This is a genomic window from Allomuricauda sp. MMSF_3307 (genome assembly GCF_030733585.1).
GTDB lineage: Bacteria > Bacteroidota > Bacteroidia > Flavobacteriales > Flavobacteriaceae > Flagellimonas.
This window is the reverse complement of sequence record NZ_JASHIQ010000004.1, coordinates 1-230,686: the sequence shown is the minus strand read 5'-3', so window position 1 is coordinate 230,686 and position 230,686 is coordinate 1. Positions and strand designations below refer to the sequence as shown.

At 44.1% G+C, this 230,686-nt stretch carries 208 protein-coding genes, 2 tRNA genes, 1 rRNA gene, 1 other RNA gene and 1 pseudogene; 83 read left to right on the top strand and 130 right to left on the bottom strand.

The genetic code is table 11. From position 1 onward, the window contains the following. Window positions 1-85 precede the first annotated feature (85 nt). From RBB12_RS11785 to RBB12_RS11745, 9 genes are all read right to left on the bottom strand, one after another. The gene (locus RBB12_RS11785; protein ID WP_293290772.1) at window positions 86-478 is read right to left on the bottom strand and encodes a hypothetical protein; all 393 of its coding nucleotides are present in this window, start codon (window positions 476-478) and stop codon (window positions 86-88) included. Beyond that, window positions 475-894, bottom strand: coding sequence for a GreA/GreB family elongation factor (locus RBB12_RS11780; RefSeq protein WP_306014175.1), 420 nt, complete (start codon window positions 892-894; stop codon window positions 475-477). The genes RBB12_RS11785 and RBB12_RS11780 overlap by 4 nt, the downstream gene beginning before the upstream one ends. Before the next feature lie 78 nt (window positions 895-972). Further along, the gene (locus RBB12_RS11775; RefSeq protein WP_306014174.1) at window positions 973-2,265 is read right to left on the bottom strand and encodes a Glu/Leu/Phe/Val dehydrogenase; all 1,293 of its coding nucleotides are present in this window, start codon (window positions 2,263-2,265) and stop codon (window positions 973-975) included. A gap of 223 nt (window positions 2,266-2,488) precedes the next feature. Then, window positions 2,489-3,097 carry a hypothetical protein gene (locus RBB12_RS11770; RefSeq protein WP_293290099.1) on the bottom strand — a complete coding sequence of 203 codons (609 nt, stop codon included), beginning with the start codon at window positions 3,095-3,097 and terminating at the stop codon, window positions 2,489-2,491. After that, window positions 3,094-3,657: a GreA/GreB family elongation factor gene (locus RBB12_RS11765; protein WP_293290097.1), complete on the bottom strand. Its 564-nt coding sequence runs from the start codon at window positions 3,655-3,657 to the stop codon at window positions 3,094-3,096. The genes RBB12_RS11770 and RBB12_RS11765 overlap by 4 nt, the downstream gene beginning before the upstream one ends. 211 nt (window positions 3,658-3,868) lie before the next feature. Beyond that, window positions 3,869-5,197: a sigma-54-dependent transcriptional regulator gene (locus tag RBB12_RS11760; RefSeq protein WP_306014172.1), complete on the bottom strand. Its 1,329-nt coding sequence runs from the start codon at window positions 5,195-5,197 to the stop codon at window positions 3,869-3,871. A 5-nt stretch (window positions 5,198-5,202) separates the two neighbouring features. Further along, complete coding sequence (locus tag RBB12_RS11755; RefSeq protein ID WP_306014171.1) at window positions 5,203-6,288, bottom strand: sensor histidine kinase; 1,086 nt, start codon at window positions 6,286-6,288, stop codon at window positions 5,203-5,205. Window positions 6,289-6,590: 302 nt separating this feature from the next. Continuing rightward, window positions 6,591-6,743 (bottom strand): 5-formyltetrahydrofolate cyclo-ligase, encoded by a 153-nt coding sequence (locus RBB12_RS11750; protein WP_306014170.1) that lies wholly within the window; start codon window positions 6,741-6,743, stop codon window positions 6,591-6,593. A gap of 140 nt (window positions 6,744-6,883) precedes the next feature. After that, window positions 6,884-7,066, bottom strand: coding sequence for a hypothetical protein (locus RBB12_RS11745; protein ID WP_306014169.1), 183 nt, complete (start codon window positions 7,064-7,066; stop codon window positions 6,884-6,886). A gap of 192 nt (window positions 7,067-7,258) precedes the next feature. On the opposite strand from RBB12_RS11745, the gene RBB12_RS11740 reads away from it, so the two are divergent. Further along, window positions 7,259-7,564 carry a hypothetical protein gene (locus RBB12_RS11740; RefSeq protein WP_293290087.1) on the top strand — a complete coding sequence of 102 codons (306 nt, stop codon included), beginning with the start codon at window positions 7,259-7,261 and terminating at the stop codon, window positions 7,562-7,564. Window positions 7,565-7,948: 384 nt separating this feature from the next. Here the strand turns inward: RBB12_RS11740 and RBB12_RS11735 are convergent, their stop codons facing one another. From RBB12_RS11735 to RBB12_RS11655, 17 genes are all read right to left on the bottom strand, one after another. Then, window positions 7,949-8,746 carry a DUF4138 domain-containing protein gene (locus RBB12_RS11735; RefSeq protein WP_293290086.1) on the bottom strand — a complete coding sequence of 266 codons (798 nt, stop codon included), beginning with the start codon at window positions 8,744-8,746 and terminating at the stop codon, window positions 7,949-7,951. 10 nt (window positions 8,747-8,756) lie between these two features. Beyond that, entirely contained in the window at window positions 8,757-9,689 is a 933-nt protein-coding gene (gene traM / locus RBB12_RS11730; RefSeq protein ID WP_293290085.1) for a conjugative transposon protein TraM, read from the bottom strand. Then, entirely contained in the window at window positions 9,670-10,296 is a 627-nt protein-coding gene (locus RBB12_RS11725) for a conjugal transfer protein TraK (RefSeq protein ID WP_293290084.1), read from the bottom strand. Before RBB12_RS11725 ends, traM begins: the two co-directional genes overlap by 20 nt. Before the next feature lie 12 nt (window positions 10,297-10,308). Beyond that, a complete protein-coding gene (locus RBB12_RS11720; RefSeq protein ID WP_293290083.1) occupies window positions 10,309-11,148 on the bottom strand; it encodes a hypothetical protein in 840 nt (279 codons plus the stop codon). Continuing rightward, window positions 11,148-11,753, bottom strand: coding sequence for a conjugal transfer protein (locus RBB12_RS11715; RefSeq protein WP_293290082.1), 606 nt, complete (start codon window positions 11,751-11,753; stop codon window positions 11,148-11,150). The genes RBB12_RS11720 and RBB12_RS11715 overlap by 1 nt, the downstream gene beginning before the upstream one ends. Then, window positions 11,750-14,161 (bottom strand): TraG family conjugative transposon ATPase, encoded by a 2,412-nt coding sequence (locus RBB12_RS11710; protein ID WP_306014168.1) that lies wholly within the window; start codon window positions 14,159-14,161, stop codon window positions 11,750-11,752. The genes RBB12_RS11715 and RBB12_RS11710 overlap by 4 nt, the downstream gene beginning before the upstream one ends. Then, a complete protein-coding gene (locus tag RBB12_RS11705) occupies window positions 14,154-14,432 on the bottom strand; it encodes a hypothetical protein (protein WP_306014166.1) in 279 nt (92 codons plus the stop codon). Before RBB12_RS11705 ends, RBB12_RS11710 begins: the two co-directional genes overlap by 8 nt. Then, on the bottom strand, window positions 14,432-14,719 hold the full coding sequence (locus RBB12_RS11700; protein WP_293290079.1) for a hypothetical protein: 288 nt from the start codon (window positions 14,717-14,719) through the stop codon (window positions 14,432-14,434). The genes RBB12_RS11705 and RBB12_RS11700 overlap by 1 nt, the downstream gene beginning before the upstream one ends. A 341-nt stretch (window positions 14,720-15,060) precedes the next feature. Further along, a complete protein-coding gene (locus RBB12_RS11695; protein WP_293290078.1) occupies window positions 15,061-15,723 on the bottom strand; it encodes an ATPase in 663 nt (220 codons plus the stop codon). Continuing rightward, entirely contained in the window at window positions 15,720-16,259 is a 540-nt protein-coding gene (locus RBB12_RS11690) for a hypothetical protein (protein WP_293290077.1), read from the bottom strand. Before RBB12_RS11690 ends, RBB12_RS11695 begins: the two co-directional genes overlap by 4 nt. Before the next feature lie 4 nt (window positions 16,260-16,263). Next, on the bottom strand, window positions 16,264-16,542 hold the full coding sequence (locus RBB12_RS11685; protein WP_293290076.1) for a helix-turn-helix domain-containing protein: 279 nt from the start codon (window positions 16,540-16,542) through the stop codon (window positions 16,264-16,266). 400 nt (window positions 16,543-16,942) lie between these two features. Beyond that, the gene (locus tag RBB12_RS11680) at window positions 16,943-17,323 is read right to left on the bottom strand and encodes a hypothetical protein (RefSeq protein WP_293290075.1); all 381 of its coding nucleotides are present in this window, start codon (window positions 17,321-17,323) and stop codon (window positions 16,943-16,945) included. A 206-nt stretch (window positions 17,324-17,529) separates the two neighbouring features. Further along, complete coding sequence (locus RBB12_RS11675) at window positions 17,530-19,206, bottom strand: WG repeat-containing protein (RefSeq protein ID WP_293290074.1); 1,677 nt, start codon at window positions 19,204-19,206, stop codon at window positions 17,530-17,532. Between the two features lie 380 nt (window positions 19,207-19,586). After that, complete coding sequence (locus tag RBB12_RS11670) at window positions 19,587-22,265, bottom strand: hypothetical protein (RefSeq protein WP_306014165.1); 2,679 nt, start codon at window positions 22,263-22,265, stop codon at window positions 19,587-19,589. Beyond that, a complete protein-coding gene (locus RBB12_RS11665) occupies window positions 22,255-23,016 on the bottom strand; it encodes a DUF805 domain-containing protein (RefSeq protein WP_306014164.1) in 762 nt (253 codons plus the stop codon). Before RBB12_RS11665 ends, RBB12_RS11670 begins: the two co-directional genes overlap by 11 nt. Before the next feature lie 325 nt (window positions 23,017-23,341). Beyond that, window positions 23,342-24,181 carry an RteC domain-containing protein gene (locus tag RBB12_RS11660; RefSeq protein ID WP_306014163.1) on the bottom strand — a complete coding sequence of 280 codons (840 nt, stop codon included), beginning with the start codon at window positions 24,179-24,181 and terminating at the stop codon, window positions 23,342-23,344. Between the two features lie 8 nt (window positions 24,182-24,189). Continuing rightward, entirely contained in the window at window positions 24,190-26,595 is a 2,406-nt protein-coding gene (locus tag RBB12_RS11655) for an aminotransferase class I/II-fold pyridoxal phosphate-dependent enzyme (RefSeq protein WP_306014161.1), read from the bottom strand. 196 nt (window positions 26,596-26,791) lie between these two features. Between RBB12_RS11655 and RBB12_RS11650 the strand changes: the two genes are divergently transcribed. The 4 genes from RBB12_RS11650 to RBB12_RS11635 all read left to right on the top strand — a co-directional run bounded on the left by RBB12_RS11650 (window position 26,792) and on the right by RBB12_RS11635 (window position 28,966). Beyond that, on the top strand, window positions 26,792-27,184 hold the full coding sequence (locus tag RBB12_RS11650) for a hypothetical protein (RefSeq protein WP_306014160.1): 393 nt from the start codon (window positions 26,792-26,794) through the stop codon (window positions 27,182-27,184). 11 nt (window positions 27,185-27,195) lie between these two features. After that, window positions 27,196-28,122 carry a helix-turn-helix domain-containing protein gene (locus tag RBB12_RS11645; protein WP_306014159.1) on the top strand — a complete coding sequence of 309 codons (927 nt, stop codon included), beginning with the start codon at window positions 27,196-27,198 and terminating at the stop codon, window positions 28,120-28,122. A gap of 96 nt (window positions 28,123-28,218) precedes the next feature. Further along, on the top strand, window positions 28,219-28,644 hold the full coding sequence (locus RBB12_RS11640) for a MauE/DoxX family redox-associated membrane protein (protein ID WP_306014157.1): 426 nt from the start codon (window positions 28,219-28,221) through the stop codon (window positions 28,642-28,644). Window positions 28,645-28,726: 82 nt separating this feature from the next. Further along, entirely contained in the window at window positions 28,727-28,966 is a 240-nt protein-coding gene (locus RBB12_RS11635; protein WP_306014156.1) for a DUF6520 family protein, read from the top strand. Window positions 28,967-29,095: 129 nt separating this feature from the next. Here RBB12_RS11635 and RBB12_RS11630 read toward each other — a convergent pair whose 3' ends face one another. Genes RBB12_RS11630 through RBB12_RS11620 form a run of 3 tightly spaced genes read right to left on the bottom strand, consistent with a single transcriptional unit; the run spans window position 29,096 to window position 35,867 of the window. Then, on the bottom strand, window positions 29,096-31,390 hold the full coding sequence (locus RBB12_RS11630) for a zinc-dependent metalloprotease (protein WP_306014155.1): 2,295 nt from the start codon (window positions 31,388-31,390) through the stop codon (window positions 29,096-29,098). 23 nt (window positions 31,391-31,413) lie between these two features. After that, entirely contained in the window at window positions 31,414-32,820 is a 1,407-nt protein-coding gene (locus RBB12_RS11625) for a RagB/SusD family nutrient uptake outer membrane protein (protein WP_306014153.1), read from the bottom strand. Window positions 32,821-32,837: 17 nt separating this feature from the next. Further along, a complete protein-coding gene (locus RBB12_RS11620; protein WP_306014151.1) occupies window positions 32,838-35,867 on the bottom strand; it encodes a SusC/RagA family TonB-linked outer membrane protein in 3,030 nt (1,009 codons plus the stop codon). 768 nt (window positions 35,868-36,635) lie between these two features. Between RBB12_RS11620 and RBB12_RS11615 the strand changes: the two genes are divergently transcribed. From RBB12_RS11615 to RBB12_RS16125, 7 genes and pseudogenes are all read left to right on the top strand, one after another. Beyond that, complete coding sequence (locus tag RBB12_RS11615; protein WP_306026687.1) at window positions 36,636-36,854, top strand: helix-turn-helix domain-containing protein; 219 nt, start codon at window positions 36,636-36,638, stop codon at window positions 36,852-36,854. A gap of 244 nt (window positions 36,855-37,098) precedes the next feature. Next, entirely contained in the window at window positions 37,099-38,673 is a 1,575-nt protein-coding gene (locus tag RBB12_RS11610) for a DNA cytosine methyltransferase (protein WP_306014323.1), read from the top strand. Continuing rightward, complete coding sequence (locus RBB12_RS11605; protein WP_306014324.1) at window positions 38,670-41,447, top strand: hypothetical protein; 2,778 nt, start codon at window positions 38,670-38,672, stop codon at window positions 41,445-41,447. The genes RBB12_RS11610 and RBB12_RS11605 overlap by 4 nt, the downstream gene beginning before the upstream one ends. After that, window positions 41,448-43,175 carry a nuclease-related domain-containing DEAD/DEAH box helicase gene (locus RBB12_RS11600; protein WP_306014325.1) on the top strand — a complete coding sequence of 576 codons (1,728 nt, stop codon included), beginning with the start codon at window positions 41,448-41,450 and terminating at the stop codon, window positions 43,173-43,175. Next, window positions 43,172-46,708: a helicase-related protein gene (locus RBB12_RS11595; protein WP_306014326.1), complete on the top strand. Its 3,537-nt coding sequence runs from the start codon at window positions 43,172-43,174 to the stop codon at window positions 46,706-46,708. Before RBB12_RS11600 ends, RBB12_RS11595 begins: the two co-directional genes overlap by 4 nt. Before the next feature lies 1 nt (window position 46,709). Further along, entirely contained in the window at window positions 46,710-48,545 is a 1,836-nt protein-coding gene (gene drmB / locus RBB12_RS11590; RefSeq protein WP_306014327.1) for a DUF1998 domain-containing protein, read from the top strand. Window positions 48,546-48,731: 186 nt separating this feature from the next. After that, a pseudogene (locus RBB12_RS16125) lies at window positions 48,732-48,854 on the top strand (type I restriction enzyme endonuclease domain-containing protein); the annotation flags it as partial. A gap of 19 nt (window positions 48,855-48,873) precedes the next feature. On the opposite strand, the gene RBB12_RS11585 reads toward RBB12_RS16125, so the two are convergent. Next, window positions 48,874-49,236: a hypothetical protein gene (locus RBB12_RS11585; protein ID WP_306014328.1), complete on the bottom strand. Its 363-nt coding sequence runs from the start codon at window positions 49,234-49,236 to the stop codon at window positions 48,874-48,876. 56 nt (window positions 49,237-49,292) lie between these two features. After that, window positions 49,293-50,057: a hypothetical protein gene (locus tag RBB12_RS11580; protein WP_306014329.1), complete on the bottom strand. Its 765-nt coding sequence runs from the start codon at window positions 50,055-50,057 to the stop codon at window positions 49,293-49,295. A 132-nt stretch (window positions 50,058-50,189) separates the two neighbouring features. On the opposite strand from RBB12_RS11580, the gene RBB12_RS11575 reads away from it, so the two are divergent. Next, window positions 50,190-51,014 (top strand): endonuclease/exonuclease/phosphatase family protein, encoded by an 825-nt coding sequence (locus RBB12_RS11575; protein ID WP_306014331.1) that lies wholly within the window; start codon window positions 50,190-50,192, stop codon window positions 51,012-51,014. A 213-nt stretch (window positions 51,015-51,227) separates the two neighbouring features. On the opposite strand, the gene RBB12_RS11570 is transcribed toward RBB12_RS11575, so the two are convergent. The 6 genes from RBB12_RS11570 to RBB12_RS11545 all read right to left on the bottom strand — a co-directional run bounded on the left by RBB12_RS11570 (window position 51,228) and on the right by RBB12_RS11545 (window position 56,643). Next, complete coding sequence (locus RBB12_RS11570) at window positions 51,228-52,280, bottom strand: type I restriction endonuclease (RefSeq protein ID WP_306014332.1); 1,053 nt, start codon at window positions 52,278-52,280, stop codon at window positions 51,228-51,230. A gap of 4 nt (window positions 52,281-52,284) precedes the next feature. Beyond that, window positions 52,285-52,554 (bottom strand): hypothetical protein, encoded by a 270-nt coding sequence (locus RBB12_RS11565; RefSeq protein WP_306014333.1) that lies wholly within the window; start codon window positions 52,552-52,554, stop codon window positions 52,285-52,287. A gap of 313 nt (window positions 52,555-52,867) precedes the next feature. Next, a complete protein-coding gene (locus RBB12_RS11560) occupies window positions 52,868-53,581 on the bottom strand; it encodes a hypothetical protein (RefSeq protein ID WP_306014334.1) in 714 nt (237 codons plus the stop codon). A gap of 190 nt (window positions 53,582-53,771) precedes the next feature. Beyond that, entirely contained in the window at window positions 53,772-54,437 is a 666-nt protein-coding gene (locus RBB12_RS11555; protein ID WP_166250162.1) for a response regulator transcription factor, read from the bottom strand. 14 nt (window positions 54,438-54,451) lie between these two features. Next, the gene (locus RBB12_RS11550; RefSeq protein ID WP_306014335.1) at window positions 54,452-56,395 is read right to left on the bottom strand and encodes a hypothetical protein; all 1,944 of its coding nucleotides are present in this window, start codon (window positions 56,393-56,395) and stop codon (window positions 54,452-54,454) included. A gap of 71 nt (window positions 56,396-56,466) precedes the next feature. Next, complete coding sequence (locus tag RBB12_RS11545; RefSeq protein ID WP_166250160.1) at window positions 56,467-56,643, bottom strand: hypothetical protein; 177 nt, start codon at window positions 56,641-56,643, stop codon at window positions 56,467-56,469. 382 nt (window positions 56,644-57,025) lie between these two features. On the opposite strand from RBB12_RS11545, the gene RBB12_RS11540 reads away from it, so the two are divergent. After that, entirely contained in the window at window positions 57,026-57,757 is a 732-nt protein-coding gene (locus RBB12_RS11540) for a hypothetical protein (protein WP_306014336.1), read from the top strand. 48 nt (window positions 57,758-57,805) lie between these two features. Here the strand turns inward: RBB12_RS11540 and RBB12_RS11535 are convergent, their stop codons facing one another. The 5 genes from RBB12_RS11535 to RBB12_RS11515 all read right to left on the bottom strand — a co-directional run bounded on the left by RBB12_RS11535 (window position 57,806) and on the right by RBB12_RS11515 (window position 62,416). Further along, window positions 57,806-59,392 carry a type IV secretory system conjugative DNA transfer family protein gene (locus RBB12_RS11535; RefSeq protein WP_306014337.1) on the bottom strand — a complete coding sequence of 529 codons (1,587 nt, stop codon included), beginning with the start codon at window positions 59,390-59,392 and terminating at the stop codon, window positions 57,806-57,808. 11 nt (window positions 59,393-59,403) lie between these two features. Then, entirely contained in the window at window positions 59,404-60,423 is a 1,020-nt protein-coding gene (gene mobB, locus RBB12_RS11530) for a MobB family relaxase (RefSeq protein ID WP_306014338.1), read from the bottom strand. 2 nt (window positions 60,424-60,425) lie between these two features. Then, window positions 60,426-61,010 (bottom strand): BfmA/BtgA family mobilization protein, encoded by a 585-nt coding sequence (locus tag RBB12_RS11525; RefSeq protein ID WP_306014339.1) that lies wholly within the window; start codon window positions 61,008-61,010, stop codon window positions 60,426-60,428. 542 nt (window positions 61,011-61,552) lie between these two features. Then, complete coding sequence (locus RBB12_RS11520; protein ID WP_293290503.1) at window positions 61,553-62,002, bottom strand: JAB domain-containing protein; 450 nt, start codon at window positions 62,000-62,002, stop codon at window positions 61,553-61,555. Window positions 62,003-62,068: 66 nt separating this feature from the next. Further along, on the bottom strand, window positions 62,069-62,416 hold the full coding sequence (locus tag RBB12_RS11515; protein ID WP_166250152.1) for a single-stranded DNA-binding protein: 348 nt from the start codon (window positions 62,414-62,416) through the stop codon (window positions 62,069-62,071). A gap of 126 nt (window positions 62,417-62,542) precedes the next feature. Here RBB12_RS11515 and RBB12_RS11510 point away from each other — a divergent pair, with 126 nt between their 5' ends. Then, window positions 62,543-62,791: a hypothetical protein gene (locus RBB12_RS11510; RefSeq protein ID WP_293290498.1), complete on the top strand. Its 249-nt coding sequence runs from the start codon at window positions 62,543-62,545 to the stop codon at window positions 62,789-62,791. Window positions 62,792-63,067: 276 nt separating this feature from the next. Here the strand turns inward: RBB12_RS11510 and RBB12_RS11505 are convergent, their stop codons facing one another. After that, window positions 63,068-63,331 carry a hypothetical protein gene (locus RBB12_RS11505; protein WP_293290499.1) on the bottom strand — a complete coding sequence of 88 codons (264 nt, stop codon included), beginning with the start codon at window positions 63,329-63,331 and terminating at the stop codon, window positions 63,068-63,070. A gap of 147 nt (window positions 63,332-63,478) precedes the next feature. On the opposite strand from RBB12_RS11505, the gene RBB12_RS11500 reads away from it, so the two are divergent. Further along, window positions 63,479-64,090 (top strand): plasmid pRiA4b ORF-3 family protein, encoded by a 612-nt coding sequence (locus RBB12_RS11500; protein ID WP_293290500.1) that lies wholly within the window; start codon window positions 63,479-63,481, stop codon window positions 64,088-64,090. Window positions 64,091-64,314: 224 nt separating this feature from the next. Here RBB12_RS11500 and RBB12_RS11495 read toward each other — a convergent pair whose 3' ends face one another. Together RBB12_RS11495 and RBB12_RS11490 are read right to left on the bottom strand one after the other, a co-directional pair. After that, window positions 64,315-64,953, bottom strand: coding sequence for a hypothetical protein (locus RBB12_RS11495; RefSeq protein WP_293290501.1), 639 nt, complete (start codon window positions 64,951-64,953; stop codon window positions 64,315-64,317). 472 nt (window positions 64,954-65,425) lie between these two features. Then, complete coding sequence (locus RBB12_RS11490; protein WP_306014340.1) at window positions 65,426-66,175, bottom strand: DeoR/GlpR family DNA-binding transcription regulator; 750 nt, start codon at window positions 66,173-66,175, stop codon at window positions 65,426-65,428. Window positions 66,176-66,383: 208 nt separating this feature from the next. On the opposite strand from RBB12_RS11490, the gene RBB12_RS11485 reads away from it, so the two are divergent. The 6 genes from RBB12_RS11485 to murQ all read left to right on the top strand — a co-directional run bounded on the left by RBB12_RS11485 (window position 66,384) and on the right by murQ (window position 74,899). Continuing rightward, window positions 66,384-69,362, top strand: a complete 2,979-nt coding sequence (locus RBB12_RS11485) for a SusC/RagA family TonB-linked outer membrane protein (RefSeq protein ID WP_293290892.1) — start codon at window positions 66,384-66,386, stop codon at window positions 69,360-69,362. 12 nt (window positions 69,363-69,374) lie between these two features. Next, window positions 69,375-70,709: a RagB/SusD family nutrient uptake outer membrane protein gene (locus RBB12_RS11480; protein WP_166250138.1), complete on the top strand. Its 1,335-nt coding sequence runs from the start codon at window positions 69,375-69,377 to the stop codon at window positions 70,707-70,709. Window positions 70,710-70,830: 121 nt separating this feature from the next. Then, window positions 70,831-71,493 (top strand): class I SAM-dependent methyltransferase, encoded by a 663-nt coding sequence (locus RBB12_RS11475; protein ID WP_293287543.1) that lies wholly within the window; start codon window positions 70,831-70,833, stop codon window positions 71,491-71,493. Between the two features lies 1 nt (window position 71,494). Then, complete coding sequence (locus RBB12_RS11470; protein ID WP_166250137.1) at window positions 71,495-72,571, top strand: anhydro-N-acetylmuramic acid kinase; 1,077 nt, start codon at window positions 71,495-71,497, stop codon at window positions 72,569-72,571. A gap of 37 nt (window positions 72,572-72,608) precedes the next feature. Next, window positions 72,609-74,063, top strand: coding sequence for a sodium:solute symporter (locus RBB12_RS11465; RefSeq protein WP_240905085.1), 1,455 nt, complete (start codon window positions 72,609-72,611; stop codon window positions 74,061-74,063). Further along, on the top strand, window positions 74,060-74,899 hold the full coding sequence (gene murQ, locus RBB12_RS11460) for an N-acetylmuramic acid 6-phosphate etherase (RefSeq protein ID WP_293287552.1): 840 nt from the start codon (window positions 74,060-74,062) through the stop codon (window positions 74,897-74,899). The genes RBB12_RS11465 and murQ overlap by 4 nt, the downstream gene beginning before the upstream one ends. A gap of 271 nt (window positions 74,900-75,170) precedes the next feature. Here murQ and RBB12_RS11455 read toward each other — a convergent pair whose 3' ends face one another. The 4 genes from RBB12_RS11455 to RBB12_RS11440 form a co-directional block, all read right to left on the bottom strand. Then, on the bottom strand, window positions 75,171-76,007 hold the full coding sequence (locus RBB12_RS11455) for a DUF932 domain-containing protein (protein WP_306014341.1): 837 nt from the start codon (window positions 76,005-76,007) through the stop codon (window positions 75,171-75,173). A 261-nt stretch (window positions 76,008-76,268) separates the two neighbouring features. Further along, window positions 76,269-76,508, bottom strand: coding sequence for a hypothetical protein (locus RBB12_RS11450; protein WP_306014342.1), 240 nt, complete (start codon window positions 76,506-76,508; stop codon window positions 76,269-76,271). Between the two features lie 22 nt (window positions 76,509-76,530). Continuing rightward, entirely contained in the window at window positions 76,531-76,782 is a 252-nt protein-coding gene (locus tag RBB12_RS11445; protein WP_179385375.1) for a hypothetical protein, read from the bottom strand. Next, entirely contained in the window at window positions 76,782-77,543 is a 762-nt protein-coding gene (locus tag RBB12_RS11440; RefSeq protein WP_293287558.1) for an SOS response-associated peptidase, read from the bottom strand. The genes RBB12_RS11445 and RBB12_RS11440 overlap by 1 nt, the downstream gene beginning before the upstream one ends. Window positions 77,544-78,089: 546 nt before the next feature. On the opposite strand from RBB12_RS11440, the gene RBB12_RS11435 reads away from it, so the two are divergent. Continuing rightward, on the top strand, window positions 78,090-79,025 hold the full coding sequence (locus RBB12_RS11435) for a nitrilase family protein (RefSeq protein ID WP_293287561.1): 936 nt from the start codon (window positions 78,090-78,092) through the stop codon (window positions 79,023-79,025). A gap of 83 nt (window positions 79,026-79,108) precedes the next feature. On the opposite strand, the gene RBB12_RS11430 is transcribed toward RBB12_RS11435, so the two are convergent. From RBB12_RS11430 to RBB12_RS11385, 10 genes are all read right to left on the bottom strand, one after another. Further along, entirely contained in the window at window positions 79,109-80,545 is a 1,437-nt protein-coding gene (locus RBB12_RS11430; protein ID WP_293287563.1) for an SLC13 family permease, read from the bottom strand. 78 nt (window positions 80,546-80,623) lie between these two features. Then, the gene (locus RBB12_RS11425; protein WP_306014343.1) at window positions 80,624-83,266 is read right to left on the bottom strand and encodes a hypothetical protein; all 2,643 of its coding nucleotides are present in this window, start codon (window positions 83,264-83,266) and stop codon (window positions 80,624-80,626) included. A gap of 18 nt (window positions 83,267-83,284) precedes the next feature. Next, window positions 83,285-84,130 carry an ROK family protein gene (locus tag RBB12_RS11420; RefSeq protein WP_293287568.1) on the bottom strand — a complete coding sequence of 282 codons (846 nt, stop codon included), beginning with the start codon at window positions 84,128-84,130 and terminating at the stop codon, window positions 83,285-83,287. Further along, entirely contained in the window at window positions 84,130-85,386 is a 1,257-nt protein-coding gene (locus RBB12_RS11415; RefSeq protein WP_293287570.1) for an MFS transporter, read from the bottom strand. Before RBB12_RS11415 ends, RBB12_RS11420 begins: the two co-directional genes overlap by 1 nt. A gap of 53 nt (window positions 85,387-85,439) precedes the next feature. Continuing rightward, complete coding sequence (locus RBB12_RS11410) at window positions 85,440-86,327, bottom strand: PIG-L deacetylase family protein (protein WP_293287573.1); 888 nt, start codon at window positions 86,325-86,327, stop codon at window positions 85,440-85,442. A gap of 202 nt (window positions 86,328-86,529) precedes the next feature. Then, window positions 86,530-87,909 carry a RagB/SusD family nutrient uptake outer membrane protein gene (locus RBB12_RS11405; protein WP_293287576.1) on the bottom strand — a complete coding sequence of 460 codons (1,380 nt, stop codon included), beginning with the start codon at window positions 87,907-87,909 and terminating at the stop codon, window positions 86,530-86,532. Between the two features lie 18 nt (window positions 87,910-87,927). Next, entirely contained in the window at window positions 87,928-91,449 is a 3,522-nt protein-coding gene (locus RBB12_RS11400; protein ID WP_293287578.1) for a TonB-dependent receptor, read from the bottom strand. Window positions 91,450-91,511: 62 nt separating this feature from the next. Further along, window positions 91,512-92,690: a FecR family protein gene (locus RBB12_RS11395; RefSeq protein ID WP_179385385.1), complete on the bottom strand. Its 1,179-nt coding sequence runs from the start codon at window positions 92,688-92,690 to the stop codon at window positions 91,512-91,514. A 154-nt stretch (window positions 92,691-92,844) separates the two neighbouring features. Continuing rightward, a complete protein-coding gene (locus RBB12_RS11390) occupies window positions 92,845-93,399 on the bottom strand; it encodes an RNA polymerase sigma factor (RefSeq protein ID WP_166250123.1) in 555 nt (184 codons plus the stop codon). Between the two features lie 316 nt (window positions 93,400-93,715). Continuing rightward, window positions 93,716-93,937, bottom strand: coding sequence for a hypothetical protein (locus tag RBB12_RS11385; RefSeq protein ID WP_293287580.1), 222 nt, complete (start codon window positions 93,935-93,937; stop codon window positions 93,716-93,718). A 316-nt stretch (window positions 93,938-94,253) separates the two neighbouring features. Here RBB12_RS11385 and RBB12_RS11380 point away from each other — a divergent pair, with 316 nt between their 5' ends. After that, entirely contained in the window at window positions 94,254-95,048 is a 795-nt protein-coding gene (locus RBB12_RS11380) for an alpha/beta hydrolase (RefSeq protein ID WP_293287582.1), read from the top strand. A gap of 312 nt (window positions 95,049-95,360) precedes the next feature. Here the strand turns inward: RBB12_RS11380 and RBB12_RS11375 are convergent, their stop codons facing one another. The 6 genes from RBB12_RS11375 to RBB12_RS11350 form a co-directional block, all read right to left on the bottom strand. Further along, window positions 95,361-96,623: a type II toxin-antitoxin system HipA family toxin gene (locus RBB12_RS11375; protein WP_293287584.1), complete on the bottom strand. Its 1,263-nt coding sequence runs from the start codon at window positions 96,621-96,623 to the stop codon at window positions 95,361-95,363. After that, entirely contained in the window at window positions 96,623-96,943 is a 321-nt protein-coding gene (locus RBB12_RS11370) for a helix-turn-helix domain-containing protein (protein WP_293287586.1), read from the bottom strand. The genes RBB12_RS11375 and RBB12_RS11370 overlap by 1 nt, the downstream gene beginning before the upstream one ends. A gap of 273 nt (window positions 96,944-97,216) precedes the next feature. Further along, a complete protein-coding gene (locus RBB12_RS11365; protein ID WP_293287589.1) occupies window positions 97,217-98,464 on the bottom strand; it encodes a site-specific integrase in 1,248 nt (415 codons plus the stop codon). Between the two features lie 227 nt (window positions 98,465-98,691). Beyond that, window positions 98,692-98,766 (bottom strand) — tRNA-Pro (locus RBB12_RS11360). Window positions 98,767-98,902: 136 nt separating this feature from the next. Further along, a tRNA-Ser gene (locus RBB12_RS11355) sits at window positions 98,903-98,986 on the bottom strand. A gap of 111 nt (window positions 98,987-99,097) precedes the next feature. After that, window positions 99,098-101,134: an HD family phosphohydrolase gene (locus RBB12_RS11350; RefSeq protein ID WP_306014344.1), complete on the bottom strand. Its 2,037-nt coding sequence runs from the start codon at window positions 101,132-101,134 to the stop codon at window positions 99,098-99,100. A gap of 111 nt (window positions 101,135-101,245) precedes the next feature. On the opposite strand from RBB12_RS11350, the gene RBB12_RS11345 reads away from it, so the two are divergent. Then, window positions 101,246-102,421 carry an acetyl-CoA C-acyltransferase gene (locus RBB12_RS11345; RefSeq protein ID WP_179385394.1) on the top strand — a complete coding sequence of 392 codons (1,176 nt, stop codon included), beginning with the start codon at window positions 101,246-101,248 and terminating at the stop codon, window positions 102,419-102,421. 20 nt (window positions 102,422-102,441) lie between these two features. Then, on the top strand, window positions 102,442-103,194 hold the full coding sequence (locus RBB12_RS11340; protein WP_306014345.1) for a C40 family peptidase: 753 nt from the start codon (window positions 102,442-102,444) through the stop codon (window positions 103,192-103,194). 50 nt (window positions 103,195-103,244) lie between these two features. On the opposite strand, the gene RBB12_RS11335 is transcribed toward RBB12_RS11340, so the two are convergent. Together RBB12_RS11335 and gyrA are read right to left on the bottom strand one after the other, a co-directional pair. After that, window positions 103,245-104,507 carry a tetratricopeptide repeat protein gene (locus tag RBB12_RS11335; protein WP_179385396.1) on the bottom strand — a complete coding sequence of 421 codons (1,263 nt, stop codon included), beginning with the start codon at window positions 104,505-104,507 and terminating at the stop codon, window positions 103,245-103,247. A gap of 57 nt (window positions 104,508-104,564) precedes the next feature. Continuing rightward, window positions 104,565-107,087, bottom strand: a complete 2,523-nt coding sequence (gyrA, locus tag RBB12_RS11330; RefSeq protein WP_179385397.1) for a DNA gyrase subunit A — start codon at window positions 107,085-107,087, stop codon at window positions 104,565-104,567. Between the two features lie 261 nt (window positions 107,088-107,348). Here gyrA and RBB12_RS11325 point away from each other — a divergent pair, with 261 nt between their 5' ends. Together RBB12_RS11325 and RBB12_RS11320 are read left to right on the top strand one after the other, a co-directional pair. Beyond that, window positions 107,349-109,907, top strand: coding sequence for an ATP-dependent Clp protease ATP-binding subunit (locus tag RBB12_RS11325; protein WP_306014346.1), 2,559 nt, complete (start codon window positions 107,349-107,351; stop codon window positions 109,905-109,907). 161 nt (window positions 109,908-110,068) lie between these two features. After that, entirely contained in the window at window positions 110,069-110,488 is a 420-nt protein-coding gene (locus RBB12_RS11320) for an STAS/SEC14 domain-containing protein (protein WP_179385399.1), read from the top strand. Window positions 110,489-110,491: 3 nt separating this feature from the next. Here the strand turns inward: RBB12_RS11320 and RBB12_RS11315 are convergent, their stop codons facing one another. Next, entirely contained in the window at window positions 110,492-112,027 is a 1,536-nt protein-coding gene (locus RBB12_RS11315; protein WP_306014347.1) for an NAD(P)H-hydrate dehydratase, read from the bottom strand. 257 nt (window positions 112,028-112,284) lie between these two features. Here RBB12_RS11315 and thrA point away from each other — a divergent pair, with 257 nt between their 5' ends. Genes thrA through thrC form a run of 3 tightly spaced genes read left to right on the top strand, consistent with a single transcriptional unit; the run spans window position 112,285 to window position 116,957 of the window. After that, entirely contained in the window at window positions 112,285-114,729 is a 2,445-nt protein-coding gene (gene thrA, locus RBB12_RS11310) for a bifunctional aspartate kinase/homoserine dehydrogenase I (protein ID WP_306014349.1), read from the top strand. A gap of 3 nt (window positions 114,730-114,732) precedes the next feature. Further along, a complete protein-coding gene (locus RBB12_RS11305; RefSeq protein WP_306014351.1) occupies window positions 114,733-115,656 on the top strand; it encodes a homoserine kinase in 924 nt (307 codons plus the stop codon). Between the two features lie 5 nt (window positions 115,657-115,661). Next, the gene (thrC, locus tag RBB12_RS11300) at window positions 115,662-116,957 is read left to right on the top strand and encodes a threonine synthase (protein ID WP_306014352.1); all 1,296 of its coding nucleotides are present in this window, start codon (window positions 115,662-115,664) and stop codon (window positions 116,955-116,957) included. Here the strand turns inward: thrC and RBB12_RS11295 are convergent. Beyond that, the gene (locus RBB12_RS11295; RefSeq protein WP_306014353.1) at window positions 116,954-118,570 is read right to left on the bottom strand and encodes an aminopeptidase P family protein; all 1,617 of its coding nucleotides are present in this window, start codon (window positions 118,568-118,570) and stop codon (window positions 116,954-116,956) included. The two genes, thrC and RBB12_RS11295, sit on opposite strands and share 4 nt — an antisense overlap. 141 nt (window positions 118,571-118,711) lie before the next feature. On the opposite strand from RBB12_RS11295, the gene gcvT reads away from it, so the two are divergent. The 4 genes from gcvT to RBB12_RS11275 all read left to right on the top strand — a co-directional run bounded on the left by gcvT (window position 118,712) and on the right by RBB12_RS11275 (window position 121,739). Beyond that, a complete protein-coding gene (gcvT, locus tag RBB12_RS11290; protein WP_306014354.1) occupies window positions 118,712-119,800 on the top strand; it encodes a glycine cleavage system aminomethyltransferase GcvT in 1,089 nt (362 codons plus the stop codon). A 7-nt stretch (window positions 119,801-119,807) separates the two neighbouring features. Next, window positions 119,808-120,626 carry a sugar nucleotide-binding protein gene (locus RBB12_RS11285; protein ID WP_293287613.1) on the top strand — a complete coding sequence of 273 codons (819 nt, stop codon included), beginning with the start codon at window positions 119,808-119,810 and terminating at the stop codon, window positions 120,624-120,626. 49 nt (window positions 120,627-120,675) lie between these two features. Continuing rightward, window positions 120,676-120,963, top strand: coding sequence for a 4a-hydroxytetrahydrobiopterin dehydratase (locus RBB12_RS11280; protein ID WP_293285212.1), 288 nt, complete (start codon window positions 120,676-120,678; stop codon window positions 120,961-120,963). 65 nt (window positions 120,964-121,028) lie between these two features. After that, window positions 121,029-121,739, top strand: coding sequence for a YebC/PmpR family DNA-binding transcriptional regulator (locus tag RBB12_RS11275; RefSeq protein WP_306014355.1), 711 nt, complete (start codon window positions 121,029-121,031; stop codon window positions 121,737-121,739). Between the two features lie 179 nt (window positions 121,740-121,918). Here RBB12_RS11275 and RBB12_RS11270 read toward each other — a convergent pair whose 3' ends face one another. The 7 genes from RBB12_RS11270 to RBB12_RS11240 all read right to left on the bottom strand — a co-directional run bounded on the left by RBB12_RS11270 (window position 121,919) and on the right by RBB12_RS11240 (window position 129,578). Next, complete coding sequence (locus RBB12_RS11270; protein WP_306014356.1) at window positions 121,919-124,042, bottom strand: M28 family peptidase; 2,124 nt, start codon at window positions 124,040-124,042, stop codon at window positions 121,919-121,921. Between the two features lie 348 nt (window positions 124,043-124,390). Beyond that, entirely contained in the window at window positions 124,391-124,933 is a 543-nt protein-coding gene (locus RBB12_RS11265) for a 1-acyl-sn-glycerol-3-phosphate acyltransferase (RefSeq protein WP_306014357.1), read from the bottom strand. A 33-nt stretch (window positions 124,934-124,966) separates the two neighbouring features. Then, a complete protein-coding gene (locus RBB12_RS11260; protein WP_293285201.1) occupies window positions 124,967-126,097 on the bottom strand; it encodes an iron-containing alcohol dehydrogenase family protein in 1,131 nt (376 codons plus the stop codon). Next, the gene (locus RBB12_RS11255) at window positions 126,098-126,802 is read right to left on the bottom strand and encodes an HAD family hydrolase (RefSeq protein ID WP_306014358.1); all 705 of its coding nucleotides are present in this window, start codon (window positions 126,800-126,802) and stop codon (window positions 126,098-126,100) included. Beyond that, a complete protein-coding gene (gene kdsB, locus RBB12_RS11250; protein WP_293287633.1) occupies window positions 126,793-127,506 on the bottom strand; it encodes a 3-deoxy-manno-octulosonate cytidylyltransferase in 714 nt (237 codons plus the stop codon). The genes RBB12_RS11255 and kdsB overlap by 10 nt, the downstream gene beginning before the upstream one ends. A 41-nt stretch (window positions 127,507-127,547) precedes the next feature. Further along, a complete protein-coding gene (locus RBB12_RS11245) occupies window positions 127,548-128,120 on the bottom strand; it encodes a DUF4126 domain-containing protein (RefSeq protein ID WP_218847547.1) in 573 nt (190 codons plus the stop codon). A gap of 24 nt (window positions 128,121-128,144) precedes the next feature. Beyond that, a complete protein-coding gene (locus RBB12_RS11240) occupies window positions 128,145-129,578 on the bottom strand; it encodes an ATP-dependent RecD-like DNA helicase (protein ID WP_306014359.1) in 1,434 nt (477 codons plus the stop codon). A gap of 194 nt (window positions 129,579-129,772) precedes the next feature. Here RBB12_RS11240 and RBB12_RS11235 point away from each other — a divergent pair, with 194 nt between their 5' ends. From RBB12_RS11235 to RBB12_RS11225, 3 genes are read left to right on the top strand one after another with little or no spacing between them, the layout of a single operon-like run. Continuing rightward, entirely contained in the window at window positions 129,773-130,423 is a 651-nt protein-coding gene (locus tag RBB12_RS11235; RefSeq protein ID WP_179385413.1) for a hypothetical protein, read from the top strand. 38 nt (window positions 130,424-130,461) lie between these two features. Beyond that, on the top strand, window positions 130,462-131,238 hold the full coding sequence (locus tag RBB12_RS11230) for a DUF3822 family protein (protein ID WP_409557907.1): 777 nt from the start codon (window positions 130,462-130,464) through the stop codon (window positions 131,236-131,238). Further along, on the top strand, window positions 131,239-131,784 hold the full coding sequence (locus RBB12_RS11225; protein ID WP_306014360.1) for an RsmD family RNA methyltransferase: 546 nt from the start codon (window positions 131,239-131,241) through the stop codon (window positions 131,782-131,784). Here the strand turns inward: RBB12_RS11225 and rnpB are convergent. Further along, window positions 131,780-132,155, bottom strand: an RNA gene (gene rnpB, locus RBB12_RS11220) — RNase P RNA component class A. The two genes, RBB12_RS11225 and rnpB, sit on opposite strands and share 5 nt — an antisense overlap. 107 nt (window positions 132,156-132,262) lie before the next feature. Here rnpB and RBB12_RS11215 point away from each other — a divergent pair. Continuing rightward, entirely contained in the window at window positions 132,263-134,044 is a 1,782-nt protein-coding gene (locus RBB12_RS11215; protein ID WP_306014361.1) for a DNA polymerase III subunit gamma/tau, read from the top strand. Here the strand turns inward: RBB12_RS11215 and RBB12_RS11210 are convergent. The 7 genes from RBB12_RS11210 to RBB12_RS11180 are packed head-to-tail and all read right to left on the bottom strand — an operon-like array spanning window position 134,033 to window position 140,783. Then, window positions 134,033-134,395: a transmembrane 220 family protein gene (locus RBB12_RS11210; RefSeq protein ID WP_306014362.1), complete on the bottom strand. Its 363-nt coding sequence runs from the start codon at window positions 134,393-134,395 to the stop codon at window positions 134,033-134,035. The two genes, RBB12_RS11215 and RBB12_RS11210, sit on opposite strands and share 12 nt — an antisense overlap. Window positions 134,396-134,398: 3 nt before the next feature. After that, window positions 134,399-135,772 carry an alkaline phosphatase family protein gene (locus RBB12_RS11205; protein ID WP_306014363.1) on the bottom strand — a complete coding sequence of 458 codons (1,374 nt, stop codon included), beginning with the start codon at window positions 135,770-135,772 and terminating at the stop codon, window positions 134,399-134,401. Next, the gene (gene eboE / locus RBB12_RS11200; protein ID WP_306014364.1) at window positions 135,769-136,959 is read right to left on the bottom strand and encodes a metabolite traffic protein EboE; all 1,191 of its coding nucleotides are present in this window, start codon (window positions 136,957-136,959) and stop codon (window positions 135,769-135,771) included. Before eboE ends, RBB12_RS11205 begins: the two co-directional genes overlap by 4 nt. Further along, entirely contained in the window at window positions 136,956-138,122 is a 1,167-nt protein-coding gene (locus RBB12_RS11195) for a 3-dehydroquinate synthase (RefSeq protein ID WP_306014365.1), read from the bottom strand. The genes eboE and RBB12_RS11195 overlap by 4 nt, the downstream gene beginning before the upstream one ends. Before the next feature lie 3 nt (window positions 138,123-138,125). Beyond that, window positions 138,126-139,025 carry a UbiA-like protein EboC gene (eboC, locus tag RBB12_RS11190; RefSeq protein WP_306014366.1) on the bottom strand — a complete coding sequence of 300 codons (900 nt, stop codon included), beginning with the start codon at window positions 139,023-139,025 and terminating at the stop codon, window positions 138,126-138,128. Then, the gene (locus RBB12_RS11185; RefSeq protein ID WP_306014367.1) at window positions 139,025-139,933 is read right to left on the bottom strand and encodes a TatD family hydrolase; all 909 of its coding nucleotides are present in this window, start codon (window positions 139,931-139,933) and stop codon (window positions 139,025-139,027) included. Before RBB12_RS11185 ends, eboC begins: the two co-directional genes overlap by 1 nt. Window positions 139,934-139,937: 4 nt before the next feature. Continuing rightward, complete coding sequence (locus RBB12_RS11180; RefSeq protein WP_306014368.1) at window positions 139,938-140,783, bottom strand: EboA domain-containing protein; 846 nt, start codon at window positions 140,781-140,783, stop codon at window positions 139,938-139,940. Between the two features lie 96 nt (window positions 140,784-140,879). Here RBB12_RS11180 and RBB12_RS11175 point away from each other — a divergent pair, with 96 nt between their 5' ends. Next, the gene (locus RBB12_RS11175) at window positions 140,880-141,461 is read left to right on the top strand and encodes a tRNA-(ms[2]io[6]A)-hydroxylase (RefSeq protein WP_127140000.1); all 582 of its coding nucleotides are present in this window, start codon (window positions 140,880-140,882) and stop codon (window positions 141,459-141,461) included. Window positions 141,462-141,470: 9 nt separating this feature from the next. Here RBB12_RS11175 and ppk1 read toward each other — a convergent pair whose 3' ends face one another. From ppk1 to rpsA, 8 genes are all read right to left on the bottom strand, one after another. Further along, window positions 141,471-143,546 carry a polyphosphate kinase 1 gene (gene ppk1, locus RBB12_RS11170; protein ID WP_306014369.1) on the bottom strand — a complete coding sequence of 692 codons (2,076 nt, stop codon included), beginning with the start codon at window positions 143,544-143,546 and terminating at the stop codon, window positions 141,471-141,473. After that, the gene (locus RBB12_RS11165) at window positions 143,547-144,035 is read right to left on the bottom strand and encodes a histidine phosphatase family protein (RefSeq protein ID WP_306014370.1); all 489 of its coding nucleotides are present in this window, start codon (window positions 144,033-144,035) and stop codon (window positions 143,547-143,549) included. Window positions 144,036-144,046: 11 nt separating this feature from the next. Then, entirely contained in the window at window positions 144,047-144,694 is a 648-nt protein-coding gene (gene pdxH / locus RBB12_RS11160) for a pyridoxamine 5'-phosphate oxidase (RefSeq protein ID WP_306014371.1), read from the bottom strand. 66 nt (window positions 144,695-144,760) lie between these two features. Next, window positions 144,761-145,672, bottom strand: coding sequence for a ribonuclease Z (locus tag RBB12_RS11155; protein ID WP_293289059.1), 912 nt, complete (start codon window positions 145,670-145,672; stop codon window positions 144,761-144,763). Beyond that, window positions 145,669-146,001, bottom strand: coding sequence for a ribonuclease Z (locus tag RBB12_RS11150; protein WP_179385427.1), 333 nt, complete (start codon window positions 145,999-146,001; stop codon window positions 145,669-145,671). The genes RBB12_RS11155 and RBB12_RS11150 overlap by 4 nt, the downstream gene beginning before the upstream one ends. Window positions 146,002-146,006: 5 nt before the next feature. Continuing rightward, entirely contained in the window at window positions 146,007-146,933 is a 927-nt protein-coding gene (locus RBB12_RS11145; RefSeq protein ID WP_306014372.1) for an aspartate carbamoyltransferase catalytic subunit, read from the bottom strand. A gap of 6 nt (window positions 146,934-146,939) precedes the next feature. After that, window positions 146,940-147,476 carry a bifunctional pyr operon transcriptional regulator/uracil phosphoribosyltransferase PyrR gene (pyrR, locus tag RBB12_RS11140; RefSeq protein WP_293285161.1) on the bottom strand — a complete coding sequence of 179 codons (537 nt, stop codon included), beginning with the start codon at window positions 147,474-147,476 and terminating at the stop codon, window positions 146,940-146,942. Window positions 147,477-147,590: 114 nt separating this feature from the next. Further along, complete coding sequence (rpsA, locus tag RBB12_RS11135; protein ID WP_179385430.1) at window positions 147,591-149,426, bottom strand: 30S ribosomal protein S1; 1,836 nt, start codon at window positions 149,424-149,426, stop codon at window positions 147,591-147,593. Between the two features lie 260 nt (window positions 149,427-149,686). Here rpsA and RBB12_RS11130 point away from each other — a divergent pair, with 260 nt between their 5' ends. Further along, entirely contained in the window at window positions 149,687-150,067 is a 381-nt protein-coding gene (locus RBB12_RS11130; protein ID WP_179385431.1) for a LysM peptidoglycan-binding domain-containing protein, read from the top strand. Window positions 150,068-150,133: 66 nt separating this feature from the next. On the opposite strand, the gene RBB12_RS11125 is transcribed toward RBB12_RS11130, so the two are convergent. The 3 genes from RBB12_RS11125 to RBB12_RS11115 are packed head-to-tail and all read right to left on the bottom strand — an operon-like array spanning window position 150,134 to window position 151,681. Next, on the bottom strand, window positions 150,134-150,562 hold the full coding sequence (locus RBB12_RS11125) for a hotdog fold thioesterase (RefSeq protein WP_293289053.1): 429 nt from the start codon (window positions 150,560-150,562) through the stop codon (window positions 150,134-150,136). Window positions 150,563-150,571: 9 nt separating this feature from the next. After that, the gene (locus RBB12_RS11120; RefSeq protein WP_306014373.1) at window positions 150,572-151,090 is read right to left on the bottom strand and encodes a redoxin domain-containing protein; all 519 of its coding nucleotides are present in this window, start codon (window positions 151,088-151,090) and stop codon (window positions 150,572-150,574) included. A gap of 6 nt (window positions 151,091-151,096) precedes the next feature. Continuing rightward, window positions 151,097-151,681, bottom strand: coding sequence for an NAD(P)H-dependent oxidoreductase (locus RBB12_RS11115; protein ID WP_306014374.1), 585 nt, complete (start codon window positions 151,679-151,681; stop codon window positions 151,097-151,099). Between the two features lie 104 nt (window positions 151,682-151,785). On the opposite strand from RBB12_RS11115, the gene RBB12_RS11110 reads away from it, so the two are divergent. The 3 genes from RBB12_RS11110 (at window position 151,786) to RBB12_RS11100 (ending at window position 155,274) form a co-directional block, all read left to right on the top strand. Continuing rightward, window positions 151,786-152,178, top strand: a complete 393-nt coding sequence (locus RBB12_RS11110) for a winged helix-turn-helix transcriptional regulator (RefSeq protein ID WP_306014375.1) — start codon at window positions 151,786-151,788, stop codon at window positions 152,176-152,178. Between the two features lie 176 nt (window positions 152,179-152,354). After that, a complete protein-coding gene (locus RBB12_RS11105) occupies window positions 152,355-154,061 on the top strand; it encodes an amidohydrolase (RefSeq protein WP_306014376.1) in 1,707 nt (568 codons plus the stop codon). Between the two features lie 109 nt (window positions 154,062-154,170). Continuing rightward, window positions 154,171-155,274, top strand: a complete 1,104-nt coding sequence (locus tag RBB12_RS11100) for a serine hydrolase domain-containing protein (protein WP_306014377.1) — start codon at window positions 154,171-154,173, stop codon at window positions 155,272-155,274. Window positions 155,275-155,284: 10 nt separating this feature from the next. Here RBB12_RS11100 and cmk read toward each other — a convergent pair whose 3' ends face one another. Next, entirely contained in the window at window positions 155,285-155,983 is a 699-nt protein-coding gene (gene cmk / locus RBB12_RS11095) for a (d)CMP kinase (protein ID WP_306014378.1), read from the bottom strand. 49 nt (window positions 155,984-156,032) lie between these two features. Continuing rightward, window positions 156,033-158,483, bottom strand: a complete 2,451-nt coding sequence (lon, locus tag RBB12_RS11090; protein ID WP_306014379.1) for an endopeptidase La — start codon at window positions 158,481-158,483, stop codon at window positions 156,033-156,035. A gap of 218 nt (window positions 158,484-158,701) precedes the next feature. Between lon and RBB12_RS11085 the strand changes: the two genes are divergently transcribed. From RBB12_RS11085 to RBB12_RS11065, 5 genes are all read left to right on the top strand, one after another. Continuing rightward, complete coding sequence (locus RBB12_RS11085) at window positions 158,702-159,259, top strand: RNA polymerase sigma factor (protein ID WP_293285143.1); 558 nt, start codon at window positions 158,702-158,704, stop codon at window positions 159,257-159,259. 2 nt (window positions 159,260-159,261) lie between these two features. Next, window positions 159,262-159,822, top strand: coding sequence for a hypothetical protein (locus RBB12_RS11080; protein ID WP_293289043.1), 561 nt, complete (start codon window positions 159,262-159,264; stop codon window positions 159,820-159,822). Continuing rightward, window positions 159,803-160,900: a hypothetical protein gene (locus tag RBB12_RS11075; protein ID WP_293285247.1), complete on the top strand. Its 1,098-nt coding sequence runs from the start codon at window positions 159,803-159,805 to the stop codon at window positions 160,898-160,900. Before RBB12_RS11080 ends, RBB12_RS11075 begins: the two co-directional genes overlap by 20 nt. A gap of 32 nt (window positions 160,901-160,932) precedes the next feature. Next, on the top strand, window positions 160,933-161,658 hold the full coding sequence (locus RBB12_RS11070) for a head GIN domain-containing protein (RefSeq protein ID WP_306014380.1): 726 nt from the start codon (window positions 160,933-160,935) through the stop codon (window positions 161,656-161,658). 74 nt (window positions 161,659-161,732) lie between these two features. Beyond that, window positions 161,733-162,407: a hypothetical protein gene (locus tag RBB12_RS11065; RefSeq protein ID WP_306014381.1), complete on the top strand. Its 675-nt coding sequence runs from the start codon at window positions 161,733-161,735 to the stop codon at window positions 162,405-162,407. A gap of 170 nt (window positions 162,408-162,577) precedes the next feature. Here RBB12_RS11065 and RBB12_RS11060 read toward each other — a convergent pair whose 3' ends face one another. The 5 genes from RBB12_RS11060 to glgB all read right to left on the bottom strand — a co-directional run bounded on the left by RBB12_RS11060 (window position 162,578) and on the right by glgB (window position 170,170). Then, entirely contained in the window at window positions 162,578-163,495 is a 918-nt protein-coding gene (locus RBB12_RS11060; protein WP_306014382.1) for a polysaccharide deacetylase family protein, read from the bottom strand. Window positions 163,496-163,499: 4 nt separating this feature from the next. After that, window positions 163,500-164,822: an MFS transporter gene (locus RBB12_RS11055; RefSeq protein ID WP_306014383.1), complete on the bottom strand. Its 1,323-nt coding sequence runs from the start codon at window positions 164,820-164,822 to the stop codon at window positions 163,500-163,502. A 108-nt stretch (window positions 164,823-164,930) separates the two neighbouring features. After that, a complete protein-coding gene (locus tag RBB12_RS11050; protein ID WP_179385443.1) occupies window positions 164,931-165,740 on the bottom strand; it encodes a M48 family metallopeptidase in 810 nt (269 codons plus the stop codon). Window positions 165,741-165,778: 38 nt separating this feature from the next. Then, window positions 165,779-168,178, bottom strand: a complete 2,400-nt coding sequence (locus RBB12_RS11045) for a glycoside hydrolase family 31 protein (RefSeq protein WP_306014385.1) — start codon at window positions 168,176-168,178, stop codon at window positions 165,779-165,781. Between the two features lie 96 nt (window positions 168,179-168,274). Continuing rightward, a complete protein-coding gene (gene glgB / locus RBB12_RS11040) occupies window positions 168,275-170,170 on the bottom strand; it encodes a 1,4-alpha-glucan branching protein GlgB (RefSeq protein WP_306014386.1) in 1,896 nt (631 codons plus the stop codon). A gap of 163 nt (window positions 170,171-170,333) precedes the next feature. Here glgB and RBB12_RS11035 point away from each other — a divergent pair, with 163 nt between their 5' ends. From RBB12_RS11035 to RBB12_RS11015, 5 genes are all read left to right on the top strand, one after another. After that, window positions 170,334-170,912: a collagen-like protein gene (locus RBB12_RS11035; protein ID WP_179385446.1), complete on the top strand. Its 579-nt coding sequence runs from the start codon at window positions 170,334-170,336 to the stop codon at window positions 170,910-170,912. Between the two features lie 108 nt (window positions 170,913-171,020). After that, window positions 171,021-171,512 (top strand): peptide-methionine (R)-S-oxide reductase MsrB, encoded by a 492-nt coding sequence (gene msrB / locus RBB12_RS11030; RefSeq protein ID WP_179385447.1) that lies wholly within the window; start codon window positions 171,021-171,023, stop codon window positions 171,510-171,512. A 19-nt stretch (window positions 171,513-171,531) separates the two neighbouring features. Beyond that, complete coding sequence (gene msrB, locus RBB12_RS11025; protein WP_179385448.1) at window positions 171,532-171,936, top strand: peptide-methionine (R)-S-oxide reductase MsrB; 405 nt, start codon at window positions 171,532-171,534, stop codon at window positions 171,934-171,936. 146 nt (window positions 171,937-172,082) lie between these two features. After that, a complete protein-coding gene (gene lpdA, locus RBB12_RS11020; RefSeq protein ID WP_179385449.1) occupies window positions 172,083-173,474 on the top strand; it encodes a dihydrolipoyl dehydrogenase in 1,392 nt (463 codons plus the stop codon). A 3-nt stretch (window positions 173,475-173,477) separates the two neighbouring features. Further along, window positions 173,478-173,759 carry a DUF3817 domain-containing protein gene (locus RBB12_RS11015; protein ID WP_179385450.1) on the top strand — a complete coding sequence of 94 codons (282 nt, stop codon included), beginning with the start codon at window positions 173,478-173,480 and terminating at the stop codon, window positions 173,757-173,759. Here RBB12_RS11015 and aroQ read toward each other — a convergent pair. The 4 genes from aroQ to RBB12_RS10995 all read right to left on the bottom strand — a co-directional run bounded on the left by aroQ (window position 173,751) and on the right by RBB12_RS10995 (window position 176,778). Beyond that, complete coding sequence (aroQ, locus tag RBB12_RS11010) at window positions 173,751-174,167, bottom strand: type II 3-dehydroquinate dehydratase (protein ID WP_293285114.1); 417 nt, start codon at window positions 174,165-174,167, stop codon at window positions 173,751-173,753. The genes RBB12_RS11015 and aroQ overlap by 9 nt on opposite strands. A gap of 181 nt (window positions 174,168-174,348) precedes the next feature. Next, window positions 174,349-174,810, bottom strand: coding sequence for a hypothetical protein (locus RBB12_RS11005; RefSeq protein ID WP_293285112.1), 462 nt, complete (start codon window positions 174,808-174,810; stop codon window positions 174,349-174,351). A 78-nt stretch (window positions 174,811-174,888) separates the two neighbouring features. Beyond that, window positions 174,889-175,392: an outer membrane beta-barrel protein gene (locus RBB12_RS11000; protein ID WP_293285109.1), complete on the bottom strand. Its 504-nt coding sequence runs from the start codon at window positions 175,390-175,392 to the stop codon at window positions 174,889-174,891. 366 nt (window positions 175,393-175,758) lie between these two features. After that, the gene (locus RBB12_RS10995; protein ID WP_306014387.1) at window positions 175,759-176,778 is read right to left on the bottom strand and encodes an AI-2E family transporter; all 1,020 of its coding nucleotides are present in this window, start codon (window positions 176,776-176,778) and stop codon (window positions 175,759-175,761) included. Between the two features lie 265 nt (window positions 176,779-177,043). Between RBB12_RS10995 and RBB12_RS10990 the strand changes: the two genes are divergently transcribed. Then, a complete protein-coding gene (locus RBB12_RS10990; protein WP_179385455.1) occupies window positions 177,044-177,229 on the top strand; it encodes a CsbD family protein in 186 nt (61 codons plus the stop codon). Between the two features lie 200 nt (window positions 177,230-177,429). Continuing rightward, entirely contained in the window at window positions 177,430-178,335 is a 906-nt protein-coding gene (gene xerD / locus RBB12_RS10985; protein WP_306014432.1) for a site-specific tyrosine recombinase XerD, read from the top strand. Here the strand turns inward: xerD and RBB12_RS10980 are convergent. Further along, entirely contained in the window at window positions 178,332-179,639 is a 1,308-nt protein-coding gene (locus RBB12_RS10980) for an NAD(P)/FAD-dependent oxidoreductase (protein ID WP_306014433.1), read from the bottom strand. The genes xerD and RBB12_RS10980 overlap by 4 nt on opposite strands. Window positions 179,640-179,739: 100 nt before the next feature. Here RBB12_RS10980 and RBB12_RS10975 point away from each other — a divergent pair, with 100 nt between their 5' ends. The 3 genes from RBB12_RS10975 (at window position 179,740) to RBB12_RS10965 (ending at window position 182,383) form a co-directional block, all read left to right on the top strand. Further along, window positions 179,740-181,167, top strand: a complete 1,428-nt coding sequence (locus RBB12_RS10975; protein WP_306014389.1) for an amidohydrolase — start codon at window positions 179,740-179,742, stop codon at window positions 181,165-181,167. Between the two features lie 74 nt (window positions 181,168-181,241). Next, window positions 181,242-181,736: an RNA polymerase sigma factor gene (locus RBB12_RS10970; protein WP_293285103.1), complete on the top strand. Its 495-nt coding sequence runs from the start codon at window positions 181,242-181,244 to the stop codon at window positions 181,734-181,736. A gap of 2 nt (window positions 181,737-181,738) precedes the next feature. Continuing rightward, the gene (locus tag RBB12_RS10965) at window positions 181,739-182,383 is read left to right on the top strand and encodes a hypothetical protein (RefSeq protein ID WP_179385457.1); all 645 of its coding nucleotides are present in this window, start codon (window positions 181,739-181,741) and stop codon (window positions 182,381-182,383) included. On the opposite strand, the gene RBB12_RS10960 is transcribed toward RBB12_RS10965, so the two are convergent. Both RBB12_RS10960 and RBB12_RS10955 read right to left on the bottom strand, forming a co-directional pair. Further along, window positions 182,380-183,201 (bottom strand): 1-acyl-sn-glycerol-3-phosphate acyltransferase, encoded by an 822-nt coding sequence (locus tag RBB12_RS10960; protein ID WP_293285099.1) that lies wholly within the window; start codon window positions 183,199-183,201, stop codon window positions 182,380-182,382. The genes RBB12_RS10965 and RBB12_RS10960 overlap by 4 nt on opposite strands. Before the next feature lie 40 nt (window positions 183,202-183,241). Next, window positions 183,242-183,883, bottom strand: coding sequence for an NUDIX hydrolase (locus RBB12_RS10955; RefSeq protein WP_306014391.1), 642 nt, complete (start codon window positions 183,881-183,883; stop codon window positions 183,242-183,244). On the opposite strand from RBB12_RS10955, the gene RBB12_RS10950 reads away from it, so the two are divergent. Beyond that, window positions 183,882-184,607: a peptidylprolyl isomerase gene (locus tag RBB12_RS10950; protein WP_306014392.1), complete on the top strand. Its 726-nt coding sequence runs from the start codon at window positions 183,882-183,884 to the stop codon at window positions 184,605-184,607. The two genes, RBB12_RS10955 and RBB12_RS10950, sit on opposite strands and share 2 nt — an antisense overlap. Before the next feature lie 26 nt (window positions 184,608-184,633). Here the strand turns inward: RBB12_RS10950 and RBB12_RS10945 are convergent, their stop codons facing one another. From RBB12_RS10945 to RBB12_RS10930, 4 genes are all read right to left on the bottom strand, one after another. Continuing rightward, window positions 184,634-185,125, bottom strand: coding sequence for a hypothetical protein (locus tag RBB12_RS10945; RefSeq protein ID WP_306014394.1), 492 nt, complete (start codon window positions 185,123-185,125; stop codon window positions 184,634-184,636). 10 nt (window positions 185,126-185,135) lie between these two features. Further along, a complete protein-coding gene (locus RBB12_RS10940) occupies window positions 185,136-186,281 on the bottom strand; it encodes a hypothetical protein (protein ID WP_306014395.1) in 1,146 nt (381 codons plus the stop codon). Window positions 186,282-186,477: 196 nt separating this feature from the next. Further along, window positions 186,478-187,086, bottom strand: coding sequence for a trimeric intracellular cation channel family protein (locus RBB12_RS10935; protein WP_293285093.1), 609 nt, complete (start codon window positions 187,084-187,086; stop codon window positions 186,478-186,480). Window positions 187,087-187,088: 2 nt separating this feature from the next. Further along, window positions 187,089-187,805 carry an RDD family protein gene (locus tag RBB12_RS10930; RefSeq protein WP_293285092.1) on the bottom strand — a complete coding sequence of 239 codons (717 nt, stop codon included), beginning with the start codon at window positions 187,803-187,805 and terminating at the stop codon, window positions 187,089-187,091. A gap of 35 nt (window positions 187,806-187,840) precedes the next feature. Here RBB12_RS10930 and RBB12_RS10925 point away from each other — a divergent pair, with 35 nt between their 5' ends. From RBB12_RS10925 to RBB12_RS10900, 6 genes are read left to right on the top strand one after another with little or no spacing between them, the layout of a single operon-like run. Further along, entirely contained in the window at window positions 187,841-188,812 is a 972-nt protein-coding gene (locus RBB12_RS10925; RefSeq protein ID WP_306014396.1) for a stage II sporulation protein M, read from the top strand. Continuing rightward, window positions 188,796-189,686 carry a hypothetical protein gene (locus RBB12_RS10920; RefSeq protein WP_306014397.1) on the top strand — a complete coding sequence of 297 codons (891 nt, stop codon included), beginning with the start codon at window positions 188,796-188,798 and terminating at the stop codon, window positions 189,684-189,686. The genes RBB12_RS10925 and RBB12_RS10920 overlap by 17 nt, the downstream gene beginning before the upstream one ends. Next, a complete protein-coding gene (locus RBB12_RS10915) occupies window positions 189,687-190,415 on the top strand; it encodes a DUF4129 domain-containing protein (RefSeq protein WP_306014399.1) in 729 nt (242 codons plus the stop codon). It abuts the gene before it with no gap. Beyond that, window positions 190,408-191,625, top strand: coding sequence for a DUF4350 domain-containing protein (locus tag RBB12_RS10910; protein ID WP_306014400.1), 1,218 nt, complete (start codon window positions 190,408-190,410; stop codon window positions 191,623-191,625). Before RBB12_RS10915 ends, RBB12_RS10910 begins: the two co-directional genes overlap by 8 nt. Further along, window positions 191,615-192,598, top strand: coding sequence for an AAA family ATPase (locus tag RBB12_RS10905; protein WP_293285084.1), 984 nt, complete (start codon window positions 191,615-191,617; stop codon window positions 192,596-192,598). The genes RBB12_RS10910 and RBB12_RS10905 overlap by 11 nt, the downstream gene beginning before the upstream one ends. 2 nt (window positions 192,599-192,600) lie before the next feature. Continuing rightward, the gene (locus RBB12_RS10900; protein ID WP_306014402.1) at window positions 192,601-193,932 is read left to right on the top strand and encodes a DUF58 domain-containing protein; all 1,332 of its coding nucleotides are present in this window, start codon (window positions 192,601-192,603) and stop codon (window positions 193,930-193,932) included. 80 nt (window positions 193,933-194,012) lie between these two features. Here RBB12_RS10900 and RBB12_RS10895 read toward each other — a convergent pair whose 3' ends face one another. From RBB12_RS10895 to mnmA, 3 genes are read right to left on the bottom strand one after another with little or no spacing between them, the layout of a single operon-like run. Next, complete coding sequence (locus RBB12_RS10895) at window positions 194,013-194,489, bottom strand: hypothetical protein (RefSeq protein WP_179385471.1); 477 nt, start codon at window positions 194,487-194,489, stop codon at window positions 194,013-194,015. A 50-nt stretch (window positions 194,490-194,539) separates the two neighbouring features. Further along, window positions 194,540-195,481: an NAD(P)H-dependent flavin oxidoreductase gene (locus RBB12_RS10890; RefSeq protein ID WP_306014403.1), complete on the bottom strand. Its 942-nt coding sequence runs from the start codon at window positions 195,479-195,481 to the stop codon at window positions 194,540-194,542. A 55-nt stretch (window positions 195,482-195,536) separates the two neighbouring features. After that, complete coding sequence (gene mnmA / locus RBB12_RS10885) at window positions 195,537-196,727, bottom strand: tRNA 2-thiouridine(34) synthase MnmA (RefSeq protein ID WP_306014404.1); 1,191 nt, start codon at window positions 196,725-196,727, stop codon at window positions 195,537-195,539. Between the two features lie 202 nt (window positions 196,728-196,929). Between mnmA and RBB12_RS10880 the strand changes: the two genes are divergently transcribed. Next, complete coding sequence (locus tag RBB12_RS10880; protein WP_306014405.1) at window positions 196,930-198,810, top strand: fasciclin domain-containing protein; 1,881 nt, start codon at window positions 196,930-196,932, stop codon at window positions 198,808-198,810. Between the two features lie 265 nt (window positions 198,811-199,075). Here RBB12_RS10880 and RBB12_RS10875 read toward each other — a convergent pair whose 3' ends face one another. The 4 genes from RBB12_RS10875 to RBB12_RS10860 all read right to left on the bottom strand — a co-directional run bounded on the left by RBB12_RS10875 (window position 199,076) and on the right by RBB12_RS10860 (window position 203,574). Beyond that, entirely contained in the window at window positions 199,076-199,624 is a 549-nt protein-coding gene (locus tag RBB12_RS10875) for a DUF6515 family protein (RefSeq protein ID WP_306014406.1), read from the bottom strand. A gap of 83 nt (window positions 199,625-199,707) precedes the next feature. Then, window positions 199,708-201,582 carry a membrane protein insertase YidC gene (yidC, locus tag RBB12_RS10870; protein WP_293290072.1) on the bottom strand — a complete coding sequence of 625 codons (1,875 nt, stop codon included), beginning with the start codon at window positions 201,580-201,582 and terminating at the stop codon, window positions 199,708-199,710. A 65-nt stretch (window positions 201,583-201,647) separates the two neighbouring features. Next, a complete protein-coding gene (locus RBB12_RS10865; RefSeq protein ID WP_306014407.1) occupies window positions 201,648-203,282 on the bottom strand; it encodes a CTP synthase in 1,635 nt (544 codons plus the stop codon). Window positions 203,283-203,331: 49 nt separating this feature from the next. Next, a complete protein-coding gene (locus tag RBB12_RS10860) occupies window positions 203,332-203,574 on the bottom strand; it encodes a DUF3820 family protein (protein WP_293285075.1) in 243 nt (80 codons plus the stop codon). Window positions 203,575-203,617: 43 nt separating this feature from the next. On the opposite strand from RBB12_RS10860, the gene RBB12_RS10855 reads away from it, so the two are divergent. Beyond that, a complete protein-coding gene (locus RBB12_RS10855; RefSeq protein WP_306014408.1) occupies window positions 203,618-204,481 on the top strand; it encodes a hydroxypyruvate isomerase family protein in 864 nt (287 codons plus the stop codon). Window positions 204,482-204,571: 90 nt separating this feature from the next. On the opposite strand, the gene RBB12_RS10850 is transcribed toward RBB12_RS10855, so the two are convergent. After that, window positions 204,572-204,769 (bottom strand): hypothetical protein, encoded by a 198-nt coding sequence (locus RBB12_RS10850; protein WP_306014409.1) that lies wholly within the window; start codon window positions 204,767-204,769, stop codon window positions 204,572-204,574. 272 nt (window positions 204,770-205,041) lie between these two features. Between RBB12_RS10850 and RBB12_RS10845 the strand changes: the two genes are divergently transcribed. Next, window positions 205,042-205,290, top strand: a complete 249-nt coding sequence (locus RBB12_RS10845; RefSeq protein WP_293285069.1) for a DUF6364 family protein — start codon at window positions 205,042-205,044, stop codon at window positions 205,288-205,290. After that, window positions 205,287-205,709 (top strand): PIN domain-containing protein, encoded by a 423-nt coding sequence (locus tag RBB12_RS10840; protein ID WP_306014410.1) that lies wholly within the window; start codon window positions 205,287-205,289, stop codon window positions 205,707-205,709. The genes RBB12_RS10845 and RBB12_RS10840 overlap by 4 nt, the downstream gene beginning before the upstream one ends. 67 nt (window positions 205,710-205,776) lie before the next feature. Here the strand turns inward: RBB12_RS10840 and RBB12_RS10835 are convergent, their stop codons facing one another. From RBB12_RS10835 to guaA, 4 genes are read right to left on the bottom strand one after another with little or no spacing between them, the layout of a single operon-like run. Then, window positions 205,777-206,310, bottom strand: a complete 534-nt coding sequence (locus RBB12_RS10835; protein WP_306014411.1) for a DUF922 domain-containing protein — start codon at window positions 206,308-206,310, stop codon at window positions 205,777-205,779. Then, window positions 206,298-206,702 (bottom strand): OsmC family protein, encoded by a 405-nt coding sequence (locus RBB12_RS10830; protein WP_306014412.1) that lies wholly within the window; start codon window positions 206,700-206,702, stop codon window positions 206,298-206,300. The genes RBB12_RS10835 and RBB12_RS10830 overlap by 13 nt, the downstream gene beginning before the upstream one ends. Beyond that, window positions 206,680-208,866: a LysM peptidoglycan-binding domain-containing protein gene (locus RBB12_RS10825; RefSeq protein ID WP_306014413.1), complete on the bottom strand. Its 2,187-nt coding sequence runs from the start codon at window positions 208,864-208,866 to the stop codon at window positions 206,680-206,682. The genes RBB12_RS10830 and RBB12_RS10825 overlap by 23 nt, the downstream gene beginning before the upstream one ends. Further along, window positions 208,863-210,395, bottom strand: a complete 1,533-nt coding sequence (gene guaA, locus RBB12_RS10820) for a glutamine-hydrolyzing GMP synthase (protein ID WP_306014414.1) — start codon at window positions 210,393-210,395, stop codon at window positions 208,863-208,865. The genes RBB12_RS10825 and guaA overlap by 4 nt, the downstream gene beginning before the upstream one ends. Before the next feature lie 208 nt (window positions 210,396-210,603). Here guaA and pgmB point away from each other — a divergent pair, with 208 nt between their 5' ends. Continuing rightward, the gene (gene pgmB / locus RBB12_RS10815; RefSeq protein WP_306014415.1) at window positions 210,604-211,263 is read left to right on the top strand and encodes a beta-phosphoglucomutase; all 660 of its coding nucleotides are present in this window, start codon (window positions 210,604-210,606) and stop codon (window positions 211,261-211,263) included. Window positions 211,264-211,463: 200 nt separating this feature from the next. Here the strand turns inward: pgmB and bshC are convergent, their stop codons facing one another. Further along, a complete protein-coding gene (bshC, locus tag RBB12_RS10810; RefSeq protein ID WP_306014416.1) occupies window positions 211,464-213,068 on the bottom strand; it encodes a bacillithiol biosynthesis cysteine-adding enzyme BshC in 1,605 nt (534 codons plus the stop codon). Between the two features lie 159 nt (window positions 213,069-213,227). On the opposite strand from bshC, the gene RBB12_RS10805 reads away from it, so the two are divergent. The 6 genes from RBB12_RS10805 (at window position 213,228) to RBB12_RS10780 (ending at window position 220,646) form a co-directional block, all read left to right on the top strand. Beyond that, a complete protein-coding gene (locus RBB12_RS10805) occupies window positions 213,228-215,675 on the top strand; it encodes a M14 metallopeptidase family protein (protein WP_306014417.1) in 2,448 nt (815 codons plus the stop codon). 187 nt (window positions 215,676-215,862) lie between these two features. Then, window positions 215,863-217,110: a carboxypeptidase-like regulatory domain-containing protein gene (locus RBB12_RS10800; RefSeq protein ID WP_409557908.1), complete on the top strand. Its 1,248-nt coding sequence runs from the start codon at window positions 215,863-215,865 to the stop codon at window positions 217,108-217,110. 60 nt (window positions 217,111-217,170) lie between these two features. Then, entirely contained in the window at window positions 217,171-218,223 is a 1,053-nt protein-coding gene (locus RBB12_RS10795; protein ID WP_306014419.1) for an LD-carboxypeptidase, read from the top strand. 156 nt (window positions 218,224-218,379) lie between these two features. After that, window positions 218,380-218,760: a hypothetical protein gene (locus RBB12_RS10790; protein WP_306014420.1), complete on the top strand. Its 381-nt coding sequence runs from the start codon at window positions 218,380-218,382 to the stop codon at window positions 218,758-218,760. A gap of 37 nt (window positions 218,761-218,797) precedes the next feature. Further along, on the top strand, window positions 218,798-219,553 hold the full coding sequence (locus RBB12_RS10785; protein ID WP_306014421.1) for a hypothetical protein: 756 nt from the start codon (window positions 218,798-218,800) through the stop codon (window positions 219,551-219,553). Between the two features lie 16 nt (window positions 219,554-219,569). Beyond that, complete coding sequence (locus RBB12_RS10780; RefSeq protein WP_306014422.1) at window positions 219,570-220,646, top strand: trypsin-like peptidase domain-containing protein; 1,077 nt, start codon at window positions 219,570-219,572, stop codon at window positions 220,644-220,646. A 29-nt stretch (window positions 220,647-220,675) separates the two neighbouring features. Here RBB12_RS10780 and rocD read toward each other — a convergent pair whose 3' ends face one another. Beyond that, window positions 220,676-221,959, bottom strand: coding sequence for an ornithine--oxo-acid transaminase (gene rocD / locus RBB12_RS10775; RefSeq protein ID WP_306014423.1), 1,284 nt, complete (start codon window positions 221,957-221,959; stop codon window positions 220,676-220,678). A gap of 234 nt (window positions 221,960-222,193) precedes the next feature. On the opposite strand from rocD, the gene rlmD reads away from it, so the two are divergent. Genes rlmD through RBB12_RS10755 form a run of 4 tightly spaced genes read left to right on the top strand, consistent with a single transcriptional unit; the run spans window position 222,194 to window position 225,230 of the window. Further along, a complete protein-coding gene (rlmD, locus tag RBB12_RS10770; protein ID WP_306014424.1) occupies window positions 222,194-223,606 on the top strand; it encodes a 23S rRNA (uracil(1939)-C(5))-methyltransferase RlmD in 1,413 nt (470 codons plus the stop codon). A gap of 30 nt (window positions 223,607-223,636) precedes the next feature. Continuing rightward, on the top strand, window positions 223,637-224,155 hold the full coding sequence (locus RBB12_RS10765) for a DUF6452 family protein (RefSeq protein ID WP_306014425.1): 519 nt from the start codon (window positions 223,637-223,639) through the stop codon (window positions 224,153-224,155). Further along, window positions 224,136-224,891, top strand: a complete 756-nt coding sequence (locus RBB12_RS10760) for a DUF6048 family protein (protein WP_179385496.1) — start codon at window positions 224,136-224,138, stop codon at window positions 224,889-224,891. The genes RBB12_RS10765 and RBB12_RS10760 overlap by 20 nt, the downstream gene beginning before the upstream one ends. Beyond that, the gene (locus tag RBB12_RS10755; RefSeq protein ID WP_306014426.1) at window positions 224,892-225,230 is read left to right on the top strand and encodes a VOC family protein; all 339 of its coding nucleotides are present in this window, start codon (window positions 224,892-224,894) and stop codon (window positions 225,228-225,230) included. 143 nt (window positions 225,231-225,373) lie between these two features. Here RBB12_RS10755 and RBB12_RS10750 read toward each other — a convergent pair whose 3' ends face one another. Further along, window positions 225,374-226,537, bottom strand: coding sequence for a class I SAM-dependent RNA methyltransferase (locus tag RBB12_RS10750; RefSeq protein WP_306014427.1), 1,164 nt, complete (start codon window positions 226,535-226,537; stop codon window positions 225,374-225,376). 56 nt (window positions 226,538-226,593) lie between these two features. Here RBB12_RS10750 and RBB12_RS10745 point away from each other — a divergent pair, with 56 nt between their 5' ends. Then, window positions 226,594-227,280, top strand: a complete 687-nt coding sequence (locus tag RBB12_RS10745) for a ZIP family metal transporter (RefSeq protein WP_306014428.1) — start codon at window positions 226,594-226,596, stop codon at window positions 227,278-227,280. A gap of 113 nt (window positions 227,281-227,393) precedes the next feature. Then, window positions 227,394-229,610: an Ig-like domain-containing protein gene (locus RBB12_RS10740; protein ID WP_306014429.1), complete on the top strand. Its 2,217-nt coding sequence runs from the start codon at window positions 227,394-227,396 to the stop codon at window positions 229,608-229,610. Window positions 229,611-229,631: 21 nt separating this feature from the next. Here RBB12_RS10740 and trhA read toward each other — a convergent pair whose 3' ends face one another. Continuing rightward, window positions 229,632-230,267, bottom strand: a complete 636-nt coding sequence (gene trhA / locus RBB12_RS10735) for a PAQR family membrane homeostasis protein TrhA (RefSeq protein ID WP_306014430.1) — start codon at window positions 230,265-230,267, stop codon at window positions 229,632-229,634. A gap of 84 nt (window positions 230,268-230,351) precedes the next feature. Continuing rightward, window positions 230,352-230,463, bottom strand: a 5S ribosomal RNA gene (gene rrf, locus RBB12_RS10730). Window positions 230,464-230,686 lie beyond the last annotated feature (223 nt).

Here is a 230,686-nt window from a genome sequence, read left to right as displayed (position 1 = left end):
GCATTATGCCGTGGCAATTCCTTTAACCATATAAAAGTCAGTTAGAAAACAAAAAGGGCCATTGTCTCGGCCCTATTTTGATGTTTTACTTGCCAAAGCGTTCTAAAATCTTGGTAAGCAGCAGCAACTTCAACTGGTTGTATCCTTTTAAGTGATTCATATAACCATCCCTGTTTTTCTCATGCGTATTAAGATAATAGGCATCACATTCCATGGTATCGCATTCTATCGCGTTGGCCATGTTCCGTTCATAACGATACAGGTTTGCCAACCGCAGTTGATTCTCTCTTTGGAGGACCAAAAGTCTTTGATGGAGCGAAGGGTTCCCCAATAACCGTTTTTCCAAAGGAACCAGATATTGTAATTCCTCGTTAATCCATTCCATAGTTTCAGTCCAGTTGGTGATTTCCAACTTATCCTTTTTACTGATAATTCGGCTTACGGATTCGTGAAAGTGGGGCCTACCGACTGATTTCATAGCACCATATTTAAATTCAAGGACTCATTTTCCTGTTCAATATCCTCAATGGTCAGCCTCTGACTACCAGATGGAAATTCCCAAACGATGGAATCCCCGTTGGCGTATCCCATGACCGCGGCCCCCATTGGGGTCAATATCGATATGCAATTGTTTCTGACATCGCTTTTTGCGGGCAATACCAGTTTGAACTTCTTATGCCAACCCGTTTCGGAGACAATGGTAACATTGGAATTGAACCGTATCACATCATCTGGCATTTTATCTTCATCCAGGATCTTGGCACCTTCCAATTCATCCATTAATTTTTTAACAGATTTTCTCCAAGCATTGTCCTTATGGTACCCCGAGAGGTTCAACAGGCGTTTTAAAAGAACATATTCCCTTTTTTCAATCAACAAGCTCCCGTATTTCATTTCATTTCATTTTAGTTTAAATCATTTCTTCTTTTGGACACTCCATTCGAGATATCCTTTTTTGGTTACGATAGTTCCTTATGGAAAAATGCCACGCTGAACATAAGTCTCCTCCAAACGCTCAATGGCTATTACAAATGCGGCAGTCCGCATGTCGATATGCTGCGTCTTGGTTTTGTGTGCAACCTTGGTGAACGATTCCCTCATTTTTCTTTCCAAACGTTCCAACACCTCATCAATACTCCAAATTTCACCGTTACGGTTTTGCAACCATTCAAAATAGCTTCCGATTACACCACCTGCATTACAAAGAATATCCGGTATGATATCGATGCCTCGCCCCAAGAGTATTTCCTCTGCCTTAACATCGGTTGGTCCATTGGCCCCTTCGGCAATCAGACTCGCCTTTATCAAAGGGGCATTGTCCACGGTAATCTGATTACCCAATGCTGCAGGGATGCAGATATCACATTCCAATCCAAAGAATTCCGAATTGTCAATACTGCTTGCTCCGGAGAACCCCGTAATACTTCCTTTATTGGCCTTGGCATAATCCAAGAGTGATTCTGGACAAATCCCTCCTTCATTGCGAATGCTACCATAGGCATCCTGTACGGCCGTAAGGAGCGCCCCTTCCTTGACAAGAAAATGGGCCGCCCAATAGCCTACATTTCCAAATCCCTGTACAATGAACTTCTTGTTTTTTAATTCCAGTTTTTTGTGTTCGGCCCAAAATTTAATGGTAAGGAAAACACCGTAGCCCGTTGCGCGGTCCCTACCTTCGGAACCACCGGCGCCTATAGGTTTTCCCGTTACTACATGGAGGTTTTTCGATCGTTCATTAGGGGATTTGGTCGACATGTAGGTATCCAAGATCCACGCCATGGTTTGGGAATTGGTATTTACATCAGGGGCAGGTATGTCCAACTCTGGCCCAATATTATCACCAAGCGCATAGGTGAACCTCCTAGTGATTCGTTGCAGCTCATCCTGGGAATACTTGGTGGGGTCCAATTGTATACCACCCTTAGCCCCACCATAGGGCAACCCTGCCAAGGAGGTCTTCCAGGTCATCCACATGGCCAAGGCCCTCGCGGCATCAATGTCTACAGTTGGGTGGTACCGTAATCCACCCTTATAGGGACCCAAGGCATTATTGTGCTGTACCCTATAGCCGGTAAAAATCTCTACCTCCCCATCATCCATTCGTACCGGAAAGTGTACCACCAGTTCATTGTTGGTGACTTCCAATATTTTTCTAATGTTTGGATTGAGCCCGATAATATCAGCCGCATTGTTGAACTGACGCATCACATTGTCCAACATCCCTTGTTTGGACGGTCTTTTCTTTTTTGTTAACACTGTTGTCATATTAAAATAGTTAGTGGTATGTCGTATACCTTTTGTTGTTAATTCATTTCATCCGATATCACTATCGCAGGCAACTTACTTTCTTCAAGATAATGTTGGTATTCGTTACATATCGTAGTGTGCGTTCTTTCTTTGCTCAATGAACAGTACGATCTATGAATACAGGTAGAGCATATGCTTCTTAAAAATTCATTCATGGGACATTTGTTTTAGTTTCATTCAATTAACGAATAGGATATAATGTCTTAATGGGCTGAAAAACCAACATTAAGATGGACACCGCGATAACAATCAAAAAACCGACCTCCAAATTGGACAACATCATATTGACCTTCAGTGATTTTTCAGAAAGCTTTGTCAATTGTCCACTTTCTTCCAATTGAATCTCTTCTAAGGAATCCAAGGTTTTTTTGATACCGTCAATTTGGATTATAAGCTGTTCTTTGTCATTGATATATCCAGTATTTGTAATATGTACATCTGAAGGTGTTAACCCAATGAATTGTTCTCGCAAACGCCTCAAGAATTCCGCTTCTTCCCTTGTGAGATCTGTGCTGGCGAAATCATCGAGGATACTACCGATTTCTCCTTCAGTATCGATTAAGAATGTTCCGTTTTCAACCACTTCCAATTCACTCTCGTGAAGGATGTTTCTCAATTGATAGATGAAGTTTTGAGCCACCACCCGGTCATCATGAATCGAGGCTACCGCATGCTGAATCGTGGAAAAGTGGCGCCGGTCCACTAAATTAGTCGCCAATACCAATAAAAATGCCACGGCGAGTACAAGACCTGCCAGTATACGTTGCTTAATTGAAAGTTTTGCACTCATATGCCTTTTCCTTTTATTGTTCTTATCGATCGGTTACATTGGTCATCAGTACTGCCCCTCGTCTCCTTACTTCCAACCACCCTCTCCAAGCTTTGACCTGGTTTTGAGGAATCGGAATGTATTTCCCCGTTAGCTTCCACATTGGTCGTTACCACAATTTGGTCCACCTCCACTATACGAAATATAGTGGCGTGTCCAGGGATACCGTAAATCAGGGTATCGCCCTTTGATAGTCCAATAATCGAACAACCCATGGCACCAACCACCGAATACTTTCCCTTTTCCCTATCGGCATCCTTGGGTGGAACTAACTGAAATGTATGCTTAGCTCCTGTCGAACTTTCTAGGGTCACATGGGTATGTAATCTTACTACATCATCTGGCATACTATTCTCATCCACGACAACCGCGTGTTGTATGTTCTCGACCAATTGTGCCAACAGCTCGCCGTGGATATAGTCTTCCAAGCCTAATGATTGCTCCAAATACCCTTTGATCGTCAAAAACTCATTGCTCTCCAGGAGAAGGCTTCCTAATCTGCATGGGTGTCCTGCCATCATTTTGTATTATATTTATCACGATGGAGAAAATAACACTCCATACCGGTTAATACATTGTGCCAAACCAGAAGGCAAATGATGTACCCTAATTACTAAAAGAGCTTACTTATTTTTTAAACACCTGATAATCAGATATTTATTTGTTGAACAAAAAATGGACTGAAAATTGGGTTTGGGTAGATTTTACCCAATTGGTCAAGATTCGACCAATTCAATCAAGCTTGTCGCGAAGTGTTTTTCTATTGATCTGCAATATTTCAGCTGCCTTACTTTTATTCCCCTTAGTATGGGCCAAGACTCGTTGTATATATTGCTTTTCCATTTCCCTTAAAGGGATGAGCTCTTCCTCGGGAAACTCAATTTCATATTTTAAAAAATCAGGTAAATCCTTGACGCCCACAGGGCCATCGGCCATGATGACCGCTCGTTGAATTACATTTTCAAGTTCTCTTATGTTTCCAGGCCATGGATAACGCTCCAATATACCGAGGGCGTCCGGTTCGATGCGCAACAAACGGTCCTTGTATTCTATCCCATACTTTTGTAGAAACCTGTCCGCCAGTAATGAAATGTCCGATCTTCGTTTTCGAAGCGGGGGCACCATAATCTCTACCACAGTCAATCGATAGTAAAGGTCTTCCCTAAAGTTTTTATTTTTGATTTCCTCCTTGAGGTCCAGATTGGTGGCTGCCACAACGCGTAGATTTATTTTTTCCACCGTTCTGGAACCGACCTTGGTAATTTCCTTTTCCTGCAATGCCCTTAATAATTTGGTCTGCACATCCCAACAAGCTTCCCCAATTTCATCTAGAAAGAGGGTTCCTCCATCGGCTGCCTGAAAAAATCCATTACGGTTTTGTTCTGCGCCGGTAAAAGCACCTTTGGCATAACCGAATAATTCAGCTTCCTGTAGGTTCTCCGGTATGGCTCCGCAGTTTACTGCAATAAATGGCCCCTTACTAAATTTTCCACCATAATGAATGGCTCTTGCCACCAATTCCTTCCCAGTTCCACTTTCTCCCTGAATTAAAACCGTTGCCTGGTTATTCGTTACCCTATCAATAACCGAAAGCACTTGCTTAAAGGCCTCTGAATTCCCCACCATGCCATTGAACTCTTCATTATGCTTCTTGACCGGGGGCCTCACAGCTAAAGTTTGGCGGTGTTTCCCTTCCGACAAAGCCTTTTTAACTGCTGTTTTGAGTTCTTCTTTCGTAAACGGCTTGGTAATATAGTCCATGGCTCCCGATCGAAGTACCTCTAAAGCTCCATCAACGGAAGGATAGCCCGTGAGTACAAGTTTTGGCATGTTTGGATAACGTTCATTGGCATACTTCAACAATTGTATTCCGTCCACTACGGGCATTTGGATGTCCGTGATCAATAGATCTATCGATGCATCCTTTAAAATAAATAAAGCTTCCTTTACCGAAATTGCTTTAAACACATGGTAATCAAGTGTCCTGAGCATCCTGGTCAACAATTCCAAAATCTTGATATCATCATCTACAATAAGAATGTTCTCTCTGTTCAAGGGCATATCCGTTATTTTGGAAACTCTAAGGTAAAAATAGTACCTTTTGGCGTATTGGGCCTATGGGTTATGGTTCCTTTATAGCTTTTGATGATGCCGTGGACAACGCTAAGCCCTAGTCCTGTTCCTTCCCCGATGGGTTTGGTGGTGTAAAACGGCTCAAAAACTTTGTTTTCCTGACCCGGTTCAATACCCTTTCCATAGTCGACAATATGAACGATCACCTTTTCCCTACTATCGAGTAATTCCAGTTTGATTTCACCACCCACGGGCGAATAATAGGCTGCATTCATGATCAGGTTAAACATGACCTGTGTCAATTGCACAGCATTGGCCCTTATCCTTAAGTCTTCTTTGGTAAAGGATTTTACCACGGTCAATCCCTTTTCCCGAAGTGACGGCCCCATAAGGCGTATGACACTATCAACGATTCTTTTAAGTTCGACCTGCTCCATTTGCTGAGGCATTTCACAGGTGAAGAACATCAATTTTTTTACGATTTCCCGGCTGAAGATGGCATTGTCCATAATTGTTTGTAAATCCCGCCTTGTCCCCGGGTCCTTAGCCTCATCCAATAGCAATTCCGCAAACCCTAGGATATTGGCCAAGGGAGTGTTCAATTCATGGGCAATACCCGCCGTTATCTCTCCCATAATATGCAAACGGTCATTTCTTTCCATTTGCCTTTTGGTTTCCTGTTCGCTGTCATGGATATGTTTTCGTTCCAAAAGATTCCCTACGGCCAGGCATACATTCTTTAGTAGTGTGCTTTCCTCTGGAAGGAAATCCTTTGGACTGTAGTCTGATGCGGGATACCCGACTGTAATGGTCCCTGCACTCTTATTGAACACCAAGACTTCACTGGACAAACATACCATTTGCCTATCAAATCCGCTCGTCCGGACATCATATCTTCCAATGGAAATCTCACACTCCGCGGCCACCTCGTATTGCCATCCTCTTTTTAAACAATAGGCTATGGCTTCCAAAGAGGTATACAATTCATCATATCCTGAATTTACGATGATGGAGGTAACCTCATATAGGCAGGTCAACTCCTTTACTCGTTCCTTTAGCTTGTGATCGGTGTTTTTCATAACATTTAATAATAAAACAATAAAGGTAATTGGTTCTATGGCAAGCTTGACCAGATACTAAATAATACCGTATAAAGGGTTTTCCATTTCAAAAGTATTACCCTTCATACCGACCAAGATTTTATTGTGGACTGAAGTCAAACCATATCCAGAATTTGTTGTTTCAACAATTTGGCATCTTGGTGTTGTAAAATGCCTCCTTGAAACCATTTTATCCGAAAAAAATGCACCAAAACGATACTATTGGAAATATCAAGTTGTTCAAATCGAGCCTTATGTAATTCCCTAGGAACCCATCCTAATTACTGAAAAAGGTAAAATACGCCAATTTTAATGGTATTGGGATGTTGTATCATAAAACTATCGTAATAACCCTCACCGTAACCAATTCGATATCCGTCTGCATCATAGGCCAAACCTGGAACTAATATCATATCATAGTTTTGATGAAACAAATTCCCCCGGCAGGATATTTGGTTCAACAAACCCCGTCATTCAATTCTTGTAAGGACCCTAGGATTAAATTCTTGAACCTTCTATTAGGCAGTGTCTTTGGCACCACGACAACTAGTCTATTTTTGAGACAACATTCTATCTAAGGATTGATATCACTTTCCGATTCCATGGGAATATAGGAAGGCACTGTTTTGACCTCAGTGTTTACGATCTTTTCCCAGAGAAATTCACAAATCCAATTGTCATAGTGCTTCTTGTTCAATTCCGGGAAACGGTTTCGTTTACGCAACATATCCTTTCTAATCCGTTCTTTCTTAACCATTATGGGAATTGAAATGATTACATGCTTATTTAAGACAACAATATCCTAAAAATATAAATTCTACATATATTTAAGTCCGTTGGACAAATTAAAGAACGCTTACTTTAATCCCATCCTTTATCCAATTTTAGAAAATGATAAAAAAAAAACTATGATGAACCCTACTGATCCTTGGTACAACAAATAGATTCCATGAAGATATCGCTAGCGGAAATTTTTGTTCAAACACCTAACAAAACCACCTATTCCAAGGAGGAGCTTTGGGTATTGGATATCAAAAAAGACTTCATCGAACGTTTGGAGAACTATTACGGATTGGTCCATATCCAGGATAGCTCTGAAGATAAAAATGTATGCTATGCCAATAGCAGTGCTATTCGATTTGAATATAAATGGATGTTTACAAAAAAGGATGTCATCGCCTATCTCCTCCACCAACTAAAACAGGACTCGTTTCAAATGGAAGCGGATGAAGTGATTTTTTCAAAATCGCATTGATTCATGTCGGACTTGGCTTTAATAAGAAAATTGAACCTGAACTGAACTAATAGTAAAAATAGCCCCCTATGCACGCAGCGCTATCGGACTACGGCTTTATTAATGATTCAAAGGAGGCTATCATCGTGTATGAATACTTTAAGGTTAAGAGAACCGATAACGGCAGATATTATGTAGACTAGTTGAATATCATACCAAATCGTACGGTATTTTGGGTGTGGTCACGATACTTGAACTTTACCGTTTCATTTTGGCAATCTTTGATGTCATTTTAATGTTTATGGCCTTGAATACTTGGTAATCGTGAAGCATATGCAATCATACCACAAAAACAAACCAATTTATTTATGCATTTAAAGAGGAAGAAGTGTAGTTTCCAACCCATTACTTCCAAGACAACTTCACTTTCCTTCCCCCATTTCGTTCCTTTAGTTCCAGGACCCATTTTTCATTATCCCCCAATACATATTTGGGAAGTACGTACACGAAACTCTGGCTCGACCTATGCAAAACGGAATTTGGCATTTTATACTTGTATAGGATATTTGCCGGCAACAGCTGGGAGGAAGCTTTACGTTTTAGATTTCCATTGACCAGGTTTATCTCTAGATAGTCGATATCAAAATTGATTCCCGAACTGTTCGTTAGTTCGATCACCAAGTACAATTCGGAAGTATTGTAGACCACATGCTGCAACCGTAGCTGGATTCCCTTTTTTCGTTTTGTGGCGATGGTTCCATGGGCCGATTCGAGCAAGCGTTGGCATGCCCTATCAAAGTAAGCTGTTCTGTCCTTTGGGGAAGACAGGGTATCTTTGTCGCTCTTCTGTATTTCCCTGTCCGGCCTTTCTTTCCCGATACTTTCGTCGGTATCCAAAAAGTAGTTCATTTTGGGGAGTCGGTCGGCATATTTCAAAATAAAGGAATATACCCTACCATCCTGGGTAACGGTCAACAAGTTACTTTCCCTTCCAGGTGTTGCCTGCAACAATCCAAAATACTGACCATGTTCCCGATTATAGGTAAACACAAAATTCGAAGCCCCTACAATACTTTGACGAATGGGGTTCGGAAAGAACAGGGCCACATTTTTATGTTCATTGGCATAGATGGTATCCCGTACTTCTTGTGCGTTCAATTGACGGGCAAGTAACATTAACGACAGTAGTATAGTAATTCTCATAAAATAGGTTTTAGTGTCCCTTTGGGAGCTTTAATACCAGTTGATAATTGTCCATAAGGGTGACTTTGACGTTACGGTTGTCCCTTTGTAAAAGTGATTTGATTCCCCGCACTTGCGGCATGCCCCCAATATTGATGCCCCCGATGGCATCCGCTGTGATTTCCCTTGTAGCCTCTGCCCGAAACGTATTCATCACATATATTCCTTCATTACCGTCCTGAAGGTCATAGGCTACCACATCAATAGGTTTATGGGCCATGCGGTCTATGGTAATGATGGCCCTATTGGGTTTAAAGCTGACAAATCCATAGAAAGGCGTATTCTTGGATAGTCTACTTCCATGAACAACGGCATCTTCCATCAGCCGCATCCGTAACCTGGTATGTTGCCGAACCGTTTGGGTCCCATCGACCCGAACCCGAACCAACGTATCGGTACGCCCATTAATCTCTGGTTCCACCACAGGATTGGATGCAAAGAACAATTGCTGTTGCAAGGCCATTTCTTGAGTGGCTACAGGGTCTTCCAGCACCACTGCCCCATCGATGTCTTCACCGCTCTCTTTCGCATTGTCCACGGGAACTTCCATTTGGGGCACCTTGGAATACGCCTCCCCGTAATTTCGAGATCGATAAATGCTATCAATGATGCGCTGTTTTTCATATTCCATATAATCAGGGTTGAAATACCCCTTCTCGTCCACCATATGTTCCGGATAAAGGGGTGGGGCCGTAACCTTTCGTTCTTCCTTAAGGGCATCCAAGGCCTCGAGTTTGGACTCGTACTCCATAGTGTTTCCCTCCAGTTCGGGCAAAGGGATTTGATTCGGTTCCAGGGCCGAGGGCTCATCCTCTCCAAAGGTCCATAAGCTGTATACTGTCATAAACAGGACCACAGAGACCACAACCAAGACAAAGACGATCTTATTTTTCTGTAGTTTCATTTGCTTCTATTTTACGTAAGGAGTTTTCAAAAAAATCGGTGATCAACAACCCGTGAGGGTTATGGGGAAAATTGCGTTCTACGACAATCAATTTTCCCGTAGTAATTAGTTCATAGGTATCGGTGACCTCACCCCGGATAATGTGGAACACCGTGCGTGTCCTAAACTCATGGACCTCTTTCCCTAGGGTGATTTCGGACTGCACTGCTTCCACTTGTTGGACCAGGGAATATTGTAAAAGCCGATTGTACAGGCCTTCTGATTTCTTTTGACGGTACAGGTTGCCCACGGAGGCATTGCCCAACCAGAGGGCCCTTTCCATGTTCCGTTCAAAACTTCCGGCGTCCAAATCGTAGAACCAGCGATGGAACTGTTCCAGATGCGCCAGGGCTTCCACTTCCAGATGCTCCCGCCCATAGTCCCAACGTAAGGGAAGTACCGCACCCTGGTCACTGACCATAAAGGCATTGGCCATGGCCTGTCGATGCGTGCTAACGACCAACACCATGGATACGACACAGACCATACCTGAAACCAGGACTACCGTCAATACCACGAGGCGGTTCAAACGCAATTGCTGTTGTATGTGCTTAAAGGGAGTTTTCATAACTATCTAATATTAACCGGTGAACAAGCGAAGGGTAAAACTGCTGGCCTTGCGGTATAGCTTGAACTTGAGCAATACGATAAAACCGATGGACCCCAGTTCAATGACCGGGGCAAAGAATTCCCCGCCCCAGTCCGTACCGAAGAGACTGCCCCAAAAATGGGTGGTGATCTCGGTGTAGAGATTATTGACAAAGACATTGACCAAGAAAAAGGCCGGTACCATCATATAGACCCCGGCATAGAGCTTGAAATAGGTGTAGGCCAGGCTACGGAACTTCTCAAATACCGACAGCGCAATCACCAAGGGAAAAAATGCCTGCATGATACCCAAGAGAAAATACCGTTCTGCCAAAAAGAGCGGGTAGATAAATATGTCCAATAACCAAAGGACCAGACCGACCACAAAGGCAAACAGCTTTAATCCGTACAAGGGTGTCACCAAGGCCTCGTACAACAGGGCCATGGCTTTTTTGGCGGCTTCCAGGGCACCCACATCCCGTTCCAGGTCCACATCCTGCAGCTGTAAAGGGAGGAGTGCCGGAGCCGTGTCCCGGTATTGGGATTCAATGGCGACCAAAATACCATCAAAGACCCCTAAGACCTCGGTGGAAAAGAGCACCAAAAGCACGATCAAGAAATTCTTGGCCAGTTCCGTTGGTGTCAGTCCCCAGGTATGTCCATCGGTGGTGGCGATGCCCTCATTGTATTTTTTAAGGATATTGACCAAGAACAGGAATACCGCCAAGGCTTTCATCCCTACCATGGTATATTGTGAAAAATCACTGTCCTTGATGGTCTGAAAGACCGCATCCACATATTCCAATCCTATGCCCAAGAAATATCCCATCATCAATATTTTTCTTCCCGATGATTGATGATGTCCTGCATCCTGCGAAAAGAAATGATCTCACGATAGCGTCGGGTCTTGACCTCCAGTTCCGCCACCATTTCCCGGGACGCTTCTTTCTTCTCCATCAAAATAGCGGTGCGCTCCGCATCGGTCATCTTCAAAAAATCACTGGAAAGCACCTGATTGACAAAATCAAGGTCATCGATGGCGGTATCCATGATCTGCTCAAAGGACTTGGATATTTGCTCGACCTCCGATGCCCTGATATACGGGGAATTCAGGATATCACGAAGGTCTTGCTGCACCGTTCTAAACAAAAGCTCGTTGTTCCGCACCAATTCCCTGACCGCCTTCAACTGCTTGATGGTCGTATTCACCTTCACGATATTGTCCTTTTGTTCCTTCAGGAACGCAACGGTCTTCAATAGTTCCGAGGTCTGTTTGGCGGACTCCACCAAAGACTTGGTCATACTGATAAAGTTCGTATTGTCATATACCGGCATCCCCTGGCTGGCAGCGCCTGCTGGCAATAATAGGCTAGCGGTTAGGGCCATGACCAAGGTCAGAGCTTTTTGCTTGATGGCTTGTAGCTTTGTTGTCTTCATAGGGTTTCTTTTTTAAGTTGAATAAATGCTTTGATGGCTTGCTCCATATCCTGCGTCCCTTCATAAAGTTGAATGATTTCGGTGCTTTCTGTCCCGTCGGTCAGATAAGCGGCATGGACCTCGGGAGGGACCTCCAAACGGTAAACATTGCTCTCCTTTCCGATCTTGATAAAGATTTCGGTGTATTTCCGTTCCCCCGACAACTGGTTGCGGATGGACTTGAGCTGGTTCAGGTCATGACCGCTCAGGTTGAACCTGTCCTTTAAGGCTTTGTAGCCCTTTTCGTTTCTCAGGCTGTAGATGATCTGTGTGTTTTCCAGTATACTTGCGGAAGTCGCATTCTCCGGTAACTGGTTAATGGATTGAAGGACAATCCCAATGGCCCCGTTCTGTTTCCGTATGGCCTGATAATAGAACTCCACGCTCTCCAAAACCTTGGGAAATTTCAATTGCTTGGCAAACTCATCAAAAAGAATCAGGCCCCTCTCAGATCGGTTCCGCCAAATGGTCCGTTGGATGGCCGACTTGATAAGTTTGAGCATCACCGAGAGAATCTCCTTATTGTCCCTGACCTCGTCCAACTCAAAAACGATCAAGCGCTTGTCCTCCAAACGGTAGGACCGGTCACCATCCTCATGGAAGAGAAAGCTGTAGAGCCCGTTCCCCACATACTCCGAAAGAATGAGCAAAAACGAATAGACATTAAAATCATCTTCCGACACTTGAAGTTCGCTCAACAACCGGTCCTTGTGATCATCCACAAATTGGTAAAGGGTATCCAGGGAATGGCCATGCCCGACCTGTTGATAATAGTGTAACAGCACCTTTTTAAGGGCCACCTCCTTGGATTTGGTCACATGGCTTTCGGCCAAGAGCTCCAAAAGGAACTGGGCCAGGTCCTCCAAACGTTCAGGTGTCAGGTCCGCTTGACCATTGATATAAAGGGGATTGATGCCCAGGTTCTTTCCATGTTCATAGCGCAGCAGGATATGATCGTCCGGATAGAGCTGGGCAAATTTGGCATAGGAGCCCCCTAGGTCGATGATGACCAATCGGACACCGGATTCGAAAAACTGACGCAGCACATGGTTCGCCAAAAAGGATTTTCCTTCCCCAGTGGGGGCAAAGATGGCAAAGTTTCGGGCCTTGACCCGTTTCTTATCGGCATCCCAAACATCCTTGAGTACAGGAATATTGCATTGGCGGTCATTGAAGAGCACCCCGGAAACGTCCGACCGATAATTGGTGCTATTGATGTAAAGGCAAAGGGCGTGCTTCAGGTCGGTCACAAAAAGGTCTTCATTGGAAAAATTGGACGCATGGCAGGGATAGGCGTTCAAAAAATAATGTTTCCGCTCTTCCCTGCTGGGTTGATAGGGACGAATGTCCAGCTCCTTGAACTTGGTCTTGATTTGGGAGGCCACTCCTTTCAAGCGCTCTCGCTCTGGATGCCAAAATAACACGTTAAGGTGCCCCCTGATGATTCGTGCCGTATCATCGGTATTGATCTGGGCAAGGGTCTCTTGGATCTTTCCAAGGACAACTTTGTTCTGGGTTCCAAAATTGGAGCTTTTGGATAGCTCCTCGATTTTCTTCTCCAAGGTTCTACGCCATTGGTGGGTATCGTCCAGATAAAGGATATGGTTGACCATATGGTTTTCGGTCAGGTCCAGCCCCAAGCCATCCAAAAATCCCTGATGGAAAACAAACTCATCGGAACTCAACCGATCATGGGGCCTGCTGCTTTGTACGCCACCCTTAAAGCATCCCTCACTGTTCACTGCCATCATATCAAAAAAATGGTCCCCGATCTCAATATCCCCCTTGTTCCATTGGATAGCCGTATCATGATCCACATTAAAGCCATTGAAATAGCTATGGGTATGATTCAGGATGGCATCCGTATACATGGGGTTTATGGTGACCTTCTTGGAGTGGTTGATATAGGTCACCGCATCGGTAACGGCCGTTAGGAATTCGGCCACCTGAACATCCAATTTGCGATAGTACCCCTTTTCCGTTCTCCGAAAGGGATTGACATATTTAGCTGCCTGTAGGGTCCTGTCCAGGGGAAGGACAAAAAAGAGGTAGGAGCTATGGACCAGATGCTCCCTGCCATGAAAATAGGTATAGGTTGCCCGCTGCAAGAAGGTATCCCGTGGAAGCCCTTCCGCATCAAATCCCTTTTGTTGGTACAGGTCCTGCTTGTGGATGACCGTACCGACCGGCAGCGACTTGAAGGCATGGAACCATAGGGTATGCATCTCCTCAAAATCGGCTTCCGAAAGGGCGTAGATCTCAGGTAGTTCAACTTGATAACAAAGTACTACATTACCATTGTTCGCAAAGACCACATGGTTCTGGATATCGAGAATGGGGTGATGGGACTGGAGATTGATCTTAGCCATGGTTGAGCGGACTTAGGTTCTTGTTACTGATGGTATGGGGAAACGGGCTTGGACCGAACCATCGGAAAGGTCTTTTGACCCACTGGCCCAATGCCCCATAAAGTAGGACATTGAACAACAGCAGGCCCACGATGACACTGAGTCGAAAGCTAAAGATGATGATCATCAGGGAGCCGATGACCGCCACCATCTGCAGGGCGAAGAAGGCCATGGGCAATCCTAATATCATGGCCCGCTTCCGAATATGGGTATAGACGCTGTAGCTTTTCATTAGACCACGATTCCAATGAGATAGGTAAAGATGCCCACAACGGCCCCCGCGATCAGCACAAAGACCAGTACCCGGGTGATGCCTTTTTTAAGGTCCGAGTTCTCCCCAAAAAAATGGCCCGCATTAAAGAGAAAGCCCACCAGGAAAATAACGCCCAGTATGATGGGAAAAATAGCCCGGATGGTATTGGAAATATCGTTGACGGAATCCTCGATACCTCCGATCTGGGCCAAGAGGGCACTGGAGGTCAAGAGCATCAAAAGGGTAAAGAAGAATGATTTTCGCATATCGTAAACGGTTTAGGATTTGACGTTTATTGACACTCGAAAAGTACTGGAAATACCCAATCAAAATACTGATATACAGCTATTTGTGAATAACATAATATATAGTGTAAAATGATGTGAAACGATAACATTTCACCTTAAGAAATAGGTGGATTGCCATCTGTATTGTTCATAACCCGAACAGCGTCCAAAATGAATTCATCGAAAAACGTCATTTTCCGGAATGGGCAACTGAGAAGTTGATCAAATCAAATAACGATATGGATGAATTCAAGTAACTGTTCCTTGCAGCTAAAGCAAAGGGAATGTGATCACAAATCGGATTTCTTGAGTAGGATAAGCTATGTTCTTTTGTCGATGCTTTTGGCATCGAAGGCCACCAAATTGAACAGTTGCCGCATACGGCTACGAACACGTTTCCCATAGCGTTCTTCAAGTTCCTTGGCATTCAGGTTGGTGGTACAATGGGTCCTTATATTGTGGTTGACAAAAAGGTCATAGCGGGATAGCAGTATCTCTCCCATGACATTACAGTCCTTGCCATAATGTCTGCCGATAGGTTCCACCCCAAGATCATCAAAACAATAGAATTGTCCGTTGCCATAATCTTCAATGAGCCGATAACCGACATGGTTGAAACCGAATACAATGTTCCGACTGGGTATGACCGCATAGGGCCGTTGATGGGGCACCAAATATTTCAACAGCCGCATTAGACTGGTCTTGCCACAACCCACTGGGCCGGTCAACAACAGTCCTTTTCTGGGGTCTATCCCTGCTTTCTTGCATTGGTCATAATCCCGGATCATGTAGTTGCACAGTTGGAACAGCACCCCCCTGTCCTCATCATAAATTTTGAAGGATTCACCGAACAACAGCTTCCCCTTGACCTCCAAATAGGCAAGCATCTTCTCAAAGTCATAAATAACCTGATGGCCCTGAAGCTCCCCGATACGATAGGTCGCGCTTCCTTCGGTGATGATATGTGGATAATCCAATTTCATAAGGGTTCCCCGTAGTCTTTATTTTCGGTGGTCTTCAGGTTGTCCTGAAATCGAACAACTCGAACAGGTTTGTTCTCATTTTGTAGTTCAAACGGGGTATTTCCCTTAAAATTTCCAGTGCTACCATGGTTTTTTAGGTTTTTAACTGTTTGTCTTGGTTTATATATACCTTTTAAGGGATGTTCACTACTTGTTCGATGATGAGCAGAGTAGCTGTCCGATACTTGTTCGGCACTTGTCCCAAAATCGAACAACTTGACCCTGCTCCCCTTAAGCGGGTTATGGGAGGGCTGGTAATGGATATAGCCCCAATGCTCCAATTGTCTGATACAACGATGGTAGGTAGAAGTGGACCCGATCTTGGAGAGTTGCATCACTTCGGCCCTATTGATATAGAACGTTTCCCTGAAATAGCTGGCATTCCAAAAATGGAACAGGGTCATGTACATACTGACATGGCAGGCGTGCAAACGGTCGTCCTTGGCAAATTGCCCAAAGACCCCGTTCAGGTGCGAAATGTAATTGACGTCCGCCAAAGATCTAAAATCTCGGGTTGACCTTGTTCCGCTCCAACACCTCCATAATCTCCCGATGGTCATAGTACAATATCCCCCCAATCTTGGTAAAGGGCAGTGTCCCGTTGATCCGTAGGTTTTGCAGGGTCCCTGGGGATATGCCCAACAGGTCCCTCACTTCATTGGATTTGAGCCACTTTTTTGTTGCTTGCCCCGTTTGGTTTTCCAATAGTTCCTTAATATCCTCCAGAAGTTCGACTTTGAACTCCATCAGGTCTTCCGTGGTAATAATGGTCGCTCCCATAGTTTTTGAGTTTTAAAAAGGGCCACCCCATAGGTTTGAATCCATTTGATGGCCCTTCCACTGATTTGACTTTCACTACAAAACTCTACAAGCTATTTGGAATAAATTCCCAAGAGCATACCAACTTGGTAACGATTTTCTTGATATCACACTTGAATCCATTTAGGTTCATTTGGACTTTGATATAGTCTGAAAAACCAGAATAATTGGAAAAAGCAGGCAACAAAACCCCTAAAAACCAAAATTCCCAAGTTGGTACCAACTTGGGAAACGAAATGCCCTGCCACAAAACCATACTTTATATTGATCCGAAACCCTATTCCACCAATAGCCATCAAGTCCGTATGCCATATGATCAATTCAAGACCATTCTGTTGAAATGGGTCGATCAACCGGACGGCTATTCTTCGATACGATCAATCTGTGTGAACTCAAAAAAATGCGCGCATATATTTTCAGTTTCAAAGGTTTCGAAAGCATAGCCATCGAATACTACCCTGGCACCATTTTCTTTGAGCTCTTCGGGTAAATTACAGCCCCACAACAGACCTATGGTAAAGCCTTCAATAGTACCTTCATACTGAATCACATAAATAGTTTTGCAGGACAAAGGCTTGTCCGAATCGGGGGCTATCACAGTGCCTGTTCTATTGGAAACAGTCGCTATCACCCTTCTATTCTCCTCTTGAAAACATCTTGGCCGTAAGCCATCATCATTGGAACAGGCCGTCAAATAGCCCAAAACAAACACAATCAAAAAGAGCCATCGGATAGCAGGCATGGAAGACAGTTTTATTTAAATGTAAGGATTTAAACCCGATCTAGGTTTCATGAGTTGGACACATCAGTCTTTCGATATCAATGTCCCTTTAAGTACTACTGCTAAGTGAACAAGTCATCATAGCGCAATGAGTTTGCGATAAAAAGATTGCCCTACTTAGAAAGAAGGTCTGAGGCTTGCCGCGGTTGGTCTTGCCCTATTGGTATTTAATTGAATAGGTATCGAAATTTTTCTGCTATAAATTTCTCCGATATGTCCATATCAATACTGTTGGCCTTGATATCCGTAGCAAAATATGCTCCATTGTATTTTACAAATACGGTATCCAAAGGACGTCCTGTAACATAAGGCCATTCCCAATAGATTTCCTCATATTTAATTGGGTGCACTATGTTGTTTTTTCGGTCGATGGTACCAAATAGCCCGTCACGTTCCACCTTGATCAATGTTGGGTTATTGTAGATAATTTGGTCATACTCCGGTGGTACTGTGGTCTTCCCATCTCGATCGATAAGCCCATGTTTTCCATCCTTTACCACAAAATGTTCGTTTGGCCCATATTCCACCCAGTTCGAAATATAGTCATATTCAAAGGGTATGACGGTTTTCCCTTCTTTGGTGATCAACCCAAGTTTTCCATGTTGGCCTGCAATAAACCTGTTGTTTTTATCATAATAACACGGTCTGAGATAATCGTATTGGGGAGGGAGAACTTCTTTGCCCTCTTTGGTGTATAGACCAACGGCACCTTTTTTTTCCACGATCAAATATTCCATCCACCTATCCGAATAAATAAAATCGTTCTCCAGAGGGATGACCGCCCTGTTTTTTGAATCGATGACACCATAATTTCCATCACGCCGTACTATGGCGTAACTATGGCCATTGACCTCCTCAAACTTGCTTATGGAATCAAATATCACAGGTATCAATGGCGTTCCATTGTGGTCGGTCACACCAAATTTTCCATTGTCATCTTTTAAAATCAGTGTACCGATGGTTATGGAATCGTTCTTGAAATAATTTGGAGTTATGGTCCTATAGGTAATCGGCAATATTTCCTTTGCACTTGCGTCAAAAACCCCGTACAATCCATCAAATTTAAGCCTATATCGACCCAAGGGATACGGGAAGTTTTCTATGGTGTCATATTTTGGTGGTAGAACGAACTTTCCTTCTTGGTCTATCAGTCCAAACTTTGAGGAAGCCCTCACAATGGCCCTTTTGGAGCCATCAAATGCGTTGTACTTTTCAAAATGGCCAAAGGGAAGAATTGGTTCGAAGTTTGCATCGATATATCCGAACTTTCCTTCCATCTTTACCAAACATGGGCCATTCTCAAAATACGTGTAGTTGTTTTGGTCGTACTTTCCTTCTGTTATTTTATCATATTCGAAATCGGTCAACTGTTCTCCGTTGCAGGAAAAAAAGGCCCATTTTTTATCAAGCCTAAGGCCAACTAGACTGTCAATCCTATTGTAACGAGCACCATCATGTATGATTGGAACTATTGTTTGTCCAGACCTATCAATAAATCCCCATTTTCCATCCACTTTTGCCGATGCAATATCACATCTATAAAAATAACTTTCGTTATCGAGTCTATGCGGAATCATCAGGTTTCCGTTACGGTCCAAGAAACCCCACTTTCCATTTTTTTTGGCCGGTGCCAGACCATTTGAAAAGACCCCCAGATCTTCATATATGAAATCAATGAGTGTGTCCTGATGGATATTGATATAACCAGACTTTCCAGAGCTGTGCGCCAATATCATTCCCTCGGCGTCGATTGGATTTAAAAACTCGTACTTTCCTAGTGGAATCAAGGTATCCCCTCTAGTGTCCAGATAGCCCCAAGACCTGTCCTTATGAATTCTTGACAAAGATTGCTCTTTAGGTTCTGACTTTCCTTTAGGCTTACAACTGTGAATTACCGAAAGTAGAATGATAACAAGGAGAAAGACTCTCATTTTTCCATTTTAAATTTATTATTCGACTTTTAATCTCCCACTTTTCGAATATCCAGAAAACTCAGGGTCCACACTTTTTGGAAGTATTGCTTTCAGTTATAATAGCCTTGAATTGATCAATGGCATTTCTTTCGGTTTATTGGAATGCTGTGAAGATTATTTGTTTCTAAATACCGAAATGATTTACTGAAGTACAAATGCCAATGAGTATACCTATCATTTGGGTTAGGGAGAGGGATCAAAACCATTGATTTATGTCAGCTAATTCAATGTCTTCTAGAATTACTCAAATCTCACTGAATTTCCTCTGCCGCTTTATTGATCGTATCGTTTACAGCTTCCCTATTGGCGTCCAACTCTTTCTCCAAATAATACAATCCATCCAGGTAAGGAGTATATTTTGTTATTGCGACCCCAAGGCTATTTTCGGCCAGTTGGCCCTGTTTGTTAAAACGCCTCACCTCTGCAAATAAACCGGAAGGCCTCATGATATACTCATATATGGCAGTGCCATATTCATCCTCCATTGGGGACAGCTCCTTATCGAATCGCTTTACTTTGGAGAATTCGCCCATATCGGCCCATTCATATACAATTTTATGGTAGCCGGAAGGTCCTATCGCAGGCTCACGATTTTTATCATAATAGCTATGGGATACGGTATGTCCCAGCTCATCCAAAACCCAAGTTTGAATCGATATACCACTCGAATTATTGGTATATCTATCTTGTTCATCCAAATATTCATAACCTGTAATTTGTTGTCTTTTGTTGTAAAGGGTATTCATGGCGCTGATACCCTCTGGGTCCTTGGTTCTCTGATTCAAGGAATCGAAATATTCGGTTCTTGTCAGTTTGTTGTACCTATTGTAAAAAAATCGGGTTATCGCAACTCCCGATTTCAACTTTCCATTTGTATTGTACTCATATTTGATTGAATCGAGACCTACCTGATTTAAGAGAAATCGTGTTTTGAAAGCGCCATCGATCAAGCCAGGTTTCATATTGATATCATAATTCGTCCGCTCCAATAACCCCCCTTTGCTATTGTATTTGTATATGTTATAGGTAATGCTGTCAACGGCATGTGCCAATTGACCCTGTGTATTGAAGTAGGTCGTCTTTGCCTTGTTCCCGTTCTGGTCATATTCCCATCGGATTATGGCAACATCCGTCTCAAATGCCTTAAGTGCACCAATAGAGTCGTAGCATGCCGTTTCTATTTGATTGTCTTGTGCATCGTATTGGTATTTGTACTCCACCACACCATCATCCGTCTTTGCAGGTCTACCGGTACTATCGAGGTAGCTTTCAGAAACAACCAAACCCTTCTTGTCAAGGCTTTTCTTGATAATGCCAACATGGTATTGGTTATGGATGATGTCCCCGTAGGCATTAATGTTGTATTCCCTGATAATGCTATCCCCCTCGTGGATAAACTTTGTTGCCCCCCATTGGGTATCACTATATTTGAGCACTTTACCCGGGTAATAAAAAGCTTCAAATCTGATTTTACCAAGTGAATCGTATTCATATACCTTCTCGAAATAATCATCATTGGCCACTATGGGTCGGTGTTCTGTGTTGAATCTTCTAATTCGAGTCTCCCTATCATAGAGGTCATAGGTATATTCATATATTGATGCGCCGTTCTGGTCATAAGTCTTATTTCCATTTTCGTCCAGTGATGTTACTCTTATAATGTTTCCCCTTTCATCATGGTCATAGGCCAAATAGTAGTCGTTTAAATGAAATGCAAAATCTCCATTCTCATCATAAAGCCTGTATTTGGTTCTTTTGTGGTTCTCGTCGAATTCAAGCTCACGTTTGGCAATAAATTCCTTATCGTTCTTTAATTTCTTTTTTCTATCCAGATTGATAAAGACAACGGTCCGCTCTTCTTCATCCAATATTCTTTTTTCGTGATAAACGCCCTCTTGATTTAGGCTTATTTTTCCTTGTTTATCATAGTATGTTGCAGTAAACGACTGCTCGTCACGATTATATTTCCACTGGGTTTCGTATACTGAATTCTGGCTAATCCTTTCCCCTTTATGGTTAAAATAATGAACGGTCAAATCTTCCGCTTCATCCACATAGGTCTTTACCAAACTGGTTTCCAAATCTTGATTGTAACTTTCATTGGGGTTCAGATAATGAATCTCAAAAACTTCATCCTCTTTTTTCAAGACCCGAGTTATTGCAGTCTTAAAAAGACCTCCGTTGACCAATTTGCCATTTTTGTAGAATTTGATGACCGTTTCATCAAGATTACGATAGAATACCTCATAGGATTCGCCAAACTTGATATCATTCTCACTAATCGGATAAGAGGTCAGAACCTTATTTGTATGGGTTAAATAGATATGACGATAAAATTGTGTTCGATTCTTACTGAAATTGTAATAGCTGAGAATATCCTCATTTTCATAATAAGCAGTCTCCCGAAGCCAATCGTCTATTTGAAGTTCCCAGTATCTTTGTCGGTCGGTATGGACATTGTGACCTGTAATACTATCGTATACGCCTTGAAGGCTATCCAATTTTTTTGAATATTTTTTGTGCAAGGATTCCATGGTTTCAAAGGATAGGCCCCCAAGCCCTTTGGCTACAATCTCTTTTCTCAACAATCTGGCACAGTATTCCGTAATATTGAAATGGTATTGTTCATGGACCAAAACATTATATCCATCATAGGCATCCCTTAGGCGCTCGGAAAGGTTCGGATTCATGTAAGCATAAACCCTGGAATTTTTATCCGTTATCAATTTAGGGCAAGCAATATTGGAATATATGCTTGCCACATAGTCTTCTTCCATGGATCTGACCAACTCAAAATCATCCCAGACCAACGGTCTTTCCGACCAAGTAACTATGGCTTTGTTGCCACCTCCGGATTTATAAGTAAAGCCAAACGTGATGATGACCATTATCAAGATGACGGATAAAATGATATGGTGCTTAATTTTCATAGGTAAGGGAAGAATTTCCAAAAATGACTTTATAAAGCTGAAAAGAAAAATAGGTAAGGCATAGCAACAGCCCCACAACTATCAATTCAAAAAAGATGGCTTGGACATAAATTTCGGTAGCCCTGAAATAAAGGGTATACAAGCGGACCAAAACATAAAATACACTGGAGTAAATGATCCTTTCCTTGAACTGCACTTTTCCGTCAATCCCCAAAGCATGGGAATTATGGTTCATGATCAAAGCAAGAAAATGACATGGAATAACGGTAATCAATATATAGATAAACAGTTCGATGTCTGAGACATTGAGATATTCCATTAGTATTGCTGCTAGGAGCACATTGATAAGGATTGGACTACTCAACCGAAGCATAGAATGAACAATGGAAAGCTTCCCTGGTGGTAACTGTAGGGTATTTTCTTCTGAACCTTTACTAGAAACGATAACTTCCTTGGGATTTGGCCCATACCTGTTAATTCCAATTTTACCGTCTTGGAACACCATTAACAGACCATAAAAAGGAATGAACTGAAAAAAACCACTGTTTCCCAAATCGTGGCATCGTTTCGCCCCCTGAGCCAATAAAAACCATATCAATACCGAGATGAAGGGGTAAAAAAAGAGCGCTGCTGACGGAAACTCTTGCCATAAAAATGACACGCCCAGGTAAAGGATAACATAGATCAAATAACTAAGACCGTACTCTAACCGTCTAATGCGGCCATCAAAAGAAAATGGATTTCGGAACATTCAGGTAGGTCTAGTAGGCTATTCTTATGTTTAGTTTTTAAAAATAGTGGAATATTTTTAATTAGGAAATTTCTGTCTTTTTTAAACACTCTTTTTTCGTTGAATTTCCTTTTATAAGGTTTATTGCAAAATAAAATGACAAAACTAGAACTGCGAAACACTGACAAGTTTACCCTCGGATTGGATAAACTTGAACACGGTTTAGGGACCAAACAACTAATGCAGATTAACCGTGTGTACAGTTAAAGTCTACGATTTGTTTTTCAAAAACAACCTCCTATCCGCAATAAGAAAACCCTTTTAAAAACGAATATAGCACCAAAGCCTATTCTTCCAAGTTGTCCATGCGTTGTTGGAGCATTTCGATGAGCTTGTCCAAGAAGCGTGTTCGACTGCTTTTGCGGGAGCGGATATCGATAAAGGTGTGGTAGTAGTTACCCAGATCGATATTGTAAAAATATTCGAAATGGGAGGCCATTTCCTTGATGTCAACGGTACCCCCGTTGATACATTTACTGGTATGCAATGCATAGAGCAGTTCGATGAGATCTGTCTTGCTGCCCGTCCAAAATAATTTTGAAGGCTTTTCCATAAAAGTGTTCTTAGTAGGTTCCATATTGTTGTTCAGATCGTCCACTTCCTTTCGTAGGTACACAATGAGCATATCGTAGGCCATTATGGTGGCCACGGTACCGTCCTGACAGGTGGAGAACTCGTCATCGATCAGAAAGTGAAAGGATTCCAGGGGCAGGCGCAGGTCCCTATTGCCCCGGACAAAATACTGTTCGTCCATGGACATGGCCCCGCGTCGGTAATAGTTATAGAATTCAAGGTTATCGTTAAAGAAAGTCTGTAGCTTATCAATTTGTTGCTGTAGGTATTTGACCTGGGCCACCTCCTTTCCGCGAGGGCGTTTGCTCTCGATGCTAAAGAGCCTGATGTAATAAATGAGCTTGCTATAGATCTGGGGCTTGACGTGCTTGAAAAAATAGATTTCATCGGCCTGTGTCTCGAACTCCTGGCCCACGATCTGCTTTTGTAGCCTACGGATACATTTCTCGACCAAGGCTATGCCCTTCTCCGCTTTGAAAAGGATATCGCCATTCCCATTTTCCAGGGTTTCCAATTGTCCCTCAAAATCCGACAGCAGCTTCTGGTATTTCATGGTATGAGTTACTGCTGCCCTTCCAACACCCCCAATGCTTCCAGAATAAAGTTGTCACGGGTTTGGATATAGGCATATTTCTCCTGTACGATGGCTCCGAGCTTCCGCTTCTCAAAGGCAGCGGTCATTCCAAAATCAATTTTCGGAATACCAAGTATTATGGCCCGTTCAATGGTACGATAGAGCAATTGACGATATACCGCGTATTGTTCCAACGCCCCATAATCCATCCCGACAAAAGCTGGCACATAGACCTGATCGGTGTTACGGTAACAGAACATGACGCCCACTACCCCATCCGAATCGTCCGCTGGGCAAAGCACGATGAATTCCCATAAGGGGTCTTGGTTCATACTTTCAAACAGCCGATCGGGAAAAGAATAGGTATTGAGGCCCAAATTTCTGGATTGCACCTCCCCGAACAGTTGGCGCGCCCGGTCCAATTGAAGATCGGACAACCTGGAGCGGGTCCGGCAATGGACCAAACCCAGATAGGGTGCGATATCCTTCCTGAAATGCCGCCTGTTCCGCGATGACAATCCATCAAGATATACCTCTATAGTAGGTATTCCCAATAGGTCCACCGTACAGGAATTGGGCATTTGTATCCGTAGAAAACCATGCCCGTACAACGGATCGTTCCAAGGACTTTGCCGCGGAAAATCACGCAGCACGGTCATTTTGGCCCCCAAAAGCCTTTCCTGTTCTTCCATGAACGCCAACAAGAACGGAATCGACCGCTCGGCGCAAGGATGGGAGGCATCCCAGTACCTATGGTCTCCCTCGGTAAACAGACAGCCCATGGAAAATACCTTTGAGGACATATGATAGGGGTCTATCGCACGATCAGCCTCAACACCCTTGGATACCTCTGCAGGGGCCAACATATCATCCTTCCACAGGGACAGGCACAGAAAGGTCATCAGAACCGGTCGTCCATCGGTATCCCGGATGACCACATAACGCAACCTCCAATTATGCTCCTTTTTTACATTGCCTTGAAATACGGATTCCAAAAACCGAAGCCCGTCCCAGTCATACACCCCACGTCCGCCCATATACCGGTTCCATTCTTCCTTGTCCACCTCTTGGATGGATGTCTTTGTTTCGATGGACAAGCCCTCCGGTGCACTATGGCCCTCCCTTGTTTTGGGTTCCAATTTAAAGGCGTGGAATACCCGTTCGGAACTTGTCCCTGTTGCCTCCAAAGATTTTGGGAAATGATAGGCCATGGCATCGACAAGAGCTTTGATCTCTGCCTTTTCATTATGCCTTGAGATGGTAATCCGTACCCCGGTATTCTTGACAGGTACCGCTGGAAATATCCCAAGGTTCACAAAGAACCCCTCTCCCATCAATCGGTTCACAAAATCATATCCGGTCTTGGGCATCCCCGTCCCGATATAAAAGACCGGCGATGCATTGCTATCGATCAAGGGCAATTGGGTGGACTCCAAACATTGATTGAAATAATCGATTCGTTGGCGCAGTTCTTCTTGCAGCTCATAAATTTCCGGGGACAAATGGATCTGGGCGGAAGCCACAGCCGCTGCCACTGATGCGGGCTCCAATTGGGCGGAGAAGGTCAACGGTCCACCAAAGGTCTTGATCTTATCGTACAGCTTGGCATTGGAACAGGCCAATACCGCACCACTAGCCCCAAAGGTCTTGCTGAGCGTTCCGAACAACAGCACATTCTCGGGCAACTCCCCCATCTGATCCAACACATAGCCCGTCCCATGCCTCCCGATCCAGCTCATCCCATGGACATCATCAAAATAGAAATGCAATTGTGGATAGGTCTTGGAAAGTGCCATCAATTCGGCTATGGGAGCATAGTCGCCATACATGGAATAGATGCCATCGGCCATATACCAGATCCGTTGCTTGGTGTGCCGGTACTTTTTGATCTTGTCCTCCAGCATGCCCAAATGATTGTGGCGTATCATTTCGATGGGCACACTTCGGGTCTTCAACATCTTGGCCGCATTTTGCACGCTCCAGTGCACCTGATGGTCCAAAATGATCACATCATCATCGTCCACTGCACTGGGGATGACCCCCATATGGCCAAGGGTACTGTTCTTGGTAATCACTACGGGCTGGGCATACATGCGGCCCACAGCTTCCTCCAATCGGGCGTACAATGGATGGGAGATATAGGATTTGGAGAGCGGAAACTGGGTCCCGTACCGTTCGATGGCCCCAATGGCAGCCTCCTTTAAACGGGCATCCTGCTCCAGGCCCAGATAGCCCGTGGTCCCAAAATGGTAGAGGTCCCTGCCCTTCACCTTTATGGTCCGTCCAGAAAGGGAATCCCCTCCGGCATAGAGGTGCAATACCCCTGCCTGTTTGGCATCGGTGAATACCTCATGAACGGTGTTCAAAAAATTGTGGTGTTTGATCTTTGCCATAACGTTTGGTTTAAAATGTCCTAAAAAGTAATGGCAATTGTCAGATTATACCCCCATAGCAACCTAAATAATCCGTCTGGGATAACTCATAATCCTTTTCAGATAACAAACCCCTTTATATATGGTAATCAACACTTTATAAAAATAGAAGTTACAATATTTTTATAAATTTAGACCGTTTACCAGTTTTCAGGCTATGAAAGAAACGCATGAAAATAGTTTTGCAATGTATCTGCTGACCGATGAGCTACTGCACATCATTTACAAGCGCGTCCCCTGTATTGACCTAAAGGCGGCACAGCGGGTAGTCCAAGACCGCATGGACCTGCAAAAGGGTAAGGAGATGCCCGTTTTATGCGACATCCGTGCCGTCAGGATGATCGACAAACCGGCCAGGGACTACTTGGCCCTGGAGGGTTCCCTTTGGATCAAGGCATTGGCCTTTTTGATAGACCCCCCGATCACCGATATGATCAGTTCCTTTTATTTGGGGACCCATGCACAAAAAGTGCCGACCCGGGCCTTCACAGAAAAATCGGAAGCCTTGGCCTTTTTGGGCATTGAACCATCCAACGATGAACCAACCTAAACACAATGCATATGCCCAACCAAGACGATTTCAGGGTCAAACGCATCCAAAAAATGCTCTTGGAAATGGCCAAGGGCAACTTTTTCTATAGCCTTGAACCCTCCGAACAAAATGACAATATTTCCGCATTGGTGTTGATGCTCAACATGGTCAACGAGGAAATCAGGGCCTCCTTTATCCATCAGGGCTTTGCCAATGCCCACCATGCACCCCAATGCATTATCCAACTCTCGCTTTTATTGGATGCAAAGGGCATTATCGAAATGGCCACCAAAAGCAGCTGTTCGCTTCTGTCCTGTCTGCCCCAGGACCTTATTGGTCGCCCCATCACCCAATTCATGACCGAAGGTTCGAGGATCAAATGGACCAAAAAATGGCCCAAACTGATCAAAAAGGACAGTTACGAGACCAAGCTCCACTTGGAATTCATCACCCAAGAAGGTCTGACCATCAAGCACGACTTCAATGTCTCCGCTTTCCATACCTTGGACGGCAAGGGCAAGAAACTATTGTTGGATTCCGTGTTCTTTGTAAAGGGAGAGCCCTTTTCCAAGGGAATCCCCAAAAACAAGCTGATGGTCACCAAGGGCACCAAACGCCATAAGGTCAAAATGGACCATAAGGACATCCAGATCATCAGGGACCTACACGATATGATCATCAACAATCTGGAAAAGGACCTTCCCGGACTCCATGAACTGGCCCTGCAAATGGGCACCAATGAATACAAACTCAAGTACGGTTTCAAGCAGATGTACGGTACGACCATCTTCCGCTTCCTCACCCAGGAACGCCTTCGAAAGGCCAAGACCCTGATACAGCACAGTACCCTCACCATCAAACAGGTATCCCAAATGACAGGCTTTAAGAGCAAGACCCATTTCTCCCGGGCCTTTAAGGACAAATACGGACTCACCCCAACGGCCATGAGGGGCTAAACCACATTGTATCAAATATTTAATCCCTTTCGGATAACATAAACTCCCCTACAGATATATGGGACTCCCGAACTTTGTCATATCCAAACAAATGGTATGGCGTCCAAAAAGATATATCTAACCATTGTCCCTACGGCCAGTCTCCTATTGGTGCTGTTATTCGTGTACACGGCCACCAGCAAACTATTGGACTTGGATACTTTCGAGTGGCGGTTGGCACAAATGCCCTACCTATCCGCCTTTGCCGATCTACTCCAATGGAGCGTTCCCTTTTCGGAACTCACCATAGCAGGCCTCTTATTGTTCCCCAAGTTCCGGACCCTTGGACTGTATGCCAGCTTTACCTTACTTGGCCTCTTCACGATATACATCATCGCTGTCCTGATATCCGATCATCCCACACCCTGCTCCTGTGGGGGTGTTATTTCCACCATGGGGTGGCGCGAACACATACTGTTCAATGGAGCCTTTATGCTTATGGCATTAGGGGCCATCCTTCAGTCTGGACGACAGACCAAATGACCGTGAGAACAACAAAACTGCGCAGCTGAGGGGAAGCCGAAAACCTCACATAGAGTAGGCATCATTCTTAATTCATAGAACAATGAAAAGATCATTTTTAAAAATCGTTTTACCGGCCTTTGCCATCATCATGGCCGTCGGATTGGCTTTTGCCACAGAAGAGGACAATAGCACCCAAACGGGCTATTATGAACATCCTATTTTGGGGGTTCAAACCGTCCAGACGGATTGTCTTGAAACAGGTCAAGTTTTCTGTATGGAAGGGCAATACCAGGTATTCAAGAATCCTGGTCTTACCATTGAACTGTACGAAAGGGAGTAATCAACGTCCTTTCAAAACTAAAGGTGTCCCTAGGGACACCTTTATCACTAACTCAAAACACAACGAAACTTCAAGCTTCGCAGTCCTTTCCAAAACTTCTGCTACAATACAACAAATTTGCTTCATCCTTTAACCACCGGTCAACTCCTCCAACTTGGCCAAGCACCATGCCCAATGCCCGCTGGATTCCAAATTCTTATGGCGCTTTAAAGTCTTCCGCAATAGACGTTTCAAATCCAACAGTTGTTCCATGACGACCTCTAATGAATGATCGGAATGCACAAAGGCCATCTCATCCACCCCAAATTGGAACCGCTCCTTTTGAAAGTTTTGGTTCCATTTTTCCAAATAGAGCGCTTGAATGGCCTGCTTCCTGGCAGGCACCTTACCTGTACCCTGCAACGATTCCTCAAATAGCCGCTGCTGCAGCTCCTCGACATACCAGTCCAATGCCCCTTCAAAGCCCGTTAAGGTTTCCAGATGCTCCAAGCGTTTCATCCGTTGTGGTCGCATCAGTTCCATCAGGAGCAGTTTTTGATAGTTTACCACAAAATCGGGATGGCTCGAATACCGAATGTCCATGCCCAGATCGGGATGGGTCAACCATTGGGGAGGGTCAAAGGCTTGTTCCATGAAATAGTCCATGGCCTCCTGCTGCCTCCTAAAATCAACAGGGGTGTACATGTTTCCCTCTTGATCCATGGATTTATAGAACACCTCATAACCTGCGATCATGGAAAGCACATTTCGCATGGTATGGTACCAAAGTTCCAATCCCTGGGCATATATGCGTTTGCTCCGCGCCATATCCGTTCTACCTTGGTTGGTATCTGGCAAGAGGGCCAATGCCCGCTCCAAATTGGTCAAGGCACGTTTTGCCCCTCCCACGGGATTACTGGTCTCCACCACTTCATTGGTGTTTCCTGGACCAATAATCTCATGATTACCATTGCTATATCGATACCACGGCACGGAATCCTGCCATCGAATCATTTCTTCCAATCGCTCCGATTTCTGCTTTTTGCCCCATCCCTCGGGGAACTCCGTATACGCCCATTGGATATAGTAGTGGTCCGTGGGACCTACCTTTTGGATCAACAAGTGCGGCGGAACACTATCTTTGGGCTGTGCCATATTATTGTGCCTGGCATAGGACATCACACTGGGCGTATGTCCCATCTCTTTGAGCCATTGCGCATCGCCCATACGCTCCAAGGGGTATTGAAACTCCCCATAGTGGTTATCCTTGATACCAAGGGCATGCCCGGTCTCATGTGCTACCAAGAATTGGATCAGCTCCCCTGTCAGTTCATCGGGAAAGGGATACCGCGCCCTTGGGTCAAGTGCAGCACAGCGCACAAAATACTCATCCTGTAACCGCTGGAGCGTAGACCCCAAGAGGATATCCGACTTTACGATTTCCCCAGAACGATGGTCAACGACCAAGGTCACGGTCGAGTTGGTTTTTTCTGCTTCGGTGCCTCTGATGTTTTGGTTCCCTTTCCATCGGATCATGGAGTTGCCCAGGCTAAGGCCTTCCCATGCATCCAAACTATCCATCTCCTTTACGATAATGGCATTTGTAAATCCTGCCGACTCAAACGCAGGTAGCCATTCCAGAACACCGGCCTTGACATAGGGCCTCCACTTCTCGGGAATATCAGGTGATATCAAAAATGTAATGGGCTTTTGGGGCACACTCCGTTCACGGTCCTTAAACTTTTTGGCCAATCGCCATCGCCCTATGCTGCCAACCTTATTTTCCGTTTGGTCCCCAGTCCTATCATGATCCTCGACCCAATAGCCCATACGGTAATCATAGGGCCTCGGCTCCATGGGTTCGGGCAATACCAGAAAGCTGAAAAACACAGATTCCAAAAACGAGACCCCCTCCTTGGACAACCCTATCCGGGTTTGTACCATCAGTTCACCTTCCTTATGCTTCACCCCGACCACCTCGGAGAGATGGCCCAAACGGGGCAAGGAGGACATATGCTGCCAAGAAATTGATTCATCCAATACCACTGAGGTCATATCGATACGATAGGCATTCCCATCATATGCCATGATCGGAAATTCCCCAAGAAAGATCTTTTCCAGGGAAATATCCCCATTCAAGGGCAACCAGATTCCCATCTCCGACCATACCCGAGGTTGCTCCAAATACAGCCGTTCCCCTTCCTTGCGAAATTCCACGTGCTTGGTATCATAGTGGTTGCTATCCCCGGTCCTTGTCCATAATAAGGGTTTTTCCAAAAGGGACGAGGGAACATCGACCCACAACTTGCCCTCCACTACTTGTGCCGTAAGAAAGGGAGTTGCTACATTGGATGCTGTACCATCTGAATCCTTCGTGGTTTGCGAGTAGCCGTGCACCACCCATAAGGGTATCATCCATACTAATATATAAACCAACTTTTTCATCCTATGAATTCTTTTGTCAAACATTAATATCCAGGGTTTTGTGGCAAGAGGTTGGGATTTATCTCCAATTCGCTCTCGGGAATGGGCAACAGTACATGGGTATCCTCCCAATTGGCCTTTAAGGGTTCCATCACCTCCGTAGCACGTCCGGTACGTTTCAGGTCCATCCAGCGCAGTCCCTGCTCCGCAAAGAGCTCCACGCGTCTTTCCCGATATATGGCCTCCAGCAGTTCCGATTGCCCAGCCAAATTCACATTCCCTAATCCGGCACGGTTCCGTACCGCATTGAGGTCCTGTCGGGCCCCGACCAGATTCCCCAATTGTGCCCTGGCCTCTGCCCTGATCAGGTATTGTTCTGCCGAACGAAACACAATGGAGTGCTCCAAGGATTGCGTTTCATTGAACAGTGCCTTGTACTTATGGGCAAAGGACAGGGTAAGGGTCCCATCGCTATCCGATAGCTCATCGGTCCAACGCTCCAAACGGCCATCCCCCTCCTCAAAGGCGTCCAACAAGGAAGACGTAAGGGCAAAACGCTGCCCAGGTATGAACTGGATTACCAATTGATTGGCCTCTTGCGTATTTCTAAGGTCATTGCCCGGCCTGAACTGCCAAATGGTCTCCCCCGATTCCTTCAAAAACACCTGGTCCAAATTCGGTTCCAAGGGAAAGGCAGCGATCACCTCCCCCGCGGTAGCGGCGGCCAACTCCCACTGCTGGGTATAAAGGGCCATTCGGGCCAACAGGGCACGGGCCACATTGGCATCGGGCACTACCCTATCCCCCACGGGAATATCCGCTCCATCCATCAGGGCGACCGCCTGTTGAAGGTCCTCGATAATGGCCTCATATACCACATCAGTGTCCAAACGTGAAGCATTGGTGTTCACCACATAATCCGTGGTAGTGATATAGGGAATATCCCCAAAAACACCCACCAGTAAACTGTGCACATAGGCCCGGACAAAGAGCGCCTGCCCCTTGTAGCGTTCCACCTCCATGGCCGTCAAACCCTCAGCACTTTCTACCCCCGCAATAATGTCATTGGCGGCATAAATGACCTGATATCCCTGTGTCCACCATCCCAAGAGCACCGAGTTTTGGGGCGTTACCGTATGACGGTACAATTGGACAACATCACCGTTGAAAGCGTAATAGTCCAGTTCATCGGCATAGATGCCCAGAAGGGTCGTAAACCCTGAATTCCCGGATACCATTCCCTCCTCCCTTAGGGAGAAATAGAGATTGGCCAGGGCCGATTCCACCGTGGAAGGGTCACTGAACACCCGTTCAGCGACCAAGGTATTCTTGGGAGGGTCGACCTCCACAAAATCCGAACAGCCAAGGGCGCCCAGTACCATCATCCATAGAAAAGCCTTGCACATCAGGCTCATCATAAATTGTCTATTGCTATAAAATATCTGTCTCATAATTCATTTGTATAAGGTTAGAATCCCAACTGTAGGCCCAAGGTCAACTGCCGTAACTGGGGTAAACGCACGGTAGAGGGCTGCTCCGGATCAGGCCCGGTATAATTGGTTATCGTCCACAGGTTCTGTCCCTGTAGGTACACATTGATATCCAAGCGATCGGCCAAATTGGGAACGCGATAATTGAGCGTGATGTTCCGTAGACGGATGAAGGATGCATCCGATACCGCGGCATTACTTCTGGACTGCAATGCTCCCGTATCCTCGCTAGGCGCAAGTCCGGCAGAGGCCAATTGTACGGTGGCCTCATCACCGGGCTCTTGCCATCGATCCAGCAATCGGATAGGCAAGTTCCTTCTTGCCCCTGGCACTGCAAACGCCCGAAGCTCGTTATAGGCCTTTTGTTTCTTGAACTGAAAAAAGAAATCCAGCCCCAAATTGCCCCATCGGATATTTTGTCCAAAACCCCCATAGAATTTTGGGGCAAGGTCCTCCAACCACTCCCGGTCACCCAGGCTGGTTATATCCCCGTCCCCATTGAAATCCTCGAATTGATAGATGCCCGTTTCCGGGTCCACTCCGAGGGACTCGTACAATCGAACGATGGTCAAAGGTTCCCCGATAATGAAGCGATCAGCAAAGGTGGACTCTTCCAGGCCATCAAAGGCCAACAACCTATTTCGGGGCACGGTCAGCGTAAAGCGAGTGGACCAACCAAACTCCTTCCCTTGGACCATCATCGCATTGAGATCGACTTCCAACCCGGTATTCTCCACTGTGGCATCAAAATTTCCCGTCAACTCGGAAAAACCTGTCGTTGCCGCCAAGGGAATACCGATCAACTGGTTACTGGAGCGGTTCCGAAAAAAAGAGGTCTCCAACCGCAATCTGTTCCGAAAGAATCCCAGTTCCAGGCCCACTTCCAATTTGGTATTTGATTCCCATCCAAATAAAGGATTGAAAATGCCCGTAGGCTCCAAAATGGTGGTGCCATCATAATCAAATCCGGTCACATCATAGGTGTCCAGAAAGCGGTAATCCCCGATATTGTCACTGCCCGTGGTCCCATAACTGGCCCGCAGCTTTCCAAAGCTCAACCAACTGCTATCCGCCAAGAGCTTTTCCTCCGAGAACAACCATGCCAGCCCCACGGCCCCAAAATTCCCGAACTGCCGGCCTGGCCCGAAACGGGAAGAGCCGTCACGCCTACCCGTCAGGTTCAGGATATACCGGTCCAAGAAATTAATATTGACCCTTCCGAACACGGCCGTGTAGGCATATTCACTATCGGAATCCCCCAATACCTCAACCGTACTGGCCGCAGCAAGGTTTCGGATCAATTGATCATTGGGATAGCCCCTCCCCCGTTGCACAAACTGCTGGGCGGTTTCCTTTTGAAAGGTAGTTCCCAACAACACTTCTACATCGAACTTGTTCCATGTGGGCTTCCAACTGATCTGGGGCTCCACGATCCAAGATTCACGATCGGCCGAGTTGAGCGTCAATGAAGAATAGGTCTGCGGCGTCAACCCACGTCCCGGGTTCACTGCGGAACTGGGCAAGGTTCGGTAGGAATCCAGTTGATACCTATTGTAGCCCAAACTCGTCCTCACCTCAAGATCGGGCAGCAACGCATAGGACAACAACGCATTGGAAATCAGCGTGTGGCTCGCCTGTCCGAACCGCTCCTCCAAAGCAGCAAAAGGATTGTCAAAGGTATTGTCCTCCCAATTGAGGTTGCCCTCATCATCATAGATTTCAGGGGCATTGGGCTCAAGTGTATAGGCAACGTTCGTCAGGTCCGACCGAGGCATCAGATTGTCCTCTCGCGTATAGATCGTGGATAGATTGATCTTGAACCGCCCATTATCGGACTGATGTGAAATATTGCTGTTCACATTGGCCTTTTTATAATTGGCATCCCCAGGGAATACCGTGGTCTCCTTTAGGTAGGACCCACTGATCAGGAACTGGGTACGTTCACTGCCCCCGGAAACGGACAATTGCAGATTGTTCCTATAGGCGGTCCCCCCAATCAGCTCCTCCTGCCAATCGGTATACCGATCATTGTCCCAAGTCTTGATATCGGGCCATGCAAAATCAAAGGCCGGATTCTCCAAAAAATCCCCAAAACCATCATTGACCACCCCTTCACGGCGCAGTTCCAGGTATTGTTGGGTATTCAACAGCTCCAGAAAATTGGTGACCCTGCCCAACGAACTGCTCATCTGGGCATTGAAACGCGTCTCCCCGACCCGACCCTTTTTGGTAGTGATCAAGACCACCCCATTGGCCCCACGGGATCCATAGATGGCCGTGGCATCGGCATCCTTGAGCACTTCAATGCTTTCAATATCATTGGGGTTGATGGCATTCAGTGGACTAATGTTCCCACCCAATATCTGCCCAGAAACATCATTGGAGCCCAAGGACTGTGAACTGATGGGTACCCCATCCACAATGAAAAGGGGATCGGAAACCCCATTGATAAAGTTCCTGCCACGGATATCAATGGTAAAGCCCCCACCGGGCACCCCAGTGTTCTGAACGATGTTCACCCCTGAAAGCTGACCCTGCATGGCCGCCAAGGGATTGCCCACCGGCTGTTTCTCCAAAGTCTCGGCCTTGATGGTGGCGATGTTCCCCGTACGTTCCCGCTCGGAAACGGAATAGTACCCCGCATTGAGCACCACCTCCCCCAGAGCGGTCACATCCTCCTCCATCACCACATCAATGCGGTTCCTCCCGGCCACAGGGACGGTCAAAGGGGCATAGCCCAGCATACTAAATACCAGCACCTCATCGGAATCGGCCTCAATGGCAAAGGAACCGTCCCATTCGGACATCGTCCCACGTTCTGTGGATTCCACCACAATATTGACACCCGCCAAAGGATTCCCATCAACATCGGTTACGGTGCCACGGACCACGTCCTGAACAGATAAAAACGTTCCAGCAGAAACAGAGCCCCATGACCATGGAGCCAATAGCACATAAAAAAGCAAGGACAGAAAGCTCCGCTTTCCAATCATCGATAATTTCTTCATAATTTTGAGTTGTTTGATTAAACAGTTAGTGTTAATTGAATCATGCCTCTGGACAACTCCTACCCTGTCCGGAGGTTTTTTGTTTGCACTGCCCACAAGTCACCACAAAGTCGTAACTTACCTAAGGGCCAAGGTTCAGGCATAGGCCACCCTGTCCAAGTAGCAACAGTACTTGGAAATAGGGTCCCAAAAAGGAACTAAGACTATGAAATGCAATAGGGCCGGATACCCCAAAAGTGTAAGGATCAGTTATGGGACAAAGGATAAAAACAAACCGAAAAAGCGCAGCGTATTTCCCATAACCATAGTCAGAAACAAATCAAATGGGATTCTTGGGCTTCTTACGGAACAGGATATCGAACACCGAGTGCGAAGTCCCAAAAACAGGACAAGAACACGATGTGAACCCCACAATAAAAAGTTGCCAAATGTTTCCCATAACCAAAAGGTCAGCGACACATCGAAAAAAAGAATAAAATAAAACCAAATGCTTAGGAACAAGTTGGGCGTGAAAACTCAACTTATCAACCTGAGGTACTGGTATACCTTGCAACGATAAGAGAGCTCACGCCCGGGTCGTGAGCCAATCTGCTTATTGTCTCGTTGCAAAAATTACCAGTTTTCAGATTGAGACTCTAAGCGACAGCTTCAAATATTATCTAAACGAAGAATCGCAAATTTATGTTATTGGGATAAATATAGTAAACCTTTTTAAAATAACACATATATGTGTTGATAAAAAATAAATGAATTGCCAATTTTTGATTAATGTCAAACCAAGACCTTAATAAGCTTTTATCCAATATTGGTGCAATTATAAAAAAGCACCGAAAAGAAAGGGGTTTGTCACAACTTAAGATGGGTTTAGACATTGATATGTCCGCAAATCAAATTGGTAGAATAGAAAGAGCGGAAAGCAATCCTACCGTCGAAACACTTCACACAATTGCCAATTATTTTGAATTTGACATTAGTGAATTTTTTTAAGTAAAAATAATTTGTCCTTACACTAAGTCTTTCCATTTTTGAATTTCATTACAGATATCCTCATATTTTCATTCAATGAATATTCTTACATTTATTGACAAATTTTTAAAATTCTAACAGCCTATCTTCGGCAATTGTTTTCGAAGTTTTTAAACAAAAACAGTTTTTAGTCGGAAGCTTAAACATCAATATTCAGAATTAAAAAAAATATTAAACCATTATAAATAATATATCAATTCAAAATTTGAAAATTCCAGTTATAGATATATTCGCTGGACCTGGTGGGCTTGGAGAAGGCTTTTCATCCGTATGGGAAAACGAGAAAAAGGTATTTGACATTAAATTATCGATAGAAAAGGAGGAAAACGCCCATAAAACCTTATTGTTCAGGAGTTTTTTCCGGCAGTTTGCCAAAAATGAGTTGCCAGATGCATACTATGATGTGCTGAAAGAAGAGAACTTGGGCAAAAGAGAAGAGAAAATGAAAGATTTATTCGATGCTTATCCCAAGGAATATCGAATAGCTTCAGCAGAAACATGGAAGGCAGAACTCGGTTCGGAAAAATTCCCGGAGGATTTAATTGATCAAAGGATACAAAATGGCATTGACAAAAATCGCGATTGGGTTCTGATAGGAGGTCCACCATGTCAGGCATATTCGTTGGCAGGACGATCTCGTGTGGGAGGAATAGATAAATCAGATCATCGGGTCTACTTATATCGACAATATTTAAGGATCATCGCAAAATTCCATCCAAAGGTATTTGTGATGGAAAATGTAAAAGGGCTATTATCCGCCAAAGTTGGAAAGGAAAGTGTATTCGATTGGATCAAGCGGGATTTGAATGACCCTTCAAAACTGTTTCCCGAGTTTGACTCCCCCACCTATAAAGTTTATTCCCTGTCAACCGCTCCGGAAACCTTTTCCATAAATGGAAATCCCATCTATGCAAAGGACAGTGACTTTTTAATAAAGTCCGAGGAATTTGGAGTTCCCCAGAAGAGACATCGGGTCATTTTATTGGGGATTCGCCAAGATTTGGAGGAAGAACCCGGCGTGCTGACGAAATGTGAAGCTCCGATAAAATTAAAAGCTGTTATCGGAGACCTTCCCAAAATAAGGAGCGGTTTGAATCGAAAGTTTGTTCGTTCCTATACAGCATCTGGAAAAAAGAAAAGGGTCTATGAAAAAGTAAATGATGATTTCGATACCTGGCATCATCTGGTAAGCGGATACAAATACATGATCCAATCTTGGAACGGCTTCGAAAAATCAAAACAACATCAAGAAATCGGTGCCTTAGATATTGGATCGGAATTTGTTCCCTGCAAAACTCCTTCATCCAAAAACCCTCTTTATACATGGTACATGGACCCAAAATTAAATGGAGCATGCAATCATATCTCCAGATCTCACCTGACCCAGGATTTGATGAGATATCAATTTTCAAGTCTATACGCGGAAAAACACAAACGATTTCCACGTTTAAATGAGTATACCCAACACAGTTCGGAATTGATGCCCGATCACAAAAGTGCGGATACTGGAAAATTCGCAGACCGTTTTAGAGTTCAATTACCAGATGAACCGGCAACCACGGTTACCAGTCATATTTCAAAAGATGGACATTATTTCATCCATTATGATTCCGACCAATGTAGAAGTTTGACAGTACGGGAAGCTGCACGTATTCAGACCTTCCCTGACAACTACCTTTTTTGTGGATCGAGGACGGCCCAATTTCATCAAGTGGGAAATGCTGTACCTCCCTATCTCGCATACCAAATAGCAAATATTGTAAAGAAGTTGGTCCAGTGAAGGAATACCTCAATAACGCTAAAGGTAGGTTCTATTTGAATTTGGGCAGCTGTGAATTCAGTCCTGTAATTCAGGCATCCACAGCTATCGCATTGGATTATTCCGAAGAATTTCATCAAAAAGAACGTAGCGAACCCATGGTAATCACATTTCCTTGTAAAGAAAGTGCAGCATTGTGGATGTCCGTTCAATTTTTGATTAATGAATTCTTCCATGACTATGTACATCAAAGCAAAAACAGAATTAAAGAATTGGATCTGAAAGCCGGAGATAAAATTGATATTTTCTCAACAACTGCCTTATTTCAACGAATCGATTTGAGCACTAATAAACTGGTCATGAAATTCTCGGATGGTGTAACGGCCTATACTAAGATGCAGAACATTCAGTTCATTAACCCTGTAAGAAAAGCGATGGTCAACAAATATGTTCACTACCGCAAGAAAAGGAAGCAATTCCTGGAAAAAAGGAAGGCATTGACCCAAATCCTCAGTCTAGATCTTAACCCCAACTTTGGGGCATTGTCAGTAAAAGTCGTGTTGATTTCTGGTAGAGGGAAGGCAGGCCAATTCCGTCGGCAATTGAGAGAGACATTCATTTATGATGAGCCTTTATCCGAAACGGTCATGCTGGATAAAAACTTACTTATATCCCCGGATTTTGAATGCTTTGCCGGAAGTGTGGATAAGGATTCGAACAAGAATACGGAATTCTTTGTCAAGGCCGTCAAACAAAGTTTGAAGACCGTTGAATTTGAAGATTCCGAAATCAATACCATTGCTCAAGATTGTCTTGAATTACTGGAACGATCCCTAAAAACAAAAAAGTTCGTCGAAAGATTTCAATCCCTTTATTCAGCCCTTTCAAAAAGTTCCGATCATCAAAATTTAGGTGACAAACTTCAAAACCTAATGAAGTATCATCCTGGAATTGAAGATGATCTAATCAATCATGTTTCCGCTGTCTTTGTGAATGATCCACAACTCATGTTGGAAAACCCAAAAACCATAGCATATCTAACCAGCCATAATATTCCGGTATTTATAATAGGTGACAGGGTCATTAGTGAGTGGAACGAATACGACATATACAAAACAATCTTTGACGATGCCTCATTTAAGGATGCATACCGTTTTAATTGGGATAAGAACAAGATTGCTGATTTGGAACTTCAACTTGACCAAGGATCCCATTTTATAGACTACATCAACAACAATACCTTTTGTCGTTTTGTAAACCAAAAGATCACTGTCGAGGAGGTTGATTTTAATGAGTTTGATCAAATCTTCAATTCATTGGAATCCAAAAGTTTCCTATCCTCTTTGGGAGATCACGAACTTTTACAAAAAGCCTATTATCAAACCTTAAGACCTTTACTATATGCACTTAAAAATACTATTGAACGGCCGGACACCTTTAAACTTACAGGTTTACTCGATAATTTTACCGAGGTATATAATACCTCCGGTTTAGGGTTGAATGAGGAAATAAAAACCTCCATAAACACAGCACTGGCCAAACTTAAATCATACCTGCTTTCAGGTAGACAACCCAAAGGTTTTGTCGATGATCACATTAATTTATTTTATCAGGATATTAGTATCCATGACTTGAATTTCATGTTGCCCTTTGAAGCCGATCAGGGTGCAGTAACACATCATAATGATATATGTGCATCTGCACAGGGAATTAAATTCATAGGCTACCCATATCGGGAATATTCATTCAAGTATATCGACCAGAGTATTTTTAAAAAGGTAATTCCCAATGTAAATTTTGTCTTGAACCAGTGTGAATCCTCCATAACCATAAATGGTCTTAAAAGAAAAATCAATTCAGGATATTATGTGGAAAAATTTCCTGCCCGCCTGAGTGAACTTGAAGGGTTCAGGATTAAGGATGCTATTCAAATAGCCTCGATTATCGATGGTTCGATACATTTCAAGAGTGGTGAGATTCCCAATCACGAAGATGAAAAGGCAATGGCCAACAACTATGAAGAGTTCGAACAGATGCTCAATGAACTCCGATATTCCGGATACAAAGGTTCAAGTGAAGATAGGGAAGCTAGTGGTCAGTATATGCTGAATTGCAACGTTTTGCATTTTGAAAATGGAAGCTATGTATTCTTCCCCCATAATTGGAGGATCCTGGCATTAAAAGAATCGATCACGGGTTCCATTGAATCCCATTCGAACAAAATTGCGGACGTTGCGGTAGGTGACATTGCTGTCATCGTCAATGTGTCCAGACGATCCATCACCAAATATTTGGAAGGCTCAAAGGCCATGCTCACTTATATGGAGACCTTGGAATCATGGCGGGAGATCCTTAGACAAGAGCACTATCAACTCAAAGATATGTCCGATTTGGTGGAAAGATTGGAAAAGGTCAATCAATCCCTGAATATCGGTGGAAGCCCTGAAAACTATAATGTACTCAGATGGTTGCATGATGAGATGATGCTGGCCCCGGCCTATGAAAACCTTAAAATGATACTTGGGCTGCACTATCCCAAAGAAGAACTTTCGGAAAGGGCAAAATCCATCCTAGGGGCAAAAACCGTGATTCTAAAAGCCAAAAACAAACTGGATCGAGCCGTTAAAGACAAGCTTGCCGAAATGATCGGCACATCGCACGACGCTCTCGATGACACCTTTACCATCGAGGTCCAAGGCATCGAGGTAAAAGGCAAGAAAAACGAAATCGTGGGCATCGAAAAAAGAAATGATCTGAAAATAGAGTACCATTCAACCATGAAATTTCTTAAATAGATGATTGTACCGGACAACATTGACAGTACCAATTCAAACGGGGAAAAGCAGGTATTCCGTCATTTCAAAACGGATACCAATGCAAAGAACTTTATAATTCTCCATTCCCTGTTCATCTCCAAACATCTAACGAGGGTATCTGGGGAACTTGACTTTTTGGTCTTGGCACCGGGACTGGGGATTTTCGCATTGGAAGTCAAACACGGTAAGGTCAGTCGTGATGGAGGCATCTGGAAATTTGAAAACCGCCATGGCCAAGTAAAAACCTCTACAGTTGGGCCTTTCAGACAAGTGAGCGATACGATGCATTCCTTAAGATCCTATTTGTTGGAGCTGGCAGGTGACCATGCTAAATTAAAAGCAAAGATCAACAAACTGCTATTCGGTTGGGGAGTAATGTTTACCGGTCTGGATGAATTTTATGATCATGGTCCCGAAGCAGAATCATGGCAACTGTTCACAAGATCTGGTTTTAGGGCTCCAGCCAGTCATTATATAACATCGCTTTCCCGTGGTTTTCACCATAAATACTCCGATAGGGCATGGTACAATGTAAACGATTCAAGGCCCTCGAAAAAAGATTGTGAAGACATATTCAAACTACTGCGAGGTGATTTCAGTTATAACTATACGAGCTTGAACCAAATACTGGATGAAGAGGACCTCATCGATCATTTTACCGAAGAGCAGTTTGAAACACTCTCCTTTATGGATTACAATGATCGGGTGTTGATTCAAGGAGGTGCAGGAACCGGAAAAACCATAATGGCGACGGAGTGGTTTCAAAGAAATGTCAACCAAGGATTGAAAGTTGGGTTATTTTGCTTCAATAAAAAACTGGGGCATAGATTAAAGTCTGAACTCTCTAAGGTAATTGATTTGTGTGCTACCAATTCCTATGTTGGCAATCTACACAGTTTTATGATGTCTTTGACAGAACGAGTTCCTCCAGAGGTGAATCAGCAACCTTTCTATGAATTGGACTTACCCTTGGAAACCATGTTTGCCCTTGAGAAATTCTCGGAGGATGAAAAATTTGACCTGCTCATCATTGATGAGTCCCAAGACCTCCTTACCGAATCCTATCTGGATGTTTTTGATTTCATGTTAAAAGGAGGGTTGAGCCAAGGGAAATGGGTCATGTTCGGAGATTTCTGCAATCAACTGGTCTATCTGGACAACCCTTTAAGCGTACTGGACATACTAGCCTCAAAAGCTGCATTTATCAAAGTCCCAACATTAAGGACCAATTGCAGGAACAGTAAGAAAATTGTGTTCTTCAATCATACCACCACCGGCTGTGAGCAACAATTAAGTCCAGAAGGTATGTTGGAGGGAGAAAAGGTTGAACATTATTTCCCCATCAAGTCCAAGCAGGTAGAAAAGGTGGTAGAAATCATAAAAGACTTGACTACCAAAGGAATTCCCGAGGCCAAGATTAGCTTACTATCCTGTAAAAGCGCAAAAAACAGCGCAATGCTGCAATCCGCGGAATTGAAGCACTATATCAATAATGGCCTTGTCTTTTCAACGATACATGCCTATAAAGGACTTCAAAATTCCTTTGTGATCACCACAGAGTTCGAGGAATTGGAATCCAATCATGCAACAAGTTTATTATATGTATCGATCAGTAGGGCCAAATTGAAATTCTATCTTGTTTTGGATAAAGGACTTGAGCATTCCTACAATCAATTATTAGCAATGAGAATAAATCAAACATCATGATTCGAGACCAAATAATCGATGACATCATAAAAGAAGTCTGTGGACCAGATCCACATCCGGCATATACTGATGAAACAACAGGGGAAGAAATCTTGTTGGAAAGAGTACATGGTTCACCCAAACTGAGGTATGGAGCCGGCATGTTGTACCCTCAAGCGACCAATATCACGGAATTGGATGAAAATACGGAGATGACTGATGACGATGTTGAAGAAGAACAGTCCGAGTACCGAGATAATTCAAGAACGACCCAAGGTAGTTTAGCCGATGATGGTGATTCCGATGAGTCTATTGGATTGGCGAATGAATTCCTGCCCTCCGCCATGGGTTTTACATGCAAAATGAAAGCCGATCAAGGTACGATCAGCGTGCATATCAATGCTGCATGGTATGAAAGGTCAGATAATGGGATTGCGGAAAAGCGAGTGGTCGATGCAGGATATGAAGATAAGCGGAATCCTCAATCCGGAGCATTGGTATTGCGGAGAAATTGGACCAGAAGACCCTTGGACATAAAGGAGGTCATTCTCGATTTGAAAGAAGTTGGGGCTCACAGAGGTTTGGTATATGAAAAAGTGGTTGCCGTGACACCATGGAATACGGACCAAGCATGGCTTACGCTAAGGGTTTACAATCGTTCCAGGCAAGAAAACATCGACAAGGGTGAATGCATCCTGACATTTACCATCATCAACCAGATGTCCGCCAGTACCAATCAGGAAGAAAATGACAGATTGATTCTTTTCCAAAACAAAATACATATCGAGGATGTCTCCGGAGGCCATATTTTACCCTATGATGAAAGGAATTCCGCCAACGATACTGAAGAAGAGGAGGAGTTGCTTTTGTTATATCGCCAAAAGAAAACCTACGCCATTGGTCACGGGTGTTCTGTACAATGGGATGAATCCAGTGATATGGTTTATGGTTTGACCACTTCTGTCGTACCCGTTTATGAATTGCCCCAAGTATCCCCGACCCAACATGTGACACTAAGCATGTTGGAGTTATCCGATCAAGGGGATTGGGACGATGCAAAAGACAGTTTGAACCAGCTCACCAGTCAATATGAAACATGGATTTCCAACTTGGAACTTGCCGTAGCCAATCTTGATGGGAAATTTCACGGAGCGGCAAATAGAAACATCTCAAAGTGCAAAGCAAACTTGCGCAGGATCAAAGAAGGCGTGCAGCTACTCACCCAGAGTGATGAAGCATCCGACCTGGTCAAATGTTTCAGATGGATGAACAGGGCGATGATCTGGCAACAACAACGTTCCAAGACGCCAAGAAGAAGCTGGGTTCGTGATGACAATGGCTCGTATGCGCTCACACCCTTGGAAGAAGATGTTCATCAACATACAGATCTTGCAGAGTTTCATAAGGGACCCTATAATGGAAAATGGCGGCCCTTTCAAATTGCTTTTGTATTAATGAACCTAATTTCAATATGGGATGAACATTCCGAACAACGTGAAATAGTGGATTTGATATGGTTCCCGACAGGTGGTGGTAAGACAGAAGCTTATCTTGGACTTGCAGGTTTTTCCATTTTTGCCCGAAGAATCAGGGCAAAAGAGGACATGGATTTCGATCATGTTGCCGGAACGTCCATCTTGATGCGGTACACCCTTAGATTGCTCACCACCCAACAATATGAAAGGGCCTCTTCCCTTATCTGCGCCTGTGAATTGATTCGGAAGGAAGGGGATCATATGTTGGAACTGGGTCCCGATCCTTTTTCCATAGGATTATGGGTTGGTGGAACATCCACTCCAAACAAAAGAAAAGATGCCAATTTCCTATATAAAGAGTTGACCGGTAAGAATTATCAATCCGCGGATTACAACTTTATAGTGATGAAGTGCCCCTGTTGCGGTGCCGCCATTGGCAAACTTGATTCCCCGAGCAGGCATAAGAAAGTATCGGGATTGGCTCAAACCGATGGTTCGGCCTCCACTTCAAGGACCTATTTTAGCTGTGAAAATGAGCTTTGTGAGTTTTTTGAATCAGAGCTTCCGCTCTACGTTGTGGATGAAGACATCTTTGAATTTTGCCCTACATTGGTTCTGGGCACCGTGGACAAATTTGCCATGATACCATGGCAACCCGGTCGCCTTTCGCATGACCTTGACTCAAGTAAACTGTTTGGATTTAGGTCAAATGGGGCGAAAAGTCGAATTACACCACCGGAACTGATTATCCAAGATGAGTTGCACCTGATCTCTGGCCCCTTGGGTACGGTTGTAGGCCTTTATGAAAGTCTAGTCCTTACTTTATGCAATAATTACAACAAACGGGAGTATCCATTTCATGGTACGGATTACGCACCACCAAAAATAGTCGCTTCCTCAGCAACCATCAGTAGGGCCTCCGAACAAGTTAGGGCATTGTATGCCAGCGAAAACCTAAACATTTTCCCCCCTCAAGGGATTGATTTTGGAGATACTTGGTTTTCGGAAGAAAAGCAACCGTCACCTGAACATCCAGGAAGGAAATATATCGGGGTATTGGCACCAGGTTATCGATCTGGTCAGACCTCGGTCGTTCGTCTTTATGCGTCAATCCTACAATCCACCAGAACAGCGGATTACCCTACTGAAGCCAAGGACTATTATTGGACATTGCTTGGGTTCTTCAATTCCATTCGAGAATTGGGAATGGCCGCATCTCTGGTATATGCCGATATTCGAGAATATTTGACCATCCTTCAGAAAAGAAAATTAATACCGTATTCAGAAAAGCGATGGTTGAACCTGTTCAAAGAGTTGACCAGTAGAATTCCAAGCTCGGAAATCCCGGATGCTTTAAAGGAATTGGAAAAGAGCTATACCGGAAAAACATCATCCGCGCTGGATGTATGCCTTGCCACCAATATGATCGCTACGGGAGTTGATGTATCACGGTTGGGTTTGATGCTGATTCACGGGCAGCCAAAGACCACTGCCGAATATATCCAGGCAAGTTCAAGAGTCGGTAGGGACACAAAAGGACCAGGTCTGGTCATCATGTTATACAGTCCATCCAAACCTCGGGACAAATCCCAATATGAACACTTCCAGTCGTTCCATAATAAAATTTACTCTTATGTGGAACCAACTTCGGTCACCCCCTTCTCCATCAGTGCAAGGGAGCGGGTTTTGCATGCTGTAAGCATTGGCCTTGTCCGAAATTTCAGTGCAGGCCATTTTACCCGTAATCCAGATATCAGCAACAATGAAGGGGAGTTTAAAAGCATTACCGATTGGGTACGGGAGGTCATCAAATCCAGATGCGGGATTGTGGACCCAAGTGAGGTGCAAAATACCTTGGCATTGTTTGACAGAAGAATAGCGTTCTGGAAAAATGGTTTCCAAGAATACGGAGATGCCGGTAATTATGGCATACTGAATAAAGATTGGATTCCATTAATGTATGCCAGGGGCAATGAAGTTACTGAAGATATTAGAAACGGTGGCTTGTCATTGCCTTCATTGACGTCCATGAGAGGGGTTGATGAAGAGGGCAGAATAGGAATAATGAATTTAGGTTGATATGAATAGAAACATAAGATTAGGGCAATTGTTGTCTCCTTTTGGCATTGGACAACTTGTGAATTTCCCAAATGATGAGTCGTTGATGATCTGTGGTCTTGATGCATGGGACGAAATGATCGAACAGCGAATCCAAAATGCAGGGTATGACCATATTGATTTTAAAGAATTTGAAATCAGGGAACCTCGCCTGGAACAGCTGTTGGGCGTAAGCAGGTTTAGAAAGCCGTTCCCCTTCCGTAAAAACAGCAGTAAAAACAGTCGTCTGACCATTCCAGGGGTACGCTTTCCCCAATGGCATTATTGTATAAGATGTGGTGTCATGCGCCAAATTGAGCTCAATAGACAGGAAAGTCCCAGATGTACATCAGGGGAATGCAGGGGAAGATTGATCCCTGTCAGGTTTGTTGCCGTATGCCCTCAAGGACACATTCAAGATGTCCCCTTTTTAGAATGGGTCCACCCAGACGGGATGGATGACCAAAGACATGTATTGACGTATTCAGCAGGTAAAGGTTCGGGAGATTTATCCAGTATCGTCATTTCATGTTCGTGTGGAGCAAGACGAACCTTAGGTGGGATAATGAATGAAGGAGCCTTGGCCAATATTTCAACATGTTCGGGACATCGGCCCTGGCTGGGCCCAATAGGTGTCAGACAGCCCCAGCCCTGCGAACATTCATTGCGGGTTTTGATCAAGGGTAGCTCCAATGTGCATTATGCCCTCATCAAATCGGCCTTGTATTTACCACAGGCCGGGGATACAACACCGGAAATGGTTCAGCGAATAATAGATCGGGAAGAGGAAACTTTACGAAGGTTCCATGAAATGGATAATGATGGAAGGTTTCTTAAAGTTTTTCTCGAAAATCAAACCGAGGTAAAATTAGGCCGTATAGCACTTGATGAATTGCTAGTGCACGTGTTAAGCTTTCTTGAATCGGGAAAAGGCAATGCTGATCTGGAAATCAATTCTGACTTTGATATACGCATACAGGAGTACCAATATCTTAATACTGGGCGGGATTCTGAGAACTCAGATTTTAAAGCGCTGGTCAAGCCATTCTCCTCAACTGAGGAGGGCGTTTTTTTATCCGAATACTTTGACCATGTCGTCTTAATCGAGAAATTAAGGGAAACCAGGGTTTTTGCAGGATTTTCAAGGCTCAATTCTGAAGATGGAAGATTGGTAAGGGATAAAATAAAAGATTTAAGTTTAAAAGACAAAGATTGGTTACCTGCCCATGTAGTCTATGGAGAAGGAATTTTCATAAAGTTCAGCGATGACAAATTGGATGAGTGGCTATCCCGTGCCAACAACAATCTGGAGGCATTGATAGCAAGGTACCATACCGAACAAGCTGTAAGAATCAACGATTATCAAAATAGAGACCTTTCGCCTTCATTCATTTTGCTTCATACGTTTGCACATTTACTCATCAATCGACTTTGTTACAATTGTGGTTACGGATCGTCATCCCTAAGAGAGAGAATATACTTTTCAAGTTCTGGGGACCATCGGATGAACGGGGTATTGATTTATACTTCATCCGGTGATTCCGAGGGATCTATGGGTGGACTTGTCAGGCAAGGAAGGGAATCGAATTTTTATCGTTTGGTTAAAGAGATCATAGAAGATGCCAGATGGTGTTCTGCAGATCCGGTATGCATGGATGTAGGGAGTTCAACGGGACAAGGGCCGGATTCTTTGAATGGAGCAGCTTGCCACAATTGCTCCATTGTTCCTGAAACGAGCTGCGAGGAGTTCAATAAACTATTGGATCGATCTGCCCTTGTTGGAACTTATAAGGACATTGACTCAGGTTTTTTTATTTAACCTAATAGAACAAATAGGATTATTAAGAACCGGTATAAAATTGCACTTTACTTTTTTAAATTCTTTGCATCTTTTTAAACTGAACATCTAATTTCATAAGAACGCTGTGAGAGCTTTTGAAATATTGACCGAACGAGTAAACCAAAATGCATCCATTGATTGATTGATTAAAGAAAGTTAAGAGCAAAACTGAAACTAATTATCAAGCGGACTTTAAGGCAATACGGCTATCCACCAGACATGCAAAAACGGGCGACAGAAACGGTATTGAAACAAGCAGAGATGATTGCGAAGGAACTTACAATATAATGATGTATATTCCTTATCGTTAAAAATCTGGAGCGCATCCCAAATTTTTATTGTATGGTTGTATATATTCCCAGAACGCCTTACCTGCACTTTCCATATAATTCATGGAATAGTACATTTTGGTGTTCGAGGCCACTTGATAAATATATTCTGAACATTGGTAAGCGTATTTTCTTTTAAAACATACGATTGCAAAATAGTACGTTTTATAATCCATATATACACTGTAGAAGGTAACCTTAGAAATGGCATCACTATCGTAGCTATAGAAAGTACTGCCATAGCTCTCAGACTTCACGAAATCCATCATCTCTTCACAGGTCTGGGCCTTCAAACCCTTGCAGCACAGCATTACGAGTATACTTAAGACTATTTTTTTCATACATCAAATTGTTATTACCCTGTTTGCATATTCTGTAAGATATTCGACACCTGTACCTATTCCATATAGGTAAATGTCAATGATACCACTCCTTGATCAGAGTCCATTACAGAAACCGCAGTGATATCCGCTGAAGTAGGATAATTATCTTCATCATAATCGAAGTTGGCATTAATGGAATAGACCATTTCACCTTCTTCGTTTTTATAGACTATTTGTGAAAGATTGTTCACAGGATACAGCAATCGGGCCCGTACAATTTCCGGGGATTGCGGGGTCATGGAAAAGTTGAGTTGCACATTGTCCAGCATAGCTATCAATCCCCCAGCTTTCATGGTATAATAAAAGGGATTGGGAGCATTGTCATATTCCAGATTTGCGGTGTATACTTTAGTGATATAATCCCCAAAGTCATCGTCCCACTCTTCTTCAAAAAACTCGATCACTTCTGGATTTCCCTTATCATCGTAGGAGACAACTTGACCGATGTCAAAGGCATCATAGGGAGACTGATATAATTCCTCCGTATTAAGGTTATCATTGGATCCGGTAATCGTTTTCAATTCACTGTCTTCATATAAAAAGATACTTGTATCGGTTCCATCGGAGACCGTATTCAAACTACCATCATTATTGTAGGAGAAACCGATTGTTGTATTGTCTTCCGGCTTTTCCGGGGAGATATATGAAACACTACGGATCAACTTCTCCTCTACATTTCCATTTGCATTTTCAAATTCATCGGTAACGGATTCCTCACTGCAAGCAACATTTAACAAGGAAACGATAGCAAAAACAAATGATAGTTTAAAATTTTTCATGGGACTATGGTTTATTTATTATTCGTTATGTAGTCCGAAATTACATGGTATACCAGTTATTACCTTACGTTTTTCCGTAAGAGCCATTTGCCCATTTATGTTTATTTTTCTATCCAAAATCCAATCAATCGCATGTTACAAAAGATATCTTTCCTTGTTCTGATATGCTTCCAATGTGTCCTTTTTGCTCAAACCGAAGAAATTCAACTGGTTTCCTGGAACATTCAAGATTTTGGACGGACCAAAAACACGAAGGAACTCAATCAAATTGCAGAAATTGTAAGGGATGCCGACATTTTGGCCATTCAAGAAGTAGTTGCAGGATTTGGAGGTGCCCAGGCGGTTGCCAAACTTGCCGATATATTGAACCGAAAAGGGGCTAAATGGGACTATGTCATCAGTGACCCAACCAACAGTCCTAAATATGTTACCGAGCGCTATGCCATCGTTTGGAAGACCAAAAACATAAAAATTAAAAATCGAGGTTGGCTTATATCAGAACTTGATTCGTTGGTAGACCGAGAGCCATTTCTACTGGATTTATATGTTGAAGGAAAAAAATTCACTCTCATCAATTTTCATTCCAGGCCTTATAACAAAGACCCTGAAAGTGAAATCATCGCACTTTCCAATTTTGTCATTGATTCATTGGAAACTCCATTGATTATTGCTGGTGATTTTAATGTTGATGAAAAGATGCCCGTTTTTAATACTTTGAAAAACTCAGGGTACAGAACAGCCATTACCAACCAAAAGACGACTTTGAAATGGAGTTGCGAGGGAACAGATTACCTCAACTACCCTATCGATAATATTTTTTATTCCCAAGAAATTTACAAGACGGAAGGAAAAGCTATTGATTTTGTGCGGTTATGCGACGGGTTAAAAAAGGCCCGTAAATTATCCGATCATCTACCGGTGCTATTAAAATTCCAAATCAACTGGAAAGCACATTAATCTTCCCAGCCACACAAGGTCCTGCCCAAATCTTTGGCTTCGGACAAGCTAACTTCAAAAGTCTTGGTCGAGCAATTGGACAACCCCCTACAATGTTTGTAATAATGATACCGTTTACTGCTCTTTCCTTTACAGATAAAGACTTTGGTTTCAACATTGGTAACAAGGTTGAAGCTAGAGATAAAGCAAAAAAGTAGTAGTATGGACAAAATTTTAGTCATCCTCATAATAATCAACTGTTTTCAACAATAGGTCTTCAAACTGGTAAATATCGTCCACTGTTTCAATCAAATGCCGTGACTCGTCCTTGTGCTCATCAAAGGTTCCCAGATATTTATTGCCCCCATTAAGATGCAAACGACAGAGGGGTTTTCGGTTATTATCATCCAGCAAGATACCAAAATAGGACTGGGTATCCCTATGCACAATCCGGTCCACCGAGAGTTTCCTCCGTAGAATGGCCACTACAATTCGATACCCTTCCAGTTCCTCCTCCGTTGTTTCGACTTTACTTACCTTTTCTGGCTCCTTGTCCTCTTCCTGTTGTTTTTCCGCCTCCTTTTGAAGCGCTGAATTCAAGCGATCATTTACCTTCTCACTTATGGTCTGCGTAAAGGCCTTGCTTACCAAATCGGTGAATTCCCCCATTACCTTTTCAGTAAGCCGGCCTGTATAAATCCTAGATGCGAAGAGCCTGACAAAATCATAGCTTGGCGCTTGTAGCTCTTCCCCAATAAGCTTTTTGATTTCCTTGGTATATTTGAGTGAGCTCGCATTGTCCACAATCTCATCGACGTTAAAATTGGTCTTATGGAACTTTGCAATCTCGTTGACCACATTCTCCTTTAACTGGGTGATATCGAATTCTAAAAAAGGTTTTTCATCCATTTTATTGGTCGATTCCAAATCAGTAAAAAATTGATATTCGATTCCGTTGGTCAATAGTGCAAAACGAGTTTTTGTAGTATGGAAATACCGGAACAATTGGGAGTTGTGGGCATTCAACTTTTCTTTCCAGTTCTTACACTCGATGATCATGATGGGGACACCGTTCTGAAAAATCGCATAATCCACCTTTTCGCCCTTTTTCAATCCAAGATCTGCGGTAAATTCAGGTACTACCTCCGTAGGGTTGAAGGTGTCATATCCCAATAAATTGATGAATGGCAATACAAAGGCATGTTTGGTGGATTCTTCGGTATCGATTTGCTCTTTGAGCTTGATTACTTTTTCGGCCAATACCTTAAGTTGGTTCTGAAGTTCCATGTTCCTATATTTTTTTTGATAACAAATCGCTACACTCTTTGCTAAGATTATATGAGGCACCGTGACGTTTTATTCCCACGACAAGGAGCTTATCATCTTCATTTAGATGTTGGGTAAGCTGCTCCTTCAATAAACCAGAAGTTTCATTAGATTTTACCACCCACAATGATTCCATGCATTGCCATGCGTTTCCAATTTTTTGAATTTCTTCGATGAAGGGCCCGTAGTCTTCAATCGCTGCACCTAAGTCATATGAAATCAAAAAGTACCCCATGCTTCATCCGATTAGTTCGTACAACCATTTTTTTTGCAGGTAATTGGCTCAGTGGTATCTTCCCAATGATCGGGATTTGCACGCATATCAAATCCACATCCCGTAATGCTCACTTTATACCCTTTATGTACTTCTCCTGTAGGTAGGTGTTTTACTGGCATAGCGATCCTTATTGATTTAATAGTCAAACCTAGCCCTATAATACATCATTCCCTTACAGAAATCTGTAAGGGAATGTCAAGTGGTGCAATCCATAAAGTGTAGACCAAATTAACCTACACTTTCATTGCATCGGCCAGTGTGTGATGTTGTTTCAATTCTCCTCATAAAAGAAATCATGGAGTTCTATAAGGCTACCTCGCTTTATCTGAACAAGGTCACGGGTATCCTTCAAGAAAATACCTAAGGACCTTTCATTATAGACAAACTTCATTTCGTTGGAGTAATCTGTTACCACATACATGTCTCCTTCCATTTTATAAAATGGAATCATACTCTTTCCTTTAACCCTGACCCCTCTATTGACAATCTTTCCATTCATAACATCGCTTTCCAAGTCGGAGGTTACTCCAGAGGCAACTTTAGCGTAAGCCACCATCATTTTGGTCCATTCTGATTTATTGATCATAAACCACTTGACCTTATTAAAATCAATGCCATATTCATTGATCCATCCATGACTGGTGAACCCAAGAAGCACATATTTTGTACCGTTCAAAACAGGATTGTCTTCTGGTTCAAATTCTTGGATCTTGAAAGTGATCACAGAAGCGGACGACATGTCCTTTACTTTTTTTCCATCAAAATCAACTGTCTTTAAAGAAAAACTGGACATTTCCGGATGGTTGGACAATACCCATTGCGTTGCAGTGAGCTCTGCGCTTTCCTTCATTTGTTCAACGGCTGCCACACCAGCTCCAACCAATGCCAATGCTCCCACGGCACCTGCAATAGCTGCCCCATCACTTTGGGCTTTTAGTTGTTGTGGAGCTATTATGCAAATAAGAATCGATACAAGGACCGTCATTTTGAAATTTCGGACTGACCTAAGCATCCACGCAGTCTTGTTAGAATTAAATTGCGCTTCGCTACCTAAGTCAATGGTAAGTGAGTGTTCCATTTTGATATTATTGATGTTTCAAATTTATTTTTAAAGCAAAAAAATCCCTTACAGATATCTGCAAGGGAAACTCAACTATTCACTAACCAACTATAAATCAAATTTTTTCCTCCCGAATCATTTTGGCAATCAAATGATTGGTGTTCTTGGCCCCAAATTCATCGAACATTTTACTGACCCTCTTGTCTATGGTACTTTCGCTATTGGGGGTGATATGCTCCTTTTTGAACTTTTCCGAAATCTCTTTTTTCGTTAACCCTTCAGCCAAACACTGTAAGATCATCAAGTCGAACTCTTCCAGTTCAAATACATTATTGGAAACATTCAGATCAATTTCTGGGGAAACATAGGTTCGGTTGTGGTACACTTCCTGGACCGCCTTTACCAATTCCGTAAGACCATGCCGTCCCTTACAGACATAGGCATTGATTTTCTTTTCCTTAAAAAGTGAATTGATCTTGGACGGATTGTCTTCCATGGAGTTCACGATGACCTTTATGTCCGGTTGTACCGCTCTGGCCGCTTTGATCAGTTCCAATCCAGAGGTGAGTTTGCGTTCCACATGATCTCCTTTAAAAAACAGGTCTGTAATCAGTAATCCATAGGGTTCATTTTGGCCCAAGGCAAGTTTTAAGCGATTAAAGGCCTTATCACAATAAAGTTCGTCCTGGATGAATGGAATTTGCAATTTCTCACGCAACATCTCCGATATCCCTTGATTGGTATCCTGAAAATCCTCTGCTATCAATACTTTTTTAAACATAGCGATGCTTTGAATTATAATGGAATCATGATGTGAGCCTTAAAGCCCTGACCCTTATAGGAATCAAAAGTAATGCTTCCTCCAATGGCCTGAATACGTTTTTCCGTATTCCGAAGTCCATTTTTGGCATTGAGTTCCTTTGGAGATGCCCCCACCCCATTATCCGAGTAATTGATTAAGACTGATTTTCCTGTGGATTTAAAAACAATGGTGACCATACTGGCTTCACTATGCCTGCCCATATTGATCATCAGTTCCTGAACTACCTTGAAGAGCACTTTTTGTGACAAAGGGGCCATTTCATTCCATGGGACCTCTTTGATACCTGTCATGAATAGGTTCGCTTCGCTCGGGGTCCTAAAACGGAGCATTTCCAAAAATGCTTCTTTAAATAATTCTCCAGTGGCCACTTCATTTACCTCCCTTGAAAAGTTTCGGCTTTGATGGTAAAGCCCATCCAATATATCCAAGACAGCTGTCTTATCCACATCTGTATTTAGCATTAACATGGTTTGATTGAGCCCTGCACCAAAATCGTCATGTAACCTTCGTGACATCTCTGCTTCCGTCTCCAGTGTCGCCTCCAACCGTGTCCACTCATTCTGTTCCTTTAAACGTCTGGTACGTTGTTTAAAAAAATAGATAGCAAAACCTAATCCCAATAACAATACCAGGGAACCTAAGTAGGATATGGTTTTTTGATTTCGCTCTTTTGTGGCCAACAACGCTTGTTCCGCCTTTTCCTTTTCCAAGCGTAATATGGATTCCTGTTTTAGTCTATCATCATATTTGTATTTGGCGAATTGGGTCTTGACCATAGTTTCTTTAGTATCCAGACTATCGCTCAAAAATATATATCGATCTCGGAGTTTTACATTTTCAGGGTTTAGCTGCATTAGGAACTTCAATGCATCGGTCTCCGCCCGTGGTACTTTGATTTTTTGGGCCACCTGAATGACAGTATCAAAATAAGCATTTGCCCTACTGGGCCTATCTTCCAGATAAAACTCACCAAGATGGGTAAAGCTTGCCAATTGCCCGCGCCAATCCTTTTTTTCCTTTCTGATTTGAAGGGCTTTCAAAAATGAAGCCTCAACATCCTTTTTTTCTAGGAGCCATTGGGCATAGGACAAATTATCCAATATCCTTGCATAAACCACTGCTGATGAATCCAATCCTAGATGACCCTTGATTCTATTTAGAAGAACTATTGCCTCTTCATATCTTCCATCATCAATATAAGCGGCAGCTAGATTATTCTCAAATGCTATCTTATCATACATGGAGCTACTACTGTTAATCGCCTTGGTATAGTAAGATACTGCATCCTCAAAGTTCAATAACTTCCTGTGATTGGTGGCCAAGAGCCCGTAACATTGGACAATGTCAGTACTGTCACGAGATTCTTTAAAAAATTGAAGAGCCTCGGTCACGGTTTCCTTGCTCCCAAAAAAATCATTTTGGTTCTTCTGGATTACCCCCATAAACAATAGGCACTTCCCTGTCCAGCTGCTGTCCTTTGCCAACTCGAATTGGCTTTTGGCAGCACTGTAATTTTCAAATGCCTTACGATAATCAGATTGAATCTGGTCATAATAGTACCCCATCAGGTAGTAATGGGATCCCGATAATCTAGGCCTACCAAATCGGGATTGCACTGTAATGAAGCTGTCATGATGCAACACTAGACTATCGAAAGACCCTGCCTGAAATAACAAGGAACTCTTTTGATACATCAACATTCCATAAATAGAATCCTCCTTTAGATTCCTTGCCAAATAAAGAGCCCTATTTATGCTCTCCTTTTTTTGATGCAGTGGAATATCCTTTTGTAAGGCAAGGTTATAGTACCTATGAATACTGTCGTAAGCATCAGATAAATCATTGGCCCCGTTCTTATTGGGTGGGCCACAAGAAACAAAAATCGTCGCTATGATCAGCAATATATACCGTTCCAAGTATAAGAGGTTAGTTTATTAAAAAAGCCATGCCTGATTTCCAGACATGGCTCAAATTAGTAAAATTATTCTTACTGATCTCCTCCTCCGGGTGGTGGCGGAGGTGGTGGTGGCGTTGGGTCTTGGTCGTCTCCTTCGGTAGCGACCATGTCGTATTCGCTCTCAATCTCAGCCGTATCGGTAGTGGAACATGAGAACATAAACATATTCAAAACAACGGCCATTAAGGCCAAAAACACTTTTTTCATTTTTATGAAATTTTAAAGTTGAACAAAGAGGGGGCTGACCGGATTTTCCGGTGCGTTGGTGCTTTTCAGCCACCTGTGAGTTTGGAGTACTCCTTTGCTAGTGTTGGAAAGTGGAAACTGCATGTGACCCTTTAGGTTACTTTCCAATGAACCCTATACAGGTCACATTACAGCATCCCATAAAAATGAATTTTCTAGAACGGCTATGTTAGCAATACATAGCAGAATCCATTTTCTGCAACAAATTAAATTGAAGTGTTCCTTTGGATTGCAGACACGGATCGGACTTGTATTCGACAAGTATTAGACACCAGTGATAACAAGGGCTCACGAGGGAACCCCTCAAGGATTCGTCACTAGGAATTTTGTATTTTTAAGCGATATGGAAGACACTAGGATCGAAAATTTGGTAAGGGATGTCTTTAGAAAGGCGGAACGGGAAACTGTTTCACACACAAGATTTGCCTTGGCTACCCATGTAGCATCAAAAACCAACCTGAGCTCCAAGACTTTGGAAAGGGCCTATGACAAATATGTGACCCGAACCAATACGGGCTACAAATTACAGGCAGACAGCATCGATTTACTATGTACCTATCTGGGGCATAACGATTTTGCCCATTATGTCAAGGAAAAATCCTTAGAAAACAATAGCCTAGGAACGACCACTCCGCAAACAACAAGGAGAAACCCGCTTTTTATAATGGCAGGGGGGGCGATAGCCATTATGTCCATTATATATCTATGGCCAGGCAAGGAAGAAAAAAGTACCACCAATGCAAACTGTATGACATGGGCCGACACCCTTTATGTCCCAATATCCTGCGATGCAGGACCCTTATCAACACATGGGACCCCAATCGTACCTATGGATCCCATTAAAATGAAAAGTTTCAAAAAAGTAGAAGTGGATATGGCGACCCAATTTTTTTCAGAACAGACGGGACAACCACTAATATGGTATTACACCAAAAGTAACGATGAGACTGAATACTATACCGCCCCCGGATTACATCCCATTACAGGTAAGACCTTAAAGGCAATTACAGAGCATATCATCATGACCCGGGTGCCAACGCATACCTTCCAAGAGGATTCGTTTTTAAAGGAATGACCCAGCTAACCTGCAGATATATTTCAAAAGGAGTCTTTTGGATGGTACTTACTTAAAAACAGAACTCACCTCCCGATGCACCTTCAAATAATGTCTCTCCAAATCACCTTCCTTAATATCCAGAGGTTTGGGCAAACCCCGTTCGATTACCGGCCTTGGAAACCGTACCTTTCTATCCTTCCCATCCGCGAACACCACAAACTCTCCCTGCACTAACCGAAAGAACACCTCCGCCCTGCGTTTGGACACCTCCTTCTCCCCTTCCGTAATCCGTCGCTCCAAGTTGAGCCCTGAGCTCTTGCTCACACTTCGGGTGGGTATCTTTACCAGCTCAAAGAACCGCTCATAGTAACGGGCGGTGTCCGGGTCATTGACCTTTCCAAAAAACTGATAGGACAAATTGGACAGGATGGCCTTACTGGCCTTCTCCCCGTACATCATATCGTTCTGGACCTTGTCCTGCAGCACATAGACGCTCACAATATCATAACTCCGCAGGGTGGCCGGGATGCGGTGCATGTTCAATAGCCGTAAGGTGGAAGCCTCCTCCAACAGCATAAAGGAGGGTTTTCGGTTGCGTTGGCTCATCTGTTTGGATATGGTATGGGTAATGGTGGCAATTACTGGTGATAGGGAAGCATCTTTTTGGGGATTGTTCACCAAAGCAATGACCGAAGGGTTTTCGGCATTATTGATGTCCAAGGGAATCTCATCGGCGGACAGCACCATGAATATTTTCCGGGTACTGATCTTTTTGATGGCATTGGCCAGAGTACTCATCACCCCAGCGGTCTGCCGCTCCGACCCTACCCCACTGATAAAGGCATCGGCCATGGTCCGTGAAATAAGGTTCCCCCTCAGGAACTTTATCAAGCTTTTGGTACCCAATTGTTGGTACAGGGCCATCACATGGGGCAAGGTGCAAAAATCCGGATAATCTGTCCTAAGCCGCCAGATGAGCCCACTGATCAAACCTTCCGCCGCATCCTTAAAAAAGCGTGAGGTACTATTTTCATCGGAATCCTTGTGTTCCATTAAATTTTCCAAAAGAACACGGGACACCTCGTGCACACTTTCCTCATCAGGCAAGTATCGAGGGGCAATGGGATTCACCCGATGATAAATGGGTCCAAAGGACACGATACGGAAGGGCACCTTTTGGTCTTTCCAAAGGGGGCATGCCATTTCCGTGATCTCAAAATCCTTGTAGTCGTGGATGATCCCGGAAAAACCCTGCTGCTTAAAATGCTTCAAGAATCCATAGATGACACTTTCGGTCTTCCCGCTACCTGCAGAGGCCATCACGGATACCCCTCGACGGATATTCCCCAGCACCAGGGGCCTGCCCTTGACCTTCAATTTGACCTCGAATACCTTGGATGGTTTGACTGTATCCTTATGGTAATCCACCAGCCCATAGATGATGGAATGCACGAAAAACAAAGGGATCCATAGAACCAAGGACTGTTTCAAAAGGATGTCCCAGCCCTGTATACCGCCATCGGAGATGACCAATACCATCCAAACCCCCATGACATAGAAAAATCCATATTTGAGATACCTATTGGCCACAACGGAAATACCGCCCCCTAGCAACAAACCAATTCCTATTTCTATCCATCCCATGTGTTCCATAGCACTACCCTTTATATTCCAATAGACCCCGATTCCAAGGCCTTTCCTATGCCCTTTTTGAGCTGCATCATGGCCTTGTAGGCCAATTGGGCCTTGTTGGTGGGAATAGTGGGCACCTGGATACCTGCCTTAAATAACAATTGACGGGCCGCTTGGCGCTCGTTTGCAGGCAATCCCAACAGGGCCGAAAAAAACCGTTTGGGATCCTTGTCCAGAAGATTTCGGGCGTGGTAGGTCTCCACAAAGTTCCGCTTGTACCCAAACTGCCTATCAAAGGTCTTTTCCGCGGCCCGATAGAACTTATCCCTATCAAAGCCCTGTTTGACGGGCTGCCCATGGAGGGTGGTTTCCGAAGTACGGAACTTGGATCCCGGGGAAAGGCTATGGGAATTGGTCCTGTCCATCCGGCTGACGATGATATGGATATGGCTCTGGTGGCCTTCCTTGGCCATACCAGGTACGATACGCTTGCCGTTCTGTTGATGTGGGGCTTCCCGTTCCAAGACCTGTATCCGCTGCTGAAGCTGGGCGATATCCCCTTGCTCCCGACCTTCCTTGATGGCCCTGACCTGATGCTGCAGTTCCAAGATTTGGGAGGCATACACTTGGTTCTCCTTGACCTGCCTGTCCTTTTCGGAATAGGTGCGCTCCCGTTCCAGCTTGGCAAAATAGAGGATATCCTTGACCGTTACTTCCCGGTCCCTGTAAAAGGCCACCGCATAGGCCTTCATGACCTCCCGGGTGTACTGTCTCAGTTTCTCGGGGTCGTCCCCGATATGTTTGAGCTCACCCTGGGACGGACTGACTACCAAGGAATAGAATTTGGGTTCCTTTTTTTTCAGCTTGGCGGTATTGGCATCGATCTCGGCGATGACCCGCTCCGCATCAATATTGTTTTCCTCTTGATTGAAATACCCTTCCTGCTCTCCCTGCTCTTTCCCTTCGTTTTCTTTCTCCAAATAATTCACAAAGTCGCGGACACTCCCTCGAAAATTGTCCCCCAGTTGTTGTCGTGTGATGGCGATGTACATTGTTATTGCTTTTTAAGTTTTGTTCTATATTTTTCAATGGCCTCGGGATTGAGGTCCAATTTGAGGTGGTCCTTGCCAAAACGGTTATGGTACACGCTCACCTGGTCCAGCACATAGGCAAAATCCTCCTTGAGCTCTTCCATTTGCTCCAGCAGGCGGTCATACCGGATCTTGGGCACGGTGACCTCCCCATCGAATGTTTCCAGTTCCACAGGTGGTCTGGCCTCGGTCAATTGCTGCTCGATAAAATCAAAATCAGTGTCCCATTCCTCGTCATCGGATGCCAGTTCCTGTTCAAAGAGGGCCTGCATCATCCCCACGGTGGGCAGGGTCTGTTCCTTTTCGATACTGCGCATGATGGCGACCATGGCATTGAAGCGGCGTTTCATGAAAAGTTTCATACTGGCGATGGTCTCTCCAAGATGTTGGTCCGGATCGATGCCATGGCGTTCAAAAAAGTGTACCATAAGCAACAAGGTCATCGATCGGGATTTCCCGAACCTGCTGGAGAACCGTCTAAATTTCAGGGCCACCGAGCCTTTTACACGAATGGTCCTGAACCCCTCTTTTTCGTACCCTTTATCCATTTTTGAGTCAAAAACGTCTTGATTTTATTGGGCCAAAGGCCTTTTTTAGTCAAAAACCAACACGCCCTTAATTTCATTCATTCCCAAAACCCCATAAACAGGGGCCTTGCGCAGCAATCATGATCGGTAGGACGCGCGAGCGTGCTACCCTCTTGCTTCTCCTTTTCGTCCCGCAGGGACAAAAATGAATCGCACATCATGGTTTAAAAAACCTGTTGCACCTTCTCTAAAAAGTCAAATCAGATCGTACGGACCTTGGGAAAGTCAAATCGGATTGCCGTACATAGTTGTAGCTGTATTTCAGCATTTTAAAAATAGCAAAATAAATCCCTTGAACACAGAAAAACCCAATCATAATGATTGGGTCGAATTGTTGCCCGAGCCTTCTGAAAGAGGGCAGGCATTCATAAGGTTTGTCCTGTTTTGCTACAAACCGTAAAGCTCGGGGTCAAACCCATCGGGATAGTCCCTTGGGTCGAGGTCGCTTGTTTCTCTGTTTTCGGCTTCGTGTATCCTATCTTTTTCGGTCATCGTTACAACATTTATAGGATGCCGTTGTCCGCAAAACTGTAGTAACGTCCATCGGGTGCCAGGATGATATGGTCGATCACATGGACATCGAAGAGTTGTGCCGCCGCCTTGATCTTCTGGGTCAACTGTTTGTCGGGTTCGCTGGCCTTGAGCTGTCCGGAGGGGTGGTTGTGGGCGAGGATGATCCCCACGGACAGGGTCTTGAGCACAATGGCAAAGAGGATGCGGACATCCACCAAGGTGCCCGTGATGCCCCCATGGGAGAGCGGGTAGATGCCCTTGACCTTGTTGGAGCGGTTGAGCAATAAGACCTTGAAGGTCTCGTGCAGACCGATGGTGTCGGCGTCCCAGTTCTTGAAGAGCAGTTGCGCCACTTCCTTGGAGTTGGTCAGGGAGAGCGATTTCAGGGTACTGAGCTTCTCCCGATAGCTGATCTGTATTTCGTTGACTTTGGGTTCCATACTTGTATTGTTATGGGTCAAAAAAGGAAGGGGCACCCAAGCTTTTGGCTTGGGCACCCCTTGGCCTTATCCCTCGTTGGTGTTTCCGCCCAACAATAAGATCTCGCTGGCCACCACTTCGGTGACATAGCGCTTGTTCCCTTCCTTGTCCTCGTAGGAACGGGAGGTCAGTTTCCCTTCGATGGCAATTTCCTTGCCCTTGGTCACGAAGCCCTCGATGATGTCGGCCAGCTTCCCCCATCCGATGACGGTATGCCATTCGGTATTGGTGATGCGCTCCCCTTGGTTGTTCTTGTAGTGCTCGTTGGTGGCCAGTGTCAGCCGCGCCACACGTTTTCCACCGTCCAGATCGGTGATCACGGGGTCCTGTCCCACGTTTCCGATAAGTTGTACTTTGTTTCTCAATGTACTCATGATAAAAAGGTTTTAAAGGTTTGCCGTCCTCCCCTTGGTATGGATCGGCAAACAGGGTTAAAGATTTCCCCTTATTTTTTTGGTCATCGTCTCCCAAATTTTAAGGGGCGTTTGTTTGCTTCTTACATGCGCAGCATTATAAAAGAAGGGGGTTCTGTCAAGGCTTCTGGACAGGAAATCGGGAGGCTCCGCGACGTAGCAAAACCTTTGGCCGTGCCAAGGGCAGGCAAGGTTTTCAAGGAAGTGGAAACCCTATTTACGGACAGAACAAAGCCTGGCCTTGACAGGTTCGATAAGGGCCCTTGGGCATTCCTTCAGACCCAAGGGCAAGGGAGCGTACGGGAAGTTGAGCGAGTGAAGTCCTTGGTGTCCTGATTGGAAGGCACCGGGCACTGCCCTGTTTTTCGATGACCCGAAAAACAACCGGGGCTTCTTTTATTACGGGACCCTTAAAATTTGACCGGCGGACGGACGGATTTGCGGCCTTACAAAGCAAAGTTCCAAGAAGGCTTTGCGAAGGAAGGAAGAAAAATAAATCCGTGTGGACGGCTTCCGTATGGGTTAAAGCACAATGTATCAAAGGAAGCGATGGCCCATAGCATAATCCCCCAGTTCCCTTGGAATGGTATGGGAAAGCACCTTTTGGATGGTTTAGAACAATGATGCTTGATTGTTACTGGAAGGGTTAGCTTCTGAACGCTTTGTAGCTTTTAGTTTGTCCCGTAAGGCCTGTCTACGCTTCTCATATATCCATACCCTCAATTTTTGCAATAGGACTTTCTCATAGTTGGACAATTGTTGGGGTGCTACCTCCTCCATGGCCAGAATTCGCCCAGTTTTTTCGAAGGTCTTGGCAAATTGAAGTCCACACCAGGTATAGATGTTTACCCATTCGCTGGTCCAGGGGAGCCTCAAGGATTCTGGGCATCATATAGGCCACAACCTGATCCCCATCAAATCAATTGCTAGAAACACCATCTCGGGAATTCATGTCGATACCATTTTTATTTATGCTTGTTTTGTTATAAAATTGGGCCCAATTCATTAAGCAAACATTGTACAGTGAACAAAACCTTCAAGTTTCGCATCGAATTGGATGGAACCTCACCAAACATATGGCGTGAATTTTTGGTCTCATCCGAAACCAAGTTTAATAGGCTACACCACATCATTCAGATTGTAATGGGATGGAAGAACAATCATCTGTATGAATTCTCGATGGATAGCTATCGTATTGGCCCACAATTTGAGGACGATGGTTTTAATGGCCCAAATGAGATCATCGATTCAAAGACAATCACCATTGGCGACGTACTGCAACATAAGGGACAGCAATTGGAATATCTATACGATTTTGGCGATTACTGGCAACATGTATTGACCTTGGAAATGATTATTCCTGATTTGGCCATCCCCTTCCCTGTCTGTTGTGCCGGCGCCTTGGGCTGCCCTCCGGAAAACGTTGGTGGTTTAGCGGGGTTTTATGATTTTTTAAGGATCATGGAAAAACCTAGACATCCAAAGCACAAGGAAACAAAAGCATGGGCAAATGGCCAGCTTGCCCCCACGGATAGCAGTTACGATTCCCAACAATTCACATTGGAAAAGATCAATTATATCTTGCTCCATCTGGATACCTATATACAGGATTGGGAGAAGAAGGCCAATCCATAGTGGAAGACTTGAATAACGGCCCGCTGTTGCATAGAGGGTACATCCAAACAGGACGAAGGTTTCACCCAGATGGCGTGAGGATGACCTTGTTGGTTTTTTGTGAATGGAACAGGGACCAAGAGTCTTGATACAATGGTCAAAAGGCTTTAGAACGAAGATGGGACCGCTAAAAGCCATAAAGCAAAATCAGTTGAAATCCAGGTATTTCAGATGGTCAGAAATCATCAATAAGCCTGTTTTTGGGGATATATCTTTCTTTTCCTTTCCCTCCGTAGGCCCATTATGAGACCCACAAAGCCAACCGAAAAACAAACCAGCAACCAAAAGGCCATGTTATACTTGTCAACCAATAGCCTATATATGAATGTGAGGGCGAATAAGAACAACCCGAGAATTTGCCAAAGCACATCTTTCTCCAGCCTAACGATTTTATCCAACTTAGGAGGTAGATTACATAGTATCTTGATTTCATTCCATTCCCAAATGATAAGCAAAAGATTTGCGAACAACATTGATCCGGTTATCACAGGGGTATAGGCAAAATAGTAGGACAACGTAATGATGAAGACATTCAATATGATCGGAAGATTGATCAATGCTCCAAGTTTTGAGAATCTTTGGGTCATAAGCAAGAATCCCGCTATCAACTGCGCCATCCCAATAAACTTCCAATACAATCCGGATTGGTACATGGTCTCAAAAAAATGCCAAGCGCTACCGATTGGTTCCAGTGCTCCACTTTCCGAGGTGAAACGAAGTCCTTTTATTTTGATCAGGCTGGCGAAAACGAATGCACCACCTAGTAAATACCTTATATAGATGATAAGAATTTGTGGTACTATTTTTTCTTTGAGTCCATTCATAGTGGTCGGTGGTTTCAAACTAGACGAAAAGAAACAAAGTTTGTTACTTAAAATAGCCTATACCGATTACCTAAAGCTTAATCCATTTGATGGAGAAGAGAACCAAAAAAGGGAGGGTCCCTTGTTTTCCGGAACATCTGATATAGGGTAAAGCCGGGAAGTAACTGTTCATTTTAAAATAGTATCAACCTTTAAACCCATCTAAATACCAAATATAGCTGCATATCCTTGGGCCCAACAGTGCAAGGTCAAGGAAACAAACTGCAAAAAATGCCATTTGTGCGACTGCTTCCTTTCATATTTTCCTCACCCCTTCGCTAAAAGGAATTTGATATTCCCGATTGCGTGGAGGAAAATAGTACAAACGCCCCAGCTTGGTCAGTGCATTTGTTATCCCTGCTCCATCCAACGCTGGGCCAACAAAAAAGAAAATGAAAACCTCCTTTTAGATGCACACCATAGCGTATGTAGATCAAACTACATCAACACCGGTATTTCTAAAATCTTCCAAGATGTTAGCGGTAGGCTCCAGTTCCGTAATCATCGTAGTTATATCGCTCATCTCACAGGTTTTATATCGGTTCCTTGAGTTCAGCTTTTCCGATATCGTAAGGAGGACCGTACTCTTCGAAGCCTGAATGACCGCGTTTTTGACCTGGACACTTTCCCAATCAAACTCCGTTAGCCCATAGTTCGCATCGACATATCCTGTTCCGATAAAGCCGTAATCGGCATTGATCTTCGACAAATTGTGGATTGCCTGTCCACCGGACGCAATTTGGGACTCTTTCGCTATGGTGCCTCCCAAGAAAATGACCTCCAGTTTTGGCTTTTTGCACAATTCTATGGCAATGGGCAGACTCAAGGTGAAACAGGTGAGGCTCATTTTTTCGGGAATGTTCCTGGCAAATTCCAAACAGGTCGTTCCCCCATGAATGATAATGATATTGCCATTGCGCAATAATTGCACCGCTTTCTTTGCAATGGTCCTTTTCTTTTCGATCGCGTAGACTTTGGTCTGTTCCCCGGTATTATTGGCATAGGCCAGGGAAACGGCCCCACCGTGCACCTTTTTTAACTTTTTTTCGGTATCCAGTTGTATCACGTCCCTTCTGACCGTGTCCACCGAAACATTGAGAACCTCAGCGATATCGGCCAATAAGACCCGGTTATGTAAAGCTACTTCATTCAATATCAGTTGGTGTCTTTCTTCCTTGAGCATGGTGTTGGTATAGGTTGGTTTGGTACTATTCGCATTAAATGTAGCAGGATTTTGCCATATAACTGAAAATTAATTTATAATTTCGAGATATTGCAAATTAAAACGGCAAAATATTGCAAGTTATCATTTTTTGGTTACTTTTATGGAAACGTACAACTTTCAAAAAATGACATTAATTCTCGAAATCAATTAATTAACTCAGTGTAAAATGGAAAAACGAAGTTTAAATCACAACAAGATCCTATCCAGACTGGCCGGTTTTCTGATGCTGTTCGCAAGTGCTTTCGCATTTGCACAAACATCGGATTATTCCTTTAGCGGTACGGTTAGCGATAGTAGCGATGGGGCACCGATTCCAGGTGCATCCGTATTTATCAAGAATACTACCATTGGGGGAGTAACCGACTTTGACGGAAAGTATTCCTTCACTGGAAATGTGGCCAGCGGGAGCTATCAATTGCAGGTAAGTTATCTAGGGTACACCACCAAGACGGTGCCGATTACCATAGGTTCGGAAGGGAACGTGGTAACGGACGTCATGCTTCAAGAAGACCTTTTGAGCTTGGACGAAGTCGTGGTTACCGGTTCTACGGTAGGAGTGAACAAGCGTACCTTGGGGAATTCCATTTCTTCGGTCAAGTCGGAGGATTTGGTGAATAATGGTGCCACTGCTGTAGACCAGGCCATTTCCGGAAAAGTCACCGGCGCCTTGGTCCAACAAAACTCAGGTGACCCTGCTGGAGGGATAAGCATTCGTTTGCGGGGCCCCAGCACCGTTCTGGGAAGTTCAGATCCCTTGTATATTGTGGATGGGATCATTATTAGCAATTCAAGTAACCAGTTGATCGACCTAGGAGGTAATGCACAGAACAGATTGGCCGACTTGAACCCAAACGATATCGAGCGTATCGAAATCATAAAGGGTGCCGCTGCGGCAGCCGTTTATGGATCTAGGGCCAGTAATGGTGTGGTACAAATATTTACCAAAAAGGGAAGATCTGGGGAACCAAGGTTCAGTTTTTCCACGAATGTAAGGGTCAATGAACTTCGTAAAGAAATAGATTATAACACGGTCCCGCTATCATGGGTCGACCCGTTCGATAGGAATAACCTGGAGACAGTTCCGGCAACTCGATACAACTATCAGGATGAATTTTTCGGCACGGGATTCGGTGTTGAAAACTATATTTCCATGAACGGGGGCAATGAGAAGACCTCTTATTTTCTTTCCGCATCCCATTTGGACAACGAGGGAATCATAGAGAACACGGATTTTCGGCGTATCGGCTTTAAGGCGAATTTGACCCAGAAGGCCTTTGATTGGCTGACCGTAAATGCAGGACTGAATTACGTGCGAAGTGTAAGTAGCGATATTCCCAACGGCGGTATCAATGCTGCTTACGGGGCCATTACTGGCTTTGTGTTCAGCGATAACTCGATCAACCCCTTTCCCAATGAATCCGGTGTCTACCCCGTTACCTCCAATTTAGTTCCACGGACCAACCCTCTGGAAGCGGTCAACCGCTTTGATTTCGGACAAAAGGTCAACCGTTTCATCACAAGTATCGGATTGGACGCCAAAATCACCGAGAAGCTTTCCGCCAACTATACCTTGGGATTGGATTATTTCAATCAATCCGCTACGGCATTTATCCCCATCAACAATACGTCACCGAACGGGAACGGATTTGCCAGAAGATCGGACATCAACAATTTTCAATATAACAGTGATTTGAACCTGTCCTATAAAACCAATATCAATGAAGCGATCACGTCAACAACTACCTTGGGCGGATCTTGGCAGTATGAGGAGTTTGACCGTATAGGCATCAGCGCCGACGGACTACCGCCCATCGTGGAAACCGCGGAAAGCGGCAGCATATTGGCCCAAGGAGAGGGCAGATCACAGATATCGTATTGGGGTGCCTTTATCCAACAATCGTTTGGCTATAAGGACAAACTCTATATCAACGGTGCGTTGCGGCAGGATGGTGCCTCTACTTTTGGCGAGGACGAGCGCAACCAGCTCTATGCCAAGGCGAGTCTGTCCTATATTCTTTCCGAGGAGGACTTTTGGGAGGATACCTTTGGGGATGCCTTTAGCACATTTAAAGTAAGGGCCTCCTGGGGACAGGCGGGGAACCTTACCGCACTTACGGCATTTCAGCGTTTTACCTTGCTCAATCCGGCAGCCATCAATGGCTCTCCAAGTTTGATTCCAAGTACCCAACAGGGGGATTTGAATATAGCGCCGGAGCGGCAAGAGGAAATAGAGTTCGGTTTTGACGCCGGGTTCTTGAACAATAGACTGGGTATCGAAGCGACCTATTACAAGCAGGATGTCACGGATCTATTATTGCCCAGGGAGCTTGCCCCATCGACCGGTTTCGCTTCCCGAATAGAAAATGTGGGCAACTTGGAGAACAAGGGTCTGGAAATTCTTTTAAAGGGTTCCCCCATAAAATCAGAGGATTTTTCGTGGGACATTACCGCCACCTACTCCAAGAATGAGAATACGGTTACCAATGTTGCCGGTGGAGGGCAGTTTGCGCTCGCGGGCAGTTTCTCGACCAACTTTGTCATCGAAGGTGAACCATTGGGTGTATTCTACAGACAGTTCTATGCTCGCGATCCCGATGGAAGTATTTCCTTGGATGAAAATGGATATCCCTTTACGGGGGTCACGGAAGATGGTTCCACATCGAAAGTGATCGGTGATCCCAACCCAGAATGGTTCGGTTCCCTGATCAATGAATTTACCTATAAGGACTTTTCCTTTAGGGTCCAGTTCGATGCCGTTCAAGGATTCGATGTCTTCAACTGGAACAGAAGATTGTTGGACAACGTCATCTTTGGAGGCGGGTTCAATGTAGGCCAGGAATTATTGGGTAACCGACCTAAAGGTTTCGGAGGTGCACAGGCAGGTATTTTCGAGGAATTTGTTGAGGATGGTTCTTTTGTAAAGCTTCGGGAATTGGCCCTAAGCTATAATCTAAGGGAACCGTTCAAAGGGGTCGATAATTTGAAGATCAGTCTAGTGGGCAGGAACTTGATTTCTTGGGATGACTACAGTGGTTGGGACCCTGAAATCAACTCTGCCGGACAGAGCAATGGAGTTAGAGGATTTGATTTTGCCGGGGTACCTATCCCGCGCACATATCAAATAGGTATAAATGTCAACTTCTAAAAAAGAACAACGATGAAAAAACATAACATATACAGCACCGTATTAACACTGATGTCAATAGTACTATTGGCTTCTTGTGAGACCGATTTCGACAATCCCAATGCCGCAACGGTAGATGAAACCTTTTCATCCCGTGAAGGTATTCTCGCGGCATCCGTCGGACTACAACAGTTGTACTCGACCACGGGGGTACGATGGGCCGTGGAAACCCCTGCGATAACGACGCGGGAAGGCGGTATTACGACCACCTTCCAGAATATGATCGAACTTGAGGATGGCGGAACAAGCTTGCCCAATTTCAATTCAAATGTGCAGGGCTTATGGTCTTCCATGTTGCGCATCATAAAAATAGCCGAGGATATCGAGGCCAATGCAGGAACCATTGAATTGGAGGCAGGAACACAGAGCGGCCTGATAGCGCATGCCAAACTGTTCAAGGCTTTGGCCATAGGAAATTTGGCACAGAATTTTGAACAGGTCATCGTTGTCTCCAATACGGATAATCAGGCTGAATTTGTCCCAAGGGTATCTGGCTATGAAACGGCCATTACTTTGTTGAACGAAGCAAAAAGTGCCATCGATGAGAATCCCGTTTCACAGGAGTTCATCAATGCCGTAACCTTAGGGAATATCGATGTCCGCAATGCCATCAATGCATTGCTCGCACGATACAATCTGTTCGCGGGAAATTATGAAGCCGCAATAACCGCTGCAAACAGCGTGGACCTTACAAGCACGTCCACGTTTGAGTATGATGCCATCAATTTGAATCCCATTTGGAGCCGTGTCTTTCTGAACAATGCACCCAACTTTAAGCCAAGGGATAATTTTGGCCTCCCGTCCGAATTTGTCTTCGATCCTGCCGATGGGCGTAACGCTTTCTATTTGGTGCCCTTGGACGAAACCAATCAAAACGGATTGCCGATTGAGGACTTGGCGGGCTTTTTCAACGTAAATACCGGTTCCATACCTGTTTACATTCCGGATGAGATGAATTTGATAGTGGCGGAGGCAAATATCAGAAAGTCGGGTCCTGACCTTGGTGCTGCCGTGGCCGCCTTGAACGAAGTGCTTACCGATACCGATGATCCTTTCGGAATCAATGCCAATGTAGGCCCTTATGCCGGTGCGTCAACATCAGAGGCCATTTTGATGGAAGTATATAAAAATCGAAGGGCAGAACTCTTCTTGACAGGTATGAGCTTGGAAGACAGCAGGAGATTCGGTAGACCGGAACCCAGTGGGACATCAATGATCTACACGGAAGAAAGAAACCGCAACTTCTATCCGTATCCCGATCTGGAGAGAAACAGTAATCCGAATACCCCAGATGACCCGAGCATATAAACTACTATAGCATAGCGGTTTGAGTTAGTTTTAGTTTACTGGGCCTACAACCTCTGTTTTTGTTGTAGGCCTTTTATGTACAATCATGGTTTACGCTTAATTAATTTTAGAACGGTAGGATATGATGAACCAAAAGATCATAGACGCTTGGAACAAAAACGCCAAGGAATGGATAAAAGTCATTGCCAACGAAGAAATCGGGTCCAGGAGATTTACCAATAAGGCCATTGTTGGCGAACTAAAAAACCTTGCTGGGGATAAGGTGATCGATATAGGCTGTGGAGAGGGATGGCTCACAAGGGCCATAACGGAAATGGGAAAAAAAGCGGTAGGAATAGATGCCATCGAGCCGCTATTGGTCGCAGCCCGATCGAAAGGGCCTGAGTCCTATCACCAAATGTCCTATGAGGATCTCATGGAGGGACAGCCCATACCAGAAGCTCCTTTCGACATCGCGGTATTCAACTTTTGTCTTTATCAAAAAGAAGGCCTTACCGATCTTTTGCGTGCCACAAAAAATCAGTTGCATACGGAAGGTAAGATCTTGATTCAAACGCTGCACCCCTTTTTTATGTTCGATAATGGACTGGATTATAAAAGTCAACTGATTTCCGATTCATGGCAGGGGCTACCCGGTAATTTTAGGGACGGCCACGAGTGGTATGCGAGGACTTTGGAAGATTGGGTCAACATCATCGGGGAATCATCCCTACAGCTGAACAGCATCAAAGAAGTTTTGAATTCGGAGGGCAGACCGATTTCCCTGATATTGAAAATCGATTGAAATGAAGACGTTTAAGGTAATTGGTTTAATGTCGGGAACATCCTTGGATGGCCTGGATATCGCCTATTGTCATATCTGGAGAACAGGCGATAGGTGGGATTTTGAGATCAAGAAGACCAAAGGCATACCGTATAACAATGGATTGAAAGAACAGCTTAGGAAATCCATATATCTATCTGCCAGTGAACTCCTGGCTTTTGATGTGAAATATGGTATTTGGCTGGGTGAAAGGGTAAAGGATTTTATTCAAAGTGCCGGAATTGAAGTAGACTTTATTGCGAGTCATGGGCATACCAGCCATCACCGACCAGAACTTGGCTTTACCCATCAGTTGGGCTCTGGGCAGTACCTGGCCAATACCGCTGGGTACAAAGTTATTTGTGATTTTAGGAATAAGGATATCTCCTTGGGAGGCCAAGGTGCCCCCTTGGTTCCCATAGGGGATAGCCACTTCTTCCATGCATACGATTTTTGCCTCAATTTGGGAGGAATCAGCAATATTTCTTTTGAGCACAAAGGCCGGCGAATCGCTTACGATATCGGTCTCGCGAACATGGTATTGAATCACATCACGGCAAAGATCGGATTACCCTACGACGATGGGGGACAACTGGCGCAAAAAGGAAGGCTCCTTCCCAAACTTTTAAATGATTTGAACAAGCTAGAATATTATCAGCAACCCTTTCCCAAATCAACCGGATTTGAATGGTTCATGGAACAAGTAGTGCCTATTCTGGATCATTACGATAATGACCCAAAGGATTTGTTGCATACCTGTATCCATCATATATGCGAACAGATAGTTGTACAGGTCAATTTAAACCGCTCCCAAAAAGAGGCCAGTATGCTGGTGACCGGTGGAGGTGCAATGAACGGCTATTTGATAAGGGTCCTGCAGGAGCAGTTGGGGACGACGGGGAAATTGGTCATCCCGCCTGCGGAAATCATAGCGTTCAAAGAAGCCGTTGTATTTGCATTGATGGGCGTGCTAAAAATGGTAAATGAAACCAATGTGTTGAGCTCCGTCACAGGGGCGTCCAAGGATTCCTCCTCCGGCATCATTTACGAACCGCAATAGCCAGTAGCTTATTGTTGAACCACAAAAACCGTTTTCGTTGGACCTTACCCTGATCTTTTTCGTCATTCTCTTTTATTTTCTGGTGCTCATGGCCATTTCGTATGCTACTTCCAGAAATAGTGGCGATGAGACCTACTTTACCGGGGACCGTCAATCTCCCTGGTTTTTGGTTGCCTTTGGTATGATAGGTGCCGGACTTTCGGGAGTAACCTATGTGTCATTGCCCGGGATGGTGGGAAACAATAATTTTCATTTCTTCCAATTCATACTGGGTAACGTCGTCGGGTATCTCTTTATCACTTTTGTACTCATCCCGCTGTATTATCGGCTAAGGTTGGTATCCATCTATTCCTATTTATTGGAACGATTTGGTAATAGGGCCTATAAAACCGGATCTTTGTTTTTCCTGATTTCCCAGTCCTTTGGTGCTTCGCTACGGTTATTGTTGGCGGCCAAGATCCTCCAATTTGTGTTTTTTGAAAAGATAGGAAGCCCGTTCCCAATTACCGTTATCGCCATTTTGTTAATGGTTTGGCTGTATTCGTATAAGTCCGGCATCAAAACCATTGTTTGGACGGATACCCTTCAAACCATCTTTTTGATCTTAGGTGCCCTGATCACGTGTTACTATGTAATTACTTCATTGAACCTCACATTTACGGCATCGATAAATGAGATTGTCGACCATCCCTATTTTGATGTCTTCAACTGGGAACCCAAGTCGGACAATAACTTTTTCAAACAGTTCATTGCAGGTATTTTGGTAGCGATAGCGATGATCGGATTGGACCAGAATATGATGCAAAAGACCCTTAGTTGCAAGAATGTATGGGAGGCACAGAAAAATACACTGAGCTACAGTTCCATATTGGCCATAACCCAGTTTCTGTTTATGGGGCTGGGCATCTTATTGTATATCTATGCCGAACATATGGGATTAGGGTTGCCCATGGACGCAAATGGTACGCTATTGGATACCGATACCTTATTCCCGAATATTGCGTTGAACCATTTGGGCCCTGTGACCGGAATCTTTTTTCTGTTGGGCGTTATAGCAGCTTCTTTTTCAAGTGTCGATTCCGCCTTGACGGCATTGACTACGTCCTTTACCTATGATTTCTTGGACATTTCAAACAAAACCGTTAAAAACCCCAAACGAATAAAGAACATCGTATTGTTTGGTTTTTCCATAGTTGTTTTTGGGATCATTATGTTATTTTCAAATAGCAGGGGCGATGTAATTTCCTTGATCTTCAATGTGGCTGGATATACCTATGGTCCTTTACTGGGGCTTTATGTATTTGGAATGTTTACTACCATAAAAATCAAGGACCATGTGGTCCCGATCATATGTGTTCTGGCTCCCATAGCCACCTATCTTTTGAGCCTGTTTCTCAAGGACACCTATGATTTCGATATGGGTTTCATCAATATTGCCGTAAACGGTGGTTTAACTTTTTTAGGATTGATTTTAATTAAAACAAAGAAATGAGTAATAACAAGTATATGACCGAGCAGCCTTCGAATTATGACGGTCTCGAAAAGATGGATACCCTCGAATTGCTGACCAACATCAACCATGAGGATAAGGGCGTTCCTTTGGTGATGGAAAAGGCAATTCCTCAAATCAAGGAATTTGTCGATCATGCGGTTACCAAAATGAAAAAAGGGGGCAGACTGTTTTATATCGGCGCAGGCACCAGTGGAAGGCTGGGTGTCCTCGATGCCTCGGAATGCCCCCCTACCTTTGGGGTGTCCGATGATTGGATCATCGGTCTGATTGCCGGGGGCGACAAAGCCTTGCGAAAGGCAGTGGAAAACGCGGAAGATGATTTTGATCAAGCTTGGAAAGACCTTCAAGCATTCAATATCAGTGAAAAGGATATTGTACTGGGGATTGCCGCCTCAGGTACTACGCCCTATGTCATTGGAGGAATACGAAAGTCCAAGGAACATTCCATTTTGACGGGAAGTATAGCCTGTAATGCCCATGCACCCCTTTCTAAGCTATCCGATCATCCCATAGAGTTGGTCGTGGGGCCGGAATTTGTCACCGGCAGCACACGGATGAAAGCCGGGACGGCACAAAAGCTTGCCTTGAACATGATTTCCACCTCCATTATGATTCAACTGGGCAGGGTTCGTGGAAACAAGATGGTGGATATGCAATTGTCCAATAAAAAATTGGTCGACCGCGGTAAACGAATGTTGATGGAGGAATTGGATATTGATGAGAAACTGGCCGATCAATTATTGGAAAAGCACAAGAATATCAGAAAGGTGTTGGACTCTTATGACTCCCAAATGAAAAAAAGAATGGGTTCGTAAATTGAAAGAACAGCGACTGAGCTGCAAGACATCACCTTTGCGCGGCATAAAACGGTTGATTTTAAATGTACCTACAATAGCAATCTGTCCCTGAACTTAAATTGTACCAAAACAAACATCTCGAATGCCTTGCTAATGGTGGGCACCTAATGTTCAAACGATTCTGTTTTGAATCTTGAGTTGGTAAAAAAGGGGAAATACTATAAAGGTTGTAGTGTAATCGGTGGCAAAACTCCGGTTTGGACGGGCACCGGAGCGGCCCTTTGGAACGTTAGGCCATTTCATAAACGGTCTCGAACAGTTGCCTGTCCAACTGTTGCTGTTTGGCAAAGCCCTTCTTGAGGTTACGGTGCAATACTGAGTTGAAGGCATTATAGCCCAACCAGAGGTTTGGGGTACTGCCCAGTTGCAATGCCTCTGCATCAAGGATATCAAGGACCTCTCGGGCCTTTTTGGAGGGTGCATCATTGGTATCGCTGCACTCATAGCGGAACAGTTGGGTCCGCTCCAGCACTTCCCTAACAAAATCCTTGGTATCCAGCAGTTCCACGGTCATCATCCGATGGAACCTACCGGAAGTACTGTAGAACTCATTGTCGAGGAATCTGCGGAACAGTACTTGGAGCCCGGGCATGATGAGCTGCACCGCGTTTTTGTGGTGCTTGATGGAAAAGCCGATTTCCGTCCGGGCCACGTGCAGGCCATTGGAACAGACTTTTCGGTAGAACCCAAAATGGCCTGCGGTACGTTCGCTCCCATCGTAGGCATTGGTAAACCGCAGCATCGGTAAAATGACGTCCTCACCTTGCCCTACCGAGAACTGGGTACTGTCGGTAAGGACAAAGTCCACGCTGAAACTACGGTCCGAACGGTTAATGCTCTGACGGGAGTATGTCAGATCGGCATCGATGAGCAATTGCTCCGCCTTTTTGAAGAACAGTTCATTGGGAATATGTCCATAGCGTTGTGACACGATGTTCACGATCTTGCCGTTGCTGACCACGGCCTGTTCCAAGCCCTTTCGTACGGGCATTCCGGTCAATTCGTTTAGAGGTCTGATCTGTACCGGCACAAATACCTCATCCTGCTGTAAGTTGTCTACATACATCTTTTTATGATTTTAGGTTAAACAATATTTACAGTGGTCTACAAACGGAAGGCAGCACGTTGAGCGGCGAGGAAACGGAATAAATAGGCCTGCCCAAGGGCAGGAGACGGCCACAGCGGGGGCTTTATGCCGTCCCTTGTCCGATACCGGGATGCGACGTTTATCTTTTGTAGGTATTGGATAACAGGGAAAGCGGCTGCTCCAATGTGTTTTCGGAATGAACTGGGATGACAGCAATCGAAAGACGATACTCAGGTAAGGTCATCCTTGGATAAGGCGATCGAGAAATGCGATGTAGGCACTGACCTTTCCATGAAAGTCCTCAACCCCGTAGGTCCCGGAGCAAAGATGGGCCTTTTCCCGTATGGCATAGTCCACCAAAGTGGCCCCATCACTGAACAGGATGTAGTGCTGCAGCAAGAGTGCATTGAAATCATCAGAAGCTTGGATCCGATGGGCAAATGTATAGGGAAGGTCCATACCGCGCACTAGGTTCTTCATATACCGAACAGTTAATTCTTGATCATAGAAAACCCAAAATGTCCTGATAGACCGTATCGGTATATTTGTCCATTTTCTTACCATGCACGAACACACCCATGTTCAGTATGGAACCTTGTTGCGGGCAAAGTTCCAATTCGATAAAAAATCGGTCCATGGCATACAGTTGAAAACAACAATCGATGGATCTGAAAGAGGCCACATAGACCGCATCGTCCCAAAGGGTCTCCCATTGTTCCTCTTTGGACAGTGCCAAATAGTCGTATATCCGCATCAATAGGTCGTTTTAACATTGTCATAGGCCACGGGGACCATGGCCTCGGGTACATTGCCCACGGCATCCTTGCCCCGCAGTTTCCCGACGGTATGGGCCGCCAGTTCCGATTCGGGATAGGGTCGCAACAGTTCTTCCAATTGCTTTTGGTCCAGCTCGTCCCGATACGGTTTCAACCATTCATCTTCCAATCCATCGGGCAAGATCACCGGCATACGCGGTCCCTCCATCTTGGGATTGTTATGGATCTCAGCCATCATGGGATTGCCTTCGGTGGTCACAATGGAAAAAGTATTGAGGATTTCCCCGGTCTCGGGGTCGGTCCACTCGTTCCATAGACCCGCCAAGGCTATGGGCCGAAGATCTTTACGGGAGATGTAATAAGGAACGGTTGCTTTGCCATGATGGTGGTGTTCATAAAACCCATCGATATAAATGAGGCATCGCTTTTCCCTTGCGGACGTTTTAAAGGAATTCTTCTCAAAAATGGTCTCCCCACGTGCGTTTAGGGTATTGTTCCAGATTGCCTTTTTATCCTTGGCCCAAAAAGGTATCAATCCCCATTGGGACACCACAGGAGCATTGGGACTTTCATTGGTATAAATGAGCATCTTGGGATGTTGGAAACCCGTCACATGGAACAGGGGCAGGTCGGTCTCCCTGACCATTTTTTCCTGGATTTCACGGATGGCATGCTCATCCGCATCCCGCATGGCCCTTTTGAGCTGTGTTTCCAGCTGGGCATTGACATCGTAGCACATAATTGAGGTTGTCTAAAACTAATCTTTAATGTAGTGATTCCAATGTATACTACCAAGTGTTTAGCCCCATATTGGTAGAGCGGGGCTAATTACATTTCAAAATAAAGCTGTGCTAACGATCGATAATGACCGCCCCATTTGGGGGTGTTACCGCACGTATTGGAAAATAGCTTCATTGCATTACGCTACTTTTCAATAATGATTCCCACATGGTGCTCATTCAAAACCTGATTTCAATTACCACCTTCACCTTTTCCAAAATATCCAGGTAAACAAATGGATTGTCCACAATGATTCCAATTGGGACATCGCCTTTGAGAGGCATCCATCTTTATGAAGGTTAACCCACGCTTCGATCAATGCCCTATTTTAGTTCATCCTTTCAAATCAACCATTGAGCGTAAAAAAGGTATTCCATAGCACCACATTTGTGTCCATGTTCCAATGCCGTTCGGATAAATAACCTTATTTTACCTCCTCGAACAAAACCAGCTTTATTCAACAAAAAATATATAATGGGTTGGTATAAAGCGACCTTAATTCGACATGAACGTAGCAGTAGCACAATTTGAGCCCAAGGACGGCGATAAGGCCTATAATCTTTCCATCATCCGCAAACTTGCCAAGAAGGCCCGTGCCAAAGGTGCAGATGTAATCAGTTTTCATGAAATGTGCGTGACCGGATACACCTTCACCAAGGATCTGGACCGAAAGGATTTGACCAGTTTGGCAGAAGAAATCCCAAGCGGCGAAAGTACGAAGGATCTCATATCCATCTCAGCTGAACTGGGCATCCCCATCCTTGCCGGTCTGGTGGAAAAGGCAGAAGGAAAGTTGTACAATACCTACATCTGCGTTACGGCCGAAGGGGTGGTGGCCAAATACCGTAAAATCCATCCGTTCATCAATGCACATTTGTCCGCTGGCAACCAATATTGTGTATTCGACCTACTGGGTTGGAAATGTGGCATCCTGATTTGTTACGATAACAATGTCATTGAAAATGTACGCGCTACAAGTCTTTTGGGAGCAGAGATCATATTTGCTCCACATGTCACCGGCTGCACGCCATCCTCCATGCCTCATCGGGGCTATGTAGACCAAAAATACTGGGACAATCGCTTTAATGATCCCGTTTCGCTACGTTTGGAGTTTGATGGCCCTAAAGGAAGACGCTGGTTGATGCGGTGGCTACCTGCCAGGGCCTATGACAATGGTGTTTATTACGCCTTCTCGAATCCAATTGGCTATGACGGTGAGCATCTTAAAAATGGGAACTCTATGATTTTGGACCCTTATGGCGAGGTCTTGTCCGAGATACGATCTTTTGATGACGAAATTACCCTATCAAAAATTACAAAGGACAAAATACAGCTATCCGGTGGTTGGCGCTATAAAAATGCCCGAAGACCAGAGCTCTATAAGGATATATTGGGAGCAGACCATAGCGCCGACACAAGTCCGATTTGGATGAAGCAGTAATGGACCGGTCCATGAAACGAAATTACAATGCCCGGTTCATGTAGTCAGGTCTTTACACTATGCCAAGACTTCCCCAGTCGATATCAAAACGGCCCCATCAATAAGGGCATCACCCAATAAATGAAAAGCGAAATAAGAACTATGGATAGTAAGTTCATAAAAAGTCCGGCACGTACCATATCGGGAATACGCAAATAGCCCGAACCAAAAACAACAGCGTTGGGAGGTGTTGCCACCGGCAACATAAACGCACACGACGCTGCCGTGGTACAGGCCACCAACAACATCAGCGGGTCTATTTTCAAGGTAAGGGCCAATGGCGCCAAAACAGGAAGCAACATGGCTGTGGTGGCCAGATTGGATGTGACCTCTGTCAAAAAATTGACAGATGCGATGATCAGCAGCAAAAGCAAAAGCAAAGGCAGGCCGCTGAAGAATGTCATCTGTGCGCCCAGAAAAGAGGCAAGACCGGTATCTTGAAATCCTTTGGCGATGGCCATGCCCCCACCGAACAGTAAAATGATGCCCCATGGTATGCGAACCGCTTCCTGCCAATTGATCAACGGACGTCCTGTTTGGTTTGCCGGTACCAGAAATAATAGCACCGCCGAGGTTATGGCAATGATCGTATCGTCCATATGGGGAATGAACCTTTCAAGCAAAACCGACCTGAAAATCCAGCACAGCGCAGTGAGCACAAAAACCAAGAGTACTCTTTTTTCTTCCTTTTGCAGAGGGCCCAGTTCGTTCAACAATCGCTCGATCTCCCTTTTTCCCCCAGGAAAAACAGCATTTCTTAAAGGAAAGGCTACACGGGTCAAATAAAGCCATCCCAAAACCAATAGCATGGAGGATAAGGGCAGACCGAACTTCATCCAATCCCAAAACCCTACATCCCAGCCATAGGCCTTTTGGACAAATCCCGCGAATACCAGATTTGGTGGCGTTCCTATCAAAGTGGCAATACCACCGATGGAAGCGGCATAAGCGATGGCCAGCATCAACAACTTACTGAACACGGTGTTTTCATCCACTGGAGTATTTGGATTGTCCTTTAATTGCTTGACAATGGAAATGGCCATCGGCAATACCATTACCGTGGTCGCGGTATTGGATATCCACATGGACAAAAAAGCGGTTGCTACCATAAAGCCCAGTACAATACGGTACATATTGGTGCCAATGACCCTTATGATATGCAACGCTATTCTTTTGTGGAGGTTCCATTTTTCGATGGCCATGGCCAATATAAAACCTCCCATGTACAGGAACACATACTTATGGCCATAGCTTGCGGTGGTATCCCCCAATGGAAGGGTATCCATGAGTGGAAACAGAACGATGGGCAACAAAGCGGTAACCGCGATCGGGATAACCTCAAACACCCACCAAACAGCGATCCAAAGGGTAGCCGCCAGCACGTCACGTCCCTCATGGGAAAGGCCTTGGGGCTCAAAACAGCACCTTACCAATACGAAGAGCAACGGTCCCAATACCAAGCCCAGTCTTTTATAGCTCATATCCAGTCATTCCAATTTGGCATAAAAAAGGGACGGCTCCCGAAGGTTTGGCCATCCCTTTTCCGAAGATTACACGTTTTACTTGATATTGGCCTCATCCATCCAATAGAGCAGGTATGGAATATTGTAGCCATGTGTCCAACCAAATACCCGGAGTCCTTGATTGGTCTGCCAATTCGTGAAGCGCCCCTTGCTCATGGGCAGATTGGATATTCCCAAAAGGTCCTTGCTATATTCTTCAGATGTTTTATAGTCATCCGGTGATTTTGGCAACTCACCTACCTTGAGCATTTCTGCCCTTGCCAAGGCTTCGTCCAGATAGCTCTTTTCGCCACTAAACTCATATCCTAACAACAATGGAGATATGGTTGCTAAATAAGATTCCATCTCGTGGTTCAACGGTGGCACATCGCGAACCCATCTTGCGTGCCTCAACAAGGCTTTGCGCACTTCTTCATCCCCGGTGATCTGTTGATACTTATAAAGTCCCTGTGCCACATAGGGCTGGGAATAACCATATCTATCCAACACCAGGTTTCCTCCTTGACGCTCTTGGAATTCAAGCATCAATCGTACCCTATCGTCCAGTTCATCCTTATATTTCTGTAATTTGGTGGCATCGTATAACTCCACCATATTAAGTACGGACAAATACAATCTTCTACCCCGTAGATCATGCTCGCCCCATATACGGTTGATATAGGTATCACCGGTCATTTTAGCTACTTCCAAAGCCCTATGGTCGCCTGTTAGATAGTAGTCCGCAATCCAACCCTGGATCCAAACGTGCGCGCTCAATAAGGAATACCAATGTTCTGCGGCATGTCTCCTTCCAATTCCCAGGTAGGGTGTGGATTCCGGCTCGTCCTTGAAATCCCAAAAGTCTATGGCATCGTTGATCTGACCATAATACGTTCGTTTTTTGGGCCAGTGTACATTGTCCACATCCATGGTATGTCTGCTCATGGCCTGGGCCATCTCAAAATATTGTGGATCTCCCGTACGCATAAAATTGGTCCAGAGCATAAAATCAACGGTGGGCTCATTGTTGGTCCACTGTACCCAATGTCCGTTATAATAATAGGCCTTTCCATCACCATAGTTGAACATGCCATACCAGGGTTGGTTCTTTTGGTTGTAGGCCCACCATTGATATCGATATTGAAGTGCATTTTCGAACTCGGTATGCTCGGAAGAGGCCGGTGCCATGTTACCGTACACTTTGGAATTGGTGTACCATTCCGGTGCAGCATGCGCAACAGGACTTTCCACAACATAATCCATAGTTTCGGCAACATCGCTCTTGTTATCGTGGAAATAATAAATGAATTCGGTCGTTTTGGTTATCCCTTGGGCAAAATTGGACAACATGCCGCCGTCCATTGCAGTGTGGTGCCTTTCAAAACTCATCGGTCCGTTCTCCTCTGGCCAAATGCTTCCCAAAAGTATATGGTTGACCGGGTCTAATTTTATCCCTTTGGGATATTCTTTCATAAAGTTTCGGATTCCTACGCCGATCCCCCTTTTTCCATCGGTCACGTTCAACCAACCTTTGGCCCTTTGTGACGTGGCCACATCGTCTTCTCCAAGGGTAACGGTTGCTTGGAATTCCTTGTCATTGTTGATGTTCCCATCACTGTTTTCGTCCAATTGGTTGAGATAGACATCCCTCAAGGTCGGTGGACTTTTTTTAGCCGGTCCCTTTTGCAGTAATTGAACGGAGGAATCATCAAGACTAACTTCTTGCAAGGCGGTTGGTGCTTTATCCTTCTTCCATGAACCCTGTTGCAATGGCATGGAAACCAATGAATTATCGTCAAGATGGTATTTAAGTTGGAGGCCAATCCCAGCTATTTGATCGTTGGGCTGCATCCAACCCGGATCGTCCGCTGTGTTCTCCGAAATGATTTTTTTATTTTGGGTCGCAATATTAGCATGCTCCCCTTCCTGAATTTTGTGTTTATCGGGAATCCCCGTATAGGTCATGGTATGCAATACTTTGATGTAGCTTTTTCCTGCGTAGGTATGCAACCAAATGGTAAAAGGGGAAATGTTGTTATCTTCCCTACTATAGGTATATGTCCCCTCTATTCTAAAAATGGAATGCATGGGGCCTGATCCTTTCTCCCGGAATACTTCATGGATAAATGCTTTGGATGTATCAACTCCGGCATCATCGAGCAAATCGAAGAAGGATCCCCTATGACTTCCAGGGGAAGATGCGATCAGCTCTTTTTCCGAATACTTACCATCGTTGTCGGAATCCAAAAATACCTTGTCCAAAAACCCGTCACCCTTTTTATCGATAGTGAAGGATATCTCCCCGGTATTTACTTCGATCCCACCACCTGGCCGCATATTGTTGGCCGATATGATTTTTTCCTTAGGCCCCATTGGGACCACTCCTTTGCCATACTCCAATACATAATCCGTTGTTTCTTCGGAGAAGAAAAATACCCATACCCATTTAATGCTATCATCGATAGGGTCCCAGGTACTTACCTCTGTGGTCTGGCAAGGGATTTCCATACCATCGGATGTCAGTAAACGAATATGGTCCACTGAATTTAATGCTCCTTTCGGAAAAGGTATCCCTAAGGTAATGGGCGCCCCTTTTATATTGTTTTCAACGGTAATGGCTAGCTGGTTTCCTGTCGCCTTTGGTTGGGTACAGGATTGAAGTAACAAGCTTACCAGAATTACTGATAGTAATATTCTCATGTTCAGTAAGGTTAATTTTTAAAGACAAAGTGCGGCAGCCCCCAAGATGGGCGTGTCCACTAAATCCGAGATTTCTATTTTAAAATTTTCTAATTGCTTTTGGTATGCGAATGTTTTGAGTGCCTCATCCATTGCAGATGTAAAAAATGGATGTGCCCTACTAATGGAGCCTCCTAAAATGATGGCTTCGGGGGCAAACAAATACAGTATGTTCTTTATCGCCTCCCCTAAATGCACACCATATTCCACAAAGGCAGCGAGAGCTTGCGCATCATTTTTCAATGCTCTCCCGTAAAGCGTTTTTGCTGATGTACCATAGACCTTTTCAAAAAAGAAACTGCCCGTATATTCTTCCAGAATACCATCTTTGTAGGATAGCATTCCAACTTCTCCGGCACCGCATAAAACTCCGCTATATAATTTATTCTCTATTATGATTCCCATACCAAGCCCTGTTCCCAAGGAAAGGGCAACACAGTTTGCATAATTCCTTGCTTTTCCGAAATGCTTTTCCCCCAAAGCGAAACAGTTGGCGTCGTTGTTCAAAAAAGCGGGTACGTTGAACCGATCCTCCAAGAGTTGTTTTAAGGGCACCGTTTTCCAAGACGGAATGTTCTGCACATCAAAAACAACTCCGGAATCTTTGTCTACCACTGCTGGCACCCCAACACCGATGGCGGTCACGGACTCCGTCATTACTTCTTCAATGGTATCGTATAATTTGGATAGGGAGTTTTCCAGTGGATCCGTTTTCACCACCATGGAATATCCGGTCTGTTCCACTTTCGTGCCCATAACCCTTCCCGATTTAATTTTGGTACCTCCTATATCGACCCCGACAACAGTCCTGTTTTCCTTTTCCACTAATCCTTTTTTAAACGTATCGTCTTATTGTTCACCAAAGGTTTGGCCCAGAATCCTATGGTCAGGATAAAGGCCAAGGGAACCAGTAAAAAGAACATTCCTGATTTCAAAGACATCAATTCGCCCAAACCCCCTACTATAAATGGGATTACGGCACCGCCTGCAATGCCCGTACAAAGTATACCGGATAAAGAACCATGATGTTCCTTGACCGAGTTGAGTGCCAGAGAAAATATGATGGAATACATAACGGATATAAAGAACCCCACTGCAGGAAAACCGATCAACGCCAGTTGTGCCGTTCCGGTAAGGGCCAAAATCAAACACAGCATGGTAATGGCCGTTGTAAGAATGAGCAGTTTTCTGCTATCCATAAACCTGAGAAGCAAAAGGCCCAGTAAACAACCTACGGTCAACATGGCCCAGAAATAGGAAACGGTATCGGCTCCTATGGTCTGTGGGTCAAGGCCATGGTATTGGTTCAGGAATTGGGAAATCCAGTTTCCGACTCCTTGTTCCGTTCCCACATAGCAAAAGATGCCCAGAAAATACAATAGCGTCCATTTGTTCTTCAACAGGTCCCAATAGGAGCCCTTATCCCCTGCCCTTTCTTCCTCGGTCTTTTCAAATCTGGGATACTTCGTCAAAAAGACATAAACAAACAACAGGAATGAAATGGCCGCAAATACGATGTACAAGGAAACCCAAGGAAACTCTTTTGGCACCCATCCCCGTAGCATTCCCGCTAGGGTATCATCGGTATTGTCCTTGCTTACCAGATACTTGTACAGATAGGGACTAAGGAAGGAAGCGGCACCGAAGACCAATTGCGCCAACACCGAGTTGAACGCAAAGTGCTCCTCGCCACCGGCGACCCGTAGCATTGGATTGATGATGACCTGTAAAACAGCCATACAACAGCCCAACACAAATAACGTAACGCTAAAGACCGCATATTGGGGAAAAATGGCAAACCCCAGGGAAGCAAGGCCCATGACCAAAAATGAAATGGAAAGCAATGATCGCTCACCATATCTTTCGGATAAAAAGCCCGCCGGTATGGACATGATGCCATAGGCTATAAAGAAAGTGAACGGTAATAGGCCTGTTAAGGTCAGGCTTAGATCAAAACTATCCTTGACATCCACTATGATGGAGTTGAGAATATTGGTGATAAATGAGATCACAAAGAAAACGATCATCACCAATGCGATAATATGGACGTATCTTTTGGTCTTGGGCTTGCTAATATCCATGGGTGGTGGGTTGGTTATTTATTTTTGGATGCTACCTGGGGTGTTCTTTACCATTATTTGGTTCCCAACATGGGAAACAACATTTTTATTTCTTCATCCGACGGCTGTTTTCCATACTCGCAGATTTCAAAGAACTCCACTTGTTTCACTTGGGAAACATCGACACCTGGGTACCATTTTTTTACGGCCTCCAAAGTACTGGCATCAGGTGCCCTGTTCATCCAAGCCTCCTTTAACCAAGCCAATCTTGCCTTTTCCTCTGTGGGTATGGTAGAGACGTCTACTCCCCTTGTCCATGGCAACCATTCGAACATTTGTGAATCGTGGGCAGCCAATCCTTTGACTTTGGTATCGATGACATCATCAACAATGACCGCAATATCCTTTTGGAAGGGATAGGGCTTTTTAAAGTGATCGCTCATATACAAAAACACCGGGTTCTTTTTAAGGGGAGGGGTATCGGGTGCGACATTGGGTACAATGTTCATGTACGCTGCATCCTGTACTACCGAACCGGCATTTCTATGATCTGGGTGGTAATCGTTTGGCCGTAGTCCCAAAACGATATCGGCATCCCAGTCCCTAATCCTGCGAATTACCTCCAATCTCACATTAAGGGTCGGGAACAATTCGCCATCGTGATTGTCCAATACCTCATACTCGGATATCCCCAACGCTTTTGCAGCGTCCTTGGCCTCTTGCCTGCGTTTTTTGGCCAAAACTCCACCTCCCATCGCATAATGACCTGCATCACCATTGGTCAAGGACAAAAACTTCACATTATGGCCCATTTTTGCAAACAAGGCCGCCGTGCCCCCAAATTTGGAGTCGCAATCATCCGGATGTGCTCCAATGGCTAAAATGTTCAATACTTTTTTTTGTTGGGCCTGAATGGTTGAAAATGCAAGGCATAGACAAATGGCCAGTACTAATTTTTTCATGTTGTTTTGGATAAATGGTTCATTAAAATTTTTCAGTTCAAGGTCTGGTCGTCCCGCAAGGGACAACTATCACGGTGACATGTTTTAAAGCGATTAATTCGGTGATTCACCTAAAGCAATAAGTAGGAAATTCACGGTTTGGGATCAATCAAACTAACCTAATGAATGAAAACATGCACTTGTTTTTAATGTCTTTGCTTATTTAGTTCTGTACAAAGTTTGGATTGATGTCAATTTCCCTTTGCGGGATAAAGAAGTACTCACGGGTATCCGTTATGAAGTCCTCTGCCTCTAGGACCTTATTTACGGCACCAAAGCGTTTGAGGTCGGGCCATCGGTGATTCTCAAAAGCGAGCTCTACCCTTCTTTCCTGTAGCAACTTGTCTTGAAAAGTCCCTGGTGTCGAAGCATCGATATCCGGAAGCCCTGCTCTGTTCCTTACCTCGTTGATTAGGTCGTAACTCTCCGAGCTTTCCCCCAAGGCTTCTGCCAGCATGAGGAGCACATCAGCATATCGAAAGACCACAAAATTGATATCGGAGTCGTTTTCAATGGCCAAATCGGATTGGTATTTTCGGACATGCCTGGCTTCGACCACCTCTCCTTCCGCGTTGATATAGGTGGCACCCATGGATACCTCATATCTCAAGTCCCCGTCCTCATAGGCCTCTTGCATGGAAATGGTAGGACGGTTACGTCCAAACCCAGCTCCGGTCTGCAAATCGGTACTTGGTGAAAAATCATTGGTGAAAACGCTTCCTTGGCTAATTCCACCACTGATATATTGCACTTCAAATATCGACTCGGCATTATTTTCATTGGCAACGCCCCATAAATCGGCATAATTGGGCAACAGTTCGTAGCCATAGTTCCCAATAATGCGTCTTAAGACGGTTTCCGCTTCCGAATTGTTGCCCAAGGTCAGCAGTACTTTGGCCAGTAAGGTTGCGGCAGCGCCTTTGGTCGCTTTTCCCACCTCGTTCCCTGAGTAGGAAACGGGAAGGTTTGCCTCCGCCTCGGTCAAATCTGTCACCAATTGTTGCAATATGGTGGTCTCATCGACCTGCACCAATTCATCACCGCTAACAAAAGGGGTCAGTTGCAGCGGAATATTTCCAAAACCGATGGCCATGTGATAATAGACCAACGATCGAATGAACAAGGCTTCCCCTGTAATCCTATTTTTGAGTTCCGCATCCAATTCGATGGGAGGTATACGATCTAAAATGACATTGCAGTTGGCAATTACCCGATATGACTCGCTCCAAGCTGCGGTAATCTGTTCATTGAGCGCATCCTCCGTAAAGGAATTGATTTCAGTATACTGCCTCGCCAAACCAGTGGCATCCGGGCCTTGGTCGGTATTGTCGCTGCGCATCTCGAACATCGTCCAATAACCCCGTCCGTAGATACCCGTACTCTGTAGACCTGCATAGCTGGCATTAATGGCCACCTCAAAGTCTTCCGGGGCATTGTAAAAGTCTGCCTCATTTCTGTTGGAAATTGGGGCAAGATCAGTAAATTCTTCACTACACCCGGTCAATAAAGCCGTACATAGCATTATATATAAAATTCGTTTCATCTTTCTGAGGTTTTTAGGTTAGAACTTAAGGTTTACGCCCATGGTAAAGGATTTGGTCAATGGAAATGCCCCATAGTCCTCCCCAGGTGTCAAACTGTTCGTTGTAATACTGCTCACCTCTGGGTTATAGCCAAGATAATCGGTTATGGTAAAGAGGTTGGTGGCGGTAACATAGAACCTAAGTCTCTGGATCTTACTTCCAAAAAAATTATCCGTTGGCAGCGTATAACCCAGGGTCACGTTACGCAAACGTACGTAAGACCCATCCTCAACTTGAAAAGAAGAGGGCCTGTTATTGTTCCCATGGTTCCCGGACAATCTATCCGCCCTGGGAATGGACCCGTTCCCCGGGTCGGAAGGGGATCTCCATCGTTCGTTGAAAACTGCGTAGGAATTGAAATTGGCCTCTCCGTTCTTCATGTGCCGGGAGGTCAGGTTCAATATTTCATTGCCCTCCGTTCCTTGAATCAAAAAGCTAAAATCAATATTTTTGAAAGTCAGTCGATTGTTGATACCCCAAATAAAATCAGGGAAATAACTACCGGTAACGGTCCTGTCGTCCGGGGTGATCTGTCCATCCCCGTTGATATCCTTGAACCTAAAGTCACCCGGTGCTGGATCGGGAGCTTGGGTATCGACCGGTGCATTGGCGATTTCCTCTTGCGACTGATAGATACCATCTACCACATATCCATAATAACTGCCGATAGGATCCCCTACCTGGGTGACGTGCCTTACGCCTGCACTTCCAGAAGAAAATATGGGCTCATTGTCTACATTCAATGACAGCACTTCATTTTTATTGGTTGCAAAATTGACATCCGTATTCCAAGTGAAGTCGCCAACAAAATTCTTGGTGCTCAGGGCGATTTCAAAACCCGAGTTTTTTACTTCTCCCAGATTTCTCAAGTTGGTCTCAAATCCAGATACGGAAGAAATGGCCACATTCAACAATAAATCCTTTGTGCGCGTATCATAATAGTCCGCCAAAACGAAGACCCTGTTATTGAACAAGCCCAATTCGATACCTGCATTGATTTGCTCGGATTTTTCCCAAGTTAAGTTAGGATTGGGTATCGTACTTTGAACCAGTCCATTGATCTGGTTGCCCCCGAGATTATAGTTTTGAGGCGCAAGAAGCCCTACGGCACCGTAGTTGGGAATCTCAAAGTTTCCGGTCTGGCCCCAGCTTAGGCGGAGCTTTAACTCAGATATGGATTCTGAATCCTTTAAAAATGTCTCCTCGTTCAATCGCCAACCTACAGAAAAGGATGGGAAGTAGCCGGTCTGATTATTTTTACCAAATCGTGAGGACTTATCTGAACGAATCGTTCCAGTGAACAAGTATTTGTCCTTGTAACTGTAATTCACCCTAAAAAGGGCAGACAATAAAGACCATTGTTCCTGGATAGAGGTTCCGCCAAATACCTGACCTCCACTTATGGTCGGGACCAAATCATCCGGGTAATTATTGGCAAGTACCTGTTTTAAGGTCAGGTTATCCTTTTGCGCGGTATAACCGAGTACCGCATCCACGTAGTGATCGCCGTACTCCTTTTTAAAATTCAATGTATTTTCCCAGAGCCAATTGGTCTCTGTGGAAGAGGACGCTTGACCGTAAGGGTTACCATCCGCTGAATTTCGGAACAATAGGGAGCTTGCCCTATAAAAATCTTGGTTGAAGAGATTGATATAAACACCTCCAAAGGTTTTAAAACTCAATTCCGGCAGGATGTCATAGGTCAATCCAAGGGTTCCCCTAGTCTGGAATTGGAATATTTGGTCATCCACAGCCTCTATGATAGCCAAAGGGTTACTGGCCGTTGTGGTACCTCCGCCCAAATAGGACTGATTGTTTAATTGATTGATCGTACCATCAGGATTGTAAGGACTTACGGTTGGAGAGTGTACGATGCCCGAATAAACGATTCCAGGAGGGGTTGCAAAATAAGGTGCAGATGCCGGTACCCTTTGATTTTCGGTCACTGTTGGGGCCAAACGCACATCCAAGTTCAATTTTTCTGTCAATTGGGAATTGAGATTAAGCAAAACTGTATAACGCTCAAACTTGGCCTTGTCAATAATTCCTGTTTGTGAAAAATATCCTGAGGACAGATAAAAACTGGTCTTATTCCGTATCGGTGAGGCGTAAGAGAAGTTATAACTCTGTACAATTCCCGTTTTAAAGAGCAGATCTTGCCAATCTGTATCCGTACCATCCCAGTTGATAAAGGATTCGGGCATTTCGTAATTGGTGTTACCTCTGTCTCCAGGACCAATGGGGTCATCTATGGACGCTCCGTCCACCGACTGAAGATAGGCGTTGTTTCTAGCATCCCTTGTAAAGTCGATCAACTCCGGTGCGTTCATCAGATCAAGCTTATTGGCCACAGATTGGAGGCTTAAGAATGAATCAAAGGAAAACACCCCTTCATCTCCATTAGAACCTTTTTTGGTGGTAATCAATAATACCCCATTGCCACCCCTAGAGCCATAGATAGCAGCGGCACTGGCATCCTTCAAGACCTGAATGGACTCAATATCGTTAGGGTTTAGCGTAGCCAGTGGATTAATCGTTGGTGGCTGAAAGGCCGATCGCCTGTTTGACACCCCACCCAATTGGCTGGAGGAGGTAAGGTTCCGTGAAATAGGAATCCCGTCCACAACAAACAGTGGGTCGTTTCCCGCTGAAATGGAACCTGAGCCCCTTACCCTGATATTGGGAGCGGCACCGGGCTCTCCTGATACCTCTTGTACTTGAACACCGGTTACCTGACCGATAAGTGCGGCTTCTGGAGTGAGGGCAGGAACCTCGGTAATCGTCTCGGAGCTTACCGAAACAACTGATCCCGTAACTTTCTTTTTTGCCAAAGTACCGTAACCGACAACGACCACCTCATCCAATGAGGCAGCGTCTTCTTCCATAGTAACGGTTACTGTAGTAAGACCGGCAACATTCACCTCTTTAGGCCTAAATCCTATGTAGGAGACCTGGATCACGGTTACCCCTGAGGGCAAGTCAATTTCAAAATTACCATCAAAATCGGTAGTAACACCTACAGTGGTTCCCTTTGCAATAATACTGGCGCCTGCCAAAGGAATCCCGGACTCATCCAACACCAGACCGGTCAAGGTGGTTTGTGGGTTATCCTGTTCAACCTTTCGTTGTGGGACCAAGTTGGGCAAGGATTCAGTCCTTTTCTTAATGACTATCTGCCTTGCAATGATCTTAAAAGTAAGGTCTGTACCCTTAAAAACCTCCTCAAAAAAGTCGGCTACACAGCGATTTTTACCAAGAACGGTAACTTTTCGGTCCAGGTCCACCTCCGAAGCCTCATAAAAAAACTTGTACCCTGTTGTTTGGGTGACGGTCTCAAAAACTTCGCTCAGTTTGGTATCGAAAAAGCTTTTGTCCACCTTGTCGTACTGTGCACAGGAAGCTGCATTGACCTGACCAAAAAAGAGGATCAGAAATAGGCCGTACAGCATGTTTTTGCCCAATTTTGGGCATGATGCACCTTTAGTTATGGTTTTTTTCATAATTGAATTAGTGTAGTTAGTTAGTAATTGTTTTTTGGTTATTGGTTTTTACTTCATAGGCACTATTGTTTATGAGGTTCATTTATTATTATCATTTCATTTTTTAGGTAATAACTAAATTGGGTATGCGCCTGTATGGTTCTAAGGACGCGATCAATATTTTCTTCATCGAACATACCCGTAAAACGTCTTTCTTCAAGCTGTTCAAATCTATTGTCTATCTGGATGCCGTAATGCCGTTCCAACCTTTTGATGATTTTGCCCATGGGCTCGTTCTCAAAAACAAGGATTCCCTTGGTCCATGAGATGTAGGGGGAAACATCGACATCTTCGATAAGAAATTCGTTGCCTTCCCTTGGATTACTGGAGGCCTTTTGGGAAGGTTTGAGCATTTGCTCTCCTTCCAGCGACTCCCTGAAAAGTGTTCCTACCCCAACTGAACCTTCAACCAAGACCACCTCATTGATTTCATCTTCTGGGTAGGCCGAAACATTGAAAACTGTACCATAGACCTGGGTATACATTTTGGAGGTCCGTACAATAAATGGTTTATTCGGGTTCTTGGCCACCTCGAAATAGGCTTCTCCTGTTACAAGCACCTCTCTCCGGTCAGCACCTTCAAAACTTGATGGGTATGTCATGGTCGAGCCCGCATTGAGCATTACAACGGAACCATCGTCCAGTGTTACCGATAGACGCTCACCTATGGGTACACTTAAAGTGTTTTTGCGTGTAGACCCACTGGTTTTTCCGTTGTCCCTTTGTGTCAACACCCCGTTGATCACTGAGACCTCCGTAGTTCCATTTTTGCTTTTAACGGTATTGTTTGATGATGGTTTCAAGACCAGTACCTCTCCATTGTCCAGTTCCAAGGTAATCTGGTCGGGACCTACATTCAGAGGAACCTTTTCAAATAGTTGCTGATTTAGAAGAAAGTATAATGAGGACCCCAAGAAAATAACCGCAATTGCAGCATATTTCCAGAGGTAAGGACGGCTGTAAAGTCCTTTCACCTTTCCATTTTCCTTGCTCTTAATGGTATGCAGGAACTGCTCAAAGGCCACCTCGGTATCCCATGGTCTATCCTCGTAATTGACCAGATAGTCGGCTTGTACCAACTTTTTAAAGACTTCTTTGTTGTTTCCTTTCTTTACCCATTCATATAAAATGGCCAATTCTTCCTGGGAAGCCTCTTGGTTGATATACCTAGTAATGATTCTTCTAATATCAAGTTTGGTCATTTGATGTATTTTGTCACTTTATCAAGAGACGTAACTTTTTCAAAAAACCCTTATAGAAATCTAAAATTTTAACATTTTAAATGGAGAAAGTACATATATAACCCACTTATTGTGGAAATCCAACTACGATAAAGCAATAATGGAATGGTGAAAATTAAAGTAAACTGGTGAGCTGGGCCCTAAGCCGCTTCATGGCTTTGGCCATATGTACTTCCACGGTCTTTATGGAAATTTGAAGTTGTTCGGAGATTTCTCGGTACTTAAGCCCCTCTCGCTTACTTAGGATGAACACTTTCTTGCACTGTTCAGGGAGGTTGTCGATTTCCTTTTCAACTTTCCTGAGCCTTTCTTCGAAAAGGGAGGTATCCACATCGGTGAGGTCGAGATAAGCCTCCTGTTTTAATTTCTCGAGCAGCTTAAATTCCTTTTTTCTCTTTCGTTGTACATCGATGAAAAGGTTATAGGCCACTTTAAATAGGTATCGCTTAAGTTTGTTATCCTCGACCTGTAACTTCTCGCGATTGTCCCATATCTTGATAAAGGTTTGTTGGGCAATATCTTCGGCAACCTTGGGGTTTCCGGTAATTGCCGACAGATAATTACAGAGTTCTTTATGGTATAGTGTAAATAGATGCTCATAGGCAGCCGTAGAGCCTCTTTTTAAGTGCTCCAATAGATAGGATTCTTTGGTAAAGCTATGTCGATCCATTTTTTCGCCTTTCTTTTAAGCGCTCCTGTTCTGGTAAGGTTTCGGTGGAATCGAATTCTTACTGTTTGCACAGAACGCTTTGTTTCATAACCTAAGACATTTACATCGATATTCTCGATCAGCTTAAATCATAAACGAAAAATGTGCCTTATGAAGAAGAGACAATCCCTTTGTATGGAAAGATTTATCCAATCTAAAGGAATGGGCATTTCACAATAGCATGTGTAAAAACCAATAATATTATTTCCAAAAAACGTTAACAAATTATAAAAAAATCTTTAAACCTGATTATTTTTTTGACTTTAATGTAAAAAAGCTATGGTCTCTTTGCCGATTCAGTAGTGGGCACCTGCGTCGAACAAGCAACTTCCATTGAGCGGCTCACATCCAGTATCGGTCGTTTGCCCGCTTCGGCCCTATACCCGTTTAAGAAATTGACAAAACTACCTTGGAATTCGGCCTGAATAGATTGTAAAAGATATTTGGAACCGGTACCGACCATCATCAACAGCTCCCACGAACTTAGGTGCGCGCTCATGCACATTTCACCCCTGTAGATTGATTTACGACATTCTAAAAGGAATCGTGAACCAAGTGTTCCCTGCATATTTTGCCCATGGTACCAGTACGTTTTTTCAACAAAGGATCTACTAGTTCATGTCCATTATTTATCGCTTTTTGTTATCTTACATCAATGATATTGTGGACCGTCAAATATTAACAGGGTATATTGGTCCCTATACCCTAATCAATTAAGGATATCCATAGTTATGAGAACATGCGCAATGCTACTTTTTTGGCTGGCCATCCATACTGCACTATTAGGTCAAAGTAAGATCTTGGAAAGCCAAGTTATGAATAGCGATCTTTTAAAAACAGAGGTCAAGTATTCCATTTATTTGCCGGATGGTTATGACTATTCCGAACGCCATTACCCTGTAGTTTATCTTTTAAACGGTTATACCGGTGATGAAACAAGTTGGATTGAATCGGGGGGAATGCAACAAATAGTCGATCGCGAGATTGAGCAAGGAAATATCCAGAAAATGGTGATTGTTATGCCAGATGGGGATGACAGGCTCTATATGAACAGAACGGATGGCACCTATCCATATGAGGATATGTTCATGAAGGAATTGCTCCCTTATATCCAAAACAATTACCGTGTTCGTAAAACAAAGCGATATACAGGTATCAGTGGCCTTTCCATGGGCGGGGCCGGTGCCTTACGACTGGCATTCAAATATGACCAACATTTTGGAGCCTGTGCCGCCTATAGCTCTGCCATATTCACCGAAGAATCCGTTACTTCTTCGGACCAAGAATCCATGGATGGATATATCTCAAAAGCGATGCCCGATATGGTGGGCACAAAGGGCGAAAAACGATTAAATAAAAGCTACAGGGAATATGATGTGCTTCAATGGGTAAAAAACAAGGACCCAGAACTATTGAAAAAAGTAAAAATATATTTTGATTGTGGGGATGACGATTTTCTTACGCTCGGAAATGCCCAGTTGCACAAGGAACTAGTGCTTAGGCAGATACCTCACGAGTACAGGGTCCGTGATGGTGCACATACTTGGCCGTTTTGGCGTGAGTCCTTACCAGTGGGCCTAAAGTTTATAAGTGATTCTTTTTGGAAATGATATAAGTCTCCTGAACACGCTTTTAGCAGAAACCTTCCAATCAAGCAAATGCCTTTTGGAATGATAAATTAACTTTTACGGTCGATGAACTAGTTTATTTCAGCATCATCTACAAACACAGGAGTTCTCCCAGAACTTAAATTAATGGAAAACAAACATTTCGAATTCCCTAGTTATAGCCGGAGTTAATTTTGGGAGGAGGTCATTCTCCCGGATTCACCAGTTTTAAATTGTCCGGTTTAACGGGAGAAGGCCGGTCATATATAATGTCAATGTTTGCGACATTTGTTTTAGGGAAAACTAATTTTAAAGTCAAAATCTAAAAGCATTTCCCATCAATTCCATTTCAGTTCTTGGTATGCCTAGACTTACCGCGAGTTGCTCCCATCGTGAAACATTTTTTTTAATGGATTCAAGGATATTCTTGGCCTCCTTTTCCTTTAGACGGAAATACGGAGCCACCTCCATCACCAAATCAAAATCCAGTGCATTATCATTTTCGGAAATATTCAGTTTTAAACCACCGCCATTGGGAGTAGGATTTATATCGTATGCGGGAGAAAGCACCCAACCAGAATTGGACAATAAAAAACCATGGTTCCGTAGATGGTCATCCGTATTGGAAATACAAACATTAAATGCAATACGTCTCCATAACTTCTTCATATCATTGTCCACATCAGCTCCCTGTTGCATCAAAAATTCAACAAGCTCCAAATAACTGACCCCATCTTGATAATCTGCCCCATCAGTATACCCCAACAGTGTCATCGCGGAAGCAAAATGAATCCGGGTTCCATCCTTTTTACGATCAAATCGCTGTGTCAAAAATGTATGTTGATGGTACGAAAATCGTTGAACTTTGGATGGTGCCATGGCTATACCGGATTGAATGGCCAACCGATAGGCCAACATCTCCCAAGCGCCCATGTCCTGCCTATCATTCTGGCTTGGAAACTTCGCAATCCACAAGCTACCATCGGTATCACGGATATTGGCCTTGGGCCTTGCACCGCCCAAGGAAGAACCTGGTGCCATTAACATGTTCAGCCATTTTAGATATTCCGGATGGTCTGGGGCATCATCTTTTTCCAATTGCAAACTGGCATATTCAAGGTCTCTCAAATTCGTGAACGGGGGAGCCGCCTTTGTTTGGTCATCATCCAAAAACGATCCATCCGGTGTTGTTTTAAATCGTAGTCCTCCCATTCGGTTACCATCATACACCCCTAGAAGATAATCGGATTCCAACAAGGTCTTAGGAGGCCTTGATTCGATTCTTGCTCTTGCCGCCTCTTTACGTAACATCAGCACCCTGCCCCAACGATCAGGGGATGAATCCAAGAAAATGCCAAAATTGGACTTTTCGTCATTCAAGTATTGCTGTCCCTCAAACAATTGTAGATCCGGATCGATGATCTGTGCAAAATTGGACCGGAGCCAAGCCTTATCGTATTCAAAGGAAAATATTTCTTTTTCCCTTGAAGGTGTAGCATACAAAAGGCCCATTGGGACAGGTCCCTTTATCCCATCCCAATCAGCATAGACCCATATTTCCCTTCGTTCCCGTGCCATTATATATTTGATTTTTTCGGACCTCGCTCTTTAATGGTCAGTTCAGCATCTTGTATTTTCCTTCCCAAAACATCATCTTCGGCCAAATGCAATACGTCCTTTTCCAAGCCCAAAACCAACAAAACCTTAAGGAGAACACCTATGGAAATCGCAGGGTTTCCTTGTTCCAGGGTAGAAAGGGTCGGTCTGGAAATACCGGCACGCTCAGCAACCTGTTTCATCGTAAGCTTCCTGCGCAAACGGGCCAGTTTGATATGCTCTCCAACCGTTTCCAAAAGCTTCCTGTTCTTAGGCAACAATACAAGACTATTTCTAGACATAACGTAAAATATTATTTACTATTATATGTAAATATACAAAAAGTATTTTACGTTATTAAAAGTATATATTTAAAAATGAATTACATTGAATTGGTGTCAACCCATTTATGGTAAACATGTACTTCTAATGTCAACTTAACTATCCGGTGGAAACTTTTCAATAATAGGATTACTTTTCACTCGTTAAAGTTGAACCCAGATTATAAAAAAACTTTATCTAAATTCGATATTGCGTTCGCATAAATAAGTTTGCCCTTTATCGAAGTGCAAACCTTATCCCCCAGCACTTCTATCGACCTCTTTACTTTTAAAACGAATCAAAAGATTATCGATATCCTCACTTATCTTGGACTCCACTACCCTGGCGTAAATTTGTGTAGTGGATAGTTTAGTATGTCCTAGGAGTTTAGAAACCGTTTCAATGGGAACATTATTGCTCAGCATCACCGTAGTGGCAAAGGTATGTCGGGCCACATGAAAGGTGAGATATTTATCGATTTTGCACGCCCTGGCTATTTCCTTCAGGTAGGCGTTTGTCTTCTGGTTGGAACAAATGGGAAGAAGTCCCTTCCCCGGGGAATCTTCTTCATCCCAGTATTTTTCCAAAATGGCCCAGGCTTGGGGAATCAAGGGAACCTTGACCATAACATCCGTTTTTTCGCGTTTGGTACTGATCCACCGGTTACCATCAAAGCCCTTGATAATGTTTGCCTTGACCAGGTCCTTAACATCCACATAGGACAGACCCGTGTAACAGGAGAAGACAAAACAATCCCGAATCCGCTCCAAACGTTGGTTTGTAAGCACAGTTCCTTCCAATCGGTGAAGTTCCTCTTCATCCAAAAACTGCCTATCGAACTTTAAATACCTAAATTGGATCTGGTCAAAAGGGTTCTTCTCCATCCACTCCATTTTTATCGCCAGGTTGAGCATTTTCTTGAATCGTTCCAAATGCTTCATCACCCCGTTGTTGCCCAGTGAGAGCTTATTGTTGGCATCCCGGTATCCCCGCAGAAAATGTTCAAATTGCGTTACAAAGGCATAATTCAGTTGTTTGAGAAAAACATCGTTCACATTCAATTCTTCCGATAAAAACCGATGAATGTACCTTTCCGTTGTATAATAGTTCTTCATGGTCCCTGGTTTCAAGATAACGGACATCTTCTCATTATGGTAACCGACCAGATCCTTTAATGTCTTGTTCGTATCATCCTCACCAAGATAGCGTGATTTGATGGCATCGGCGGAAACCACCCTATGCTCTTCCAAGAGTTCCCTATGGCACACCAATAATGCACCATATACAGTGTCCAGATAGGCGTTCAACTCCCTGATGTGAGCTGAACTTCCCCTGACCTTGTTTCTGTTGGTGTCCCAATTTTTGGTGGACACGGTGCGTTTTAGACTGATTTCCGATCGTTTTTTATCCACCGTTATGCGTACATAAAGGGATAATTGATCGGCACTGCGTTTTGATTTTCTGGTATAGAAACTTACCGCGAAAGTGTTTTTTGCTTTCATTTTGCATGACTTTGGTTAAACAATTCCTGTTGAATCGAAAGTCAAATCAGTTACAAAAGCCCTTTAAAGATAGTACAATTTAAGCAAATGGTTGTACACCGAATTACGCACCTGATTACACACCTATTGGTTGATTTTAAATGATATCAGATGAATGCACTAAAAACAAAAAGCACTGAAAATCAAATGATTAACAGTGCTTTATTTTCACCTATTTAATTAGGTTGTCGGGGTGGCAGGATTCGAACCTGCGACCTCCTGCTCCCAAAGCAGGCGCGATAACCGGGCTACGCTACACCCCGAAAACAGTTTCAAAAACTGTAACTTTCAATACAAAACTCCTCATATCAAATGGCATACTCGTTGAGTAGACCGCTCGGGCGGAGCCTGTGCCGAGCTAAGTCGAGGTGCTACACCCCGAATTGTATTTGGAAAAAGCGGAGAGACTGGGACTCGAACCCAGGCAGCACTTACGCGCTGACAGATTAGCAATCTGCTCCGTTACCACTCCGGCACCTCTCCTTTATTTCTTATGAACGTGCATTCTGAAAATGCGGATGCAAATGTACCTTTTCAGTTACAAGATCGCAACTATTTTTCCATTTTTTTGATGGAACTTTTCCAACCGCCCTGCTATTCAGGATATTCCACCCGCAAATGATAGATATTCGTAAGCTTTTGCTTCAGAACTTTCTTTACCATCTCAATTTCCTTTAAAGTGATATTCGCATTCAAGTACTGATCGGCTTGCATCTGTCCTTTTACGATTTTCTCGACAAACTCATCAATAATGGCAAAGGTGGGGTTTTTAAGGCTCTTTGATGCTGCCTCAACGGCATCGGACATCATCAAAATAGCCGTTTCCTTGGAAAATGGAATAGGTCCGGGATATTGAAAACTCTCCATATCCACCTCTTTTTCCAATTCCTGCTGTTTCTTATAAAAATAATAGACCACCGTGGTCCCATGGTGGGTACGGATAAAATCGATTATACGGTCTGGTAAATTGTTTTTTCTCGCGATTTCTATTCCATTGATCACGTGGTCTATAATGATTTTTGCACTTTCCTTGGGGGGCAAATCATCATGTGGGTTCACATTGGTGATCTGGTTTTCCGTAAAGTAGGTAGGCTGCTCCATCTTACCAATATCGTGATACAATGCCCCTACCCTAACCAACATCGCATTAGCACCAATTTCGTTCGCCGCTGCCTCGGCCAAATTGGCCACCTGCAGGGAATGATGGAATGTTCCCGGTGCTTTGTCAGACAGCTCCTTGAGCAGCTTGGAATTGGTATCGGACAGTTCCAAGAGCGATACATCCGAAACCAGCCCAAAGAGTTTTTCGAACATATAAATCAAGGGTTGTGCAAAAAGGGTCAACAAACCGTTCAGCACAAAGACCCCGAACAATATCCATTCTATGTTCTCCAAATTACCCTCGTGGATAGCGTGGAATGCAAAATATCCGATAATATAAATTAGGGTAATCTGACCTACCGAAATGAACAGATTCGCCCTTTTGTAGAGCTCAGAAACGGTCAAAATGGTTACAATTCCCGCAATAATCTGCAAAAAGATGTATTCAAAACTGTTGGGCACCACAAAGCCAAGGATCAACACAGTCAATACATGAACGAACAGTCCCAATCTAGCATCAAAAAAGTTCTTGAGCACCAATGGCAAAATACAGAGCGGGACCATGTACACATAGTTCTCATAATGCTTCACCATCAAGGTAGTAGCGACCACCATCAACAGTATGTTGAAGAAAATAAAGGTTACCTTGTTGTTGTTCTGAAAGATTTCGTTCCTATATCTTTTCAGAAAAAGAAATAGCATGATCAACACCAAGGCCACCAAAATCGTGTAACCCAGTAGAATGAAATAGAAATTACTGCCCATCCAGAGCTCAGATTCGTATTCACTCTTGAGCGAGTTCAATATTTTAAAGTCCTCCGATTCCACGATTTCTCCCTTGGCAATGATCAATTGCCCCTGATTCACCTCCCCCCGGGTATAGGAAACTTTGGAAAGTTCATCATTTAGTGCGCTATCGGTCAATACTTCGTCATAAAACAGGTTGGCCCTTACCGTATTCTTTATGATTGTCTGCAAAGATGTGGCGCCGGAAATTCCCGAGTCGTTCAAGCGCTGGGAAATGTCCTTTTTGGCCTGATCCACATTGAGGTAATCACTGGGTGAAATGGGCTGTGCCTCATTGTTCTTCACCACCACGGCAAGCTCGGATTCGGGTAAATTTTGAAATATGCCGTTATCGTAGATTTCATTGATGATTTCCTCGGCTAAATTTCTGAGTGCTTGGCGCTGTGACGAACTGTAGGGTTCCGATTGAAAAAGCAGGTTCAATTCTTGGGCCACTTCCGTTTGCACATCGGAAACCGTAGCCGTATTGTAGGTAAAGTAATCCGTTTTGTTTTTTCGGATGGCGGACTTCTCGGCTTCTATTTCTTCGGGAGTCTTCTGAATGGAAAAGTCGATAGGGGCGTACAGATTTTCATATTGCCATGGCTTTCCTCTTTGAAACTCGTATTTGAACTTTCCGCCCTTTGGGAAAAAGAACACAATCAAGGCTACCGAAACCACATACAGGAAATATTTATAGACCAGTGATTGGTGCTTGTATACGTTATCCAGTGTTTTTCCCATTCCTTATGCTGTTAACCTCAAAAATAGAAAATATATATCACAAGTCGGTTGGCTTGCCTTCTTATGGTTTGCATTTAAATTTAGTATTTTCGCAGGAGTAAAAATGCACATATGAAAAAAGTAGTAATCGTATCCGCCGCAAGAACCCCAATTGGGAGCTTTATGGGAGCCTTATCTACCGTTCCTGCCCCAAAATTGGGCGCTGTGGCCATAAAAGGCGCTTTGGACAAGATTGGTCTTAAGCCAGAACTGGTTGAAGAAGTATTGATGGGGAACGTGGTACAGGCCGGAACTGGACAGGCCCCTGCGAGACAGGCCGCTATTTTTGCCGGAATTCCGAACACTGTTCCCTGTACCACGGTGAACAAGGTATGTTCTTCGGGAATGAAATCGATCATGCAAGGGGCACAATCCATTGCTTTGGGCGAAAATTCCATTGTTGTGGCCGGGGGGATGGAAAATATGAGTTTGATACCGCACTATGCCTACATGCGAACAAGTACCAAATTTGGTCCTTCCACTTTGGTGGATGGTATGCAAAAAGATGGTCTTGTGGATGCCTACGATCAAAACGCGATGGGTGTATGCGCCGATGCCTGCGCCACTGAATATAAGTTTAGCAGGGAAGATCAGGATGCCTATGCCATCCAATCCTACAAAAGATCTGCCGAGGCCTGGAAAGCCGGAAAGTTCAATAATGAGGTAGTACCCGTAGAGGTGCCCCAACGCAGAGGAGAGCCCATTATAGTAAGCGAGGACGAGGAGTTCAAAAATATCAAATTGGAAAAAGTACCGGCATTAAGGCCTGCCTTCACCAAGGATGGAACGGTGACCGCCGCAAATGCTTCCACCATCAACGACGGGGCAGCGGCAGTAGTGCTTATGAGCGAAGAGAAAGCCAAGGAACTGGGACTTACCCCATTGGCCACGATAAAAGGGTATGCCGATGCTGCCCACGAGCCGGAATGGTTTACCACTGCACCGGCAAAGGCATTGCCTAAAGCACTGGACCGAGCGGGAGTTTCCATTGAGGATATTGATTATTTTGAGTTCAACGAAGCCTTCTCGGTAGTGGGATTGGCCAACATGAAAATTCTAGGCCTCACCGATGCCAACGTTAACGTTAATGGTGGTGCGGTTTCCCTAGGTCACCCATTGGGATGCTCAGGTGCCCGGATAACCATTACCCTTTTGAACATATTGGAACAGAACAATGCCAAATTGGGAGCTGCAGCCATTTGCAATGGTGGTGGTGGTGCGTCGTCCATTGTTCTGGAAAGAAATTAGTGATTCAATCCGTACCGTAAATGCAATATGGAATTTGTCCTCTAAGCGTTGTTCCTATTCGAACAAATCCGGACGATGGTGCCGAAATGTCATCCCAATTATTATATGGGGAGCATTTCAAAGTTTTGGAAAGTCGAAAAAAATGGAGCCGTATACGGACCGCTTATGATAAATTTGAAGGTTGGATAGCCAATAATCAGCTAACGTTCATTTCCGAACCTGTTTACCATGAATTGGAGGGCTTGGAGACCCAAAAAGTCTGTTCCGACCTAATTTCCCATATCTGCACGCATGATGGCATGTTATTGCCCATTTTAATAGGCTCCATGGTCAATGCGCCGACTTTAATGCAACATTCCTTTGAGGGCAGCGTATGCCATGGTAAAAAATCAAAAGAGAGTTTGGTCGACACGGCTACCTTATACCTAAAGGCCCCCTTTTTGGCCGGAGGGAAGACCCCTTTTGGTATCGACTGCTCGGGCTTTACGCAAATGGTCTATAAAATAAATGGATATACGCTGGCCAGAACGGCCGTGGAACAATCCAAGCAAGGCGAAGCGTTGAGTTTTATAGAGGAGAGTGAACCGGGAGATTTAGCCTTTTTTGATGATAACGAAGGGATCATCGACCATGTAGGCATCATATTGCAGGACAACTACATTATCCATGTGAACGGTCATGTCCGGATTGACAGAATAGACCATACTGGCATATTCAATACTGAGGAAAAACTGTACACCCATCAACTTAGGGTCATTAAAAAAGTGATATAAAAAAAGCCCCAACATATGGGGCTTTCTTTTTATAATCTTTGGGATGATGACTACTCTCCCAATAGCTTTTTAATCCTCATGAAGTTTTCATTGTCGCCCAAAGCGCCGTAGATATTCTTCAATTGAGTAAGGATGCTTTCGTTGTCTGGATTGGATTGTAACGCATCTTCCAAAACGGTAGCACCTTCCCTGAACAGGCTGTCCTTTTTATCTTTAAGCTCGTCATACTTGGCGATATCGGCCTTGGAAGTTCCCAAAGCGTTCATTTCGTCGATAAGACCATTACCTTCGTTCACGTAGGTGGTGGAAAGGTTCAACAATGCATTGATATAACCTGGGTCGATGGCCAATGCTTTTTTGTAAGCATCCCTTGCATCTTCCAAATTACCTTGCTCCATGTTGATTACACCAATATTATAGAGCAAATCTGGATTATCTGGTGCCATGGCAGATGCCTGTCCCATCAATTCCTTAAACTTCTCCTTATCGCCCATGGTGTAGTGCAAGTTAGCCTCGCCCAAAACCAAGTTGACATCGTCCGGATTTTCCGCCCTTGCATCGGCATAAGCTGCAATCGCTTTTTCATTTTCTCCCATTTGTTGGTAGATCAACGCGATATTTTTAACGATTTCCGGCTTTTTGGATGGATTCACTTCTTCTTTGGGATCCTTGTGCGTTCCCGCTTTTACATAAAGGTCTCGGGTCGACTTGTCCATGGTCTCTGTTTCCCCAGTTTCCACATTCACTGCTGTGTAGGTCACAGATTCACCGTTATAGCCGAGGTCCTTAAGCTCCTTATAGTATTTAAGGGCTTCATCGTAGTGTTGTCCATTAACGGCACTACTGGCCGCGTAATATAGATACACGGTATCGCGAGGGCTAAGTTTGTAACCCATGTAAAGCTTTTCGGCAGCTTCGGCAAACTTTTGGTTGTTGTTGTCCTCAACGGCGGCGTTGACCAAATCAGCGGTCATTTGCCCCATTTTCTCCCGGGCCACGGAAGTATACTTTTCCTTTCCGCTGGCTTCTTCCACGGCAATCACCTTTTTATAGGCATCCAAAGCGGATTGGAAGGAGGCTACATCACCTTTTTTGGCCAATTCGTAGTTGGCATTTCCCAAAAGGGCATAATACTCGGCCTGATCTTTTTCCTTGGCCGAATCAATGGTAGAAGCAGCACTTACCAATGCAGCTTTTGCAGCTGCGGCATCACCGTCCTTTAACGCCTTTTCCGCCGTCTTCATCTCATCCTTTTGGGCAAAACCCATTGCGGATACTCCTATGGCTGTTAGTATTAATAATCTTGTTTTCATGTTTAAAATTGAAATTATTTAGTGTTTATCGATTACTCCTTAATATACAAATTATTGTTATTCGTCCCTATTTTCATCAATAGCCGTGCCATCTTCTCCTTTTACCTCGATGTCACGTATATCAACCTCATCGACATCATCGTCTTCCTTAACGACTTTGGCCACTGCGGCGATGGAATCGTTATCCTTAAGATTGATCAAGCGCACCCCTTGGGTAGCTCTTCCCATAACTCTTAGGTCCTCAACCCCCATTCGTATAGCAATTCCCGATTTATTGATGATCATCAGGTCATCCGTATCCGTCACGTTCTTAATGGCGACCAAACCACCTGTTTTCTCGGTGATGGAAATGGTCTTCACCCCTTTTCCGCCACGGTTGGTTATACGGTAATCCTCAATGTTGGAACGCTTCCCGTAGCCCCTTTCGGAAACCACCAGGATATCGTCCTCAAAATTGTGTACCGAAACCATACCTACAACTTCATCGTTGTCATCGGCCAAGGTAATACCACGAACACCGGATGCATTCCTGCCCATTGGCCTTGTCTTGGATTCCTCAAAGCGAATGGCTTTCCCTGATTTAAGACCAAGGAATATCTGACTGGTACCTGTGGTCAGTTTAGCTTCCAAAAGCTCATCATCCTCACGAATGGTGATGGCATTGATACCATTTTGTCGTGGTCTGGAATACTGCTCCAAAGATGTCTTTTTGACCGTACCCTTCTTGGTGGCCATAATCACAAAATGACTGTTCACGTACTCCTCATCCTTAAGGTCTTGGGTACAGATAAAGGCTTTTACCTTATCATCCTGCTCAATGTTGATCAAGTTTTGGATGGCCCTACCCTTGGATGTCCTGCTTCCTTCCGGAATTTCGAACACACGCATCCAGAAACACTTTCCTTTTTGTGTAAAGAACAGCATATACTGGTGATTGGTACCCACAAATAGATGTTCCAAAAAGTCCTCATTACGGGTGGATGAGGCTTTTTGCCCCACTCCTCCCCTGTTTTGGGTCTTGTATTCGGAAAGTGGTGTTCTTTTGATATAACCTGCGTGGGAAATGGTAATGACCACTTGCTCATCAGGAATCATGTCCTCAATGCTCAAATCTCCACCGGCATAATTGATTTCAGACCTTCTGTTGTCACCGTATTTATCCTTGATCTCCAAAAGTTCATCTTTGATGATCTGCATTCTGCGCTCTTTCTTCTCCAGAATGTCCTTAAGGTCTTCGATGGTTTTCAACAATTCGGCATGCTCTTCGCGCAGCTTGTCCTGTTCCAGACCTGTCAATTGGCGCAAACGCATTTCCACAATGGCCTTGGCTTGGACTTCTGTCAACTTGAAACGCTCCATCAAACTGTTTCGGGCTTCTTCCACATTGGCGGACCCTCGGATGATGGCTATGACCTCATCGATGTTATCGGAGGCTATGATTAGTCCTTCCAAGATATGGGCCCTGTCTTCAGCTTTCTTCAGCTCGAATTTGGTACGTCTTACAACAACCTCATGCCTGTGCTCTACAAAATGGTAAATAATATCCTTGAGGTTCAACAATTCAGGCCTTCCGTTGACAAGTGCGATATTGTTCACACTAAAAGAGGACTGAAGCGCCGTGTACTTGTACAACATGTTGAGTACAATATTTGGAATCGCGTCGCGCTTTAGAATGTAAACGATACGCATCCCGTTCCTGTCGGACTCATCACGAATGTTGGATATGCCTTCTATTTTCTTTTCGTTGACCAAATCGGCGGTTTTTTTGATCATATCCGCCTTGTTGACCTGATAAGGGATTTCGGTAACAACGATACATTCCTTTCCTTGCACCTCTTCGATATTGGCTTTGGCACGCATCACTACACGACCGCGACCAGTATGGAAGGCCTCTTTTACACCATCATACCCATAAATGATTCCCCCTGTTGGGAAATCGGGAGCTTTGATGTGCGTAATCAATTCATCGATTTCGATGTCATTATTATCAATATAGGCAACGGTACCGTCCACCACTTCGGAAAGATTGTGCGGCGGCATATTGGTGGCCATACCTACGGCAATACCCGAAGCACCATTTACCAAAAGGTTGGGAATACGGGTTGGCAGTACTGTGGGCTCCTCAATGGTATCATCAAAATTGAGCTGATGATCTACGGTATCCTTATCGATATCGGCCAACATCTCTTCGGCGATCTTGCGCATTTTGGCCTCGGTGTAACGCATGGCCGCTGGACTGTCACCGTCCACGGAACCAAAGTTACCTTGGCCATCGACCAACATATACCTAAGGCTCCATTCCTGGGCCATACGGACCATGGTATCGTAAACGGAAGAATCACCGTGTGGGTGATACTTACCCAAAACCTCCCCTACAATACGGGCCGATTTTTTGTGCGAACTATTGGCCCTAACCCCTAAATCGTGCATTCCGTAGAGCACTCTTCGGTGGACCGGTTTTAAACCATCACGAACATCTGGCAGGGCACGTGACACAATGACCGACATTGAATAATCAATGTAGGCAGATTTCATCTCATCCTCAATGTTGATAGGAATTAACTTTTCTCCTTCCGCCATCCTTATTTTGTATTGTTATTTTGTGGTTAAATTATCATGGCAATATACAGAAAATAGCAGCCTTTATAACCCTTTGCGAATACTTTATTAAAAAAATTATCAACAGTTGGGCTATTGCGGATGATGCCATAATAAAGGTTTGTTAAATCGCCAAAAAACATTAATTATTCCGACATTTACCATTACTTTATCGAATAAGGGTACGGTATTTGACCACCATAACAATACTTTTATTAATTTTAATTGCTGAAAGAGAAACGTATGGACGATAATTTTTCCCCCCGCGTAAAGGACGTTATAGCATACAGCAAGGAGGAAGCCCTCAGACTGGGCCATGACTTTATTGGCACGGAACACCTGATGCTCGGTCTTTTAAGAGACGGAAATGGCAAAGCCATAAATATATTGGATGCACTCGATGTGGACTTGGACCACCTGCGTAGAAAGGTGGAAATCCTGAGTCCGGCAAACCCAACAAATACGGGCACTATGCAGAAAGATAAGAAGAACCTTCACCTCACCCGCCAAGCGGAACGGGCGTTGAAGACCACTTTTCTGGAAGCAAAGCTTTTCCAGAGTTCTTCCATCAACACAGCGCACCTATTGCTCTGTATTCTGCGGAACGAGAACGATCCGACTACCAAGCTGTTGCACAAACTGAAAGTGGATTACGATAATGTCAAGGAACAATTCAAATCCATGATCACCAGCGACGATGATTATATAGATACACCCCAAGCGGAATCTTTCCCTGGGGACACAGATGATATGGGAGATAGCAAAGAAAGTTCCTTCGGCTCCGGTGCTTCGCAAAAAGGAAGCAAAAAGTCCAAGACCCCGGTTCTGGACAATTTTGGACGGGACCTTACCCGCTTGGCCGAGGAAAACAAATTGGACCCCGTAGTGGGCAGGGAAAAGGAAATTGAGCGCGTTTCTCAAATATTGAGCAGGCGCAAAAAGAACAATCCTCTCCTTATTGGTGAGCCCGGTGTGGGTAAAAGTGCCATCGCCGAAGGATTGGCATTGCGCATTATCAACAAAAAGGTTTCCCGAATCCTGTACAACAAAAGAGTTGTGACCTTGGATTTGGCCTCTTTGGTGGCCGGAACCAAATATCGTGGACAGTTCGAGGAGCGGATGAAAGCCGTGATGAACGAATTGGAGAAAAACGATGACATCATACTATTTATTGATGAGATACATACCATCGTAGGAGCCGGTGGGGCAACGGGCAGTTTGGATGCTTCCAACATGTTCAAACCTGCATTGGCAAGGGGCGAAATACAATGTATCGGTGCCACCACTCTGGATGAGTACAGACAGTACATTGAAAAAGATGGTGCCTTGGAACGTCGTTTCCAAAAGGTAATGGTTGAGCCTACCTCTGTGGAGGAAACTATTGAGATCTTGATGAACATCAAGGCCAAGTACGAAGAGCACCACAATGTCAATTACACGGACGAAGCCATTTTGGCCTGTGTTAAATTGACCAACAGATATATGACCGACCGTTTTCTACCGGACAAGGCCATAGACGCCTTGGATGAAGCCGGTTCGCGTGTACACATCGTCAATATGGATGTTCCCAAGCAAATCTTGGAGCTGGAAAGCCAATTGGAAGATGTGCGCGAATTAAAGAACAGTGTCGTCAAAAAACAGAAATACGAAGAGGCGGCCAAACTGAGGGACGACGAAAAACGTCTTGAAAAGGAATTGGCCACCGCTCAGGAACGCTGGGAAGAAGAAAGCAAACTGCACCGGGAAACCGTTACCGAAGACAATGTGGCCGATGTAGTTTCCATGATGAGCGGAATTCCTGTAAATAGAATTGCACAAACCGAAAGCAACAAACTGGCCGAACTGCCCAACCTCATCAAAGGTTTTGTTATCGGTCAAGATGAAGCGGTATCCAAGGTTGCCAGGGCCATACAACGGAACAGAGCAGGACTTAAAGACCCGAACAAACCCATAGGCTCGTTCATTTTCTTGGGACAGACCGGTGTCGGTAAGACCCAGCTGGCCAAAATCTTGGCCAAGGAACTCTTTGACTCCGAAGATGCCCTTATCCGAATCGATATGAGCGAGTACATGGAAAAGTTCGCCATATCGCGATTGGTGGGAGCGCCCCCCGGATACGTAGGCTATGAAGAAGGTGGACAATTGACGGAAAAAGTTCGTCGCAAGCCATACTCCGTAGTGCTACTCGATGAGGTGGAAAAAGCCCACCCGGATGTATTCAATATGTTGCTGCAGGTATTGGACGATGGCTTCCTAACGGATAGCCTTGGACGCAAAATCGATTTTAGGAATACCATCATCATCATGACCTCCAATATTGGGGCCAGACAGTTGAAGGATTTCGGGCAAGGCGTCGGTTTCGGAACAGCTGCCAAAAAAGCGCAGGCCGACACCCACCAGAAAAGTGTCATTGAAAACGCCCTTAAAAAGGCTTTTGCCCCTGAATTCTTGAATAGGATAGACGATGTAGTGGTCTTCAACCCATTGGAGCGGGAGGATATCCACAAAATCATCGACATCGAGCTCAACAAACTGTACCAGCGCATCAAGGATATTGGTTACGAACTAAAACTATCCGACGAAGCCAAGGATTATATTGCTGACAAAGGTTTCGATAAACAATATGGGGCACGACCGCTAAAGAGAGCCATCCAAAAGTATATTGAGGATGCTCTGGCGGAAGAAATCGTAAATTCCAAATTGGAAGAGGGTGATAGCATCTTCATGGAACTTGACGAGAAAAAAGAGGAACTCACCATCGAGATTAAAAAAGCAGAGAAATCACCGGAAGCCGAAAAGTAACTTCACGGGATGATCATAAAAAAGAAAGCTGACTGACGTCAGCTTTTTTTATGCCCTGTATTTACCGTATAAACGATATTTTAGCGTTTAATCTATTATTTTTTCGTTAAGTGTAATCCACACATACTTTCGTAAGCGAGACACTATAATTACACTTGGGGATGAAAATAACTTCTAATAAGAAGACTGTGGTGGTACGCGAGTATCAGCTGGAGGTGGGAACCGTGCAGGTCTTTGACAACTACATGGTCGCTTCTTTCGATGAAGGTGCCACCATTACACTGGAGAGGACCTATCAAATCATCGGTATTTCTGAAATACATTTTAGGGACAAGGACTTTGGTTACATCAGCCTGAGAAAGAATTCCTATGCGATAGATCCCACCGTGTACAATTATTTGAGGGGGTTGGACAACCTCAAGGCCTTCGCCATCGTTTCCAAGAAAGAAATTGACATGCACAATTTCAATATTGAAAAGATGTTCTACAAAAAACCCATGGAGTTTTTTATCGAATATGACAATGCCCTAGCTTGGGTACAAAAAAGACTAGGTCTCAAAAAAGGCCGGAACAGCGCTTAATCCTCAAGCATTGTCCTTCTGTTCCACTTCGGGTTGACGAAATAGTTCTTTATAAGCGTTCCCGATATGTTCCACAAGATCGGATGCCTTCATGGCCTCATATCCTTTTACCGACACCGCCAAATCCCCTGCCAAACCGTGCAGGTAAACACCAAATATGGCTGCTTCTAAAGATTCGTATCCTTGAGCGATAAGACCCGTGATCATTCCTGTGAGCACATCGCCAGACCCAGCGGTTGCCATACCGGGATTCCCCGTAGTGTTTACATAGCCTTTATCCTTGTATACGGTAATCGTATGCGCCTCTTTAAGTACAAGGACCACGTCATACTTCGCCGAAAAGGCCATGGCTTTTTCCAATTTTTCAAAATCTGAATTCCAATAGCCCATTAGGCGGGCCAATTCTTTCGGATGGGGGGTCAGTACCGACATCTTCGGCACATCATTCAACATTTCCGGGTTTTGGGACAAAATGTTCAACCCATCGGCATCGATTACCATGGGCGCGTCGGAACTCTTCAAAAAACTGGCGTAGGCCGAAACCGTATCATCGTCCATGCCCATTCCCATACCTACCCCAACAACGGTGGCCTCAAATGGAATTTCAATATCTGAAATGTACTTTTCACGGGAACCTGTCAAAACCATAAGCTCTGGAACCGCAGTTTGTAGGGAATCGTAACCGCATTTGGGCACAAAGGCCGTTACCAATCCGCTTCCAACAGTCAAACAGGCATTGCTCGCCAATTGAACGGCCCCAATTTTCCCATAACTTCCTCCTATAATGACCGAATGGCCATAATTTCCCTTATGCGAAAATTTTAATCTAGGTCGATAAAGCGGCAAAACCTCTGGTCTACCAATCAATTCAAACGCAGTCTCGGTCTTGGCAATGTAATCAGCATCCAGACCTATATCCAAAATCTCCCATTGGTTGAGATACACACCTGTCTCTGGCAAAAAGAACACCAACTTTGGAAATTGGAAACTGAGCACATAACTGGCCTGTATTACGTATTCGGGTTTCCATGGAGCTTTGTCCACAGGCAACCCCGAGGGAATATCAACAGATAAAACAAAGGCCTGGGAAGCATTGATATGGGCAATCAAATTTCCCACCCAATCGTCCGGGGCACGGTTGAGACCAATCCCAAAAATAGCATCTACAATTATGTCATTGGCCGATAGTTCAGGCAGATCACTTTCCTCAGCGATCACATTGGGCCACACTTTGCTCTCTTTTAACCGTTTCAGATTCAGCAGAAAATCCTCCGAACGCTTATCGCTATAGTTGACCACATGTACCTTGATAGAGTACCCATGTTGCTGCAACTTTCTGGCCAGTACCAAACCATCGCCACCATTGTTGCCAATACCACAAAACAATTGAATATTTACTTGGGTGCCCCGCAAACGGGAATGCAGCCACTCAAAGAGTTGGTCCGCAGCTCGTTCCATAAGCTCTTCGCTCTTTATCTGTTCTTTTTCAATTGTGGATTTATCAGCTTGATAGATTTGATCGGCAGAAAATATTTTCATTCAGCAAAAAATATGGTGTATTAATACAGATTTCGCAAAACCAACTCGTATGATTTGATGCGGTTATCAAAAATACTACATTTAACACCTCAATTGTGAGCAATGGAGATAAAACAAACGGATAACAACTGGAATTTGATGAATACTGGTTCATCTATCTTCACCATTACCATTACCACCCCTTTGGGGTAAGTCTGCTATATATCAATCCGTCCGTTTTTTAATCTGTTTACAACTTTTTTCAACACCTTTTATTTATGAAAGTTCTAAAATTTGGAGGCACTTCCGTAGCCAATCCAGAAAACATCAATAAGGTCAAATCTATCTTGGCCCAACAGAAAGAGCAGCAAATTGCGGTAGTCGTTTCCGCCTTTGGAGGGGTGACCGACGTGCTTCTTAACGCCTCTCAAGCGGCCTCCCAACAAGATATCAACTATAAAAATAGCCTCAAGGCGATTGAAGATCGGCACATCTCCGCTATTCGGGAACTGATTCCCGTCAAATCCCAAAGTGCGGCCCTGAGCAAAGTGAAAAGTGAACTGAATGTATTGGAAACCCTTTTGGAAGGTTCCTTTTTGATTGGGGAGATAACGCCAAAGCTTTCCGATAAAATCGTCAGCTATGGGGAACTCCTTTCCTCATTTATTATCAGTGAATTTTTGAAATCCGAAGGATTGGATGCAGTTTACAAGGACAGTAGGGAACTCATCAAAACCGATAACCATTTTGGCAAGGCCAATGTCGACTTTGCAATCACCAATGCCAATTGCAAGGCCTATTTTGACTCCGCCGAACATCAAATCACCCTATTGCCCGGCTTTGTCGCTTCCAGTAAAAGTGGTGATTTGACTACTTTGGGCAGAGGAGGCTCCGACTACACTGCTGCAATCATCGCCGCCGCTGTGGATGCCGATATGTTGGAAATATGGACCGATGTGAGCGGAATGTACACGGCCAACCCCAAGTTGGTGAAACAGGCAAAGTGCGTGGCCCACATCAGCTATCAAGAGGCCATGGAACTTTCCCATTTTGGAGCCAAGGTACTCTATCCGCCTACCATTCAACCCGTATTGGGCAAGGAAATTCCGATTGCCATAAAAAACACTTTCGACCCAAAAAACCCAGGTACGCTAGTAGCCAAAAACACCAATGGAAATGGCAAAACCGTCCGAGGCATCAGTCATGTGGGCAACATTAGTCTATTATCACTTGAAGGTCCTGGGATGATTGGAATTCCGGGCATCTCCAAACGCTTTTTTGAGACGCTTTCGGTCAAGAACATCAGTATTGTGCTGATCACCCAAGCCTCATCCGAACATTCCATCTGCGTTGGTATTGCCGACCAAGATGTGGATGTGGCAGCGGAGGCCGTAAACGAAACTTTCGAATTCGAGATTTCTACCAAAAAGATAAAGCCGGTCATCGTTGAAAAAGACCTTACCATTGTCGCCTTGGTCGGAGATAATATGAAGAGCCATCAAGGACTGAGCGGTAAAATGTTCAGCACCTTGGGCAAAAACAACGTGAACATTCGGGCCATTGCACAAGGAGCATCCGAGCGGAACATATCGGCGGTCATCAAAAAAGAGGACGTCAAAAAGGCGCTCAATTCGCTTCATGAAACCTTTTTTGAGGAAAACATCAAGCAGCTCAACCTTTTTGTAATGGGCGTTGGTAACGTAGGCTCCAAATTCTTGGCTCAAATCCGTCAGCAGAAAAAATATTTAAAAGAAGAGCTAAAACTGAATGTACGCGTCATCGGCATGAGCAACTCCAGAACCATGGCGTTTGATGAAAACGGGATTTCCCTCAAGGATTGGGAAAGCATATTGGAGCAAGGCGAACCGGCGGACAAGCAGAAATTTTTCGACCGCATCAATACCTTGAACTACCGCAACAGCATTTTTGTGGACAACACGGCGAGCGAAGAAGTCTCGAAAAGCTATGCAAGCTACCTCAAAAACAGCATTTCGGTGGTGACCTGCAATAAAATTGCCTCTTCTTCGGACTATACCTACTACAAGGAGTTGAAACAATTGGCCAAACAATATAATGCCCCCTACCTCTTTGAAACCAATGTTGGTGCGGGATTGCCCATCATCGACACCTTAAAGCATTTGATTGCCTCTGGGGACAGGGTCAGAAAAATACAGGCTGTGTTATCGGGCAGTCTCAATTTTGTCTTTAACACCTTCGATGATTCCACCACCTTTCACGATGTGGTAAAACAGGCACAGGAACAAGGCTACACCGAACCAGACCCGACCATCGACTTGAGCGGCGTGGACGTGATGCGAAAGATTTTGATATTGGCCAGGGAGAGCGGTCATCAATTGGACATCGATGACATTGAAAATGAATCCTTTCTGCCAAAAGAAAGCTTGGATACCGATTCGAATGAAGCCTTTTTTGAAAGCTTGAAAAAATATGAGGACGATTTCCAAAAATTGTACAGCGACGCAGCTGCGAAGGACTGCAAATTAAAATATGTGGCACAGTTTGAGGATGGAAAGGCGAAAGTGGGCCTACAGCAAATTCCCAAGGGGCACGATTTTTATAATTTGGAAGGCAGTGACAATATCGTTTTGTTCTTTACCGACCGTTATGTGAACCAACCCTTGATCATAAAAGGTGCCGGAGCGGGGGCAGATGTGACTGCATCGGGTATCTTTGCAGATATTGTACGAATCGGAAACTTTTAACCCATGGAAGAAATCAAGGTATTTTGCCCAGCGACCATAGCCAACGTATCCTGTGGATTTGATGTGCTCGGTTTGGCGTTGGATTCGGTGGGTGATGCAATGACGGTTCGCAAGATTCCCGAAAAAGGGATTCGTATTTCAAAGATCATGGGGCAAGACCTTCCTTTGGAAGCTGAGAAAAATGTTGCAGGTGTTGCTGGTTTGGCGCTTTTGGACAAAAGTGATTACAAGGGCGGATTTGAGATTGAAATTGATAAGCGCATCAAACCTGGGAGCGGTATTGGTAGCAGCGCAGCCAGCTCCACTGGAGCGGTTTGGGCCATGAACGAACTCTTGGGGAAGCCCTTTTCAAAGCTCGAATTGGTCGAGTTTGCCATGCAGGGAGAAAAACTAGCAAGCGATGTGGCCCACGCCGATAATGTAGCCCCGGCCATTTATGGTGGATTTACATTGGTCCGTAGCTACGAACCTTTGGACATTATCCCCATACCGACACCTTCGGAATTGTACGCAACGGTAATCCATCCGCAAATTGAAATCAAGACATCCGATTCCCGAAAAATTTTGAAGACGACCATTTCCATGCAACAAGGCATTCGGCAATGGGGCAATTTGGGCGGACTCATCGCCGGGCTTTTTCAAAATGATTATGATTTGATAAGTCGTTCCTTGGAGGACCATATCGTAGAACCCATCCGTTCCATTTTGATTCCCGCTTTTGACGACATCAAGGCCAACGCCTTAGAAGCAGGGGCACTCGGCAGTGGTATTTCAGGCTCCGGACCCTCCATTTTTGCCTTGAGCAAAGGTGAAATGATAGCCCAACAAGTGGCAGCATCCATGAAGGAAACCTATCAAAATATAGGTATCGATTTCGACATTCATATTTCCAAAGTAAACAGCCAAGGCGTAAAAAAAATTACCTGAACCCCATGAAATTTTACAGTTTAAACAATCAACATATACGGGCATCGTTCAAGGAAGCGGTCATTGCTGGAATTGCACCGGATAAAGGCCTTTACTTTCCTGAGAAAATTACTCCACTGAATACCGATTTTTTTAAAACTATTGAAAAGCTTTCCAATCACGAAATAGCTTTCAAAGCCATTCACCAGTTTGTGAGCGACGATATTCCCGATGAAGTCCTGAAAGAAATCATAGCGAACACCTTGGATTTTGAGTTTCCAGTGGTTGACATTGAAAAAAATGTAGCCACTTTGGAGCTTTTCCACGGGCCCACCATGGCCTTTAAGGATGTCGGCGCCCGATTTATGGCAAACTGTTTGGGCTACTTTTCACAAGGGCAAAAACAGGATGTTACGGTATTGGTGGCTACTTCTGGAGATACTGGCGGTGCTGTTGCCAATGGCTTTTTAGGGGTTGATGGGGTAAAAGTGGTCATCCTCTACCCCAGCGGCAAGGTGAGTGAAATCCAAGAAAAACAACTGACCACCTTGGGCCAAAATATCGAGGCCATGGAAGTGGATGGTGTTTTTGACGATTGCCAGCGTATGGTGAAGACAGCGTTTTTGGATACTGAAATCACGGACCATAAAAAATTGACCTCGGCAAATAGCATCAATGTGGCCCGATGGCTGCCCCAACTGTTCTACTTTTTGTTTGCCTACAAGCAAGCCAAATCAAAAGGAAAGGATATCGTATTTTCGGTGCCTTCGGGTAATTTTGGAAATGTTTGTGCTGGAATGGTGGCCCAAAAATTGGGCATGCCCGTCAAGCATTTTGTAGCATCGACCAATGTTAACGATGTGGTCCCTAAATACATGGAAAAAGGTGTATATGAGCCCATGCCTTCCGTAGCGACAATTTCCAATGCCATGGATGTGGGAGACCCCAGTAATTTTGTGCGGATAAGGCATTTGTACCAGAACGATTTGGAAACACTTCAAAACAACCTCTCCTCCTATTCCTTTTCGGATGAATCTACCAAAAAAACCATGAAAGAGGTGTATACCAAAACGGGCTACGTAATGGATCCCCACGGTGCAGTGGGATATCTTGGGTTAAAGGAATATCAAAAATCCCACCCCGATACCTTTGGTATTTTCTTGGAAACGGCCCATACCGTCAAGTTTTTGGATGTGGTGGAAGCAACACTGGGTATAGGCCCAGCTATTCCCCCGCAGATTCAGAAAGTGATGGACAAGGAGAAAAAATCACATCGAATTGGGAGCTACGAGGAGCTGAAACAGTACTTGCTGCAGCATTAATCCAGTTTGGGCAGTTTAAAACTGTCCAACGGACTAGGCTGCTTCATCACTTCCTCGATGGCCTCGGTGGTTCGTGGTGCCATGCCGGAAAGGTTGACAGGCCCATCTTCCGTAATCAAGATATCATCTTCGATTCGAACAGCAATGCCCCACCACTTTTCATCACAGGCACTGTTTTCGGGTATATAAATTCCTGGCTCAACAGTAATCACTTGATTGGGCTTGAAGGCTTGGTAGGTACCTGCATCGTGGACATCGAGCCCCAAATAGTGAGAGGTTCCGTGTGGAAAATAGATTCTCGCCTCTTTGGCATCCTTAATGATTCCGAGATCCATCAACCCTTGGGTCACCACCGTTAAAGCGGCCTTGTGCGGCTCGTCGAAGGATGCACCGACGACACTGGCAGCAATCCCGGCTTCCTGGGCGTTATAAACGATGTCGTAGATAGCTTTCTGCTCTGGCGAAAATTTTCCATTGGCAGGGATAGTGCGGGTCACATCAGCAGTATAACCATGATATTCCGCTCCCAAATCCATCAGCACCAAATCATCTCCTACCTTGGTCTTGTTGTTCTCGATGTAGTGAAGAATGCAACCGTTATGGCCACCGCCCACAATCGAGGGATAACCCTCGTACTCGGCACCATACCTTTTGTACACATATTCGTGAACGCCCTGTATCTCAGTCTCGGACATATTGGGGTGCATGGCCTTCATCACCTCTATTTGACCTACTGCGGAAATTTCGATGGCCTTTTTGAGCAATTTCAATTCCTCTGGGGTTTTGTCCTGTCGTAATTCGGCCATCACCGAAGGCAGGATACTGGAATCCAGATTGGAAGATCTTTGGACCACGAGCACTTTGTTTTTGATTTCATCGCGGATCTCATCGGAATTCGCCTCCACGAAATCGTTGAGCAAATCATCTTCTTGCAATTCGGGATTCCGCTCCATAAATCTTTGGATAGTTTCAGCGACCTCAGCGGAATTATCGGCGGTTGCCCCAGCAATTCTTTTGTACAACTGGTTTCGTATAGGGTTATAATCGGCAGGGTAGTTTGCCTTTATCTTGAAGGTTTTGACCAAATCAAACAAATCTGCCGTTCCTGGTTTATCACGATAGTCGTTATGAAAATCAACAAAGGAAACGTTATCAAAAGATTGAAAATCCAAGGGGAAATTCTCAAATTCACTACCATTAAAAACCATATTAAAACCCAGCTTTTCCTTGACGCCTTCAACACCCAAGCGTTTTCCGGTCCATTGCTCGGCTCTTGCATTTCGCTCTTGCACGTAAAATATTTCATCAAACGTATTTCCGGAGGCATCGGTCTGGGTTTCGGAGAAAAGAATCAGCACGGCATTCGGCTCCTTGTACCCTGTCAAATAGTAAAAATTGGGGTCCTGATGGTACACGTAGTCCACATCGTTTGCCCGATTGCGTTCTGCGTTGGCAAAAAGCACTACTGCGGTATTAGGAGGCAGTTTAGCTCTTACGGCATCCCTTCTATCCTTATGAAAATTGGCCGGAAGATAGTCAGTGGGCAAATCCTGGGAAATCCCAGCGGTTATGAATAAAATAGCCGACAAATGGCTCCATTTGATTTTTGACATGATTACATATTTGGATGAAAATACAAATTTTGGGCATATCAAATATGGAATATGACCTCAGTTTTAGCAAAATCATAATACCCGAAAATAAGGGTATCCTTAATTAATTCTATAAATTTGCCCATCGTAAAATTAGAGCCGATGAAAAATACTGCACTTACCGAAACGCACAAAGCGTTGGGAGCCAAAATGGTGCCCTTTGCGGGTTACAACATGCCCGTTTCTTATGAAGGTGTAAATGTGGAACATGAAACCGTTCGCAAGGCGGTGGGTGTGTTCGATGTGTCACATATGGGCGAGTTTTTGGTCGAAGGGCCCAAAGCTTTGGAACTGATCCAGAAAGTGACGACCAACGACGCTTCCAAATTGACCGTCGGCAAGGCGCAGTACAGTTGCATGCCCAACGAAACGGGGGGTATTGTGGACGACTTGATCATTTATCGGGTCAAGGAAGAAACTTATCTTTTGGTGGTGAACGCATCCAACATTGATAAGGATTGGGACCATATTTCCAAATACAACGAGACCATTGGTGCCGACATGAGAAATATCTCAGAAGAGTATTCACTTTTGGCCATTCAGGGCCCAAAGGCAGTGGAGGCGATGCAAAGTTTGACTTCTGTTGATTTGGCGTCCATTAGCTTTTACAGCTTTGTGGTAGGGGATTTTGCCGGTATTGAGCATGTCATCATTTCTGCAACGGGTTATACTGGTTCGGGCGGTTTTGAAATCTATTGCAAAAACTCCGAAGTACAACAGGTATGGGACAAGGTGTTGGAAGCCGGCGCCGATTTCGGCATCAAGCCCATTGGTTTGGCGGCCCGTGATACGTTGCGTTTGGAAATGGGCTACTGCCTCTACGGAAACGATATTGACGAAACCACCTCCCCGTTGGAAGCTGGCTTGGGCTGGATTACCAAATTCACCAAGGAATTCGTGAACAGCGAAAACCTATCGAAGGAAAAGACAGACGGATCTAAAAGAAAACTTGTTGCCTTCCAGATGGAGGAACGTGGGATTCCAAGGGCTGGCTATCCAATTTTGGACGGTCAGGGCAATCAAATAGGCAAGGTGACCTCGGGCACCATGTCCCCCTCCCTTTCCAAAGGAATCGGTTTGGGATATGTTACCATGGAACATTCCAAGGTGGAATCTCCAATTTTTATTCAAATACGAATCAACAAGGTTCCTGCAACGGTGGTAAAACTGCCATTTTATAAAAACACTTAGTTAGCCTTTGGATAAAAAAAAGATATTGATATTAGGAGCGAGCGGATTTGTGGGCAATGCCATATACAAAGAGCTTTGCTCCTATTTTGATACCTATGGCACCTATTATTCCAATCGTTCGTTTGCCAAGAACAAGCAGTTTATGCGCTACGATCTGGAAGAGGACGACATTTTTCAGGTATTGGAACAGGTGCGTCCGGACATTATTGTATCGGCCCTTAGGGGAAACTTTCCCGCCCAGATACAGGCACATCAGCATTTGATGGAGTATTTGGTCCGGACCAAGGCCAAACTTTACTTTATTTCTTCGGCCAATGTGTTCGACGCTTACAGCAAATTTCCATCCTACGAATATGACAAGACCTTATCGTTGAGTGTTTATGGTAGGCTCAAAATCAAGATCGAGAACATGATGATGCGGTTGCCCAAGGAAAAAACGGCCATTTTAAGGGTGCCCATGGTCTTTGGCAATGCTTCTCCCCGAATTCGGGAAATCAAGGAACATATTGAAAACAATGAACCGATTGAGGTATTTCCCAACCTGATCATCAATGTGACCAACGACGATAGGCTTACCCAACAAATCCATTACCTGATCAACAGGAACAAAACGGGAATCTATCATTTGGGGAGCAGTGACCTTATCCAGCATGAGGAGTTCATCAAAGAGGTCATAGCCCACTTGGGCAATTACCATCCCGTGTACAAAAGGGTGTACACTACCAATGAGGATAGGTATTTGGCCGCCTTGCCCAAGGATAATATCCTGCCCAAGAACCTTCGTATCAGTTGTCAGGAGATTATTGATCATCATCTGCCCGTATAAGTTTTCCATTCCCTATTTTATTGGTTAACTTTAAGAAAATGGAAATCTTATGAAGAAGTTACATACCGAAGAAATCAAAGACGCCCTTAAAAATCTATCAGGCTGGACCTTAAAAGATGACATGATTCAAAAATCTTTCACTTTTGGGGATTTTATGGAAGCTTTCTCTGTGATGACACACATTGCCTTTGCATGTGAAAAGCAAAACCACCATCCCAATTGGGAAAATGTCTACAATACCCTCAACATACACTTAAGTACACACGATGCAGGAGGTGTTACCCAAAAGGATATTGACCTGGCAAAATCCATCGAAAAAATTGTTGGTCAGCGTTAAAAATTATCGACTTGACAAAGGGGCATTTTTTGCTAAATTTGCCAGCATCCAGAATGTAAGATGTTATGGGAAGAGCGTTCGAGTTTAGAAAAGCACGAAAAATGAAGCGCTGGGCAGCGATGTCCAAAGCGTTTACCAGAATTGGGAAAGACATTGTAATGGCGGTCAAGGAAGGTGGTCCCGACCCAGATGCCAATGCAAAACTCCGTGCTGTGATTCAGAATGCCAAGGCGGTAAACATGCCCAAGGACAATATTGAGCGTGCTATCAAAAGGGCTTCTGACAAAAACCAAGGGGATTATAAAGAAGTACTCTTTGAGGGCTACGCACCCCATGGTATCGCCATTTTGATCGAGACCGCCACCGATAACAATACACGAACCGTGGCCAACATCCGTAGCTACTTTAATAAATGCAATGGTAGTTTGGGAACATCCGGTTCGGTTGAATTTATGTTTGATCACACTTGCAACTTCACTATCAACGGCGAAGGCATCGACCCGGAAGAATTGGAACTGGAGATGATCGACTTTGGGGCCGAAGAGGTGTTCACAGATGAGGACGGGATTCATATTTATGCGCCCTTCGAAAATTTTGGGGCCATTCAAAAAGAACTGGAATCCAAGGAAATCGAGATTATCTCCTCAGGATTTGAGCGTATTCCACAGGTAACCAAAGAACTCAGTGAAGAAGAGGCAGCTGATGTGGAAAAACTACTCGAGAAAATTGAAGAGGATGATGACGTACAGAACGTATATCATACCATGAAGGAATAGACACCAAATCAACAGTTTAAAAAGGGGCTGCCTAAAAAGCTATAATATTTGAACTTTGTCAGGTTGAGCGCAGTCGAAACCCATTGATTATCAATGTGTCTTAAGTTCTCGACTGCGCTCGAATTGACAAGTAGACTGCTTTTTAGACAGCTTCCTTTTTAGTTGACTCGTTTTATTTCTTATCGAATACTTTGAGCCAAAGTCAAAACCTTGTTAGCCAAGGACGAGATAGCACTGGCGTATCGTTGGTCCCACTCTTCCAATCGATCTGTGGATTTCAAGGAAATCTCATATTCCAATCCAGGTAAAATCCATGAGGCATATCCGCTAAAAGGATCTGTTGAAGCGTACAGGGATTTAAACCATGACCCATAATACATCCCTTTTTCGTCGATAAAGCTTTTTTCCAGGGTAATCAATTGCTTGTTGATGTCCTTGATCTCCTTTTTGGACAATGCGCCCGACGACAAGGCGTTGGCCAAAGCTTCATCCAAAAGCTGGGTGTTCTTTTCCAAGGTAGCAATGGATTGATCCACTTGATCAAAACCTTCAAATTCGGCATGGAATCCTTTGATTTTTTCCACGGCCTTGGCAAAGTGCCCTTTCAAATCCACAGCATATCGTTCTACATCATACGGAATCAATTCAGCATTGGCCATACGCAAAGTCATGAGTCCAGTCCATTGCTCAACGGTGCCTCCCATTTTAAACTCAGGATCTACAAAGGTTTCGTAGAAGTGAAAGCTGTCGTAGTTGGTGTGGTACAAGGTAGGGCCTCCTGCTCCACCGCTCAACGAAGGAACCCCTACATGCATATAAAAACCGATATGGTCGGAACCTCCTCCCAAATTACCAATAGTGGGCTCCTCCTTATCACCTCTCCACTGATCATAGAGCGACTTTTCCGAATAGGGGTAATCCACTTTTTTGGCCATTTCAGAGACCAAGTTTTTCAAGGTTGGAGAGGAAGATGCACCAAAGTTTTTTCCGGATACACCTCCATCAAAATTGAGGTAGGCAACCGCTTTGGCCCCCAATTCATCCTTGAGCTGCTCTACCCATTCGGAGGATCCTATCACACCGTGCTCCTCGGCATCCCAATGTGCAATCAGGATAGATCTTTTGGGACCGTTTCCACTTTTGACCAATTTTCCAATGCTTTCGCTCAGTGACAACAGCATGGCCGTTCCGCTGTTGGGGTCAGTGGCCCCGAAGGCCCAAGCGTCGTAATGGCACCCTAGAATGATCCATTCATCTGGATATTCGGTACCCTTGAATGTTCCCACCACATTGCTCACACGAACAAATTCCTTGGGTTGGTCTACAAATAGCCGAACTGTCAATTCCTCGCCACCTTCAAGTCGGTAGGTATAGGGCAAGCCGCCCTGCCATTCTTGCGGGACCGGCTTTCCTTTCATGTTGCTAATAATTTCTTTTGCCGAACCGTAGGGCAACGGTAACACGGGTATGGTATGCAAGGTAGTTTCTGATGGGTCCATCCGCTGAGCTTTCTTTTTGCCGTCCAAGGGAAGTGCAGGTTCAAAAGGGGTCAGTGGGTCTCCTTGATAGTCCAAAGTAAGAACGGAGCCCCGTTGTATGGCGCTTTCATTATAGGTGTATCCTTCGGGATAGACCAAGCCTTTGGCGTACCCACTATCGGCTGGGTCGGTATACATAATGAGTCCCGCTGCCCCATATTGCTCCGCAAATTTGGCCTTGTATCCCCTAAAATTCCGTCCATAACGGGCAATAACAATTTTTCCTTTTACATCAACACTCATTTCAGCGAGGCGTTCAAAGTCTTCCTTGGTCCCATAATTGGCGTACACCACCGCAGCGGTTACATCACCACTTCCTGAATAGGCGTTCCAGCCCTTCTCCAAGGTAGGGTCAGAAGAAAACCGGTCTTCATCCAAAATATTTTCCTGCTGGTTCAATGGCCTACGGTAGGGCGTAACCAGTTCCACTGCGGAGCTTCCGCCAGAAGTGGACATGTAAATATCATAAGGATAGAAATCCACTTTCATCCCAGCATTTTCCATGACGGTGGCCATATATTCGGCCACTTCTTCGTTGGCAGCAGTTCCGGCCACATGGGGTTTTTCCGTGAGTTTTTGAAGGTGCTCCCTATATTTTGGGAAATCCACGGTTTTCAGAAAAGTAGCCTCTGTTTGTGCTTGTTTTTCCATGGAGGAGGGGGTGTACCCGTTCCAATCTTGTGCGGATAATGTCGAAGTAAGCATTAAACCTGCAAAGGCAATGAGATACCTAGAATTTTTTCTCGAATTTTTGAGCTTGATCATTTGAGTTAGTTTTGGTTGCCTAAATATAGGGTTTATAATCCTCAAAAATTCGCCAAGCCTTGGAACCAAATCCATTTATAAAGTTTATGGAATGCTTACCACGAGGAAACAACAGCACTAAAAAATCAAAAGGACCTACAAAACTGTAGATCCTTAAGACACCTAATTAACCTAACCTAAAACAATGTAAACCACTAACTCGTACTAGGATTTTAATACCGAAAGGCAAACAAGACCTTTTTGGTAAGTCCGACGAATTGGTCGCTGTACTTTTACGTACGGAAATTAGGTAGAAGTGGTTTGGTTGTAGGGTAGAAAATCTTACGGGCAATTATTGTCACTTAAGATTCAAGGAAAACTGTAGGCTGGAATTTTGCCTTTTACCTCCCTATAGAAATCGTGAATCTTTGCAAAATCACTTTCCTGGTTATCGGTTACCCAAAATGGTTCGCCAATTTTGATTTCCTTCTTGCCAAAATCGAAGGCCACCATCACAATGGGTACCTTGGCCTTTTGGGCAATATGATAAAACCCAGTTCGCAATTGGGTTACTTTTTTACGGGTACCTTCGGGTGCCAATGCCAAGCGGAATACTTTTCGTTCTTTGAAGATTTGAACGATATTGTCCACCGTATTGGAGCTTTTGGAACGATCTACGGGTGCACCTCCCGTCCAACGAAAAAACCATCCGAACGGAGGCTTGAAAAGACTCTTTTTTCCAATGTAGTTGATTTCTTCCTTAATGACCTTTCGAATCAACAGGCCGAGAAAAAAATCCAACCAATGGGTATGCGGAATCACAATGACGACACATTGATCCAATTTTGGAAACTGTCCGTTGAGTTTCCAACCCAACAACTTAAAATAAATAAACTTCGCTAGTGACTGCATGATTTGAAGGATTCGTTCCTTGTAGAACCAATCCTATATTTTTTCGAACAAGGCCTGAAGTCTTTCGGGCGTCATTTTGGTTTTCCAATCCTTTCCCAATGCATTTTCCCAAAGAGGCTCCAATCCCATCGAAACATTGACCATTACGTCAAAATCGTTTTGGGTCAAATCGGCACAGATACCTTTTGGCAATGTAATCGAATGCTTGTCCATCATTTTTTTGAACAGTGCCACTCCTTCGGGATAAAATTCCTCTAAATGCTGGAACACCAAGCAGTTTCCGATACCATGTTTTACACCCAATAAATAAGATAGGCCATAGCTCATGGCATGTGCCACACCCACTTGTGAATAGGCGATGCTCATTCCACCATGCCAGGAGGCCATCATCAATTTATCGCGGGATTCCTCCGGAGGTAAATCCTCCAAAAAGACTTCCTTGCACAATTCCAGCGCCTTTTCACCGTAACTCTGGCTAAAAGCGTTCAAATAAGTGCCTGTTAACGATTCCACGCAATGGATATAGCAGTCCATTCCCGTGTAGAACCATTGCTCCTTGGGCACGGTTTCACTAAAATCTGGATCTAACAGCACTTGATCGAAGGGGGTAAAATCGGAATTGATTCCCAACTTTTTTTCTGGACCCAAGAGTACCGTGGTCCGTGAAACCTCTGCCCCAGTTCCGCTAATCGTAGGAATACCGACATGATACAGTGCTGGCTTGTTCACCAAGTCCCACCCTTGATAGTCCTTGGCCAATCCTTTGTTGTTCAGCAATATGGATACGGCCTTGGCCAGATCGAGCAGGGTGCCCCCACCGATTCCAATGATACCTGAGGGCATTTCCTTGTACTTTTCACGTATTTGGGCAACCAAAGCATCTACTTGGGCCGTTTTGGGTTCTTCTTCGGCCGAGATGAATATGATTTCGTCATTGAACATAAGGGGCACTTTGGCCATGAACTCGGTGTTCTCAAAAAAATCATCCACCAAAAATATAAAGGGTGCCTCCGAACTTTTTCGTTGGGGCAATAAAATGTCGCCCAATTGCGAAAAACATCCCGCCCCAAAAATGACCCTGGGAACCATGGGAAAATTTTTATAGGCCGTTCTGTGGGTTGAGGCTATTTCTTCTTGCTTCTTCAAATTATTCGCTGTCTTCATTTAGTTGTCCAAATACTTCAAAACATCCTTTAGACGGTTCAATTTCAAGTGGTTGTTGACCATTTCATCTTCCGATACCATCTCGTGGGCCCAAGTGGTATGAAAGGGCACATGAACCGCTTGCGCTCCAATATTCAAGATAGGCAATACATCCGACTTTAAGGAGTTTCCTATCATCAAAAATTCCTTGACATGGATATTCAAGTGGTCCAACAGATTCTTGTAATTGCTTTCCTTTTTATCGCTCAACACCTCCACATGATGAAAATATTGGGAAAGTCCCGATCTTTCCAACTTTCGTTCCTGATCTAAAAGATCGCCTTTGGTAAGTACGATCAATCTGTATTTTCCCGATAGTTTGGCAAGTACTTCCTCCACCCCATCGAGCAGTTCCACGGGATGCGAAATCATTTTTTTGCCTAGCTCCAAGATTTGGGCAATGGTCTCTTGCGGGACCTTGTTGTTGGAAAGATCCAATGCGGATTCTATCATGGAAAGCATAAACCCCTTGATGCCGTAACCGTAGCTGTCCAAATTGGCCATTTCCATTTTAAAGAGCTCTTGGTCTATTTTGTTCTTGGTTTCGTAGCCTTCCAAAAGTTCCGCAAACTTTTCTTCGGTATCCCTAAAATAGGTCTCGTTGACCCAAAGGGTATCATCGGCATCAAAACCAATGGTTTTTATATTGCTGAAATCTACTTCCATACTTTTCGTGCACGTTCCAAGTCTTCAGGCGTATCAATTTCGATACCGGTGACATGGGTCTCTACCATTTTTATTTTTTTGCCATATTCCAAAAAACGAATGGCCTCTATTTTTTCCTTGGCTTCCAAAGGCAACATGGGCAACTTTTGAAAATCCATCAGCGCTCTTTTTCTGAATACGTAGACGCCTTTATGTTTGTAATAGGTGGCATCCACTTTCTCATCCCGAGGATAGGGAATCGGGGAACGCGAGAAATACAGGGCAAACCCCTGATTATCCACAACGACCTTTACCGTATTGGGGTTGGATATTTCGTCCCAATCGGTAATGGGTGTCATCAACGAACCCAGGTCAATTTCCTGCTCAGTATCATTTTTAAACACTTTGATGATTTTTCCCAAACTATCTGCATCGATAAAAGGCTCATCACCTTGCACATTGATGACCACATCCACATCCATATCTTCTACGGCTTCGGCAATTCTATCGCTACCACTTTCATGTGCTTTTTTGCTCATGATGACCTTTCCGCCAATAGCTTCAATGACTTCGGCAATGATGGGGCTATCGGTCACTACAAATACATCGTCGAACAGTCCGGTATGGACCGCCGCTTCATAGGTTCTTACAATGACAGGCTTCCCACCGAGATCCTGCATCAATTTGGCAGGAAAGCGCGAGGCTTGATAGCGAGCGGGAATCATGGATATTATCTTCACTTTTAGGTTTTTGGTTTGAACAACGGTTATTTGGCTCTGGGCCGTATTTTTCGGTAAATCCTGAAGATGATTAGCAAAATAATGATGACCAATATCGCAGCAATGGGCGGCACTAATATCGAGGCGGTGCTCACGGCAACGGCCGCTCCCGTTTCAACGGTCGATACCAATGGGTTGGCCAATCCACCCGTGGTCCCTGTTGAAGCCAACCTGCCCGTGGCATTGGCTCCTTTGATGGCCGTAGCGGTTCCGCCCCCTGCAATGATGGCCAAAGACCAAGTGATCACCGGATCCATATTGCTTGCGGTGCTTACCACGGCAGCAGTGCCAGCTATCCCGGCCAAAGGCAGGGCTATGGTATCCAAGGCATTGTCGACCCATGGGATAAAATAGGCAAATATCTCGACCACTGTGGCAATACCCAAGGTAATGAGCGCGGTTAGACTCCCAATCCATTGCCAGTTATCGTTGAGTTCCCACACCCCTAAATAAGCCGCAAAACTAAGGGCAAAAAGGGGCAAAAACACACGAAAACCGGCGGAGGCCGCCAATCCTATCCCTAAAAACAAACTTATTATGGTATCTGGTTCAATGTTCATGCCGATGTCTAAATTAGCCTTTTCCTAGCCAAGAAAAAAATCATCCTTAAAACCTATTAAATAGAGTTGACGCTCGGCCCTTGTAACGGCGGTGTACAACCACCTCAGGTAATCCTTGTCCACCCCATTGGGCAAATATGGTTGTTCCACGAACACTGTATCCCACTGGCCGCCTTGGGACTTATGGCAGGTAATGGCATAGGAGAATTTTACCTGCAAGGCATTGAAGAACTTGTTGTTTTTGACACCTAAAAACTTGCGGTATTTGGTTTTTTCATGGGCATAGTCCTTCATCACCTCTTGGTACAGCTTATTTCCGTCCTCATAGGAAAGCGATGGTGTTTCCGCCGTGATGGTATCCAATAGTAGAACCGTCTCAAAGGGCCTTTGATTGGGATAATCCACCATTTTTACCTTTACCTCGGCAAACTTGAAGCCATACAATTCCTTGATGGCAAACAGTTCGAGCACCTCTATAATATCACCATTGGCAATAAACCCCGCCTCGGAATTGGGCTTTAGCCAGAAGTAGTTGTTCTTGACCACCATCATATAATCACCTACGGCAATTTCATTTTCCAAAAAAAGGATACGTTCACGAATATTTTGATTGTACAGGTTGGCCCTCTTGTTGGAACGTACAATAATGGCTGTTTGTTCCTTGCCGTTTTCACTATAGGACGAATCAATCGCCTCTTGGATTTCGTTGCCATCGATAAGCCTAACGATATCGGTAAAAGGGCTGAGTTCAAACTTAAACTCCTCAAAAAACTCGGATTGCAATTGCTCACGGAGGTTCGTGGCATTGTGAAGGATACCGGAATCGCCCGATTGTCGCATGACCTCATCGAGTTCCAAACATTCGACATCCTTATTATAGTGTAAGGATAAGCGGCCCTCATCCAACGCAGGACTGAGTTCCAGCTTTACGGGAGGTAACTGTGCAGTATCCCCGATCAATATCAATTTACAGTTATGTCCCGAATGCACATACTGCATCAAATCATCCAAAAGCGAACCGTTTTCGAACAATTTGGAATCCGCTGGGGTATCAGGAATCATGGATGCTTCATCCACAATAAAAATGGTATTGCGATGTTTGTTCGGAGCCAACACAAATTGGATACCTCCGCCTGACTGCTTTTTGGGAAAATATATCTTTTTATGGATGGTAAAGGCCTTGTTTCCGGAATAAACGGACATCACTTTGGCCGCCCTCCCCGTCGGGGCCATCAATACCGCACTCATTTTCACCTTCCATAAACTGCTCACCAGAGTAGCCACCAGTGTCGTTTTTCCCGTTCCTGCAAATCCTTTTAAAAGGAACAGTCTGTCCTTTTGTTTTCCTAAAACAAAGTTAGCCAGCTTATTAAGGGCTACATCCTGTTTTAAGGTAGGTGAATGGGGAAATTTCTCGGTTAAAATTTTTAAAAATGTAGGTACGGTAGCATCATTCATGGAGCCTAAATATAGTGGTCTTTTTTAAAGCAAAAAGTTTCCCAATAAAAAAAATATTGTAGATTTGTCTTTAACCACTAAATTAACTTTGAAAGACAGTATCAGATATGTTAAACTTAATTCTTATTGTTGTTTTAATATGCCTTGTGACCGTAGGGCTTGTTTTCTTGATCGATAGATTTTTACCTCAAAAAGTGAAGCCTGTACTGGTGATTCTCTTTGGAATTTTGAGCATTTTCCTAGGATACAAAATATACGATTCCATTAATGCTCCCATCGAATTTAACAAGGTAAGAAACGAAAGATTTGCCAAGGTAATCAACAAACTAAAGGACATCCGGGATTCTCAGGAAGCCTACAAAACGGTGAACGGAAAATACGCCAACGATTTTGAAAGCTTAATCAAATTTATCGACACCGGAAATTATACCATCACCACGCAACGTGATTCCTCTTTTATGAGATACGACCGAGTGTACCAAATTGAGATGCAACAAGACACTGTCATCATCGATACCTTGGGCACAGTTAAGGTTAAGGATTCACTTTTTGGTGCGGACGACCGTTACAAAACCATGATGAACGTACCTTACGCCCAGAACGATGAGAAGTTTGAAATGAAGGCGGACATCATCGATAAAAGTGGCTATAAGGCCCCTGTATTCGAAGCCAAAGTAAAAAAGAACGTAGTGCTTTACGATCAACCACAAGACTTGGTGGAAAAAGAAAACTCTTACCAAAGTGTGGAAGAGGTAAATGGCACGGAAATCAAAGTTGGCTCATTGACCGATGTTAGCACCAACGGTAACTGGCCACCTGTTTACGACAGGAAAAAGAACAACTAGCTATAGTACAGAACACCACAAATAGCACTCATAGAAAATTGTCCATTCAAGCTGGCTTGAATGGACTTTCTTTTTGTGTACTGGATACTGTATCCCATAAAATCCTTGCCTTTGAACGGGTAGACTTCAAATCGCAGCTTACCCCCTATCTTATGCTCAAGGAACTCAAGGAAAAATTGGGCAAACAAGGCGAGGTGGGCCATAACTTTTCCGAAGTAATGGTGATTCACAAAAACAACCTTTTCGGACTTGTACCCAAACCGCTTTTTAATAAAGACGAGCTCCCCAACTATCTCAAGTTCAACACCAAGATCATGGCGAACGATTTAATCGCCTATGATGAGATACCCAATCAAGACATTGTCAATGTATACGTGCCCTATACCAATGTCAACAATTATATTTTTGACCTTTTCGGAGAATTTGAGTTCAAACATAGTGGCACCGTCCTTATCAACACCCTTTTGAACCAAAACAGAACGACAACCGAACCCATTTGTTACGTTCAGGTTTCCAAAGGAGAAATGGAAATGGTGGTAATTTCCGATAAAAAACTGCTCTTCTACAACCAATTTGAATACAAGACCAAAGAGGATTTTCTGTACTACCTGTTATTCAGTTTGGAACAATTGCAGATAGACCTTGAACGAGTACAGCTCAAACTCTTTGGTGCCGTTGAAGAAGGTGACCCTATCTATGATATCTGCTACCAATACATCAAAAACGTTTCCGTATTTGTCCCGAGCAATCCGTCCTTTCCTTTGGAACAACTGGAAAACGAAAGCATCGATTTTTCCATTTTAAGCTCGCTCTAAATGCGCATCATTTCTGGAAAATACAAGGGAAAGCGGTTGACCGCACCAAAAAAATTGCCCGTCCGGCCAACCACCGACATGGCCAAAGAAGCCCTGTTCAATATATTGAACAATCGGTTTTATTTTGATGAACTCAAGGTGCTGGACCTATTTTCGGGCACGGGAAACATTAGTTTTGAATTTGCTTCAAGGGGGACGGAACAGATTACGGCCGTTGATAGTTTTCAAGGTTGTGTGCAGTACATCTCCAAAACCGCCAATGAACTGGGTTTTTCCATTAATACCGTTAAATCGGATGTTTACAAATTTCTGGAGGGGACATCGGAACCATTTGACCTCATTTTTGCTGACCCACCCTATGATTTTGATACAGAACAATTTTTGAAAATCGCAGATTTGGTTTTCGCAGAGCACCTTTTGCTACCAGATGGAGTTTTGATCATTGAACATTCCGACCAAACCGACCTTTCGGGGCACCCTAAGTTTTCCGAGCAGCGAAAATATGGGGGAAGCATTTTCAGTTTTTTCGAAGAAAAAGAAGAATAAAAGCAGGCCATAAGCCGGATTCTGTGCATCCCAAATTAACTTTGGGAGTCCTTATCATTTATCTAGACAAATGGTTGCCCAAGTGTTCCAACCGCCTACCCTCCAACTCGGGCGTGCAGCCCTCAAACATTGGTTTACATGACGTTTCACCGCATAGAGTTTACCTGATTTCACTACAGCCGAACTGTACTTGCTTTCTGTTGCACTGGTCCTCGCCTTTCGGCGGACGGGCGTTACCCGCTATGCCGCACTACGGTGTCCGGACTTTCCTCCTTGTCCCAGACTTGATCTGGGACCTCCAAGGGAATCGGTGTGATTCCCATGAAGGCACTGAAACAAGTTCAGTACACGGCGATAAGGTGGCCTGCTGGCTGCAAAGGTAATCCAATTGTTAATAAAAAAAGAGGGAACTCTTCACTTGCGACAAACTTTAGCCATTGCTATTTTTATATTTGTATGAAATCTATTTTTCCCAGCATTGGAACCATTTATTGTATCGGCTAGAAAATATAGACCCCAGACGTTTAAGGATGTTGTGGGCCAACAGTCCATAACCAACACCTTAATGAATGCCATTGAGAACAATCATTTGGCACAGGCGCTCTTGTTCTGTGGCCCGAGGGGCGTTGGTAAAACAACTTGTGCCCGAATCTTGGCCAAAAAAATAAATCAAGATGGTACCGAAAGGGAAGATGAGGATTTCGCCTTCAATATTTTTGAGCTCGATGCGGCTTCCAATAATTCTGTGGATGATATCCGAAGCCTTATAGACCAGGTGCGTATTCCTCCACAGACGGGCAAATACAAAGTGTACATCATCGACGAGGTACACATGCTCTCCCAATCGGCCTTCAACGCTTTTTTGAAAACCTTGGAGGAGCCACCAAAGCATGCCATTTTTATTTTGGCGACCACGGAAAAGCACAAGATCATTCCAACTATCCTTTCGCGTTGTCAAATTTTTGACTTTAAGCGTATCACCGTTAAGGATGCCACTGAATATTTAAAGTACATTGCGGAACAGCAAGGCATTGATGCCGAAGAAAGCGCACTGCACATCATAGCGCAAAAAGCGGACGGTGCCATGCGCGATGCCCTTTCCATTTTTGATCGCGTAGTAAGTTTTTCTGGGAAAGAACTCACCAGAAAGGCCGTTACGGAAAACCTGAATGTGCTGGATTACGACATCTACTTTTCCGCCACGGATTTGATCCTGGACAACAACATTCCTGAACTTTTGGTCCTGTTCAATAAAACATTGTCCCTTGGTTTTGACGGTCATCACTTTATAACCGGTCTGGCCTCCCATTTCAGGGATTTGATGGTGTGCCAGCACAAAGATACCTTAAGTTTATTGGAAGTAGGTGAAGATGTGGTGGGTCAATATCAAGAGCAATCCAAAAAGGCATCCAAAGCGTTTTTGTTGAAAGCTCTAGATATGGCCAACGAGTGCGATTTGCAATACAAGACCAGTAAAAACCAACGTCTGCTGGTAGAACTCACACTCATGAAGCTAGCGTCCATCACTTTCGATGGAGAAAAAAAAAACTCTAATTTCTTAATACCCGCTTCGCATTTCAAGGAGACAAAAATCGTTTCAAACGGTATCAAAGTCCCAGAAACCCATTCACCTGAAACTCCTTCAAAAAAGACACCAATAGAACAGGCGACCATGGCATCAACCCAAGAGATGGTGCCCAAGGTGGATGATGCACCAGATGAAAACGAAGTTGAAAAAGAACTGGTCAGCGAACCCGAAAAAAGCTATCAACCCAAAAAGATAGCCATAAAAGGTGCTGAAAAAAGGGTATCGGGTCTATCCCTATCCAGCATCAAGGTCAAAAAAGAGCATCAAAACAACAAAGCACCCAGTGTTGACGAAAAGGACCTTCCCAAGGATACTTTTGAGGAAAAGGAAATGCAAGAACATTGGGATGATTTTGTCCACCAATTGGAGCAACAAGGCAGAAAAATACTGGCAAGCAATTTACAGACCGATGTGCCCAAACTCAAGAATGAAAGTACCATTTGGATAGAACTTCCCAATGGCACCATGAAAAAGGAGATAGAGCGGGAACAAAGTTTGATGCTGGATTACCTTAAGCAAAAGTTGAACAACTACTCCATCTCGTTACATATTACGGTAAACGAAGAAGTTGCCAAAAAGTTTGCCTTTACCCCTCAAGAAAAGTATGAAAAGTTACGGGAGAAAAACCCAAACTTGGATTTGCTCCGGAAAGAGTTTGACCTAGATTTTTGATCGGTTGATAACACGGGTCCTAAAACCATAGACCAACATCACAATTCCCGCAATCAAAGACCCCAAGGACTCACGGCCCTCCTCGATATTCACGGTTTTCATCCCATGGTCCAACTGAACTCCTTCCCAGGTTTCCGGCCAATATAGAATGAAAAGCATGATGAAGAATCCCGAAAGAAAAAAGTAGATACCAGACTTCAGCTTTTTCAACAAGAAAAGTACTGAGGCCAGTGCTGCTGCAAAATAAATTAAGATCCATTTTACAGCGTCAGGGTCATTAAACTGAACAGCTATCGCGTATCCAAACAACAGCGTGAAGACAACAGCAAAAATTTTAAAAAAGGTTTCCATTATTTATTGAGTTATGTGGTTTTTCAGTACTTCATAAACATCGGTGGCCAATAATTCCGCTTTGGGCAAATGGTCTTGGGCATTGGTAGCCAAGATAGGCCAATCTTGTTTATCCTCTGGGATTCTACCATGCGAGCCTTTGACCAACTCAGCTTTTAGGGGAATTACATCCATCACCGTTCTAAAGCCCAATTTCTTTTTAAGGAGTTTCCAGATCACTTTGGGCATCACAAAGGGGTCCGAAGGGTCGGTGAACATTTCAACGGGGTCGTAGCCCGGCTTTTTATGGATATCTACCATTCGGGCATAATCAGGTGCTACGGCATCATCCTCCCAAAAATAATAGGTAAACCAACTATCCTTATCCGCAACAAGGACGAAATCCCCGGCCCGATCATGGTTAAGCTGATGTGACTCCAGTTCATTTTTCGGAATGACCTTTTCCACACCGGGTATGGTCTTTAAATAGGTGTGCAATGCTTCATAATCGACAGCTTTCTTGGCATACACATGGGCCACTTGATGGTCGGCAACGGCAAAGGCTTTACTCGCACCGGCATCCAAGAGTTCCAATCCCCTTTCCATCCGAATACCCAAATACCCCTTTTTCCTAAGGTAACGGTTAATGTGGATGGGATTGGACACATCGGTGATACCATACTCGGACAATAGCACCACATGGGCAGACTTTGCCTCGTAATACTGCACCAAATCCTTGACAACGGCATCAATCTCCCTTAAATCCTTTTGTAGGATATCAAAGTTGATTCCATGGCGTTGCGTATTGTAATCCAAGTGGGGCAAATACACCAAGGTCAGGGTGGGGTCATGCTCACGATCCATTTCCATGGTGGCATCAGCAATCCATCTACTCGATGCAATGGAGGTTTTGGGTCCCCAGAACTTGAACAAGGGAAACGTACCCAATTTAGCTTGAAGCTTATCGCGCAGTTCAGCAGGATAGGTATAAATATCCGGAATCTTTCTGCCATCCGCCAAGTAATTGGGGCGGGGGGTGGCGCTAAAATCCACTGTACTGTACATATTGTACCACCAAAACATATTGGCACAGGTAAAATTGGCATCCAATGTCTTTAGTTCGTCCCAAATTTTTGGGGATTGCACCAAAGGATTTCCCTGTCTCCAAAATTTCACTTCCAGTTCATCCTTAAAAAACCATCCATTCCCAACAATACCGTGTTCGGATGGCCATTTTCCCGTGAGATAGGTGCTTTGGGCAGAGCAAGTAACGGCAGGCAATACGGGCTGTACCACACTGCTTTTGCCTTTTTCCAAGAATGATTTGATGAAAGGGGTATGCCCTCCTATCAATCTATGGGTCAATCCTACAATATTGATCACTACGGTCTTCTTCATTCCAATCTTGATTTCATCCAATTCAGTTCCCGCGCTATGGATTCTGTAATCGGCATTTTAAGGTCCTTGGGCAAAACATCCCAAGTGTAGGTTTCCACTTCGATATGTTGGCTCACCAAATGACTTTTCAAATAAGCCAATACGCCCTCAATCTGGTCTTGTGTGGATTGGAGCAAACCGTAATCCTTTAAAAAAATAGGCACGTGAAAGTGCGAGCGCAATTCGGTAAATGGTGCCCTCTTTTCCAAAATCACGGGTAAATCGTTGTATGTTTTCACCTTGCCATTGACCTTTTGGGTTACCTGATGTAGATAAACGGGTTCATTGAACTTTGCCAAAGTATTCCAAATGTCATCCACTTTATCTTGGTCGTATATAATTTTTAGGGCGGCACTCACCTGAATCTTACCAACCTTGATTTCCGATTGCTTCAACTTTTCAAAGGTCCAATTTGGGGCTTCATAAGCCAATGCGAAATGACAAACATCATAACACACCGTGATATAACGCTTGAGCAACTCGGTTATCTTTTCGGGATTGAATTGGTATTCCCCAAAAGCTTTAATAGCCGTAGGGACTAGGTATTCCGCATAAAAATCGAGTACCTCTTGCGTATTTTCCAAAAAACCATCGGGTTCGGGCTCCACATCCAAATGCATATACCTGCCCGAAGCTTTCTCCATTTGATACAGCTCAACAGCTACGCGGACCATATTTTTGGCCCCACTGGTCAATGCTTTTCGCTTATCCTCTTCCGAATCGAACCAATGCTTGTAGGAAACCGGGGAAGTGGAAATACCACATTCCATACCTTCGGGCGCCAAAACATCCAATTGTTTGAACAACCTCAGGGTATACTCCAAACGTTCGTGTGTGGTCCAATCCGGTACATGCACTTGATCCTTGACGGGTTCGCCATGAAAATTTCCATAGGGAAAACCGTTCATGGTGAATACGTAGCAATCTTCCTTATCCAACCATTCCTTAAATTCCTTGAGCTTCCCTTGGTCGAGTTCCAAACTGGCAGTGTTTCCCAAACGAAGTCCCAATCCAAAGGGTTTATCCGGACAAACAGCATTCTTTATTTGGGGTACATTTTCCTTTAAGCTTCTAAATGTTTCTTCCCAATTCCCACCAGCATGGATATTGGTGCAATAGGTAAGGTGATATTTTTCATTGATTTTCATAGGGAACTTTCCGGTTTGCGCACAAAGCTTCGGATAGCCTGTTCCATTAGGGTGTAGTCAATTTGATGTACATCGGTCTTTGTTCCGATTTTAGGAATCAAGGGGATGGTTAGCTTACCACCCAAATGTTCCCTAAATTCTTCGATTCCATGGAGCACTTCCTCGATCTTTTGATCGCTTTCAAAAGGCATTTCGAGTTGGAACCCCACTTTTTTGATAACGTTCAACACTCGGTCCAAATCATCTTCCAAAATCCCGATTAGACTGGCATATACCATATCTATGGCCATACCCAAGGCAACGGCCTCACCGTGTCGAAGTTGATAATCGGTCATATATTCCATTTTATGGGCGGACCAATGACCAAAATCCAAGGGTCTTGACGAACCACTTTCGAAAGGATCACCCCCTTTGGAAATATGTTCCATATGCAGCTCGGCGCAGCGATGGATAAGATAGGCCATGACCTCCATATCCCTGTTGGCCAAAGCTTGGGCATTGTTTTCAATGTATTCAAAAAATGCCTTGTCCTTGATCAACGCCACTTTAATGGCTTCTGCGATTCCGGCCACCCAATCCCTTTGCTCCAGGGTTTTTAAAAATTCCAGATCGTTGATAATCGCGTAGGGCACGGAAAACGTCCCCAAAAAGTTTTTCTTCGCAAAGGCGTTCACACTGTTCTTGACTCCCACAGCGGCATCATTCTGGGCCAAAACGGTCGTGGGTACCCTAATGAGCTGCACCCCTCGGTGCGCGATAGTAGCCGCATAACCCACCATATCAACCACAGCTCCGCCACCTATGGCTACCACAAATGAATGCCGGCAAATGGCATTCTCATTAATGGCGGTAAGGCACCTATCCACACTCGTTTGGTCTTTTTTACTTTGCTCACCTCCCGGCACTACAACTAATTCCGTGTACTTTATTTGATGTTTGTATTGCTCGCAATACTGTTTGATGTGGGTCTCCAACATTGGGTGACAGTCCATGACCCCTTGATCGACGATAAATAGACATTTGATCGGCTCATTAGGTCTATATTCCGACAGTACATTTTTGAACAAAGGGTTCTCCACGGCAAATAGTTGCTGGGTAAAAAGCAATTGATAATCATACCTTACTTGAAACGCCTGGCGTATGGGAGGTAAGTTTGTATTCATAAACTAGGTTACTGCAAATTGTTTGGCCAAAAAGATGGACAACGGTAATAATAATAGTGTGAGAATCCCCAGTAGAAGGTTCGAATGTGCTACGGCCAGGGAGGCATCCAGCAATACAATGGACAAAACGCCAGATTTAACGGCATTTTTAATATGGTTTGGGGTATTGTCCCTATAAGCGATGATCAAGGGTCGGAAGACCATTAGCCCGAAGAGTACCAAAAACAATACATACCAAAAATCACTTTTAGCGTAAGTGTAATGGAGGTAAACCACGCCAGCGATAACCAGCCCATAAAGTATTCCTGCCCAACGTATATTTCCCTTGTTTTTGCCATGTACCTCGCCCCTACTGATCATAGTCACCGCAAAGATGAAAACAATCGGAAGCAGCACATACGGCCAATACTGAAAGGTTCCCAACAACGAAATACCCATTAAAAGGTTGAGCCCTCTGCAAACACCCATATTGAGTGGTCCCAATATAGGATGATGCTTTGCAAATTTATCGTACGACAAAATGGACAATGCCAAAAAAACAGCGATTAAGCCTGTGGTTTTACCCACAAAAAATGCCAGTCCGATTCCAACCGCAAGCAAGACAAAACCAAGAGACCTTGCCTTTCCCAAAGGCACTACTCCGCTGGGAATAGGGCGTTCAGGTCGCTCCACCCTATCGATTTCAATATCAAATACATCATTGAGTACCACTCCGCCTGCGTACAGGAAAACGGGAGCCATCACCAGCAACAAAAAGGGTAAAACTGCGATGTCCGCCAATTGAAAAGCTCCATCAACTGCAAACAGACCAGAGATAGCGGTTCCTGCCAAAACATCGGCAGCTGCTGTAGGTAAATTGGCCGGTCTACACAATTGGAGATATGCCTTTAAGCGTGGACTCATTAAACGATTTTATTATCCTCTACTTTAGGTTCCTGACCTCGTAGGACACTATTGTCATTAAACAATTTCCGTTGGTCGATAGCTTCAGGGTTCAACCAATGTTCGGCTTTCATTTTTCCTGACCTCCCAAAAAAGTCCAGTGCATTTTGGTAGCAAGTTTTTACCACATCTTCACGGGAAACGCCATTTTGCAGCATAAGGTTGGCCGTTTTGGGAACCGCCAACGGGTCGGAAACACCCCAATCCGCGGAACTGTCCACAATTATATTCGTACTTCCGAATTTTTTAACGACTTCCACCATACGCTGATTGCCCATTTTGGTTTTTGGATAAATGGTGAAGGCTGCAATAAATCCGCGATCCAAAACTTCCTTTACCGTTTCCTCATTGTTATGGTCGATGACTACCATTCCAGGGTCAATCCCGTGCTCTATACAGACTTCCATACTTTTAATGGTCCCTGCCTTTTTATCCCTATGGGGGGTATGTACTTGAACCATCATATTAAACTCTTTGGCCAGCTCCAATTGTTCCCGAAAGAACCTATCCTCTGCCTCGGTCTGGTCGTCATATCCGATTTCTCCAATGGCCACCACATTTTCCTTGTGCAGATATAAAGGCAATAATTCCATAACCTCTTCGGCCAAGGGTACATTATTCGCCTCTTTGGAGTTAAGCCCGATGGTACAATAATGTTTGATTCCGAATTGAGAAGCCCTAAAAGGTTCCCACCCCACTAAACTACTGAAATAGTCTTGAAAAGAACCTACTTGTGTTCTGGGTTGACCCAACCAAAATGAAGGTTCTATCACCGCTACCACCCCAGCTGCCGCCATGGCCTCGTAATCATCCGTAGTTCTGGAGGTCATGTGAACGTGTGGGTCTATGATCATTAATTTATCATCCATGCTATTACAAATTTTTCCAAGTTAACTCCCCTTTTTCTGCCTTTTCCAGGTGAGTGTTGTTTGTTTTCAATAATTTTTTTCCCGCTTCGGTATCCGAATGAAAACAGACCAATGTGGCCGCTTTTTGCTCCCGTTCATTTTCGCTTTGAAACAAACGTTCAATATCCTCGATCAAAGCGCCTTCCAAAAATGGGGAGACCGGTCTCCAGAACATGGGATCAATATCCCGTGAAGCTGCCCATCGTTCATGGGCGTAGTCTGATATGATTCTTGTCAAATCTTTGTTGGCCATTTTGTCCACGTCTGGAATCTTCTTCAAATCCTGCTGCATAAATGCAGCTTTGAGATACATTTGATTCCATTCCGCGTTGGTAAAATACCTTGCGGGATAAGGATTATGTTGGGAAATGGCGTTGAACACCGTCGCGATATTGGTACGTAGCGCTTCCACCGCAGCAAATTTAAAATGCTCTGGTTTCGGTAAAAGAACCAAGTATTTCAAAAAAGTTTCCAATTCGGTCTTATCCGATATTTGTATCAGTTGCTGAACGGGCTTTAAAAAAACCTCATCTGACTCCAAAACAGATAACAAGAGCAAAATTCGGGACATTTCCAAGGTAGAGGCGTTCTGCTGTTCCAAATAGCTACTCCACTGGAAATCCTTCTCACCAAAATCATGGATTGGGGCATCCTTTATTTTTGATGTAGATAAGCTATAGGTCATATACAGATCTTTTCTGCTTTTAGCATCAACGACCTGCGCAATGGCATCCATCAACCATTCAAATTCTGTTTTTTCCAAGTTTAGTTTCAGGATATCGGAGAGATATTCTTTAGAGGTTTTGGCCATAAATTCTGACTAGAATACGTTGGTTTACAAATATAACGAGGGTTCACCGATTTTATTTAATCCTATCAGATTATCTTTGCCCAAAATTAGATGACCATGTTAGGCTTAAAATTACCTACTGACCCAAGATGGGTAAATATTGTTGAAAAGAACATCGAGGAGATCTTGACGGACCACGCGTATTGCGAGCAAAAAGCTGCCAGCACTGCTATTTCGTTGATTATCGGGTTTCCTGAAAAATCGGAACTGGTAAAGGAAATGACTGCATTGGCCCGTGAGGAAATGGGACACTTCAACATGGTTCACGATAAAATTATACAACGTGGATGGGTTTTGGGCCGAGAACGTAAGGATGAATACGTCATTGAACTGATGAAATTTTTCCCCAAGGGTGGTAGCCGAGAGACCCACTTAGTGCACAAATTACTTTACGCTGCGTTGATAGAGGCACGGAGCTGCGAACGTTTTAGGTTGCTTTCCGAGGAAATCGATGACCAAGAGCTATCGGAATTCTACCGTAACCTCATGATCAGTGAGGCCAACCACTACACCATGTTCCTTAAGTTTGCCCGCAAATACGGAAAAAAGGAGGAAGTGGACCAAAAGTGGAACGACCTTTTGGAGTACGAGGCCCAACTGATGAAAAATCTCGGAAAAAAGGAAACCATGCACGGGTAACTCCGTGGGTTATTCCTCTAACTTCTTTTTATAATAATCGTACATCTCAAACTGGGATCTTAGCTCAGGCTGACCTTTGGGTCTTTTTCTGTAGGCATTGTCCTGTTTGGCAGAGAAAACACGGGCCTTCGAATTATCATTCCAAGAAATTTCAAAGGTATCTAGCAGTTCCTGTCTAATATCCGGGTCGTAAATGGGACAACCCACTTCTACCCTAAAATCCAAATTACGTGTCATCCAATCTGCTGAGGAAATATAAATCTTTGGGTTACCGTCGTTGCCAAAAATGAAGAGTCTGGGGTGTTCCAAAAACTTATCCACCACACTGATGGCCTCTATATTCTCGCTCATGCCCTCAACCCCAGGGATAAGACAGCAAATACCCCGAACAATCATTTGTATCTTCACCCCTGCCCTACTGGCCTCGTACAGTTTATCGACCATCTTGTAAGAGGTGAGACTGTTCATCTTTATTTTGATGTAAGCCTGTTTTCCTGCTTTGGCAAGGGCAATTTCCTTGTCAATCAACTTCATAAAAGTCGACTTCGTGTAATGAGGTGATACAATTAGATGTTTGTACTTGTTGATTTTATAATTGGTCTCGAAAAAGCCGAACACTTTGTTCATATCTTTCAAGATGCCTTGGTGCGCAGTAAACAAGGTATAGTCAGTATAGATTTTGGCAGTAGACTCGTTGAAGTTTCCTGTACTGATGAAACCATATCGTTTAATGGTGTGTCCTTCCTCTCGTTCTATCAAACATATTTTACTGTGTACTTTAAGCCCTGGTACACCAAAAATCAAATTAACTCCTTCGTCCTGCAAGTAGTTGGCATACTCAATATTGTTCTGTTCATCAAATCTCGCTTGGAGTTCAATCTGAACGGTGACCTGTTTTCCGTTCTTCACCGCATTGACCAAGGCCGATGCAATTTGACTTTCACTGGCCAAACGATAAATGGTAATCTTTATGGATCGTACTCGTGGATCTAGCGCGGCTTCTCGTAGAAACTTGGTCACATAACTAAAAGTATGGTAGGGCGCATAGATCATGTAATCCTTATGTGCTATCATATCCAGCAAACTTCCTTTCATACTGAGCCCCTTTACAGGCAAGGGTTCTATCTTGTCGTACATCAGGTCGTTTCGCCCAAGACTTGGAAAGCCCATGTAGTCCCTACGGTTATGGTAACGTCCACCAGGAATGACACTATCGGTATCCATTATGTCCATTTTATCCTTGAGGAACTGCAGAGTGTCTTTATCAATGCTCTTATCGTATACAAAACGCACGGGGTCGCTTATCTTTCTATCCTCCACACTGGAAGAAATTTTCTCGATAAAGCTCTTGCTCAGATCATTGTCGATATCAAGTTCGGCATCGCGGGTAATTTTAATCATATGTGCCGAAATGGAATCGAATTCGAACATGGTAAAAACACTGTCCAAACAGTAACGAATCAAATCATCCAACATGATCACATAATCCTTGTCCCCTTCTTTGGGCAATACCACAAAACGGTCGATTCCCTTAGGGATTTCTATAAGCGCATATCGATTGTGCTTTCCACGGGGCGTTCCGTTTTTCATGACCACTTTTACGGCCAAATAGGCAGCGGTATCCTTCAACAAGGGGAATTCGGTCAGGTCGTTCAAAATAATGGTCATCAGTTCTTGGTTGACCTTTTTGAAGAAGTAATCCCGAATAAATTCAGCTTGGCTTTCACTAACCTCGGTTTCCCTAATGATGAAGATGTTCTCCTGTCGAAGCTCCCTATCAATCTGTTTAAAAATCTCCAAACTTCGTGCCTGCTGGTCGATTACAATTTTGGTGATTTCTTCCAACAGATCCTTGGCCTTTTCTCCACCCAAAACACTTTTTCCTGTTTTTCCAGCATCCACGATACGTTTCACCGTAGCGTAGCGTACTTTGAAAAACTCATCAAGGTTATTGCTGAAAATTCCTAAAAATCGTAGCCTATCAATTAAGGGGACTCGGTGGTCTTTCGCCTCTTGCAATACCCTTGCATTAAACTGTAACCAGCTGATTTCCCTATTGATATATTCGTTTGTTGTTTTTACCATCTATTTCTTCAAGTGTTTTGGAAAGATCATTTGTTTGGTGGTTCCCCTGCTAACTTTGGACCAATCGTCCACACCAAATGTAATATGGACCAATCCTGACGTGGGAACGTTGTCAATATACTGATCTCCCCAAGTATTTGCAAGCGAGGTAAAGGCATTATTATGGCCAAAGAGCGCCACGGTATCCATGGCATTGTCCAATTGCTGTACGAACTGCTCCACACTATTACCGGAAAAGTCGTAGAGCATATGGTTTACCCTGAAATTGGATAGGTCGTACCCAAGGTTCCTCACAAAAATCATACTGGTATGCAAGGCCCTGTTGGCAGGGCTGGAAAAGATAAAATCAATTTTGGGCGCATGCAATCCAAAGGTCTTGGATACCTTGTGGGCATCATTTATGCCACGTTCCTGTAAGGGCCGGTCTTTATCAGAGACATCATAATCCCATGAGGATTTTCCATGTCGCATCAATATCAGTTGTTTCATTGTCTTAGGTTTTAAGGTGCCAGTCGTGCAATTTTCCAATCAAAGTCTTCATCCAAGGTGTATCGTATCCTGTCATGCAATCGATTGGGGCGGCCCTGCCAAAACTCGATGGATACAGGCCGCACCAAAAAACCTCCCCAATAATCGGGTCTTGGCACTTCCTTTCCCTCATATTCTTGTTCGAGCTCCTTTAGTTTGCCTTCCAAATGTTCACGGGAAGGCACCACTTGGCTCTGGTCCGACACCACTGCGCCCAATTGGCTGCCTTTGGGCCTAGACTCAAAATAGCCGTCGGAAAGATTTTCAGCAATCTTTTCCGCTTTCCCCTTAATGATAACCTGACGTTCCATATTGGGCCAAAAAAAGGAAAGACATACGGAAGGGTTGGCCGCAATGGCCTTCCCCTTTTCACTCTGATAGTTGGTATAAAAAATAAATCCCTCAAAAGTGAATTTTTTCATCAATACCACCCTGCTTTTGGGAAATCCGTCCAAACCAATGGTGGATACCGTCATGGCATTGGGTTCATCCACGCCCTCCGAGGCTTCCACCTCATGGAACCACTTTTGGAACTGTTCTATGGGGTTCTCCCTGATGGATGTTTCGGTAAGCTCGCTTTTTTCGTAGGATTTTCGGTAATCGCTGAGATCTTTTTGCATAAGGTGAAGATCGTCAAAAATAGGGTCTCCTCAAAACGGGAAGTTTGTAAAACTTTGGTAAAATTTTTAATCGCCAAAGTCAAACACCTTACCGTCGTCCGCTAAATCAACCGGGGTGAAAATGGTTTCCGCCTCTTCTTTAAAGAGTCGGATGGATTTGTATCGTGTGGAATAGTGGCCCAAAATCAAAAGTTTTGCATTGGCTCCTTGGGCTATTTGGGCTGCCTGCATGGCCGTGGAATGTTTTGTTTTTTCGCATAGATGCGCTTCGGATTCCAAGAAAGTGGACTCGTGGTACAATACGGTCACGTCTTGGATGATGGGTACAACGGTCTCGTTATACATGGTATCACTGCAAAAAGCATAGCTTTTCGGTTCTGGAGGGTCCAAAGTCAACTTTCGGTTCGGAACCGTGCGGCCCGAAGCATCAACTCCATCGGCCCCATTTTTTATGTTGTTGAACTGACTCCTGTCCACCCCATACTTTCGTGCGGCCTGAACATCCAAAGTTCTGGGTGACTCCTTTTCCTGAAACAGAAATCCATTGGTATAAACCCTGTGTATCAAGGGTACGGTGCGTACGGTCACTTTTTCATCTTCAAAAATGAGTTCGGATTCCTTGGATTCCAATTCGTGGAACACCAGTGGGTAATTGGTCCAGGAATCCCCCAATTTTAAAAAGAGGGTAATGGCCTGTTTGATGCCTTTGGGTCCGTAAATATGAAGCTCTTTATCCCTTCCCAACAATCGAAAGGTTGAAATCAATCCGGGCAGACCAAAAAAATGGTCTCCATGGAGGTGGGAGATAAAAATATGGTTGATTCTGGAAAACTTGACCTTATATTTTCGAAGCTGCACTTGGGTCCCTTCGCCACAATCTATCAAAAATAGGTGGTTTTTGATTTCGAGGACCTGAGCGGTAGGATTGGTAAATGTTCGTGGTGTGGCGGCATAACAACCGAGTACGGTAAGCTTCATATGCCAAGGTCACGTTCAATTTCTTCCATTTCGATGATGTCCTTTGCCTCTTGAAGAGTGGGCACTACACTCAACTCTTCTGGAATGTCATCATAGCTAACGGCATCCGTGACCAAAACAAAGGATTGTCCACCGGCCTTATGGGTGTTTGAGAGATCCAAAAACTCCAACAGGTCATCCACTGTGAGTTTTTTGAAGGAAAAAAGATTGACCACGATATTGTCGTGCTTCAGTTTCGGGTAGGCATTCTGCAGATTTTCCATAAATCCGGAAAGCGTGGTCTTCTCTTGAAAGACGATGGTGGTGGTTCCTTCTTTGTCGATGATCATATCGCTTACTTTATTTTAGATGCCAAAAGATATAGTACGGCCATTCGAATGGCTACGCCATTTTCCACTTGGTGCAGGATAATGGATTGGTCGGAATCGGCTACATCACTGGTAATTTCTACCCCTCGGTTAATAGGTCCCGGGTGCATGATCACAATTTGCTTGTCCAAACTGTCCAACAACTCCTTGTTCACCCCAAATTGCTGGGTGTATTCCCGTGTAGATGGAAAGTAGCTGATGTCCATACGCTCGTTCTGTACCCGAAGCATATTGGCCACATCGCACCATTCCAAGGCCTTCCTCAAATTGGTCTCTACGCCCACACCCAAGGATTCGATATGCTTGGGAATAAGCGTTTTTGGTCCACAGACTTTTACATTGGCCCCTTGCAGCTTTAAGGCGAAAATATTGGAAAGGGCTACCCGAGAGTGCAAAATATCCCCCACGATGACCACATTTCTTCCGCCCACGTCACCCAATTTTTCCCGTATGGAGAAAGAATCCAATAAGGCTTGAGTCGGATGCTCATGGGCGCCGTCACCTGCATTTACAATGGATGCTTTTACGTGCTGCGATAAAAATATACCCGCTCCGGGATTGGGGTGTCGCATCACCACCATATCTACCTTCATGGAGAGGATATTGTTGACCGTATCGATAAGGGTTTCGCCTTTTTTCACAGAGGATTGCCCTGCGGAAAAATTTACCACATCTGCCGAAAGTCGCTTTTCTGCGAGCTCAAAAGAAAGCTTGGTACGGGTACTGTTTTCAAAAAAGATATTGGCAATGGTGATATCGCGAAGGGTGGGCACTTTTTTTATGGAGCGGTTGATGACCTCCTTAAAATGGTCTGCCGTTTCAAAAATGAGCGATATATCCTTTTGGTTCAGATATTTGATTCCCAACAAGTGGTTTACGCTTAACTCGCTCATTCCCTTTTATTTGCTTACTAAATATACTTTATCCTCACCGTCGTTTTCTTCCCACATCACTTTGACCTTTTCTTCGTTGATGGCATCCACTTGTCGGCCACGATAGGTGGGCTGAATGGGCAAGTGCCTGCTAAAACGTCTGTCGATCAATGTCAAAAGCTCGATATTGCTTGGTCTGCCAAAGGACTGGATGGCCGTAAGGGCCGACCGGATGCTTCTACCTGTGTAGAGGACATCATCGATAAATACCACTTTTTTGTCCTCCACCAAAAAATTCATCTGTGTGGAATTGGCCTTGAGGATTTCCCCTCTTCCAAAATCGTCCCTAAAAAATGTGATATCCAAGAATCCAAGGTCAATATGTTTGATCTTGTATTCCTTTTTAAGAATCTTGACCAATCGCTCTGCCAAAAAAACACCTCTGGGCTGAATACCTATTAAGGCGGTATTGGTAAAATCCAAATGGTTTTCCATGAGCTGACAGGCCAACCGGTGCAGTATGATGTTGATTTCCTTTGAAGTAAGCAGAACTTTTTGACTCATAGGCTGTGTACGACCAACTCGGTTGATTACAAAAGTAAGCAATTCTTTAAAATGTTTGGCGCATAAAAAAGCCCCACTGTTTCCAGCGGGGCTTTGTATGATTGAAAGTTCTGATTACTTCTTCTTGGAATCAGCTTCCATTTTGTCCTTCAAGGCTTGCAACTGTGAGTTGGCATCTCCAAGGGTCGGAGCAGCTTCATCGGATGATGCAGCTCTTTTCTTGGCAGCCTTCACATTCTTGTCCTCTTGCTCTCTAAAGATAGCAGTGTGGCTGGCCACAACTCGCTTGAAATCTTTGTTGAACTCGATGATCTTGAATTCGGCCTCTTCTCCTTTTTGGAGTTTTTTACCGTCTTCTTTCTCCATGTGGCGCTGTGGCACAAACCCTACGATATCCTCGTTAAAGTTGATGGTAGCTCCTTTGTCCACCACCTCAGCGATGGCAGCTTTGTGGATGGTACCTTCAGCAAACTCCTCGGAGTACTTGTCCCAAGGGTTCTCTGTGGTCTGCTTGTGTCCAAGGCTCAACTTGCGGCCTTCCACGTCCAATTCCAATACTTCCACCTCCAAGGTGTCACCTACGGTCACAAACTCGGATGGGTGCTTGATTTTCTTGGTCCAAGAAAGGTCGGAGATATAGATCAAACCGTCGATTCCTTCTTCCAACTCTACGAATACTCCAAAGTTGGTAAAGTTTCTAACGATTCCTTTGTGTCTTGATCCCACTGGGTATTTGGAAGTGATATCGGTCCATGGGTCTGGAGTCAATTGCTTGATACCCAACGACATTTTACGATCTTCTCTATCCAAGGTCAATACCTCGGCCTCAACTTCGTCACCTACGTTCACGAAATCTTGGGCTGATCTTAGGTGAGTACTCCAAGACATTTCAGAAACGTGGATCAAACCTTCCACACCTTCGGCTACTTCGATAAATGCACCGTAATCTGCGATAACGACTACTTTACCTTTCACCTTGTCCCCTACTTTGATCTCATCACCAAGGGCATCCCATGGGTGTTTCTCCAATTGCTTAAGACCCAACTGGATTCTGGACTTGTTGTCGTCGAAGTCCAAAATAACCACGTTCAATTTTTGGTCTAGCTCCACCACCTCGTTCGGGTGGTTGATACGGCTCCAAGAAAGGTCGGTAATGTGAACCAATCCATCCACACCTCCAAGGTCGATAAATACCCCGTATGATGTAATGTTCTTGACCACACCTTCCAATACTTGACCTTTTTCCAATTGGCCGATGATCTCTTTTTTCTGCTCTTCGATGTCAGCTTCGATCAAGGCTTTGTGGGATACCACTACGTTCTTGAACTCGTGGTTGATCTTCACTACCTTAAACTCCATGGTCTTGCCTACATACTGATCGTAATCACGGATAGGCTTCACATCGATTTGGGAACCTGGCAAGAACGCCTCGATACCGAATACGTCAACGATCATACCACCTTTGGTACGGCATTTAACGAAACCAGTAACGATTTCTTCCTTGTCATGGGCGTTGTTCACGCGCTCCCAAGCTTTGATGGTCCTTGCTTTTCTGTGGGACAACACCAATTGACCGGTCTTGTCTTCACGGATATCTATAAGTACCTCAACTTTATCACCAACTTTAAGATCGGGATTGTAGCGGAACTCATTCAAGGAAATCACACCTTCGGACTTGGCATTGATGTCAATGATTGCCTCACGGTCTGTCATGTGAACCACTTTTCCTTCCACAACTTCCTCATCGGCAGTGTCCACAAAGTTTTCCTCAACAAGGTTTTCAAATTCCTTGAGCTTGGTATCATCTACGCGCTCAATTCCTTCTTCGTACTTGTCCCAATCAAAGTTTTCAAGAAATTCCTGAGGATCTTGTTCGGGTTGTTTTGCTTCCTTTACTTCTGGTGCCAAGGCAGTTTCTTCTACCTCAACGTTTTGTTTTTCTTCAGCCATACGTTGCTGATTAAAATTTGTATTCCACGTTTTACAAGAGCCCAACAATTACCGTGAAAGCGGTTTTAAATTGATTTTCTATAGTCCCTTTCGCTCTTGCCTCCTTGCTAAAAGGGGTGCAAAAATACAATTAAATTATTGATATACAAAGCCTACAAGCAAGGTTTCAACAAAAAAAGTATTCCTTTGGTTGGGTGGCAAAATAATAAGAGAATGTTTATCTTGAGACGTCTAATTGTTAACTATAAAAAAGTACCCTTATGAGCGTAAAAGCAAAGTATCAACCAGTACTCGACCTAGGTGAAAAATTGAATGTACAACATGGCGATGTCACCGTTGAGGGGGATGTCCTTAAAATCAAGGGCACGACCAAGACCCAATACGAAAAGAACCTATTATGGGACAAAATCAAGGAGATTGGCGGGGAAAAGCCATCGGATATCAAGGCCAATATTACCGTGGAGGACGAATCCGTTTATCACAGACATACGGTGAAGAGCGGGGAATCGCTGAGCAAGATTGCCAAGCATTATTATGGCGATCCCATGAAATACAACAAGATTTTTGAGGCCAACACCAATATCCTGAAGAATCCGGATGTGATCCACCCTGACCAAGTTTTGGTGATTCCCAATTTGTAAGATTGATGAACAGTTCGGGGCCCTTGGTCTCGGACTGTTTTTTTTGGATGCAATGTAAATCGTTTGCTACTCTTGCAAAGCCCGAATAAAATTATAGACCCCCCTACCTTCCGCTACCAACACCCCGTCTTGAAATGCCTTCATTTTGGTGACCATGATTCGGTTGCCCATACGAACCAGTTTACCTTCAAAGAGAAGGTCCTTACCTTCTGCAAACCTTAAATAATCTACCCGCAGGTCAATGGTGGAAAGCTTATCTTCCGGTGACTCAAAATTGGCGATTCCTATGGCGCCTCCTACGGAATCCATTACCGTGGCCATAATACCGCCATGCCAACGCTTTGTGCGAATATCCCCGACAAAATCCTCCCGGAACGGAATCCGTACGCGTATAAATTCCTTTTCAATGGTCTCCACCTTTAATCCCAAGTAGCGGTGTATCGGGATTTCCTCCTCGGCCAATCGAATCAGTCGCTCCTTTGTTTTTTCATCCATAGGCCAAAACTACAATTTTTCCCCACGGGCGGGATAATCTGCGGAAATAATATAGTCGACTGCTTTCACAAAAGAAGGCAAATAAGGTCTTCCCCAAGGATTGCTGTTGATGGCCGAATAGTAGATCTTGTTTGTATTGTCAACTAAAAACAACCCCGGCTCACTAAAGACTTCCGGTTCACCATCTTTTACGCCAGAACTCAAATACAATGACCAATCCCGGGCGGCCTTTTCGGTCAGTCCATAACCCAAGGTCAAATCGGTGAGCTCCCATTTTTGGCGTGATATTCTAGCCCTTTTTTCAGAATCCATGCTTACCGCTATCACACGCACCCCCCTAGATTCAAACTGTGGCAAAAGGTCTTGTAATTGTTGCAGGTATTTTTTGCACAACGGGCAATGCAGTCCTCTGTAAAATACTAGGAGTGTAAAATGGTCAGGGGTCTGCTCTGCTAAATTCCATGCATCTCCTTCCAATAAATGAAACGTCAATTCTGGGGACGGTTGCTTTGGAGTAGGTCTATTCATAATTTTCTATTTAAAGTTTGATTCAAGATGGGCTTCAAAACGTTTAAAGTCACAATCAATTTCCGGGTTCTTCATTACATCGTAGGCCATAAATGTGGGCAACGGTTCCAAACCAAACCATTTAAAATTAAGATGCATCGGGCGAAGCAAATCGTCCTCACTTAAACCGCCAAAAAAGTCCTCTTTTGGATTATTAAAAGCTTCCTTGGGGGCATTGGCCGTTACCGAAAGCATATAAGTTCCCTTCAACTTGCCGCCAAGCCCATAGTTCCTTTTGGGTTCAGCACTATTTCTTCCATCACCATCGGACATTTCGCCCATCATTCCCATGGAAAAAACTTCATCAATATACTTTTTAAAGGACCAACTCACCCCCATCCAGTTCAAAGGGGTTTGTAAAAAAACAATATCCGCCTGCTTAAATTTTTCTATTTCTTCCTTGATGTCATACGAATCTTCCATTGTGGTGGTTGCAATATCATATCCCCTACCCTTAAAAAAATTGTGGGTCTTTTCAACCAAACTAGCATTCAATTTGCCTTCCGAGAAGGGATACTTTTGATGTCCATTTATGATAAAAACGTTCTTCATTTATATTTTTTTTAAAATTTGTTTCGTAAAGAAACCAATAATAGTTTACTTTAGAAACTAATTAGGAGATCTGTCCTAGATTTGTGGTAACCAAAAAGTAACCAATGGCTAGAAAATACATCGAAAACCCAAACACCTGCACCCTGGTGCACACCATGAACATTATAGGCAATAAGTGGAAACCCATCATCATATATCTCTTATCCAATGGGCCATCTCGTTTTGGCAAATTAAATGCCTTGATTCCCACCATTTCAAAAAAAGTTCTGACCAACCAACTTAAAGAATTGGAAGCAGACGGTTTATTGATAAGAAAGTCATTCCCTGAAATACCACCCCGTGTAGAATACTCGTTGACTGAAAAATCAATTGGATTATTGCCTGTATTAAAACAACTTAGCGAATGGGCCAACTGGGCTTACCCAGAGATGGACTTTGAGGAATGTAGAATTGTTGACATCAAAAAAGCTCCAACGGATAACCTCACAGGGGCATAAATTAGGATTGTTTTTCATGCCGCGTAAAAGTAGAGCTGCACACCTTCAATTTATCCCACAAAATATAGCTTTTTCTTTTCCTAATTTTATAGATTTTTTGAGTGAAATCACTAAATTTAGTTGACTATCAACAAAATACATCAACCTATTCCCTAGAAAAATTTAATACCCAACCTATGCAACAGTTTAAAACTTTCAGCCTTTCTTCGCTGCTCTTGCTTTTTATCGCATGCAAATCCGACCAAAGCCCATCAGCCGAAGAAGCTGCAGTGGTGTACCACGGTGGCGACATCATTACCATGGCCGGTGATAATCCCAATTATGTAGAAGCCCTTGTGGTAAAAAATGGGAATATCACCTTTGCAGGACCTGCCAGTGAAGCTATGCAAATGGCCGGAAAAGGTCATCAAATGGTAAATTTGGAAGGTCGTACCATGCTGCCCGGCTTAATCGATGGCCACGCTCACTTTTCATCCTTTTCCGCACAGGCCATCGGAGCACAAATATTACCGCCACCTGATGCCGGGGCCAAAGATATCCCTACTTTGATTTCGGTTTTAAAGGAATGGAACACGCCAGAGAACCGTGCACTTACAGGATGGATTTTTGGTGTCGGTTTTGACGATTCTGTCCTAAAAGAAAATAGATTCCCCACCAAACACGACCTAGATCAGGTAACCACGGAGTTTCCCATTCTATTGGTACACATTTCAGGGCATTTTGCCTCGGTCAATTCCAAAGGACTTGAGCTTTTGGGCATCGATGCCAGTACCCCTGATCCCGAAGGAGGTATCATCCGAAGGGAAGGCAACAATGAACCCAATGGTGTACTGGAAGAACTTGCAGCCATTCCCTATTACGCAAAAGCCTTGACACCGGCGACCGCCGAAGCTGCCAATCGCTTTTTTGAAGCAGGCCAAGAAATGGCCCTTTCATACGGCTATACCACCGCTCAAGAAGGAAGGGATATGGGGAATGTGGATCAATTTGCACAACTGGCCAACGCCCAAAAATTAAAATTGGACGTAGTGAGCTATGTGGATTACCTTTTTGTGGACAAGTACCTGGATAGCGAATGGAAGAGCAATACCTACAATAATCATTATAGAATCGGGGGAATGAAGGTTACCTTGGATGGTTCTCCCCAAGGCAGAACGGCGTGGCGCACCACTCCCTATTTGATTCCACCGGATGGTGCCAGCAAAACATATAGCGGGTACCCTGCTATTCCGCAAGACAGCGTGGTCACGGCCATTTACAACAAAGCCTTTGCAAACAATTGGCAAATTTTGACCCATGGCAATGGCGACGCTGCTATCGACCAAATGATCCGGACCATGACAATTGCCGCCCAAACCCATGGCAACGAAGACCGAAGAAGCGTACTCATTCACGGGCAATACCTGCGCGAAGACCAATTGGACTCCCTCAAAAAATTGGATGTGATTGCATCCCTTTTCCCGTTGCACACCTTTTATTGGGGCGATTGGCATAAACAGATTATCGGGGACAGCCTGGGCAATAAAATCAGTCCTACCCGTACCGCTTTAAACAAAGGCTTGAACATTACCATCCATACCGATGCGCCCGTGGCCCTACCCAACCTCATGCGCATGGTAGGCATTTCCGTGGAGCGCAAATCCCGTTCTGGGCAAGTAATCGGCGAAAACGAAAAACTCACCCCTTACGAAGCCCTAAAAGGAATCACCGAATGGTCCGCCTACCAACATTTTGAGGAAGACTCCAAAGGAACGCTGGAAGCTGGTAAGGTTGCCGACTTGGTCATCTTGGACAAAAATCCGTTGAAGGTGCCGGAGAGTGATATCAAAAACATTATCGTATTGGAAACCATTAAAAATGGGGTTTCGGTGTACAAGAGATAGTTCGTAATTGATTTTTCAAATGTAAGCGTGCTATTATTTCAACGACATTTGATAAAAGCAATCTTTTTTTGATGTTAACAGCATCCTTACTTATACCATTACATGTATGATGAAAAATATCCTTGTCATCTTTTGCCCCATATGTATTCTGTTATTCAGTTGTGGTAATCCTAACACCAAAACAACCATCGATCATCAAACTGTTAACGAGCGGGCTATTACAAAAGCCCAATCCGAGTTGATTTTTGACCATACCAAAGTCTTTCCGAACAACACCCAACTCGCTTTCGCCTTTATTAAGAATGGCAGGGTACAGTTCTACGGTGTGGAGAAAAGAAACGATTCCATTCTTTCAGTTCAAAATCATCAAAATGCCTTTGAAATCGGTTCCATTACCAAAGTATTCACCAGTACAGTTTTGGCCGATTTGGTGTTGGACCATACAGTAAATTTGGATGATCCCATCAATCCTTTTTATGATTTTGCGTTCCATAAAAATCAGGAAATCACTTTTAAAAGATTGGCAAACCATACCTCTGGACTTCCAAGAATGCCCTCTAATTTTGATTTTGATATCGGTAACCAAGACCCATTTGCGTCTTACGACAGTGAAAAGTTAAGAGCATATTTGACGAATGACATGGAACTATCTTTTGATGATGATAGAACATATGTGTATTCCAATTTGGGAGCTGGGCTTTTGGGGTATACCTTGTCAAAAATTGAAAAAAAGCCCTTGAGCCAATTGTTCCAAGAAAGAATATTTTCAAAGTATAAAATGCCCAACAGCACTATTGGAAGCGAAAATGTATCCGTACCATTGGTCAAAGGGCAAAGCCCAGAAGGGCGACCGGTGCAAAATTGGAATTTGGCCTCTTTGTCCGGTGCCGGTGACATCATTTCCACTGCTGAAGATCTTTCCCAATTTGTGTTGGCACAATTTCAACCAGATAATGAAGTTTTGGCAATGACCAGAGCGGCAACACATGCTCTAAACGAAGATTCCAGTGTAGGTTTGGGGTGGCATATACGCAAAGGGCCTTCTGGTGAAAATTGGATATGGCACAATGGTGGAACTGGAGGGTACACATCCTGTTTGGTAATGAATACGGAAAGTAAGAATGCCGTTATCGTCTTGTCCAACGTTTCAGCACTTGGTGACCCTATGATACACATTGACCAACTCTGTTTTGGGCTTATGGAGACTCTTTAGAAATTGACCTTCATCCCACCTTCTCTATCACCCGTTGCGCAAAATCGTGGATACGTTCAAACTGTTCTTCCAGGCCCATATCACTATTGTCAAACTCGATGGCATCCTTGGCCTTGGTCAGTGGGGAAACGGTACGGGTAGAGTCGATTCTGTCGCGCTCCTCCACATTTCTTAGCACCTCCTCATAAGTTACCGCTTCGCCCTTTTCCAAAAGTTCTTTATAACGACGGGTAGCCCGGGTCTCTGGGGAGGCCGTCATAAACAGTTTTAGTTCGGCTTCGGGAAACACTACGGTACCAATATCACGGCCATCCATCACAATGCCCTTATCCTTGCCCATGGCCTGCTGCATCTTAACCAATTTTTCGCGTACTTCCTTAATGGCCGCCACCTTGCTCACAAATCCGGAAACATGCAGGGTGCGAATCTCTTGCTCCACATTCTGGTTGTTCAAGTACATCTCGGAACGCCCAGTTTCTTCGTTGGGCACAAATTGGAGGTGAATTTTGGATAGCCTTTCTACCAACGCAGCTTCATCCAACTGGCCGTCCTTATCAATAATGCCCTCTTGCAACGCAAAAAGTGTTACGGCACGGTACATGGCGCCAGTATCCACATAAATATAATTTAAGCTAGCAGCCAAACGTTTGGCAATGGTACTCTTTCCCGTAGAGGAATATCCATCAATGGCAATCGTAATTTTTCCCATACGCCAAAAATAGGCAGAAAAGCGCTTATGCGGTTATGACTTCTGTCAATTAAAGCTCCTTGGCATGTTTCACCTTCTGCTTGGTGATGGCAATATCGATTACCTCGCTCATGTCGGTCACATAATGGAACGTCAAACCTTTCAGGTATTCTTCTTTGATTTCTTCGATGTCCTTTTTATTGTCTGCACAGAGGATAATTTCTTTGATCCGCGCCCTTTTGGCCGCCAAGATTTTCTCTTTGATGCCGCCCACTGGCAACACCTTACCACGAAGTGTGATTTCACCGGTCATGGCCAAGCTCTTTTTCACTTTGCGTTGTGTAAATAGCGATACCAAAGAAGTTAGCATGGTAATTCCTGCGCTGGGACCATCTTTTGGCGTAGCTCCCTCGGGCACGTGGATGTGTACATTGTACTTATCGAAAACCGTCGGGTCAATACCGTAAGTCTCTGCATTCGATTTAATGTATTCCATCGCAATGGTAGCCGATTCCTTCATCACTTTGCCCAGGTTACCCGTGATATTCATTGTACCCTTTCCTTTGGAAAGTATGGACTCGATAAATAAAATATCGCCTCCTACACTGGTCCACGCCAAACCAGTGACCACACCGGCCACATCGTTGTTTTCGTACTTATCGCGCTCCAATCGTGCTGGGCCCAAAATCTTTTCAACGTCCTCGTTGGTGACCGTTACATTGTATTCCTCCTCCATGGCAATGGATTTGGCCGCGTAGCGCACCACTTTGGCGATTTGTTTTTCCAAACTACGCACACCTGATTCGCGGGTGTAACCTTCCACGATTTTTTCCAACTGTCGCTTTCCAATCTTTAGGTCCTTTTTGGACAGTCCGTGTTCCTCCAATTGCTTGGGCAACAAGTGTCGCTTGGCAATCTCCACCTTCTCCTCGATGGTATAGCCCGTCACATTGATGATTTCCATACGGTCAAGAAGAGCTGGCTGAATGGTGGACAGGTTATTTGCTGTGGCAATGAACATTACCTTGGAAAGGTCGTAGCCCATTTCCAAAAAGTTATCATGGAAATCGCTGTTCTGCTCAGGGTCCAATACCTCCAGCATGGCCGAAGATGGGTCCCCCTGATGGCTGCTTGCCAGTTTATCGATCTCATCCAGAATGAAAACAGGGTTAGAAGTTCCTGCTTTTTTCAAACTCTGAATGATCCTTCCCGGCATGGCACCAATGTATGTTTTTCGGTGTCCGCGGATTTCAGCTTCATCGCGGAGTCCACCCAAGGACATGCGAACGTATTCACGACCCAAGGCCTCTGCCACCGATTTCCCCAAAGAGGTTTTACCCACCCCAGGAGGTCCGTACAAACAAAGGATGGGCGATTTCATATCGTTCCGCAATTTGAGTACAGCCAAATATTCGATGATACGGCGCTTAACGTCCTCCAGACCGTAGTGGTCCCTGTCCAAGATTTGCTGTGCTTTTTTTAAATCGAACTTATCCTTGGAGTATTCGTTCCAGGGCAAATCGAGCAAAAGGTCCAAATAATTGCGTTGGATGGAATACTCGGCCACCTGAGGGTTCATGCGGCGCATTTTGGCCAATTCTTTCTCAAAATGCTCCTCTACCTTTTTGCTCCATTTTTTGGTCTTGGCCTTTTCGGTCATTTCGTCCACCTCTTCTTCATACGAAAGTCCGCCCAACTCTTCTTGGATGGTCTTCATCTGTTGGTGGAGGAAATATTCCCGCTGCTGCTGGTCCATATCGCTACGAACCTTGCTTTGGATATCGTTGCGCAACTCCAATTTTTGAAGTTCCATGTTCATGTACTTCAAGGTGGCCAAGGCGCGCTCCTGTAAATTTGGCATCTCCAAAAGCTGCTGCTTCTCGGAAACGGATAGGTTCAAATTAGAGGATACGAAATTAATCAAGAACGGATTGCTCTGTATGTTTTTGATGGCAAAGGTGGCCTCGCTGGGAATATTTGGATTGTCCTTGATAATCTTGAACGCCAATTCCTTAATGGAATCGATAATGGCCTCGAATTCGCCGCTTTGGTCGTCGGGACGCTCCTCTGCCGCTTCGCTCACTTTAGCAGTGATATAGGGCTTCTCGGTCAAGAGTGCATCGATCTTAAATCGCTTCTTCCCTTGAATGATCACAGTGGTATTGCCATCCGGCATTTGAAGCACCCGTAGGATACGAGCCACTGTTCCCACGGTATTGATATCCTCCGGCCCTGGATTCTCAACGCTTTCGTCCTTCTGGGAAACCACCCCAATGACCTTGGAACCATTATTGGCATCCTTGATCAGGTTGATGGATTTGTCCCTGCCCGCTGTAATAGGAATCACAACGCCGGGAAACAAAACGGTATTGCGCAGCGGCAATAACGGTAAAGTTTCGGGCAGACTTTCCCTATTCATCTGCTCCTCGTCCTCAGGGGTCAACAACGGAATCAATTCGGCATCCTCGTCCAATCCCTGAAGGTCTATATTGTCAAATTTGGTAATTTTCATCTCTCCCATATCATCTTTTCGGTCATTTTGTCATAATCGACCAACGACCCGCATTTTTGTTCAACATCAACAGCTACATAAATCCCTAAAAATCAATGTTTATAGTGATTTGCAAGCTTAGTATCACCCATTAGTTGGCAATTCCTGTGCCATTTAAAATTCAAATTTTAAGAAAAAAGTGTAACAATTGGTAAATTCCATAATCTATAAGACAAACCAATCATTTTTTGAGCCGACAAAATGAACATATTGACACGCTGCTCGAATTGTGCAAGCAGGGCAAACAAAGCGCACAGCTAGAGGTTTACAACCGCTATTACAAAGCGATGTACAATACCGCTTTGAGGATTGTAAAACATACGGCAGAGGCAGAGGATGTGATGCAGGAATCGTTCCTGAACGCATTTACCAAGCTGCACACCTTTAAAGGAGACGTCGCCTTTGGGGCATGGTTAAAGCGGATCGTGATCAATAACAGTATCTATCATTACAAAAAACAGCAGAAAAAACGCGCTGTGGACTTGGATGATGTAATGTACAAGGTCGAAGATAATGATGTAGCTGCTTCGGACCAAAATGGTTATACAGAACTGAAGGCTCAAAAAGTGATGGAAACCATGAAAAGTTTGAAAGACAATTACAGAGTTTCTTTGACCTTACATTTAATTGAAGGGTACGATTACGAAGAAATAAGCGATATCATGAACATTAGCTATGCTAATTGTAGGACCACCATTTCGAGGGCCAAAGAAAGCCTGAGAAAAAAATTGACCGTAAATGTTTAGTTATGAAGAAGGATAATTTAGACCATTTGTTCGAGCGTCTCCAAGGAGAGTTCGATGTGGCGGAGCCGGAAAACGGGCACCAAGAGCGGTTTTTGGAAAAATTGAACAGGCAACAGGGCACCATTGCCTTGGGCAAGAAAAAGACCTCCTGGTGGAAACCGTTGTCCATCGCCGCATCCATAGTCCTTGTGGCCGTGTTGGGATACCAAGCCTTCGGCCCAGAGCCCAGCATTAAACGACAGGTCACCAAAATTGCACCGGAAGTTTCCCAGACCGAGTTCTACTTTGCCAGTTTGATAGAAGCGCAAGTGGAAGAACTCAAGGAAGAAAAAACACCGGAAACGGCCCAACTGGTAGACGACACTTTGGCACAATTGGCCAAACTGGACAAAGATTACCGAACGTTGGAGCAAGATCTGGTCGATGGTGGAGATAGCAAGATTATATTAAGTGCGATGATCACCAATTTCCAGACCCGTATCGACCTTTTGAAAGAAGTTTTGAGCCAAATAGAAAATATTAAGAATCTAAAATCACAACATGATGAAAGTTTTACCATTTAAATCCCTCTTTTTCGCCTTGGCTTTGATTCCCCTTGTGGCTATGGGCCATGTGGACAGCGATAAGCTGAACGGCAGGTACACCAAGGAAAAGACCATTAAAAAAGAATACAATGTTAATCCGGATGCGCTCTTTAAGGTAAAGAACAGCTATGGGAATGTTACCCTTACCTCGTGGAACGAGAACCGCGTGGAAATCGAGGTGCACATCAAAACCAACGGCAACGACGAGGACCGTGTGCAGGAACGATTGGACGAAATTGACGTGGAGTTTGAAAACAGTCCCGATATGGTATCTGCCACTACTCGGTTCGGAGATCGTAGCAATAGCTGGGGCTGGAGCTGGGGTGGACGCAAAAAAGTAAGCGTACAGGTCAATTATACCATAAAATTGCCCGTAAAGAACAGTGTTAACCTCAGCAACGATTATGGAAGCATTATTTTGGACCGTATCGATGGCCACGCCAAAATCAGCTGTGACTACGGTAAATTGGAAATTGGAGAGCTACGTGGTCGCAACAATGAACTACGTTTCGACTACACTTCCCGATCAACCTTCGATTACATCAACAGTGCCGAGATCATTGCGGATTATTCCGGGTTTACCATCGAAAAGGCAGGCAACCTCAACATTAAGGCGGACTATACCAATGCAGTCGTGGAAGAAATGGACAACCTGCAATACGGCAGTGATTATGGTTCCATCGACGTTAGGAACGTAAACAATGTGGAAGGCAACGGGGACTATATCGGTGTAAAACTGGGCAATGTACACGGGAACGTAGCCATCACCAGCGACTATGGGTCCATTAAAATTGATCGCATGGCCGCCGATGCCGGAAATATTGAGATTGGTTCAGATTACACGGGCATCAAGATTGGTTATGACCCGGCTTACCACTTCGATTTTGAAATCAGTACGGAATATGCCGGTGTAAGCGGCAAGGAAGATTTTGAAATCAACATCAGTAAGGAAAAATCGACCGAAAAATATTATCGTGGGTTCTATGGCAAGGCCAATTCTGGAAACAGGGTCAGCATTACCAGCGACTACGGGGGTATCTCATTTTATCAAAATTAATAGCAATCAAAAAACAATTTAAACACAAGATCATGAAAAAACTTATCACTTTTGCCCTAGCCTTGGGAATGATAGCCTGTACCAACGCCCAGTGGGGCAAACGGGTCAAAGGAAACGGGGATTACGTAACCTTGGAACGCTCTGTTGGGGAGTATGATGGCGTTGCCCTTGCAGGTTGGTTTGATGTGGAACTGGTTTCTGGGACCGAAGGCGAACTGACCCTTGAAGGCGAATCCAACCTTTTGGAGCACATTAAAACCGAGGTCAAGAACGGGAAACTGATTATTAAGGCCGAAAATGGCATGAACCTTAGGCCATCCAGTTGGAACAGGGGAATCCGCATTACGGTTCCCATATCTTCCATCGACTTTGTAAGCCTATCCGGTTCAGGGGACATCGTAGGAAAAACGACAATTCAAGCGGATAAGTTCGATGCCAGTATGTCTGGTTCCGGGGATGTATCGCTGACGATAGAAGCCAACGAGCTGGAAGCTGCCCTTTCGGGTTCCGGGGATATCAACCTATCCGGAAAAGTAACCGATTTTTCAGTTTCGGTTTCTGGTTCCGGGGACATCAAAGCTTTTGATTTAGAGGCTGAATTTGTGGAGGCCACCGTTTCAGGCTCGGCCGATATCAAAGTGACCGCAAACCAATCCTTGGATGCCAGGGTTTCGGGTTCTGGAGACATCCAGTACAGGGGAAATCCAAAAAAGGTACATTCCAAGGCCTCTGGCTCGGGGGATATTACGAAAGTGTAAATCATTAACCTTAAAGCCTACCATTAGCAGATAATGAACTGATTTCATAATTCAACCTCCCAAATCGTTAAATTATGATCAAACTAAAAATTACTTGGAAGTATTGTATCGCTTTCTATTGTATCGGCATGCTTTACGCATCGCTACATGAATTAATCCATCATTTTGCTGGATATGTTGTTTGTGGAGAATGGGGGGTTAAAACCTTCAATTATTTTAGTACCGCGTGCGACGGTGAACCAAAAGCTCACATAGCCACCTATGCGGGGCCCATCTTCACTTTTATCATGATGTACATTGGTGCTTATCTCTTGAATGAAAAGTTTTCCAACTACACGAAGCATTTAGGGTTTGCAATGATTTTTGCTCAAATTCCCTTGCAACGAATGGTGAACCCCTTTTTTAGAATGAACGATGAATATTATGCCACTGCACAACTGTTTGGAGCAACGGACATCGTGTACTGGTCAGTTATAATCATTATTTGGGCAATTTGTATTCCTCCACTGGTAAAGGCATACAAAGCCATTCAGAATAAGCACAGAATATGGTGGTTTTTATTCTATTTGGTCCTTTTCCCATATCTCTTGGTGGGCCCATTTTTCATGGGATTGGAATATTTAATGGTACATGAGGAGTTTTTGAATCAACAAATCATTGGTATAGGTTTACTGTTCATTATTAATGAGGTCCTGACTATCGTAGCTTATTATTTTACTAAAAAGTATATTGACCCCTTTAGGGCATAGACGAATCCAAAATGACCACATAAAACAGGTCTAAAAAGCGGTAACATTTGAACTTTGTCAGGTTGAGCGCAGTCGAAACCCATTGATTATAATTGTGTCTCTAGTTCTCGACTGCGCTCGAACTGACAGGTAAACTGCTTTTTAGACCTTTCTTTTACATAAATCAAGAGTCATTGTTCTAGCAACGCTCCAATTTCCTTCCAAGTCACCAAATAGATGTTTTCTTCTTCCAAGATTTGGGCACATGCTTCACTGGTAAAGAAATTATAGTCCTGTTGGCGCCATCTAGCACCCCAATAGGGATGCTCCACGGACATGCCCTGACTTTCCAAATTATCAAATCCGCAGTGTATGATCATCACATGGACACCCGGTTCCATATTACGGAGGGTATTGGCATAATAAGCAGCCATGTCCGTATCAAAATCAGCGGGCCCTGCTCCAAATATTTGATTCACGAGAACAGGCTGTTTGGTACCTTCCTTGCCTCCAAGCCCTTCGATTTGATGATTGATCATAGCCGGAATACCATACTCCTTGGCCAGATTCACATAAAGCTCGTAGTATTTCGGGTCTGTGGAAAACAAGCACCCCATGTGACTATCCAAGTGGGTAGGTTGGATACCCATGGCAATGGCTTTATCTATTTGGGCCCTTAACTCGATTTCCACTTCCTCAATTTTGGCATTTTTCCAAAGTTGTGCACAATCGGGATAGAAATAGCCATTGTCGTCCAACAAGCTGGACACCTCTGATTTTGATGCCACCGGCCCCCATCTTAAATAGTTCCATTCACTGGTCAAGGTTAGATGGATACCCATATCATGGTCTGGGTTGGCTTTGGCATATTCGGCCACCTCGGGCAACCATGGGGTTGGCACCATTATACTGGCACTGTTTACCGAACCTTCCTTGAAGGCTTTGAACGTGGCCTGGTTTGCGGTATGTATGACCCCAAGATCATCGGCATGCACAATCAATAGCTTGGCATCGGAGGGATATCCTAAACGTTCTTGAACGCTTTTTTGAGCCTGAATCTGTACTGCCATAAATAACAAGGAAAAGGAAATAATAAAAATTTGTTTCATCTGCTTAGCTTTTTTTGTTGACCCTAGTGAGCAAAAAGATACCGATTACAAAAAACAACCCCAAAAAGATGGTGCTGTTGCGCATGCTTCCCGTAAGTTGTGCCACGATACCGTACATGAGCGTGCCAATGATGATGCCTATTTTTTCGGCCACATCGTAAAAACTGAAAAAGGAGGTGGTATCGGTAGTATCCGGCAAAAATTTGGAGTAGGTGGACCGCGATAGTGCCTGTATACCTCCCATCACCACACCGACCAATCCAGCCGCGATATAGAAATCCATGGGAGTTTGTAAAAAATAGGCATAAATGCAAAGTAGCCCCCATATCACATTGATCACGATCAATGTTTTGATGTTTCCATACGCCTTGGATGCCCTTGCCGTAAGTGTTGCCCCCAAAATGGCCACGATCTGTATCAACAATATACTTATGATGAGTCCCATGGTGCGTTCATTATCCGAACCCCAAACAATTTCTTCTTCCCCAAAGTAAGTGGCAATCAGCATAATGGTCTGTACCGCCATGCTGTAAGTGAAAAATGCCCCCAAATAGCGTTTCAGTCTCCTGTTTTCTCCGAGTTGATGCCATACGAGCTTTAATTCCTTGAAACCGTTCAAAATGATATGGTGTCGCTCCCCTTCCCGTTTATACCCTTTGGGTAAATGTTTAAATGTATACTGACTGAACAATATCCACCAAATGCCTACGGAGATAAAAGAGTACTTCATCGCCTTGATTTCAGCAATTTCACCACCATTATCGGTGATGCCAAAAAATTCCGGTTCCATCACCATAAACAAATTGAACACCAAAAGTATGACGCTGCCCACATAGCCCAAAGAGAATCCTTTGGCACTGATACTGTCCTGTTGCTCTGGATAGGCGATGTCTGGCAAATACGAATTATTGATGGCAAAACTCACCCAAAACCCTACTAGTCCAAAAAAGTAACAGGCCAGTCCAAAATAGATGTTTTCCAACGAGAACCAGTACAGTCCTATGCAAGAGGCGGCCCCCAGATAGCAGAAAAACTTGAGGAACACCTTTTTGTTCCCCAAATAATCGGCCACCCCGGAAACAAGCGGGGTTACGATTGCTATGAAAACAAAGGCCAAAGAAGTCACATAGCTGATCAAAGGAGCTCTTGCAATCTCGCCTCCAAATAGTGTTACTTGCTCAATCCCAGCGGTACGGAACAGTAGCCCATAAAAAAGTGGAAAAATGGCGGATGAGATTACCAAACTGTACACCGAATTGGCCCAATCATAAAAAGCCCATGCGTTCAACAGTTTTTTACTTCCTTTTAATGCCAATGTCTGTGCCATGTCCTATCATAAAAAAATGTCACTTCGCTTCCTTGGAAAAACCCATTTTTGGTATCGTTTGGATTTTTCGTCTGTTTCGAAGTGACATTCCCAATTGTTTATTTTGATTTATTTGAAGGAGGTTACCCCAAATTTACGGGCTTCCTGTTTGGCTGCCGGTGCCCATGCCGTCAAATTATTGATTCTGGTGTCGTTGGAGGGATGGGTGCTCAAAAACTCCGGCGGTGCCTGTCCTCCCGATTTTGCTTTCATGCGTTTCCAAAGTTCGGCAGCTTCACTGGGATCGTATCCTGCAATGGCCATGATCTGAAGTCCTATCCTGTCAGCCTCTGTTTCATGGCTTCTACTAAAGGGCAACATGACCCCCACCTGTGAACCAATACCATACGCCTGATTGAACATATTTCGTTTTTCTGGGTCTTGGATCGCCACATTCCCTGCCACGGCACCAATTTGTTGCAAGGTTCCCGCACTCATACGTTGCGCACCATGGTCGGCCAAGGCATGTGCCACCTCATGGCCCATTACAACCGCTACGCCCGTTTCGTTCTGGGTAATCGGTAATATTCCGGTGTAAAAAACAATCTTACCACCCGGCATGCACCAAGCATTCACGGTCTCATCTTGAACCAAATTATATTCCCATTTGTAATCCTTAAGGTATCCAGGGTACCCATTGGCATCCAGCCAGCGTTCAGCGGCAGAAGCAATGCGTTGCCCTACCCGTTGTATCATCTCGGCTTCTGAAGTTCCCTTTACCACCTTGTTACTCTCCAAAAATTGGTCGTACTGGGCAAATGCCATGGGGAACATTTGACTATTGGAGTAAAAATTAAGGGTACTCTTTCCTGTAAACGGATTGGTCTTGCAAGCCGATACCATGAGGAAAGCCACCGCTATCAAAACTATTTTTTTCATATGGCTGTAGTGTTTTTGTCTTCTGAATTTACAAAAATTTATTTTCCGAAAATGTGAAGTTCCGTGAAATCCTTGCTCACTTCAATGGAGTTGTTTCCATTCAGTTTGATATCGTCCAGACTCACCTCTTCGTTATCCAGCTCCACGGAATCAATCTTAAAGGGCAGACCGTGGAAACTCATCTTAAAATTCTTGTACGGGGTGATGTAGTTACCATCCTTGAATTGCTGGATGATCAATTCGTTTTTCTTTCCTGTCAATTTGAATCGCCTCAAGCTGAAACGCCCCTTTTTATAATCGTACCCTTCTTGTTGGTCTTCGTACACCTGGGAATTTTCGGTTCCTTCCTTATAATAGACATCGATAACAAGCTTTTCGATTTCCTTTTCCCCTATGTATTGCTGCACAGGGTATTTCGGGATCATAGCCCCTTCTTTGATGAACAGTGGGATTCGGTGGATTTCCGCAGAAACCCATCTTTCGATACCGCCTTCATTGAGCTCATCGGTCCAGTAGTTGTACCAATTTCCCTTTGGGAAGTACATTCTTCTGCCCTGTGCGTTGGGTTCCTGCACGGGACAGACCAATATTTGTTTTCCAAAGATGAACTCATCCGTACGGAAATGCGTTTGCTGGTCCTCTTGATCGTAAAACACCAAGGACTGCAACATGGGAAAGCCCTGTTTAATGTAGTTGTAGAACATGGTGTAGAGATAGGGCATCAATTGATACCTCAACTCGATAAATTCCCGGACAATATCGGTTATCTCCTCTCCAAACGACCATGGCTCCTGATCGCCGTGGTCACCACTGGAATGTACCCTGCAAAAAGGATGGAACACCGCCAATTGCATCCAACGGGCAAAAAGTTCTCCATTGGGCTGCTCGGCAAATCCACCAATATCGGAACCTACAAAAGAATATCCGCTCATGCACATGCGCTGCATCTGTACATTGGCAATCCATAAATGTTCCCAAGTGGCCACATTATCGCCCGTCCAAGTGGCACAGTAACGCTGGGTACCAGCATAGGCCGCCCTAGTAAGTACAAAGGGACGTCGCGGAAACATATATTTTTTGACCCCTTCGTAAGTGGCCCTAACCATCTGCATGCCATAAACGTTGTGTGCTTTTCTGTGGCTACATGGATGCCCATCGTAATCGTGGCGTACATCGAGATTGGCCGTTTTGGTAGGCACTTCCATTACCGCAGGTTCATTCATGTCGTTCCAAACACCGCTCACGCCCATATCGGCAATCATCTCTTTGTATAGACCGGCCCACCATTCCCGTACTTCTGGATTGGTAAAATCAGGGAATTTGCACTCCCCGGGCCATACTTTTCCCTTAAAATGCGGTCCATCGGCCCTTCTACAAAAGTATCCGTGGTCCATGGCCTGTTGGTACACCCAATAATCGCGGTCTATTTTGATCCCCGGATCGATCATGGTGATGACCTTAAATCCATCTTCCGCCATTTCCGCTATCATCTTCTTCGGATTGGGGAAATGTTGGTTGTTCCAAGTAAAACAGCGGAACCCTTCCATATAATCGATATCCAAATAAATGGCGTCACACGGAATCTTCAGTTTTCTAAAAGTTGATGCAATATCCTTCACCTTATCCTCTGGAAAATAGCTCCATTTGGATTGATGAAACCCAAGGGCCCATAGTGGTGGAAGCTCAGGAACGCCCGTCAAATCCGTATAAGATTCCACTACATCCTTCATTTTGGGTCCGTAGAAGAAATAATAGTTCATTTCCCCACCATCTGCCCAAAAACTGGTTACGTTCCGTTTCTCGTTGGCAAAATCAAAATAGGTGCTGAAGGAATTGTCGAAAAATATACCATAGGCAATGCTTTCCTTGAGACCCACGTAAAACGGGATAGATTTGTACAAAGGTTCTTGGTCCTTGCCGTAGGCATAGGAATCGGTTACCCAGTTGTTCACCCGCTTACCCTTCAGGTTGGTGTGCGAGGCCTTGTCTCCCATACCGTAGTAACTTTCCCCTGCATGGCAAATTTTACTCATTTTTACCACGTTGCCCCCATAATCGAAGTTCTCCTCCCAATGGAAACCAAGCTCGTCCTCCGCTAAAATTACCCCATCCAAATCTACAATCTGCACCTTGAGGTTGGTCTTGTTGATATAGATCTTGATCTTCGCCGTGGTGATCACGTACTCCGGAATCTCATCTTCTACGGTAAGCTCATTATACCCAAGGTTCACATCTTCACTAATGGCATAGGAAAAATCGGGTTCAAACACATGTTCGGTGGCATATCTGAATCGGACAACACTGTCCCTTAGAATGGTGACTTGCAAAATGACCCCGTTCTGGGTGGTGAAGTATAGTTTGTCGTTTTCCTGTTTAAAATCGACTATATGGTTAGGGAACTGATTTCCCGTTCTGGCTATTTCTGTATTGGTTATCATCTATAATCAGTTGAGGCTAGCAAAAGAAACACAAAAGCCTGAATAATTAAAAATATGTTTTGAAAAGCAATCAACTACAACGTTGTAGCTTTGCTTTTATCGGTATACGACCACGCCCAATGGCGGTAGATTCATCAAAACGGACTGTTCCTGCCCGTTCCAAGAGGTCTTGGAGGGTTTCATGGTCTTTTTGCCCATGCCACTTCCCGAATATTTTTTGTCATCACTGTTAAAAACCAATTTAAGCGTAGTGCTTTTTGGCACCCCTACCCTATAATTTTCCCTTGGGACCGGGGTGAAGTTGCAAACAATAATCAAGTCGTCCTTTGGGTCGTTGCCTTTCCGAATGTACGAAATCACCGAGTTCTCTTGGTCGTTGTACTCAATCCACTGAAAACCTTCTGGCTGGAACTGTTTCTCATAGAGTGCCGGACTTGTTTTGTACAGTTTGTTCAGGTCCTTGATGACCTCCTGTATTCCCGAATGAAAGTCGTATTGGGTCAAATGCCAATCCAAGCTTTCCTGAAAATTCCATTCGGAAGACTGTCCAAATTCACCTCCCATGAACAACAAATTACCTCCAGGATGGGTAAACATGTAGCCATAAAGCAACCTCAAATTGGCAAAGCGCTGCCATTCATCGCCTGGCATTCGGTACAGTAAGGATTGTTTGCCATAGACTACCTCATCATGGGAAAAGGGCAGCATAAAATTTTCCGTAAAGGCGTAGGTAAGGCTAAAACTTATGGAGTTCAAATCATACGAACGATGGATCGGGTCTTTTTTAAAGAACTCCAAGGTATCGTGCATCCAGCCCATCATCCATTTCATGCCAAAACCCAATCCTCCGTAATGTACAGGTTTGGTAACGCCTGTAAAGGCAGTGGATTCTTCGGCAATGGTCTGTACCCCTTTAAAACTGGCATAGACCTCTTGGTTCATTTCTTGCAGGAAGGATATGGCTTCTAAATTTTCGTTGTTTCCATAAATATTGGGCTCCCATTCTCCATCTTCACGGGAGTAATCCAAATAAAGCATGGAAGCCACGGCATCCACGCGCAATCCGTCCACATGATATTGATCGAGCCAAAAAATGGCGTTGCTGATCAAAAATGCCCGTACTTCGTTACGTCCATAATTAAAGATCAAACTTTTCCAGTCGGGATGATAACCCCTTCGTCTATCTGGATGTTCATACAGGTGAGATCCGTCGAAAAAGCCCAAACCGTGGGCATCTTCGGGAAAGTGGGATGGCACCCAATCCAGAATCACCCCAATGCCCCTTTGGTGCAAGGCATCTACCAAAACCTTAAAATCCTCAGGCTTGCCAAAACGCGAGGTCGGCGCAAAGTAACCCGTTAGTTGATATCCCCAAGAAGGGTCGTACGGGTATTCCATAACGGGCATAAACTCCACATGGGTAAAGCCCATTTCCTCCACATAATCGGCCAATTCCTTTGCCATTTCCAAATAACTCAGCGATTGCCAACCATTCTTCTTTTTCCAAGAGCCCAAATGGACCTCATAAACCGAATACGGTTTGTCCAATGCGTTCTTTTCTTCACGGGTTTCCATCCAGCCGCTGTCCTTCCACTTGTAATTATCGTCCCAAACCAACGATGCCGTTTGTGGAGGCTGCTCGCAGAAACGGGCAAATGGGTCCGCCTTTTCGGTCCAGATATCGTTGTTATGGGATTGTATTTTGTATTTGTACTTGATTCCTTTGTCAACTCCCGGAATAAAACCCTCCCAGATTCCGCTGCTGTCCCAGCGCACATTCAATTGGTGCTCTCCAACGGTCCAATAGTTGAAATCGCCAATTACACTGACCGACTTTGCCGAAGGTGCCCAAACAGCGAAATACGTCCCTTTTACCCCATCGACTTCGGTGAGGTGCGACCCTAATTTGTCATACAGGCGAAAATGCTTTCCAGATTTAAAAAGATTGATATCAAACTCCGTAAAAAAACTGTGTGGAACTACCTTTGACATAAAAGTGTTTTTAGTGCTTATACAATAATACGCAACTTTAGGGAAGAATACGATTTTGATAATCGGTTTGCCATTAAAATCATTTTTTTTTCAAAAAGTGGAACGCTTTTTGATTTTAATGCGTTAACAGTTAAAAGTAACACAAATCCAAAATCCAAAAATCATGAATAAATTTAGTACAATTTTAGGAGCAGTTATCGTTTTTGTTTTCGCGGCTTGCGAAGGCCCACAAGGTCCTCCGGGCTTTGACGGGTTGGATGGCCTAGATGGTGCTCCCGGCGCTCCAGGTATCCAAGGACAGGTAGTGGAAGTAGAGGGAGTTGACTTTGGCTATGATGCCGAAGCCAATCTCTTCAGTACCCTGATCACCTTTTCTGATGTGACCAATTTTGAGGTATTCGAATCGGATGCCGTATTGGTATATCGCCACGACGGGGTTATCGATTTAAGCGATGGCTCCACTGCAGATGCATGGACACAAATACCACAGAATTACTTTTTGCCAGGTGGAACCATTCAATATGTGTTTTCCCATACTTTTGTGGACCTGGAGCTGTTTATCGATGGTAATTTCGATTTATCCACCCTTAGCACGGACTTTACGGACAATCAGCTGTTCCGTATCGTATTCATACCGAGCGAATATGCCCAATCTCCGGATTTTGATGCCTCCAACATTGACAGCGTGATGTCCAAATTACAGATCAATGAAGGACAGGTAATCCAGTTGGACCTTCAATAAATCACATAAAAAGGATATTTTAAGTCCCATTGAAAATCAATGGGACTTTTTTTATGTTAATTTTGAAAGGATAGCCATAAAAAGTCGTCCAATTATAAAAAAACAAGAATGGGAAAAAGATTGCTATTGATTGCATTGGTAGTTTTGACCGGATGCAAGGGAAACTCACAGGAAGAAAAAAAGGAGACCGAAAAAGAAACCACCTTTAAGGTGAACAAAACGGATGCCGAATGGCGTGCCGAGCTTACCGATATGGAATACTACGTGCTGCGCAAGGCTGCCACAGAAAATGCTTTCTCCAGTGAACTATTGGACATTAAGGAAAAGGGCACCTACGTATGTGCCGGTTGTGGCACTCCCCTATTCAAGAGCGAGCATAAATTCGACTCAGGAACCGGATGGCCCAGTTTTGATAGGGAAATCGAGGGCAATGTGGCCTACGACGTGGATTATAAAATTGGAGTGGCCCGTACCGAAGAGCATTGCGCCGTGTGCGGAGGGCATTTGGGGCACGTATTCAACGATGGTCCACGGAATACCACTGGGAAAAGACATTGCATCAATGGAGCCGCGCTTGATTTTATTCCGGATAACCCATAATTTGGCATAAAAAATTTCTATGGATAAGAAATATGGGGTAAACAAAACCGAAGAAGAATGGAAACAGCAACTTTCCCCTGAGGAATATTATGTTCTGAGGCAAAAGGGTACCGAACGGCCCTATACCGGAAAGTTCGACCTTCATTTTGAAGATGGCAACTACCACTGTAAAGCCTGCAATGCCAAACTTTTTGAAAGTGAGCACAAATTTGAAAGCGGTTGTGGTTGGCCTTCTTTTGATCAAGCTGTTGAAGGCGCCATCGAGTACATTCGGGATACCAGCCATGGTATGGTACGCACCGAAACGGTCTGCGCCAACTGCGGTAGCCATTTGGGACATGTTTTTAATGATGGGCCTCGGGAAACCACGGGGCAACGGTACTGCATCAATTCAGTGAGCATCGATTTTGACCCAGAAGGTTAAATTCTTCCCCGAACAACCATTTTTTCAGATTTCACAAACGAATCCAAATTTGAGTTTTACAACTTGGGAAATGGAGATTGATTTGCGTACTTTTGCAGCTGCCATTCAACGGCAGGTTTTTATCTAACAACTAAAATCAAAATCTAATGAGCAAGTTCGATATAATTGTTTTGGGAAGTGGTCCAGGTGGATACGTTACTGCCATCAGGGCATCACAATTAGGTTTCAAAACAGCCATTATAGAAAAGGAAAGTTTGGGAGGTGTATGTCTAAATTGGGGATGTATCCCTACCAAGGCCCTTCTTAAATCCGCTCAGGTTTTTGAATATCTGAAACATGCCGAAGATTATGGTTTGAATGCCAAAGATGTAAGCCATGATTTTGATGCCGTTGTAAAGAGAAGCCGAAGCGTGGCCGATGGCATGAGCAAAGGGGTCCAATTCTTGATGAAAAAGAACAAGATCGAGGTCATCAATGGATTTGGAAAACTAAAAAAAGGAAAAAAAGTAGAAGTAAAAGCTGAGAACGGTGATACTACCGAGTATTCAGCGGACCATATCATCATCGCCACTGGGGCTCGTAGCCGCGAGTTGCCTAGCCTTCCCCAAGACGGCAAAAAAGTCATTGGGTACCGTGAGGCCATGACCTTGGAAAAACAGCCCAAGAAAATGATTGTGGTAGGCAGTGGTGCCATCGGAATGGAGTTTGCCTATTTCTATCACTCCATGGGTACCGAGGTTACCGTAGTGGAATATATGCCGAACATTGTGCCCGTAGAGGACGAGGATATTTCCAAACAATTGGAACGTAACTTCAAAAAATCGGGCATCAAAATCAAGACTTCCGCAGAGGTGACCAAGGTGGATACGTCTGGTGATGGCGTAAAAGCAACGGTAAAGACCCAAAAAGGCGAAGAAGTTTTGGAAGCTGACATCGTACTATCCGCAGTAGGAATCAAAACAAACATCGAGAATATTGGATTGGAAGATGTGGGCATCGCCACAGACCGTGACAAAATATTGGTGAACGACTACTACCAAACCAACATACCCGGTTACTTTGCCATTGGCGATGTAACCCCAGGACAGGCATTGGCGCACGTTGCCTCGGCTGAAGGTATTATTTGTGTAGAAAAATTAGCAGGAATGCACGTAGAGCCCTTGGATTACGGCAATATTCCAGGATGTACTTACTGTATCCCCGAAATCGCCTCTGTTGGGTTGACAGAAAAGCAAGCCAAGGAAAAAGGATATGATCTTAAGATCGGTAAATTCCCGTTTTCGGCGAGCGGTAAGGCCAAAGCCGCAGGAACCCCTGATGGTTTTGTAAAAGTAATCTTTGATGCCAAATACGGGGAATGGTTGGGTTGCCATATGATCGGTGTTGGGGTAACCGACATGATCGCAGAAGCCGTAGTGGCCAGAAAACTGGAGACTACCGGCCATGAAGTACTGAAAGCAGTCCACCCTCACCCTACCATGAGCGAAGCGGTAATGGAAGCGGTTGCGGATGCTTACGATGAAGTAATCCACCTATAACCTATGCTTAAGATTTTTAGGGCCACTGCTATTTTAGAAGGTATTTCCTATCTACTCCTTTTCGGAATGACCATGCCGTTGAAGCATTGGGCGGATATTCCTGAACCAAACCAAGTGGTTGGGATGGCACATGGAATATTGTTTATTCTATACGTAGTGGTGGCCATTGTTTTTTGTTGGGAACGCAAATGGAAGCTCAGAAGATTTGTTATACTTTTTATAGCCTCCCTACTTCCCTTCGGGACGTTTTATGCTGACAAAAAGTACTTGAAGGAACTAGCCTAAAAAACTCTGGATCGCCAAATCATAACTCTGCAGGCCAAACCCAAGGATTACTCCCTTAGCGACCGGTGCTATGTAGGATACATGGCGATATGCCTCGCGCTCGTGCGTGTTGGAAATATGTACCTCGATTACCGGAGATTCCACCGCTTTTACCGCATCACCAATGCCAACGGAGGTATGGGTGTAGGCAGCGGCGTTTAAAATGATACCATCATAATCGAACCCTACTTCTTGAATTTTAGCAATAATTTCCCCTTCAATATTGGATTGATAGTATGACAGTTCCACCTCGGGGAATTTGGATTGAAGCGTTGCAAAATAGTCCTCGAAAGTGGTACTCCCGTAGATTTCGGGTTCACGCTTTCCCAAGAGGTTGAGGTTAGGTCCGTTGATGATGATTAATTTCATGCTTTCAAAAATACAATAAAAAGAAAAGAGACTGTCTAAAAAGCAGTTTGCCTGTCAGTTCGAGCGCAGTCGAGAACTTAAAACACATTGAAAATCAATGGGTTTCGACTGCGCTCAACCTGACAAAGCTCAACTATTACTGCTTATTAGATAGCCTCTTTATTCTGCTATTTTCTGTTCTTTAATTAATGGCGAATTGAAGTCCAAAGCCGAATGCGCCAACCTCGTTGTCGCCCACATCGCTAAGTACCACAGAAGGGCGCCAATCAAAATTGATGACAAAGGGCACCCCATCTACTTTAAAGTCGAGCCCCAAATGCGGACGCAATGCAAAAATATTATCCGAATTCTTGATAAAAATAATACTGGGACCAACCCCAGCGTACCAGCGCAAACCCTTTGCCCTAAAAAATTCCTTGTGATAGGAGTACAAAAAGGTTGCAATGGTGGCATTGTCCTCAAAGCCCAAATCTCCCTGGCCAACATGGTTATCGGAAAAAAAGTATTTTCCCGTGGCCCCGAAAAAAGTGGCGTCATCATAAAGGTCAATTCCCAATCCCAGAGCGGCCCGATAATTGGTTTGGGCCTTTACCGCCAAATGTCCAAGCATTCCAATTGCAAAAACTAAAAGTAATTTTCTCATTTTCTAAACATAATTAATGGTTAATATTCATGGTTTACTTGCAAGTTTTGGGGTTATGAACAGTTATTTTTAATTGATTTAGAACAAAAACAACAAGCCCACAGCAATCATGGAGTAGTCGTAATTGTCACTTATGGTTGTATAGGAAACATTCAATTCGGTGTTTCCGTTAATGTTGTAGCCAATCATGGGGCGCACATAAAATCCACCATCGTTTCCTTCATTTATTCCAATGGCATAGCCCACATCGGCCCCGAGCTTAAAATCGTAGGTAGGATAAAGTCGGAATGCAGCTGCCGCCGGGATATATTGGATATCCGGAAAATCAACTTCCACTGCAACCGGACCAATATCTTCGGTCGATGTGTTCCCAAAGGCATTCATAAATCCTGTCGCCAAACCTACATCCACCATTTCGGATACGGACCAGTGATATCCCAAATCGAGACCCAGCTCAAAATTGGAAAAATCGGAAATATCGCCTAGCGGCACACCAACATGGACTCCCGCTTTAAAACTTGTTCGGTCCACATGCTGTGCACTGGACGAATAACTGATGGCAACCATCGCTAGAATTGCCATTACAAAGGTTTTTTTACTCATGGTTGTATTTTTTCTACCTGAAAAACGCATGGATGACCAAAAAAGTACCTTTTGTAATATTTTTCCTATAAAATTCTTTCATTCTAAAATGCAGCATGGTTTGCTTGCCGAAAATTAGCGAAATAAATCATGTTGGAAGTGGCCAATTGACGGATGCCCCTTTTGAATTGACCAATGCCCCTTCCCGATCAACAGAAGGGTTTTTGCAATTAGTTTTATGGTGTTCAGGAAGTAGTTAAGCAAACCGCAAAATATGAAAATTGATTTATGAAATCTGGTTACATCAGAATAGCTATTCCAGCATGATGAAATCAAAAACTCGCTAGGAACAAGCTTATATTTTGATCAGGGTTCGGTTTCTCCCTTTCCATATTCTCTTTTATAAATACGCACAATTACCAAAAATAGACTGACCAGCAACGGTCCAAAAATCAAACCTATAAATCCAAATAAAGGGATACCCACCAAAACCCCGATCAAGGTTACAAGTGGGTGAACATCATCGAGCTTTTTAAGGACGTACAATCGAATAAGGTTATCGGTAGATCCTACCACTATGGACCCATATAACAAGACACCCCAGGCCTGAAAATGATCCCCATTGGACAGGGACAACACAAATACGGGTAATGTACCCAATAGGTTACCTACAAAGGGAATCATGGAACCAATGGTGACCATAATGGCCCAAAAAAGGGCATTGTCAACACCAAAGATCAGAAAACCTATTAAGGCCACGACCCCTTGTGCAAAAGCGACCAAAGGAATTCCCAAGGTATTGGCACGGACAATTTCCCTTACCTCATCCCCGATTATCTTCAAATTATGATTTCCGATAGGTATGTACTCATAAAGCGATTCGTATAACTTTTTTTGATTGGTGAGCATGTAAAACAATAGAAAGTACATTATGGAAATTGCTATGACCGCGTTAAAAGTACCTCCCGCAAGTCCCTGTAAATTTGAGGTAAGCCATTCCGTTACCGCAGAGGCATCCACTTGGGAAGTGAGCTTGAATCCTACGTAATCTTCGAGCGTTTGCAATTGGGATTTGATCATGGAGGTTATCTGCTCCGAATTTTCCGCGGCCTTACGGATTCTTTTCCCAAGCATAAAAAATGCTCCTGCTATGGGAAGTAGAATGATAAAAAAGGAGGTCAACATTAAAAGAATTGCAGACAATGTGGAATTCCATCCCTTGTCCTCCAATTTTTCCATGGGCCTTTTTAAAAGGACAAACAAAGTAATGGTACCAAGAATACCCGAAAAATAGGGAGCAATTTCCGAGAAAATCAACCCCGCCATCAAAAGAATCAAGAGAAGGATAAAAATCTGTCGTACTATTTTGGAGGGTATTTGTTTCATCTATTATCTGTAGGTTGTTACGATTCCTCGTGATTGAATCAGCTTAGGTAGATGGGCTTCATTTTTTAATGACCATCACAAAACATGGTCAAATTGAAAAAACAAACATGATCGGCTTACCCCATTCAAGATTTTTATTGCCCTTAAAACTATTTTAAGTTGGTTCAGAATATGCTATTGCGTTAACAATTAAAGGGTTGACGTTAAGTAATTTAAGCTTCACGTCTTAGTTTACCGATAGTATTAATCATTAAAAACAAAATATATGAATACTGATCAGCTAGAAGGCAAATGGAAACAAGTAAAAGGAAAGTTTAAACAAAAATATGGGGAGGTAACCGATAACGACCTTTCTTATTCCGAAGGAAAATTCGAAGAGATGCTCGGAAGGGTACAAGAAAAAACAGGAAAATCCAAAGAAGCATTAAAAAAGGAAATCGAAAGCTTATAATCCCCTTCCTTTAATAACAAAAAGTCCCCGTCTCACGACGGGTTTTTTATTTTAAAATCGATTTACCGTTGCGCCGAAGAATCTAAGTGAAATAATCATACCTGTATAAGCATAGTTCCATAATCCATTTATCTTTAAATAAAATTGAACTACACAAAAATCAACCTAAGAGTACCATGGGTTGATATATATTTGTGATGATGAATTGGCAGCAGGCGATTAAGGATTATCAAAATTACTTAAAGATAGAGCGAGGGCTCTCTCCAAACTCCATTGTGAACTACACCATGGATTTGGAAAAACTCCAAAGTTATCTGGACGAATACTCCATTGCCGAAAAACCGGTCCATATTCGCAGAGAAACAGTTCAAGAATTTATTTACAGCATTGCCAAAGTGGTTACCCCGAGGACCCAGGCCAGGATAATTTCCGGTTTGAAAGGATTCTTTAACTATCTGGTTTTTGAGGATTACCGGGAAGACAACCCCATGGATTTAATCGAGACCCCAAAAATTGGACGCAAACTTCCAGACACCCTTTCCGAAACAGAAATCAACAGCCTGATTGCCGCTATCGACCTCTCCAAACCAGAAGGCGAACGTAACCGGGCGATTATCGAAACCCTGTATGGCTGTGGTCTGCGTGTTTCCGAACTCATCCACCTCAAACTATCCGACCTTTATTTTGATGAGGATTTTATCCAAGTGACGGGCAAGGGCAACAAACAGCGTTTTGTTCCCATTAGCGGCATCAACCAGAAATACATCAACATATATCGAAATGAGGTGCGTGTACATTTGCCCGTTCAAAAGGAACACGAGGATATTGTTTTCTTGAATCGAAGGGGCAAACAGCTAACTCGAGCCATGATTTTCACCATTGTAAAGCAACTTGCTGAAAAAGTGGGATTGCACAAAAACATCAGCCCACATACCTTTCGGCATTCCTTTGCGACCCATCTACTGGAAAACGGAGCCGATTTGAGGGCCATTCAACAAATGTTGGGCCATGAAAGCATTACCACCACCGAAGTGTACATGCACGTAAACCGTTCACATTTAAGCAAGGTTCTTAATGAGTTTCATCCAAGGAGAAAAAAAGATTAATCACGCATTAAGGTATCCTTTTCCACTTTATTCTGTTTTTTAAACGGCCGGATTATCAATCGGGCCTCACGATCAAATCGGACATAATTGTACACCCAATTGATGAAGACTACTACGCGGTTCCTAAAACCGATCAGAAAATACAGGTGGACGAACATCCATACGAACCAAGCGAACACGCCTTGAAATTTAAACTTGGGCAAGTCCACAACCGCCTTGTTCCGGCCAACAGTGGCCATGCTTCCTTTATCTTTATAAACAAAGGGCTTCATGGATTTACCTTCAACCAGACGCACCAAATTATCCCCTAAATTTCTGCCTTGTTGCATGGCAGGCTGTGCCATCATGGGATGTCCATGCGGAAAAGCCTCGGTGGTCATTTGCGCCACATCTCCAATGGCAAAGATATTCTCGAACCCTTCCACTTGGTGAAATTCATTTACCCGCAACCTGTTGCCATGGCTCAGATAATTGGCCCCATCCAAACCTTTTAGGCTAACCGCCCTTACACCTGCCGCCCAAACCAAGGTTTCCGCATCAAAAATGGTGTTGGTATTGGTGGTTATACGCTTGCCATCATAATCGGTGACCCGAATATTTTTCCAAACGTTCACTCCCAATTCCTCCAAAAACTTCTCCGCTTTTCGGGAGGCTACTTCGCTCATGGCGGGCAGCAGCCTGTCTCCTGCCTGCACCAAATTGATTTGGGCCCTACGGGTGTCCAGGTCGGGATAATCCTTGGGCAGGATTCCCTTTTTGATTTCGGCCAGGGCCCCGGCAAGTTCCACTCCCGTAGGTCCTCCCCCAACAATTACAAAATTCATAAGGGCATCCCTTTCATGGAGGTCATCCGTTAAAAGTGCTTGCTCGAAATTCTCTAGGATAAGACTCCGTAAGTTTAGCGACTGCGGAATGGTCTTCATGGCCATACCCTTGGTCTCCAATGCTTTGTTTCCAAAAAAATTGGTTTCGGACCCAGTGGCCACGACCAAATAGTCGTAGCCTATTTCACCGATGTTGGTCTTGACCAGCTTGGCCTCTGTGTTCACCTCTTTCACCTGGGCCAATCGAAAATAGAAGTTGGGATATCCCTGCAATACCTTTCGGATAGGGTATGCAATCGAATCCGGTTCCAGCCCTCCAGTGGACACCTGATACAATAATGGTTGGAAATTGTGGTAATTGTGTTTATCCAACAACACCACCTGTACTTCTTTCTTGCTTAATTTCTTGGCTAGTGCTATGCCTCCAAAACCGCCGCCTATGATAACGACTCTTGGAAAACTGGATTGAGGAATGTTCATGCTCGACATACCCACAAATTTACGTATTCCGCACTACAGCGACCCATGTCAGGATGGTTTTTTTGTATCTTTAGTGTCTAACTCAAAATAACTTCAACCGATGAAAAAACTTCTTCCCTTGGGTGCCCTATTACTACTATGCACCTTGTCCGTTAATGCCCAAAAAAAGAAAAATGATGTCCTAAAACAATTGGACGCAAAAGCTGAGACCTATAGCGAAATTGCCCACACTATCTGGGATCTTGCCGAAATGGGCTATTTGGAAGAAAAGAGTTCAGCACTATTGCAGGAGACCCTTGCTGCCGAAGGTTTTTCCATAGAAAAGGGAATCGCCGGGATTCCAACGGCATTTGTGGCCGAATATGGTTCTGGGTATCCTGTCATCGGCATATTGGGAGAATATGATGCCCTACCCGGACTGTCGCAAGAGGCGGTTCCAGAAAAACAATCTGCTGGTGGAGAAGCTGGGCATGCCTGTGGCCATCACCTGTTCGGAACTGCATCCACAGCTGCGGCCATTTCCGTAAAGGATTGGATGAAAGCGAACAACATAAAGGGGACCATCCGCTTTTATGGATGCCCTGCCGAGGAAGGGGGCTCTGGAAAAGTATATATGGTGCGCGAAGGTGTTTTTGATGATGTGGATGTAGCCTTGCACTGGCACCCAAGTTCCGCAAATGCAGCAAGTGCAGGTGCCGCTTTGGCCAATAAATCGGCCAAATTCAGATTTTATGGCATTTCAGCCCATGCGGCGGCAGCACCACAAATGGGTCGTTCTGCATTGGATGGTGTGGAGGCTATGAACTATATGGTGAACATGATGCGAGAGCATGTACCGGAAGATGCCAGAATCCACTATGTGATCACCGAAGGCGGCGAGGCGCCCAACGTGGTGCCCGATTTTGCAGAAGTGTACTACTATGCGAGACACAATACCAGAGATGTGGTAGTCGATATCTTTGATAGAATGGTAAAAGCCGCAGAAGGTGCTGCTTTGGGTACAGGTACCACCATGGAATATGAAATGATCGGGGGAACCCACGAACTGCTTCCCAACCTTACTTTGCAAAAAATGATGCACGACAATCTGGTAAAGGTTGGCGGTATCACTTATACTCCAGAAGAGAAGGCATTTGCCGAAAAAATATCAAAAAGCCTGGGCAACGAAAGTATGAACATGAAAGTTGCGGAAACCGTTCAACCTTATAAAGAAACCGCCGAAGCATTTGGTTCCACCGATGTTGGTGATGTGAGCTTTACAGTTCCCACAGCCGGTCTTGGAACGGCAACTTGGGTACCTGGAACACCCGCACACAGCTGGCAAGCGGTTGCTGCTGGGGGCATGAGCATAGGTTCCAAAGGAATGATGGTTGCCGCAAAAACAATTGCATTAACGGCTATGGATATTTTTGAAAACCCCAAAACAGTGGAAGCGGCCAAAAAGGAATTGGAAGAGCGAAGGGGAAAAGACTTCAAATACGTACCTATGCTGGGCAACAGACCTCCAGCATTGGATTACCGCAAATAGTTTTTTTTGAAATTCCTTGTAACAAATCAACAGTTAGACATACTAATCAGTAAAGCAAACTCACCAACCGTTTAGTGAACAAGGAACTGGAACATCGTTTTGTGACGGAACTTGAGGACAATCAGAACATTGTCCATAAGGTGTGCAGTCTGTATACCAATGACAAGGATTCACATAACGATTTGTTCCAAGAGATCACCATACAGTTATGGAAGGCGTACCCAAAGTTTCGGGGCGATGCCAAGTTCAGTACATGGATGTACCGTGTTGCATTGAACACGGCCATCACCCTGTACCGGAAATCCAAAAAAAGGGTAAAGACCCAGGATTTTGATTCGGTACTCTACAAAATCAAGGCCAAAGAGTACGACGATACGGAGGAACGCCAATTAAAACTCATGTACGATGCCATTAAACAGCTTGGCGACATCGATAAAGCATTGGTGTTTCTCTATCTGGAGGACAAAGACTATTCCGAAATAGCCGAAACCTTGGGTATAACAGAAGTGAATGCGAGAGTGAAGATGAGCAGAGTGAAAACAAAATTAAAAACAATTCTAAATCCGTGATTATGTTGGATGAACTGGAGCTCTTGAAAAAGGATTGGCAGAAGCGGGAGGCAGACCTTCCCAAGTTGTCTTATGAGCAGATTTACCCGATGATGAAGAAAAAATCATCATCCATAGTAAAGTGGATTTTTTATATCAGTATCATAGAATTTGTGTTCTGGGCGGGCATCAATATTATTTTCAGCGGCCCAGAGACCATGCAGGAATTGAAAGACATGCACATCTACAAAGTGGTCATGCTGCTAAATGTCTTCAACTACGCCATCATCCTTTACTTTATCTATAAGTTTTATACCAATTACCGAAAAATTTCCTTTACGGATTCATCCAGGGTCATGATGCGGACCATTTTAAAGGTAAAACGCACGGTGACCCAATACGTATGGTTTAACCTCATCATTTTTACGGTAAGTGCCATTATCTACGGATACGGTGTCCTGCTGTACACTCCAGAGGGTCAAGAAATCGTCCAGGCTGCGGCACAGGATGGAGACAGCACCGAGTTTTGGGCATTGATCATTATTACTTCCATTGCCCTTACGGCTGTGGGGCTCTTCATCATCTGGCTGTTCTACAAATTACTGTATGGAATTTTGCTGAAAAAGCTGAGAAAAAACTACAACGAACTTAAACGTCTGGAAGTCTAACCGTCAATTTTGCCCTTGTAGCTGTATCGCCTTTTTTGATTTTCCTCTTCATAGGCCAACAATTCTGCCTGTGGGATTACCTTTAAAAAGGAAGGATGTTGCTCAATGGCGTATTCTAACTTTTCCAAAATAGCTTCGATGGACTCATTATCGTAATCGATATCCAAAGGTTCCTTGATGTGCATGGATTGGAGAATCCCTTTCTTTTTGACCCGAAGACCTTTTTTATCGAACGACCGGCGGAAACCATCGATAACTACAGGTACAACTACTGGTTTATACTTTTTGATGATGTGAGCTGTTCCCTTTCGAAGCGGTTTCCATGGCGTAGTGGTTCCCTGTGGAAAGGTGATTACCCAGCCATCGTTGAGCGCCTTTCCAATATTGGAAATATCACTGAACTTTACTTGTCGGTTCACGTTTTGTCCATCAGCCCTCCAGGTCCGCTCTATACTAATGGAGCCTGCATAGGCTAGAATCTTCGTCAACAAGCTCTTTTTCATGGTCTCCTTGGCTGCAACATAATAAATGTTCAGTTTGGGGTTCCATAAATAGCCCAAATTTTTGATGTTGTCCTCCCTACCGCTCAAACTGGCATTAAAAACATGGAACATGGCCACCACATCGGCGAAGTAGGTTTGGTGATTGCTTACAAAAAGAACATTGTTCTCCGGGAGGTCGCGAATAATTTGGGACCCCTCGATTTCCAAGGTATTGAATCCTTTATAGCGCTGGTGCGTCATCATACCGGCTATTCGAATTAGCCATCTCTTTAAAAATAAAATATGACCAAAAGGATTTTTCTTGAACAGACCCATATTTTGTGTTGATTGTAACCGCAAATTTACGAAATCGCCATTAAAGGACTTGCCGCAAAAGTTCCTTGATCTCGCTCAACATCATAGCTGTGGCGCCCCAAACCGTATAACCATTTAATTTAAAGGCAGGTACGTTGATGTTTTTGGCATAGGAAGTACTCAAAATTTCTTGAATATGGTTGGCATCGTCCAGAAAATCCCTGAGATATACCTCTACCAAACGCTCCACCTCTGCCTCTTCTTTAACGAAGGGTTGGGGATTATGGTAAATCCCCATAAACGGCCTCACCAAAAAATTACTGGGCGGGATATACACCTCACTAAGCTCTTTGATCACCTCAACATCGCTTGGTGGCACCCCTACTTCCTCATGGGTTTCCCGGAGTGCGGTATCCATCAGATCTTTGTCTATCCGTTCCACCTTCCCGCCCGGAAAGCCTATCTGATTGGAATGGACGCCCTGATACACCTTACGAAGAATCAACAATAAACGTGTCTGCCGCTCTACATCAGGATAAAACAAGGCCATTACCCCAGCCCGTTTGGGGTTCATGTCCTCCCATCGATTCTTCTTCAACCATTCGATTCGAAGCTCCGGGGACATTTTATGGTGCGATTGCTCCCCTGGAAGTGGGAGATTTTTTAATTTTAGGGCACTTTGACAAAATTCATTAAAATCCATGCTGTTGAGACAATCGGCTTTACCTGCAATCCTATTTCTTTTTCTAATCGTTTCCTGCGGAGAATCCCCTAAAAAGGACAAGGAAAAAGTTGGGGTAAATATCGCAAAATCCGACACGGTCACCAAAACTCAGATAGATACGACCTCTATTGAAGAGGAAGAAGAAGAGGAACCCTTTCAGTTGACCGAGGAAAATGCCATCGACTTCTTTTTTGATTACTCCAAAAAGCTAAAAAAGGATAAGGTAAAGATTACTACCACCATGGGGAGCTTTACCGTGCAACTCTATGATGATGTGCCCTACCACAAGGCCAACTTCATTTATTTGGCGAGACAAAAATATTTTGACAGCACCCAATTCCATCGGGTAGTTAAAGATTTCATTATTCAAGGAGGTAATTCCGATGACAAAAGAACGGCCCGGAAAAGAGGAAAAATAGGTCGCTATTTATTGCCTCCAGATGCAAAGAAGGGGCATAAACACCACCGAGGCACTATCTCCATGCCCAGCAGTGAACGTGACAACCCGCATAAATTGGCCTCTCCCTATGAGTTTTTTATCGTAGTGACCGACCCGGGGTCTTACCATTTGGACGGATCTTACACGCCATTTGGAAGGGTGATTGACGGAATGGATGTGGTAGATGCCATTAACAACGTTCCCGTAGGTGATGGAGACTGGCCATTCAAGAACGTCTATATCTTGAAAGCAGAGGTTCTATAGGTACACCCTACCCAACAATCCCCATTTTAGCCTTTTTTGAATCTATTCTTGAGCGCCAGTACATACAAGAACAACACTGGCTTGGGTTCCATGGTCTTTGGGACTGATGTTTCTTTAATGGGCCTTCTTTCATAAATCGAAAAAAGTACCGCTACAATAATCAAGTTCTTCATGATGTACTGACCCACCAAGGTCAAGGACAAAGGTGCTTCCCCAAATACATCATCGGGAAAAAAGATAAGGGGCGAAAAGGTACAGACCATATGGGCTAGTGCCAAGAATACAGCTTGTCGTTTCCATAGCCCGAACAACAATAATAATCCCACGCCTACTTCCCAGGTTGCCAACACAAAAAGAGAAACCCTATCGGGAATAAGGCCCAGGGTGAGCTGGTGGATGGTATTTTTTGCCAATTCTTCGGCAGGACTCAGGCTCGGGACAAATTTTAATGCCCCGAACCAGAGATATACGATACCCATAGAAATTGACAACAATCGCTTTTTGACAATATCTCCCATATAGTTTTTTTTAGTTATTGAATTCGTTCATGAGTTCGGGATCAACTTTCACCTTGTTGCTCGCAAAACGATAGGAAACCCCTACGTTGATCAAATAATCGGCAAAGGCGGCATCGCCCATTCTCGGCTCCCCTGTCATTTGTTGCGTCTCCAAATCGGTGACACTCTGCGGACGCTCACGTCTCACAGCGAAAGGAACATTCAGGTTGAGGGCAAAATTACCCTTCATGAACGCGATTCCTGGATCAACGGAAAGTACATTTCCAGGTCGTCGAAAACCTTGATTTCCCCCAATCAAATCTTTCACCGGAACACCTTCATAACGTGCGCCCAAGGAGGCCGATATGGTATTGCTCAGCGCATGACTAAATCCTCCCCTAACGGAAAACTGATCCGGAACGGCCATGATGGCTTCATTTTGTAGAATCGGGCTCAAGGTTTCCCGAAAGGTCCGGGTTCCATTCGTCTCCCGTGGGTTGATCAAATAAAAACCACCGCCATAGGCAAAAAAACGTTCGGCAATCTTTTGGTAAAACTGAAAATCCAAGGTAATCCCAAATCCGCCATCGCCGGGTTGGATACTTTGGTCCACTGGCCTAACTTGGGGACCACCCTCTGGTCCAACATTGTAAAATATATCCGAAGCATTATAACTGCCTGTTGGCAGTTTAACCCCAAGTCCAACGGCAACGTTGCCATTTTGGTGTTTTTCCAAATCGAAAAGCCAGTAGCCCACACCTACCCTGATATCCGCAAGACCTCTTGAAAAAGTGGTATTTCGCTCGTTCCTACCATGCTCGTAAAGCGAAGAACGCGTATTGATGACGGTTGGAATGGTTATGCTCGCATACCATCTATTGGAGATGCCATAGGTTAAAAAGAAATCCCACGAATGGGAGTGGTTGATGACTTCGGTCTCATTGGAGACCCTGTCCGGCTCCTCTTCGGTACCCCTAAAATGGCGAAAAGACTTGAAATAGCGATAATTGCTACCAATTTGGATATCCCCGGGCCCCAAGAGATTGTTTTCCAAGGTGTTTCCCACACAGGAGGAAAAATGGCGGATGGCCACACAGCCTTGCGCTTTTATTGTTTGGATTCCAACAAATGAAATCACCCCTAAACAAAAAATGATTAATGATCGTGAAGTTTTCATACCTGACTTTTGATTGGTTGTGGGGCACGGATACCTACATCGCACTCCCATGGTTGTTACTAAATTTGCTCGGGAGCCAAAGTAGCGGTATACATCAATGATCGCGACTAACGAAATGGTAATAATGACTAATGGGAAGTTAATTGCACTAAGCAGGAATTAACCAACCTTGCGGAATGATTATGCAGAAACAATCCTAAATCCTTTTGTAGATGCTCGGTAAGCTTATCTTGAATTTGACCGCAAGCAATCTGAGGATGATGACAATTAGAATACCTGCGATATAGGCGAACTCCTCCTTAACCGGAAGTTGCACGATCAAAAAGTAGCTCAAAGCGCCCAAAATACAGGCTGTGGCATAAATTTCCTTTCTGAAGATCACTGGAATTTCGTTGCACAAGATATCTCGGATCACCCCACCAAAACAGGCCGTCATGGTGCCCAGAAATACGCACATGATAGGCAAAAGCTGTGCTTCAAGTCCTTTTTCGACACCTACCATGGTGTAAAGTCCAATACCTATGGTATCGAAAAGGAAGAGGGATTTTCTCAAATATTTAAGCTTGTTCACAAAAATAATGGCAAAGACCACCGAAATAAATATGGTGATCACATAGGTTAGGTCGTGCATCCAACCCACGGGAGTATTGCCTATCAAAAGATCGCGCAAGGTTCCACCACCAATCGCGGTCACAAATGCAATGATCAGCACCCCAAACAGGTCCAAACGCTTTTCCATAGCGACCAACACGCCTGAAATAGCAAAAGCGATCGTACCCAAAATATCGATGGTGAGGTAGAGCATAGTTACATGTTTTGTGTGTAGTAGTTGTAATCGTTGATGATCACATCCACGAATTCAATCGGTTTTAATGCGGTTTGAACGCCCAAGACTTTCTTGATCCGAGCATCCAACGAGACGATGATATTATGATTGCCTTCACGTTTGGCTTGGTCATAAAGCTCCTTGATGGTCCGCATTTCGCTATCCTTAAAAACGGTTACCTGTGGGAAGGTGGGTTGATAGCCATCGGGCAGCTCCCTGAGCAAGGTATCGCTTAGAGACACCCTTTTTTTCTCGCTGATCACGGTGGTGCCTGCCGCAATATCTCCGATACGCTGTCCTTTGCCCCGTATCAAAATAGTGAGTACAGCGGCACCCCCCGAGGTGAGCGACACATCGATGATCCGCAGGGCCCATCGCACAAAATAATTGCCAAAATTGGGCTTGGAACCGTCCAACTTTACCACGCGGAGGTTCATGGCTCCTTTTCCAATGGTTTTTCCGTCCATCAAAGTCTCCAACAGCAAATAGTAAAAAAAAGCCGGGAGGGAAAGTATCAAATAAAAGGCCCACTGGTCATCGATATCGATATCCATCGAAACCAAAAGAACAATGATCAAAATAGAGTAGCACAGAATAATAAAGCTATCGATGATGTACGCCAACATGCGCTCTCCCAAATGCGAAGTGTTTTGGCTGATGGTTATATTTTGGGCCGTTTCTATTTGAAATTGTTCCATATTTTAGTTTCTTTACTTACAAACCATCGAATTTAATGCGCGAGGCCGCTTTTATTAGGCAAAATAAGGATAAATGGGCCGCTTTTGAAAATGCCCTGATCGATAAGGGCCAACTTCATCCCGATGAGCTTTCCGATCTTTATATTGAGATCACGGACCATCTGAGTTACGCAAAGACGTTTTATCCGGGCAGCAACACACAAATTTATCTCAATTCACTTGCGTCCCAAGCGCACCAGAAAATCTACAAGACCAAACGGGAATCCAGAAACCGTATTGTCCATTTTTGGAAAACCGAATTCCCCATCATGTTCAAGCACCATCATCGAGAACTGCTCGTCTCATTTTTGGTATTTGCCTTTTTTGTGGTAGTTGGGGCATTTTCCTCGGCCAACGAAGGGGATTTTGTAAGGTCCATTCTCGGCAACGGCTATGTGAACATGACCTTGGAAAATATTGAAAAGGGAGACCCCATGGCGGTTTACAAACAACAAGGCGCCTTCAATATGTTTTTGGGCATTACCATTAACAATATCAAGGTGGCCATTTATGCCTTTGCCTTCGGTATATTTTTGGGAGTAGGCACCCTATACATTATGCTTCGAAATGGTATTATGTTGGGTAGTTTTCAGTACTTTTTTTATGAAAAGGGCCTGCTTTGGGAATCTGCCCGCACGATTTGGATCCATGGTACCATTGAGATTTCCGTTATCATCATTGCGGGTTGTGCAGGATTGGTATTGGCCAATGGCATTCTATTTCCGGGCACTTATACCCGATTGGAATCCTTTAAACGCGGTGTTAAGAATGGCCTTAAAATTATGGTGAGCACCGTTCCTTTTTTTATCATTGCCGGTTTTTTGGAAGGGTACGTTACCCGACATACCGAAATGCCGGACTGGTTGGCAATTTTCATCATAATGGGCTCGTTGTCATTGATTATCTATTATTACATTATATATCCAAACCAAATCCATAGAAAATCCACTCATGCAGACAGAGAATAAGTTCATCGAGTTTAAAAAGCAGCGTGAATTGGGGGAAATCCTATCCGATTCCTTCGTTTTTATCCGAAACGAGTTCAAGCCTTTTTTTGGTACTATTTTAAAAATCGTGGGCCCTTACATTTTGGCCATGCTGATTTCCATGGGGTTCTATATGTACACCGTAGGAGATATTATTAATCTGGGGAACATCGGAAACGCTTCCATCTCCACCTATTCGCCCTTCATAATGCTGTTGGCCGTGGCCGCTATGATGTTTAGCTCCATAGCTGCCTACGTTTTGGCTCAAGGTACTGTGCTCCACTACATCAAATCGTATATCGACCATAACGGAAAAACGGATTACGATGAAATCCGCAGCGGGGTCTATGGCTCCTTTTGGTCCCTTATCGGACTCGGCATCCTAGTTGGGCTATCCGTAGTAGTTGGTATTTTCTTTTGCATTATACCCGGGATTTACTTGGCAGTTCCACTATCGATTTCCTTTGCCATTTTGGTATTCCTTAAAAAAGACGCGATGGAATCCTACCAGTACAGTTTTACCCTAATCAAGGAAAATTGGTGGATTACCTTTGCCACACTATTTGTCATATACATCATTGTAGCCATCGCTTCTTATGCTTTCAGTTTGCCCTCCATCATTTATATGTGGATCAAAATGGGCGTGTTTTCCGGGGAGATGGATGCCGAAAACATGAATGTTTTTAATGACCCCATTTATCTGTTTTTGAATATTCTCAGTTCATTGGTGCAGTTTCTGATGAACATTATTTTTCTGGTGGCCACTTCGCTCATATTTTTCAACCTCAACGAGAAAAAGAATTTTACCGGTACGTTTGAACGTATTGAAAATCTTGGAAAATCATCGGAGGAATAAATGCGCATCACACTGATTGTATCCTGCCTATTGCTATCGTGGACTCTTTGTGCCCAGAACGATTCCATTGTAAGGTACGATACATCAGCGGTTGAAACTATTCAAATTGATCAAGATGATTTACAATCCTACCGAGAGGACAGTGCCTTTAATTATGAGGAAGCGGAGGTGGAAAACAATTGGTGGACCGATTTTACCAATTGGTTCTACAACCTGATCCGACGCTTTTTTGAATGGATTTTTGGGGTGGGCAATGCCGAAGGCTTTTTGGCTATCTTTTTCGAAATACTCCCTTATCTTTTGTTGGCCCTTTTCCTGTATCTGGTCATCCGCTTTTTTGTACGGTCCAACATGATGGGCTGGGGAAAGGGCACCAAAAACCCGAACGTAGTCTCCTTATCGGAAGATGAGCATATCATCAAAAACGAGGATATACGGGAACTGATCAAAAATGCCTTGGCCAACCAAGATTACCGATTGGCCATTCGATATCATTACCTATACATCCTGCAATTGCTCTCCGAGCGCGACATTATTGATTGGCAACAACAAAAGACCAACGATGATTATTTGACAGAACTCACCGAATCTGGCCACTATGCAAATTTTGGGCGGGCAACCGTGCTTTACGATTACATTTGGTACGGGGAGTTTAGTATCGACCAAGACCGGTACACAAAAGCAGAAACCGTTTTTACCTCCTTACAAAATGCCATTGCCCATGACTAAAAGAGGACGGATCTATATCATCATCGGACTGTTGACCTTATTGGGCATATTTTTGTTGGAATACAACAAACCCAAGGACATCAATTGGTTCCCTTCCTATGTTTCCCATCACAAAATACCTTATGGAACGTATGTGCTGAACGATTTGATGGAAAAAGCTTTTCCCAATGCTGTCCAGCAAGTCCAAAAGCCGCCCTTTGAGTTTCTTACACGTACGGATTCGGTGCAGGGCACCTACTTTTTCGTAAATGAAACCGTTGCTTTTGAGGAAGCGGAGCTCAACGCCATTTTGGATTGGGTGGATCAGGGCAATCAACTCTTTGTGGCGTCGGAGTATTTTGAACAAAAACTGCTGGATACATTGCACTTGGAACAAATCAATGTGTACAACGAGGGTTCGTTGGAGCCGCTTTTCTATCTGGAACTCGCCAACCCAAAGTTCCAGAACAAAAAATTTGAATTCAAAAGAGATTATTACACCAATAGCTTTGATCAATTGGACACCTTGCGCACCGTAGTTCTTGGGGAAGTATATACCAAAACTGATAGCACGGAGACGCTTTCCAAGCACGTCAATACCATAAAACAGGATTTTGGGAATGGAGAAATTATACTGACCTGCTTTCCCAAGGCCTTTACCAATTACTTTATCCTAAAGGATAACCATCTAACTTATACCGCCGGACTCCTATCCTATTTGGAAAGAGGAGGCAACATTTATATGGACAATTTCCATAAATCAGGGAAATCCTTTTACACTTCACCCATGTACCTATTTCTGAACACCAAGGAATTTAGGTGGGCCTACTATCTGGTACTGATTGGTGCCTTGGTGTATGTCATTTTTGAAGGCAAACGAAAGCAACGGGCCATTCCAGTTGTACCACCGGTAAAAAACCAAACCTTGGCCTTTACCCGCACCATTGCCGATATGTATTTTGAAAAAGGGGAGCTACACTTGATCACCAAGCATAAAATTGATTACTTTTTGGAGTATCTCAGGTCCAAACTACATGTTTCTACCCAAGACCTGAAGGACGAAACATTCTTGAAAAATGTATCCATGCGGAGCAATACATCTTTAGAGGATGTTAAAAAATTGATGGAACTGATGGATAAACTCCGTTCCAAATCAATGGTCACTGAAACCGAACTGAAAAATCTGAATCAAAAAATAGAAGCATTTAAAGCAAACGTTGATGGAAAATAACGACTTGAATTTTGACAGCAGGGTCCCCTTGGAAGAATTACGGGACACCGTGGACCTCATAAAAAAAGAACTGGCCACTATCATCGTGGGGCAAAAGGATTTTATCGAACTCCTTATCGTCTCGATACTTTCCGATGGCCACGCCTTAATCGAGGGAGTCCCGGGAATTGCAAAAACCGTAACAGCCAAATTGTTTGCCAAGACCCTTAAAACGGATTTTAACCGCATCCAATTTACTCCCGACCTTATGCCCAGCGATATTTTGGGAACTTCGGTGTTCAATACCAAGACCACCGAATTTGAATTTAAAAAAGGTCCGATTTTTTCCAATATTGTATTGATCGACGAGATCAACAGAGCTCCGGCCAAAACACAGGCCGCCCTTTTTGAGACCATGGAAGAACGTCAGGCCACTGTGGATGGGACCACCTACAAAATGGGCGAACCCTTTATGGTCCTGGCGACCCAAAATCCTATTGAGCAGGAAGGCACCTATGCCCTACCAGAAGCGCAACTGGACCGTTTCCTATTTAAGATCAAAGTGGATTACCCCTCAGTGGAAGAAGAAATCACCATCCTGCAAAACCATCACGAACGAAAGGGGGAAAAGCCCCAAGATCAGATCAAGGCGGTGCTTACCCCAAAAAAACTGGTGGAGTTCAAAAAGAATATCCATGAAGTGGTGGTGGAGCAAAAGATATTGGATTACATCGCGAACATCATTACCAGAACAAGAAACCATCCGCATTTGTATCTAGGTGCCTCACCAAGGGCGTCCATTGCAACGCTTACGGCAGCGAAGGCCTTTGCTGCCATCGCCGGCCGTGATTTTGTAATGCCCGAAGACGTAAAAAAAGCCTTGGTACCCGCTTTAAACCATAGGGTCATCTTGACCCCGGAACGGGAAATGGAGGGCATGACCACCGAAAATGTGGTCACCATGATCATGGAATCCGTTGAAATTCCCAGATAAGCATGGCTTTTCTTCGGTCGTTGTACATACACAATAGCTTCTTCTGGTATCTTGCCATGCTCTCCGCATGCTTTGTCATCTCGTTTTGGGTGCCTTTGCTTTATCCGGTTGCTTGGCTGCTGGTCTACCTTTTGCTGGCGCTGTTCTTTTTTGACCTATACTGGCTGTATAGCACAAAAAATGGCATCAAGGCGCATCGGAATCTGCCCAAGAAACTTTCCAACAGCGACGAAAACAAACTATCCATACACCTCAGTTCCCAGTTTCCCTTTAGAACCTTGGTCAGCATCATAGACGAGTTACCTGTTCAATTTCAAAAAAGGGATTTTGAACACCATACGGATCTACAAAAAGGAGAGCCCTATCTATTTGAATATTCGCTACGGCCTGTGGAGCGTGGTGAGTATGTGTTCGGCAACCTGATTGTATTTGCATCCTCTCCCCTGCGTATCATCAAACGGAAATTTACGTTCCAAAAGGACCAGATGGTGCCCGTATATCCCTCCATCATCCAAATGCAACAATACGATTTCTTGGCCACCAGCAATCGATTGACCGAGTTCGGGCTCAAAAAAATCAGAAAAATAGGCCATACCCAAGAGTTTGAGCAAATCAAGGAATACATCAAAGGGGACGATGTGCGGACCATCAACTGGAAGGCCACCGCCAAACGAAACCAATTGATGGTAAACCAATACCAAGATGAGCGGTCGCAACCCATCTATTCCGTTATCGATACGGGGAGGGTGATGAAAATGCCTTTTAGGGGATTGAGCCTATTGGACTATGCTATCAATTCTGCACTGGCCTTTTCCAATGTGGCCCTCAAACGAAACGATAAAACAGGATTGCTGACCTTTTCCAAAACCATTGAAACCTTTGTTCCCGCGGTCCAAAAAATCACCCACCTGAATACGATCATGGAAAGTCTGTATAACGTGGCTACGGATTATTCGGATTCGGATTTTGGATTGTTGTACGCGCATGTCAAACGAAAGGTAAACCAACGAAGCCTGTTGTTGTTGTACACCAATTTTGAGCATATCTCTGGGCTCAAACGCCAACTGCCCTACATTTTGGCCATGGCCAAAAAACATGTTCTGGTAGTTATTTTCTTTGAAAATACAGAATTGGAATCCCTTATTGCGGAAGATGCAGAGAATCTTCAGGCCATTTACCACAAAACCATTGCCGAAAAATTTTCCCTCGAAAAACGGTTGATGCAAAAAGAACTGCAGAAATATGGCATCCAGACCATTCTGACCAAACCCGAGGAACTGACCGTGAACACCATCAATAAATACCTGGAAATTAAGTCAAGGGGAATAATTTAAAGAGCCATGTCCATCGCCTAGATAAAAGATTGATTTTGCAACCAATTGGTTCTTTAGCGGTAAAGGTCAAAAAATATCGGCTATTGTTTCGCGGTAAATTCGTGGTTGGAGAGGCCCAAAGTTTGCAAAGAGGGAAGTTTGCCTTCCAACAGCACAAATTCGGATTGGGGTTGTACCCATCGTTTTTTTCTTTTCAAATCAAGCTTGGAATACCTTCCCCGTAGGCGTCTTCTATCATCCTTCTTGGCAAATAGGTCGATGGTTACCCCAACGGTGACACCGCCCAAAATGGTAGCGGCCAGGTCATCATTGTCCCATCCATTATTTTGCTGTCCGGCATCTACGGTTTCTTTGGCCAGTCCTATCAAGGTACTTCCCGCTACAGAACCTACAAAAGTCCAGATACGGTTACCATCGGAGGCCTGTTTGGCAATTCCCGCTCCGGCCAAGCCAAAGAGGTTGCCACCCAAAAAATGGAGTGCTTTGTCCCGCTCCACTTGCCCATGGCAATGCGAGGCGAGCACAAAAAAGAGTAGTGTGGGGATTAGTGTTCTCATTGCGCTGGGCTAAATATATCAAAAGTTTCCGAAACTTTTTGCCCAAGCCATCAATTGCCGCATATTTCGGCTTTGGCCTTACGGTATTCATCCAAAAGTTCCGCGACAATATCCGCCGCAGGGGTAATGCTGTGTATCAAACCGGATACCTGGCCAATTTCAAGTTCGCCCTCTTCCATATCCCCTTCGAACATACCTTTTTTGGCACGCGCCCTACCTAACAAAGCTTTTAGCTCTTCGGTAGTTGCGCCTTTGGCATAAGCGGATTGGACATCATTATAAAACTTGTTCTTGAGCAAACGCACTGGGGCAAGCTCTTTCAAGGTCAATTGGGTATCCCCTTCTTGGGCATCTACCACGCGTTGTTTAAAAAGAGGGTGCGAAGAGGCTTCGGGCGATGCCACAAAACGACTCCCCACCTGGACACCATCGGCACCCAAGACCATTGCCGCCAACATCGCCCGTCCCGTGGCAATACCCCCAGCAGCGATGAGGGGAATATGTATTTTTTCTTTTACGGAAGGAATCAGTACCATGGTGGTGGTTTCGTCGCGCCCATTGTGCCCACCGGCTTCGAAACCTTCGGCCACAACGGCATCCACACCTGCTTCCTGTGCTTTGAGGGCAAACTTTACACTACTCACCACATGCACCACGGTAATACCCTTCTCCTGCAGAAATGAGGTCCATGTTTTCGGGTTTCCGGCGGAAGTAAATACAATCTTCACCTCATGCTTTACAATAGTGTCCATCAACTTTTCGATGTCAGGATAGAGCATGGGCACGTTCACCCCAAAAGGCTTGTCGGTTGCCTTTTTACATTTGATGATGTGCTCTTCCAACACTTCGGGATACATACTTCCTGCGCCCAAAAGACCAAGTCCTCCGGCATTGGACACTGCAGAGGCCAAACGCCAACCGCTGGCCCATACCATCCCAGCTTGGATGATGGGATATTCGATTCCGAAAAGTTCTGTGATTTTGTTGTGCATGAAAACGGTTCTTCAAGTTTTCAGCAAAATAATCAAATTTAGGCAGTATTACCCCCTAGGAAATTACCCCGGACCCTATCAGCTCATCCTCCACATACCACGCAGCAAACTGACCTTCGGTAATGGCAGATTGTTTTTCCTTGAAATCGACAAACAAGCCATTCTCTACTTTGTAGAGCGTTGCGGACTGGAGCGGCTGACGATAACGGATGCGGGCCATCACCTCCATTTTGCCATCTACATCGAGGGCCAAATCGGGGCGTACCCAATGCAGCTCATCCTCTTTAATGAACAAGGTATTCCTGAGCAAACCCGGATGTGATTTGCCCTGCCCTGTGTAAATAATATTTTTGTCCACATCGGTGTCGATTACGAATAACGGCTCCTTTGTTCCCCCCACGTTCAAGCCCTTGCGTTGGCCAATGGTAAAGTAATGTGCGCCTTGATGCTCTCCCACGACCTTTCCATCCGTTTCGGCATAAACGGGTTTTTCGGCTTGGAACAACAATCGTTCCCTTTCGTTTTGGAACTTGGGCACTGCAGTGGCAAATTGATGGGCATCACTGGGTACCTCAACAATGACTCCTTTTTTGGGCCTTAATTTTTGTTGAAGGAATTCGGGCAGATGCACCTTTCCGATAAAGCACAATCCCTGTGAGTCCTTTTTGTCGGCCGTAATTAAATTGTTTTCCGCAGCAATCTTTCTTACTTCAGGCTTCAAGAGTTCCCCGATAGGAAACAAGGTCTTGGAAAGCTGTTCTTGGGAAAGTTGGCATAGGAAATAGGATTGATCTTTATTGGGGTCTTTTCCTGACAAGAGTTGATATGTTTCGGTTCGATCGGTATTTTGAATAGTCCCTTTTCTACAATAATGTCCGGTCGCGACATAATCCGCCCCCAATTGCAGGGCAATTTTTAGGAAGACATCAAACTTGATTTCGCGATTGCATAGCACATCGGGATTAGGCGTTCGTCCCCGCTCGTATTCGTTGAACATATAATCCACGATACGCTCCTTATATTCCACGCTCAAATCAACGGTTTGAAAAGGGATACCCAACTTTTCCGCTACGATCAACGCATCGTTGCTATCCTCCAACCAAGGGCATTCCTCGGAAATGGTCACGGAATCATCGTGCCAATTCTTCATAAAAAGCCCGATTACTTCGTATCCCTGCTCTTTGAGCAAATAGGCGGCTACGCTGGAATCAACTCCTCCCGAAAGTCCTACTACAACCTTTTTCATCAACTTGGTTTAAGGCTACAAAAATACAAATTGATGCTTATATAATATGATAAGGATGTCTTAAACCAAAAGTGTCCTAATGGTCTATCAAATGTTAATAAATCTATATTTTGTTAAATTTTTAATCAAAAATGTTAAACAATATTGTTGTTGGATTGTTTAATTATAGCTTTAAATAGTTAAACAAACATCTATAGACAACATGAAAACTTTAAAACAATTATCCCGACTAACGTTATTATTACTGTTCATTGGGTTCACCTCGTGCTCTGATGACGACAACGGACCCACTCCACCAGAAGAGACAGGTGACAACATTGTAGAAGCGGCCCAGGCCACTTCAGAATTGAGTTCCCTTGTGGCCGCTCTTCAAAAAGCGGATGAAAGTGCGAACAATGATTTGATAACCGCCCTAAGCGGAGAAGGACCTTTCACCGTATTTGCCCCAACCAATCAAGCCTTTACCGATTTATTGGCACAATTGGACGGCTATGATTCCTTGGATGACTTTAACTCACAACAGTTGCAAGACTTGCTTGCCGTTATCTTGACCTATCACGTAGTGGCCGATGCCTCTGTATTATCCACCGATTTAAGCGATGGACAGACCATTACTACCCTGCAAGGCTCTACTGTTCAAGTGTCTACACAAGGGGGAGTTTTCATTCAAGATGCCACCGACACTCCTGCGGAAGTGACCACTGCCGATATTGAGGTATCCAACGGAGTTGTACATATCATAGATAAAGTATTATTGCCACAAGCTGTTTTAGACGCTTTGGCCGATGTTATTTTGGTTCCAATTACCGATTTGGCCCTTGGAAACGAAAACCTAGAAAATTTGGTTGCTGCTTTGACCGCTGCCAATGGTGATCTTCCTACCGTATTGAGGGGTGATGGCCCCTTTACCGTATTGGCCCCAACCGATGAAGCCTTTGAAAACTTCCTTGACGGAGCTGCCCTAGGAGATATTCCTGTGGATGTGCTGACCAATGTACTACTTAACCACGTAATCAGTGGTGAGGTAACTTCCTCTGACTTGACCACACTTGGCTCTGGCTACACCAGCACTATGGCAACTGGAGCAGGAGACCAAATGGTAAGTTTGTTCTTCGATACGTCCGACGGTGTGACCTTTAACGGAGTATCTTCCGTAGTGACACCAGACGTTAAAGCCCTGAACGGTATTGTTCACGTAGTGGATGCCGTAATCGACATTCCAAATATTGTTGACCATGCCGTTGCCAATCCAGGACTTACCTCTTTGGTAGGCGCATTGACTGATGGCGGAAACACCACATTCACGGACTTGCTATCCAACGAAGAAGAGTTATTTACCGTATTCGCCCCTGGAAACGATGCCTTCAGTGCATTTACCAATCCAAATTCCAACGATTTGAATGCTATCTTGTCCAACCACGTAGTTGTTGGAGCCGCTGCATTCTCCGTTGATTTGACCAATTCTTATGTAAACACAGCTGCCGAGTTTGCTGCAGATGAAAACTTAAGTCTTTACATCAATACAGATGATGGTGTGACACTGAACGGAATAAGCAACGTCGTGACTGCCGATATCGTTGCCAGCAACGGAGTAATTCACACCGTGGATGCTGTAATCGATTTGCCAACAGTGGTAACCTTCGCAGTTGCTGACCCAACATTCGATTCTTTGCAGGCCGCATTGACCGCTGAAGGACAGCCTGACTTTGTGACCACCTTGTCCGGTGCAGGACCATTTACTGTATTTGCTCCTACCAACGACGCTTTCCAAGCCCTATTGGATAGCAACGATATGTGGAATGGATTGGCAGATATCGATGGTGGCTTGTTGACCAGCGTATTGCAACATCACGTAGTGTCAGGAGCTAATGTGCGCTCAGGAGATTTGACAGACGGAATTACTGCCACTACTTTGGAAGGTGACGACATCACCATTAACCTACCTGGAACAGGTGATAACATTGCCGATATTACCGACGGAGCCGGAAACACAGGCATTGGTATCATAGCTGTGGATGTACAAGCCAGCAATGGCGTCATCCATGCCGTGAATACCGTATTGATTCCCGATACAATGAACTAATTAAAATTGAATCATAGATAGTGCGAAAAGCCTCCTCAATTTGTTTTGAGGGGGCTTTTTATCGAATGGATATTACCGTTCGTCGATGACACATCAACAAGGGAATGGTTACCCACAAAAAGGAGCTGTTTTACAACTTTTAATTTTTTGGGTGAAGGTTATGCCGCATCTTTGGAGTCCCAAATCTTTCCAAACTAAACCTGTAAATGGAAACTCCCCCAAGACCTTCTTGAGGGAGTTTTTTTATGTAGTAAATGGATTTGTTTTACTCCTCAGGTTCTTCTTCCAACACCTCGATGATCTCATACCCATTTTCCACTTCTTTGTAGACCGCTTGGTTCAGTTCGTGCATGGTCACTCCATCAAAGTCGATTTCCTCGGCATCTTCTGGCAGTTCATTCACCACGGCACCAACAGGAGGGGCGGCCACTTCGTACTCACCTTGTTTCTCCAAATAAAATACACCGTCTGCGTACTGATAAGGAACACCTCGAACAACGATACGGACGGCAGCTACGGGCAATGCCCTTAAACGGAGTCCCCTGGCGGGAAAGGCACGAACATATACTCCCCGTCGTTTCACAAAATACATTCCGCCCACGGGATAGTAGGTCACATTTCGAAAAACCAAAGGTCTGGTGTTTGCAGGCAGGCGTCTAAGCGTCCTTCTGACCACACGTCGGTTATGGCGACGTACTTTTCTTCTTACGGTTCGCCTTTCTTCAGGGGTTCGCCTTACTTGGGCCTCTACATAATCGGTAGTTCCCAAAGCGAGGAACGCAAATAACAAAAGAGCCAATCTCATATTTTTCATCATATTGAATTAATGGTTAACCCCACTTTGACATCTTTTGATGCCAAAGGTTTAATCGGGTCACCTAAAATTCAACAGAAAAATTATTTTCTCTTTCCTAATTTCTTTTGTTCCTCGGCCTGTTCCATCATTTCGCGCATTTTACGCTGGAACTTGTTTTCCTTTTTGGGCTTTTTCTTGTTCTCCTGAATCTGGGCATGGATTTTATTCTCATCCAAGATATAATTCTTGATGGCCAACATAATAAAGATGGTAATCAAGTTGGAGATAAAGTAGTACAAACTCAACCCACTTGCGTAGTTGTTGAAGAAGAACAACATCATAATGGGCGATAGGTACATAATAAACTTCATGTTCGGCATACCGGGCTGTTGTTGCATTTGCATGCTCTGCCCTGTGGTCATCTGCATGTAAAAGAAAATCGCTACGGAAGCCAAAATCGGGAACAGGGATACGTGATCGCCATAAAATGGTATGGTAAATGGCAGTTCAAAAATGGTATCGTAAGAGGATAGATCCTCGGCCCATAAAAACGATTTTTGGCGCAGCGCGAACGATGTGGGGAAGAACATGAAGAGCGCGTAGAAAATGGGCAACTGTAATAAAGCTGGCACACAACCGCTCATGGGGCTCACCCCAGCTTTGTTGTAGAGCTTCATCGTCTCTTGCTGTTTTTTCATGGCGTTGTCCTTGTACTTCTCGTTGATTTCGGTAATCTCCGGTTTCAATACTTTCATCTTCGCTTGCGACAAGTAGGACTTGTAGGTTACGGGCGAAAGCGCCAATCGAACCAAAATAGTCATGATAATAATGGCGATTCCATACGGCAGGAACGAACTCAAAAAGGTATAGAAAGGTGTAAATACGTAGCGGTTGATCCACCCGAAAATACCCCATCCAAAAGGAATGGAATCCGCCAGACCCAAATCGGTGTAGTCATCCAAGACCTTAACATCCGTAGGACCGTAGTACCAATACATATTTTGTGAAATCTCTCCACCTTGGAACTCCAAAGGAGCCCTTGTGGTATAAGCCTTGGTAAATTGCAACTCCTTGCTTTCTTCCTCCACCAAATTGGTAGAGGTCAAATCGGCAGTCTTAAAATGGTTATCAGTTGCCAAGATGGAACTAAAAAAGTGCTGACGGTAGGACAACCATTTGACGTCCACTTCGGTTTCCTCATCAAAATCGCTGCTTTCCGACAGCTTGCTGATGTTTCCATCGTCGTGGTTATAGGTCAATCGGGTATATCGATTTTCGTATTGGACACTTTTGTTGTGTCGGATTCCTTTCAAGTCCCATTCCAAGGTCACTGGTTTGCTGGTATTGAAAACTCCATTCAATCCTTGGGAACGAACGGTAAAGTCCACCAAATATTCGTCGGGTTTCATTTCGTACCGATACTCTAAGTATTGGTTACTGGCCACTTTGGCCTTCATGGAAAGTACTTGATTGTCCCCACTTTGGGACAATGACGGCTCAAAATATAGGTCTGCCGTATTGAGCACTCTATTGTCGGTCGTAGTAAAATTCAATGCAAAGTTGGCATTGCCATCCTTCACCAAATACACTGGAACGGAGTCGTAGGTGACAAAATTCTTCATTTTGGCCTCCACGATCTGTCCGCCTTTATTGGAAACTTCCAGTTTAAGCACTTCATTTTCCAAAAGGGTGGTTCCCTCCCTTGTCGGGGTGAATCCAAAGGCACCTACCGTGCTTTTGTATTGTGCCACCGCTGTGGAATCGCTCAGGTCGATGGTCTTAACTTCTTTTACGGGAGCCTTTTTGGTCGCTTCTTCTTGTGCCTGGGCCTCTTCCGCCTCAACTCTTGCCTGCTCGGCTTTTTGTGCCTCCAACTCTTCTGGCGTAGGCTGATTTTGGTAAAACATGTAGATGAGTATCCCAAAAATCAGTACAAATCCAATAATGGATTTAATATCCAGCTTCTTTTCTTCCATGAATATTGTTTAGTAGAACTATGTTACGGTATTCCAGTGGGCAAATATATGCCCAAAACCGCGTTTTATGCCAAACTGGCATTGTTTTGTTTATGTTTTTGGGTCAACACCGCCTTTACGAACCCTACGAACAACGGATGTGGGCTTGCGACGGTACTTTTATATTCCGGATGGTACTGTACTCCCACAAACCAAGGATGCGATGGGATTTCCACCACTTCCACCAAACCGGTCTTGGGGTTTAGGCCTGAGGCGATCAAGCCGGCCTGCTCCATCTGTTCCTTATACTTATTGTTGAATTCGTAACGGTGTCTATGGCGTTCCTCAATATCGGAGCTGCCATATACTTGTTTTACCAAGCTACCTTCTTGTAAGTGGCAATCCCACGCACCCAAACGCATGGTACCGCCCATATCGGTGATGGATTTCTGTTCCTCCATCAAACTAATGACAGGGTCCGGTGTTGTTTTGTCCATTTCGGTGGAATTGGCCTTAGAAAGTCCAAGTACGGTTCGGGCAAATTCAATCACTGCCATTTGCATGCCCAAACAAATGCCCAGAAAAGGAATGTTATTTTCCCTCGCATATCTTACAGCGGTCACCTTTCCTTCGATACCGCGCTCCCCAAAACCGGGAGCTACCAAAATACCATCGAGACCCTGCAATTTCTTTTCAATATTTTTTTCTGATAGATGTTCGGAGTGAATCGATTTCACCTCCACCTCCACCTCATTGGCCGCTCCTGCGTGGATAAATGCTTCTTGTATGGACTTGTAGGAATCGGGTAGCTCCACATATTTTCCGATCAACCCAATAACAACTTTATCCTTCGGATTTTTATGGCGTTGCAAAAATTCTTTCCATTGGTCCAAATTGGGCTCCACGGTATTGGTGAGTGCCAATTTTTCCAAGGCTACCGTATCCAAGCCTTCTTCCTGCATCATCAATGGTACATCGTAAATGGTGGATGCATCGATGGATTGGATTACGGCCTCTTTCTTTACATTGCAGAAAAGGGCTAATTTTTGTTTGATATCCTCCGAAATCTGATGCTCGGTGCGGCATACCAATATGTCTGCCTTTATACCGCTTTCCATTAAGGTTTTTACCGAGTGCTGCGTGGGTTTTGTCTTTAATTCACCCGCTGCCGACAAAAAGGGCACCAAGGTAAGGTGGATCACAATTCCGTTATGTTCGCCCAATTCCCAAAGCAATTGCCGAACCGCTTCAATGTAGGGCAAGGATTCAATATCACCCACAGTCCCGCCAATCTCAGTGATCACAATGTCGTAATCGCCACTGTTCCCTAAAATTTGGATGCGTTCTTTGATCTCGTTGGTGATGTGGGGCACTACTTGTACCGTTTTGCCCAAAAACTCCCCTCTTCGTTCCTTTTCGATTACGCTTTGGTAGATTCGACCAGTGGTCACGTTGTTGGCCTGTGATGTGCGAACGTTCAAGAAGCGCTCATAATGTCCAAGATCCAAGTCGGTTTCGGCACCATCATCGGTCACGTAACATTCACCATGCTCATACGGATTAAGGGTTCCGGGGTCCACATTGATGTAGGGATCTAACTTTTGGATGGTGGTTCGGTAACCCCTGGCCTGCAGCAATTTGGCCAAGGATGCGGCGATGATTCCCTTACCCAATGAAGAGGTAACGCCTCCCGTAACGAAAATGTACTTGGTATCTGACATATTGATCTTTCTATTACGGGGCGTAAAATTACTAATTGCTGGGCAAAAATCAGGTAGATTTGCGAGGAAAATCTTTTTGTAGCTTTCTTATCAAGGGTTCTAGGTTGTTGTCCTTAATGGTGAGCATGGTATTGAGATAGTTGCCCAGCTTGCCTTCGGGAAACCCTTTTTGCCGGAACCATACCAAATAGGCCAAGGGCAGATCTACCAGATAACGCCCCTTATACTTACCAAAGGGCATTTTGTAATGTGCCAGTTCCAAAAGTTGCTGTGAATCGGGACGTATTTCCATTTATAGGCCTAAAATACTATCTTTCCAAGAACAAATCCGTAAAATGAAACGTAGAAATTTTATCGCCACGGCCGCAATCGGCTCCGCAGGTCTGGCCTCAACCTCAGCCATGACCGCTTCCCAAGCTCCCAGTAAGGAGTTCAAACTCAAGGGGAACATCAACCACAGTGTATGCGAATGGTGCTTTAGCGATATTCCGCTGGAAGATTTTCTAAAAACCCTGAACGAGTTGGGCGTTAAGGCCATTGATTTGGTGGGTCCCGATAGGTGGCCCATTTTAAAAAAATACGGCATCCACTGCTCTATGTGCAATGGGGCCGAGATAAGCCTGACCGAGGGATGGAACAATCCCAAATATCATAAACAGCTCATTAAGAACTATACGGAAATGATCCCGAAGGTGGCCGAAGCGGGCTACACCAACCTCATTTGTTTTAGCGGCAATCGGGACGGGATGAACGACTACGTTGGGTTACAAAATTGTGTGGATGGGCTTTCGCAGATCATGCCCTTGGCCGAAAAATATGGGGTAGTGATTCAAATGGAGCTTTTTAACCAAGTGAACCATCCAGATTATATGTGCGACAACTCCCTTTGGGGCGTGGAACTGTGCAAACATTTGGGCAGTGACAATTTTAAATTGTTGTTCGATATCTACCATATGCAAATTCAGGAAGGCGACATTATCCGAAGCATACAAAACTACCATCCCTATTTTGGTCACTACCATACAGCGGGAGTTCCGGGCAGGCACGAAATTGATGAAACCCAAGAACTGTACTATCCAGCCATCATTAAAGCTATCCACGATACCGGTTTTACAGGCTACGTGGCCCAGGAATTTATCGTGACCTGGGAGGATAAGATTGCTGCGCTCAAGGATGGTTTTTTAAGGTGTGATGTTTAGTTGATTACAAGTCTTTACTAAATTTTAACTAGGCATAATTTTCTTAAAACGGATGATGATTCATGGTAAAATGAAATAAATAGCTACAGTTTAAACACCCCTCAAAACCCGAACCACTCCCCTGAGTGCAGTGGCCACTTCCTGTAGCTCCTCTCTGGAAAAGGTATCCTCTTCCACATAAAACAACATTTCCACAGCCAAATCCAAATGTTCAGCTAAGGCCTCTGATGTACCATAGGTATCCGAAATTAAATGTGACAACTCATCTGTCTGTTCTAAAGAAACCAAACTTTTGCTTTTTACGGTTAGTTAGAAGCAAAACTCATAAATCTTCGACAGATGGATAGCCCTATTTATCGTACTAAAATCAAAATTGTAGGTAATAGATGGTGAATTTTTATTCTGATATTTTAGGTATTTCCTTAACCTTAATGTTCCAATACCCTTATTTTCCTAAGTTCCCGAAAAGACTTTCCCACCTACTACCTTCCATAACAGAAGGTTAAAAAGCAATCGTTATACGGACTAATTTAATATATTTGTACGTATAACCATTTCCTATGGATACCAAATTGACATTGAAGCTTGACCAAAAAATCATTGAACGGGCAAAAAAGTACGCTTCCAACAAGAAAATGAGCCTATCCCGAATTGTGGAGGCCTATCTGCAATCCTTGACCTCGGATATGGGCAAATCGGAGTTTGAAATCTCTCCCTTTGTAAAGAGTATCTCCACGGGAACCAAAATCCCGACCGATATCGACCCTAAAAAAGAATATTCCGAGCATTTGATGAAAAAACACCAATGAGCAGAAGAATTTTTGTGGACACCAATGTAATGCTCGACCTTTTGGGCGAGAGAGAACCCTTTTATGCGCCCATTGCCCAAATTGCTACATTGGCCGAAAAGAAAATATTGACCATGGTTGTCTCCCCTATTTCATTTGCCACGGTAAACTACTTTCTTTCCAAATATGAGAGTCCAAAAATAGCAAGGGAAAAACTGCGCAAATTCAAAATATTGTGCGAGATATGCTCCATGGACGAGCAAACGGTTGAGAAAGGCCTCAACACGCCTATCAAGGATTTTGAGGATGCCCTGCAATATTTCAACGCTACCGAATCTGGTTGTGAAATCATCATTACCAGAAATGGCAAGGACTTTAAACATTCTTTGCTACCGGTGATGACCGCCAGTGAGTTTTTGAAAAGTTTGAAGGATACGTAAAATCAACCAAAATTCTGTTGTCGGTCCTCCTATCGACCAAGCTCTAAATGATACATCCAAAGATGATTTAGGCTCCCGTCCTTAACGCTTCCGCAATTTTTCTGTTCCACTCCGCTTGCTTTTCCCTGTTTCGGGAAAAATTGGTCTCCCAGTCATATCGCTCTTGGTATTCCTGAAGTTCTTTGAGGATATCGTGGTAAATCTTGCGTACTTCTGCCTTCACATCATCCGAAAAAGAAGTGCGACGCAGTTTTTCGCGCATCTTTCGGGCAAATACCTCCGTGATATCAAAATGGAGCTGCTCGTGTGCCAAGGTATTTTCGTCGCAGAGCTCGGGCTTGTACCACGATTCATTGGGATAAAAATAGGCGTTTACCTCAAAGTCCAACTTTACTTCGTGGTGCAACAGATTGGCGGAATAGGAATAACTGATGCCGCTTGCGGTGGTGGCAGCTGGAGGCTGTGCTGGAGGTACCTTCCCCTTAAAGTCGGCCCAAGTAAGGCGAACATTTTCCGTCCATGGTACTCCCTCCTCGATTTCTTGTCCAAATCCCAAAAAAGCGAGCAAAAAGACACATGCTATGGAAATTATTTTACCCAATTAAATTCGATTGAACGTTCAATGTCGGGATGTAAGCTATAATGTACCGGACAGGTGTTAGCGGTGTGCACCAAAATTTTTCGGTGTTTCTCCGAAACGGAAGCTGGGAGTTCCATAGTTACTTCTATTTTGGAAATCCGTCTTGGGTTGGCGGCCATATGCTTGGTCACCTCGGCGGTTGAGCCCTCTAGATCTACTCCAAGGTCACGTGCCTTTATGCCCATCATGGTCATCATGCAGTTGGCCAAGCCGGTGGCCACGGTATCGGTGGGCGAAAATGCCTCACCTTTGCCGTTGTTGTCCACTGGGGCATCCGTAATGTATTCGCTGCCCGAACGTATGTGCACACAAGTGGTGCGCAGATTGCCGTTATAGGTTACTTTTGCTGTCATTTTTTTGCTCTACCTCTTTAATACGAAGATCGTCATATTCCATGATATAGCACGCCCTGTTAAAATAACCTGAGGTCCAATCATTATGATAATCGAAACCGTTACCGGCATACTCTGTCAAACCAATATATTTTGAGGTCTCGAAAAGATTCTTTTTATAAGCGAGTTTCAACAAAACATCCATGGTTACATCAAAGCCACGAACGGCATACCTGTCCGGCAACAGACCGTCATATTTTTTGGTATAGGCCCGAGTGAAAGTATCGTCGACCGTTTCGCGGTAAAACGAAGGATAGGTAAACTTCAAATTGGACAAATGCGCTTTGGAAACCGCCTCATCCTCAAAGGCCCCATTGTAACTGGTGGTAAACATGCGAACCTTAACCTGTTTATCGGTTTCTTCGGCATCCAATCTAGAGATGTTGGCAGAATTTAAAATAGATGTAACACTGGACACCATATTTACTTGGTCGGTCTCCAAAAACACCCAGTTTTCCTTTTCTTCTGAAAGTTGTACCAAAAATCTATCCAAGTGAAGCGATTTATTGTCGATTACCTTAGCGATCTGGGCTGAGGGGAATTTGCTCAAAATGGAATCGTGTGCCACTTGATGGGTCGAATCCGCGATGATAATGACATTTTCATCTTTGTGGATTTTTTCCATATAGGCCAACATTTTATCCCGAAGCACCACATCTCGGGGCACGGAGAAAAAGACATTGCTATGACTCAGTTTACTGTCGGACGCAATCGGTGCAATCACAGGGATATTTTTGGCAGCGGCTTGAACGGCCACTTCATCCAACGGACCAGCAGCCAATGGACCGATTACAGCATCAACACCGGTTAAATTTTCCCTTAGAAGGATTTCCTTGACCTTGGCTTGGTCCAATTGGGTATCATAGGTTTTGACATCCACGGACACCCCAAGCTTTTTGATGGAGTCCAATGCCACCATGGCTCCAGTATAGAAACCAAGGCTGATCGCTAAGTCCCTTCTATTTCTAATGAGTTCTTCCGCTTTTTGGGTGTCGGCTACATTCACCTTGTCCAATCGGAACGGCAGCATATACACCAACTTGGGCCTATTCGCCACATCGATGCTGTCCACCAAGTTGATCTTATCCAGCACTAGAGCATTCTTTACCTCCAACTCCTTTTCCTTTTCCTTGGGCAATTTCAACACCATTCCAGCCTTCAATCCATTTTCAAGTGCCGGGTTCAAACGGAACAGTTCGTCGCGGGTAATCTTTAAGTTTTGGGTAATCCTGAAGATGTTCTGCTTGGGTTTTACTTCGTAGAACACATAATTTTCAGTATTGACTTCGTTGCCTTTTTCGCGCTTCTTGGGCAAACGGACCACCATACCTTCCTTAAGTCCACCCTCCTTCATAATTTCGGGGTTCAAACGAACGATGGAATCCGTTGGAATGCCGTACTCACGCCCCAGACTGTAAAGTGTCATTTTGGGTGGTACGGTGTACGAAGTAAAGATTTCTGTCTTTTGTTCTTTGAGACTATCCCCCTTGGGTCTTGGCAATTTAAGTTCTTCACCAGCCGCCAAATAGTTGGTATTCTTATCCAATTCGGGATTCAGTACCAAAAGACTATCTACACTGATCCCGTATTTGTGCGCAATACTCCAACGGGTCTCTTTGGGCTTAACAGTGTAGATTTCAAAATCTAGCTCCTTCTCTTCATCCGGGTCTATTTCCGGATATACCGGAATCTGGAGTACCATGCCCTTGTCCAAGGTTTCGGAGTACAATCGGGTATTGTATCGCTTCAGTTGGTCCTCGGTAATATTATACTTTTGGGTAAGTCCAAAAAGGGTCTCCTTTCTGCGTACCCTGTGCCGCGCAAAGCGAATCGGTTTTACTTCTTCTTCCTGAGGTTCCTCCTTTTTGGTTACAGGTTTGGTTTCGGCAGGCTTACTGCCATTCAACGGAATGATAAGGATGGTATTCTCCTTCACATCGTCAGCTGTCTTGATTTCCTTATTGGCCTGTAAAATACTGTAAGGGGTCACCCGATATTTTTGCGAAATGCTCTTGAGAGTTTCACCTTCCTTTACCGCGTGGGTTGCATAGTTTTGTGCAGAAACCGGCACCATGGCCAACAAAAGAACCATGGTAACAACCAGTTGTAACATATATTTTTTCATTCCCATTCTATAGTTGCCGGTGGTTTTGAGCTAATGTCATACACCACTCTATTAACGCCTTTAACCTTATTTATTATATCATTCGAGGTTTTTTGAAGGAATTCGTAGGGCAAATTCACCCAATCGGCCGTCATACCATCGGTACTTTCTACGGCTCTGAGCGCAACACATTTTTCATAGGTACGCTCATCTCCCATAACTCCTACACTATCTACGGGCAAAAGCATGGCTCCGGCCTGCCAAACCTTGTCATAAAGTCCCCATTTTTTCAATCCTTCGATAAAAATGGCGTCAACTTCTTGCAAAATGGCCACCTTTTCTGCCGTAATATCGCCCAAGATACGGATTCCCAATCCTGGACCGGGAAAAGGATGCCTTCCCAATATTTCGGCCGGCATATCCATACTGGCACCAACCCTTCTCACCTCATCCTTGAACAACATTTTCAAGGGCTCCACAATTTTCAATTTCATGTAGTCGGGCAATCCTCCCACATTGTGGTGACTTTTGATCACCGCTGATGGACCTCCACTGGCCGAAACGGACTCGATCCTATCGGGATAAATGGTGCCTTGTGCCAGCCATTTTGCATTTTCCACTTGGTGGGATTCATCATCAAAAACCTCAATAAACACCCTTCCAATGATTTTTCGTTTCTTTTCAGGATCGGATTCGCCTTTCAAGGCATCCAAAAAGCGTGCCGAAGCATCAACGCCCTTTACATTGAGCCCCATGTACTTGTACTGATCCAGTACGCTTTCAAACTCATTTTTACGCAAAAGGCCGTTGTTCACGAAGATACAATACAGGTGATCTCCAATGGCTTTGTGCAACAACATGGCCGCCACGCTCGAGTCTACACCTCCAGAAAGTCCCAAAATGACCTTTTCATCTCCAATTTCTTTTCTTAGCTCCTCCACGGTGGTTTCCACAAAGGCATCGGGCGTCCAGTCCTGTTCCAGTCCTGCGATGTTCACCAAAAAGTTTTCGAGCAATTTGGTACCATCCGTGGTGTGGTATACTTCGGGGTGAAATTGTATCCCATAAGTAGTCTCTCCATCAATCTTGTAGGCCGCATTCTCCACATCGTGGGTGCTCGCCAACCGGATGGCGCCCTCGGGCAACTCCTTTATAGTATCGCTATGGCTCATCCAAACCTGGCTTCCTTCGCCAATACCGTTCAAAAAATCCTCTCCTTCTTTTACAAACGAAAGGTTGGCCCTGCCATATTCCCTAGTCGCCGAAGGGGCCACGTTACCACCATGAAAATGGGACAGGTACTGAGCACCGTAGCAAATGCCCAAAAGAGGTTTTTTTCCCTTGATGTTGGATAGATCGGGATGCGGGGCACTCTCCGAACGCACCGATGATGGGGACCCGGAAAGAATCACTGCTTTGTAATCGGACAAGTCTTCCGGCAGTTTGTTGTACGGTTTTATTTCTGAGTAAATGTTGAGTTCCCTAACGCGTCGTGCGATCAATTGTGTGTACTGGGAACCAAAGTCTAGGATGAGTACGTTGTTATGCATGGGCAAAAATAGCAATTTGCTTTAGTTGCAAAAGTATCTTTTAAAGGTTATTTATGACAAGTTTTCCCCATAAGTAATTCCAACGGGTTATCAACAGTTCTGCCGTTTTTGGATTCGCCCTACACCCGCCTTCGGAAAGAACATATTGCTATATAGTTTTTTTCTTAACTGATTTCATTATTTCTTTGCGGTCTAAACACTATTGACCATGATCAAGGGATTCATTTTTGATTTGGACGGTGTGATCACCGATACGGCCGAACTGCATTATGAAGCATGGAAGCATTTGTCCGACGATATGGACTGGGATTTCGACCGGGAACTCAACGAAAAACTGAGGGGAATCTCTCGAATGGACTCCATAAAAGTGATTATGGACCACAACCACGTTACTTTAGATGATGCCACGGTAGCGGAACTGGCCACCAAAAAGAACGATATCTATGTGGCAAGCCTTGATCACATGACCCCGGATGACTATCTGCCCGGCGCACGAGAACTTTTGACCCATTTACGATCCGAGGGATTCAAGGTAGCGTTGGGAAGTGCAAGCAAAAACGCCATAAAGGTTTTAAAACAACTGAACGCTACGCATTTTTTTGATGTTATTGGGGATGGGAACAGCGTTTCCAAAAGCAAGCCCGAACCGGACATTTTCCTTTATGCTGCGGAAAAATTGGGATTACCCCCAGAAAATTGTATCGTTTTTGAGGATGCTGAAAAAGGTATCGATGCCGCCAAGGCCGGAAAATTTCATAGCGTGGGCATAGGTCCCGAGGAGCGTGTTGGCCATGCCGATATCCGTTTCGATACCATGAAAGAGGCCACACTTTTTGAAGTGAAATCACATTTTAAAGATTTGTTTTAACCTCCACAAACCTTATAAAAAGCAAAAAGCCCCGGGAACCACTCCGGGGCTTTTCAATAAAATCAAAACCAACCTAAACATATGAGTTAACCAACTCAAAATTTAAATTTTCATAGCTATTTACAGTAATGGAACAACCTTGAAGGAAAATACCCTACCACAGTTCCCACCTTTTTTTAAAAAAAAATCAACGAATCCAATTAATCGTGACGAATAATGGTAAAATCTTTGGAAAATGGGTCCAGCGTTTTCAACAACAACGGAATAAGGTTTTCACCCATGTGCAGGTACATTTCGGAAAAGTTGAGTTGCCTTTCCTGTAAGGATTGATTGGGAAACAATTCGTTCTGCAGTTCGGTCAGGCGCACCACATGGTCCTTTAGCTTCCGCTTTTGAGCCCTCAACAAACGCTTTTCCAAATTGTCCAACCCTTTTTTTTGTTTCACTTCTTGGGCCTTTACGGCACCCAAAAAACTTTTGTCCGTTTTCTCGGCCAGCTCATACATGTGCTGAAATTGTTCTTCCAACAACTTTTTCTGGGGCGAGAAATCAATATCTATGTTGGAAATATCCCTAATTTTCTTGTTGATCAGCGAATGCTGCTTCATGAACAAATGGGATACCTTCAGGCCCATCCGCTCCACTTTTTCCGATTGTTTTTCGGTAATCAGCAAAGCTGAATTGCGTAACATCAGCATCGGAAACGTAACTCCCACCTCATCAAAATAGGACTTGAGCTCCAACCAATAGGCCAACTCACCTCCTCCTCCAATGTAGCAAAGGTTGGGCAGGATCACTTCTTGATAGAGCGGACGTGCCACCACGTTGGGCGAAAATCGTTCCGGATGTTCTTCCAGTTCCGCTAGGAGTTCTTCCTCCGTAAAGTCCAAATGGGTATTGATCACATGGTATTTCCCCTTTTTGAGTATAATACGTTCCCTGAGGCCATCTTCCAGATAAAAATAATTGATTTCCCTAGGGTTTACTTGAATGGTGTAATCCGAAGAAGCCTCCTGCAAAGCCTCGATGGTTTTATTTATTTTTTGATACGGAACATGCTCCAGCATATCCGCTTTGGCATAGGGTACCAATAGTTTTTTAAGCGCCTTATCATCACCATCAACAATCACTAGCCCTTCTTCCCCAAAGAGGGCGTTCGCCAGATAGCGGGTGGCTTCGGTCAATGTATCGTGCTCCAAGTAAGCCTTTTGGAACAGGGTTTTTAAATCGTCCGTTAGACCCAAATGGCCCAGTTCGGCCGCAAATACATCAAAAACCTCTTCCAGACCCTCCGTGGAAAGTCGGCCAACAGCTCCAGAAGCTTTTTTGTTCCAGAGTACCTTTTTGCCATGCAGGTTGAAATAGTTGATTTCCTCAAAATCATGGTCTTCCGTAGCCATCCAATACACGGGCACAAAATGGTTGCTGGGATATTGCTTGTTCAGCTTTTTAGCCAGATTGATGGTAGATATGATTTTATATAAAAAATATAAGGGTCCCGTAAACAAGTTCAATTGATGCCCGGTCACCACAGTAAAGGAGGTCTCCTTTTGAAGGGCCTCCATATTTTTTTGGGTCGCTTTGGAAGCTTCGATACCGTGATACTGGTTCTTTAGGGCTTGGACCAACACAGTGCGATTTTCTTTGGGGAAGTTGGCCATCTTCTCTTTAATCTGCGCCTCAAAATTTTCGGCCAGCGGATATCGGTTATAAAAAGGAGTCAATCCTTCTTTCTGTTCCAAATAATCGCAAATCAGTTGGGAAAAATAACCCGTCTCCCTAAAGGGTATACATTCTACTTCCATTCAATCGCTAATGAGGTGTTCAAAGATAAGTCTCTTCTTTTTTTCTGTTCCTAAAAATACGTTAATTGAATTTTACACAATTTTATACTCCAACCGTTCAAAAAATTAGGCATCTGCCTCAATTTATTAGTAGATTTGGTCGAACCAATTAACCCAAGCATGACCAGATTTTTATTTTCTCTCGCTCTTTTAGTAGCCGTTTCGGTATCTGCACAACAATTAAAATCCCCATCAGAATTTTTGGGATACGAACTCGGAACACAGTTCAGTCGTCATCACGAAGTGGTGGATTACTACGAATACTTGGCCGAAGCCGCCCCCGACAGGGTAAAGTTAACGGTCTACGGCCAGACCAACGAGCGGAGACCTCTCATTTTGGCCTATGTATCCTCAGCGGAAAACCTCTCCAATTTGGAAAACATCCGTCAGGAACATTTAAAGGATACAGAGGGCACTGGAAATTCAAACAAGGCTATTGTATGGTTAAGCTACAATGTACACGGCAACGAGAGTGTAAGCACCGAAGCTTCCATGAAAACCATTTACGAATTGTTGACCAATAAAAGTTCCTATTTGGAAAACACTGTGGTCATCATGGACCCGTGTATCAATCCAGATGGCCGGGACCGGTACAGCAACTGGTACAATCAATTCAAAAATACCCCATACCAAGTAGACCCGAACAGCAAGGAACACCATGAGGGTTGGTGGAGCGGAAGGAGCAATCACTATATGTTCGATTTGAACCGTGACTGGGCCTGGTTAACGCAGGTGGAAAGCCAGCAGCGCCTCAAGGTATTCAACCAATGGATGCCGCATGTGCATGTCGATTTCCATGAGCAAGGTGTGGACAATCCCTATTATTTTGCACCGGCCGCAGAGCCCTATCACGAAGTGATAACGGATTTCCAACGTGATTTTCAATTGACCTTGGGTAGAAACCATGCCAAATATTTTGATGCCAATGGTTGGTTCTATTTTACTAAAGAGGTATTTGACTTATTGTATCCAAGTTATGGGGATACCTACCCTATGTACAATGGTTCCATTGGGATGACCTATGAACAAGGTGGTAGCGGCAGAGCCGGATTGGGCATTATCACCTCTATTGGCGACACCTTGACCTTGAAAGACCGGATTGCCCACCACTTTACGACGGGACTTTCCACCGTAGAGGTGTCTTCCCAAAATGCACAAAAACTCAACGAAGAGTTTAGAAAATTCCACCAAAACAAGGCATTTAAGTACAAGAGTTATGTGTTACGAGGAGATAAAGACAAATTGGATGCCCTTAAATCCCTTTTGGAAAAACACAATATTGCTTACGGCGACCTTGAGAGCGGTTCTTACAAAGGGCACAGCTATAGTTCAGGAAACACAGGTAGCCTGACCATCAATAAAAACGGTATGGTCGTATCTACAGATCAACCCAAAGGAACCTTGGTAAAAGTGCTGTTCGAGCCCAATGCCAAACTTTCGGATTCATTGACGTACGATATTACTGCGTGGTCGCTCCCATATGCGTACGGATTGGATGCCATTGCCTCCACTTCCGCAGTGTCTCCGCAATCAGTACAACAGTCCATGGCAAGTTCCAACATCAACAGTGGGAGCTATGCCTATCTCGCGGATTGGAACAGCATGGAAGACGCCCGCTTTTTGGCAGCATTGCTCAAAGATGGCATACGGGTTCGCAAAGCGGATCATCCATTTGGCATCGAGGGCAAATCCTTTGATCGAGGCACCTTGATCATCACCAAAGGTGATAATGAAAACAAGGATGATTTTATCACTACTTTGCAATCCGTTGCCCAAAAATTCAACAAAGACCTTACGGCAACCAGCACCGGTTTTGTAGACTCAGGAAAAGACTTTGGTTCGTCATCCATACAAATGATCACCAAGCCAAAAATAGCCGTTTTGTCAGGTGGCCCCACCTCTACCCTAAGATTTGGAGAAATTTGGCACTTTTTTGAACAGCAATTACATTATCCGCTGACCGTAATCGATGATGAATATGCCGATAGAGTGGATTTAGACGAGTACCACATTTTGATTTTGCCCGACGGGCGTTATGGCAACTATTTTAGTGAAGACAAACTTTCCGAGTTGAAAATCTGGGTGCGCCAAGGTGGAAAAATTATAGCCATGGGAGGTTCCATAAATGCCCTTGATGGTGAAAATGGTTTCGGAATCAAACAAAAGAAAATGGAAAGGGATACCAGTGAAAATTCCCCACAACCTTATGAAGATTGGGAGAGGGAACGCATCAAGGGAGCCATTACAGGAGCCATCTTCAAAACAAAGGTGGACAATTCCAATCCTTTGGCCTATGGATACGGTGCAGATTATTTTACCCTAAAATTGGGCAGCAGCGCATTCGAGTATCTCGACAACGGCAATGCGGTGTACTTGGAGCAAAATACCAAACCATTTTCTGGTTTTGCCGGTACAGAAGCCCAAAAACGGATTTCGGAAACCCTAATTTATGGGGTGGAAAACTACGGTCGCGGCCAAGTTATCTACATGGTGGACAACCCGCTCTTCCGAGGGTTTTGGGAAAACGGAAAACTGTTTTTTGCCAATGCCCTTTTTATGGTAAACTAGGTAGCTTAACTGTTGACATTTAGAGGATTGTTTGGTTTTTTAACGAAATCCAACAAATAGGGTATGTCCTTTTTTTTGTATCTTTAGTAGAATGGAAAAAAAGAAAATTGCACCTATGTCACCTATCAACCCATCATTGATTTTAAAACCAAAACTCAACTCGTTGCCCATTGTGGCCCTATTGGCCATGCTATTCATCAATCCCTTTCAGGGACTGGCCTTACAGGAAGAAGCTTCGCCTGTGGAGTACAATGAATATAGCGGTGAGGTCAAAGAAGAATCGAGCAATAAATCCTTGGTCTTTGCCACCCTTACCGTAGAGGGAACCAATATTAGCACCATTACCAATACGGAGGGCAACTTCCTTTTAAAGGTCCCTAAGGAACACCTTGACAAAAACGTAATCGTTTCCTTTTTGGGCTACAGGACCAAGCAAATCCCTATTGCAAGTCTGCAACGCGAAAAGAACGAAATCTATCTTGAAATATCCGCGACCCAATTATCCGAAGTGAACATCAACGCTCCAAAGGATGCCATGGCACTCTTTAAGGAAACCTTGAAGAATAGAGGAGAAAATTACTTTACCGATCCCACTTTGATGACAGCCTTCTATCGGGAAACCATCAAAAGAAGAAGAAAGAATGTATCCTTGGCAGAAGCTGTGGTCAATGTCTATAAAACGCCATATAATATCAACAGAGAAGATGCCGTGGAACTTTACAAGGCAAGAAAAAGCACGGACTACAGTAAACTGGACACCGTGGCCCTTAAACTGCAAGGCGGGCCTTACAACACGCTCTATGTGGATTTGATGAAATATCCAGAATATATTTTTTCGGAAGAAATGATGGAAGATTACAAATTCACATTTGACCGTTCCACCCGTACCAACGACCAATTGATCTATGTCATCAAGTTTGACCAACGACCAGATGTGCTGGAGCCGCTTTATCGTGGGGAGATCTATATTGATGTGGACAAGAAAATTATGACAGGCGCCATATTTTCACTGAACATTACGGACAGGGATATGGCCGCACAACTTTTTGTCCGCAAAAAACCGGCGAAAGTCGACGTTTGGCCCACTGAAGTATCCTACCGGGTGGATTACCGGGAAAAAGACGGAAAATGGTTTTATGGCTACAGCAGCGTTTTCATGGAATTTAAAGTGGACTGGGCCGATAAATGGTTCAATTCACAATACAGCATGACCGCTGAAATGGCCGTTACCGACTGGGAAAAGGTCGGCAAGGACGAAAGACCGAAATATCGCCAACGGATACGTAAATCCGTCATCCTAAGTGATGAGGCCTCTGGTTTCTCTGACCCCGATTTCTGGGGAGAGTACAACATCATTGAACCCGAAAAATCCATTGAATCGGCCATTAGAAAGATTCAAAGACAACTTCGGAGAGAGGAGCGCAGCAGCGATTAATCCCATTTCTTCCATCTAACTGTTTGGATTTTTATCTTTGTGGTGCCTAATCCCATATAAATGTCCAAAAGAAGAAGTTTTCTAAAATCGGCCACTGCCCTTGGTGCGGCCACCCTTTTCCATCAAACTGGATGGAGTAATGCCCCCTCAGCCAAACCGTTGCCCAAAATAAAGCCCAAACGCTTGCAAATGGGCGATACTATTGGCTTGGTAGCTCCTGGGTTTGCTTTGGATACAGAGTCCATATATCTTGCGGTAGATACCTTAAAAAAAATGGGATTCAAGGCATTTTATACAGACCGAATTGAAGGCAATCACGGCTATTTTAGCAATACGGACGAAGAACGGGCGAAGGACATCAACGAGATGTTTGCCAATCCCGACATTGATGGTATACTCTGTGCCCGCGGCGGTTATGGCTGTACGCGAATTTTGGATTTGCTGGACTACGAGACCATTGCCAACAACCCCAAGGCATTTATTGGCTTTAGCGATATCACCGCGCTTATCAACACCTTTTATAAAAAGACAGGACTTGTTTGTTTTCATGGACCCGTAGGCAAAACATTGGACGATGAGTATAGCCAAGCCTATTTCAAAAAAGTTTTGATGGAGCCCCAAGAAGTGCTTCCCATTAAAAATGCCATTCTGGAAGACCCCAAACAGTACCGAAACAGTGAGTATTACAGGTACACTATTACACCTGGAATGGCAGAGGGTGAACTCGTTGGCGGAAGTTTATCGTTGGTAACGGCTATGATAGGCACCCCTTATGAAATTAATTTCACCGACCGTATCGTTTTTTTGGAAGATGTGGAGGAAGCTCCCTACCGAATCGACCGTATGCTGACCCAACTCACCCAAGTGGACACCTTTTTAAAAGCCAAGGGAATTGTATTTGGGGTATGCAAAGGATGCGACCGCAAACGGACCACGGATAATTTCACCCTTAAAGAAGTGATAACGGACAGGATTGCACCTTTGGGCATTCCCGCCGTGTATGGGATGAGTTTTGGACATATTCCACAGAACAGCACGCTCCCCATTGGAATCAAAGCTAGGTTCAATGCCTACAAAAAGCAGCTTCGTTTGATAGAAGCTGCAGTTAGCTAGTGGGGTTTCACCACTCACACCATTGGCTTTCATACATTTACATGGTGTTGATTTTGAAAAAAAACACGATATTGTGACATCGTTTTTCTTCAACCTCTAAAGAACGACAAATCAACCTCACCCAAATCTTGATTTGTTAATTCTTAACCTATACTAATGTCACATGTACTTCCTAGGTTCTCCAGACCTATAAAAAGCAAGGGTAGTCCGCGAATGGATGTATCTTACTGGAGCAGGGCAATGGATGCCTACGATGCCAAAAATTACAGGCAAGCCCTATTGGAAACCATCAATTACATCAATTCGGATGTATTGCAAAACCATTCTTTGAACGATGACCTCCAAATTGTTCATGGGCAAGGTTCAGCAGAAATATGCATCTCCATATCGCAGGATATGTTTTCAGTGAAGGCCCCCTTTGTAAAAATCACGGAGAAAACCAACAAGGTACCGCTATTTAGAAAAGTGGCGGAAATCAATTTCAATCCGTTGACCCCTAGCCCAAATACGTCGGAAACAAGACGTTTTGTGGTTTGAGTATGAAACCCCAATTGCACTTTGCCAACCTTACAAAGTGTACGATGTATTGAGGGAAATAAGTGTGTATTCTGATGACTATGACGATGAATTTATAGAAAAATATCAGGCTGAATTCTTCACCACCCCTAAGACTACCCCCTTATCCGAAGACGAAAAAGATACCGTTTGGCAACAGATTCAGGAGGTTTTGGAGGACTATGAGAAGTACAGCAAGGAGTTCAAGGAGAAAAGATGGAACGATTATCAATGGGATATTACCGTATTGTCCCTTCTAAAAATCGTAAACATGCCCTGTGTTCATGGAACGCTGCGAACCAAGCTGGAAGAATATGTATCCAATCTCTTCAATGGTCAAATTGATTTCAACTTTAGAATCGATAAAGGAACAAACTTTATGCAGAAGCTACTTGCAAAGTCAAAGGAAGAATTTTTGCAGGATATGTATCATGCAGAGTCATTGATTTCCTTGAAGTGGAGAAGCTCTACGGAAGTTTTGCAGAACCACGCAAAAAGTATGGAGACCTATGTGGAGCGCTATGTTAAGGAAAACAATCAGTTGATGCTCTGCTATTACCTTCAGTCCGCTTTTTTAAAAATGATTTACGATTATAATATGGAGGAGCACCACCAAAATGCCATTTACGATGTACTTGAAAAGGTTTCAGGCAAAAATCTGGATGAAGCTCGTCCCCTTTTGCTCAACACATATTATGCGTTTTTGGATGGAACGGTAAGTACCACTTCATCCACAAAAAAAGGAAAAGGTTTCTTTTCAAAATTATTTAGCTAACCAGATAGAGGATAACATGGAAAATATTAGAAAATCGGTTTACAAAATTGTGACCGCTTCGGGTACAGGAAGTGGTTTTACGGTCAACGGGCAAAATCATATCATCACCAATTATCATGTGGTAAAGGGAGAAAAGACAGTTGCCGTAGAAGATTATAAAAAAGACAGGCATGTTGCACAGGTAGTGATGGTGAACCCAGAAGTCGACTTGGCCTTTTTGAGCATAGACGGATTTACCAACACCAATACGGACATTTCCCTTCAAGAGGAAATTCAGATTGTAAACACCCAAAAAGTATTTATTAACGGATACCCATTTGGAATGCCGTATACGATTACAGAAGGGATCGTATCGTCGCCGAACCAACCCATGGGGAGCAGAAGCTATGTACAAACGGATGCCGCAGTAAACCCTGGGAACTCCGGGGGTCCCATGTTAAACGAAGCTGGGGTTCTTGTAGGGGTAACCACGTCAAAGTTCACCAATGCGGACAATGTGGGCTTTGGGATAAAGCACACCGACTTGATCAAGGAATTGAATGACTTTTCCCATTTACCTAATCAAACAACATTCAATGTAAAGTGTAACTCCTGTGACAATTATACCGACAAAGAATCGGAGTTTTGTGCCCATTGTGGCAACCATCTGGATATATCGATTTGGGAGGAATTTGAAAAAAGTGACTTTGCAAAGTTTGTGGAAGGTGCCCTAGAGGATTTAGGAATCAACCCAGTTTTGGGGAGGGCAGGAAGGGATTATTGGGAGTTTCACCAAGGGAGCGCATTGGTTCGCATATTCGTCTTTAAAAGAGACTATTTGGTGGCCACATCACCCATGAACCATCTACCAAAACAAAATCTTGAAGAACTATTGAACCATTTAATGGAAAGCAACGTGGAACCTTATTATTTAGGTATTCACGATAACCAAATCTATCTCTCCTATCGCGTACATCTTTCTGATATTTTCACCGATTATGCCGAAAAAATCAAAGAAAACATCAAGAATTTAGCGCTGAAAGCTGATGACTTGGACAACTTTTTTGCGGACTCCTTTGGGTGTGAAATGTCCATAGAATCAAAAGAACAATAAAAAAACTGGGGCAAAAGCCCCAGTTTTCTTTAACTCCTTTTAAACTCTTTCAGTGTCTTAATAATAATGGACACACAATCCAGCAATTGCTCGCGGTTCATCACCAAAGGTGGCGCAAACCGAATGATGTTTCCGTGGGTAGGCTTGGCCAATAGACCATTTTCCTTGAGTGCCATACAAATGTCCCATGCCGTGGAGCTATCCTCCGAATCGTTGATGACGATGGCGTTGAGCAGCCCGCGTCCACGAACCTTCACCACCAAATCACATTCCGGGATGAACTTGTTCAGCTCCTCACGGAAAAGTTCTCCCAAGGTTGCTGCATTCTCGGCCAGGCTTTCTTCTTTGACCACTTCCAAAGCAGCCATGCCCACAGCTGCCGCAACAGGGTTTCCACCAAAGGTGCTTCCGTGGCTCCCTGGCGTGATTACTTCCATAATGGGATCGTTGGCCAATACCGCGGATACTGGATAAACACCGCCGGAAAGGGCCTTCCCTAAAATCAAAATATCGGGTTTCACCTCGGGTGTGCCGCTACAGTTTTTGTCCGCACAGCTGCAATTGCCACAGGTGGCCAACAAACGTCCCGTTCTGGCAATACCTGTTTGCACTTCATCGGCAATAAAAAGGACATTGTATTTTTCGCAAAGGGCCTTGGCACCTTTTAAATAACCCTCCGAGGGCACATAAACCCCAGCTTCACCCTGAATGGGTTCCACTAAGAAACCAGCTACATGGGGATTGCTTTTTAGGGCATTCTCCAAAGCGGTTAGATTATCATACTCAATTCGGATAAACCCTTCGGTGTAGGGACCGTAATTATTACGCGCCACCTCGTCATTGGAAAAAGAAATGATTGTAGTGGTTCTACCATGAAAATTGTTCTCGCAAACAATAATCTGGGCTTGGTTTTCCGGAATTCCCTTTTTGCCGTAAGCCCATCTTCTACAAATTTTCAAAGCGGTCTCTACCGCTTCCGCACCCGTATTCATGGGCAACAACTTGTCAAAATTAAAAGTCTCCGCAGCGTACTTCTCGAATTTGCCCAACATATCGTTGTAAAATGCACGTGAGGTCAAGGTCAAGGTTTTTGCCTGCTCCATCATGGCCCCGATAATTTTGGGATGACAGTGACCTTGGTTTACGGCAGAATACGCAGAAAGAAAATCGTAGTATTGCTTTCCTTCCACATCCCACACATGGACACCGTCGCCCTTGCTCAAGACCACAGGTAGTGGGTGATAATTGTGTGCTCCGTACTTGTTTTCCAAATCTATCGCTTGCTGCGATGTTAAATGCTCTAAAACAGCCATTTCATTAAATGATTAAAATTGATAAAATAACCATTCCTACTGTACCTTTATTCTTTCGAAGTCTCGAAAAAGCAGCGTGGGAGAGAAATCATCCCTTGGAGTGCCCGCAAATTACAAATTAATTGATGAAAATATAATTTTCGCCACGCCTTTCCCGCTGGAAAAGCCAAAAGTTTAGATGCAATTTAAGAAGCTGCGTTCCCCGAAATACCAAAAAGAACTTACTTTTGCGCCATGCGTAAAAATAGAAGGAGAAAAACGTTTGAAAACGTCACCGTAGTAGATGCGGGAGCAAAGGGAAAATCCGTGGGGAAAGCACCAGATGGACGAGTAATTTTCCTCAGTAATGCCGTACCCGGTGATGTGGTGGACGTAATGACCACCAAAAAACGAAAAGCCTATTTTGAAGGCGTTGCCACCAAATTCCATACCCTGTCCGACAAACGGACGGAACCCGTTTGCCAGCACTTTGGTACTTGTGGGGGCTGCAAGTGGCAGCACATGGGCTATGAGCACCAACTTTATTTTAAACAAAAAGAGGTGGAAAATAACCTGAAGCGAATCGGTAACTTGGAATTACCCACGACCCAACCCATTTTGGGTTCCAAGGAACAATATTTCTACCGAAACAAAATGGAGTTTTCGTTTTCTGACAGTCGATGGTTAACACAGAAAGAAATCGACTCCGACAAAAATATTGAGGACAGAAATGCCCTTGGATTCCATATTCCAGGAATGTGGGATAAAATTCTGGACATCAAAAAGTGCCACTTACAGGAAGACCCCTCCAATGCAATTCGCCTTGAAACAAAACAGTTTGCCAACAATAACGGGCTAAGCTTTTTCAATCCAAGAAAACAGGAAGGGCTACTAAGGACTTTGATGATTCGTACCTCCTCCACCGGCGAAATTATGGTGCTCATCCAATTCTTTGAAGAGCATAAGGAGCAACGAGAACTGTTGCTGAACCATTTGAAGGATACCTTTCCGGAAATCACTTCCTTGCTATATGTTGTCAATTCCAAGGCCAACGATACCATTTATGACCAAGAGATAATCTGCTTTGCAGGACGCGACCATATTTTCGAGGAAATGGAGGGCTTACAGTTCAAAATCAATGCGAAATCCTTCTACCAGACCAATTCAGCCCAAGCCTACGAACTTTACAAAGTAACCAGGGATTTTGCCGGGCTTACGGGAAATGAGCTGGTGTATGATCTATACACAGGAACAGGCACCATTGCCCAGTTTGTCGCGAAAGATGCCAAAAAGGTAGTCGGTGTTGAATCCGTTCCCGAAGCGATTGCCGATGCAAAGGCCAATGCGGTGCATAACCAAATTTCCAATGTGGAATTTTTTGTTGGCGATATGAAGAATGTATTTAATGATGATTTTATTGCTGCCCACGGCCAGCCAGATGTTATTATCACCGACCCGCCAAGGGATGGTATGCACAAACAGGTGGTAGAGCAGTTATTGCAAGTGGGACCACCAAAGATTGTTTATGTAAGCTGTAACAGTGCCACACAAGCAAGGGACTTGGCATTGATGAAAGAACAATATCAAGTTGTCAAAGTGCAGCCGGTGGATATGTTCCCCCAGACCCACCACGTTGAAAATGTTGTACTTTTGGAAAAACGGGTCTAGCATTTGAACGTAAACCCTCAGGTAAACAGAATGAAGAAACTAATCCCCATCCTACTTATCACCGCTCTATTTTACTGGGTATCTTCCTGCGAAAAGGACGACATCTGTGTTGATGGAGACACCCCTTTATTGGTGTTGGGCTTTTTTGATGTGAACGACACCACAGCCGCAAAGGCCGTACCTTCCATTCGCATCAAAAGTATTGATATTGATAGCGTACTAACCAATTCAACCTTTGGTGACCGGTCCAATTCACCGGATTCGCTACAGGTACCCTTACGGAGCAATGCGGTGACCACCATGTACCAAATTATCTCCGGCTCGGACGACGATGATGAAACCAATGAGGAAATCGGAAATATCGACACCCTGACCATTTCCTATGAACTTGGGGAAGCGTTTATATCAAGAGCCTGCGGATTTGTGACCAATTACAATAACATTTCAGTAACCCTGACCGAGGGTGCCGAAAACTGGATTCAAGATATTAGGGTCGTTCAGCCCAATGTAGAAAATACCGATAACATCCATGTCAAGATATTTCACTAAGATTTTATTCGGCCTCATGCCCTTTTTCGCACTGGCCCAGAGCGAACCCATAGACCTTTCTCAAAAAGACACCGTGGAGTACAAGGAAAAATATGGACTTCGTGTGGGTGCCGATATCAGTAAATTGGTGCTTTCCTTCGCTGATGAGGATTACACCGGACTGGAATTGGTGGGCGACTATCGGTTGACCCAAAAACTATATCTCGCGGCCGAAATCGGGAACGAGACCAAAAAGCAGGACGAAACCTTACTCAACACACTGTTGTACGACTACGAAACCTCAGGAAGTTACATTAAGGCCGGGGTGGACGTTAATACCTACACCAATTGGTATGGGATGAACAACGCCATTACCATTGGGGGACGCTATGCCTTTGCCAGCTTTACCCAAACCCTGAACGATTACAGTCTGTACGAGACCAACCAATTTTTCAACGAGGAATTTTTACCGGGAGAAAACCCTAACCGTGAATTTAGTGGCCTTTCTGCCTCGTGGTTGGAGTTTGTCGTGGGGGCGAAAGTGGAACTTTTTGCCAATATTTTTGTAGGCATGAGTGCGCGACTGGGATTTTTGATCACCAATACAGAGGATGAACAATTTCCCAATCTCTGGATTCCCGGATTCAATAAAGTGACCGACGGAAGCAACTTTGGGGTGAATTACAACTATTCCATCTCCTACTTCATCCCACTATATAAAAAATCCAAAAAGAAGCAACCCGAAGCTGAACAGTAAATGAAAACCACTATTGATTATATCGAATTCAAAGCAACGGATTTAGAGAAGACCAAAACTTTTTATCATGAGGTCTTTGGATGGGAGTTTACGGATTATGGTCCGAATTATGTGTCGTTTTCCGAAGTTGGAATCGCAGGTGGTTTTGAACTGAGTGCAGAACCCATTAAGAATGGTGCACTCGTAGTACTTTATCATAGCGACCTTAAAGCCATCCAGGAAAAAGTGATTCAAAACGGAGGGACCATAAGCAAGGAAATCTTTGAGTTTCCCGGAGGAAAGCGTTTTCATTTTAGGGATCCATCGTGCAACGAACTGGCCATTTGGTCGGAAAAGTAAAAGGAGCCCTAGTGGGACTCCTTTCACAAAATTTGGTTGAGTTAGTTAGTTGTGTTTTAAACACACTCCAAATCTAAACAATTCTTTCGCTTTTTCCTACCATTATTTTTTGGGGAATGGACTAGCCCTTTTGCCACACAGCCTTAATGATCACCCTGACTTTTATCCTTTTTGCTTCCCTCGTAAATATCATATTTCACCAATCGGGCTTCCAGTTTCCCGTTAAAAGCCTTTATTTTCTTCGAGGTTTTCAAGCCTACGTGTTTTAATGCCTCTAGGTTGGAGGTAATCAACCAGGCTTCCGTACCGGGATAGTTTTGCTTTAAGGTGTCCCCTATCCTTCCATAAAAATCTTCCATCTCAATGGGCAGGCGCTCCCCATACGGTGGATTAAAGACCATGAGCAATTTCCCTTCCACGGGTTTCTCGGTCCTAAAAAAGTCCTTGCGTTCCACCGAGATATAATCCGATAGATTCGCATGGTCCACATTCTCCTGTGTTTTTCGTACCGCAGAAGGAGCCTTATCGTACCCTATGATCTTATGGTGGAATTCCCTGACCTTTTTTAAGCTGGCATCCGCAATTTTCTGGTGCAATTCGGCATCATAATCCTTCCACTGCATAAAAGCGTAGGATTCCCTATTGATATTCGCTGGAATATGGCAAGCAATCATGGCCGCTTCCACCAAAAAAGTACCACTCCCGCACATGGGGTCCAAAAAATCCGTTTGGCCATCCCAACCACTCTTTAGCAATAATCCTGCAGCCAACACCTCATTGATGGGCGCTATGTTTGTTAAAATACGGTACCCCCTTTGGTGCAGGGAGTTGCCCGAACTGTCCAACGAAACCGTACAGGTGTTTTTATAGATATGGATATTGATTCGGATATCAGGATCTTGGGTCTTCACATTGGGACGATCGCGCACCACAGCCCTAAACTTGTCCACGATGGCATCTTTGGCCTTTAAGGAAACGAACATGGAATTATCAAAGACCTCCGTATTGGCAATACTATCAATGGCAAAGGTTTTTTCCACATCAAAAATTGAGGGCCAATCCAACTCATAAATATGCCTGTAAAGATCTTTCTCATTGAACACTTGAAAGGTTTTGATGGGTTTGTAGACTTTTAAAGCGGTCCTTAGGCATAAATTGGCCTTGTACATAAAACCCGTATCACCTTCAAAAGTAACATTACGAACACCCTCCTCCACATGTCCAGCACCCAAATTACGAAGCTCCTTTGCCAAGATAGGCTCGAACCCGTAGAGCGTTTTTGCCATCATTTTAAAATTCCCTGCCATACTATCCTAAAATCTTTCCGCAAAAATAGGTTATTTTTGCCCCTTTAATTCCCGATATGGATTTTCCTTCCGCTATTATTTACATGGTTCCCATTTTGGCCGTTTGGTTCGGTTTTGGATTTGTTTGGTTCACCAAACCAAAGAACAACGATAATATAAAGCTATTGCTGGCCTTTAGTGGAGCCTTTTTATTATCGCTGACATTTTTTGAGCTATTGCCCGAAGTGTATCATGACAATGACCCCAAAATAATAGCGCTATACATCTTGGGAGGGATTTTATTGCAGGTTTTTTTGGAGTTCTTTTCCAAAGGTGCCGAACATGGGCATATGCATATCCAAATACAAGAAAATAAGTTCCCAACACTGTTGTTCTTGAGTCTATCCATACATGCCTTGGTCGAAGGAGTGCCGATACACGATAACGACTCCATACTTTACGGAATTGTTATCCACAAGATTCCCATAGCCATTATCCTAAGTATCTTTTTAATCAATTCAAAGATGAAATTGGGGACTGTTTTGCTCTTTATCGGAGCTTTTTCGCTGATGACGCCTCTGGGAAGTTACCTGTCCACTGTGTCGTGGATACAGGATTATGGGCATTTATTGACGGCTTTGACCATTGGGGTATTTTTCCATATCTCCACCATTATCCTTTTTGAAAGTTCCCAGGGTCACAAGTTCAATCTGCGCAAGGTGGTGGTCATTATTTTAGGCATTGGAATTGCGTATCTGGTTTAGGGAGACTGCTAAATCTCAGTTTTACCGGTTAACGATTTTTCTTACTTTTTTAGAGTGAAAAATGACTTTTTTTACCTAAAAGAGTTATTTTTCCCATCAACTAAACTAACTATATGAATTTTTTACGCTCCACTATACTGCCATTGCTAGCTGTTGGTATTTTTTACTCTTGCTCCTCAGACTCCGCGGACCCAACCCCAGAGCCAGATACTGTAGCACCCACCGTAGATTTCACAATAGCTGGCATATCAAATTCCTCAAACTCTCAAACCGTGGTGGTCAGCGGTCAAATCCAAATCAATGTTGATGCAGAAGACGAAAGAGGTATTGCAAAGGTGGAAGCATTTATAAATGGAGAAAAAGTCGGGGAGGATACAACTTCTCCCTATCAAATAACCGTTGACGTTTCAGGTTTTGCATCCAAAACAGCCGGAACAAAAAAATTTAAGGATTATGTTCTTAAAATCGTAGTTACGGACACTTCAGGAAATGAAACATACAAGGAACAAATAATCAACATTGATAATGAGATTCCTATTATTTTCAATCTTTCCATTTCAGAGAATCAAATAATTGGTGGCGACTATAACGAGATATCCTTTGAAATCGAAGAAAACCAAGGTTTGGAATCCATTGAGATCTATCTCAACAACCAACTGTACCAAGAACTTGATACGGACAATTTTTATTTCAACTTGCAAACGTCAGAATTGACAGATGGAGTAAACACACTGAAGATTGTTGCAAGAGACCTTGCAGATAATATTGCTCTTTTTGAAGTTCCTTTCATTTCTGACAACACAGGTCCTGAAATATCAATTGAGGATTTATCAGACGACCAAATAATTGATGGTACAATTACCATAGCACCTAATCTTGACGATGAGTATTCCGAATTGTTTTCGCTTTCCATAGAAATTGATGAACAGGTGCTTTTGGCAGTGGAAAATCCCGAAAACGAATCATATACCTTTAATTCTAATCAGTTCCCGACGGGATTTCACAAATTTAAAATTATTGCTAAGGATGTTTTACAAAATACAACTGAGTTAGAAATCTCAACAACCATTTTAAGGCGGCTGCTTCAAATAAACATACCCAGCAATTTTTTTGATGATAGAGACGAAGTTGTGATCTTCGTTTCTAGACTAGATGGCTCCCTATTGGATGAAGCAACAATTTCACAAGATGAGCAATTAATTGCATTTAGAACTCTCCTAGATTTAGAACCAGAAGAAAAAATCATGCTGACTTTTGCCTTAAAAAGTCCTGGTGGGGTCAATGATTTTAGTACGTTTTATTCTATTACAGATATAGACAGAAATGTGCTTCCCATCATCAATTTGGACTATAAACCAATAGTAGAGCAAAATTGGCAATATTATGAAGCTAGCGGTTTTTCGATGGACGACTACAACAATTTAAGAGGTATCGCTAGTAGGTATTTTGTTTATTTAAAATGGGAAGATCCAAATATGTTTCAATTTTATAATTTGGAATGTTTAACCTGTCCAACGTATGAAATGGACAAATACTATGTTAACATAAGAGAAACAGACACAGAACCTTACCAATATTCATGGTTACCAGCCCCAATCAACCAAAATACGGTTCTAGATAAAAAGGATTTTACAAGTGAAGGGATTGAAAAAAGGTTTATTCAAGTAAACAATCTTCCAACGGAAAATTTTACGGCTTATTTAGATGTATTGGGATATTTGAACGAAGAGGAATTTATTGGCAACTATTATCATCAAATAGATAAAAATAGCACAAGAAACTGGGAATTAAATCAAAGTGGAATCGAGTACAATTACAATGACGATTTTCAATCTTATTGTACCAAAGTGAAATTGGCAAATTATCAAATCACTAGCTACGGGTCAATTTTGGAGTCTTTTACCATACCGAACTGGTCGGTGGACTGGGTCGAATCAAATAGGGAAATTACCATCAACAAATCAAGTAATGGTGATATATTGGGTAAAATTGAACTAGGTCACAGCACAAGTTCCAATGCGGATTACGTTCCCTATACTTGGAATATAATTTTTAATAGTCAAGAAAATAATGAAGTTAAAATTCCGGATTTTCCTGAAACTATCAAATCATGGGATTTTTACGTTCCTTTTATTGAAAACCCTTTGTTTATACAACAAGTAGACATTAAAAAATATGAAGGCATAAATGATTACGAAGACTATCTCATTAAAGTTATAGAAACCAATAAGGCTCCTCATTTGTCTTCCCCAAAAATTGAAAGCGTCTTTAAAAGAAATCCTTTAATCAATAGCGACATCACGCCTATATATAAATGGTTGTTTGATTAAATAATATATTAAACTAAAGAATCAATTAATCAACCCAAAAATTAACCGCCAGTGGCTAATCGCCCCACTGAGCACAAAAAAATGCCATATCAAATGATTATATGGTATTTTTTTTACCGCATAGAAAAGTATTCCAATGGTATAAAATGCACCACCCAACGAAAGGTAAAATAGTCCTGATGCAGACATATGCTCCATTAAGTAAGGGAGGTCAATGACAATCAACCACCCCATAACACCGTAGAGCACTAAAGAAAACGCCTCAAACCTACCAGTAAAGAATATTTTAAGTACCGTTCCAAACAGTGCAATGCTCCAGACCAAATAAAACAATAACCATCCTTTGGATGGCAACAATACAGAGAGGCATACTGGAGTGTAGGTCCCTGCAATCAAATAGTAAATACTGATATGGTCTAAAATCCTAAGTCGTTTCTTCAACTTTGGATTTACCACCGCATGATATATGGTTGATGCTGTAAATAATAAAAGTAACGAGGCCACATAGGCGCCAATGCTCGCTTTCATAAAAGGCATGGCTCCCAAATCGTTTTGAAATAAAAAGATTCCTCCTATGGCCGCAAGCACGATTCCCAGGGCATGGGAGTAGGCATTTAATTTTTCCTCGAGTAAGACTGGATTGGATTGGGAACTCAATGGTATCGTTTAAAAGATGTTTTTATGGTGCAAAGATAACCCCAAAAAACAAAAAAGCCCCTCACGTTGTGTGAGGGGCTTCAAGGAAGGCGGCGACCTACTCTCCCACCTGGTGTGGCAGTACCATCGGCGCAAACGGGCTTAACTTCCCTGTTCGGAATGGAAAGGGGTGGGCCCCGTCGCCATGGCCACCTAGATCTTCAATATTTTAATATCGGTCACTTGGGCGGGCCCTGCCGGGCCTGTCGAAGTATATCCGAAGCACGGTTGCTGGGCGCAGCCGAAGCATGACATATGTTGGGACGGGCGTGTGCCCGTCAAAAAAAAGAATCAACGAAGTGGAGCGTCCTTAAGGAGCTTCCGAGGGGGCAATGCGCAAGCTTACGGGCAATTAGTACCGCTCGGCTGCATGCATCGCT

Bases quoted from the DNA above. Each gene is read 5' to 3' on its own strand.
- RBB12_RS11785 (WP_293290772.1), bottom strand. From the start codon at position 478: ATGAAATCAGTCGGTAGGCCCCACTTTCACGAATCCGTAAGCCGAATT.
- RBB12_RS11780 (WP_306014175.1), bottom strand. From the start codon at position 894: ATGAAATACGGGAGCTTGTTGATTGAAAAAAGGGAATATGTTCTTTTA.
- RBB12_RS11775 (WP_306014174.1), bottom strand. From the start codon at position 2,265: ATGACAACAGTGTTAACAAAAAAGAAAAGACCGTCCAAACAAGGGATG.
- RBB12_RS11770 (WP_293290099.1), bottom strand. From the start codon at position 3,097: ATGAGTGCAAAACTTTCAATTAAGCAACGTATACTGGCAGGTCTTGTA.
- RBB12_RS11765 (WP_293290097.1), bottom strand. From the start codon at position 3,657: ATGATGGCAGGACACCCATGCAGATTAGGAAGCCTTCTCCTGGAGAGC.
- RBB12_RS11760 (WP_306014172.1), bottom strand. From the start codon at position 5,197: ATGCCCTTGAACAGAGAGAACATTCTTATTGTAGATGATGATATCAAG.
- RBB12_RS11755 (WP_306014171.1), bottom strand. From the start codon at position 6,288: ATGAAAAACACCGATCACAAGCTAAAGGAACGAGTAAAGGAGTTGACC.
- RBB12_RS11745 (WP_306014169.1), bottom strand. From the start codon at position 7,066: ATGGTTAAGAAAGAACGGATTAGAAAGGATATGTTGCGTAAACGAAAC.
- RBB12_RS11740 (WP_293290087.1), top strand. From the start codon at position 7,259: ATGAAGATATCGCTAGCGGAAATTTTTGTTCAAACACCTAACAAAACC.
- RBB12_RS11735 (WP_293290086.1), bottom strand. From the start codon at position 8,746: ATGAGAATTACTATACTACTGTCGTTAATGTTACTTGCCCGTCAATTG.
- traM (WP_293290085.1), bottom strand. From the start codon at position 9,689: ATGAAACTACAGAAAAATAAGATCGTCTTTGTCTTGGTTGTGGTCTCT.
- RBB12_RS11725 (WP_293290084.1), bottom strand. From the start codon at position 10,296: ATGAAAACTCCCTTTAAGCACATACAACAGCAATTGCGTTTGAACCGC.
- RBB12_RS11720 (WP_293290083.1), bottom strand. From the start codon at position 11,148: ATGATGGGATATTTCTTGGGCATAGGATTGGAATATGTGGATGCGGTC.
- RBB12_RS11715 (WP_293290082.1), bottom strand. From the start codon at position 11,753: ATGAAGACAACAAAGCTACAAGCCATCAAGCAAAAAGCTCTGACCTTG.
- RBB12_RS11710 (WP_306014168.1), bottom strand. From the start codon at position 14,161: ATGGCTAAGATCAATCTCCAGTCCCATCACCCCATTCTCGATATCCAG.
- RBB12_RS11705 (WP_306014166.1), bottom strand. From the start codon at position 14,432: ATGAAAAGCTACAGCGTCTATACCCATATTCGGAAGCGGGCCATGATA.
- RBB12_RS11700 (WP_293290079.1), bottom strand. From the start codon at position 14,719: ATGCGAAAATCATTCTTCTTTACCCTTTTGATGCTCTTGACCTCCAGT.
- RBB12_RS11695 (WP_293290078.1), bottom strand. From the start codon at position 15,723: ATGAAATTGGATTATCCACATATCATCACCGAAGGAAGCGCGACCTAT.
- RBB12_RS11685 (WP_293290076.1), bottom strand. From the start codon at position 16,542: ATGGGAGCGACCATTATTACCACGGAAGACCTGATGGAGTTCAAAGTC.
- RBB12_RS11680 (WP_293290075.1), bottom strand. From the start codon at position 17,323: ATGCCTGCTATCCGATGGCTCTTTTTGATTGTGTTTGTTTTGGGCTAT.
- RBB12_RS11670 (WP_306014165.1), bottom strand. From the start codon at position 22,265: ATGAAAATTAAGCACCATATCATTTTATCCGTCATCTTGATAATGGTC.
- RBB12_RS11665 (WP_306014164.1), bottom strand. From the start codon at position 23,016: ATGTTCCGAAATCCATTTTCTTTTGATGGCCGCATTAGACGGTTAGAG.
- RBB12_RS11660 (WP_306014163.1), bottom strand. From the start codon at position 24,181: ATGAAATACCAGAAGCTGCTGTCGGATTTTGAGGGACAATTGGAAACC.
- RBB12_RS11655 (WP_306014161.1), bottom strand. From the start codon at position 26,595: ATGGCAAAGATCAAACACCACAATTTTTTGAACACCGTTCATGAGGTA.
- RBB12_RS11650 (WP_306014160.1), top strand. From the start codon at position 26,792: ATGAAAGAAACGCATGAAAATAGTTTTGCAATGTATCTGCTGACCGAT.
- RBB12_RS11645 (WP_306014159.1), top strand. From the start codon at position 27,196: ATGCCCAACCAAGACGATTTCAGGGTCAAACGCATCCAAAAAATGCTC.
- RBB12_RS11640 (WP_306014157.1), top strand. From the start codon at position 28,219: ATGGCGTCCAAAAAGATATATCTAACCATTGTCCCTACGGCCAGTCTC.
- RBB12_RS11635 (WP_306014156.1), top strand. From the start codon at position 28,727: ATGAAAAGATCATTTTTAAAAATCGTTTTACCGGCCTTTGCCATCATC.
- RBB12_RS11630 (WP_306014155.1), bottom strand. From the start codon at position 31,390: ATGAAAAAGTTGGTTTATATATTAGTATGGATGATACCCTTATGGGTG.
- RBB12_RS11625 (WP_306014153.1), bottom strand. From the start codon at position 32,820: ATGAGACAGATATTTTATAGCAATAGACAATTTATGATGAGCCTGATG.
- RBB12_RS11620 (WP_306014151.1), bottom strand. From the start codon at position 35,867: ATGAAGAAATTATCGATGATTGGAAAGCGGAGCTTTCTGTCCTTGCTT.
- RBB12_RS11615 (WP_306026687.1), top strand. From the start codon at position 36,636: ATGTCAAACCAAGACCTTAATAAGCTTTTATCCAATATTGGTGCAATT.
- RBB12_RS11600 (WP_306014325.1), top strand. From the start codon at position 41,448: ATGATTGTACCGGACAACATTGACAGTACCAATTCAAACGGGGAAAAG.
- RBB12_RS11595 (WP_306014326.1), top strand. From the start codon at position 43,172: ATGATTCGAGACCAAATAATCGATGACATCATAAAAGAAGTCTGTGGA.
- drmB (WP_306014327.1), top strand. From the start codon at position 46,710: ATGAATAGAAACATAAGATTAGGGCAATTGTTGTCTCCTTTTGGCATT.
- RBB12_RS11585 (WP_306014328.1), bottom strand. From the start codon at position 49,236: ATGAAAAAAATAGTCTTAAGTATACTCGTAATGCTGTGCTGCAAGGGT.
- RBB12_RS11580 (WP_306014329.1), bottom strand. From the start codon at position 50,057: ATGAAAAATTTTAAACTATCATTTGTTTTTGCTATCGTTTCCTTGTTA.
- RBB12_RS11575 (WP_306014331.1), top strand. From the start codon at position 50,190: ATGTTACAAAAGATATCTTTCCTTGTTCTGATATGCTTCCAATGTGTC.
- RBB12_RS11570 (WP_306014332.1), bottom strand. From the start codon at position 52,280: ATGGAACTTCAGAACCAACTTAAGGTATTGGCCGAAAAAGTAATCAAG.
- RBB12_RS11565 (WP_306014333.1), bottom strand. From the start codon at position 52,554: ATGGGGTACTTTTTGATTTCATATGACTTAGGTGCAGCGATTGAAGAC.
- RBB12_RS11560 (WP_306014334.1), bottom strand. From the start codon at position 53,581: ATGACGGTCCTTGTATCGATTCTTATTTGCATAATAGCTCCACAACAA.
- RBB12_RS11555 (WP_166250162.1), bottom strand. From the start codon at position 54,437: ATGTTTAAAAAAGTATTGATAGCAGAGGATTTTCAGGATACCAATCAA.
- RBB12_RS11545 (WP_166250160.1), bottom strand. From the start codon at position 56,643: ATGAAAAAAGTGTTTTTGGCCTTAATGGCCGTTGTTTTGAATATGTTT.
- RBB12_RS11540 (WP_306014336.1), top strand. From the start codon at position 57,026: ATGGAAGACACTAGGATCGAAAATTTGGTAAGGGATGTCTTTAGAAAG.
- RBB12_RS11535 (WP_306014337.1), bottom strand. From the start codon at position 59,392: ATGGAACACATGGGATGGATAGAAATAGGAATTGGTTTGTTGCTAGGG.
- mobB (WP_306014338.1), bottom strand. From the start codon at position 60,423: ATGTACATCGCCATCACACGACAACAACTGGGGGACAATTTTCGAGGG.
- RBB12_RS11525 (WP_306014339.1), bottom strand. From the start codon at position 61,010: ATGGATAAAGGGTACGAAAAAGAGGGGTTCAGGACCATTCGTGTAAAA.
- RBB12_RS11520 (WP_293290503.1), bottom strand. From the start codon at position 62,002: ATGGAACCCAAAGTCAACGAAATACAGATCAGCTATCGGGAGAAGCTC.
- RBB12_RS11515 (WP_166250152.1), bottom strand. From the start codon at position 62,416: ATGAGTACATTGAGAAACAAAGTACAACTTATCGGAAACGTGGGACAG.
- RBB12_RS11510 (WP_293290498.1), top strand. From the start codon at position 62,543: ATGCGCAGCATTATAAAAGAAGGGGGTTCTGTCAAGGCTTCTGGACAG.
- RBB12_RS11495 (WP_293290501.1), bottom strand. From the start codon at position 64,953: ATGAATGGACTCAAAGAAAAAATAGTACCACAAATTCTTATCATCTAT.
- RBB12_RS11490 (WP_306014340.1), bottom strand. From the start codon at position 66,175: ATGCTCAAGGAAGAAAGACACCAACTGATATTGAATGAAGTAGCTTTA.
- RBB12_RS11485 (WP_293290892.1), top strand. From the start codon at position 66,384: ATGGAAAAACGAAGTTTAAATCACAACAAGATCCTATCCAGACTGGCC.
- RBB12_RS11480 (WP_166250138.1), top strand. From the start codon at position 69,375: ATGAAAAAACATAACATATACAGCACCGTATTAACACTGATGTCAATA.
- RBB12_RS11475 (WP_293287543.1), top strand. From the start codon at position 70,831: ATGATGAACCAAAAGATCATAGACGCTTGGAACAAAAACGCCAAGGAA.
- RBB12_RS11470 (WP_166250137.1), top strand. From the start codon at position 71,495: ATGAAGACGTTTAAGGTAATTGGTTTAATGTCGGGAACATCCTTGGAT.
- murQ (WP_293287552.1), top strand. From the start codon at position 74,060: ATGAGTAATAACAAGTATATGACCGAGCAGCCTTCGAATTATGACGGT.
- RBB12_RS11455 (WP_306014341.1), bottom strand. From the start codon at position 76,007: ATGTATGTAGACAACTTACAGCAGGATGAGGTATTTGTGCCGGTACAG.
- RBB12_RS11450 (WP_306014342.1), bottom strand. From the start codon at position 76,508: ATGAAGAACCTAGTGCGCGGTATGGACCTTCCCTATACATTTGCCCAT.
- RBB12_RS11445 (WP_179385375.1), bottom strand. From the start codon at position 76,782: ATGCGGATATACGACTATTTGGCACTGTCCAAAGAGGAACAATGGGAG.
- RBB12_RS11440 (WP_293287558.1), bottom strand. From the start codon at position 77,543: ATGTGCTACGATGTCAATGCCCAGCTGGAAACACAGCTCAAAAGGGCC.
- RBB12_RS11435 (WP_293287561.1), top strand. From the start codon at position 78,090: ATGAACGTAGCAGTAGCACAATTTGAGCCCAAGGACGGCGATAAGGCC.
- RBB12_RS11430 (WP_293287563.1), bottom strand. From the start codon at position 80,545: ATGAGCTATAAAAGACTGGGCTTGGTATTGGGACCGTTGCTCTTCGTA.
- RBB12_RS11425 (WP_306014343.1), bottom strand. From the start codon at position 83,266: ATGAGAATATTACTATCAGTAATTCTGGTAAGCTTGTTACTTCAATCC.
- RBB12_RS11415 (WP_293287570.1), bottom strand. From the start codon at position 85,386: ATGGATATTAGCAAGCCCAAGACCAAAAGATACGTCCATATTATCGCA.
- RBB12_RS11410 (WP_293287573.1), bottom strand. From the start codon at position 86,327: ATGAAAAAATTAGTACTGGCCATTTGTCTATGCCTTGCATTTTCAACC.
- RBB12_RS11405 (WP_293287576.1), bottom strand. From the start codon at position 87,909: ATGAAACGAATTTTATATATAATGCTATGTACGGCTTTATTGACCGGG.
- RBB12_RS11400 (WP_293287578.1), bottom strand. From the start codon at position 91,449: ATGAAAAAAACCATAACTAAAGGTGCATCATGCCCAAAATTGGGCAAA.
- RBB12_RS11395 (WP_179385385.1), bottom strand. From the start codon at position 92,690: ATGACCAAACTTGATATTAGAAGAATCATTACTAGGTATATCAACCAA.
- RBB12_RS11390 (WP_166250123.1), bottom strand. From the start codon at position 93,399: ATGGATCGACATAGCTTTACCAAAGAATCCTATCTATTGGAGCACTTA.
- RBB12_RS11385 (WP_293287580.1), bottom strand. From the start codon at position 93,937: ATGAGCGCGCACCTAAGTTCGTGGGAGCTGTTGATGATGGTCGGTACC.
- RBB12_RS11380 (WP_293287582.1), top strand. From the start codon at position 94,254: ATGAATAGCGATCTTTTAAAAACAGAGGTCAAGTATTCCATTTATTTG.
- RBB12_RS11375 (WP_293287584.1), bottom strand. From the start codon at position 96,623: ATGGCACGGGAACGAAGGGAAATATGGGTCTATGCTGATTGGGATGGG.
- RBB12_RS11370 (WP_293287586.1), bottom strand. From the start codon at position 96,943: ATGTCTAGAAATAGTCTTGTATTGTTGCCTAAGAACAGGAAGCTTTTG.
- RBB12_RS11365 (WP_293287589.1), bottom strand. From the start codon at position 98,464: ATGAAAGCAAAAAACACTTTCGCGGTAAGTTTCTATACCAGAAAATCA.
- RBB12_RS11350 (WP_306014344.1), bottom strand. From the start codon at position 101,134: ATGGGAAAAACACTGGATAACGTATACAAGCACCAATCACTGGTCTAT.
- RBB12_RS11345 (WP_179385394.1), top strand. From the start codon at position 101,246: ATGAAAAAAGTAGTAATCGTATCCGCCGCAAGAACCCCAATTGGGAGC.
- RBB12_RS11340 (WP_306014345.1), top strand. From the start codon at position 102,442: ATGCAATATGGAATTTGTCCTCTAAGCGTTGTTCCTATTCGAACAAAT.
- RBB12_RS11335 (WP_179385396.1), bottom strand. From the start codon at position 104,507: ATGAAAACAAGATTATTAATACTAACAGCCATAGGAGTATCCGCAATG.
- gyrA (WP_179385397.1), bottom strand. From the start codon at position 107,087: ATGGCGGAAGGAGAAAAGTTAATTCCTATCAACATTGAGGATGAGATG.
- RBB12_RS11325 (WP_306014346.1), top strand. From the start codon at position 107,349: ATGGACGATAATTTTTCCCCCCGCGTAAAGGACGTTATAGCATACAGC.
- RBB12_RS11320 (WP_179385399.1), top strand. From the start codon at position 110,069: ATGAAAATAACTTCTAATAAGAAGACTGTGGTGGTACGCGAGTATCAG.
- RBB12_RS11315 (WP_306014347.1), bottom strand. From the start codon at position 112,027: ATGAAAATATTTTCTGCCGATCAAATCTATCAAGCTGATAAATCCACA.
- thrA (WP_306014349.1), top strand. From the start codon at position 112,285: ATGAAAGTTCTAAAATTTGGAGGCACTTCCGTAGCCAATCCAGAAAAC.
- RBB12_RS11305 (WP_306014351.1), top strand. From the start codon at position 114,733: ATGGAAGAAATCAAGGTATTTTGCCCAGCGACCATAGCCAACGTATCC.
- thrC (WP_306014352.1), top strand. From the start codon at position 115,662: ATGAAATTTTACAGTTTAAACAATCAACATATACGGGCATCGTTCAAG.
- RBB12_RS11295 (WP_306014353.1), bottom strand. From the start codon at position 118,570: ATGTCAAAAATCAAATGGAGCCATTTGTCGGCTATTTTATTCATAACC.
- gcvT (WP_306014354.1), top strand. From the start codon at position 118,712: ATGAAAAATACTGCACTTACCGAAACGCACAAAGCGTTGGGAGCCAAA.
- RBB12_RS11280 (WP_293285212.1), top strand. From the start codon at position 120,676: ATGAAGAAGTTACATACCGAAGAAATCAAAGACGCCCTTAAAAATCTA.
- RBB12_RS11275 (WP_306014355.1), top strand. From the start codon at position 121,029: ATGGGAAGAGCGTTCGAGTTTAGAAAAGCACGAAAAATGAAGCGCTGG.
- RBB12_RS11270 (WP_306014356.1), bottom strand. From the start codon at position 124,042: ATGATCAAGCTCAAAAATTCGAGAAAAAATTCTAGGTATCTCATTGCC.
- RBB12_RS11265 (WP_306014357.1), bottom strand. From the start codon at position 124,933: ATGCAGTCACTAGCGAAGTTTATTTATTTTAAGTTGTTGGGTTGGAAA.
- RBB12_RS11260 (WP_293285201.1), bottom strand. From the start codon at position 126,097: ATGAAGACAGCGAATAATTTGAAGAAGCAAGAAGAAATAGCCTCAACC.
- RBB12_RS11255 (WP_306014358.1), bottom strand. From the start codon at position 126,802: ATGGAAGTAGATTTCAGCAATATAAAAACCATTGGTTTTGATGCCGAT.
- kdsB (WP_293287633.1), bottom strand. From the start codon at position 127,506: ATGATTCCCGCTCGCTATCAAGCCTCGCGCTTTCCTGCCAAATTGATG.
- RBB12_RS11245 (WP_218847547.1), bottom strand. From the start codon at position 128,120: ATGAACATTGAACCAGATACCATAATAAGTTTGTTTTTAGGGATAGGA.
- RBB12_RS11240 (WP_306014359.1), bottom strand. From the start codon at position 129,578: ATGAATGATGCTACCGTACCTACATTTTTAAAAATTTTAACCGAGAAA.
- RBB12_RS11225 (WP_306014360.1), top strand. From the start codon at position 131,239: ATGCGCATCATTTCTGGAAAATACAAGGGAAAGCGGTTGACCGCACCA.
- RBB12_RS11210 (WP_306014362.1), bottom strand. From the start codon at position 134,395: ATGGAAACCTTTTTTAAAATTTTTGCTGTTGTCTTCACGCTGTTGTTT.
- RBB12_RS11205 (WP_306014363.1), bottom strand. From the start codon at position 135,772: ATGAAGAAGACCGTAGTGATCAATATTGTAGGATTGACCCATAGATTG.
- eboE (WP_306014364.1), bottom strand. From the start codon at position 136,959: ATGAAAATCAATGAAAAATATCACCTTACCTATTGCACCAATATCCAT.
- RBB12_RS11195 (WP_306014365.1), bottom strand. From the start codon at position 138,122: ATGAATACAAACTTACCTCCCATACGCCAGGCGTTTCAAGTAAGGTAT.
- eboC (WP_306014366.1), bottom strand. From the start codon at position 139,025: ATGAGTCCACGCTTAAAGGCATATCTCCAATTGTGTAGACCGGCCAAT.
- RBB12_RS11185 (WP_306014367.1), bottom strand. From the start codon at position 139,933: ATGGATGATAAATTAATGATCATAGACCCACACGTTCACATGACCTCC.
- RBB12_RS11180 (WP_306014368.1), bottom strand. From the start codon at position 140,783: ATGGCCAAAACCTCTAAAGAATATCTCTCCGATATCCTGAAACTAAAC.
- RBB12_RS11175 (WP_127140000.1), top strand. From the start codon at position 140,880: ATGTTAGGCTTAAAATTACCTACTGACCCAAGATGGGTAAATATTGTT.
- ppk1 (WP_306014369.1), bottom strand. From the start codon at position 143,546: ATGGTAAAAACAACAAACGAATATATCAATAGGGAAATCAGCTGGTTA.
- RBB12_RS11165 (WP_306014370.1), bottom strand. From the start codon at position 144,035: ATGAAACAACTGATATTGATGCGACATGGAAAATCCTCATGGGATTAT.
- pdxH (WP_306014371.1), bottom strand. From the start codon at position 144,694: ATGCAAAAAGATCTCAGCGATTACCGAAAATCCTACGAAAAAAGCGAG.
- RBB12_RS11155 (WP_293289059.1), bottom strand. From the start codon at position 145,672: ATGAAGCTTACCGTACTCGGTTGTTATGCCGCCACACCACGAACATTT.
- RBB12_RS11150 (WP_179385427.1), bottom strand. From the start codon at position 146,001: ATGATCATCGACAAAGAAGGAACCACCACCATCGTCTTTCAAGAGAAG.
- RBB12_RS11145 (WP_306014372.1), bottom strand. From the start codon at position 146,933: ATGAGCGAGTTAAGCGTAAACCACTTGTTGGGAATCAAATATCTGAAC.
- pyrR (WP_293285161.1), bottom strand. From the start codon at position 147,476: ATGAGTCAAAAAGTTCTGCTTACTTCAAAGGAAATCAACATCATACTG.
- rpsA (WP_179385430.1), bottom strand. From the start codon at position 149,426: ATGGCTGAAGAAAAACAAAACGTTGAGGTAGAAGAAACTGCCTTGGCA.
- RBB12_RS11130 (WP_179385431.1), top strand. From the start codon at position 149,687: ATGAGCGTAAAAGCAAAGTATCAACCAGTACTCGACCTAGGTGAAAAA.
- RBB12_RS11125 (WP_293289053.1), bottom strand. From the start codon at position 150,562: ATGGATGAAAAAACAAAGGAGCGACTGATTCGATTGGCCGAGGAGGAA.
- RBB12_RS11120 (WP_306014373.1), bottom strand. From the start codon at position 151,090: ATGAATAGACCTACTCCAAAGCAACCGTCCCCAGAATTGACGTTTCAT.
- RBB12_RS11115 (WP_306014374.1), bottom strand. From the start codon at position 151,681: ATGAAGAACGTTTTTATCATAAATGGACATCAAAAGTATCCCTTCTCG.
- RBB12_RS11110 (WP_306014375.1), top strand. From the start codon at position 151,786: ATGGCTAGAAAATACATCGAAAACCCAAACACCTGCACCCTGGTGCAC.
- RBB12_RS11105 (WP_306014376.1), top strand. From the start codon at position 152,355: ATGCAACAGTTTAAAACTTTCAGCCTTTCTTCGCTGCTCTTGCTTTTT.
- RBB12_RS11100 (WP_306014377.1), top strand. From the start codon at position 154,171: ATGAAAAATATCCTTGTCATCTTTTGCCCCATATGTATTCTGTTATTC.
- cmk (WP_306014378.1), bottom strand. From the start codon at position 155,983: ATGGGAAAAATTACGATTGCCATTGATGGATATTCCTCTACGGGAAAG.
- lon (WP_306014379.1), bottom strand. From the start codon at position 158,483: ATGGGAGAGATGAAAATTACCAAATTTGACAATATAGACCTTCAGGGA.
- RBB12_RS11080 (WP_293289043.1), top strand. From the start codon at position 159,262: ATGAAGAAGGATAATTTAGACCATTTGTTCGAGCGTCTCCAAGGAGAG.
- RBB12_RS11075 (WP_293285247.1), top strand. From the start codon at position 159,803: ATGAAAGTTTTACCATTTAAATCCCTCTTTTTCGCCTTGGCTTTGATT.
- RBB12_RS11070 (WP_306014380.1), top strand. From the start codon at position 160,933: ATGAAAAAACTTATCACTTTTGCCCTAGCCTTGGGAATGATAGCCTGT.
- RBB12_RS11065 (WP_306014381.1), top strand. From the start codon at position 161,733: ATGATCAAACTAAAAATTACTTGGAAGTATTGTATCGCTTTCTATTGT.
- RBB12_RS11060 (WP_306014382.1), bottom strand. From the start codon at position 163,495: ATGAAACAAATTTTTATTATTTCCTTTTCCTTGTTATTTATGGCAGTA.
- RBB12_RS11055 (WP_306014383.1), bottom strand. From the start codon at position 164,822: ATGGCACAGACATTGGCATTAAAAGGAAGTAAAAAACTGTTGAACGCA.
- RBB12_RS11050 (WP_179385443.1), bottom strand. From the start codon at position 165,740: ATGAAAAAAATAGTTTTGATAGCGGTGGCTTTCCTCATGGTATCGGCT.
- RBB12_RS11045 (WP_306014385.1), bottom strand. From the start codon at position 168,178: ATGATAACCAATACAGAAATAGCCAGAACGGGAAATCAGTTCCCTAAC.
- glgB (WP_306014386.1), bottom strand. From the start codon at position 170,170: ATGTCAAAGGTAGTTCCACACAGTTTTTTTACGGAGTTTGATATCAAT.
- RBB12_RS11035 (WP_179385446.1), top strand. From the start codon at position 170,334: ATGAATAAATTTAGTACAATTTTAGGAGCAGTTATCGTTTTTGTTTTC.
- msrB (WP_179385447.1), top strand. From the start codon at position 171,021: ATGGGAAAAAGATTGCTATTGATTGCATTGGTAGTTTTGACCGGATGC.
- msrB (WP_179385448.1), top strand. From the start codon at position 171,532: ATGGATAAGAAATATGGGGTAAACAAAACCGAAGAAGAATGGAAACAG.
- lpdA (WP_179385449.1), top strand. From the start codon at position 172,083: ATGAGCAAGTTCGATATAATTGTTTTGGGAAGTGGTCCAGGTGGATAC.
- RBB12_RS11015 (WP_179385450.1), top strand. From the start codon at position 173,478: ATGCTTAAGATTTTTAGGGCCACTGCTATTTTAGAAGGTATTTCCTAT.
- aroQ (WP_293285114.1), bottom strand. From the start codon at position 174,167: ATGAAATTAATCATCATCAACGGACCTAACCTCAACCTCTTGGGAAAG.
- RBB12_RS11005 (WP_293285112.1), bottom strand. From the start codon at position 174,810: ATGAGAAAATTACTTTTAGTTTTTGCAATTGGAATGCTTGGACATTTG.
- RBB12_RS11000 (WP_293285109.1), bottom strand. From the start codon at position 175,392: ATGGCAATTCTAGCGATGGTTGCCATCAGTTATTCGTCCAGTGCACAG.
- RBB12_RS10995 (WP_306014387.1), bottom strand. From the start codon at position 176,778: ATGAAACAAATACCCTCCAAAATAGTACGACAGATTTTTATCCTTCTC.
- RBB12_RS10990 (WP_179385455.1), top strand. From the start codon at position 177,044: ATGAATACTGATCAGCTAGAAGGCAAATGGAAACAAGTAAAAGGAAAG.
- xerD (WP_306014432.1), top strand. From the start codon at position 177,430: ATGAATTGGCAGCAGGCGATTAAGGATTATCAAAATTACTTAAAGATA.
- RBB12_RS10980 (WP_306014433.1), bottom strand. From the start codon at position 179,639: ATGAACATTCCTCAATCCAGTTTTCCAAGAGTCGTTATCATAGGCGGC.
- RBB12_RS10975 (WP_306014389.1), top strand. From the start codon at position 179,740: ATGAAAAAACTTCTTCCCTTGGGTGCCCTATTACTACTATGCACCTTG.
- RBB12_RS10965 (WP_179385457.1), top strand. From the start codon at position 181,739: ATGTTGGATGAACTGGAGCTCTTGAAAAAGGATTGGCAGAAGCGGGAG.
- RBB12_RS10960 (WP_293285099.1), bottom strand. From the start codon at position 183,201: ATGGGTCTGTTCAAGAAAAATCCTTTTGGTCATATTTTATTTTTAAAG.
- RBB12_RS10950 (WP_306014392.1), top strand. From the start codon at position 183,882: ATGCTGTTGAGACAATCGGCTTTACCTGCAATCCTATTTCTTTTTCTA.
- RBB12_RS10955 (WP_306014391.1), bottom strand. From the start codon at position 183,883: ATGGATTTTAATGAATTTTGTCAAAGTGCCCTAAAATTAAAAAATCTC.
- RBB12_RS10945 (WP_306014394.1), bottom strand. From the start codon at position 185,125: ATGGGAGATATTGTCAAAAAGCGATTGTTGTCAATTTCTATGGGTATC.
- RBB12_RS10940 (WP_306014395.1), bottom strand. From the start codon at position 186,281: ATGAAAACTTCACGATCATTAATCATTTTTTGTTTAGGGGTGATTTCA.
- RBB12_RS10935 (WP_293285093.1), bottom strand. From the start codon at position 187,086: ATGCTCTACCTCACCATCGATATTTTGGGTACGATCGCTTTTGCTATT.
- RBB12_RS10930 (WP_293285092.1), bottom strand. From the start codon at position 187,805: ATGGAACAATTTCAAATAGAAACGGCCCAAAATATAACCATCAGCCAA.
- RBB12_RS10925 (WP_306014396.1), top strand. From the start codon at position 187,841: ATGCGCGAGGCCGCTTTTATTAGGCAAAATAAGGATAAATGGGCCGCT.
- RBB12_RS10920 (WP_306014397.1), top strand. From the start codon at position 188,796: ATGCAGACAGAGAATAAGTTCATCGAGTTTAAAAAGCAGCGTGAATTG.
- RBB12_RS10915 (WP_306014399.1), top strand. From the start codon at position 189,687: ATGCGCATCACACTGATTGTATCCTGCCTATTGCTATCGTGGACTCTT.
- RBB12_RS10910 (WP_306014400.1), top strand. From the start codon at position 190,408: ATGACTAAAAGAGGACGGATCTATATCATCATCGGACTGTTGACCTTA.
- RBB12_RS10905 (WP_293285084.1), top strand. From the start codon at position 191,615: ATGGAAAATAACGACTTGAATTTTGACAGCAGGGTCCCCTTGGAAGAA.
- RBB12_RS10900 (WP_306014402.1), top strand. From the start codon at position 192,601: ATGGCTTTTCTTCGGTCGTTGTACATACACAATAGCTTCTTCTGGTAT.
- RBB12_RS10895 (WP_179385471.1), bottom strand. From the start codon at position 194,489: ATGAGAACACTAATCCCCACACTACTCTTTTTTGTGCTCGCCTCGCAT.
- RBB12_RS10890 (WP_306014403.1), bottom strand. From the start codon at position 195,481: ATGCACAACAAAATCACAGAACTTTTCGGAATCGAATATCCCATCATC.
- mnmA (WP_306014404.1), bottom strand. From the start codon at position 196,727: ATGAAAAAGGTTGTAGTAGGACTTTCGGGAGGAGTTGATTCCAGCGTA.
- RBB12_RS10880 (WP_306014405.1), top strand. From the start codon at position 196,930: ATGAAAACTTTAAAACAATTATCCCGACTAACGTTATTATTACTGTTC.
- RBB12_RS10875 (WP_306014406.1), bottom strand. From the start codon at position 199,624: ATGAAAAATATGAGATTGGCTCTTTTGTTATTTGCGTTCCTCGCTTTG.
- yidC (WP_293290072.1), bottom strand. From the start codon at position 201,582: ATGGAAGAAAAGAAGCTGGATATTAAATCCATTATTGGATTTGTACTG.
- RBB12_RS10865 (WP_306014407.1), bottom strand. From the start codon at position 203,282: ATGTCAGATACCAAGTACATTTTCGTTACGGGAGGCGTTACCTCTTCA.
- RBB12_RS10860 (WP_293285075.1), bottom strand. From the start codon at position 203,574: ATGGAAATACGTCCCGATTCACAGCAACTTTTGGAACTGGCACATTAC.
- RBB12_RS10855 (WP_306014408.1), top strand. From the start codon at position 203,618: ATGAAACGTAGAAATTTTATCGCCACGGCCGCAATCGGCTCCGCAGGT.
- RBB12_RS10845 (WP_293285069.1), top strand. From the start codon at position 205,042: ATGGATACCAAATTGACATTGAAGCTTGACCAAAAAATCATTGAACGG.
- RBB12_RS10840 (WP_306014410.1), top strand. From the start codon at position 205,287: ATGAGCAGAAGAATTTTTGTGGACACCAATGTAATGCTCGACCTTTTG.
- RBB12_RS10830 (WP_306014412.1), bottom strand. From the start codon at position 206,702: ATGACAGCAAAAGTAACCTATAACGGCAATCTGCGCACCACTTGTGTG.
- RBB12_RS10825 (WP_306014413.1), bottom strand. From the start codon at position 208,866: ATGAAAAAATATATGTTACAACTGGTTGTTACCATGGTTCTTTTGTTG.
- guaA (WP_306014414.1), bottom strand. From the start codon at position 210,395: ATGCATAACAACGTACTCATCCTAGACTTTGGTTCCCAGTACACACAA.
- pgmB (WP_306014415.1), top strand. From the start codon at position 210,604: ATGATCAAGGGATTCATTTTTGATTTGGACGGTGTGATCACCGATACG.
- bshC (WP_306014416.1), bottom strand. From the start codon at position 213,068: ATGGAAGTAGAATGTATACCCTTTAGGGAGACGGGTTATTTTTCCCAA.
- RBB12_RS10805 (WP_306014417.1), top strand. From the start codon at position 213,228: ATGACCAGATTTTTATTTTCTCTCGCTCTTTTAGTAGCCGTTTCGGTA.
- RBB12_RS10800 (WP_409557908.1), top strand. From the start codon at position 215,863: ATGCTATTCATCAATCCCTTTCAGGGACTGGCCTTACAGGAAGAAGCT.
- RBB12_RS10795 (WP_306014419.1), top strand. From the start codon at position 217,171: ATGTCCAAAAGAAGAAGTTTTCTAAAATCGGCCACTGCCCTTGGTGCG.
- RBB12_RS10790 (WP_306014420.1), top strand. From the start codon at position 218,380: ATGTCACATGTACTTCCTAGGTTCTCCAGACCTATAAAAAGCAAGGGT.
- RBB12_RS10780 (WP_306014422.1), top strand. From the start codon at position 219,570: ATGGAAAATATTAGAAAATCGGTTTACAAAATTGTGACCGCTTCGGGT.
- rocD (WP_306014423.1), bottom strand. From the start codon at position 221,959: ATGGCTGTTTTAGAGCATTTAACATCGCAGCAAGCGATAGATTTGGAA.
- rlmD (WP_306014424.1), top strand. From the start codon at position 222,194: ATGCGTAAAAATAGAAGGAGAAAAACGTTTGAAAACGTCACCGTAGTA.
- RBB12_RS10765 (WP_306014425.1), top strand. From the start codon at position 223,637: ATGAAGAAACTAATCCCCATCCTACTTATCACCGCTCTATTTTACTGG.
- RBB12_RS10760 (WP_179385496.1), top strand. From the start codon at position 224,136: ATGTCAAGATATTTCACTAAGATTTTATTCGGCCTCATGCCCTTTTTC.
- RBB12_RS10755 (WP_306014426.1), top strand. From the start codon at position 224,892: ATGAAAACCACTATTGATTATATCGAATTCAAAGCAACGGATTTAGAG.
- RBB12_RS10750 (WP_306014427.1), bottom strand. From the start codon at position 226,537: ATGGCAGGGAATTTTAAAATGATGGCAAAAACGCTCTACGGGTTCGAG.
- RBB12_RS10745 (WP_306014428.1), top strand. From the start codon at position 226,594: ATGGATTTTCCTTCCGCTATTATTTACATGGTTCCCATTTTGGCCGTT.
- RBB12_RS10740 (WP_306014429.1), top strand. From the start codon at position 227,394: ATGAATTTTTTACGCTCCACTATACTGCCATTGCTAGCTGTTGGTATT.